This is a genomic window from Neorhizobium sp. R1-B (assembly GCF_004368875.1).
Taxonomy (GTDB): Bacteria; Pseudomonadota; Alphaproteobacteria; order Rhizobiales; family Rhizobiaceae; genus Neorhizobium; species Neorhizobium huautlense.
Map to the genome: position 1 here is coordinate 166803 of NZ_SOEM01000003.1, position 227384 is coordinate 394186.

General features: G+C 61.1%; 220 protein-coding genes, 1 tRNA gene and 2 pseudogenes (2 of these 223 cut by a window edge). 95 read left to right on the forward strand and 128 right to left on the reverse strand.

Annotation, left to right across the window (positions count from 1 at the left end; all coding sequences use genetic code 11):
- Window positions 1-476, forward strand: the 3' portion of a protein-coding gene (locus tag EDE05_RS05800) for a DUF2076 domain-containing protein (protein ID WP_112800894.1). It extends 337 nt beyond the left edge of the window; 476 of the gene's 813 nt are visible here — the last part of the coding sequence; its start codon lies off the left edge, out of view; the stop codon is at window positions 474-476.
- Between the two features lie 88 nt (window positions 477-564).
- Here EDE05_RS05800 and queF read toward each other — a convergent pair whose 3' ends face one another.
- The 4 genes from queF to EDE05_RS05820 all read right to left on the reverse strand — a co-directional run bounded on the left by queF (window position 565) and on the right by EDE05_RS05820 (window position 4876).
- Entirely contained in the window at window positions 565-1029 is a 465-nt protein-coding gene (queF, locus tag EDE05_RS05805; protein ID WP_105370328.1) for a preQ(1) synthase, read from the reverse strand.
- The gene (locus tag EDE05_RS05810; RefSeq protein ID WP_132409101.1) at window positions 1026-1946 is read right to left on the reverse strand and encodes a cation diffusion facilitator family transporter; all 921 of its coding nucleotides are present in this window, start codon (window positions 1944-1946) and stop codon (window positions 1026-1028) included. Before EDE05_RS05810 ends, queF begins: the two co-directional genes overlap by 4 nt.
- Before the next feature lie 238 nt (window positions 1947-2184).
- Window positions 2185-2694: a GNAT family N-acetyltransferase gene (locus EDE05_RS05815; RefSeq protein ID WP_134100574.1), complete on the reverse strand. Its 510-nt coding sequence runs from the start codon at window positions 2692-2694 to the stop codon at window positions 2185-2187.
- Complete coding sequence (locus EDE05_RS05820) at window positions 2687-4876, reverse strand: anthranilate synthase (RefSeq protein WP_132409103.1); 2190 nt, start codon at window positions 4874-4876, stop codon at window positions 2687-2689. Before EDE05_RS05820 ends, EDE05_RS05815 begins: the two co-directional genes overlap by 8 nt.
- Before the next feature lie 277 nt (window positions 4877-5153).
- On the opposite strand from EDE05_RS05820, the gene EDE05_RS05825 reads away from it, so the two are divergent.
- The gene (locus tag EDE05_RS05825; RefSeq protein ID WP_165924110.1) at window positions 5154-6335 is read left to right on the forward strand and encodes an extensin family protein; all 1182 of its coding nucleotides are present in this window, start codon (window positions 5154-5156) and stop codon (window positions 6333-6335) included.
- 56 nt (window positions 6336-6391) lie between these two features.
- Here the strand turns inward: EDE05_RS05825 and EDE05_RS05830 are convergent, their stop codons facing one another.
- Window positions 6392-6955: a DUF308 domain-containing protein gene (locus tag EDE05_RS05830; protein WP_132409107.1), complete on the reverse strand. Its 564-nt coding sequence runs from the start codon at window positions 6953-6955 to the stop codon at window positions 6392-6394.
- Between the two features lie 132 nt (window positions 6956-7087).
- Between EDE05_RS05830 and EDE05_RS05835 the strand changes: the two genes are divergently transcribed.
- Entirely contained in the window at window positions 7088-7660 is a 573-nt protein-coding gene (locus EDE05_RS05835) for a TetR/AcrR family transcriptional regulator (protein WP_132409109.1), read from the forward strand.
- A 42-nt stretch (window positions 7661-7702) separates the two neighbouring features.
- On the opposite strand, the gene EDE05_RS05840 is transcribed toward EDE05_RS05835, so the two are convergent.
- The 3 genes from EDE05_RS05840 to putA form a co-directional block, all read right to left on the reverse strand.
- Complete coding sequence (locus tag EDE05_RS05840; RefSeq protein WP_132409111.1) at window positions 7703-9382, reverse strand: formate--tetrahydrofolate ligase; 1680 nt, start codon at window positions 9380-9382, stop codon at window positions 7703-7705.
- Between the two features lie 160 nt (window positions 9383-9542).
- The gene (locus tag EDE05_RS05845) at window positions 9543-11789 is read right to left on the reverse strand and encodes a TonB-dependent hemoglobin/transferrin/lactoferrin family receptor (RefSeq protein ID WP_132409113.1); all 2247 of its coding nucleotides are present in this window, start codon (window positions 11787-11789) and stop codon (window positions 9543-9545) included.
- Window positions 11790-12236: 447 nt separating this feature from the next.
- On the reverse strand, window positions 12237-15359 hold the full coding sequence (gene putA, locus EDE05_RS05850) for a bifunctional proline dehydrogenase/L-glutamate gamma-semialdehyde dehydrogenase PutA (RefSeq protein ID WP_132409115.1): 3123 nt from the start codon (window positions 15357-15359) through the stop codon (window positions 12237-12239).
- Window positions 15360-15470: 111 nt separating this feature from the next.
- On the opposite strand from putA, the gene EDE05_RS05855 reads away from it, so the two are divergent.
- From EDE05_RS05855 to EDE05_RS05865, 3 genes are all read left to right on the forward strand, one after another.
- Window positions 15471-15932 (forward strand): Lrp/AsnC ligand binding domain-containing protein, encoded by a 462-nt coding sequence (locus EDE05_RS05855; protein WP_105374043.1) that lies wholly within the window; start codon window positions 15471-15473, stop codon window positions 15930-15932.
- Window positions 15933-16115: 183 nt separating this feature from the next.
- Complete coding sequence (locus tag EDE05_RS05860; protein WP_162712440.1) at window positions 16116-16814, forward strand: LuxR C-terminal-related transcriptional regulator; 699 nt, start codon at window positions 16116-16118, stop codon at window positions 16812-16814.
- A gap of 37 nt (window positions 16815-16851) precedes the next feature.
- Window positions 16852-17322 carry a PAS domain-containing protein gene (locus tag EDE05_RS05865; protein WP_105374041.1) on the forward strand — a complete coding sequence of 157 codons (471 nt, stop codon included), beginning with the start codon at window positions 16852-16854 and terminating at the stop codon, window positions 17320-17322.
- A 13-nt stretch (window positions 17323-17335) separates the two neighbouring features.
- Here the strand turns inward: EDE05_RS05865 and EDE05_RS05870 are convergent, their stop codons facing one another.
- From EDE05_RS05870 to EDE05_RS05885, 4 genes are all read right to left on the reverse strand, one after another.
- Window positions 17336-18217, reverse strand: coding sequence for a bifunctional helix-turn-helix transcriptional regulator/GNAT family N-acetyltransferase (locus EDE05_RS05870; RefSeq protein WP_132409117.1), 882 nt, complete (start codon window positions 18215-18217; stop codon window positions 17336-17338).
- A 40-nt stretch (window positions 18218-18257) separates the two neighbouring features.
- Window positions 18258-19406: a DUF2333 family protein gene (locus EDE05_RS05875; protein ID WP_132409119.1), complete on the reverse strand. Its 1149-nt coding sequence runs from the start codon at window positions 19404-19406 to the stop codon at window positions 18258-18260.
- Between the two features lie 86 nt (window positions 19407-19492).
- A complete protein-coding gene (locus tag EDE05_RS05880; protein ID WP_134100577.1) occupies window positions 19493-20428 on the reverse strand; it encodes a hypothetical protein in 936 nt (311 codons plus the stop codon).
- A 108-nt stretch (window positions 20429-20536) separates the two neighbouring features.
- Window positions 20537-21118 (reverse strand): thymidine kinase, encoded by a 582-nt coding sequence (locus tag EDE05_RS05885; protein ID WP_112800471.1) that lies wholly within the window; start codon window positions 21116-21118, stop codon window positions 20537-20539.
- 199 nt (window positions 21119-21317) lie between these two features.
- Between EDE05_RS05885 and EDE05_RS05890 the strand changes: the two genes are divergently transcribed.
- From EDE05_RS05890 to EDE05_RS05920, 7 genes are all read left to right on the forward strand, one after another.
- Window positions 21318-22271, forward strand: a complete 954-nt coding sequence (locus EDE05_RS05890) for a choline ABC transporter substrate-binding protein (RefSeq protein ID WP_112800377.1) — start codon at window positions 21318-21320, stop codon at window positions 22269-22271.
- Window positions 22272-22344: 73 nt separating this feature from the next.
- Window positions 22345-23205: a choline ABC transporter permease subunit gene (gene choW, locus EDE05_RS05895; protein ID WP_105374036.1), complete on the forward strand. Its 861-nt coding sequence runs from the start codon at window positions 22345-22347 to the stop codon at window positions 23203-23205.
- A 23-nt stretch (window positions 23206-23228) separates the two neighbouring features.
- Entirely contained in the window at window positions 23229-24296 is a 1068-nt protein-coding gene (gene choV / locus EDE05_RS05900; RefSeq protein ID WP_132409325.1) for a choline ABC transporter ATP-binding protein, read from the forward strand.
- Between the two features lie 102 nt (window positions 24297-24398).
- Entirely contained in the window at window positions 24399-25178 is a 780-nt protein-coding gene (locus EDE05_RS05905; protein ID WP_132409123.1) for a pyridoxamine 5'-phosphate oxidase family protein, read from the forward strand.
- A 122-nt stretch (window positions 25179-25300) separates the two neighbouring features.
- A complete protein-coding gene (locus EDE05_RS05910; RefSeq protein ID WP_105374035.1) occupies window positions 25301-25621 on the forward strand; it encodes a metalloregulator ArsR/SmtB family transcription factor in 321 nt (106 codons plus the stop codon).
- A 231-nt stretch (window positions 25622-25852) separates the two neighbouring features.
- The gene (locus EDE05_RS05915; RefSeq protein ID WP_105374062.1) at window positions 25853-27181 is read left to right on the forward strand and encodes an aspartate aminotransferase family protein; all 1329 of its coding nucleotides are present in this window, start codon (window positions 25853-25855) and stop codon (window positions 27179-27181) included.
- 275 nt (window positions 27182-27456) lie between these two features.
- Window positions 27457-29178 carry an ABC transporter ATP-binding protein gene (locus EDE05_RS05920; protein WP_132409125.1) on the forward strand — a complete coding sequence of 574 codons (1722 nt, stop codon included), beginning with the start codon at window positions 27457-27459 and terminating at the stop codon, window positions 29176-29178.
- 52 nt (window positions 29179-29230) lie between these two features.
- Here EDE05_RS05920 and EDE05_RS05925 read toward each other — a convergent pair whose 3' ends face one another.
- Window positions 29231-30070, reverse strand: coding sequence for an alpha/beta hydrolase (locus EDE05_RS05925; RefSeq protein ID WP_245505075.1), 840 nt, complete (start codon window positions 30068-30070; stop codon window positions 29231-29233).
- Window positions 30071-30352: 282 nt separating this feature from the next.
- On the opposite strand from EDE05_RS05925, the gene EDE05_RS05930 reads away from it, so the two are divergent.
- The 6 genes from EDE05_RS05930 (at window position 30353) to EDE05_RS05955 (ending at window position 35090) form a co-directional block, all read left to right on the forward strand.
- A complete protein-coding gene (locus tag EDE05_RS05930) occupies window positions 30353-30793 on the forward strand; it encodes a MarR family transcriptional regulator (RefSeq protein ID WP_132409129.1) in 441 nt (146 codons plus the stop codon).
- A gap of 274 nt (window positions 30794-31067) precedes the next feature.
- A complete protein-coding gene (locus tag EDE05_RS05935) occupies window positions 31068-32174 on the forward strand; it encodes a branched-chain amino acid ABC transporter substrate-binding protein (RefSeq protein WP_132409131.1) in 1107 nt (368 codons plus the stop codon).
- A gap of 71 nt (window positions 32175-32245) precedes the next feature.
- The gene (locus EDE05_RS05940; protein ID WP_132409133.1) at window positions 32246-32755 is read left to right on the forward strand and encodes an AAA family ATPase; all 510 of its coding nucleotides are present in this window, start codon (window positions 32246-32248) and stop codon (window positions 32753-32755) included.
- A 90-nt stretch (window positions 32756-32845) separates the two neighbouring features.
- Window positions 32846-34543 carry an adenine deaminase gene (gene ade, locus EDE05_RS05945; protein WP_132409135.1) on the forward strand — a complete coding sequence of 566 codons (1698 nt, stop codon included), beginning with the start codon at window positions 32846-32848 and terminating at the stop codon, window positions 34541-34543.
- A 75-nt stretch (window positions 34544-34618) separates the two neighbouring features.
- The gene (locus EDE05_RS05950; protein ID WP_132409137.1) at window positions 34619-34864 is read left to right on the forward strand and encodes a DUF4160 domain-containing protein; all 246 of its coding nucleotides are present in this window, start codon (window positions 34619-34621) and stop codon (window positions 34862-34864) included.
- The gene (locus EDE05_RS05955) at window positions 34845-35090 is read left to right on the forward strand and encodes a DUF2442 domain-containing protein (RefSeq protein WP_132409139.1); all 246 of its coding nucleotides are present in this window, start codon (window positions 34845-34847) and stop codon (window positions 35088-35090) included. The genes EDE05_RS05950 and EDE05_RS05955 overlap by 20 nt, the downstream gene beginning before the upstream one ends.
- A 93-nt stretch (window positions 35091-35183) precedes the next feature.
- Here the strand turns inward: EDE05_RS05955 and EDE05_RS05960 are convergent, their stop codons facing one another.
- Complete coding sequence (locus tag EDE05_RS05960) at window positions 35184-36845, reverse strand: alpha-glucosidase family protein (protein ID WP_132409141.1); 1662 nt, start codon at window positions 36843-36845, stop codon at window positions 35184-35186.
- A 142-nt stretch (window positions 36846-36987) separates the two neighbouring features.
- Here EDE05_RS05960 and EDE05_RS05965 point away from each other — a divergent pair, with 142 nt between their 5' ends.
- Complete coding sequence (locus EDE05_RS05965; protein ID WP_132409327.1) at window positions 36988-37902, forward strand: sugar kinase; 915 nt, start codon at window positions 36988-36990, stop codon at window positions 37900-37902.
- A gap of 15 nt (window positions 37903-37917) precedes the next feature.
- On the opposite strand, the gene EDE05_RS05970 is transcribed toward EDE05_RS05965, so the two are convergent.
- A complete protein-coding gene (locus EDE05_RS05970) occupies window positions 37918-38796 on the reverse strand; it encodes a hypothetical protein (protein ID WP_348631301.1) in 879 nt (292 codons plus the stop codon).
- 159 nt (window positions 38797-38955) lie between these two features.
- Here EDE05_RS05970 and EDE05_RS05975 point away from each other — a divergent pair, with 159 nt between their 5' ends.
- Window positions 38956-40020 carry a glycosyltransferase family 1 protein gene (locus EDE05_RS05975; protein WP_132409143.1) on the forward strand — a complete coding sequence of 355 codons (1065 nt, stop codon included), beginning with the start codon at window positions 38956-38958 and terminating at the stop codon, window positions 40018-40020.
- 16 nt (window positions 40021-40036) lie between these two features.
- Here the strand turns inward: EDE05_RS05975 and der are convergent, their stop codons facing one another.
- Window positions 40037-41470, reverse strand: coding sequence for a ribosome biogenesis GTPase Der (der, locus tag EDE05_RS05980; protein WP_105374027.1), 1434 nt, complete (start codon window positions 41468-41470; stop codon window positions 40037-40039).
- A gap of 31 nt (window positions 41471-41501) precedes the next feature.
- A complete protein-coding gene (locus tag EDE05_RS05985; protein WP_105374026.1) occupies window positions 41502-42176 on the reverse strand; it encodes a tetratricopeptide repeat protein in 675 nt (224 codons plus the stop codon).
- A gap of 208 nt (window positions 42177-42384) precedes the next feature.
- Here EDE05_RS05985 and EDE05_RS05990 point away from each other — a divergent pair, with 208 nt between their 5' ends.
- A complete protein-coding gene (locus EDE05_RS05990; protein WP_132409145.1) occupies window positions 42385-43371 on the forward strand; it encodes a polysaccharide deacetylase in 987 nt (328 codons plus the stop codon).
- A 381-nt stretch (window positions 43372-43752) separates the two neighbouring features.
- Here EDE05_RS05990 and sbmA read toward each other — a convergent pair whose 3' ends face one another.
- Both sbmA and EDE05_RS06000 read right to left on the reverse strand, forming a co-directional pair.
- A complete protein-coding gene (sbmA, locus tag EDE05_RS05995; RefSeq protein ID WP_132409147.1) occupies window positions 43753-45033 on the reverse strand; it encodes a peptide antibiotic transporter SbmA in 1281 nt (426 codons plus the stop codon).
- Between the two features lie 129 nt (window positions 45034-45162).
- Window positions 45163-46338 carry a YbfB/YjiJ family MFS transporter gene (locus EDE05_RS06000; RefSeq protein WP_132409149.1) on the reverse strand — a complete coding sequence of 392 codons (1176 nt, stop codon included), beginning with the start codon at window positions 46336-46338 and terminating at the stop codon, window positions 45163-45165.
- 194 nt (window positions 46339-46532) lie between these two features.
- Between EDE05_RS06000 and EDE05_RS06005 the strand changes: the two genes are divergently transcribed.
- Entirely contained in the window at window positions 46533-46748 is a 216-nt protein-coding gene (locus EDE05_RS06005) for a hypothetical protein (RefSeq protein ID WP_105374022.1), read from the forward strand.
- A 3-nt stretch (window positions 46749-46751) separates the two neighbouring features.
- Here EDE05_RS06005 and map read toward each other — a convergent pair whose 3' ends face one another.
- The 5 genes from map to EDE05_RS06030 all read right to left on the reverse strand — a co-directional run bounded on the left by map (window position 46752) and on the right by EDE05_RS06030 (window position 51328).
- Window positions 46752-47507, reverse strand: a complete 756-nt coding sequence (gene map, locus EDE05_RS06010) for a type I methionyl aminopeptidase (RefSeq protein ID WP_132409151.1) — start codon at window positions 47505-47507, stop codon at window positions 46752-46754.
- 25 nt (window positions 47508-47532) lie between these two features.
- On the reverse strand, window positions 47533-48615 hold the full coding sequence (locus EDE05_RS06015) for an LLM class flavin-dependent oxidoreductase (protein WP_132409153.1): 1083 nt from the start codon (window positions 48613-48615) through the stop codon (window positions 47533-47535).
- A 113-nt stretch (window positions 48616-48728) separates the two neighbouring features.
- Complete coding sequence (locus EDE05_RS06020) at window positions 48729-49091, reverse strand: response regulator (RefSeq protein WP_132409155.1); 363 nt, start codon at window positions 49089-49091, stop codon at window positions 48729-48731.
- A 1-nt stretch (window position 49092) separates the two neighbouring features.
- Window positions 49093-50562 carry an HWE histidine kinase domain-containing protein gene (locus EDE05_RS06025; protein WP_245505071.1) on the reverse strand — a complete coding sequence of 490 codons (1470 nt, stop codon included), beginning with the start codon at window positions 50560-50562 and terminating at the stop codon, window positions 49093-49095.
- Window positions 50563-50857: 295 nt separating this feature from the next.
- Entirely contained in the window at window positions 50858-51328 is a 471-nt protein-coding gene (locus tag EDE05_RS06030; protein ID WP_132409157.1) for an SRPBCC family protein, read from the reverse strand.
- Window positions 51329-51569: 241 nt separating this feature from the next.
- Here EDE05_RS06030 and EDE05_RS06035 point away from each other — a divergent pair, with 241 nt between their 5' ends.
- Entirely contained in the window at window positions 51570-51821 is a 252-nt protein-coding gene (locus EDE05_RS06035; protein ID WP_132409159.1) for a DUF1127 domain-containing protein, read from the forward strand.
- Between the two features lie 21 nt (window positions 51822-51842).
- On the opposite strand, the gene EDE05_RS06040 is transcribed toward EDE05_RS06035, so the two are convergent.
- The 3 genes from EDE05_RS06040 to EDE05_RS06050 form a co-directional block, all read right to left on the reverse strand.
- Entirely contained in the window at window positions 51843-53096 is a 1254-nt protein-coding gene (locus EDE05_RS06040) for an RNA polymerase sigma factor (protein WP_132409161.1), read from the reverse strand.
- Complete coding sequence (locus EDE05_RS06045; RefSeq protein ID WP_105374016.1) at window positions 53093-53467, reverse strand: YciI family protein; 375 nt, start codon at window positions 53465-53467, stop codon at window positions 53093-53095. Before EDE05_RS06045 ends, EDE05_RS06040 begins: the two co-directional genes overlap by 4 nt.
- A 75-nt stretch (window positions 53468-53542) precedes the next feature.
- Entirely contained in the window at window positions 53543-54406 is an 864-nt protein-coding gene (locus EDE05_RS06050) for a helix-turn-helix domain-containing protein (protein ID WP_132409163.1), read from the reverse strand.
- Between the two features lie 136 nt (window positions 54407-54542).
- Between EDE05_RS06050 and EDE05_RS06055 the strand changes: the two genes are divergently transcribed.
- The 5 genes from EDE05_RS06055 (at window position 54543) to EDE05_RS06075 (ending at window position 57935) form a co-directional block, all read left to right on the forward strand.
- A complete protein-coding gene (locus EDE05_RS06055) occupies window positions 54543-55382 on the forward strand; it encodes an N-acyl homoserine lactonase family protein (protein WP_132409165.1) in 840 nt (279 codons plus the stop codon).
- 89 nt (window positions 55383-55471) lie between these two features.
- Complete coding sequence (locus EDE05_RS06060; protein WP_132409167.1) at window positions 55472-56176, forward strand: glutathione S-transferase N-terminal domain-containing protein; 705 nt, start codon at window positions 55472-55474, stop codon at window positions 56174-56176.
- A 42-nt stretch (window positions 56177-56218) separates the two neighbouring features.
- On the forward strand, window positions 56219-56674 hold the full coding sequence (locus tag EDE05_RS06065) for a GFA family protein (protein WP_132409169.1): 456 nt from the start codon (window positions 56219-56221) through the stop codon (window positions 56672-56674).
- A gap of 94 nt (window positions 56675-56768) precedes the next feature.
- On the forward strand, window positions 56769-57200 hold the full coding sequence (locus EDE05_RS06070; RefSeq protein WP_132409171.1) for a glyoxalase/bleomycin resistance/extradiol dioxygenase family protein: 432 nt from the start codon (window positions 56769-56771) through the stop codon (window positions 57198-57200).
- A 240-nt stretch (window positions 57201-57440) separates the two neighbouring features.
- Window positions 57441-57935, forward strand: a complete 495-nt coding sequence (locus EDE05_RS06075) for an invasion associated locus B family protein (protein ID WP_348631497.1) — start codon at window positions 57441-57443, stop codon at window positions 57933-57935.
- A gap of 79 nt (window positions 57936-58014) precedes the next feature.
- On the opposite strand, the gene EDE05_RS06080 is transcribed toward EDE05_RS06075, so the two are convergent.
- From EDE05_RS06080 to EDE05_RS06100, 5 genes are all read right to left on the reverse strand, one after another.
- Window positions 58015-58821, reverse strand: a complete 807-nt coding sequence (locus EDE05_RS06080; RefSeq protein WP_245505072.1) for a hypothetical protein — start codon at window positions 58819-58821, stop codon at window positions 58015-58017.
- Window positions 58815-59660, reverse strand: coding sequence for an RHS repeat-associated core domain-containing protein (locus EDE05_RS06085; protein WP_132409173.1), 846 nt, complete (start codon window positions 59658-59660; stop codon window positions 58815-58817). Before EDE05_RS06085 ends, EDE05_RS06080 begins: the two co-directional genes overlap by 7 nt.
- Before the next feature lie 131 nt (window positions 59661-59791).
- Window positions 59792-61012, reverse strand: coding sequence for a D-alanyl-D-alanine carboxypeptidase (locus EDE05_RS06090; RefSeq protein WP_132409175.1), 1221 nt, complete (start codon window positions 61010-61012; stop codon window positions 59792-59794).
- A gap of 108 nt (window positions 61013-61120) precedes the next feature.
- Complete coding sequence (glpK, locus tag EDE05_RS06095) at window positions 61121-62614, reverse strand: glycerol kinase GlpK (protein ID WP_132409177.1); 1494 nt, start codon at window positions 62612-62614, stop codon at window positions 61121-61123.
- 146 nt (window positions 62615-62760) lie between these two features.
- Window positions 62761-64737, reverse strand: coding sequence for a HAMP domain-containing methyl-accepting chemotaxis protein (locus EDE05_RS06100; RefSeq protein WP_132409179.1), 1977 nt, complete (start codon window positions 64735-64737; stop codon window positions 62761-62763).
- A gap of 289 nt (window positions 64738-65026) precedes the next feature.
- Here EDE05_RS06100 and EDE05_RS06105 point away from each other — a divergent pair, with 289 nt between their 5' ends.
- The 4 genes from EDE05_RS06105 to EDE05_RS06120 are packed head-to-tail and all read left to right on the forward strand — an operon-like array spanning window position 65027 to window position 70179.
- Window positions 65027-65803 (forward strand): 3-hydroxybutyrate dehydrogenase, encoded by a 777-nt coding sequence (locus tag EDE05_RS06105; protein WP_132409181.1) that lies wholly within the window; start codon window positions 65027-65029, stop codon window positions 65801-65803.
- A 49-nt stretch (window positions 65804-65852) separates the two neighbouring features.
- Window positions 65853-67325 carry a xanthine dehydrogenase small subunit gene (gene xdhA / locus EDE05_RS06110; protein WP_132409183.1) on the forward strand — a complete coding sequence of 491 codons (1473 nt, stop codon included), beginning with the start codon at window positions 65853-65855 and terminating at the stop codon, window positions 67323-67325.
- Window positions 67326-67327: 2 nt separating this feature from the next.
- Window positions 67328-69667, forward strand: coding sequence for a xanthine dehydrogenase molybdopterin binding subunit (xdhB, locus tag EDE05_RS06115; protein WP_132409185.1), 2340 nt, complete (start codon window positions 67328-67330; stop codon window positions 69665-69667).
- Window positions 69668-69669: 2 nt separating this feature from the next.
- Window positions 69670-70179, forward strand: a complete 510-nt coding sequence (locus EDE05_RS06120) for an N-acetyltransferase (RefSeq protein WP_132409337.1) — start codon at window positions 69670-69672, stop codon at window positions 70177-70179.
- 82 nt (window positions 70180-70261) lie between these two features.
- Here the strand turns inward: EDE05_RS06120 and EDE05_RS06125 are convergent, their stop codons facing one another.
- Window positions 70262-71119 carry a manganese catalase family protein gene (locus tag EDE05_RS06125; protein WP_132409187.1) on the reverse strand — a complete coding sequence of 286 codons (858 nt, stop codon included), beginning with the start codon at window positions 71117-71119 and terminating at the stop codon, window positions 70262-70264.
- Window positions 71120-71396: 277 nt separating this feature from the next.
- On the opposite strand from EDE05_RS06125, the gene xdhC reads away from it, so the two are divergent.
- Entirely contained in the window at window positions 71397-72233 is an 837-nt protein-coding gene (xdhC, locus tag EDE05_RS06130; protein WP_132409189.1) for a xanthine dehydrogenase accessory protein XdhC, read from the forward strand.
- A gap of 346 nt (window positions 72234-72579) precedes the next feature.
- Window positions 72580-73509: a LysR substrate-binding domain-containing protein gene (locus tag EDE05_RS06135; protein WP_112800440.1), complete on the forward strand. Its 930-nt coding sequence runs from the start codon at window positions 72580-72582 to the stop codon at window positions 73507-73509.
- A gap of 15 nt (window positions 73510-73524) precedes the next feature.
- Here the strand turns inward: EDE05_RS06135 and EDE05_RS06140 are convergent, their stop codons facing one another.
- Window positions 73525-73752, reverse strand: coding sequence for a hypothetical protein (locus EDE05_RS06140; protein WP_112800441.1), 228 nt, complete (start codon window positions 73750-73752; stop codon window positions 73525-73527).
- A 96-nt stretch (window positions 73753-73848) separates the two neighbouring features.
- On the opposite strand from EDE05_RS06140, the gene EDE05_RS06145 reads away from it, so the two are divergent.
- Complete coding sequence (locus tag EDE05_RS06145; RefSeq protein ID WP_112800442.1) at window positions 73849-74766, forward strand: LysR substrate-binding domain-containing protein; 918 nt, start codon at window positions 73849-73851, stop codon at window positions 74764-74766.
- 61 nt (window positions 74767-74827) lie between these two features.
- On the opposite strand, the gene EDE05_RS06150 is transcribed toward EDE05_RS06145, so the two are convergent.
- Entirely contained in the window at window positions 74828-75187 is a 360-nt protein-coding gene (locus EDE05_RS06150; protein ID WP_132409191.1) for a hypothetical protein, read from the reverse strand.
- A gap of 311 nt (window positions 75188-75498) precedes the next feature.
- Here EDE05_RS06150 and puuD point away from each other — a divergent pair, with 311 nt between their 5' ends.
- The 3 genes from puuD to EDE05_RS06165 all read left to right on the forward strand — a co-directional run bounded on the left by puuD (window position 75499) and on the right by EDE05_RS06165 (window position 79278).
- A complete protein-coding gene (gene puuD, locus EDE05_RS06155; RefSeq protein ID WP_132409193.1) occupies window positions 75499-76737 on the forward strand; it encodes a urate hydroxylase PuuD in 1239 nt (412 codons plus the stop codon).
- On the forward strand, window positions 76734-78047 hold the full coding sequence (gene guaD / locus EDE05_RS06160) for a guanine deaminase (protein ID WP_132409195.1): 1314 nt from the start codon (window positions 76734-76736) through the stop codon (window positions 78045-78047). Before puuD ends, guaD begins: the two co-directional genes overlap by 4 nt.
- Before the next feature lie 85 nt (window positions 78048-78132).
- Window positions 78133-79278: an alpha-hydroxy acid oxidase gene (locus tag EDE05_RS06165; protein WP_105373997.1), complete on the forward strand. Its 1146-nt coding sequence runs from the start codon at window positions 78133-78135 to the stop codon at window positions 79276-79278.
- Window positions 79279-79300: 22 nt separating this feature from the next.
- Here EDE05_RS06165 and EDE05_RS06170 read toward each other — a convergent pair whose 3' ends face one another.
- The 15 genes from EDE05_RS06170 to EDE05_RS06240 all read right to left on the reverse strand — a co-directional run bounded on the left by EDE05_RS06170 (window position 79301) and on the right by EDE05_RS06240 (window position 88777).
- Window positions 79301-80053, reverse strand: coding sequence for a hypothetical protein (locus EDE05_RS06170; protein ID WP_132409197.1), 753 nt, complete (start codon window positions 80051-80053; stop codon window positions 79301-79303).
- Between the two features lie 117 nt (window positions 80054-80170).
- Complete coding sequence (locus EDE05_RS06175; protein ID WP_132409199.1) at window positions 80171-80920, reverse strand: metallophosphoesterase family protein; 750 nt, start codon at window positions 80918-80920, stop codon at window positions 80171-80173.
- On the reverse strand, window positions 80920-81276 hold the full coding sequence (uraH, locus tag EDE05_RS06180) for a hydroxyisourate hydrolase (protein ID WP_132409201.1): 357 nt from the start codon (window positions 81274-81276) through the stop codon (window positions 80920-80922). Before uraH ends, EDE05_RS06175 begins: the two co-directional genes overlap by 1 nt.
- Window positions 81273-81773, reverse strand: a complete 501-nt coding sequence (locus EDE05_RS06185; RefSeq protein ID WP_132409203.1) for an ureidoglycolate lyase — start codon at window positions 81771-81773, stop codon at window positions 81273-81275. The genes uraH and EDE05_RS06185 overlap by 4 nt, the downstream gene beginning before the upstream one ends.
- Window positions 81774-81788: 15 nt before the next feature.
- Complete coding sequence (locus EDE05_RS06190) at window positions 81789-82151, reverse strand: DUF86 domain-containing protein (RefSeq protein ID WP_105373992.1); 363 nt, start codon at window positions 82149-82151, stop codon at window positions 81789-81791.
- Window positions 82148-82438, reverse strand: a complete 291-nt coding sequence (locus EDE05_RS06195) for a nucleotidyltransferase family protein (protein ID WP_132409205.1) — start codon at window positions 82436-82438, stop codon at window positions 82148-82150. The genes EDE05_RS06190 and EDE05_RS06195 overlap by 4 nt, the downstream gene beginning before the upstream one ends.
- A 71-nt stretch (window positions 82439-82509) precedes the next feature.
- Entirely contained in the window at window positions 82510-82860 is a 351-nt protein-coding gene (locus tag EDE05_RS06200; RefSeq protein ID WP_132409207.1) for a HepT-like ribonuclease domain-containing protein, read from the reverse strand.
- Window positions 82857-83147: a nucleotidyltransferase domain-containing protein gene (locus EDE05_RS06205; protein WP_105374052.1), complete on the reverse strand. Its 291-nt coding sequence runs from the start codon at window positions 83145-83147 to the stop codon at window positions 82857-82859. The genes EDE05_RS06200 and EDE05_RS06205 overlap by 4 nt, the downstream gene beginning before the upstream one ends.
- A gap of 65 nt (window positions 83148-83212) precedes the next feature.
- Window positions 83213-83710, reverse strand: coding sequence for a 2-oxo-4-hydroxy-4-carboxy-5-ureidoimidazoline decarboxylase (gene uraD, locus EDE05_RS06210; RefSeq protein ID WP_132409209.1), 498 nt, complete (start codon window positions 83708-83710; stop codon window positions 83213-83215).
- Complete coding sequence (gene puuE, locus EDE05_RS06215) at window positions 83707-84633, reverse strand: allantoinase PuuE (RefSeq protein ID WP_132409211.1); 927 nt, start codon at window positions 84631-84633, stop codon at window positions 83707-83709. Before puuE ends, uraD begins: the two co-directional genes overlap by 4 nt.
- Window positions 84634-84702: 69 nt before the next feature.
- Window positions 84703-85005, reverse strand: a complete 303-nt coding sequence (locus EDE05_RS06220; RefSeq protein ID WP_132409213.1) for an AzlD domain-containing protein — start codon at window positions 85003-85005, stop codon at window positions 84703-84705.
- Window positions 85002-85739 carry an AzlC family ABC transporter permease gene (locus tag EDE05_RS06225; RefSeq protein ID WP_132409215.1) on the reverse strand — a complete coding sequence of 246 codons (738 nt, stop codon included), beginning with the start codon at window positions 85737-85739 and terminating at the stop codon, window positions 85002-85004. The genes EDE05_RS06220 and EDE05_RS06225 overlap by 4 nt, the downstream gene beginning before the upstream one ends.
- A gap of 78 nt (window positions 85740-85817) precedes the next feature.
- Entirely contained in the window at window positions 85818-86675 is an 858-nt protein-coding gene (locus EDE05_RS06230; RefSeq protein WP_132409339.1) for an AraC family transcriptional regulator, read from the reverse strand.
- A 59-nt stretch (window positions 86676-86734) separates the two neighbouring features.
- The gene (locus EDE05_RS06235) at window positions 86735-87442 is read right to left on the reverse strand and encodes a DUF1045 domain-containing protein (protein WP_132409217.1); all 708 of its coding nucleotides are present in this window, start codon (window positions 87440-87442) and stop codon (window positions 86735-86737) included.
- 126 nt (window positions 87443-87568) lie between these two features.
- Window positions 87569-88777, reverse strand: a complete 1209-nt coding sequence (locus tag EDE05_RS06240; RefSeq protein WP_132409219.1) for an FAD-binding oxidoreductase — start codon at window positions 88775-88777, stop codon at window positions 87569-87571.
- Between EDE05_RS06240 and mnmD the strand changes: the two genes are divergently transcribed.
- Window positions 88776-89522: a tRNA (5-methylaminomethyl-2-thiouridine)(34)-methyltransferase MnmD gene (gene mnmD, locus EDE05_RS06245; RefSeq protein WP_165924111.1), complete on the forward strand. Its 747-nt coding sequence runs from the start codon at window positions 88776-88778 to the stop codon at window positions 89520-89522. The genes EDE05_RS06240 and mnmD overlap by 2 nt on opposite strands.
- Before the next feature lie 886 nt (window positions 89523-90408).
- On the opposite strand, the gene EDE05_RS26730 is transcribed toward mnmD, so the two are convergent.
- Entirely contained in the window at window positions 90409-91287 is an 879-nt protein-coding gene (locus EDE05_RS26730; protein ID WP_207914808.1) for a hypothetical protein, read from the reverse strand.
- Between the two features lie 413 nt (window positions 91288-91700).
- Complete coding sequence (locus EDE05_RS06255) at window positions 91701-95399, reverse strand: response regulator (RefSeq protein WP_132409223.1); 3699 nt, start codon at window positions 95397-95399, stop codon at window positions 91701-91703.
- A gap of 401 nt (window positions 95400-95800) precedes the next feature.
- Here EDE05_RS06255 and EDE05_RS06260 point away from each other — a divergent pair, with 401 nt between their 5' ends.
- Both EDE05_RS06260 and EDE05_RS06265 read left to right on the forward strand, forming a co-directional pair.
- Window positions 95801-96133: a hypothetical protein gene (locus EDE05_RS06260; RefSeq protein ID WP_105373980.1), complete on the forward strand. Its 333-nt coding sequence runs from the start codon at window positions 95801-95803 to the stop codon at window positions 96131-96133.
- A gap of 396 nt (window positions 96134-96529) precedes the next feature.
- Window positions 96530-98293, forward strand: a complete 1764-nt coding sequence (locus EDE05_RS06265) for a DEAD/DEAH box helicase (RefSeq protein WP_132409225.1) — start codon at window positions 96530-96532, stop codon at window positions 98291-98293.
- A 44-nt stretch (window positions 98294-98337) separates the two neighbouring features.
- Here EDE05_RS06265 and EDE05_RS06270 read toward each other — a convergent pair whose 3' ends face one another.
- A complete protein-coding gene (locus EDE05_RS06270; protein ID WP_134100586.1) occupies window positions 98338-99081 on the reverse strand; it encodes an SDR family oxidoreductase in 744 nt (247 codons plus the stop codon).
- Window positions 99082-99167: 86 nt separating this feature from the next.
- Window positions 99168-100040, reverse strand: a complete 873-nt coding sequence (locus EDE05_RS06275; RefSeq protein ID WP_132409229.1) for a DMT family transporter — start codon at window positions 100038-100040, stop codon at window positions 99168-99170.
- Window positions 100041-100375: 335 nt separating this feature from the next.
- On the opposite strand from EDE05_RS06275, the gene EDE05_RS06280 reads away from it, so the two are divergent.
- From EDE05_RS06280 to EDE05_RS06290, 3 genes are read left to right on the forward strand one after another with little or no spacing between them, the layout of a single operon-like run.
- A complete protein-coding gene (locus tag EDE05_RS06280; RefSeq protein ID WP_132409231.1) occupies window positions 100376-101785 on the forward strand; it encodes a circularly permuted type 2 ATP-grasp protein in 1410 nt (469 codons plus the stop codon).
- A 9-nt stretch (window positions 101786-101794) separates the two neighbouring features.
- On the forward strand, window positions 101795-102736 hold the full coding sequence (locus EDE05_RS06285) for an alpha-E domain-containing protein (protein ID WP_105373976.1): 942 nt from the start codon (window positions 101795-101797) through the stop codon (window positions 102734-102736).
- A gap of 26 nt (window positions 102737-102762) precedes the next feature.
- On the forward strand, window positions 102763-103611 hold the full coding sequence (locus EDE05_RS06290; RefSeq protein ID WP_132409233.1) for a transglutaminase family protein: 849 nt from the start codon (window positions 102763-102765) through the stop codon (window positions 103609-103611).
- Between the two features lie 84 nt (window positions 103612-103695).
- Here the strand turns inward: EDE05_RS06290 and EDE05_RS06295 are convergent, their stop codons facing one another.
- Both EDE05_RS06295 and EDE05_RS06300 read right to left on the reverse strand, forming a co-directional pair.
- Complete coding sequence (locus EDE05_RS06295; RefSeq protein ID WP_245505073.1) at window positions 103696-104127, reverse strand: type II toxin-antitoxin system VapC family toxin; 432 nt, start codon at window positions 104125-104127, stop codon at window positions 103696-103698.
- Window positions 104109-104357 carry a type II toxin-antitoxin system Phd/YefM family antitoxin gene (locus tag EDE05_RS06300; protein WP_132409237.1) on the reverse strand — a complete coding sequence of 83 codons (249 nt, stop codon included), beginning with the start codon at window positions 104355-104357 and terminating at the stop codon, window positions 104109-104111. The genes EDE05_RS06295 and EDE05_RS06300 overlap by 19 nt, the downstream gene beginning before the upstream one ends.
- Before the next feature lie 118 nt (window positions 104358-104475).
- Here EDE05_RS06300 and EDE05_RS06305 point away from each other — a divergent pair, with 118 nt between their 5' ends.
- On the forward strand, window positions 104476-104949 hold the full coding sequence (locus EDE05_RS06305) for a hypothetical protein (protein ID WP_132409239.1): 474 nt from the start codon (window positions 104476-104478) through the stop codon (window positions 104947-104949).
- 45 nt (window positions 104950-104994) lie between these two features.
- Here EDE05_RS06305 and EDE05_RS06310 read toward each other — a convergent pair whose 3' ends face one another.
- The gene (locus tag EDE05_RS06310) at window positions 104995-105207 is read right to left on the reverse strand and encodes a DUF3329 domain-containing protein (protein WP_132409241.1); all 213 of its coding nucleotides are present in this window, start codon (window positions 105205-105207) and stop codon (window positions 104995-104997) included.
- A 3-nt stretch (window positions 105208-105210) separates the two neighbouring features.
- On the reverse strand, window positions 105211-106443 hold the full coding sequence (locus tag EDE05_RS06315) for an ROK family transcriptional regulator (RefSeq protein ID WP_132409243.1): 1233 nt from the start codon (window positions 106441-106443) through the stop codon (window positions 105211-105213).
- Window positions 106444-106642: 199 nt separating this feature from the next.
- Between EDE05_RS06315 and xylF the strand changes: the two genes are divergently transcribed.
- The 4 genes from xylF to EDE05_RS06335 all read left to right on the forward strand — a co-directional run bounded on the left by xylF (window position 106643) and on the right by EDE05_RS06335 (window position 110265).
- Entirely contained in the window at window positions 106643-107683 is a 1041-nt protein-coding gene (xylF, locus tag EDE05_RS06320; protein ID WP_105373971.1) for a D-xylose ABC transporter substrate-binding protein, read from the forward strand.
- A gap of 182 nt (window positions 107684-107865) precedes the next feature.
- On the forward strand, window positions 107866-109191 hold the full coding sequence (locus EDE05_RS06325) for a sugar ABC transporter permease (protein ID WP_132409245.1): 1326 nt from the start codon (window positions 107866-107868) through the stop codon (window positions 109189-109191).
- A gap of 15 nt (window positions 109192-109206) precedes the next feature.
- Window positions 109207-109992: an ATP-binding cassette domain-containing protein gene (locus tag EDE05_RS06330; RefSeq protein WP_132409247.1), complete on the forward strand. Its 786-nt coding sequence runs from the start codon at window positions 109207-109209 to the stop codon at window positions 109990-109992.
- Window positions 109993-110188: 196 nt separating this feature from the next.
- A tRNA-Arg gene (locus tag EDE05_RS06335) sits at window positions 110189-110265 on the forward strand.
- Window positions 110266-110434: 169 nt separating this feature from the next.
- Here EDE05_RS06335 and EDE05_RS06340 read toward each other — a convergent pair.
- The 8 genes from EDE05_RS06340 to EDE05_RS06375 form a co-directional block, all read right to left on the reverse strand.
- Entirely contained in the window at window positions 110435-112126 is a 1692-nt protein-coding gene (locus EDE05_RS06340) for a glycoside hydrolase family 3 N-terminal domain-containing protein (protein ID WP_132409249.1), read from the reverse strand.
- Window positions 112127-112186: 60 nt separating this feature from the next.
- Window positions 112187-113689 (reverse strand): sulfatase, encoded by a 1503-nt coding sequence (locus tag EDE05_RS06345; RefSeq protein ID WP_132409251.1) that lies wholly within the window; start codon window positions 113687-113689, stop codon window positions 112187-112189.
- A gap of 8 nt (window positions 113690-113697) precedes the next feature.
- Window positions 113698-114639 carry a formylglycine-generating enzyme family protein gene (locus tag EDE05_RS06350; RefSeq protein WP_132409253.1) on the reverse strand — a complete coding sequence of 314 codons (942 nt, stop codon included), beginning with the start codon at window positions 114637-114639 and terminating at the stop codon, window positions 113698-113700.
- Window position 114640: 1 nt separating this feature from the next.
- Window positions 114641-116197: a sulfatase gene (locus tag EDE05_RS06355; protein ID WP_132409255.1), complete on the reverse strand. Its 1557-nt coding sequence runs from the start codon at window positions 116195-116197 to the stop codon at window positions 114641-114643.
- A gap of 18 nt (window positions 116198-116215) precedes the next feature.
- A complete protein-coding gene (ugpC, locus tag EDE05_RS06360) occupies window positions 116216-117295 on the reverse strand; it encodes a sn-glycerol-3-phosphate ABC transporter ATP-binding protein UgpC (protein WP_132409257.1) in 1080 nt (359 codons plus the stop codon).
- Window positions 117296-117308: 13 nt separating this feature from the next.
- The gene (locus EDE05_RS06365) at window positions 117309-118178 is read right to left on the reverse strand and encodes a carbohydrate ABC transporter permease (RefSeq protein WP_132409259.1); all 870 of its coding nucleotides are present in this window, start codon (window positions 118176-118178) and stop codon (window positions 117309-117311) included.
- Complete coding sequence (locus EDE05_RS06370) at window positions 118171-119133, reverse strand: sugar ABC transporter permease (protein ID WP_132409261.1); 963 nt, start codon at window positions 119131-119133, stop codon at window positions 118171-118173. The genes EDE05_RS06365 and EDE05_RS06370 overlap by 8 nt, the downstream gene beginning before the upstream one ends.
- 108 nt (window positions 119134-119241) lie before the next feature.
- The gene (locus EDE05_RS06375; protein WP_105374356.1) at window positions 119242-120765 is read right to left on the reverse strand and encodes an extracellular solute-binding protein; all 1524 of its coding nucleotides are present in this window, start codon (window positions 120763-120765) and stop codon (window positions 119242-119244) included.
- 126 nt (window positions 120766-120891) lie between these two features.
- Between EDE05_RS06375 and EDE05_RS06380 the strand changes: the two genes are divergently transcribed.
- A complete protein-coding gene (locus EDE05_RS06380) occupies window positions 120892-121842 on the forward strand; it encodes a LysR family transcriptional regulator (protein ID WP_105374357.1) in 951 nt (316 codons plus the stop codon).
- A 490-nt stretch (window positions 121843-122332) separates the two neighbouring features.
- On the opposite strand, the gene EDE05_RS06385 is transcribed toward EDE05_RS06380, so the two are convergent.
- The 8 genes and pseudogenes from EDE05_RS06385 to EDE05_RS06420 form a co-directional block, all read right to left on the reverse strand.
- A complete protein-coding gene (locus EDE05_RS06385) occupies window positions 122333-124456 on the reverse strand; it encodes a beta-galactosidase (RefSeq protein ID WP_105374358.1) in 2124 nt (707 codons plus the stop codon).
- An 88-nt stretch (window positions 124457-124544) separates the two neighbouring features.
- Window positions 124545-125420 (reverse strand): 2-hydroxy-3-oxopropionate reductase, encoded by an 876-nt coding sequence (locus tag EDE05_RS06390; RefSeq protein WP_105374371.1) that lies wholly within the window; start codon window positions 125418-125420, stop codon window positions 124545-124547.
- Between the two features lie 7 nt (window positions 125421-125427).
- Window positions 125428-126206, reverse strand: a pseudogene (gene otnI / locus EDE05_RS06395) (2-oxo-tetronate isomerase).
- Window positions 126207-126216: 10 nt separating this feature from the next.
- Complete coding sequence (locus EDE05_RS06400; RefSeq protein ID WP_134100590.1) at window positions 126217-127914, reverse strand: ABC transporter ATP-binding protein; 1698 nt, start codon at window positions 127912-127914, stop codon at window positions 126217-126219.
- A gap of 10 nt (window positions 127915-127924) precedes the next feature.
- The gene (locus EDE05_RS06405; protein WP_105374361.1) at window positions 127925-129115 is read right to left on the reverse strand and encodes an ABC transporter permease; all 1191 of its coding nucleotides are present in this window, start codon (window positions 129113-129115) and stop codon (window positions 127925-127927) included.
- A 10-nt stretch (window positions 129116-129125) separates the two neighbouring features.
- Window positions 129126-130112 (reverse strand): ABC transporter permease, encoded by a 987-nt coding sequence (locus EDE05_RS06410; protein WP_105374362.1) that lies wholly within the window; start codon window positions 130110-130112, stop codon window positions 129126-129128.
- A gap of 143 nt (window positions 130113-130255) precedes the next feature.
- A complete protein-coding gene (locus EDE05_RS06415) occupies window positions 130256-132364 on the reverse strand; it encodes an alpha-amylase family protein (RefSeq protein WP_105374372.1) in 2109 nt (702 codons plus the stop codon).
- A gap of 137 nt (window positions 132365-132501) precedes the next feature.
- The gene (locus tag EDE05_RS06420) at window positions 132502-134427 is read right to left on the reverse strand and encodes an ABC transporter substrate-binding protein (RefSeq protein ID WP_105374363.1); all 1926 of its coding nucleotides are present in this window, start codon (window positions 134425-134427) and stop codon (window positions 132502-132504) included.
- A 166-nt stretch (window positions 134428-134593) separates the two neighbouring features.
- Between EDE05_RS06420 and EDE05_RS06425 the strand changes: the two genes are divergently transcribed.
- Together EDE05_RS06425 and EDE05_RS27160 are read left to right on the forward strand one after the other, a co-directional pair.
- A complete protein-coding gene (locus EDE05_RS06425) occupies window positions 134594-135634 on the forward strand; it encodes a LacI family DNA-binding transcriptional regulator (protein WP_134100593.1) in 1041 nt (346 codons plus the stop codon).
- A 32-nt stretch (window positions 135635-135666) separates the two neighbouring features.
- A pseudogene (locus EDE05_RS27160) lies at window positions 135667-135840 on the forward strand (outer membrane beta-barrel protein); the annotation flags it as partial.
- 248 nt (window positions 135841-136088) lie between these two features.
- On the opposite strand, the gene EDE05_RS06435 reads toward EDE05_RS27160, so the two are convergent.
- The 3 genes from EDE05_RS06435 to EDE05_RS06445 are packed head-to-tail and all read right to left on the reverse strand — an operon-like array spanning window position 136089 to window position 139417.
- On the reverse strand, window positions 136089-136793 hold the full coding sequence (locus EDE05_RS06435) for a glutathione S-transferase N-terminal domain-containing protein (RefSeq protein WP_105374365.1): 705 nt from the start codon (window positions 136791-136793) through the stop codon (window positions 136089-136091).
- Between the two features lie 36 nt (window positions 136794-136829).
- Complete coding sequence (locus EDE05_RS06440; protein WP_105374366.1) at window positions 136830-138938, reverse strand: molybdopterin cofactor-binding domain-containing protein; 2109 nt, start codon at window positions 138936-138938, stop codon at window positions 136830-136832.
- Window positions 138938-139417 (reverse strand): (2Fe-2S)-binding protein, encoded by a 480-nt coding sequence (locus tag EDE05_RS06445; RefSeq protein ID WP_105374367.1) that lies wholly within the window; start codon window positions 139415-139417, stop codon window positions 138938-138940. Before EDE05_RS06445 ends, EDE05_RS06440 begins: the two co-directional genes overlap by 1 nt.
- Before the next feature lie 522 nt (window positions 139418-139939).
- Between EDE05_RS06445 and EDE05_RS06450 the strand changes: the two genes are divergently transcribed.
- Together EDE05_RS06450 and EDE05_RS06455 are read left to right on the forward strand one after the other, a co-directional pair.
- Window positions 139940-140827 (forward strand): 3-keto-5-aminohexanoate cleavage protein, encoded by an 888-nt coding sequence (locus EDE05_RS06450; protein ID WP_105374373.1) that lies wholly within the window; start codon window positions 139940-139942, stop codon window positions 140825-140827.
- A 50-nt stretch (window positions 140828-140877) separates the two neighbouring features.
- Window positions 140878-141789 (forward strand): hypothetical protein, encoded by a 912-nt coding sequence (locus tag EDE05_RS06455; protein ID WP_105374368.1) that lies wholly within the window; start codon window positions 140878-140880, stop codon window positions 141787-141789.
- A gap of 61 nt (window positions 141790-141850) precedes the next feature.
- Here EDE05_RS06455 and EDE05_RS06460 read toward each other — a convergent pair whose 3' ends face one another.
- The 8 genes from EDE05_RS06460 to EDE05_RS06495 form a co-directional block, all read right to left on the reverse strand.
- Window positions 141851-142828, reverse strand: coding sequence for a tripartite tricarboxylate transporter substrate binding protein (locus EDE05_RS06460; protein WP_105372927.1), 978 nt, complete (start codon window positions 142826-142828; stop codon window positions 141851-141853).
- A 111-nt stretch (window positions 142829-142939) separates the two neighbouring features.
- Window positions 142940-143563 carry a nuclear transport factor 2 family protein gene (locus EDE05_RS06465; protein WP_105372928.1) on the reverse strand — a complete coding sequence of 208 codons (624 nt, stop codon included), beginning with the start codon at window positions 143561-143563 and terminating at the stop codon, window positions 142940-142942.
- A 57-nt stretch (window positions 143564-143620) separates the two neighbouring features.
- Window positions 143621-145126 carry a tripartite tricarboxylate transporter permease gene (locus EDE05_RS06470; protein ID WP_105372929.1) on the reverse strand — a complete coding sequence of 502 codons (1506 nt, stop codon included), beginning with the start codon at window positions 145124-145126 and terminating at the stop codon, window positions 143621-143623.
- 16 nt (window positions 145127-145142) lie between these two features.
- On the reverse strand, window positions 145143-145595 hold the full coding sequence (locus EDE05_RS06475) for a tripartite tricarboxylate transporter TctB family protein (RefSeq protein WP_157949057.1): 453 nt from the start codon (window positions 145593-145595) through the stop codon (window positions 145143-145145).
- A gap of 115 nt (window positions 145596-145710) precedes the next feature.
- Window positions 145711-146472 (reverse strand): SDR family oxidoreductase, encoded by a 762-nt coding sequence (locus EDE05_RS06480; protein ID WP_245422922.1) that lies wholly within the window; start codon window positions 146470-146472, stop codon window positions 145711-145713.
- A gap of 39 nt (window positions 146473-146511) precedes the next feature.
- Complete coding sequence (locus EDE05_RS06485) at window positions 146512-147285, reverse strand: aldolase/citrate lyase family protein (RefSeq protein ID WP_245422923.1); 774 nt, start codon at window positions 147283-147285, stop codon at window positions 146512-146514.
- 16 nt (window positions 147286-147301) lie between these two features.
- Window positions 147302-148324: an NAD(P)H-quinone oxidoreductase gene (locus EDE05_RS06490; protein ID WP_105372932.1), complete on the reverse strand. Its 1023-nt coding sequence runs from the start codon at window positions 148322-148324 to the stop codon at window positions 147302-147304.
- 21 nt (window positions 148325-148345) lie between these two features.
- Window positions 148346-149293 (reverse strand): DUF6282 family protein, encoded by a 948-nt coding sequence (locus tag EDE05_RS06495; RefSeq protein WP_105372933.1) that lies wholly within the window; start codon window positions 149291-149293, stop codon window positions 148346-148348.
- A 119-nt stretch (window positions 149294-149412) separates the two neighbouring features.
- On the opposite strand from EDE05_RS06495, the gene EDE05_RS06500 reads away from it, so the two are divergent.
- Window positions 149413-150231, forward strand: a complete 819-nt coding sequence (locus EDE05_RS06500) for a helix-turn-helix domain-containing protein (protein WP_105372934.1) — start codon at window positions 149413-149415, stop codon at window positions 150229-150231.
- Between the two features lie 43 nt (window positions 150232-150274).
- Here the strand turns inward: EDE05_RS06500 and EDE05_RS06505 are convergent, their stop codons facing one another.
- Entirely contained in the window at window positions 150275-151171 is an 897-nt protein-coding gene (locus EDE05_RS06505) for an alpha/beta hydrolase (RefSeq protein WP_105372935.1), read from the reverse strand.
- A 124-nt stretch (window positions 151172-151295) separates the two neighbouring features.
- On the opposite strand from EDE05_RS06505, the gene EDE05_RS06510 reads away from it, so the two are divergent.
- The 4 genes from EDE05_RS06510 (at window position 151296) to EDE05_RS06525 (ending at window position 155783) form a co-directional block, all read left to right on the forward strand.
- A complete protein-coding gene (locus EDE05_RS06510; protein WP_105372936.1) occupies window positions 151296-151868 on the forward strand; it encodes a CGNR zinc finger domain-containing protein in 573 nt (190 codons plus the stop codon).
- Window positions 151869-152420: 552 nt separating this feature from the next.
- On the forward strand, window positions 152421-153902 hold the full coding sequence (locus tag EDE05_RS06515; protein ID WP_105373062.1) for a lipopolysaccharide biosynthesis protein: 1482 nt from the start codon (window positions 152421-152423) through the stop codon (window positions 153900-153902).
- A 41-nt stretch (window positions 153903-153943) separates the two neighbouring features.
- A complete protein-coding gene (locus EDE05_RS06520) occupies window positions 153944-154942 on the forward strand; it encodes a polysaccharide pyruvyl transferase family protein (protein WP_105372937.1) in 999 nt (332 codons plus the stop codon).
- A gap of 31 nt (window positions 154943-154973) precedes the next feature.
- Window positions 154974-155783, forward strand: coding sequence for a galactosyl transferase (locus tag EDE05_RS06525; RefSeq protein ID WP_105372938.1), 810 nt, complete (start codon window positions 154974-154976; stop codon window positions 155781-155783).
- Window positions 155784-155878: 95 nt separating this feature from the next.
- Here EDE05_RS06525 and EDE05_RS06530 read toward each other — a convergent pair whose 3' ends face one another.
- Both EDE05_RS06530 and EDE05_RS06535 read right to left on the reverse strand, forming a co-directional pair.
- The gene (locus tag EDE05_RS06530) at window positions 155879-156862 is read right to left on the reverse strand and encodes a sensor histidine kinase (protein WP_157949058.1); all 984 of its coding nucleotides are present in this window, start codon (window positions 156860-156862) and stop codon (window positions 155879-155881) included.
- 289 nt (window positions 156863-157151) lie between these two features.
- Window positions 157152-158918, reverse strand: a complete 1767-nt coding sequence (locus EDE05_RS06535; RefSeq protein ID WP_165924112.1) for a diguanylate cyclase — start codon at window positions 158916-158918, stop codon at window positions 157152-157154.
- 383 nt (window positions 158919-159301) lie between these two features.
- Here EDE05_RS06535 and EDE05_RS06540 point away from each other — a divergent pair, with 383 nt between their 5' ends.
- Together EDE05_RS06540 and EDE05_RS26735 are read left to right on the forward strand one after the other, a co-directional pair.
- Entirely contained in the window at window positions 159302-159793 is a 492-nt protein-coding gene (locus EDE05_RS06540; RefSeq protein ID WP_105372942.1) for a low affinity iron permease family protein, read from the forward strand.
- An 18-nt stretch (window positions 159794-159811) separates the two neighbouring features.
- Window positions 159812-159982, forward strand: coding sequence for a hypothetical protein (locus tag EDE05_RS26735; RefSeq protein WP_165924113.1), 171 nt, complete (start codon window positions 159812-159814; stop codon window positions 159980-159982).
- Between the two features lie 50 nt (window positions 159983-160032).
- Here the strand turns inward: EDE05_RS26735 and preA are convergent, their stop codons facing one another.
- Together preA and EDE05_RS06550 are read right to left on the reverse strand one after the other, a co-directional pair.
- On the reverse strand, window positions 160033-161346 hold the full coding sequence (gene preA, locus EDE05_RS06545; protein WP_105372943.1) for an NAD-dependent dihydropyrimidine dehydrogenase subunit PreA: 1314 nt from the start codon (window positions 161344-161346) through the stop codon (window positions 160033-160035).
- Window positions 161347-161360: 14 nt separating this feature from the next.
- Complete coding sequence (locus EDE05_RS06550; protein WP_132409267.1) at window positions 161361-162722, reverse strand: NAD(P)-dependent oxidoreductase; 1362 nt, start codon at window positions 162720-162722, stop codon at window positions 161361-161363.
- 225 nt (window positions 162723-162947) lie between these two features.
- Here EDE05_RS06550 and EDE05_RS06555 point away from each other — a divergent pair, with 225 nt between their 5' ends.
- The 3 genes from EDE05_RS06555 (at window position 162948) to EDE05_RS06565 (ending at window position 164141) form a co-directional block, all read left to right on the forward strand.
- Window positions 162948-163358, forward strand: coding sequence for a DUF2325 domain-containing protein (locus EDE05_RS06555; protein WP_105372945.1), 411 nt, complete (start codon window positions 162948-162950; stop codon window positions 163356-163358).
- Complete coding sequence (locus EDE05_RS06560; protein ID WP_105373063.1) at window positions 163339-163569, forward strand: hypothetical protein; 231 nt, start codon at window positions 163339-163341, stop codon at window positions 163567-163569. Before EDE05_RS06555 ends, EDE05_RS06560 begins: the two co-directional genes overlap by 20 nt.
- Window positions 163570-163640: 71 nt before the next feature.
- Window positions 163641-164141, forward strand: coding sequence for a DUF4405 domain-containing protein (locus EDE05_RS06565; protein ID WP_105372946.1), 501 nt, complete (start codon window positions 163641-163643; stop codon window positions 164139-164141).
- A 28-nt stretch (window positions 164142-164169) separates the two neighbouring features.
- Here the strand turns inward: EDE05_RS06565 and EDE05_RS06570 are convergent, their stop codons facing one another.
- From EDE05_RS06570 to EDE05_RS06585, 4 genes are all read right to left on the reverse strand, one after another.
- Complete coding sequence (locus tag EDE05_RS06570; RefSeq protein ID WP_105373064.1) at window positions 164170-164490, reverse strand: DUF423 domain-containing protein; 321 nt, start codon at window positions 164488-164490, stop codon at window positions 164170-164172.
- Window positions 164491-164545: 55 nt separating this feature from the next.
- Window positions 164546-164935, reverse strand: coding sequence for a group II truncated hemoglobin (locus EDE05_RS06575; protein ID WP_105372947.1), 390 nt, complete (start codon window positions 164933-164935; stop codon window positions 164546-164548).
- Between the two features lie 73 nt (window positions 164936-165008).
- Window positions 165009-165188 (reverse strand): hypothetical protein, encoded by a 180-nt coding sequence (locus EDE05_RS06580; protein WP_105372948.1) that lies wholly within the window; start codon window positions 165186-165188, stop codon window positions 165009-165011.
- 85 nt (window positions 165189-165273) lie between these two features.
- On the reverse strand, window positions 165274-166173 hold the full coding sequence (locus EDE05_RS06585; RefSeq protein WP_105372949.1) for a LysR substrate-binding domain-containing protein: 900 nt from the start codon (window positions 166171-166173) through the stop codon (window positions 165274-165276).
- 114 nt (window positions 166174-166287) lie between these two features.
- Between EDE05_RS06585 and EDE05_RS06590 the strand changes: the two genes are divergently transcribed.
- Window positions 166288-167325, forward strand: a complete 1038-nt coding sequence (locus tag EDE05_RS06590; protein WP_105372950.1) for a putative sulfate exporter family transporter — start codon at window positions 166288-166290, stop codon at window positions 167323-167325.
- A 57-nt stretch (window positions 167326-167382) separates the two neighbouring features.
- On the opposite strand, the gene EDE05_RS06595 is transcribed toward EDE05_RS06590, so the two are convergent.
- A complete protein-coding gene (locus EDE05_RS06595; protein WP_105372951.1) occupies window positions 167383-167580 on the reverse strand; it encodes a DUF2735 domain-containing protein in 198 nt (65 codons plus the stop codon).
- A 443-nt stretch (window positions 167581-168023) separates the two neighbouring features.
- On the opposite strand from EDE05_RS06595, the gene EDE05_RS06600 reads away from it, so the two are divergent.
- Complete coding sequence (locus tag EDE05_RS06600; RefSeq protein WP_105372952.1) at window positions 168024-169064, forward strand: glutamine synthetase beta-grasp domain-containing protein; 1041 nt, start codon at window positions 168024-168026, stop codon at window positions 169062-169064.
- A gap of 72 nt (window positions 169065-169136) precedes the next feature.
- Here the strand turns inward: EDE05_RS06600 and EDE05_RS06605 are convergent, their stop codons facing one another.
- Window positions 169137-169781 carry a TetR family transcriptional regulator C-terminal domain-containing protein gene (locus EDE05_RS06605; protein WP_105372953.1) on the reverse strand — a complete coding sequence of 215 codons (645 nt, stop codon included), beginning with the start codon at window positions 169779-169781 and terminating at the stop codon, window positions 169137-169139.
- On the opposite strand from EDE05_RS06605, the gene EDE05_RS06610 reads away from it, so the two are divergent.
- From EDE05_RS06610 to hydA, 4 genes are read left to right on the forward strand one after another with little or no spacing between them, the layout of a single operon-like run.
- Window positions 169774-170001 (forward strand): hypothetical protein, encoded by a 228-nt coding sequence (locus EDE05_RS06610; RefSeq protein ID WP_132409269.1) that lies wholly within the window; start codon window positions 169774-169776, stop codon window positions 169999-170001. The two genes, EDE05_RS06605 and EDE05_RS06610, sit on opposite strands and share 8 nt — an antisense overlap.
- Before the next feature lie 21 nt (window positions 170002-170022).
- Window positions 170023-171276 carry a Zn-dependent hydrolase gene (locus EDE05_RS06615; protein ID WP_105372954.1) on the forward strand — a complete coding sequence of 418 codons (1254 nt, stop codon included), beginning with the start codon at window positions 170023-170025 and terminating at the stop codon, window positions 171274-171276.
- On the forward strand, window positions 171276-171860 hold the full coding sequence (locus EDE05_RS06620; RefSeq protein ID WP_105372955.1) for an endonuclease domain-containing protein: 585 nt from the start codon (window positions 171276-171278) through the stop codon (window positions 171858-171860). Before EDE05_RS06615 ends, EDE05_RS06620 begins: the two co-directional genes overlap by 1 nt.
- Entirely contained in the window at window positions 171857-173311 is a 1455-nt protein-coding gene (hydA, locus tag EDE05_RS06625; RefSeq protein WP_105372956.1) for a dihydropyrimidinase, read from the forward strand. Before EDE05_RS06620 ends, hydA begins: the two co-directional genes overlap by 4 nt.
- 34 nt (window positions 173312-173345) lie before the next feature.
- Here the strand turns inward: hydA and EDE05_RS06630 are convergent, their stop codons facing one another.
- Entirely contained in the window at window positions 173346-173765 is a 420-nt protein-coding gene (locus EDE05_RS06630; protein WP_105372957.1) for a cupin domain-containing protein, read from the reverse strand.
- Window positions 173766-173892: 127 nt separating this feature from the next.
- Between EDE05_RS06630 and EDE05_RS06635 the strand changes: the two genes are divergently transcribed.
- The 7 genes from EDE05_RS06635 to EDE05_RS06670 all read left to right on the forward strand — a co-directional run bounded on the left by EDE05_RS06635 (window position 173893) and on the right by EDE05_RS06670 (window position 183679).
- The gene (locus EDE05_RS06635) at window positions 173893-174684 is read left to right on the forward strand and encodes an ABC transporter ATP-binding protein (RefSeq protein WP_105372958.1); all 792 of its coding nucleotides are present in this window, start codon (window positions 173893-173895) and stop codon (window positions 174682-174684) included.
- A gap of 237 nt (window positions 174685-174921) precedes the next feature.
- A complete protein-coding gene (locus EDE05_RS06645) occupies window positions 174922-175806 on the forward strand; it encodes an ABC transporter permease (RefSeq protein WP_132409271.1) in 885 nt (294 codons plus the stop codon).
- The gene (locus tag EDE05_RS06650) at window positions 175803-176933 is read left to right on the forward strand and encodes an ABC transporter permease (protein ID WP_105372960.1); all 1131 of its coding nucleotides are present in this window, start codon (window positions 175803-175805) and stop codon (window positions 176931-176933) included. The genes EDE05_RS06645 and EDE05_RS06650 overlap by 4 nt, the downstream gene beginning before the upstream one ends.
- A 54-nt stretch (window positions 176934-176987) precedes the next feature.
- Window positions 176988-177953: an ABC transporter substrate-binding protein gene (locus EDE05_RS06655; protein WP_105372961.1), complete on the forward strand. Its 966-nt coding sequence runs from the start codon at window positions 176988-176990 to the stop codon at window positions 177951-177953.
- A 297-nt stretch (window positions 177954-178250) separates the two neighbouring features.
- Window positions 178251-179444: an efflux RND transporter periplasmic adaptor subunit gene (locus tag EDE05_RS06660; protein WP_132409273.1), complete on the forward strand. Its 1194-nt coding sequence runs from the start codon at window positions 178251-178253 to the stop codon at window positions 179442-179444.
- A 14-nt stretch (window positions 179445-179458) separates the two neighbouring features.
- Window positions 179459-182797, forward strand: a complete 3339-nt coding sequence (locus tag EDE05_RS06665; RefSeq protein WP_132409275.1) for an efflux RND transporter permease subunit — start codon at window positions 179459-179461, stop codon at window positions 182795-182797.
- Window positions 182798-182971: 174 nt separating this feature from the next.
- Window positions 182972-183679 (forward strand): Crp/Fnr family transcriptional regulator, encoded by a 708-nt coding sequence (locus tag EDE05_RS06670; protein ID WP_165924121.1) that lies wholly within the window; start codon window positions 182972-182974, stop codon window positions 183677-183679.
- 123 nt (window positions 183680-183802) lie between these two features.
- Here EDE05_RS06670 and ureG read toward each other — a convergent pair whose 3' ends face one another.
- The 16 genes from ureG to urtA all read right to left on the reverse strand — a co-directional run bounded on the left by ureG (window position 183803) and on the right by urtA (window position 197422).
- A complete protein-coding gene (gene ureG, locus EDE05_RS06675; protein ID WP_105372965.1) occupies window positions 183803-184414 on the reverse strand; it encodes an urease accessory protein UreG in 612 nt (203 codons plus the stop codon).
- A 41-nt stretch (window positions 184415-184455) separates the two neighbouring features.
- Window positions 184456-185127, reverse strand: coding sequence for an urease accessory protein UreF (locus EDE05_RS06680; RefSeq protein WP_105372966.1), 672 nt, complete (start codon window positions 185125-185127; stop codon window positions 184456-184458).
- 6 nt (window positions 185128-185133) lie between these two features.
- Window positions 185134-185634, reverse strand: a complete 501-nt coding sequence (gene ureE, locus EDE05_RS06685) for an urease accessory protein UreE (protein WP_105372967.1) — start codon at window positions 185632-185634, stop codon at window positions 185134-185136.
- A 126-nt stretch (window positions 185635-185760) separates the two neighbouring features.
- On the reverse strand, window positions 185761-186303 hold the full coding sequence (locus EDE05_RS06690) for a peroxiredoxin (RefSeq protein ID WP_105372968.1): 543 nt from the start codon (window positions 186301-186303) through the stop codon (window positions 185761-185763).
- 194 nt (window positions 186304-186497) lie between these two features.
- Entirely contained in the window at window positions 186498-188207 is a 1710-nt protein-coding gene (gene ureC / locus EDE05_RS06695; protein WP_105372969.1) for an urease subunit alpha, read from the reverse strand.
- A gap of 59 nt (window positions 188208-188266) precedes the next feature.
- Window positions 188267-188674 (reverse strand): lysozyme inhibitor LprI family protein, encoded by a 408-nt coding sequence (locus tag EDE05_RS06700; protein ID WP_245422924.1) that lies wholly within the window; start codon window positions 188672-188674, stop codon window positions 188267-188269.
- Window positions 188671-188976 (reverse strand): urease subunit beta, encoded by a 306-nt coding sequence (locus tag EDE05_RS06705; protein WP_105372970.1) that lies wholly within the window; start codon window positions 188974-188976, stop codon window positions 188671-188673. The genes EDE05_RS06700 and EDE05_RS06705 overlap by 4 nt, the downstream gene beginning before the upstream one ends.
- An 11-nt stretch (window positions 188977-188987) precedes the next feature.
- On the reverse strand, window positions 188988-189239 hold the full coding sequence (locus tag EDE05_RS06710) for a DUF1272 domain-containing protein (protein WP_105372971.1): 252 nt from the start codon (window positions 189237-189239) through the stop codon (window positions 188988-188990).
- Window positions 189240-189249: 10 nt separating this feature from the next.
- Complete coding sequence (locus EDE05_RS06715) at window positions 189250-189552, reverse strand: urease subunit gamma (protein ID WP_105372972.1); 303 nt, start codon at window positions 189550-189552, stop codon at window positions 189250-189252.
- A 19-nt stretch (window positions 189553-189571) separates the two neighbouring features.
- Window positions 189572-190417 carry an urease accessory protein UreD gene (locus EDE05_RS06720; RefSeq protein ID WP_105372973.1) on the reverse strand — a complete coding sequence of 282 codons (846 nt, stop codon included), beginning with the start codon at window positions 190415-190417 and terminating at the stop codon, window positions 189572-189574.
- A complete protein-coding gene (locus EDE05_RS06725; RefSeq protein WP_245422925.1) occupies window positions 190354-191592 on the reverse strand; it encodes a PHB depolymerase family esterase in 1239 nt (412 codons plus the stop codon). The genes EDE05_RS06720 and EDE05_RS06725 overlap by 64 nt, the downstream gene beginning before the upstream one ends.
- Window positions 191593-191722: 130 nt before the next feature.
- Complete coding sequence (urtE, locus tag EDE05_RS06730) at window positions 191723-192418, reverse strand: urea ABC transporter ATP-binding subunit UrtE (RefSeq protein ID WP_105372975.1); 696 nt, start codon at window positions 192416-192418, stop codon at window positions 191723-191725.
- A 2-nt stretch (window positions 192419-192420) separates the two neighbouring features.
- The gene (gene urtD, locus EDE05_RS06735) at window positions 192421-193176 is read right to left on the reverse strand and encodes an urea ABC transporter ATP-binding protein UrtD (RefSeq protein WP_165924122.1); all 756 of its coding nucleotides are present in this window, start codon (window positions 193174-193176) and stop codon (window positions 192421-192423) included.
- An 11-nt stretch (window positions 193177-193187) separates the two neighbouring features.
- The gene (urtC, locus tag EDE05_RS06740; RefSeq protein WP_105372977.1) at window positions 193188-194357 is read right to left on the reverse strand and encodes an urea ABC transporter permease subunit UrtC; all 1170 of its coding nucleotides are present in this window, start codon (window positions 194355-194357) and stop codon (window positions 193188-193190) included.
- A complete protein-coding gene (urtB, locus tag EDE05_RS06745) occupies window positions 194354-195967 on the reverse strand; it encodes an urea ABC transporter permease subunit UrtB (protein WP_105373066.1) in 1614 nt (537 codons plus the stop codon). The genes urtC and urtB overlap by 4 nt, the downstream gene beginning before the upstream one ends.
- A gap of 165 nt (window positions 195968-196132) precedes the next feature.
- Window positions 196133-197422: an urea ABC transporter substrate-binding protein gene (gene urtA, locus EDE05_RS06750; protein WP_105372978.1), complete on the reverse strand. Its 1290-nt coding sequence runs from the start codon at window positions 197420-197422 to the stop codon at window positions 196133-196135.
- Window positions 197423-197635: 213 nt separating this feature from the next.
- Here urtA and EDE05_RS06755 point away from each other — a divergent pair, with 213 nt between their 5' ends.
- From EDE05_RS06755 to EDE05_RS06765, 3 genes are all read left to right on the forward strand, one after another.
- Window positions 197636-197944, forward strand: a complete 309-nt coding sequence (locus EDE05_RS06755) for a putative quinol monooxygenase (RefSeq protein ID WP_105373067.1) — start codon at window positions 197636-197638, stop codon at window positions 197942-197944.
- Between the two features lie 111 nt (window positions 197945-198055).
- Window positions 198056-198712 (forward strand): phytochelatin synthase family protein, encoded by a 657-nt coding sequence (locus tag EDE05_RS06760; protein WP_105372979.1) that lies wholly within the window; start codon window positions 198056-198058, stop codon window positions 198710-198712.
- Between the two features lie 134 nt (window positions 198713-198846).
- Complete coding sequence (locus EDE05_RS06765; protein ID WP_105372980.1) at window positions 198847-200508, forward strand: alpha-amylase family protein; 1662 nt, start codon at window positions 198847-198849, stop codon at window positions 200506-200508.
- 7 nt (window positions 200509-200515) lie between these two features.
- Here EDE05_RS06765 and EDE05_RS06770 read toward each other — a convergent pair whose 3' ends face one another.
- Window positions 200516-201478 (reverse strand): helix-turn-helix domain-containing protein, encoded by a 963-nt coding sequence (locus EDE05_RS06770; RefSeq protein ID WP_132409277.1) that lies wholly within the window; start codon window positions 201476-201478, stop codon window positions 200516-200518.
- Between the two features lie 88 nt (window positions 201479-201566).
- Between EDE05_RS06770 and EDE05_RS06775 the strand changes: the two genes are divergently transcribed.
- Both EDE05_RS06775 and EDE05_RS06780 read left to right on the forward strand, forming a co-directional pair.
- Window positions 201567-202010: a DUF488 domain-containing protein gene (locus EDE05_RS06775; protein WP_105372981.1), complete on the forward strand. Its 444-nt coding sequence runs from the start codon at window positions 201567-201569 to the stop codon at window positions 202008-202010.
- Between the two features lie 71 nt (window positions 202011-202081).
- Window positions 202082-202678: a LysE family translocator gene (locus EDE05_RS06780; protein ID WP_105372982.1), complete on the forward strand. Its 597-nt coding sequence runs from the start codon at window positions 202082-202084 to the stop codon at window positions 202676-202678.
- Window positions 202679-202732: 54 nt separating this feature from the next.
- On the opposite strand, the gene EDE05_RS06785 is transcribed toward EDE05_RS06780, so the two are convergent.
- A complete protein-coding gene (locus EDE05_RS06785; protein WP_245422926.1) occupies window positions 202733-203560 on the reverse strand; it encodes an aspartyl/asparaginyl beta-hydroxylase domain-containing protein in 828 nt (275 codons plus the stop codon).
- Between the two features lie 336 nt (window positions 203561-203896).
- On the opposite strand from EDE05_RS06785, the gene EDE05_RS06790 reads away from it, so the two are divergent.
- Entirely contained in the window at window positions 203897-207283 is a 3387-nt protein-coding gene (locus EDE05_RS06790) for an ATP-binding protein (RefSeq protein ID WP_134100596.1), read from the forward strand.
- A complete protein-coding gene (locus EDE05_RS06795) occupies window positions 207276-208199 on the forward strand; it encodes a response regulator transcription factor (protein ID WP_105372984.1) in 924 nt (307 codons plus the stop codon). Before EDE05_RS06790 ends, EDE05_RS06795 begins: the two co-directional genes overlap by 8 nt.
- A 495-nt stretch (window positions 208200-208694) precedes the next feature.
- On the opposite strand, the gene EDE05_RS06800 is transcribed toward EDE05_RS06795, so the two are convergent.
- From EDE05_RS06800 to EDE05_RS06825, 6 genes are all read right to left on the reverse strand, one after another.
- The gene (locus EDE05_RS06800) at window positions 208695-209822 is read right to left on the reverse strand and encodes a branched-chain amino acid ABC transporter substrate-binding protein (protein WP_105372985.1); all 1128 of its coding nucleotides are present in this window, start codon (window positions 209820-209822) and stop codon (window positions 208695-208697) included.
- A gap of 140 nt (window positions 209823-209962) precedes the next feature.
- The gene (locus tag EDE05_RS06805) at window positions 209963-210316 is read right to left on the reverse strand and encodes a DUF6867 family protein (protein WP_105372986.1); all 354 of its coding nucleotides are present in this window, start codon (window positions 210314-210316) and stop codon (window positions 209963-209965) included.
- 39 nt (window positions 210317-210355) lie between these two features.
- Window positions 210356-211084 carry an ABC transporter ATP-binding protein gene (locus tag EDE05_RS06810; RefSeq protein ID WP_105372987.1) on the reverse strand — a complete coding sequence of 243 codons (729 nt, stop codon included), beginning with the start codon at window positions 211082-211084 and terminating at the stop codon, window positions 210356-210358.
- Complete coding sequence (locus EDE05_RS06815; protein ID WP_105372988.1) at window positions 211084-211950, reverse strand: ABC transporter ATP-binding protein; 867 nt, start codon at window positions 211948-211950, stop codon at window positions 211084-211086. Before EDE05_RS06815 ends, EDE05_RS06810 begins: the two co-directional genes overlap by 1 nt.
- Window positions 211950-213338: a high-affinity branched-chain amino acid ABC transporter permease LivM gene (gene livM / locus EDE05_RS06820; RefSeq protein WP_105372989.1), complete on the reverse strand. Its 1389-nt coding sequence runs from the start codon at window positions 213336-213338 to the stop codon at window positions 211950-211952. The genes EDE05_RS06815 and livM overlap by 1 nt, the downstream gene beginning before the upstream one ends.
- 1 nt (window position 213339) lies before the next feature.
- Window positions 213340-214242 carry a branched-chain amino acid ABC transporter permease gene (locus EDE05_RS06825; RefSeq protein ID WP_105372990.1) on the reverse strand — a complete coding sequence of 301 codons (903 nt, stop codon included), beginning with the start codon at window positions 214240-214242 and terminating at the stop codon, window positions 213340-213342.
- 536 nt (window positions 214243-214778) lie between these two features.
- Between EDE05_RS06825 and EDE05_RS06830 the strand changes: the two genes are divergently transcribed.
- The 4 genes from EDE05_RS06830 (at window position 214779) to EDE05_RS06845 (ending at window position 218080) form a co-directional block, all read left to right on the forward strand.
- Window positions 214779-215540 (forward strand): hypothetical protein, encoded by a 762-nt coding sequence (locus EDE05_RS06830; protein WP_105372991.1) that lies wholly within the window; start codon window positions 214779-214781, stop codon window positions 215538-215540.
- Between the two features lie 165 nt (window positions 215541-215705).
- Window positions 215706-216734, forward strand: a complete 1029-nt coding sequence (locus EDE05_RS06835) for a DUF2793 domain-containing protein (RefSeq protein WP_132409281.1) — start codon at window positions 215706-215708, stop codon at window positions 216732-216734.
- A gap of 253 nt (window positions 216735-216987) precedes the next feature.
- Window positions 216988-217596, forward strand: a complete 609-nt coding sequence (locus tag EDE05_RS06840; RefSeq protein ID WP_245422927.1) for a sugar transferase — start codon at window positions 216988-216990, stop codon at window positions 217594-217596.
- A 208-nt stretch (window positions 217597-217804) separates the two neighbouring features.
- Window positions 217805-218080 carry a DUF1153 domain-containing protein gene (locus EDE05_RS06845; RefSeq protein WP_018327815.1) on the forward strand — a complete coding sequence of 92 codons (276 nt, stop codon included), beginning with the start codon at window positions 217805-217807 and terminating at the stop codon, window positions 218078-218080.
- 60 nt (window positions 218081-218140) lie between these two features.
- Here the strand turns inward: EDE05_RS06845 and EDE05_RS06850 are convergent, their stop codons facing one another.
- Window positions 218141-218608 carry a paraquat-inducible protein A gene (locus EDE05_RS06850; RefSeq protein ID WP_105372994.1) on the reverse strand — a complete coding sequence of 156 codons (468 nt, stop codon included), beginning with the start codon at window positions 218606-218608 and terminating at the stop codon, window positions 218141-218143.
- Between the two features lie 107 nt (window positions 218609-218715).
- Here EDE05_RS06850 and EDE05_RS06855 point away from each other — a divergent pair, with 107 nt between their 5' ends.
- Entirely contained in the window at window positions 218716-218994 is a 279-nt protein-coding gene (locus EDE05_RS06855; RefSeq protein WP_105372995.1) for a GNAT family N-acetyltransferase, read from the forward strand.
- A gap of 107 nt (window positions 218995-219101) precedes the next feature.
- Here EDE05_RS06855 and EDE05_RS06860 read toward each other — a convergent pair whose 3' ends face one another.
- Entirely contained in the window at window positions 219102-219452 is a 351-nt protein-coding gene (locus tag EDE05_RS06860; RefSeq protein WP_105372996.1) for a flagellar export protein FliJ, read from the reverse strand.
- Between the two features lie 425 nt (window positions 219453-219877).
- On the opposite strand from EDE05_RS06860, the gene ctrA reads away from it, so the two are divergent.
- Window positions 219878-220579 carry a cell cycle two-component system response regulator CtrA gene (gene ctrA, locus EDE05_RS06865; protein WP_105372997.1) on the forward strand — a complete coding sequence of 234 codons (702 nt, stop codon included), beginning with the start codon at window positions 219878-219880 and terminating at the stop codon, window positions 220577-220579.
- A gap of 130 nt (window positions 220580-220709) precedes the next feature.
- Here ctrA and EDE05_RS06870 read toward each other — a convergent pair whose 3' ends face one another.
- Window positions 220710-221072, reverse strand: a complete 363-nt coding sequence (locus EDE05_RS06870; RefSeq protein WP_105372998.1) for a response regulator — start codon at window positions 221070-221072, stop codon at window positions 220710-220712.
- Window positions 221073-221177: 105 nt separating this feature from the next.
- Window positions 221178-221825: a histidine phosphotransferase family protein gene (locus EDE05_RS06875; RefSeq protein ID WP_105372999.1), complete on the reverse strand. Its 648-nt coding sequence runs from the start codon at window positions 221823-221825 to the stop codon at window positions 221178-221180.
- 249 nt (window positions 221826-222074) lie between these two features.
- Between EDE05_RS06875 and EDE05_RS06880 the strand changes: the two genes are divergently transcribed.
- On the forward strand, window positions 222075-222611 hold the full coding sequence (locus tag EDE05_RS06880; protein ID WP_245422930.1) for an EipA family protein: 537 nt from the start codon (window positions 222075-222077) through the stop codon (window positions 222609-222611).
- A 155-nt stretch (window positions 222612-222766) separates the two neighbouring features.
- A complete protein-coding gene (locus EDE05_RS06885; protein WP_105373000.1) occupies window positions 222767-223978 on the forward strand; it encodes a hypothetical protein in 1212 nt (403 codons plus the stop codon).
- 14 nt (window positions 223979-223992) lie between these two features.
- Here the strand turns inward: EDE05_RS06885 and EDE05_RS06890 are convergent, their stop codons facing one another.
- Entirely contained in the window at window positions 223993-224814 is an 822-nt protein-coding gene (locus tag EDE05_RS06890) for an RNA methyltransferase (RefSeq protein ID WP_105373001.1), read from the reverse strand.
- Window positions 224814-225200, reverse strand: coding sequence for a hypothetical protein (locus EDE05_RS06895; RefSeq protein ID WP_105373002.1), 387 nt, complete (start codon window positions 225198-225200; stop codon window positions 224814-224816). The genes EDE05_RS06890 and EDE05_RS06895 overlap by 1 nt, the downstream gene beginning before the upstream one ends.
- A 39-nt stretch (window positions 225201-225239) precedes the next feature.
- On the opposite strand from EDE05_RS06895, the gene EDE05_RS06900 reads away from it, so the two are divergent.
- The gene (locus EDE05_RS06900) at window positions 225240-226265 is read left to right on the forward strand and encodes an RluA family pseudouridine synthase (RefSeq protein ID WP_132409283.1); all 1026 of its coding nucleotides are present in this window, start codon (window positions 225240-225242) and stop codon (window positions 226263-226265) included.
- Here EDE05_RS06900 and EDE05_RS06905 read toward each other — a convergent pair.
- Window positions 226262-227140, reverse strand: coding sequence for a DMT family transporter (locus EDE05_RS06905; RefSeq protein ID WP_132409285.1), 879 nt, complete (start codon window positions 227138-227140; stop codon window positions 226262-226264). The genes EDE05_RS06900 and EDE05_RS06905 overlap by 4 nt on opposite strands.
- 106 nt (window positions 227141-227246) lie before the next feature.
- On the opposite strand from EDE05_RS06905, the gene EDE05_RS06910 reads away from it, so the two are divergent.
- Window positions 227247-227384, forward strand: the 5' end (the start) of a protein-coding gene (locus EDE05_RS06910; protein WP_105373071.1) for a YafY family protein. 570 nt of this gene lie beyond the right edge of the window; the window shows 138 of its 708 coding nt (coding positions 1-138); it begins with the start codon at window positions 227247-227249; its stop codon lies beyond the right edge, outside the window.

Below are 227384 nucleotides of genomic sequence, written 5' to 3' on the forward strand. Positions count from 1 at the left end.
ACGCGGCCCCTCGCCAGACCTACCGCACAAACCGCGAGGGTGACGATGGCTATCGGGCCGCATCATCCCAGTCTGCTTTCCCCGGTCCATGGGCGCAGCAAGCCTCTGCGCCATCGGCCGGCGGCAGCTTTCTGCGGGGAGCTCTCGGCACGGCTGCGGGTGTGGCGGGCGGCATGCTGCTTGCCAATTCATTGTCCGGAATCTTCGGCCATCATATGTCGTCGCTCGGATGGGGCTCGCCCTCGGAAGGCACCAATCCCTTCGGCAATGCTCCGACGGAGGAAACCACCGTCAACAACTACTTCGGCGACGACGCGATCCGCGAGGCTTCGGACAACCGTGGTGCGGCCGGAGCGGCCGACAATTCGAACGATGCGCTTCAGCAGGCTGATTACGGCAACGACGACTTTGCCGATGACCAGCCGGACTTCGACAACAGCGACTTCGGCACCGACGACAGCTCGATGGACGTGTGAGCGAGGCGAATTTCCGGCGCCAAATCCCGGCGCGCTCGTCGCTGCAATCGATCCACTGGATCGATTGCCGGCTTCGCCGGCTCGTTCCTCACCCGCGCCCGCGATAGGTCGGGACGCCCTGTTCCGGCAGCCAGACACCGGCCGGCGCCTCGCCGGTCTGCCAAAAGACGTCGATCGGAATGCCGCCGCGGGGGTACCAATAAGCCCCTATCCGCAGCCATTTCGGCTGCAGGAGGTCGACGATCCGCCGGGCAATATAGATCGAGCAATCCTCGTGGAAAGCGCCATGGTTGCGGAAGGAATGCAGGAACAATTTGAGCGACTTCGACTCGACCAGAAAGCCGTCCGGAATATAGTCGATGACGATATGGGCGAAATCCGGCTGCCCGGTCATCGGGCAGAGCGACGTGAATTCCGGCGCCGTGAACCGCACCACGTAGTCCGTGCCTTGGTTGCCGTTCGGCACTTTTTCCAGGACCGCAGCCTCCGGGCTTTGAGGGGTGCTGACATTGGCTCCGAGCTGGGAAAGCCCGCTTACATCCGTCATCGTCATTTCACTGTTCCTTCAATTTCTACTTTCTGTCCATGGGGGCGCTCGTCTTCGGGCTCCACATGGATCGCCAATGTGGCGCCCGGAATAATCGCTTTGATCGCATCTTCCAAGCGGTCGCAGATGTGATGAGCCTCACCGACACTCATTCCGGCCGTCACGACCAGGTGGAAATCGATGAAAGCGGCCGCCCCTGCGCGCCGGGATTTCAGGTCGTGCACGCCGAGCGCGCCTTCCGAATGCGTGGTGATCGCCTCGCGCACCGCCGCCTCTTCGTCCGGCTCAAGCGCCCGGTCCATCAGACCGCCGAGCGAATTGGAAATCACCTTGTAGCCCTGCCAGAGGATGTTGACGGCGACGACGATGGCGAGCAGCGGATCCAGGATCGCGTAACCCGTCCAGACGGCGAGGATAAGGCCGATGAAGACGCCGGCCGAGGTCACCACATCCGACATGATGTGATGGCCGTCCGCGGCCAATGCCGGTGAGCGATGCGACTTGCCGGTCCGTATCAGAATGGTCGCCCAGCCGGCATTGATGACGCCGGCTAGTCCGTTGATCGCCAGGCCGAGCACCGGGGCATCCGGCAGTCTCGGTTCAAAAAGCGCTCCCCATGCCTCCTGGATGATCAAAAGCGCCGCAACGACGATCAGCACGCCCTCGACGACAGCCGAGAGATACTCCGCCTTGTAGTGTCCGAACTGATGGTCCTGGTCCGCCGGCCGTCGAGCGTAGCGAATGACGAAATAGGCGATGAAGGCTGCAACGACATTCACGGTCGATTCCAGCCCGTCCGACAGCAGCGCCACCGATCCGGTCACCCACCAGGCGAGCATTTTCAGCCCCATGACACCGAAGGAGATCGGAATGCCCCAGAAGGCAAGCCGCTCCACCACCGGATCAACCTTGACCGCCACCATCGTCGTTTCCTCATGCGCATGCGAATGATTTGCAGGAGCCGAGCCCCAAAACGCCGAAACCGCCGGCGCGACATTATCGCTCGGCGGTTTCGATTGGCGGGGTGTATGACTCAGGTGGAGGGCTTTGTCAAAGGAGACATCGCAGCAGCCGGACGGAATGTACTCTCATGGCAGCGTCACGCGGAGTATCACTCGATGATACCTAATTCATACCCGCACCTCGGTCAGCGCCTGACCCTTATCCGAAAATCACTGCCATCTGGATCGCGTCGATAAACCGCCCATCGATCTTCACCGCATCGCGGGCCACGCCCTCCCGCACGAAACCCACTTTTTCGTAAAGTGCGATGGCGCGCGGATTGTCCGCATGCACGTGCAGTTCGACACGATGGAGGCCGCTCCCCCGCGCAAGATCCAGCGCCGCCGTGATCAGCCGCCTGCCGAGCCCCTTGTCGCGATAGCCGGGGATGATGCCCATGCCGAGCGCTCCGCAATGGGCATGCGTCTCCCGGGCATTGCGGCGAATGTCGCACCAGCCGACCACTTTGCCGTCCACCATGGCGACGACTTGCGGATGACCGCCTTTAATCATGTCCTGCACGAAGGCACGCGTCGCTTCAAGCGGCGGCGCCTCCAGGAAGGTCAGGTACTTGCGCTCGCGGGATACGGTATCGAGAGCCTCGTGAAAGCTCTCGATATGGTCCTCACGGATGCGTTCAATCGCGAGGGTTTCCGTCACCTCACGCAGCCTTGGTCTCGCGCTTGCGCGAAAGATGCGCCACCACGTTCTCGATCATCCGCATGCCGGCATCGCCGCCGAGTGTCATGATCGATTCCGGATGGAACTGCACGGCGGCGATCGGCTCCTTCACATGCTCGATGCCCATGATCGTGCCGTCTTCGCTTTCGGCGGTGATCATAAAATTCGGATCGAGCGTCTTCGGATCGGCGAAGATCGAGTGGTAGCGGCCGACCGTCACCTCGCGCGCCAGGCCGGAAAAGACGATGCCGGGCTCCAGCACGCGGATGCGCGACGGCTTGCCGTGCATCGGAAGCGCCAGATGCCTGAGTTCGCCGCCATAGGCTTCGGCAAGCGCCTGCAGGCCGAGGCAGACGCCGAAGATTGGCAGGTTCTTCGCCCGCGCCGTCTTGATCGTCGCCTTGCAGTCGAAGTCCTTCGGGTTGCCAGGCCCGGGCGAGAGCACCACGAGATCCGGATCGAAGCGGTCGAACACTTCTTCCGGTACCGGGGTGCGCACGGTCGAGACTTCCGCTCCCGTCTGGCGGAAATAGTTGGCGAGCGTGTGGACGAAGCTGTCCTCGTGGTCGACCAGCAGGATTTTCACACCCTGCCCCACCCGCGCCACGTCGCGGCCGACCTTGGCCGTATTGCCGGCGCGCGCATCGCGGATCGCGGCGAGCATGGCCGATGCTTTCAATTCCGTCTCGGCCTCTTCCTCATGGGGATCGCTGTCATTCAAAAGAGTGGCTCCCGCTCTTACTTCTGCAATGCCGTCCTTCACGCGGATCGTCCTGAGCGTCAGGCCGGTATTCATGTCGCCATTAAATCCGACCATGCCGATCGCGCCACCATACCAGGCGCGCGGGCTCTTCTCATGGTTCTCGATAAACCGCATCGCCCAGAGTTTCGGTGCCCCGGTGACCGTCACCGCCCAGGCGTGGCTGAGGAAGCCGTCGAATGCGTCCATGTCCGGCCGAAGACGGCCTTCGATATGGTCGACTGTGTGGATCAGCCGCGAATACATCTCGATCTGCCGGCGGCCGATCACCTTCACCGACCCCGGCTCGCAAACGCGCGACTTGTCGTTGCGGTCGACATCCGAGCACATGGTGAGCTCAGATTCGTCCTTCTTGGAATTCAGGAGCTTCAGGATCTGCTCGCTGTCGGCGATCGGATCTTCGCCGCGTTTGATCGTGCCCGAGATCGGGCAGGTTTCGATACGCCGGCCGGACACGCGGACGAACATTTCCGGCGAGGCGCCGATCAGATATTCCTGATGGCCGAGATTGATGAAGAAGGAATAAGGCGACGGGTTGATCGCCTTCAGCCGATTGGAAATCTCCGACGGCTTCGAGTCGCAGCGCTCCATGAATTTCTGACCCGGCACGACCTCGAAAAGGTCGCCGCGGCGGAAGCTCTCCTTCGCCTTGGTTACCAGTTCGGCATATTCGCCCGGCTTGTGATCGCCCTTCGGCGGCATTGCCGTCGTTCGCTGGAAGGGTTCAGGCGCAATCTCCCCCGACTTGCCCTCGGTGGTCACACTGTCCTTGGAAAAGTCATAGCGATCGATCCAGGCCTTGGCCGAATAGTGATCCACGACAAGGATCTCGTCGGGGAGGAAGAGCACCATGTCGCGCTGGTCTTCGGGCCGCTGCATGGAAAGCTTGATGGCGTCGAACTGGAAGGCGAGATCGTAACCGAAAGCGCCGAACAGGCCGATCGCCGCATCCGCTTCGGAATAGAAGAGATCGACAACAGCACGAAGCACGGTAAACACCGTCGGCATCTTCGAGCGCTCTTCCTCCGTGAAGATACGGTTCGGCTCGTTGACGGTGAGGTCCAGCCGGCGGGCGGTCTGTTGCCCGAGCGTCAGGTCGGAAACCGTCTTCAGTTTCTCCGCGACAAAACCAAGAAGCACCTCGCCACGACCGTTATAGGCCTCGATCCACACCTTGCGGCCATGGGAGGAGATGCCGAGCGGCGGATCGACGATCGCCGTATCCCAACGAGTATAACGGCCGGGATATTCATAGTTGGAGGAGAAGACCGCGCCGCGCCGCTCGTCGAGCTTGTCGACATAGCTCGAGATCGCATTGGCATATTCTGCCGCCCGCCGCTGCCGGCTGACCGCGATCCCCCCCTTGGTCTCGTAGACCTCCGAACCGTCATCCCGAATGATCGTCACCATTTTCCTGCCTCTCCGATCGTATTGCCCGACCCCTCAAGCGGCCAATAAAAAAGCCGCCTCGGTACTCGGGCGGCTTTGCGTCTTGTCGATGGACATGACTGGTCAAGGCCGCGCGAAGCGTGCCCACCACCAGTTGCCGATGTTCATCAAAATCGTCATGGACGGAATTGTTACCGTGGGTCGCGGTTGTGCGCAAGCGAATTTCTTGCGCCAGCAATGCGACCAAAACCGGAGGATCGACGTTTATCATCCCCCGGGGATTCAAGAGGGACAAGGCATGAAGTATTCGTGGATCGCAGTTCTGGCAGGCCTGCCCCTGATCATAGGCGCCGGATTGCCGCTCGATCGACCAATACCGCGGTCGCAGCCTGCCGATGTGCAGGAAGTGAGCTTCCTCGATCGCCTCTTGCAGGACGGCAGGCCCAAACGTGCATCCTCGAATCAACGCCGGGGGTCTTCGTCGCGCGGACGCAACACGATCCCGAACCCCCCGGCACTGGCCAGCGTCCCCGTGCCGATTCCGAAGCCCGCCCCAGACGCAACAACGCAAGCCGGGAGCCCGCCCGACGGACCTCAACAGGCCGACGGCGCCCCCAGCAAACCGCCCGCTTCGGAAACACCGCCACCCGCGGCGCAGAACCAGACAAGCCAAGGCCCAGACAGCCCGCCGGCCACCACGCCCGTGGCGGAACCGCCTCTCGTCGAGCAGCCCGGCACCGCCACCAAACCTCCATACGAAGCCGAAGTCCCAAAGCCCCTCGCAAAACCTGACGACATCGCGCCTGCGACGCCGGACGAGAAAAACGCGGAAAAACCGGACGAGGCCAATCCTGATGGCAAGGAAGAGGAGGAGGACAAGGCCGAGACGCCGCCACCTCCCCCGCCCCCGCCGCTCATCAAGGAAAATCCGGAGGAGCTGAAAGTCTGCCTTGCCGAACTCTCCGCGCTTGGCACGAAATTCGAACCCGCCACCCCTATCGACGACGGCAAGGGTTGCGGCATCGAACAACCGATCAAGGTCGCGGAAGTCTTGCCGGGCGTCGAGCTCGGCGGTTCGGTCATGCGCTGCAAGACAGCGGTCACCATGGCGCACTGGCTAAAGGATACCGTCCAGCCGGCTATGAACATCGCCATGCCGGGACGAAAGATCACCGGCATCGTGCCCGGCTCCACCTATGCCTGCCGGTTGAGAAACGGCGCCTCGACCGGTAAGATATCCGAACACGCCCGCGGCAACGGTATCGACGTCGCCGCCTTCAGGCTCGACAACGGCGAGATGATGGAAATGAAGCCGCGCGAAGAGGATTCGACGCTCGAAGGCGCCTTCCAGCGCACCGCCACCGCCGGCGCCTGCCTACATTTCACCACCGTCCTGTCGCCAGGCAGTGACGCCGCCCACCAAAACCACCTGCATCTCGACGTGATGGAGCGGGAGAACGGGTATCGGTATTGTCGGTAGCCGTCTGCAGCCTGTCGCGCCACAGCTTTTTATCAGCCATCCGGGGCAGATAGCACCTAACCTTTCGCGTTTGCCTGTCGATAGACTGTGACCATTAGCCAGATTGCCGAAAGCAGGAAATAGAACGCGCCGAAGCCCGCATATGGAACGATGTCGAAGATCGTCGGCTGAGCGGCACCGAGGGCCTGCGTAATCATGAAGCCGCCGGCCAAGGTCGACTGCGCGCCGCTCAGGATCATCACCCACTGCGCGCCATAGGACCGCCACCGCCGCACCCCGGTAAAGAGTTGCAACAGACCCGACAGAATTGCCCAGACACCGAAGACTGCCAGGACCGCGTGCGTATTATTCATCGCCGCCAGAATCACGGCCACGGTCGTGATCGTGCTGACGGCGACGTTCAGCGCCTGGGGGAAGTTCGTTTTCAGACCGCCGTTCGATCGGGCATCGACCAGGTTGGCGACGGCGTCCCACGCCGGATAGATCACGAACAATGCTGAGACCAGGGCTGAATGACCGCCCGATAGAATGGCTGCAGCAATCCAGGCGACGGAAAAGAGCGCCCGTGTGAAATAGTAGGACCGCAACCACCGCGGCTGGGGCGACGTTTGATTTTGCATGACAGTCTCCTTATTCATCTACCTACTAGTAGGAAGGTAAATTTAGGAAGTCAACCCATTCGGGGGAATGTTTGAAATCGAGCGCAAAGAGAGCCGACTTGACAGCCTCCCTACCAGGAGGTAGGCCATTGCATGGAACTAACGACCTCGGAAAAGATACTCGAAAAGGCCCAGGCGCTGGTTGTGGCGGGCGGCTATAACGGCTTCAGCTATGCGGACATCTCGGATGCGATCGGCATCCGGAAGGCAAGCATACACCACCACTTTCCCACCAAGGCCGAACTGGTCGCCGTCATGGTCGATCGTTACACGCAACAGGCACAGAGCGGCTTGAAGTCTCTCAGCCAGCAGATCCCCGACCCCGCAGAACAGCTGCAAGCTTATCTGGGCTACTGGCAAAAGTGTGTCCTCGATGCCTCGCAATCCTTCTGCGTCTGCGCGATGCTCGCCGGAGAGATGCAGATGCTGCCCGAGGCCGTCGCATCCCGTGTCCGCGCCCATTTCCGCAACCTGGCGGGGTGGCTGGCATCCGTCTTAAAAGCCGGCGCGGATCAGGGCCTGTTTCGATTGGACAATACGCCGGAAGAAGAAGCGCAGATTCTGATGGCCTCGGTTCATGGAGCGATGCTCTCTGCGCGAGCTCTCGGTGACCCCAACCTTTTCCTTGCCATCGTCAGCCCGCAGATTGTCAGGCTGCAGACATAGGATTGTGGAGCCCCACTGGAATGCCGGGCTGCGTCACAAACCTCAGAACAACCCCTCCACATATCCCGCCTCATTGAGGAAGATCCGCTCTGCCGAAGGGATCTTCGGGAGCCCCGGCATCGTCATGATCTCACCTGTAATCGCCACCACGAAGCCGGCGCCGGCCGACAGGCGCACCTCGCGCACGTCCACCACATGTCCTTCCGGCGCCCCGCGCAGGTTGGGGTCGGTCGAGAAGGAATATTGCGTTTTCGCCATGCAGATCGGCAGGTAGCCATAACCCTGCCCCTCCCATGCCTTGAGCTGGTCGCGCACACCCTTGTCGGCGGTCACCTCCCCGGCGTGATAGATCTTCGACGCGATGATCTCTATCTTCTCCATCAGCGGCAGGTTGTCGGGATAAAGCGGCTGAAATTTCGCCTGGCCGCCTTCGGCAAGCTCCACCACCTTCTGAGCCAGCTCCTCGATACCGGCAGAGCCCTCCGCCCAATGCCGGCAGAGGATTGCGTCCGCCCCGTGCCGCGCCACATAGTCCTTCACCGCCGCCACCTCGGCATCCGTATCCGAGGTGAAGTGATTGATCGCAACCACGACCGGCACGCCGAACTTGCGCACATTGGCGATGTGACGCCCGAGATTGGAACAACCGCGCTTCAGCGCCTCGACGTCTTCACGCCCGAGGTCGTCCTTGCGCACGCCGCCGTTCATCTTGAGCGCCCGGACGGTGGCGACGATCACTGCGGCATCCGGCGTGAGCCCCGCCTTGCGGCATTTGATGTCGAAGAATTTTTCGGCGCCGAGATCTGCCCCGAAGCCAGCTTCGGTCACCACATAATCGCCGAGCTTCAGCGCCGTCCTTGTGGCAATCACCGAATTGCAGCCATGGGCGATATTGGCGAAAGGCCCGCCATGCACGAAGGCCGGATTGTTTTCGAGCGTCTGAACCAGGTTCGGCTGCATGGCGTCCTTCAGGAGCACCGTCATCGCCTTGTCCGCCTTGAGGTCGCGGGCAAAAACCGGCGACCGGTCGAAGCGATAACCGATCACGATGTTGCCGAGGCGCTTTTCGAGATCCTCGAGGTCGGCGGCAAGGCAAAGGATCGCCATCACCTCCGAGGCGACGGTAATGTCGAACCCGCTCTCGCGGGGAAAACCGTTGGCGACGCCGCCGAGCGAGGCGACCACCTGCCGCAAAGCCCGGTCGTTCATGTCCATTACCCGCCGCCAGGTGATCCGGCGCACGTCGATATTTTCCGCATTTCCCCAGTAGATATGATTGTCGATCATCGCCGAGAGGAGGTTATGGGCCGAGGTGATCGCATGAAAATCGCCCGTAAAATGGAGGTTGATGTCCTCCATCGGCACCACCTGCGCATAACCGCCACCGGCAGCCCCGCCCTTGGTGCCGAAACAGGGCCCGAGCGAAGGCTCGCGAACGCAGATCACGGCTTTTTTGCCGATCCGGTTGAGACCGTCCCCAAGACCGACCGTGGTGGTGGTCTTGCCTTCGCCCGCAGGCGTCGGATTGATCGCAGTCACGAGAATGAGCTTGCCATCCGGGCGCTTCGATAGGGACCTGATGAAGTCGGCACTCACCTTGGCCTTGTCGATGCCATAGGGCGCCAAGGCATCGGCCGGGATCGCCAGCCCCGCTCCGATCTCCGCAATAGGTTTCTTCCTCGCGGCACGCGCAATTTCTATGTCCGACTTGACGGCTGTCATACCACTCTCCCCGTTCCCCGCGGCTCGCACCGTCCGCTCCCTTATGAATAGCCAAGGAAAGGTAGTGAGGGAATGGGAGCAATGGCCTGTGTCGAGGTGAGAAAAGGGAGCGGTACGAGTGCTCGCACCGCCCCCGAGGCGCCCCCGCCCTGTGTTGCGGTCAGAACCGCTGCGTCAGCGAGATCTTAAACGTCCGGCCGGGCTCGGAATAGAATTCGCGGGCTTGGGCGGAGCCGTTCTGCCTTACGGTTGAATAGTCGTAGTACGTCCGATCAAATACGTTATAAATTCCGGCGTTTATCCTCAGCCCCTTGACCTGCTCGGGCTCCCACCACGCGGTCAGATCCGCGATGGCATAGCCCGGCGTCCTGAAATACGTTCCGCCTTTGCCATCATCGGCGCGCGACGATTGAACACCGATCACATCGACCCCGACACCCCATGCTTCGGTATCGTAGCCAACGCTTGCGACGGCCTTCAAAGGCGGAACCGAACGCAGGAACGTATGATTTTCGAGATCGTTTCCGCGAGCCGCCGCAAGGCCGCCGCCAATTCTGAACCCATTGTCGAAATACTTATGGAAGCTCGCCTCGATCCCGAATATCTCGGCGGTGGCAATGTTCTGAAAACCTGTAACGCCGAACGGGAAATCAGCTGGGTTATAGCCTGCTGCAATCGTTTCAGCCGCAGTGAAGCTGCGTGTGTCGATGAAGTTCCTGTAACGGTTGTAGAATAGGTTGATGCGACCGCCCAACCTTTCGTCGCCCAGATTTGCGCCGACTTCGAACCCGTGACTGGTTTCCGATTCCAGATTTGGATTGCCGAGGCGCAAGTAGGTCCCAGGTCCCCCGAACACGCTATAGAGCTCTCCGGCCGTCGGAGCGCGAAAGCCCATTGCCCACTGCGCGAAGAGTTCGACATCCTTGTTCACCTCGTAGCCGAGGCGCAGCTTCGGAGACAGCGCCCAGTCCTCGAAGCCGTCCGGCAGTGCGGGGTTGCTGGCGTTGTTGTCATACGCGGAAGTCATCTTCGGCGCATGGCGAACCCAGTCGAAGCGTATCCCGGGTGTCAGGGTGAAAGCGGAATTTTCCAAACCGATCTCGTCGTCGAGATAGAAGCCGATACGGCTCGTCTCGACCTTCGGTGTGTCGGCCTGGTTGGTGTGCAGGTTGGCGCAGGCAGAGAAGCCCGGCGGATAAACTCCGGGAGATATCTCCGGCGGGCAATTGTCGTAACCGGAGGAATATTGTTCCGAGGTGATGCGCGCCAGATCGAAACCGAAGGTGAGCCGATGGCTGAGAGCACCCGCATCGATATTCTTTTCCAGCGCGCCGACCAGGCCGAAGCTATCTTGTTCATAGTCATTGCGTCGGCCGATCGGTCCGGTCACCGAGGTTGAGCGGATTCCGTCATAGCCGTCGACGGTCTTCTGGTTCATGTAATAGAGGGAGGCCCAGGCTCTGTCGATCGGGCTGTCGTCGCTCTGGGACTCGTACTTGTAATCGAGCGAAATGCGGTCGCGGTCCGCGTCCTTGATCGTCGTGTAATTGCCGGCCCGGTAGTTCCCCGTTGCCGTCTGCATGGTGCGCTGGTCGGTCTCGCGGTCCCGGCGGAAGCGCTCTGCGGTTAGCCCGAAGGTATGCCCTCCGTCGAATTCGTGTCGCAGTTTGAAGAGCAGGTTATATTGATCATAGTCCGACGGATTGGCTTCCGTGCGTGCCGTGCTTAACGCGTCGACATCGCCATTTGTCTTCCGCTCCTGTCCCTTCTTATATCCGCCCTGGAAAAGGATTGAGCTGTTTTCGATTTTCTTCGCGATGCCGAGCGAGCCGAAGCCGCTACTGTCGGCGCTGTCATAGCCGGTGCGTGCTATACCGCCCCAATCTCGCCCCTCGCTGATGAGGTCTTCCGGCTCCAGCGTCCTGAGGCCAAGGACACCGCCAAGCGCGCCCGGACCGGCTCGACTGGAATCGGCGCCGCGGACGACATCGACCCCCGAAAGCGAACCGAAATCGAAAGCATCGACGCCGCCGGTCGCGCTACGCGTAACGTCGTCGATGAACGGCGTCGGGATGCCGTCCACCGTCGTCAGCACGCGGTTTCCTTCAAGACCGCGGATGTTGATGGCGCCGGTCGTGCGATTGAAATTTACTCCCGGTTCCACCACCCGGCCAATATCCTCAACGTTGGTGATCTGCTTGTTTTCTATCTGCTCCCGCGTGGTTTGGGTCGCCAGAGGCGTGTCCGCCACGCCCCCCGGTTGCGCAACTCTTTTGCCCTTGAGCGTAATCGGCCGCAGCGTGGTGTCCGACCGCGCGGCCTCTTGCGCCGCAGCGCTCGGCCCGAGGGAAAACACAGCAAGTGCGGTGCAAGTAAGCAGGATCGATTGCGTCTGCCGGCGTGTCATGACAGTCCTTTCACACAGGCGCATCGACCCTCGGCGCGCAATAGCGCACCGGTTGCGGTGACCCGTTTTAAATCTGGCTAAAATGTGGCGGGAGGCAGAATATTGCCTTAATCATGCCATTAGAAAACATGAGTAACTTTGTCAATTATTAAAATATGACTCGTTCAATCATATTTTTGGAGGCATCAGCAAGTTGCAGAAAAGCAACAATACCCCGCGGCCTCGCGAGCGGTCATCATCGGCACCGAAATGGGCCGCGGCGTCGAGAACGCCCCATCAATACAGCCCATCCACCAAGCCTTGATTGTCCCCGCAGTGACGCTCGGTTAGGCCGCATCACGTCGAAGGCCCGGGTCGACAAGGAAGGAAAAGATTTAAGCCATCAACGGTAAGGAACCCGGGTTCCCGGGGTCCTTTGATCGATGGAAGCCGGCAAGCGGTCTTGCCTCACCCTTCGCCGATTGCGATCAGGCTCGCGTTCCCGCCAGCCGCCGCAGTGTTGACCGAAATCACCTGCTCCTCCGCAAACCGCATCAGATAAGCCGGCCCGCCTGCCTTGAAGCCCGTGCCGGAAAGCCCCGAACCGCCGAACGGCTGGGTACCGACCACGGCGCCGATCATGTTGCGGTTGACATAGACATTGCCGACGTCGAGCGCTTCGGTCACCTTGCGGATCGTCGCCTCGATGCGGCTGTGCACGCCGAGGGTGAGGCCGTAACCGGTGGCATCGATCGCCGCCAGAACCTTGTCCAGATCCTTGGCCTTCCAGCGCACCACATGCAGGACCGGCCCGAATACCTCCCTGGTGAGCGCCGCGGCGCTATCGAGTTCGATGATATGGGGCGCAAAGAAATTGCCGGTTGCCGGCGCCTTGCCCGCATAGCGCACCTTCTGCTTCGCCTTCATGGCCGTCACATGATCAGCCAGCATCTGCCGCTGGCTCTCGTCGATGATCGGGCCGACATCCGTATTCACCTTGATGGGATCGCCGATGTTGAGTTCGGCCGCCGCCCCTTCGATCATCTTCAGCATGCCGTCGGCGACATCCTCCTGCAGGAAAAGCAGCCTGAGCGCCGAGCAGCGCTGCCCGGCAGACCGGAAGGCCGACATCACCACGTCGTCCGCCACCTGTTCGGAAAGCGCCGTCGCATCGACGATCATCGCATTGATGCCGCCGGTCTCGGCAATCAGCGGTACGATCGGCCCGTCCTTGGCGGCGAGCGCCCGGTTGATCGCATGAGCCGTTTTGGTGGAGCCGGTGAAGGCGATGCCGGCGAGTTTTGGATGCGCGGTGATCGCGGAACCGACATCCGGTCCGCCCGGCACCAGCGCCAGCGCTTCTGCCGGCACGCCGGCCCGATGCAAGAGCTTCACCGCCTCATGAGCGATCAGCGGCGTCTGCGGCGCAGGTTTTGCGACCACCGTATTGCCGGCAACAAGCGCCGCGGAAATCTGCCCGAGGAAGATCGCCAGCGGGAAATTCCAGGGCGAGATGCAGCCGAAAACCCCGCGGCCGCGCCAGAGGTGGCGGTTGTCCTCGCCGGTCGGTCCCGGCATCGGTGTCGCAGCACCGAAAAGCTCGCGGCCCTTGTCGGCATAATAGCGGCAGAAATCCACCGCCTCGCGGATTTCCGCCATCCCGTCGTCCAGCGTCTTGCCGGCCTCGGCGGCAAGCAGTGCCAGCAGCCGGTCGCGGTTCTCTTCCAGGAGGCCGGCTGCACGTTCCAGGCAGGCGGCGCGGATTTCCACCGGCTGCCGCGACCAGGCCCGGAACGCCTTGCCGGCAGCCGCGAAGGCGGCATCCACATCGGCTGGCGTCGCATCCTTGACGGTGCCGACGATCGTCGCACGATCGGACGGCGAGCGCACCGGCTTCTCCTCGGCCTTGGAGGTGACGCCTGCGACCAGCGGCGCGGCTTTCACCTCGCCCCACGGTCTGGAAACGCTCGCCATCAGCCGCTCGAGATTCTCCCGATGGCCGAATTCGAGACCGGCGCTGTTCTTGCGCCGGCCGTAGATATCGGATGGCAGCGGGATCTGCTTGTGGCGCGCGCTGATGCCGTTGTCGAGGCCGAGCCGCACCGCCGGGCGCTCCAGGAGCTTTTCGACCGGCACCTGCTTGTCGCCGGCCACCGCCACGAAGGAGGAATTGGCGCCATTCTCCAGAAGCCGGCGGACGAGATAGGCAAGCAGGTCCCGGTAACCGCCGACCGGCGCATAGATGCGGCAGGCGATCCGGTCATTGCTTTCCAGGAGGTCGTCGTAGAGCGCCTCACCCATGCCGTGCAGCCGCTGGAATTCGAAACCGGAGCGTTCCGGCCCCGCAAGCTCCAGAATAGTCGAGACGGTCAGCGCATTATGGGTCGCAAACTGCGGGAAGATCCGCGCCCGCTTGGAAAGCAGTTGCTGCGCGCAGGCGAGATAGGCAAGGTCCGTCGCCGGTTTGCGCGTCCAGACCGGATAGTCCTCGAGCCCCCGCTCCTGTGCGCGTTTCACCTCGGTATCCCAATAGGCGCCCTTGACGAGCCGCACCATCATCCGGCGGTTATGCGTCGTGCAGAGCTGGTCGATATAGTCGATCACCGCCGGAGCCCGTTTCTGGTAGGCCTGGATCGCGAGCCCGAACCCGTCCCAGCCGGCAAGCGAGGAATCGGAGAAGACCGCGGCGATCACGTCGAGCGAAAGTTCCAGCCGGTCGGCTTCCTCCGCATCCACCGTAAAGTTGAGCTGGTGCTGCTTGGCCATGCGCGCCAGGTCGAGGAGATCAGGAACGAGTTCCTTCATCACCCGATCGCGATGGGTCGCAAGATAGCGCGGATGCAGCGCCGAAAGCTTGACCGAAATTCCCATCCGGTCGGGAAGTTGCTTGGCCTTGCCGTGCCTAGCCATATGGGCGCCGATTGACTGGATCGCGTCGGCATAGGAGCGGAAATAGCGTTTCGCATCCTCCGCCGTTCGGGCACCTTCGCCCAGCATATCGAAGGAGTGCCTATATCCCTTTTCCTCGCTCTTGGCGGCGCGAGACAGTGCGTCCTTCATCGTCTCCCCGAGCACGAAGTGATGGCCGAGGAACCGCATCGCCTGTTTCGTGGCACTGCGCACCGTCGGCAGCCCGACGCGCTTCACGAGACCGCGCAGGATGCCTTCCGGCGTCTCGCCGGGCCCGATCACGCGCGCCGAGACGGCAAGCGCCCAGGCGGAAGCGGAGACGAACCAGCTTTCGCCGGAAGCCTCATGGGTGCTCCAGCCGCCCTCGCGCAGCTTGTCCTCGATCAGCCGGTCCTGGGTCAGGGCATCGGGCACCCGCAGCAGCGCTTCGGCAAGCACCATCAGCGCCAGCCCTTCCCGCGTCGAAAGCCCGTATTCGCGCAAAAAATCCTCGACGCCTCCGACCTTGCCCGATCCGTCGCGGATCGCGTTGATCATGCGGCGAGCCCGTTGATCGATCGCCGCATCCTGTGCGGGCGTAAAGGTCGTGCGGGCAGCGAATTGCCGGACCAGCCGGTCGTCGTCCCCGGCATAGGGCGCGGTAAAGGGAATGAAGGGTTCGGCGAGGATCTGCTGGTTCATGGAATATCTCCGTTTCATTCTCCACATAGCCGGAATTCTCTGGTGATTTCCGCGGATTTTTGAAATAGTGACGGCATGTTCAAGCGCATTTCACTGGATTAGTAGCGAAACATGAGGGAACTCGATCGCCTCGACCGCAAAATCCTCCGCGCACTTCAGAAAGAGGGGCGTCTGAGCAACATAGAACTTGCCGATCGCGTCAGCCTTTCGCCGACCGCAACGGCCGAACGCGTCAAGCGGCTCACCCGCGAAGGTTATATCCTCGGATATAGCGCGCAATTGTCTCCGGAAAAGCTCGGCCGCAATCTGCTGGTCTTCGTGCAGGTCAAGCTCGACCGGACGACGCCCGACGTTTTCGACGCCTTCGCAGCCGCCGTCAAACGCAGTGACGACGTCATGGAGTGCCACATGGTGGCCGGCGGCTTCGACTATCTGGTGAAGGCCCGCGTCGCCGGAATGGAAGCCTATCGGCAGTTTTTATCGGAGGTGATTCTGCCTTTGCCTGGGGTGCGGGAGACCCACACCTATGCGGTCATGGAGGAAATTAAGAGCGCCGGTCACCTGCCGGTTTGAAAAAACCTTCCTCTTTCAGTTTGGAAATGACAAAGAAACTGATTGACTATCGCAAATATCGGGAATAACTGCCCGGACTATGAATTTTCACTAGCTATTCAAGTCACTTCGTATATCTCTTACCGATAACATAAATCCTTATCAGCTTTGCCCAGCATGATCACCCTTCAACGGCAGTCAATCTTGAACAGCGAGATTTCCGCTGCCGATTCGCAGGGTGAAATTTTTGCGGCGTTGAAGCGAACCGCCCGGGAATTCGGTTTTCTGCACGTCACCTTGTTTGCTGCCACCTCGCCGGATGAGGTATTGATGTCGCGGATGATCGTCGAGACGACGCTTCCCGCTGCCTATGTCCAGGAATTCGACCGCCGCCGCCTCCTGCGGCTCTGCCCCGTCGCACCGATCATCAACAACTCGGTCCTGCCGATCTGCTGGTCTCTCGACGATCCGGAGACCGTCCGGGGATTTGCAATCCCTGCAACGATGCAGGAGCTGCAGCGCCGCTACGATCTCGTCACCAGCGTCGCGATGGCGCTGAACTCAATCGATGGCGACCGTTTTATGCTGCGGTTCGACGGCGTCCGTCAGCAACTGAGTCAGGCTGAACTCAATGAGATGGGCATGGTGGTGCTGCATGCCTTCGATGTCTTCGACAAAATTCGACGCGGCATCAAGGCGGTAGCGGTCGGGCCGCTGACCACCCGGGAGTTGGAGGTCGTTCGCTGGACCGCTCAGGGCAAGACGTCGGCCGAGATCGGTCGGATCCTTTCGTTGTCCGATCACACCATCAACGCCTACATGAACAATGCCATCAAGAAACTGGATTGCGTCAACCGCACCCAGTTGGTAGCAAAGGCGTTGAGGCTAAGACTCATAGTGTAGCGCGGGAGCTGTCGCCCGGCCTCTTAGGAGGAAGAGATTGCCGTTTTGGGTTCAACACGCCGAAAAACGCGTCAATACTCAATATCAGCAGGTGGGGCTTTCGTCTGACGAGGTAGTGGAGCTTTCGGCTTCATTTCGCCTCTACGGTTTTTGGCGCATTGAACTGGACTCCGGCCTTTTTTTCGCAACCGAGGACGTTTGCCGCATCTTCGGCATGGAGCCCCAGGAAGGTCCCATCAATCTCATGGCCGTTACCGCCCGCATCCATCCCGAAGACATGCCGAGATTGATGGAAACCTTCGAGCGTGCCAGCGCCGAAAGGCTCACCTACCACAACATCTATCGGGTCAGGACAGATGCCGAGGACTACAAATATGTCCGTTCGGTCGGCAAGTTTCGCGACAAAGCCGGCAGCGCCGGAGAAGTCGTCGGCCTCACCTACGAGTTCTTCGCCCAACGTCCCGGCGTAACCTTTTTCCTCAACGACATGCCCGGCGATCAGGCCTGACGCGCATGATTGCCTATAGCTGTTTTTCGAACCAGTGATGGGCATAAGGTTCCGAGTTGAAAGCCGCGACTTCCCGGTAGCCTTCGCTGCGATAGAGCGCCTGTGCTTCCACCAGAACGCGATTGGTTTCGAGGCGAAGCGCGCGAAGCCCGATTTCCAGCGCCTTGGCCTCCAGGACATGCAGGATGCGTCGTGAAATTCCGAGCCCGCGCGCATCGGGTGCCGTCCACATCCGCTTGATTTCGCCGATGGAGCGACCGGCCACTTTCAAAGCTCCGCATCCGACGGGCTCTCCATCGAGTTCCGCCAGAACGAAGTGGCCTGCAGGCGGCGTCATTTCGGCGGCCGTGGCGGAATTGCTTCTGGATGGATCAAAACCCACGTCGAAGCGCCGGGACAACTCTTCGAAATAGCGCGAGAGGCAAACCTGGGCGTTGGGGCTGTCGGCCGCCCGGAAATGAACTTCGACGGAGCCTGCCCGCAGCAGCCGTTCCACTTCCGACATGGCCGCAACAAGCCGGCCGCGCTGCCTTGTACTGAGAGGCTTCAGGAACGACTCCGCAAGCTCATCCGAAAGCATGTCGTAAGTCGCATGTTCGGCGCGTCCCTCGGGTGTCAGCACGACGCGCCGCCGCCGGCGATCGGCGGCGTTGTGACCGGTCTCGACAAGCCCCTGTCCTTCAAGCGAACGCAGAAGTCGACTGACATATCCGGAATCCAGCTTCAGGCGCTCCCGAAGCCTGCGTATGTCGATACCGTCCGCGCCGATCTCGTGAATGAGACGCGCCTCGCCCAACGGCCGGCCACGTTTCAGATAACTGTCCTCGAGCGCGCCGACATGCTGGGTGACGGTACGATTGAAGCGGCGGACCTGCGCAATATGCTCCTTCTCCATTCCCTGACTTTAGTCAGATATTCAGGCGCCGCAAGAGTTTCTATCGATCGAGCACCGAACGGACTTCCACCAGGTTGGACCGGACCATCAGCGTGTGGAAACCCATCACGGCGAGATGGCTCGGCATGATCAGGCCGTCTTCGCTGCCGTTCGAGACGATTGCCGGCTGGACGCGCAGGGCGGAGCGAAACCTGGCAAGCGTTTCGGCCCACAGGGGGCCGAGATTGCGTTCGCGGATGACCTGGGAAAAATCGGCGCCGGCGCCTGAAAGCACTGCATAATAACCGTAGAGCTGGCCGTATGCGAACCAGAAGCGGTCGTCGGCCCGCGTGTCGAACCAGCCGGCGCTGTTGTTTTCCGACCGCTCGCGGAGGATCGCCGCCGTGCCGCCCAGGTCATTGGCGATGCGGTCGACGAACTGGATGAGGTTGTCGGCGCGCGTGTCGAACGTGGCATTGCAGGAGGTCAGGTCGGCATTGAAGGCCCTGAGCTTTTCGGTTGCCGTGCGATAATAGGCGGGCGACGGGGTTTTGAAGCCGAAGGGGTCGAGGCCGAAATACCACGAATACTCGTCGAACTGCAGGTTTCCGCGCGCGTCCTGCAGGTTGCTGTTGATCCCGGACGTCCCGCGGACGCGGCCGAGCGTATCGACGAGCTCCGCCGAGGTGCGCCGGACCGCCTGATGGACGCCCCGCTGGAACGACGCCTTGTTGTCGAGGAAGGGCGTATGATCCCAGTCGATGCCGAAGAAGCCGAGCCGGTAGAGCAGCATCGACGAAATCCAGGCGTTCTGGTTGACATTCATGTCGATCAGATCGGCCGAAGCGTCGACAAGGGCGGAGGACTGGCATTGACGCGCCGCGGAGGTCGTGGTGGCGGCTGCGTCGCCGGGGCGCGCCTCAGCCGGCAGTTCTTGACCGGCCGGCACGGTGCGCTCGGACCAGCGATAGCTCTCCACGAAATTCGGATTGAACCCGCTCCAGACCTGCGTCTGCCAGATGAAATAGCCATAGAGACCGACAAGGAGCACCAGAAGTGCCAGAATTGGCCCCTTCACCATCCAGTGACGTCGACCATACCAGCCGTGCGCGGCCATGAAGGGCCAGACCAGCCAGGCGACCAGAAGTCCGATGCCTCTTCCGACGGCTTGGCCGATCCGTTGAAAGAAGGCGGTAATTCGGTCGAGCATCGCTGTCTCCTGTCAGGCGGGGGCGCATCCGAGTGAGCTGCCTCACACATATGTGTTCCAGACGGCGATCACAACGGGGCGCGACTTCATGACCGGGCCGGCTTGAGGCCGAAAGGAGGCCAGCGCATACCCGCCGCCTGGTGTGCCTCGACTGCGGTCTCGGCGGCGGCTTCCGCAGGAAATCGCTCCGCAAACGCTTGATCGGCAAGGTTGCGGCGGCGGTCGAGGCCGTGGAGGGTCAGCATTCCGTCTGAAAAACGCTTCATCTGACTTGCGAGATTTGGAAAGGCGTCCGGTTTCAAGTTTTCGTCGCCGTGTCGCCGGACCGCGTTGAACACGATCTGATAAAGGATGAGCAAGTCTTCCGTGTCGGCGCCAAGCTTGTGCAGCAGGACATTGCAGGCGGCGGCGGATGTGTTCAGCCCGTTGACGAAAGTCTGGAAGATCTCCACGCAATGTTCGGTCCGCCGGGTTGCCTCGACGGCTGTCATTGCCTCCCCGTCCTCTCCACGAAGCTTTTCGATGATCTCCGTCCGGTGATCGACAAATGTCACCAGGTCGTTTTCGCTTTCCCTGCGCCGGGAAAGCAGCAAGTCGCGCTCGCTTTCTACCAGCCCCGCCAGCATGTCGGCTCGCCGCAGAAGTTCGCCGAGCTGGGTAAGCGGCGTCCGGCTTTCCCAGCGCCGCCGCTGGCGCCGCAGCATTGCTGCCCCGGAAACGAAGCCGATCGCCCTTTCCAGACGCGTCGGCAATTCGCGATTGTCAAATTGCGTCTTGCGGATGCTGATCGCCGCCGCCTGTTTCGCCACAAGCCGCGCAAGGGCGGTCTCGGCTGCCTGGCGCTCCGGCGCCTCGCGCCTCAGACGGTCGGCTTCGTCTTCAAGTTCGGCGTCGTCGGGCAACCTGCCCTCCCGCGCAACCTTGTCCAGCATCGCCGCCAGAGGTTGCTGCGCCTCGCGCAAGATCCTGAAAATCTCGGCTATCCGCTCGATCTCGCCGTCGAAAACCTGCTTTGCCGCCACGCCATCTCTCCCGCCGTCTTCCGATAGAATAGCGGCGACAGGCAAATTATGCCACTCGATAGGAACGCCGCTGTTGCCTGCCCTTTGCAGTTCGGGCTCTACCTGGCCTTACTCGCAACGCATCTGGTTTTCCCAGTGCCGACGGCAGAGCGAAACGTATTTCTCGTTTCCTCCGACTTCCACCTGTGCCCCTTCCCGCACCAGCTTCCCTTCCTGGTCGAGCCGGACGACCATGGTGGCCTTGCGGCCGCAGAAGCAGATGGTGCGCACCTCGCGCAATTCGTCGGCGATGGCGAGAAGCTCGAGCGAGCCAGGAAAAAGCTTGCCCTGGAAATCGGTCCTCAATCCATAGGCCATCACCGGAATGCCGATCCGGTCGCAGACGCGGGCGAGCTGCCAGACCTGCTCGGCGGTCAGGAACTGCGCCTCGTCGACGAAGACGCAGGCGATCGGCTCCTCGCCATGCATGGTCTCGATCACCCCGAAGAGATCGTCCAGGTCGCTGAAGGGAATCGCATCTGCGGACAGACCAATCCGCGAGGCAACCCTCCCCGTCCCCGCCCGGTCGTCCAGCGCGGCGATGAAGATCGCGGTCCGCATCCCGCGTTCCCGATAATTGTAGGAGGCCTGCAAGAGCATGGTCGACTTGCCGGCATTCATCGTTGCATAGTGGAAATAGAGCTTGGCCATAACCTGCTTCTGATCGCGATCTGCCTCCATGAAAAGCGGCCAACGACGATAATCACAGAAAAACTGCGGCGCAAAGGAAGGATCAGAGTTTGCAAAAAATGTCGCAAATGCACCCTGCCTTCCGCCGCGAATGCACGCGCTTGCCTCATCTCAGGAGATATTGATAATGGCGGGAACACGAAAAACAGGGGAACAACTCATGCGCACCACCACCTCGCTGAAGACTATGTTAGCAGCTGCCGCCTCCATGCTGGTGCTTGCGACGGGCGTTTCTGCCGCGGAACCGGAAGCGTGCGGCACGGTCCGATTTTCTGATGTCGGCTGGACCGACATAACAGCCACGACGGCGACCGCGACCGTGCTTTTGAAGGCGCTGGGTTACGAAACGGACGTCAAGGTTCTCTCCGTGCCGGTCACCTACAGCTCGCTGAAGAACAAGGACATCGATGTTTTCCTCGGCAACTGGATGCCGACCCAGGAAGCCGACGTGCGGCCCTATCTCAACGATAAGTCGGTGGAATCCTTCGGGCCGAACCTCGTCGGCGCCAAATACACGCTTGCGACCAATGCCAAGGGCGCCGAACTCGGCATCAAGGATTTCAAGGATATCGCCAAACAGAAGGATGCGCTGGACGGGAAGATCTACGGCATCGAGCCGGGCAACGACGGCAATCGACTGATCCTCGACATGGTCGAGAAGAACACGTTCGGCCTTAAAGGTTTCGAAGTGGTGGAATCCTCCGAACAGGGCATGCTCGCCCAGGTGGCCCGCGCCGAAAAGGCCGGCGATCCGGTCGTCTTCCTCGGCTGGGAACCGCATCCGATGAACGCCAATTTCAAGCTGACTTACCTGACGGGCGGCGACGACGTCTTCGGACCGAATTTCGGCGGCGCCGAGGTCTTCACCAATGTCCGCGCCGGCTTCACCGAAGAGTGCTCAAATGTCGGTGCCTTCATCAAGAATCTGAAGTTCTCGCTGCCCATGGAAAACGAGATCATGGGAAGCATCCTCAACGACGGCGACGAGCCGGAAGCCGCGGCGACCAAATGGCTGAAGGCGAACGGTGCGGCGGTCGAACCCTGGCTTGCCGGCGTCACCACCAAGGACGGCAAGCCGGGCATGGCGGCAGTCAAGTCAGAGCTCGGCCTCTGACCTTTGAACGGGCCGGCAAGCCGGCCCGTCTGCCATTCATCGAAAATTTTCTCCGGATCAGGCAGGCTTCAACGTGAATTGGCTTCCCGAATGGCTCGTGGATTCCGGCGGCAAGGTGCGCCTCGGCAATTGGGCGAAGGATTTCGTCGATTGGCTCACCGCCAACGCCGATTGGTTTTTTGACTTTTTATCGGATGTGCTCTCGGCAGTCATCGATGCGATGCTGTTCGTGCTGCAATGGCCGAACGCTTATGCCTTGATCGCTCTCTTCACGGCGCTTGCCTGGTGGCTGCGCCGTTCGGTCGGCGTCACGCTTTTCACCTGTCTTGGGTTGCTCGTCATCTACAACCAGGGCTATTGGAAGGAAACGACCGAGACGCTGGCGCTGGTGCTCGCTTCGACCGCGGTCAGCATGGCGGTCGGCATACCGCTCGGCATCGCTGCCGCCCGCCGGGCCTGGGTCTATGAAGTGATGCGGCCGATCCTCGACCTGATGCAGACGATCCCCACCTTCGTTTATCTGATCCCGGCCCTGATCCTCTTCGGCCTCGGCATGGTCCCCGGTCTGATCGCCACGGTCATATTCGCCATCCCGGCGCCGATCCGGCTCACCCGCCTCGGCATCGTGTCGACCCCTGATGCGCTCACCGAAGCCGCCGTCGCCTTCGGTGCGACACCGGGCCAGGTGCTGCGCAAGGTCGAGCTCCCCTTTGCAATGCCGCAAATCATGGCCGGCCTCACCCAGACGATCATGCTGTCCTTGTCGATGGTGGTGATCGCCGCATTGGTGGGCGCGAACGGCCTCGGCGTACCGGTGGTCCGCGCGCTCAATACCGTCAATATCGCCCGCGGCTTCGAAGCCGGCCTCTGCATCGTCATCCTGGCGATCATCCTCGACCGAATATTCCGCAGCTCGACGGGAGACGGCGCATGACCGAGATGACAGCCCAACCGGCAATGCATTCCGATGCTCCGAATGACTGCGTCGTCTTCGATCGGGTCGACATCATTTTCGGCGACAACCCGGAGCGGGCGCTGACGATGGTCGACCAGGGCAAGAGCCGCGACGAGATCAGCGCTGCGACCGGCATCGTGCTCGGCGTCGCCGATGCCTCGTTGACCATCCACGAAGGCGAGATCCTCGTGCTCATGGGCCTGTCCGGCTCCGGCAAATCGACGCTGCTGCGCGCCGTCAACGGCCTCGCCCCGGTGGTGCGCGGCGGCGTGAAGGTCGCAACGCCTTCAGGCCCCGTCGATCCCTACAAGGCAAGCCCCAAGGTGCTGCGGGACTTGCGCATGCACACGGTCTCCATGGTCTTCCAGCAATTCGGCCTTCTGCCCTGGCGCACCGTCTCGGAAAATGTCGGCTTCGGCCTCGAACTGGCCGGCGTTGCGGAGGCCGAGCGCAAGAAGCAGGTCGACGAACAGCTGGAACTAGTCAACTTGACCAAATGGGCCGACCGCAAGGTCGGCGAACTTTCCGGCGGCATGCAGCAGCGTGTCGGTCTTGCCCGCGCCTTTGCGACCGGCGCGCCGATCCTCCTGATGGACGAGCCTTTTTCCGCCCTCGATCCGCTGATCCGCACCCGCCTTCAGGACGAGCTTCTGGAGTTCCAGCGGCGGCTCAAGAAGACCATCCTCTTCGTCAGCCATGATCTCGACGAGGCCTTCCGCATCGGCAACCGCATCGCCATCATGGAAGGCGGCCGCATCATCCAGTGCGGCACGCCGCAGGAAATCGTCCGCGCGCCGGCAGACCAGTATGTGGCGGATTTCGTCCAGCACATGAACCCGATCAGCATGCTGACGGCGAATGACGTGATGCGTGTGGGCGTCAGCGCGCCGGCCGGCTCCGGCGGCGTCTCTGCGACCGCCCGTTCGGACACACCGCTGGTCGATATCCTCGATGCGCTTTCCCGCCAGCCGGGAACGATCGGCGTCGTCGACAATGGCACTGTCATCGGCACGATATCCGCAGACGATGTGATTGCCGGCCTCACTCGCCACCGCCGCCGGAGCGCCTGAGAGAGAAAGCGGAGCTAAAAACTCCGCTTTCCTGGCCGGGCCACTGGTGGTATCACCTGCTGGCTTCGCCGGTCTGCCCGCGAGGAGGACAAGGTGGACGAAATGGCTGACAATTCCTCGTCGGAAAAACCTGCAACAGACGGCCCTGCAAGAGACCGGCCGCAGGTTCTGCGTGAAACGGACGAGGACGCTCGCCGCCTCGCGCGGACGTTGGTGCGCGGAGCACGCTTCATGGCGCTCGCCGTTCTCGATCCGGAAACCGGCTTTCCCTCCGTCAGCCGGACGTTGACCGGCACCGATGTCGATGGCACGCCCGTGATTCTCGTCTCGGGCCTCTCCGGCCACACCAGGGGGCTGGTGGCCGATCCCCGTTGTTCGCTGCTCGCAGGCGAGCCCGGCAAGGGCGACCCGCTCGCCCATCCGCGGATCACGCTGCAATGCCTGGCCGAAAGCGTTGCCCGCGACACGCCTGACCACACCCGCATCCGAAGCCGTTTTCTCGACCGGCATCCGAAAGCTGCCCTCTATGCGGATTTTCCCGATTTCCGCTTTTTTCGAATCACGCCGCAGGCCGCGTCGCTCAATGGCGGCTTCGGCCGTGCATACATGCTGCCGGGATTCGATTTGCTGATTCCCTCGCCGGGAATCACGTCGGACTGGCTCGAACTCCAGAAAGATTTAGGAAACATGACGGAGACCGCCGAGAAATTTGCGGCGAATCTCGGAGCGGCAGAGAGCCACAATTGGCGCTTCGCTGGGGTGGACCGCGCCGGAATCAACCTCATTTCGGGCGATTTGCAACTCAGGCACGAATTTGAACGCTTGGTAGACTCACCACAGGCAGTACTTGATTATATTTTTGCCACATCTAAAGTACAATGATCGGTTACCTGAAATTTAGGGATATACAATCCCTTTTGCTCGTTGTTAATTTTTGCCCTAGGGACGAGGGGCGATTATTTTTTGGGCGGGAAGCCGCTTTAGATCGAGGGGAATTGTAGCTGATGGATACGATGGCGCTATCTGAGCACTCCACCGCCGCGGCAGGCTTGTTGTCTGCCATGGCCAATCCGAAGCGGCTGATGATCCTGTGCTGCCTGGTCAAAGGCGAGGTCGCGGTCGGCGCGCTCGCTTCCCAGGTCGGGCTCAGCCAGTCGGCGCTGTCTCAACATCTTTCCAAGCTGCGTGCGCAGAAATTGGTGAAGACCCGCCGCGACGCGCAGACGATTTATTATTCCAGCTCGTCGGAATCGGTGATCAAGGTTCTTGAGACCCTGGAGGACATCTACTGCGTGCCGGCCCAGAAGACGTCGGCAGCCGCGTGAGCTTGACAGCGCAGACATGACGTCTCGCTGCTTGCGGCCCAGCCTGCGGCATGCATCGCCGGAGGCTGGGCTTTCCAGTCTGTGGCTTTCATCCATTCCCTTCTCGCTGCTCCGCCGAATGCGGTTGACGGCTCCGCTTGCCCTGATAATTTGACCATGCAGTCAAAACTTGGCGCTGAGCCGCCGACCGGGAATGGCCACCTGACGATCCGAATGGCCATGGAGAGCCGCATGTCCAACCGCCTGAATACCACGCCCAATGACCTCAGGGCGTTTTGGATGCCGTTTACGGCAAACCGCCAGTTCAAGAAGGAACCCCGTCTTTTCGTGAGTGCCAAGGATATGCACTACACGACCCATGACGGCCGCCAGGTGCTCGATGCGACCGCCGGCCTCTGGTGCGTCAATGCCGGCCACTGCCGCCCGAAGATCACCGAGGCGATCCGCGAACAGGCAGGTGAGCTGGACTATGCACCGGCCTTCCAGCTCGGCCATCCGAAGGCTTTCGAGCTTGCCAACCGCCTGGTCGACATTGCCCCGGAGGGCATCAATCACGTTCTCTACACGAATTCCGGTTCAGAATCGGTCGACACGGCGCTGAAGGTTGCGCTCGCCTATCATCGCGCCAAGGGCAACGGCTCGCGCTTTCGCCTGATCGGTCGCGAGCGCGGTTATCACGGCGTCAATTTCGGCGGCATTTCCGTCGGCGGTATTGTCGCCAACCGCAAGATGTTCGGCACGCTTCTGACCGGCGTCGACCACATGCCGCACACCCACCTTCCGGCCAAGAACGCTTTCACCCGCGGTGAGCCGGAGCATGGCGGCGATCTGGCGACCGAACTCGAGCGCATTGTTACGCTTCACGACGCCTCGACCATCGCGGCCGTCATCGTCGAACCTGTCGCAGGCTCCACCGGCGTGCTGATCCCGCCGAAGGGCTACCTCCAGAAACTTCGCGACATCTGTACCAAGCACGGTATCCTCCTGATCTTCGATGAAGTCATCACCGGTTTCGGTCGCATGGGCGCCCCGTTCGCGGCTCAATATTACGGCGTCACGCCCGATATCATCACCACCGCCAAAGGCCTGACCAACGGCGTCATCCCGATGGGCGCGGTGCTGGTGACTTCGGAAATCCACGACACATTCATGAACGGCCCGGAACACCTGATCGAGTTCTTCCACGGCTACACCTATTCGGGCAATCCGATCGCGTCGGCCGCAGGCCTTGCCACGCTTGAGACCTACAAGGAAGAAGGCCTCTTCGACCGCGCCCGCGACATCGCGCCTTATTGGGAAGAGGCGCTGCATTCGCTGAAGGACGTTCCGAACGTCATCGATATCCGCAATATCGGGCTGATCGGCGCGATCGAACTCGATCCGATCGCAGGCGAACCCACCAAACGCGCCTTCTCCGCCTTCCTGAAAGCTTATGAGGACGGCCTGCTGATCCGTACCACGGGCGACACCATCGCCATGTCGCCGCCGCTGATCGTCGAAAAACACCACATCGACGAAATCGTCGGCAAGCTGAGAGATATTCTGACGACCGGCGTCTGAGGTTTCGGATCGCAGTATTTCCCGGACCTTCGTCCCCGTTCCCGTCAAGGACATGCCGACCGGCGTCCGGGACCGGGGACGGAACGTCCAGATCGGCCGGACCCGGTAGACATCGCCGCCATACGGCACTATAAGCACTAAGACGACCTTTGAAGGAGGCTCAGAAGATGAGGCAGATCGGCACTTTTCAACGCTGAATGGCGGTGCCGGATCAGGGCTGTCGTTTAGTCCGTCCTCTTCGAATTTTGAGCCTTTCGCCCCTGGAGGGGGCCTTCATGCTTCGTCGTTTCTTTTCCTATTATGCGCCTTACAAGAGGCTGTTTCTGCTCGATTTCGGCTGTGCGGTTTTTGCCGGCCTGCTCGAACTCGGCTTCCCGATCGCCGTCAAGCTCTTCGTTGACCAACTCTTGCCCGGTCGCGACTGGACACTGATCGTTGCCGTCGGCGTGGGCCTACTCGCCGTCTACGCCCTGAACACCGGCCTAATGGCCGTCGTCAACTACTGGGGCCATGCGCTCGGTATCTCGATCGAATCCGACATGCGCCGGCAGGCATTCGACCATATCCAGAAGCTGTCCTTCCGGTATTTCGACAACACCCGCACCGGCCACCTGATCACCCATGTCACGAAAGACCTGGAAGAGGTCGGCGAGATTGCCCATCACGGGCCGGAAGATCTGTTCATCGCGATCATGACCTTCATCGGCGCCTTCATCTTGATGTTCACCGTGCATTGGAAGCTGGCGCTGCTGACCACCGTGATCGTGCCGTTCATGACCTGGCTGGTCAGCCGTTACGGAGCCCGCATGACGGTCAACTGGCGCACCCTGTTCGGCAAGGTGGGAGATTTCAACACCCGGGTCCAGGAAAGCGTCGGCGGCATCCGCGTCGTCAAGGCGTTTGCCAACGAGGACTACGAAAGCCAGCTTTTTGCCCGCAACAACGAGGGCTACAGGGAAACCAAGCTCAACGCTTATGCCTATATGACGGCAAGCATTGCGCTCAGCTATCTCGGCACCCGGCTGGTGCAGCTTTCGGTAATGATCGCCGGCACCTGGTTCGTCGTGGCGGGAGAGCTTTCCTACGGCGGCTTTGTCGGCTTCCTGCTGCTCGTCAACGTCTTCTTCCACCCGATCGACAAGATCACCTCGGTGCTGGAAATGTATCCGAAGGGCTTTGCGGGCTTCCGCCGCTTCACCGATCTCATCGACACCCAGCCCGATCTCGCCGACCGGCCGGATGCGATCGCCGTCAGCACGCTTGCGGGCGACATCGTCTATCGTGATGTCAGCTTCGGTTATTCCGAAACCGCCATGGTCTTCGAGCATCTCGACCTCGAAATCGCCGCAGGGGAAACGTTCGCCTTCGTCGGTCCTTCTGGTGCCGGTAAAACGACCATCTGCTCGCTGCTGCCGCGCTTCTACGATGTCACCGCAGGCGCCATCACCATAGACGGCATCGACATCCGAGACATGACGCAGGCCTCGCTGCGGGGCCAGATCGGCATCGTCCAGCAGGACGTCTTCATGTTCGGCTCGACCATCCGCGAAAACATCGCCTATGGTCGGCTCGGCGCGAGCGACGAGGAGATCATGGAGGCGCTGCGCCGGGCATCGCTCGACGAATTCGTCCTGTCGCTGCCGCAGGGCCTAGACACGCCGACGGGCGAGCGGGGCGCAAAACTGTCGGGCGGCCAGAAGCAGCGGCTGGCGATCGCCCGCATCTTCCTCAAGAACCCGCCGATCCTCATCCTCGACGAGGCGACATCGGCGCTGGATTCGGCCACGGAACTGGCGATCCAGCACGCGCTGGCAGACCTCTCCAAGGGCCGAACCACTCTGGTCGTCGCCCACCGTCTCGCCACCATCCGCAATGCCGACCGGATCGTGGTGATGGGGGCGGACGGCATCGTCGAGCTGGGTACCCACGCGGAATTGCTGAAGGCGAACGGCGCCTATGCGAAACTCCACGAGGCCCAGTTCGGTGCAGTGGCGTGAGGGCATCCTCATCCGTTCTCCCCCTTGCGGGGAGAACGGGGCAAGCGGCGGTTCAAGCCTTGAAAAACGCCAGGAGGTCCGCGTTGATCACCTCGGCATGCGTCGTCGCCATGCCATGCGGAAGGCCTTCGTAGACCTTCAGCGTGCCGTTCTTCAAGAGCTTGATGGCAAGATGCGCGGAGTCGGCGATCGGCACGATCTGGTCGTCGTCGCCATGCATGACGAGAACCGGCACTTCGATCGTCTTGAGGTCTTCGGTAAAGTCGGTTTCCGAAAAGGCCTTGATGCAATCGTAATGGGCCTTGGCTCCGCCCATCATGCCCTGCCTCCACCAATTGCGGATCGCCCCTTCCGAGACCTGTGCACCCGGACGGTTGAAGCCGAAGAACGGCCCGGTCGGGATATCCAGGAAGAACTGCGCCCGGTTTGCGAGCAGCGCCGAGCGGAACCCGTCGAAGACTTCGATCGGCAGACCGCCCGGGTTCTTGTCGGACTTGACCATGACCGGCGGTACGGCGCCGACGAGAACAGCCTTGGCAACCCGGCCGCGGTCGCCATACTGGGCGACATAACGGGCGACTTCACCGCCGCCGGTCGAATGGCCGACATGGATGGCGTTCCTGAGATCGAGATGTTCGGCCAATTCGGCGACATCGGCCGCATAGGTATCCATCTCGTTGCCGGTCGCGGTCTGGGTCGAGCGACCGTGGCCGCGGCGGTCATGGGCGATCACCCGGCAACCCTCGTTCAGGAAGAACAGCATCTGGGCGTCCCAGTCGTCGGCGCTGAGGGGCCAGCCGTGGTGGAAGACGATCGGCTGGGCGTCCTTTGGGCCCCAGTCCTTGTAGAAGATCTCGGTGCCGTCCTTTGTGGTGATGAAACTGCTGGTCATGGTCTTCTTGTCCTCGTGGGTTGATGGTGTGGATGCCTGGGCGATCTGGATGAAGGACGGAGCCGCAGCGGCTGCGCCGACAATCAGCCCGGCCTTCATGACATTTCGACGTGTCGTCCAGATGATTGTCTCGCTCATCTCTGTCTCCAGCTTGTTATCGCGATAATTATTTTCGCGATAAGTTACTTCATAGAGAACTGAACGGAGCCTGTCCAGAAGAAATAGTTATCGCGATACATTTTTTTGTGATATCGAATTCTCTGCATCTTCCGGAGGTTTTGCATGTCCGACCAGAAACCCGTCCCCCTGGACGATCAGCTGTGTTTCTCGCTCTATGCGGCGAGCATTGCGATCAACCGCCTTTACAAACCCATGCTCGACAGGATGGGCATTACCTACCCGCAATACCTCGTTCTGAGCGCGGTTGCCGAGCAGCAGGAGATGACGATCGGTGCGATCGCAGACCGCCTTTCTCTGGAATCGAGCACGGTAACCCCTCCGGTGAAGCGGCTGGAGCAGGCGGGCCTGGTGGAGCGCCAGCGCAGCAAGGCCGACGAACGGCAGGTCCTTGTTCGGCTGACGGATGCCGGCAGCGCCCTGATCCAGGAAAGCAGGTGCCTTGGAGATACGCTTGTCAAACGTTCGGGCATGACGCCTGAGCAGTTCCAGTCGTTCAACCGGCAGGTCCAGGCATTTCTCGAGACGCTGGTCAGCAACGCATAGATCTCTGAAAAATCAGAGCCCAAGCGTCGATTTCGGCGAAATCCTTCGCCGGATCAACAAAACTCCGTGCCCTTTTGTTATCTTCTTGCGAAATCTCGGCCGAATTCCTACAGAATTGTTCGCCGACCGCCGAAAGCCAAACATGGCGCGGCCCGGCATCGACCGCATCGCCTTTCGTCATTGGCGCGAAATGTCCGAAGGACCTTCGGAGACGACGGGCACGGGTGCGGCGTTGATCGAGGGCTGTTTTGAAGCCCACCCAAGGAGAACCGAAATGAACCTCAAGACGCTTCTGGGGGCAACAGCCCTCGCCTCCCTGACATTTGCACCGCTTGCCCATGCGGAGATCGTCATCGGCCTGATCGCGCCGCTGACCGGCCCGGTGGCGGCTTACGGCGATCAGGTCAAGAACGGCGCCGAGACCGCCGTCGCCGAGATCAACAAGAAGGGCGGCATCCTCGGCGAGCAGGTCGTGCTGAAGGCCGCCGACGATGCCGGCGAACCCAAGCAAGGCGTGTCGGCCGCAAACCAGCTGGTTGGCGAAGGCATCCGCTTCGTCGTCGGCCCGGTCACGTCAGGCGTCGCCATGCCGGCCTCGGATGTGCTTGCCGAAAACGGCGTACTGATGGTCACCCCGACCGCGACCACACCGGAACTCACCAAGCGCGACCTCGCCAATGTGTTGCGCACCTGCGGCCGCGACGACCAGCAGGCCGAAGTCGCCGCCAAATACGTCCTCGACAAGTTCAAGGACAAGAAGATCGCGATCATCAACGACAAGGGCGCCTATGGCAAAGGTCTAGCCGATGCGTTCAAGGCCACCCTCAATGCGGGTGGCGTCAAGGAAGTTCTCGATGACGCCGTCACTCCCGGCGACAAGGATTTCAGCGCGCTCACCACGCGGCTCAAATCGGAAAATGTCGAAGTGATCTATTTCGGCGGCTACCATCCCGAAGGCGGTCTGCTCGCCCGCCAGCTCGCCGATCTCGGCGTCAAGGCGACGATCATCGGCGGCGACGGCCTGTCGAACAGCGAGTTCTGGAACATTGGCACGAAGGCTGCCGCCGGCACCGTCTTCACCAATGCCTCGGATGCAACGAAGAGCCCCGATTCAAAGGCCGCCGCCGAAGCTCTCGCTGCCCGCAAGATTCCTGCCGAAGCCTTCACGCTGAATGCCTATGCTGCCGTCGAGGTCATCAAGGCCGGCATCGAAAAGGCCAAAAGCGCTGAGGATACGGAAGCGGTCGCCGCCGCCATCAAGTCCGGCGAGCCAATTGCGACCGCCATCGGCAAACTCACCTACGGCGAGACGGGCGACCTTACTTCACAGAGCTTCTCGCTCTTCAAGTGGGAAGACGGCAAGGTCGTCGCCGTCGAGTAACCTCGACAAGCACATTCCACGGGCGCCCCAAGGCGCCCGTGGATCTTGCGGGAAGCCCGGAGGCGGATCTGATGCTTGTGATATTTGGCGGTCTGCCGGGAACGGGCAAAAGCACCATTGCGCGGCAGCTCGCCGAACGCCTGCGCGCCTGTTATCTGCGCATCGATACCATTGAGGAGGCCATCCGCACCTCGGGAGTACTGGCTCCGGGCGCGGAGGTAGGCCCGGCCGGCTATATCACCACCTATCGGCTGGCCGCCGACAACCTTCGCATGGGCGCCTGGGTTGTGGCAGATTCCGTCAATCCGCTGAAAATCACCCGCGACGCCTTTAGAGAAGTCGCAGAACGGGCGGGTGTCGCATTCCTGGAAGTTGAGACCATCTGTTCCGACGTCGAGGAACACCGGCGCCGCGTAGAGGAACGGAGTTCCGACACCGAAGGCCATACGCCTCCGAGCTGGGAAGCCGTTCGGACACGTCGTTACGAGGCCTGGGACAGGCCCCGTCTGCAGATCGATACCGCCACGTCCCCGATTGCCCAAAGCGTCGATCGGATAATCCGGTCCCTGCCGCGTCGGTAACGGCTCCCGCAATGCCCTACCGGTTCCTTTGGCACCATTCCACTCGGCCACCGGCCCCGCTAAGATGATCCGACGGATTCGGAGGCCAGAATGACCGCTAGACTTGAAACCCTCATCGATCAGGGCACCGGCCGGCAGCCTGCCGATATCGTGCTGAAGGGCGGAAGATTCTTCGATCTCGTCACCGGAGAGCTCGTCGCCTCCGACATCGCCCTCTCGGCCGACCGCATCGTCGGCACCTGCGGCGCCTATTCCGGTGTCACCGAGATCGACATTTCCGGCAAGATCGTCGTGCCGGGTTTCATCGATACCCATCTGCACATCGAATCCTCGCTGGTGACCCCGCACGAATTCGACCGCTGCGTGCTGCCTTATGGTGTGACGACGGCGATCTGCGATCCGCATGAAATTGCCAATGTGCTCGGCACCGAAGGCATCGAGTTCTTTCTGAATTCCTCGCTCGAAACCATCATGGACATCCGCGTCCAGCTTTCCTCCTGCGTGCCTGCGACCCATCTGGAAACGGCCGGCGCCGACCTGCCGATCGAAAAGCTCCTGCCCTTCCGCAACCACCCCAAGGTCATCGGCCTTGCCGAGTTCATGAATTTCCCGGGCGTCATCCACAAGGACCCCATCTGCCTCGCCAAGCTCGAGGCCTTCTATGGCGACCATATCGACGGCCATGCGCCGCTTTTGCGTGGGCTCGATCTGAATGGCTATCTCTCGGCCGGCATCCGCACCGAACACGAGTGCACCACCGCCGAAGAGGCGCTCGAAAAGATCCGCAAGGGCATGCATATCCTGGTGCGGGAAGGATCCGTCTCCAAGGATCTCCATGCGCTGATGCCGATCATCACCGAGCGCCTGTCGCCGTTCCTGGCGCTCTGCACCGACGACCGCAATCCGCTCGACATCGCCGAACAGGGCCATCTCGACTATATGATCCGCACCGCGATTGCCGAGGGCGTCGAGCCGCTGGCGATCTACCGCGCCGCCTCGATCTCGGCTGCCCGCGCCTTTGGGCTTCGCGACCGCGGCCTCGTCGCCCCGGGCTGGCGGGCCGATCTCGTGATCATCGACAGCCTTGAAAACTGCAAGGCGGAAATGATCTTTTCCGCCGGCCGCAGGGTCACCGACGAACTTTTCGCGAGCCGCAAACCGGTTGCCCCCGTCGGCCTCGACAGCGTCAGGGCAAGGCCCGTGGAGGCCGCCCATTTCGGCGTGCCTGTCACAGAGGGCGAAACGCCCGTGATCGGTGTCATGCCCGGCAAGATCATCACCGAGCACCGCCGCTACAAGCTCCCGTCGTCCGGCAACCAGACCGTGGTCGATCTCTCCCGCGACATTATCAAGGTCGCCGTCATCGAGCGCCACGGCAAGAATGGCAACCATGCCAACGGCTTCGTCCAGGGTTTCGGCCTGAAGAAGGGCGCGATCGCCTCGACGGTCGGACACGACAGCCACAATATCTGCGTCGTCGGTGTCGACGAGGACGACATGGCGCTCGCCGTCAACCGCCTTGGCGAGATCCACGGCGGCTTCGTCGTGGTCGAGGACGGCAAGGTCACCGGCGAGATCGCTCTTCCCGTCGCCGGCCTGATGAGCCTTGAGCCCTACGAAATCGTCCGCGATACCCTCCACCACCTGCGCCATGCCGCCTACGCGCTTGGCACGACGCTGCAGGAACCCTTTCTGCAGGTCGCTTTCCTGCCGCTCCCGGTCATCCCCCACCTGAAGATTTCCGACAAGGGCATGGTGGATGTGGATCGGTTCGCACTGATCGGGTGAGATCGAAAGCCAGGCGTTGGTGACAGCAACCATTGCAAATTGTTCTGTCCTCAAAGAACATTGAAAGAGGACCTAATGCCCATCGTCTTCCGTTCTGGCGCGCTAAAATTCTATTTTTATTCCAACGAAGGCGACCCGCGTGAGCCTGTGCATATGCATGTCCGAGGCGGCGGCGCCAATGCAAAGATTTGGTTGGAGCCGACTATCGGAGTGGCGGAAAGCGACGGCTTCAACAGCCGTGACCTGTCTGCTATTATCCGGCTCGTCATCGACAATCGTTCTCTGATCAAGCGGGCATGGCATGAGCATTTCGGCAACTGAGGTGAAATTCGACGACGACACAATGTGGGTCTCGCTCAACGACGGCCGCACATTGGGCGTACCGCTTGCCTGGTTCCCCCGTCTGCTTCTTGCGAAGCCGGCCGATCGCGAGAAATTCAAACTGAGCCCGGGTGGCATTCACTGGGATGATCTCGACGAGGACATCTCCATCGCCGGCCTTCTGGAAGGACGCGGCGACAGGACGGTGAAACGTCCTGCCGCATAAATCCTGTCAGGATCGTCGGTGAGCAAGCTGTGACGGCGATGGGCCTGCTGCAATTCTGCCGGGGCCTGAGGTACGGCCCTACTCGGGCCATCCTCACACCCTGGCGCAGAACACGTCCAGCGCATCGAGCTTCACCACACCCTTGACGAGCCGGGAGGAAAAGCCCGGCAAGGACACCGGTAGGCAGTCGCCGAGCCGCTTTGGCAGTGTGAAATCTTGCGCCTCGCGAGTGAGATTGAAGACGAAAAACAGCTTTTCGCCGCCCTTCTCACGCACGAAAGCCAGAAGGTCCTGGTTGGTATCGAGGAAGGTCATGTCGCCGTCGACCAGCGGCGGATGAGCCTTGCGGAAGGTGAGCGCCGCCCGATAGTGGTTGAGGACCGAATCCGCCAGCTTCTCTTGGATATCGACTGCGCGGGCGGCGTGTTCGCTTGGGACCGGCAACCAGGTCTTTGGCCCTTCGGTGAACCCGGCATGCGGCACGCTGGCCTCCCAGACCATCGGCGTGCGGCATCCGTCTCGGCCCTTGAAGGCCGGCCAGAAGCGGATGCCGTAGGGATCGCGAAGGTCTTCGTAGGCGAGTTCCGCCTCCGTCAGGCCCAGTTCTTCGCCCTGATAGAGGCAGATCGAGCCGCGCAGCATCGAAAGAAGCGTGATCGACAGTTTCGCCACCCGGTCCCGCTCCTGGGCGTCCTCGGTGAAGCGGGTCACGTGCCGTACCACGTCATGGTTCGAAAAGGCCCAGCAGACCCAGCCGTTGCTGACGGTGTCCGCCACCGTCGTCATTACCTTGCGGATGTAGCTCGCCTCGAAAGCCGGCCCCAGCAAATCGAAGGTGTAGCACATATGCAGCTTGTCGTTGCCGGTGGTGTAGAGCGCCAGCGTCGAGAGAGACCGCGGCCCGTCACCCACCTCGCCGACGGTCGCCCGGTTGTCATAGCTGTCGAGCAGCGCCCTCAGCCTCTTCAGGAAGCCGATATTCTCCGGCTGCGTCTTGTCGTAGAGATGGTTCTGCATGGAATAGGGATTGGTGTCGGTTTCCATGCCCGCGCCGTCGGTGTCATAGATCATCGGCGGATTGTTGCGGAGCTGCTTGTCGTGGAAATAGTAGTTCACCGTGTCGAGCCGGAAGCCGTCCACTCCGCGGTCGAGCCAGAACCTTACGGTATCCAGCACCGCCTGTTGGACCTCCGGATTGTGGAAGTTGAGGTCCGGCTGCGAGATTAGGAAGTTGTGCATGTAATATTGTTTGCGCACGCCGTCCCACTCCCAGGCCGGCCCGCCGAAGATCGACAGCCAGTTGGTCGGCACCGTTCCGTCGGGCTTCGGATTGGCCCAGACATACCAGTCAGCTTTCGGGTTGGTGCGGCTCGACCGGCTCTCGACGAACCACGGGTGACGGTCGGAGGTGTGGGAAATCACCTGGTCGATGATGACCTTCAAGCCGAGCCGATGCGCCTCCGCCATCATCTCGTCGAAGTCGGCCAGCGTCCCGAACATCGGATCCACATTGCAGTAGTCCGAAACATCGTACCCCATGTCGGCCATGGGCGACGTAAAGAAAGGCGACAGCCATATCGCATCGACGCCGAGCGAGGCGACATGCGGCAGGCGTGCGGTGATCCCCTTGATGTCGCCAAGCCCGTCGCCGGTCGTGTCCTGGAAGGATCGCGGATAGATCTGATAGATCACCGCGCCGCGCCACCAGTTCGCCCCCTGATCGTCCGTGGCCGCCTTCGCCGTTTCCGTCGCCATGCCTCGACTCTCCTCTGTCTGTCGTCCCACGCAACCTAGAGCCGCCGACGTAAAAGACAACGCAAAAGCAAGGGCCTGACTGCTCTTGCCATGACCCCAAGTTCGGCCTATGCGATTTGTCCGAGGATACGGAGGGATGACTTTGGGCGGGCGGCTTCTTTCGATCGGCGAATGCATGGTGGAACTGTCGCAGGCAGGCGAAGGTTTGTTGCGCAAGGGTTTTGCTGGCGACACCTTCAACACGGCGTGGTATGCCCGCGCCTGCCTGACCGCCGAATGGCAGGTCGATTATTTCACCGCCGTCGGCGACGATCCGCTTTCGTCGGACATGCTGACGATGATGAAGGAAGCGGGCATCGGCACCGGCTATATCCGCCGCATAGAAGGCAAGACGCCCGGTCTCTATCTCATCACCTTGAAAAACGGGGAGCGCACCTTCAGCTACTGGCGCGATACCGCCGCCGCCAGAAAGCTCGCCGACGACGCCGACCATTTGCGAAACGCGGTCGAGGCAGCCGATATCGTTTATTTCTCCGGCATCACGCTCGGCATTCTGGCGCCCGAAGCCGTCGAGACGCTGCTTTCCGAATTGCGCCGCGCCAAGGCGGCGGGCAAGACCGTCGCATTCGACCCGAACATCCGTCCCCGCCTCTGGCCGAACAAGGATTATATGCTGAGGACGATCGAGGCAGGCGCCCGCGCCGCCACCCTCGTCCTGCCGAGCTTCGATGACGAGGCCGCCCATTTCGGCGATCAGACCGTTGCCGACACCATCGCCCGCTACCGTGCGCTGGGCGTCGAAAACGTCGTGGTGAAGAATGGTGCGGAAGGGGCGACCTTGAGCTTCGGCGGCGCCGATGCGGTCCATGTGCCGGCCGTCAAGACGACGGAAGTCATCGATACGACGAGTGCCGGCGACAGTTTCAACGGGGCTTTCCTCTCGGCTCTGGTGCGGGGAGCCTCGCCCGCCGACGCGGCCGCCTACGGCGCGGCAGTCGCCTCCATCGTCATCGGCCACCACGGCGCACTGATCAGCCCGGCCCTGCTGCCCGGCTGATCAGTTCTCGGCGGCTCAAGAGTTCGGAAACCCGAGCCAGGGCTCGAGCGCTTCGAAAGCCTCGTCCATTCGGTAGGCGGTGGTAAAGGGAACCGACAGGTGGCCGTACCAGAAGGACATCTGCCCCTCCGCCTTCTCCTCGCCCTGCTTGGCAACGGCCGCCAGATAGAGGGCTGAGGCAAGGCTGCTGCGGTCGGCCCCTTCGTCGCAATGGATCAGCAAGGGTTTTTCCGCCCGCCGCATCAGGGCGATCAGTTCCTGCGCTTCCGGTTGCGAAAGATCGCGGTTTTCGGACATCTGGAAGTCGTAGTGGGCGATCCCGAGGGATCGAGAGGCCGACACCTCGGCGTCGTACCAGGTCCGGCCGTGATTGGCACCGCGAAGGTTGATGACCGAACGGATGCCATGTTCGCTGGCATAGCGGACCACATCTTCTCCGGTCGGCTGGGCGGATCGGTAAAGCTCCGCCGCAATGACGGGGTGGAAATTGCCGGAAATCTTGAGATAGGTGAGGAAACTGCCCGCCAGCAACGCCAGGATGCCGAGAGCGCCAATGCCATTCATCAGGCGCCGGCTGCGGGCGAGGCCGTTCATCCCGTTCAAAGCGCCAAAGAGCACGCCCGAGATCCCCCTGTAAGCGCCCGCATCGGGGCGGCCGTCCTCCGCGAAGAACATCGTGCCTGCGCCGACATCGGTTAAAACCAACCTTTCCGGCTGGCCGGCCGGATTACGGCTGACCAGCAGCAATCCCGCCTCCTCCGCCTGCGTGATCAGGCTTACATCGATCGGGGTCAGGTCGTCGGCAGCAACCGGCAGGCTGCCCGCTGCGAGCTTCAGGGCCAGCACCAGGCTCGGCAGGTCGACGGTCTCGATTTTGGTGTATCGGCTGATCATGGGGATGTTGAGCCCGGCAAAATGGTCGGAAATGTGTCGTAGAGGACTACTCTACCTGTCCAGAGTGACATGCTTCTGTTACATTTTTTTAAGATAGATGACCGAACACGCTAAGCGGCATCCGAGTCGCCGGCGAGCGGCAATCGGGTCGGCAATCGAATGACCAGAATCACTATCGTGACGGATGCCTGGTATCCTCAGGTGAATGGCGTCGTCCGCTCCATCGAGAACACCAATCGGGAACTTGCCCGCATGGATGTCGAGGTGGTGATGGTCACGCCGCAGGATTTCACCAACATCCCCTGCCCGACCTATCCCGAGATCCGGCTCTCGCTGGCGACCTATGGCCAGGTGGCGGCCGCGATCGAAGCCTCGCAGCCGACCGCCGTGCATATCGCCACGGAAGGACCGCTCGGCCTGCTCGCCCGGCGCTGGTGCCTCAAGAACCGGGTACCCTTTTCGACCAGCTACCACACCCGTTTTCCGGAATATGTCGCCGCCCGTTTCCCGGTGCCGCTCCGCTGGCTGCATGCCTTCGTGCGCTGGTTCCACAATGCCGGCAATGGCTGCATGGTGGCGACCGCCAGCCTGGAGCGGGAACTGGGCAAGCTCGGCATCAAGAACCTGCTCCGCTGGAGCCGCGGCATCGACCAGACGGTCTTTCACCCGATGGTACTCGACGAGCGCCCGTTCGACCTGCCGCGGCCTATCTTCATGACAGTCGGACGCGTCGCCGTGGAAAAGAACCTGCCGGCCTTCCTCGATCTGGACCTCCCCGGCTCCAAGGTTGTCGTCGGGGATGGCCCGGCCCGTGCCGAACTCGAAAAGCGCTACCCGAACGTCCTTTTCACCGGCATGAAGACCGGAGAGGATCTCGCCCGCGCCTATGCCCAGGCCGATGTCTTCGTTTTCCCGTCCAGGACAGATACCTTCGGCAACACCATTCTCGAGGCGCTGGCGAGCGGTGTGCCGGTCGCCGCCTACCCGGTCACCGGGCCGGTCGACATCATCGAGGAAGGGTCCGGTGCCGGCGCGCTGAATGAGGACCTGCGGGAAGCATGTCTCGCCGCGCTGAAATGCTCGCGGGAGAACGCTCAAAAGCTCGCCCGCAATTTCACCTGGGAGGCTGCGTCAAGGCAGTTCCTCAACAACGTATTGACGGCGCAGGGCCGCCGCCCGGCTTTGCCCGGGCCCACGAAGGGTGTCAGCCCCTCGGCAGTGTGACCGGGAGGTTGGTCATCTACCGCTTCTTTTTCCGGCCTTCGAACGGGTTTTCGCCCGCCTTGAAATGAATGCGGATCGGCACGCCGGGCATCTGGAAATCGTTGCGCAGCCCGTTGATCAGGTAGCGCACATAACTTTCCGGAAGCGCGTCGGGTCTGGTGCAGGACACCATGAAGGCCGGCGGGCGGGCTTTTACCTGGGTCATGTATTTGAGCCTCAGGCGGCGCCCGGAGACGGCCGGTGGCGGATGCTGGATCTGCACCCCATCCAGCCAGCGATTGAGCCTTGCGGTGGAAATGCGCTTGTTCCACACCCGGTCGGTGTCGATGATGTTCTGCATCAGCTTGTCGAGCCCGTAGCCTGTCTGGCCCGAGATCGGCACCGCACGGATACCGCGCGCCTGCGGCAACAGGCGCTCGGTCTTTTCGCGAAGATCGGCCAGCACCGCCTGCGGATCCTCCACGAGATCCCACTTGTTGAAGGCGAGCACCGCGGCGCGCCCTTCGCGCAGCACCAGATCGGCGATCTGCAGGTCCTGCTTTTCGAAGGGGATCGTCGCGTCGAAGACGATCACCACTGTCTCGGCAAAGCGGATGGCGCGCAGCGCATCGGCAACGGAGAGTTTTTCGAGCTTTTCCTGAACCCTTGCCTTGCGGCGCATGCCCGCGGTGTCGAACATCTTGATGGTGCGGCCGCGCCAATCCCATTCGACCGAGATCGAATCGCGCGTGATGCCGGCTTCCGGGCCGGTCAGCAGCCGGTCTTCGCCGAGAAAGCGGTTGATCAGCGTCGATTTGCCAGCATTCGGCCGTCCGACGATCGCCACGCGAAGCGGCTTCGTCTCGTCGTAGGCCGGTTCGATGTCCTCGTCCGCCTCGCCGTCGGCGCCGACTTCGGACTGAGAAACGTCGACATCGGTCTCGGCCTCGAAATCATCGTCGGGAAAGGCCCTGTCCTCGCCGAGCGCCTCGACGATTGCGTCGCGCAGGTCGATCATCCCCTCGCCGTGCTCGGCGGAAATCGGCACGGGTTCGCCGAGGCCCAGCGTGAAGGCGTCGTAGAAACCGGCATCCGAGCCGCGCGCTTCCGACTTGTTGGCAACCAGCACGACAGGTTTGCCGCTGCGGCGCAGGAGCTCGCCGAACGTCTTGTCGAGCGGCGTCAGGCCGGATTTGGCATCGACCACGAAGAGCGTCAGATCGGCGTCTTCGATCGCCGCCTCTGTCTGGGCGCGCATCCGGCCTTCCAGCGTCGTGGGTCCGGCCTCTTCGAGACCGGCGGTGTCGATGATCGTGAACCTGAGGTCCACGAGCTTGGCGTCGCCCGGACGGCGGTCACGGGTAACCCCCGGCGTGTCGTCGACAAGCGCCAGCTTCTTGCCCACCAGCCGGTTGAAGAGCGTGGACTTTCCGACATTCGGGCGTCCGACGATGGCGACGGTGAAGCTCATCTTTTTTCCTTAGACCTCGACCGGCAGAAAGTTAGGGCGCCTTGCCGGAAGAGGCGATATTGTCGAGCATGATCTGCGCGCGATTTGCGATATTGCGCGGCGCGGCGGTGTCCTTGGTAATCTGCTGGAACCATTCCTTGGCTTTTGCCATGTCGCCGGCCTTGTAGGCGGCAAGCCCGAGCGCCTCGCGGGCGGAATTGGCGAGCGGATTGCCCGGATTGGCCGTTGCCTGCACTTCGGCGGCGACCTGATCGTAGGTACCGGTGTCGATCAGCAGCCAGGCGGCGCGCATCTTGGCAAGATCGCGGACGGCCTGCGGTGCGGCGGCTTCCTTGCCGATCTCGGAAAATTCGGCGATCGCGCCGGCCGTGTCGCCCTTGGCCTGCTTGACCGAGGCGGCACGCATCCGGGCGAGGACGGGATAGGCGCCGGTGCCATCCTTTTCCAGCGCCTCGAATGCCGAAAGCGCCTCGTCCAGCTTGTTGTCTTCGGCAAGCTTCAAGGCTGCCAGGAACTGGTCGCCGGACTTCGAAGACGTGTGGGTATCATACCATTCGTAAAGCACGCTGGCGGTCGTGCCGCCGATGATCAGCACGATAATCGCGATTACCAGCGAGCGGTAACGGCTCCAGGCATACTTCATCTGGTCGGAGCGGAGCTCCTCGTTCACCTCGCGGATAAAACTGTCGTCGTCGTGCTGCGCCATCAAAGTCTCCGGCCAAAGCGGCCTCAATCTCCATAAGAAAGCGCCTTCTAGCCTATTTTCCCTGAGATGTAAGGCCCCTCTCACGATTCTGACAAAGCTTGTTAACGGCTCTGAGGCATCAATCTCGCTTTCGTGCCGCGCCTCCCCAGCTTCGCCTTATTCGCCAACCACAACACCCGCTTCCTTTATTTCCGATTCAGGTTCGTTGATGCGTCCGTTTGCCCTTCCCCTCGCGCTTTGCCTTTCGCTCGTCCCTGCGATGTCGCACGCCGTCGAAAAGCCGAAGCAGCTGGTGATGATTTCCTTCGACGGAGCCGGCGCCAACCATCTCTGGCAAAGGAGCCGCGATCTCGCGAGCCGCGTCGACGCCCATTTCACCTACTTCCTCTCCTGCACACTGGTTATCGAGCGGGCGAAGGCGAGAAGTTATCAAGGCCCGGGCCAGAAGCCCGGCAGATCCAATATAGGCTTCGCCCAGACGGCTTCGGAGGCACGCGAGCGGCTCGGCCATATCTGGCAGGCGCATCTCGAAGGTCATGAGATATCGAGTCATACCTGCGGCCACTTTGACGGCGGAGACTGGACGGCCGCCGACTGGGCAAGCGAATTCAGAAGCTTTGAGGACGTGCTGGCCGGTGCCTGGAAAATGGCTGGCGCCGAGGCCGAGGAGCCGCCCGGCTGGAAGGAATTCGTCGCAAACGGCATCGGCGGTTTTCGCGCGCCCTACTTCTCGACGGGTCCGGGCATGGTGGAAGCGGAAAAACAGGCCGGCATCCGGTATGACGCAAGCCTGGTGACCAAAGGGCCAATGTGGCCGGAGGAAAAGAACGGGCTCATCCGCTTCGGTCTGCCGCTGATCCCGGAAGGCCCGTCGAACCGGCCGATCATCGCCATGGACTACAATCTCTTCATCCGTCATTCGGGCGGCCTCGACAATCCGAGCCGAAGTGCCGAATTCGAGGAACGCGCCTATTCCGCCTTCCGGGCCGCTTTCGACAGGCAGTATGACGGAGGCCGCATTCCGCTCCAGATCGGCCTGCATTTCGTGGAAATGAATGGCGGCGCCTATTGGCGGGCCATGGAGCGGCTGGTGACGGAGGTCTGCGGAAAAGAAGATGTTGCCTGCGTGAGTTATTCGGAAGCGATCGACATGCTGAAGGATCGGGAGAGGCCGAAGGAAACGTCGGGACTGTAGAGATAACCCTGCCGGCCTGCCGGGGACGATTCGCCCTGCTGCGAAAAATATCCGCTCCTGGTTTCAACCGTTTATCTTCGCTCATATCCCCATCTCATCCCCGCGTTCCGAAGCCAAGCCATAATTCTCATCGTCATCGGACGGGAAACCGGGTTCGCGAACCGGCCTCCTCCTCTGGGTTCGAAACTCGGTTTCCGGTGATGGTCGTGGAAGTGGCCGAAGAGGGCTGGGAAATCCTCTGAAAACCATGAAAACGGTCGGGGCAGGTGGAAAGCCTGATACCAATACCCCTGAAATGCCCGCCTGCCCCAGTCCCAAGCAAAACCGCGCCGGAGTGACGATCCGGCGCGGCCAAATGTGCTGAGTTGAATTCCGAAAAAGTCAGTACGGCCGGTCGGCAGCGAGTTCGCCCCCTTCTGCTTCACGCTCGAGATAGTGCTGGTCGATCTCCGGCAGTGGCTTGTCGTCGATTGCCGCCTCGAAGGCTACGAGACGTTTGTGGATGGACAGAAGCTCGATGATCGTGGACCAGTAACTGACGAGATACTGGAAGGAATTGCTGACCTCGCCGAACGCAGTTGCTATTTGCTGCCAGACCCCCATGGTGATACGGCCAGCGGCGACCGTAGGGATAAGAATGAACGTTAGCAGCGTTGCATCAAGCTGGCCATAAGTGAAGCGCGCTGCGTTGAAGTAGCAATAGTGCCAGTACATCCGAAAATAATTTCGCCGGACATTCACAAATAGTTCTCGTACAGTGACAGGATCCGCGCGATCTGCATAGTCCTCACCATAGACGAGCTCCTTTCGATAGGCCGCCTCCACACGTTGATTTCGGAAGTTCAAGCCTGGAAGCTTAATACCGGCGAACGCAAGCAGCGCCGTACCGAACAGCGACCAACCAATCGCTAGCCAAAACAGCGAATGCGGTACTGCTCCGAGAATCGGCACGTTGCCGACATATTCCGATATCTGAAAAAGCAGCGGAAGGAAGACGACGAGCGTCATGATCGAATTGATGAAGACGACGCCAAGTGTTTCGAGAATGTTGGCAAAGCGCATCGTATCTTCTTGGACACGCTGCGAGGCACCCTCGATATGACGCAGCTTATCCCATTTGGACATGTAGAAGTCGTTCATCGCTGTGCGCCAGCGGAAAACATAGTGGTTGGTAAAGAAGGCGGTGACGACATTGATTACAACCGAAACAATGCCGATTTCAAAGAAGTACCATTGCAAGCTCCAGAGTGCTTCGGCGGTGACACTCTTGTCGCCGGAAAGACCTTTCTGGAAAAGGTCGAAGAAGGGGCCACGCCAGTTGTTCAGAGCTACCTGCAACTGCACCGCGAAATAAGCGATGAAGATGATGAAGGCAGACCCCCAAATCGACCAGTTGGTCCAAGGATGATCGCGCTCGATGGCTTTCCAAGCGAGCCCGAAAACTAGCACGAAAAGGAAGAAGTAGAGATAGAACCAGAGATTGTCCCGAGAGAAGAAGTAGGCCAGCCCGAGAGGCGCTTTCTCGCCCGGAGCAAGCGGCGGCAAACCCACCGCAGCTCCCATCTGCGGCCCTACCGTGTACCAGACGAGGATGCAAACGAGCGTCCAGATGGCAGCGGATGTGAAAAATAACTTCGGTCGGGGAAAGAACGAATGGAACACGGAGCTTTGGCTTTCCTGAGTTCGAGATCTGTGACGGTCGGGAACGACTGTAGAGCGCGAAACTAAGGCAGTTCCAAGAATGCGGCAATGGCCGCAATCGATGCTTACACAATTGTAACCACGGGATTATTAGCTCCGTGCCCGTGCAACCGGCAATGCGAGCAGGAGGCAGACGACAAGGGCGGCTGCCGCAAGAATGGTCGGGAGCGTAAAGCTGCCGCTTCGCTCCGCCACCCAGCCTGCCACCAGCGGGCCGATGATCTGGCCGGTGCCGAAGGCCGCGGTCATGAAGGCGAGCGCCCGGCGCGGGCTGTCCGGCGACAGCGAGCGAGCGATCTGCAGCCCGTAAGCTGTCACCACCATGAAGGTTGCGCCGAGCAGAAGCCCGCCGGCGAGCGCGCCCGCCGTCGACGGCAGCAGGACGGAACCGAGCACCCCGACTGCCTGCAGCCCGAGCGCCGCGACATAGGCCAGCCCCAGTCGGTATCGCCGCACGGCCGGGCGCCAGAGAAGAAGCGAGACCGCCGCAGCCGTGCCGGTCAGGAACCAGGCGAGGAATTCCACGACCGGGCCGGCCTCCCCCATACGTGCGATCGCCACGAGAAAGGTCGCGGTGATGACATATCCAAAGCCGAACAATCCATAGGAGACAGTGAGAAGGACGAGCGGCAAGCGCCAGCGAAGCGGCGGCTCCACAACGGAACCCGCCGCCGATGCCGCCTGCGGCAGCAATCGCGCGACAACGGCCGATATGACGGCAACGATCGCAGCCCCGGCGAGCCAGTTCGCCCGCCAGCCGTGCGACCCGTCACCGGCGAGCGCATTGACGGTGAGCGCAAGCGCCGAGGAAAGCGCGATCCCCGCTCCGACGCCGCCGAAATGCAGGACGTTCACATTGTCCCGGCCGGCCGCATGGGGCAGCACGATCGACGAGGTGAAGATCATCGCAAGGGCGCTTGCGAGACCGGCAAGGAAGCGGATGACGGTGAAGGCGAAGACCGACGTGGTTGCGGCCATCGCCGCGAGCAGAATGGCCGTCGCCAGCAGCCCGCCAAGCGCCACCTGCCGCTCGCGTCCGGCCGCCCAGCCATAGGCCGAGAGGATCGCGCCGGCCAGGTAACCGGCGAAATTGCCCGCCGCGATAAAACCAGCATCGGCTGCCGAAAGCGGAATTCCGCCCATCATGCCGGGCAGGATCGGCGTGTAGAAGAAACGCCCGAACCCCATCGCCGCCGCCATGGCGATGGCGCCGGCAAATCCGATCAAGAGAGGATGGCTGGAATGCTCGGTGTTCTTCTGCAGCATGCTTCGCTTATCGCAGCCGCGGCCCCCCGGTACAAATCAGGAATTGTCATCCCTGCAATCAGACTTGCTGATCACGAATCATCACGCAACTGCCGCGACGATTTGATGCGCCGCAATACGACTTTCGTCTTGTTGCTGTCATGAATGCAAGGCAATCTTAGCGTGTCGTCATATTGCACGGCGGAGGATTGAACATGGACACCGACCTGACCTTATCGGAAGTGCTCGTCGACCCGCTCATCGCGCAGGTCCGCAGGGCCGACCATGTCGGCTATGCCGCCTTTGCACAATTGCTGGAGAGCGCTGCTCGCGTTCACACCCGACAGCGTCTCGGACATCTGAACGAGGAACGTGTCGAGGCCTTCTATCGGCGCGTCGCAGCGATATCCGAACAGAGCGAACTTTCCTAAATCTTACGCCGGAAGCGTCAGGATCATTGGTCCGTTGCGGGTCACCACTACCGTATGCTCGTATTGCACTGTCGGTGCCTTCGGGTCGCTGTAGAGTGTCCAGACGTCGCCGTTGCCGCCGTCCTCGGCCCAGTTGGCGCCGAGCGAAAGGAACGGCTCGACAGTGAGGACCAGCCCCTCCTCCAGGATCCGGTCCTCGTCCGGATCCGGCCAGGTCGGAACTTCCTTCGGCTCCTCGTGCAGCGAGCGGCCGATGCCGTGGCTCGATAGATTGGTGATCAGCGTGTAGCGGTTTTTCTTGGCAAACGCGCCGATGGCATTGCCGATGCCGGCGATCGGCTTGCCGGTTTTCACCTGCTGCAGACCGGTCCAGAGCGCCCGCCGTCCGTCGCGGCAGAGCTTTTCGATCTCGCGCTTCACCGGCGGCACGGCATAGGAAGCCCCGGTATCGCCGAAGAAGCCGTCCTTGACCGCCGAGACGTCGATATTGACGAGATCGCCCGCCTTGATCACCCGGTCGCCCGGAATCCCATGGGCCACTTCCTCGTTGACGCTGATGCAGGTGGCGGCAGGGAACTGGTAGCAGGTCTCCGGCGCCGATTGGGCGCCGGCATTTTCAAGCATCCTGCGGCCGATATCGTCCAGTTCGCGGGTGGTGATCCCCGGCTCCAGCGCCTTGCCCATCGCCTCCATCGCCTGCGCGCAAAGTTTTCCGATCTCCTTCAGCTTCGCGAGTTCGTCTTCGGTGGAAATGACCATGGGTGCCCGTCTTCGTCCTTGTCCGTCAGGCGGCGGGTTTCGCCCCATCGCCGCCGCCCGTCAATTCTTTTCTGACAGCTCCGACCTCTTTTCTGACGATCGGGGCGACTTTCATGCCGTAAAGCTCGATGCCGCGCATCACCTGGTCGTGCGGCATCGGCCCGATCGCCATCTGCAGCAGAAACCGGTCCATGCCGAACACCTTGTGTGCAGCGATGATCTTTTCGGCCACCAACTCCGGCTCGCCGACGAAGAGATTTCCAAGCGGCCCGCGCGACTGGTCGAAATGTGCCCGGCTGGTCGGCCCCCAGCCGCGCTCGCGGCCGATACGGTTCATCACTTCCGCCTGCGGGCCGTAGAACTGCTCGGCCGCCGCCTCCGTCGTATCGGCGATAAAGCCGTGCACGTTGATGCTCGTCTTGAGCTTTGCGGCATCCTGGCCCGCCCGCTGGGCAGCCTCGCGATAGAGGTTGAATAAGGGCGCAAACCGCGGATATTCGCCACCGATTATGGCGACCGCGAGCGGCAGGCCCATGGCCCCTGCCCGCGCCACCGATTGCGGCGTACCGCCCACCGCGATCCAGACCGGCAGCGGATCCTGGAGCGGACGCGGATAGACGCCGCGGCCGTTGATGGCCGGCCGCAGCTGGCCCTCCGACCACGTCACGATCTCCTCATCGCGGATCGCCAGCAACAGATCCAGCTTCTCCGTAAACAACTGGTCGTAGTCGCCGAGGTCATAGCCGAAGAGCGGGAAGGATTCGATGAACGAGCCGCGGCCCGCCATGATCTCCGCCCGGCCGTTCGAAATGAGGTCAAGCGTCGAAAACTGCTGGAAAACCCGCACCGGGTCATCCGAGCTCAGCACCGAAACGGCGCTGGTCAGCCGGATGGTCTTCGTTCGCGCAGCGGCGGCTGCAAGCACCACCGCGGGCGAGGAAACCACGTAATCCGGGCGGTGGTGTTCGCCAAGCCCGAAGACGTCGAGGCCCACCTGATCGGCGAGCTCGATTTCTTCCAGAAGATCCCTGATCCGGCGGGCGCCTTCCGCGCCCTTGTCGAGTGCAGCGGCGTCGACATCGCCGAAGGTGTGCAGTCCGAGTTCCATCGCGAAAAATCCGTTCGTTGATGTCGGTCAGATAGTTATCCGGCCGCCGGCGCGCAAACGCGAAACTTTCGAAGGATCTCTTCGATCGATTGGATAGGTTGTCTGCAGCGCCGTCAGAGGCCGGCCGGCCGGGGAGCCAGCAGTTCGACCGCCCGCCGCAGGTCGTCGATCAGGAACGGCTTGGTGATGACGGGCCATTGCTGATAGCCTGGATCGATGCCGGCAGCACCATATCCGGTCGCGAAAACGAACGGGATGCCGCGGGCGGCGAGGATGTCTGCGACCGGAAACGATTTGTGCCCGTCGAGATTGACGTCGAGTATGGCCAGATCAATGTCGAAGGTCGCCGCCATCTCCTCTGCCTGTTTGAGGCGCATCGCGAGATCGACGACCTCATGGCCGAGCTCGGTCAGCATGTCCTCGACCAGCAGCGAGATGGTCATCTCGTCCTCGACGACAAGAATTCGCAACGTCATCTCAGCGGCTCGCATAAACGGATTCGGATGCGTCGATCCTGCAGACGAAACCATCCGGCAAGAATTCCATCTTGGCCTCTCCACCCACTTCTCTTGCCAGTCCCCGCTCGATCAGTGCCGATCCGAATCCACGCTGATCCGGCGGCTGCACCCTGGGACCGCCCTCCTCGCGCCATTCGATCCGCAGACGCTTTGCGCCGTCCTTCAGGTAGGTGAACCATGAGACGGATACCTTTCCCGAGGAATTCGACCAGGCGCCGTATTTGAGCGCATTGGTGGCCATTTCATGCATGGCGAGCGTCAGGGCAAGCGCGGTCTTCGCCGAAAGCGTGACGTCGTCGCCCTCGATAACGCAGCGGTCCTTCTCCGGGCAATGGGGTCGGACGGCCTGCTCGACGGCACCGCGCAGCGAGGCGCCTGCCCAGCGCTCGCCGGTCAGAAGATCGTTCGCCTGGCCGAGCGCCACTATGCGGGCGGAAAAGCGCATCTGCGCGTCCTTCAGGTCCGTGTTTTTCCGGAAGGTCTGCATGGCGATCGCCTGGATCATGGCCAGGTTGTTCTTGACGCGGTGATTGAGCTCGTGGACGACGAGCTTGAGATGCTCCTCGTTCTGTCGTCGCTGGGTGATGTCGGACGCGGCGCCGAACCATTCCACGATCCGGCCCCTTTCATCGAAGATCGGCACGGCCCGCGACGAGGTCCAGCCGACCGTACCGTCCGCGCGCCGGACGCGGTGTTCGAGCTGGAAGACGCTCTTCGTGCGGATCGCCTCGTCGATCACCGACTGTATGTGTTCCCGGTCCTCGGGGAAAAGATAGAGTTCCTGCCAGGCGATGCGCGGGCTTTCCGTATCGGCGAGAAAGCCCCGGCCGTCGAGCTGGCGCATCTCCTTCCAGTCCGCACTCATGGAATAGACGACATCGGACGTGGCATTGGTAAGAGCCCTGAAGCGCCCCTCGCTCTCGCGAAGCCTGCGTTGCCCCAGGACGCTCTTGGTGGTTTCCACCACGATTGCAATGACGCCGGCGGGTTCGCCACTTTCGTCGAGGACCGGAGAATAGTCCAGGTTCATCCACACCGGCTCCGGCTCGCCGTGACGGACAAGCGTGAGCTTCTGGTTCTCGTAGGAGAGCACGCCGCCGGCCATGCAGATCTTCATCACGTTGTCGTTGAAGTCCGCGACCTCTTCCCAGCCTTCCCGGACCTTCGATCCGAGCAGTTGCGGGTGGCGCTCCCCGGCAAAAACGGAATAGGCGTCGTTATAGATCATGATGCCGTCGGCACCCCACAGAACCACAATGGGCACGGGTGACAGAAGCAGCATGCCGGTCACGGTTCTGAGACTTTGCGGCCAATCCGAAATCGGCCCGAGCGGCGTTTTCGACCAGTCGAAACGCCTGATCAGGTTTCCCATTTCCCCGGTGCCGGAAAAGGCCGGATGTTCGTCTTTCGCCGCCGGATGTGCAACCACGAAGAGCTCCAGATCATTGCGGGAACTGCCTGACGCAGGTTGAAGGCACCACCTGAAATTGTCCTGCACGTCACTATATCACCAGCTGGCCGTTCCGCCTCAAGCAATTTCGATACTGATCTTAGACCATTCACAACTTCAATGATATCGGGCGGAACATCGTCTCGAACAGAACGGCGGCGGGCGACGCTTTCGTGCTTTTTTTCGGAACCCGTTCTGATCTGCTGGCGGGTTACAAAACCATTGAATCGAAAATCGAGGAGATGGCGCCATCTCCCCGATTTGATTCGTTCTTTCAGAAAGTCCTAGCGATCTGGGCGAGCTGATCCGCCACGGTGCCCCAGCCTTCGTGAAAGCCCATTTCCTCATGGGCTTTTTTATCCTCTTCCGTCCAGTGCAGGGCGGTCGCGGTATAGCGGGTGCGGCCGTTGCCAAGGTCCTCGAATTCGACCACTGCCGTCATGAACGGCTTTTCCGACGGCACCCAGGCGCTCGTATAAGCGTCGGTGAAGACCAGTTTCCTGTTCGGCACGACTTCCAGATAGATCCCGTGACTGGGGATCTTCTCGCCGTCCGGACCTTCCATGAGGATGTAACTGGATCCGCCGGGACGCAGGTCGACCCTGGCCTCGGTCACCTTCCACGGCTTCGGGCAGAACCATTCGCCCATTCTCTCCGGTGTGGTCCAGGCCTTGAAAAGCTGTTCGGCCGGCGCGTCGATCTCACGTACGAGCTGCAGGGCGTAAGCGGCGGTATTGGCAGTCATTTTTCCATCTCCCGTGGTTTGAAAGACATCCTATCAGATGTTGCCCCAAGGACGAGCGGCCGAAAGGAAATCCGACAGCACGAGCAAAGATTTCGGGTATTTTTGTCGAGGATATCAAAGAGATCGTCGCGACCGTCGATTTGACGGAAATTTCACGGCCGTCCGCACGCTGGGCAGACGCCGCGATGCAATCCTCCCGCCATCGTAAAATTGACTTGCCGCGTTTTTCGGGAGATCCGCAATGACCAATACCCTGACCACCACCAACACCACCCGCCTCACTCGAGGTCTGATCGATCTCCTGATCGGAGCCACAGGCTTCTGGTTCGGCGAGAAACGCAGGCAGGCAGGCCTTGCGCGAACTCTGAAGGCCCTGCACGAACTCAGCGACGACCAGCTCCGGGACATCGGCATCAACCCGTCGCTTGTTCGCACCGGCCCGCAATTGCGCGTGGACGCGCGGCTCATGACCACCCTGCTCTCGCTTCGCTGACAAGGATGGCGGAGCCTTCCGTCATTCCACCGGCGAAGGAACTGCGCCGAGCTTGTCGATCTGCTGGCGGATATGGGCGCATTCGGCCGCAGAATTGGCGAGCGCGATCGCCCGGTCGAAGGCTTCGCGCGCCTCGGCCTTGCGATCCAGCTGCATCAGGAAGCTGCCGCGCACCCCGTGGAAATAGAAATAGCCGTCGAGCCTTTCGGAGAGCGGAGCGATCAGCTCGAGCGCTTGTTCCGGACCCTCGAGTTTGGAGACGGCGACCGCCCGGTTGAGGGTGACGACAGGCGACGGCCGGAGGCGTTCCAGGAGACCGTAGAGCTGGTTGATCTCCGCCCAATCTGTCTCCTCGGGCCTGGCGGCGCGCGCATGCAGGGCGGAGATCGCCGCCTGCACCTGATAGGGGCCGGGCTGGCGATGGCGGATCGCCTTGTCGAGCAGCACCAGGGCCTCGTTGATCAGCTTGCGGTCCCAGAGAGAGCGATCCTGGTCTTCCAGCAAAATGATCTGGCCTTGTCCATCGAAACGCGCTCCAGCGCGGGAATGCTGCAGCATCATCAGCGCGAGCAGGCCCATGATCTCGAGTTCTGACGGGAAGATGCGCAGGAGCAGCCGGGCGAGCCTGATCGCTTCCTCGCAGAAGGCGGCATTGTCGGGATTGTTGACGCCGGCGGAATATCCCTCGTTGAAGACGAGATAAATCATCGAGGACACGATGCCGAGCCTTCTCGCCCGCTCGGCCGCATCCGGCGTCTCGAAGGGGACGCCCGCTTTTGCGACGCGCGCCTTGGCCCGCGTGATGCGCTGCTCCATCGCCGCCTCGCTGACGAGGAAGGCGCGGGCGATCTGCGGCACGGTGAGCCCAGAAACGATCCGGAGCGCCAGCGCAATCTGCTGGGTATTCGGCAGGTCCGGATGGCAGCAGATGAACATCAGGCGCAGGATGTCGTCCCGATAATTGGAATTGTCGAGCCGGTCGGCGATATCGTCTTCCGCGTCGGAAAGATCGGAGAAGGCTTCCTCCTCCGGCAGTGGATCGTTCTTGGCGCGCTTGCGGACCGCGTCGATGCCGCTGTTGCGGCCGACGAAGATCAGCCAGGCGGTCGGGTCTCGCGGCGCACCCTTTTCCGGCCAGGTCCGGATGGCCCGCAGGCAGGCTTCCTGAAACGCCTCTTCCGCGGTGTCGAGATCGCGGAAATAGCGAAGCAGGGCGCCGAGGGCCTGCGGCCGGGCGGCCGTCAGTGCAAGTTCGATCCACGCGATATCGGTCATGTCTGGATCGCTCCCGGGTAAAAGACGTGGAAGGGCCGGATCTCGTAGGAACTCGAGCCTGGATTGACGCTCGACAGCTGCTTGGCGAAGGCGACCGCCTCGTCGAGTGTTTCGGCGTCCACGGTGTAGAAACCGAGCAGCGCCTCCTTGGTTTCCGCGAACGGGCCGTCGATCACCAGCGGCTCGTCCTTGCCCTTGCGCACGGTCGTCGCGGCGGTCGTCGGCATGAGGCGGGCCACAGGTCCGAGCTTGCCGGCCTGCATCAACGGCTGCTGGACCTCGATAAGCCTGTCCATAACGGCCGCCTCCTCCTCCTTGGACCAGGCAAAGACCGTCTCTTCATGGGCGTAACAAAGGATGGCGTATAACATCTCGGCTTCCTCTCCAGTTGAAGACGAAGGAGTAGCCGCTGATCCGACCGGCCGCAGCAAATTTTTTTGAGAAACCTAGCGCCGCCCCGAGGGGCTTGTTCCAAAACTTTCCCGGAAGCGGCGGGAGAAATGCGAGCGCGAGGAATAACCCGCCGCCTCGGCGGCTGCGAGACTGGATGCACCGGCGGCAAGTGCATTGTGCCCTGCCCGGAGACGCTCGCGACGCAGGATTGTTCGGAAGGAGGTGCCTTCGACGGAAAGACGGCGCCTCAATGTCGAGGCACCGAAACCCAATTCTCTCGCCACCTCAGCAACGCTCCACTGTTCGGAAGGAGCCGTTGCGATCAGCCAGGCGACCTCTTCCGCGACGCTCTGGCGAAACAAGGCGCGCGCTTGCGGCAGCGGCCTCAGGAGTGCAAGGACTTCGGTCATCCTCAGCCGTTTTATCGTCTCGCCAGTGGACTCGTCGGCAATCGACGTTGCCGCATGGCAGAGCGCTTCCACCAGATCTTCGCCGAGCGGCACGCCGAACGAGCCCGCCGCGCGGCCTTCCAGTCTCTCCGCTGCGGAAAGCGGCGTAATCCCTTCCGGCAGGCTCGGCACGTCGAGGCGAAGCGCGACGTAAAGGCCGTTCATCTCGTCGGGAATGTTGAGGACGTCCATCGGCACCCCGGCCGGCAGCACGAAGACCGAGCCCGCCGGAAAGGATTGCGCCCGGTCGCCCAGCCACACGTCCTTCTGACCATAGAGCACGATGCAGATCATCGGACAGTCGAGCTGCAGTGCCGTCATCCGCTCGCGGTCGAAACAGCAATAGGCAAAGAGCTGCCCGCCATAGGGGTGCATCCCCCTGTCAAGCCGGCCGGAAACGACCGGGCGCAGGCGGTCGAGCAGGCGGTGGGAGAGATCGGGAAAACGGTCGCGGATGAAAAGGTTCATGGGCGCACTATAGCGCATCGGGCTATGCAAAAAATATCTCCGCTGAGCGTTTCGGGCTCAAGGCGATGAATTTCCGGCACCAGCGGACCTTCAGGAACGGGCAAAAGGCGGCGGCTTCAACACAGGAGACATTCTCATGAAGACCCTTGCGTCCCTCTTCAGCCTCGGCGCCGCATTGCTGGCGCTGTCCGCCCCGGCCAAGGCAGCAGCCGATCTCGAACTTTGGCGGCTCGACTGCGGCTCCGTCGTGATCAAGGACCTGTCGAGTTTTTCCGATACCTTCAGCTACAAGGGAGAGACCCGCACCCTGACCGCCAGTTGCTACCTAATCCGCCACGGCACCGACTATATGCTCTGGGATGCCGGGCTGCCGGCAGCGTTGATCGGCAAGGCAGCGGATACAAGCCAGGCGATGGCGCCGGCGCTCGCCATCGATATACCGACCCAGCTTGCCAAAATCGGCATCAAGCCGGAGCAGATCGGCATCGTCGGCGTCAGCCACAACCACTTCGACCATATGGGCCAGGCAGCCAGCTTCCCCCAAGCGACGCTGATGATCGGTGCCGGCGACTGGAAGAGCCTGCATGCCGATCCCCCGCCCTTCGCGATGATGTCCGCGCTGGTTCAGCCGTGGATGGACGGAAAGGCCAAGGTCGATCCGGTTACCGGCGATCGCGACGTGTTCGGCGACGGCCAGGTGATGATGCTCGCCATGCCGGGCCACACCGAAGGCGAAACGGCATTGCTGGTAAACCTGCCGCAAACGGGACCGGTGCTGCTGTCCGGCGACGTCGTGCATTTCGAAGAGCAGATCGCCAACCGGGGCGTGCCGCCGTTCAACGTCAACAGGGCCGAAAGCCTCGCCTCGATGGAACGCATGGCTGACATTGCCGAAAAGCTCGATGCAAAGCTGATCGTCCAGCACGATGCGAGCCATATCGGCCGCCTCCCGGCTTTCCCCGCCAGCGCCCGCTAGCGGGAACGCCCTATTCATGAGATCGCCACTGGCGCATCGCGCGCCGGTGGCTATATTCCGCGGGAACAAATTGCAGCCGAGGAACCCGCATGGCCGATCTCTCCGCCTTTCCCATCACCGCGAAATGGCCCGCCCAGAACCCGAACATCCTGCAGCTCTATTCGACGCCGACGCCGAACGGCGTAAAGGTTTCGATCATGCTGGAGGAGATCGGCCTGCCCTACGAGCCGCATTTCATCAATATCGGTGAAAACGAGACCTGGGGACCGGAATATCTGTCTCTCAATCCGAACGGCAAGATCCCGGCGATCATCGATCCGGACGGTCCGGGCGGCAAGCCGCTGGGTCTCTTCGAATCCGGTGCGATCCTGATCTACCTCGCCGAAAAGACTGGCAAGCTGCTGCCCGCCGACCCTGCCAGGCGCTACGAAACCATCCAGTGGGTGATGTTCCAGATGGGCGGTTTGGGGCCGATGTTCGGCCAGCTCGGCTTCTTCCACAAATTCGCCGGCAAGGATTACGAAGACAAGCGCCCGCGCGACCGTTACGTCAAGGAATCGGCCCGCCTCATCCGCGTCATCGAGACCCGGCTCGAAGGCCGCGACTGGATCATGGGCGACGAATACACGATTGCCGATATTTCCATGCTCGGCTGGGTGCGCAACCTGATCGGTTTTTACGGCGCCGGCGAACTGATCGAATACGACCAGCTGAAGCTGGTCCCCAAATGGCTGGAACGCGGCCTTGCCCGGCCCGCGGTTCAGCGGGGCCTGGAAATCCCGAAGCGGCCCTAGGTCTCGCCCACGCACCCAGCCTAGAAAGACATAGAGACTCCCATGACAAAACCCACACTCCCGATCGAAGGTTCATGCCGCTGCGGTCGGGTCCGGCTGAGGATCAGCGCCCAGCCGATCCTCACCATGGCCTGCCATTGCAGCGGCTGCCAGAAGATGAGCGCCAGCGCCTACTCGCTCTCCGCCGCCGTTCCGGCGGAGGGTTTCGAGGTCATCGAGGGCGAGCCGGTGATCGGCGGCCTGCATGGCCCGGACGCACACCACTACCATTGCCCGCACTGCAAGAGCTGGATGTTTACCCGCCCGGAAGGCATGGACTGGTTCGTCAACCTGCGCCCCACCATGCTCGACGACGCAAAATGGTTCTCGCCCTTCATCGAGACCTACACATCCGAAAAGCTGCCCTGGGCGACGACCCCCGCCGTGCATTCCTACGAGACCTTCCCGCCTTTTGAGGCATATGAAGGACTGGTCAGGGAATTCGCGGAAAAAAGCTAAAAAATATCTCAGCCCATTTGTCGGCCTCCACGCATCTCGCTCGTCCTTGGGCAGGTTCAACCCGAACCTCAACCGAACAAGGAGGGAGATTTTCATGGAAGCGGCAGTTCAGACGAATGACAATCCGGCACCCTCGCCCGTCCGCGGCGGGCTTGTGGCCTATCTGCAGGTGGACGGCGCGATGAAGGCGGCGGAGTTCTACAAAAAGGCCTTCGGCGCCACCATCGAGTCCTTCCATCCGGTGGATGAGCAGGGCCGTACGATGCACATCCATCTCTACGTCAACGGCAGCTCGCTGATGTTGTGTGACCCCTTTCCGGACTACGGCCATCCCTTCGAAAAACCGCAGGGTTACACCGTGCTGCTGCCGCTGACGAGCGGGGACATCGATTTCTGGTGGAAGCGTGCCGTGGATGCCGGGCTTGAAATCACCCTCGAGCTGCAGGTGATGTTCTGGGGCGACCGCTACGGCCAGCTCCGCGATCCTTTCGGGGTCAACTGGTCGATGAACGCACCGGTAAAATAACCCCGGTCTGATCAATGAAGGCTCTGAGGGCGGCCGGTTCGGTCGCCCTTTTTCCATTTTGGCGCCGAGCGAACACGATTGGCTCAAACCTTTGTGACCGGAAACGCCTCTGCTTCGACACAAGAATTAACGTCTCGGTAACCGTCCGGACCTTGAATGGGGCCATCCTGAAATGAGGCCCATCTCCAGGCCGAGGACCGGCAGTTCTTGACCTCGGGCCTGTTGCTTTGTGGAGATATCATGCAGATCAAGCCCTTCGCCCTCGCTCTTTCCTTCACTCTCGTCGCAGCTGCCTCCGCGACCGCCCAGCCGACCCGGGTCGCGCAATTCGACGCCTGGGGCGTCTATTCCTATACGGACGCCGGCCAGACGACCTGCTACGCACTCTCGGTGCCTGTGAATGCGGCGCCCCGCGGCGTCGATCATGGGGACAATTTTTTCCTGATCGCGCCCCAGGGCGAGACGGCCTATGCGCCGCAGGTGGTCATGGGCTACCCCCTTCAGGAAGGGTCCGAGATCAGTATCAAGGTAGGGGACGAGGCCTTCCGCCTGCTGCCCGAGGACAAGATCGCCTGGCTGCGCAACAAGGATCGCGAGCCGGTTCTGGTCGACGCCATGCGCGGTGGACGCGACATGACCCTCGAAGCCATTTCCCGCCGCGGCACCAACACCAGCTATTCCTATTCGCTGCGCGGCGTCAGCGCCGCACTCCAGGAAGTGCGCAAATGCCGTTGATCGTCTCTCAGCGCCAATATCTATCGCTCCACAAAGAGCTCAACCGCCTTCGCTTGCAACAGTGAACAAGCGAGGGAAATTATGACGTTATTACCATCAATCCTGCGCCGAGTATCACCGGCCTCACCGCTTCTATCCGCTCCGGCGGCACCGACCATAACCATGTCACATCAGAGAGGCGTACCAAATCACCAATCTTGTCCCTCTCGATCCATTCTGCAAGCGTGCCGTTTCCCACCTTCTGTGAGAGATGCCCCGCGGAGAGCAAGTTGATCTCAAAAACATCGCGCAATTTGGTTTCAAGCTGTCGCTGTCCAGGCAATCGACGAAAGACGCGGCCAAACTCGTAGTTTCGAGGTTGGATCTCTTTTGGCGAACCATAAAAAGTCCGATCAACTGTCGCGAAGCGAGAATAGCCTTGCCCGATCGCAAAAGAAGAGGGTCCCCAGTAAAACGGTACCCGGTAGCCGATGCCGTAGATCGGTGCCAGTTCAGCCACTAAAAGATCAAGAACCTTTTTGTAAACTCCCATGACATCAGGAACGGCACATTCGTCGATATGGACGTAGAACTTGGCAAATCTACCAACATCAAAACTAACCTGAATGGAATCCTCAGATAATATCCCCTTCCTCCTCCACCAGCAAAATCCGATACCTTCCCATCCATCAATCAAGGATGAGCGTTTTTTTATGTAGTTTCTGTAGCGATATGACTTATATTTCTCTTGACCCACCAACGTCAGAAAATCCGGTTGAGATCCTAGGATCTTAAATAATTGATCGCACAGACGAGTTGCAGCTAAGAAATCAATCTTCCGTTCCCACTCATACACAGCCAAGGAATGAACAGTATTGGTTTCTTTGAATAGTGCCTCATCTACCATCGGTTATCTCTGGAACTCGAACCCTTAGTCGGTGCTTCTCCAGTGGGATTCCCTCCTGTGGGATCTCCATCTCCGCCACGGGTAGTAACGTCACCTTCGCCCTTAAACCCAGCAGCGTCGATTTTGGAAACGTTGGTTGTGTTCTTCGCCTCCATCTCTACAGCCTTTTGGCTGGGCGAAACGCACTCGCAGATCTTCACAGTCGTCCCGTCCTTGTACACAACTGTAACGTCAGGGCGATTTTGTGAGACGCCTTTCGTGCCAAGAGCTGAATCGATGGTTCTGTTCAGATGAACCGAGGCTACATTTGGGTCCTTAGCATACTCGACGGCTTTCGCGTAGCTAACATCGGCGTGCCAAGTGTCCTTCCCAGCCTGCTGACCGTAACCATGTATCTTCCCGGCCCAATCGGGATCGAAATCAACCTTTGCTAGAGCTTTGGCATCATCGACCTTTTCAACCGCTCGCGCCGCTTTTGAAATCCCTGCGGGGACAAACGGAACCATGGCGGATGCGGCATCTACGCCGAGGTCAATAGTGCCCTGTGTCACCATTTCCTTGTTGTCAGTATAATGCCCGTACCCTATGGTACCGATATCAATAACAACATTTAATAAGTCCCATGCCGTGTCCAGTATATGGCCGGTAGGATCGCTTTTATTGATGGGATCGTTCGCCGCATAGGCATAGCGATTGGTACCCACTCCTTCGATAGAAGGATCCAGCGTGTCTGGTGAGATGAACCTCGCAGCAGACGTAGATGTCATCGCCACAAGCAACAAAACCGTGAAAAAGGCTCTAACTACTCTGCCCCACAAGTAAGAATTGAAATAACTCATACCGCCCCCCAATCTCGTAATATCGCATTAGTTGCAGAGAAAGGGGCCGATTCGTCAAGACGATAACGACGGCCTGTGGCTCGTCATATGATGAGAAAGCTGAAATGAATATGACGTAGCTGGCGCCAGCTTCACCGCACCACGAAGCAGTTCACCGCTTTTGCCTGCAGCACCGAGCAGGCGCGAGCGGCGGCGGTCTGGTCCGCGAAGCCGACGAAGCGGGCCCGGAAATATTCCTTTCCGGCCTCCGCATAGCTCTCGACGCTTGGGGCGATGCGGCCGAAATCCGTCGCCAGCAGCGAAACCGCCTTTTCAAGCATGGCGGAGGCTGCATCGCGGCTGCCGGCCGCGGCGATCTGGATTTGCCAAAGCGGGCCGACGGGTTCCCGCGGCGTCGGGGCGGCATAAAGATTGGCAATCGAAACCCTTGCCGGCGGAGCACCGAGCGAAATTTCCTTGCGCGGCGCGGCGAAGGCCAGCGGCGCGGCGCTTTCGGCCGGTCGTTTTCCCTGGTTTTCCAGAGCGATGAGACCGTCAGCGGCGGGAGTGCCGGCGCCTGGCACATACTTGTCGAGGAGAGCCGCCATCTGGTCGTCGCGCTTACGGGCCGACTTGCCGCCGAGGACGACACCGATCACCCGTCTTCCGTTGATATTGACGGCGCTCGCGATATTGAAGCCCGAAGCGCGGATATAACCGGTCTTCACCCCGTCCATGCCGGGATAGCGATACATCAGGTTGTTATGGCCGCGAATGCGCTTGCCCCGGAACTCGAAGGCACGCATCGAGAAGAGCTGGTATTCGCGGGGGAAGTCGCGGATGAGCGCAAGCGCCATCGTGCCCATGTCCCGCGCAGTGGTTACCTGGTCGTCATCCGGTAGGCCGGAGGCATTGCGGAACACCGTCCGCGTCATGCCGAGCTGGCGCGCCTTCTGGGTCATCATCATGCCGAACCGCGCCTCGGTACCGCCGAGATGATCGGCCATCGCGGCGGCAGCGTCATTGGCGGAACGCACCGCCATCGCAAGCACCGCCTCGCGCACCGTGAGCGTCTGGCCTGCCTTGACCCCCAGCTTGAACGGGATCTTGGAGGCTGCATTCGCCGTCATGACGATCTGCTCGTCCCAATCCAGGCGGCCCTGCTTGAGCGCCTCGAAGGTCATGTAGAGCGTCATCATCTTGGTGAGCGAGGCCGGATGATTGATGACGTCGGCGTTTTCCGAAGCCAGGACCTTGCCGCTCTGGGCGTCGTAGATGAAATGCGCATAACCCGCCTCGGCAGACGTTCGGCTCATCGCCAGAGACGCGCCGACGAGAAACAGGAAGGCCAGGACATGCGCAATTCTTGACATCGATCAACCTCGCTAAGTGCGCACGAACATAGGCCAAGGATGCTGGTGCGAAAATGGCGGAACTGAATTTTAGTGAAATTTCCGCACTTGCGTCCCCGGAAAGGTCGTCTAGCCGACGGCCAGCGTGCGTCTTACGGCGTCCTTCCAGCCCCGGATTTTTGCGCCGCGGGCCTTCTCGTCCATCTCCGGTTCGAAGCGGCGCTGGCGTGCCCAGCTCTTTGCGAACGCCTTCCTGTCCGGCCAGACCCCGGCCCTGGAGCCGGCAAGCCAGGCGGCCCCGAGCGCGGTCGTCTCGAGGATGGTTGGCCGGTCGACGGGCGCGTCGAGCAGATCGGAGAGCCGCTGCATGGTCCAGTCGGAGGCGACCATACCACCGTCGACGCGCAGGACGGTGTCGCCATTGGCATTGCGCCAGTCCCGGCGCATCGCGTCGAGCAGATCGCGGGTCTGGTAGCAGACGGCTTCGAGCGCGGCCCGCGCAAATTCGGCAGGTCCCGTCGCCCGTGTCAGGCCGAAGATCGCCCCCCTCGCCTCGGCGTCCCAGTGCGGCGCGCCAAGACCGGTGAAGGCCGGCACCAGATAAACCTCCTGTTGAGGATCGGCTTCCGCCGCCAAGTCGCCGGATTGACTCGCCTTTTCGATGATGCCGAGCCCGTCGCGCAGCCATTGTACGGCAGCGCCTGCGATGAAGATGGAGCCTTCGAGCGCATAAGTCGTCTCGCCATCGAGCCGGTAGGCAATGGTCGTCAGAAGCCGGTTTTTGGAGCGGCACATGTCGGCACCGGTATTCAGCACGGCAAAACATCCGGTGCCGTAGGTGGATTTCATCATGCCCGGTTCGAAGCAGGCCTGGCCGATGGTTGCCGCCTGCTGGTCCCCGGCGACGCCGAGAATAGGGATGACCGCTCCAAGCAGGCTTTCGTCGGTGACGCCGAAATCGTCGGCGCAGTCCTTGACCTCCGGCAGCATCGCGGCGGGAATGCGGAGTATATCCAGGAGTTCCTCATCCCAGCGGTTGTCGGCGATGTTGTAGATCAGCGTGCGCGACGCATTGGTGGCGTCGGTGACAAAGCTCCTGCCGCCGGTCAGCCGCCAGATGAGGAAGGTGTCGATGGTGCCGAAGCAAAGCTCGCCCTTGGCCGCCCGCGCCCGGGCGCCTTTGACGTTGGCGAGCATCCAGGACAGCTTGGTGCCGGAAAAATAAGGATCGAGGAGCAGGCCGGTACGGCGGGTGAACAGCTTTTCGAGATCCTGCCGTTTCAGCTTTTCGCAATAACTCGCGGTGCGGCGGTCCTGCCATACGATGGCGTTGTGGATCGGTTTTCCCGTGTCGCGTTCCCAGACGACGACCGTCTCGCGCTGGTTTGTGATGCCGATCGCGGCAATATCGGCGGATTCGATCTTTGCTTCCCTGAGAGCCTGCTTGATCGTCCACAGCACGGTTTCCCAGATCTCCTCCGGATCGTGCTCCACCCAGCCGGGCTTTGGAAAGATCTGCTTGAATTCCTTCTGGCCGATGCCGGCAATTTTCATCTTGCCGTCAAAAACGATCGCCCGCGTCGAGGTCGTCCCCTGGTCGATCGCCAGAACATAACCCGCCATGCTGCTCCTCCTCCCTGAGAGTCTTGTGGAGACGGTTTCAGCAGGCCGGATCGCCATGTGTCAAACAAAAACATCGAGCCTGCCGATCGGAAGTTCGATCGGCAGGCTCGATGAAGGTTTTGGTAAGGTCGGACTGGGCGGGGCGCTTAGAATTCTTCCCAGTTGTCCGCCGATGCCGCAGGCGAAGCCGCGACAGGCGCGCCACCGCCGGAAAAGGCCCTGGCGATCTTGCTGACCATGGAGCGGGCCGGAGATGCGGCAGGCACCGAGCGCACGGTCGCCGGAGTGACTGCCGCTGCCTGGCGAACCGAAACCGGAGGCACCGAGGCATTCCGGCCGAGCTGGAAGTTTCCGATCAGCTCGCGCAGGCGGCCGGCCTCGGTCGCGAGCGTAGCACCCGCCGCATTGGCTTCTTCGACCATGGCGGCGTTCTGCTGCGTCACCTGATCCATCTGGTTGATCGCGGTATTGACTTCGGAAAGCCCGACCGACTGTTCCTTCGCCGATGTGGCGATGGCGTCCATGTGCTGATTGATCGAGACGATATAGGCTTCGATCGCCTTCAGCGCCTCGCCTGTCTCGCTGACCAGCTTGACGCCGCTTTCCACTTCGACGGACGAATTGCGGATTAGCTCCTTGATCTCCTTGGCAGCCTTTGCCGACCGCTGGGCGAGTTCGCGCACTTCCTGCGCGACCACAGCGAAACCCTTGCCGGCCTCGCCTGCACGCGCTGCCTCGACACCCGCGTTGAGGGCGAGAAGGTTGGTCTGGAAGGCAATATCGTCGATCACGCCGATGATGTTGGAGATCTGGCTCGACGACTGTTCGATCTTGCCCATGGCGTCGACCGCGTTGGCGACCACGGTTTCCGACTGGCGGGCGCTCTCGTTCGCCTGGATGGCGACGATGCGGGCCTCCTCGGCGCGTCTGGAGGAATTGGAGACGTTAACGGTGATCTCGTCGAGCGCTGCCGCAGTCTCTTCGAGCGATGCGGCCTGCTGTTCGGTGCGTCTCGAAAGATCGTCGGCGCTCTGGCTGACCTCCCGCGCACCGCCATCGATCGAGGCGCTGACATCCGCCACCGTCCCAAGCGTTATGCTCAACTGTTCCACCGCACGATTGAAATCCGTGCGGAGCGTCTCGAAGTCCTCAGCAAAGGGCTGGCCGAGCTGGAAGGAAAGATTGCCTGCGGCAAGGTGCTTGAGCCCTTCCGCAAGCCCGTTCGTCGCCTGTGTCATCGCTTCGGCGCGGATCCGTTCCAGTTCGGCCGAACGGCGACGTTCCGCTTCCGTCTGGTTGCGCTGGGTCTCTGCCTCGCCCTCAAGTTCCTTGGCCTTCAGCGCATTGTCCTTGAAGACCTGGACCGCCTGCGCCATGCTGCCGACTTCGTCCTTGCGATCCTCACCCACCACGACGGCCGTGAGATCGCCTTCGGCAAGCCGCCCCATGACGCTGCCAAGCGACCGGATCGGTGCGGCGACATAGGCGCGCAGTGCCCAGCCGCTGACAATCGTCATCAGCACCAGCCCGCCGACCATCGAGCCGATGGAGGTCCAGTAAGTAGCAGCCGACTGTTCCGACAATTCGTCGCTGCGCACGGTCGTCGCCTTGGTGATTTCAGCGACCTTCCCGACGAGCGCCTTGGTCATCTCTTCGAACTGGGGAGAGCAATCCTTGAAAAAGAGCGAGGTGGCGCTCTTGATGTCGATATAGGTGATGGCCTTGGTGCCGGCTTCGACCGTCGCCCGGCAGAGGTTGTCCACGGTCTCGATGCCTCGGGCCCGGATATCCTTGATCGATGCGTCTTCCGGCAGGTCGGCAACCGCCAGGTCCATGAATTCGACGAAACGTCCACGGCTCGCCGCCAGTGCCTCGAGGGACGCCTTGTCCCGCTCCTTTTCCGTCGACAGAAGCAGATCGTAGATCGATCCGCGGACGGACTGGAAGGCGCCGGTCGCCCGCGACAGCGTAATGGAGGCATCCGCCTCCCGCTCCAGGAGATCGGAATAGGCGCCGCTGACGCTGTTGATCTGATGGCCCGCATAAAAGGAAAGACCGACGGCAAACAGGCCGAAGGCGACGAGCAGGACCAGGAACTTGCCGATAATGGGTAGGTTTTTCATGGAAGACCTGTTGAATGTGACGGGGGGATCCGATTCCATGGATCGTCAGGCGGGCGCCAGCCGACCGGCACACACCTCCCCTGCAGGTGACGTCATGTCACCCGATGAATGTCGCCAGCCTATAAGCCCAAGATTTATTAGCGGTTAATCGCAACAGAAACGGGCAGATAGCGGCAACTGCTCTGCCGTTGCAGCCTCCGATCCGCTACCGATTGCCATTTCGCCCGAATTGGGAATAACCTGTCCGACGTTGCGGCGCACAAGAACGCCGCGTTGGAGGAGATATGGCATGACCAGAACCGTCGTCGTCACCGGCTCAACGAGCGGCATCGGGCTCGGCATCGCGAAAGCGTTTGCAGCCGAGGGCGCCAATGTCGTCATCAACGGCTTTGGCAAGGCGGACGAAATCGAGGCGGTCCGCAAGGCGCTGGACGATGCGAGCGCCGGAACGGTTCTTTATCACGGCGCCGACATGACCCGGCCGGAGGAGATCGAGGACCTGATCGCCACGGCCGCGAAGAGCTTCGGGACCGTCGACGTTCTCGTCAACAATGCCGGCATCCAGCATGTGGCGAAGATCGAGGAGTTTCCGGTCGAAAAGTGGGACCAGCTGATCGCCATCCTGCTATCCTCCGCCTTCCACACGATGCGGCACACGATCCCGCTGATGAAGCAGGCCGGCAAGGGCCGCATCATCAATGTCGCTTCCGCCCACGCGCTGGTCGCCTCGCCGTTCAAGTCGGCCTATGTTGCCGCCAAGCACGGCATATTGGGGCTTACCAAAACGGCGGCCTTGGAACTTGCCGAATTCGGGATTACCGTGAATGCGATATGCCCGGGCTACGTATTGACGCCGCTTGTGGAAAAGCAGATCCCCGATACGGCCCGCGAGCGCGGCATTTCGGAGGCTGAGGTCAAGAGCGAGGTGATGCTGCGGCTGCAGGCGACAAAGGAATTCGTCTCGATCGACGAGGTTGCCGCAACCGCTATCTATCTGGCGAGCGATGCGGCAAGAAGCATCACCGGCACGCATATCTCGATCGACGGCGGCTGGACCGCTCAATAGGATCGAGAACAAAGGGTTTTTAGCCGGAAACGGCGGACGAAGGAGAGAAATGAGCGAAGCCATCCGCTTCATCCTGAACGGAGAAGAGGTCACCCTTGGAGATTTCGGACCGACGGAGACCTTACTCGATTATCTGCGCCTGAGGCGGCGGCTGACAGGAACCAAGGAAGGATGCGCCGAGGGCGATTGCGGCGCCTGCACGGTGCTCGTCGGGCGGCTGACGGAACAGGGCTTGCGCTACGAAAGCGTCAATGCCTGCATCCGCTTCCTGGGCTCTTTGCACGGGACCCATGTGGTGACGGTCGAGCACCTGGCCGGCCGGGATGGCGCGCTGCATCCGGTTCAGCAGGCCCTTGTCGACTGCGACGGTTCGCAATGCGGTTTCTGCACCCCGGGCTTCGTGATGTCGCTCTACGGCCTCTGGCTTTCCAACCAGGCGCCGACCCGCGCCGATATCGAAAGCGCGCTGCAGGGCAATCTCTGTCGCTGCACCGGCTATGAGCCGATCGTGAAGGCAGCCGAGCAGGTTTCGCAGAACCGGCCAAGCTCGCTCTTCGATCCGCTGGAGCGCGACCACATCCAGATCATGGCAAAGCTCTGGTCGATCCATTCCGAAGCCGACACGATTGTCGTTGAAAAGGATGGCGCCCGTTCCATCATACCGGCCTCGGTCGCGACCTTCTCCGATATCCTGGCGGAAGAGCCGGACGCGACCATCGTCGCCGGCGCCACCGATGTCGGCCTCTGGGTCACCAAGCAGATGCGGCTTCTCAATCCGGTGATCTTCATCAATCACCTGACCGAGCTGCAGTCCATTGCCGCCGATGAGACGACCATCACCATCGGCGCCGGCGTCAGCTATGCCCAGGCCTTCGATGTCCTGGCCGACGAAATCCCCCCGCTCGGCCGGCTGATCGACCGGATCGGCGGGCAGCAGGTCCGCAATATGGGCACGATCGGAGGCAATATCGCCAACGGCTCGCCGATCGGCGATACGCCCCCGCCGCTGATTGCGCTCGGCGCCGAGCTGACGCTCCGGACCCATGCCGGCCGACGCACCATAGCGCTTGAGGACTATTTCCTCGCCTACGGAAAGCAGGACCGGCTGCAGGGCGAATTTGTCGAGAAGGTTTGCGTGCCGCGTCCGGCCGAAGGCAGCCATTTCGCCGTCTACAAGATTTCCAAACGGCGCGACGAGGATATTTCCGCGCTTTGCGGCGCCTTCAACCTGAGCCTCGACGCCGAGGGCAAGGTCGCCCAAATCCGCATCGCCTTCGGCGGCATGGCCGCCACCCCGAAACGGGCCAGGCATGTGGAGGAAGCGCTGTTGGGAAAAGACTGGAACTGGGAGACCGTTTCGGCCGCCCGCAATGCGTTCGACGAAGACTACCAGCCGCTGACCGATTGGCGGGCGACGGCGGAATACCGCAGCCTCGCCGCCAAGAACCTTTTGACCCGCTTCTTCCTGGAAACCGCCGGCGCGCCGACCGAACTCCGCCGTTTCGAACTGGAGGAGGCGTGAGAATGGACAAGTCGACCTTCGAAACCAAACCGATCATCAAGGGACCCATGCACAGTGCGCTGAAACATGATTCAGCGCATAAGCATGTTACCGGAAGTGCCGAATATATCGATGATATTCCCGAACCCGCGGGCACTCTGCATGGAGGTCTCGGGCTATCGGATCGGGCGCATGCGGAAATCGTCTCGATCGATCTTTCCGCAGTCAAGGCCGCACCCGGCGTCGTCTGGGTGATGACGGCCGCCGACATACCGGGCTTCAACGACGTCGCCTCGACCGGCCAGCATGACGAACCGCTGCTGGCAACCACCAAGGTAGAGTTCCATGGCCAACCGGTCTTTGCCGTGATTGCCGAAACCCGCGACCAGGCGCGGCGCGCGGCAACGCTTGCCAGGATCGAATACCGCGACCTGCCGCACTGGACCGACATCGACGGCGCACGCGAAAACGGTGCACCGCTCGTCGTCGAACCGATGGTGCTGAAGCGCGGCGAACCGGAAACCGAGATCGCGAATTCTCCCCTTCGCGTGCAGGCTCATATGTATATCGGCGGCCAGGAGCATTTTTATCTGGAGAGCCATATTGCCCTCGCCATACCCGGCGAGGACGAGGACATCACCGTCTGGTCCTCCACCCAGCATCCGAGCGAGGTGCAGCACATGGTGGCGCATGTGCTCGGCATCGCCAACAACGCGGTGACGGTCATGACCCGCCGCATGGGAGGCGGCTTCGGCGGCAAGGAAACCCAGGGCAATCACTTCGCCTGCCTCGCTTCGGTGGCGGCCAAGAAGCTGAAGCGGGCGGTAAAATTCCGCCCGGACCGCGACGAGGACATGGCGGTCACGGGCAAACGGCACGATTTCCGGGTGGATTACGACGTCGCCTTCGACGAAGAGGGCCGCATCCATGCGGTCGAAGCGACCTATGCGGCACGCTGCGGCTTTTCCGCCGACCTTTCCGGCCCGGTCACCGACCGCGCCCTCTTCCACGCCGATTCCAGCTACTATTACCCGCATGTCCGGCTGACCTCGCAGCCTTTGAAGACGCATACGGTATCCAACACCGCCTTCCGCGGTTTCGGCGGACCGCAGGGCATGCTCGGGGCCGAGCGCATCATCGAGGAGATCGCCTACGCAACGGGCAAGGATCCGCTCGAAATCCGCAAGCTGAATTTTTACGGCAAACGGGGCTCCGAGCGGACGGTGACGCCCTATCACCAGGAGGTCGAGGACAACATCATCGCCAAGGTCGTCGAAGAGCTGGAGACCTCCTCCGACTATCAGGCGCGTCGCCAGGCGATCATCGACTTCAACGCCGACAGTCCGGTGATCCGCAAGGGCATCGCGCTGACGCCAGTGAAGTTCGGGATCTCTTTCACCATGACCGCCTATAATCAGGCCGGTGCCCTGGTGCACATCTACAACGACGGTTCGATCCACCTGAACCATGGCGGCACCGAAATGGGCCAGGGCCTCTATACCAAGGTGGCTCAGGTGGTGGCCGATGCGTTCCAGGTCGATATCGACCGGGTGAAGATCACCGCAACGACAACCGGCAAGGTTCCGAACACTTCGGCGACCGCCGCCTCCTCCGGCTCCGACCTCAACGGCATGGCGGCCTATGACGCGTGCCGGCAGATCAAGGAGCGGCTGATCGACTTCGCCACCCGCCAGTGGAAGGTCGGGCGCGACAAGATCGAATTCCTGCCGAACCGCGTGCGGATCGGCACCGAGATCGTGCCCTTCGACACCTTCGTCCGCGCCGCCTATTACGACCGGGTCCAGCTTTCGGCCGCAGGCTTTTACAAGACGCCGAAGATCCATTGGGACCGAAAGGCAGGCCGCGGCAGGCCGTTCTATTATTTCGCCTATGGCGCCGCCTGTTCGGAGGTGGCGATCGACACGCTGACGGGAGAATATCTCGTGGAGCGCACCGACATCCTCCACGATGTCGGCAAGTCGCTCAATCCGGCCATCGATATCGGCCAGATCGAGGGCGGTTTCGTGCAGGGCCTCGGCTGGCTGACCACCGAAGAACTGTGGTGGGATGCCAGGGGCCGGCTGCGCACCCATGCGCCGTCGACCTACAAGATCCCGCTCGCCTCCGATCGGCCGAAGACCTTCAATGTCAAGCTGGCGGAATGGTCCGAAAACGCCGAGCCGACCATCGGCCGTTCCAAGGCTGTCGGTGAGCCGCCCTTCATGTTGGCGATCTCGGTGTTCGAGGCGATATCCATGGCGGTGGCAAGCGTCGCCGACTACCGGATCTGCCCGCGGCTCGACGCGCCGGCCACACCCGAACGCGTGCTGATGGCGGTCGAACGGCTGAAATCTATGGGATGACCTTGAACATCCGCCCCGAACGCCCCGGCGACGAAGACATAATCCATGAGCTGACCCAGACGGCGTTTGCGGCCATGCCCTATAGCTCGGGAACAGAGGGAGCCATTATCCGGGGGCTGCGAAAATCCGGCGATCTTACGCTGTCGCTGGTTGCGGAGGATGATGGAGCCATCGTCGCGCATGTTGCCTTTTCGCCTGTCACCATCGACGGCATCCACGGCGGCTGGTTCGGGCTTGGCCCCATATCGGTGCAACCGGAGCGGCAGCGGCAGGGAATCGGCAAAGCGCTCATAAGCGAAGGGCTGGAGAGGCTGAAGCAGCGCGGCGCGGCGGGCTGCGCCCTGATCGGCAACCCGGACGTTTATCGCGGCTCGGGTTTTGAAAGTGACGGCCTGCTCTCGTATGAAGGAGTGGACAGCCGCTACGTGCAGAGGATCCTGTTCCATGGACCCGTGCCGCGCGGGCGGCTGCGATTTGCTCCGGTCTTCGAAACAGAAAATAACACCGAGTGATGGTCAATCATCCCTCTAACATAAGACGGGCCGCAAGAGCGGCCCGCCCTCTGGAGCTATTGCGTCCCGCTAAAGAGCGGCTTTAGCCGATCTGGTCGGTCTGGGCGCCGCTGTCCGGTCTTGCGGGACCAAGCACGGGCTCCTCACCCATCGGCTCGTTCTGGAAGACGGTGAACTTGCCCTTTCCATCCATGGTGAGGCCGTCGTTCCAGCGCGCGGGAGGCGGCACGGACCCGTCGGCTGCCGTGGCAAAGAAGTCGTAGTTGTGACGCTGGTCTTCCTTTTCCTGCGGGAAACTGTTCGGAATCGGCAGGACCTTTTCGTGCCCGCCCAGTTCCTCGATCACTGCGAGCCACTGCTGCTGATGCATGGTGTCACGCGCAATCATGAAATGCAGCATATCCTTCATGCCTTCATCATGCGCGGCATTGTAGAGACGGACAGCTAGAACCCGGCCGGTGGCTTCTGCAGCGACGTTGCAATACATGTCGGCTGCCAGATTGCCGCTCGCATAGATATGCGACATGTCGAAGGGCACGCCTTCGGAATTGGCCGGAAATGCCGCAAGACCGGTGGAGAGGATGTGGCGGTGCAGCATTCCTTCGATCACGTGGCGCGGATTTTCTCCGCCCATCACGGCGCCGACGACGCCATCCGCAGATCCGGCTTCCTGCAATGCAACCGGTGCCTTATCAAGATTGAGCGCGACCGCGGTCGCTAACATTTCGATATGACCGATCTCCTCCGTTGCCGTGTGCAGGAGCATGTCGCGATATTTGGTATTCGGCCCCCGCGCGCCCCAGGCCTGAAAGAAATACTGCATACAGACCCGGATTTCTCCTTCGACGCCGCCGATCGCCTGCTGCAACATCCTCGCGAAAATGGGATCCGGGGCAGTAACCTTCACCGGATACTGCAACCGCTTGTCAAAGCTGAACATGGTTATTCCTCGTGCTGGAAAGTAAACTGGAAGTGGTAAAGCGACGCTACGAACGTCCGGGGAGCGAACTGGCGGCACCACGGATAGTTCCCGATTTAGCTCTTCTTTTCGAAGGCCCTGGGGGCAACCCTGCTCCGGGAGAGACGGGACCTACCGACCGGGCCCTACCGCTTCCGGATCAGGATCGAGAAATCCGCGCTGAACAGGGATCAAGCCGCCCTGCAAGCTCAAGGCGCAGGCCTTGCACTGAATTTGGATTGGTGCACAGAGTGAGACCATGACGACAGACTTTCGCCTCGCCTCATTCATCGCCGCTCATCCCGCCTGCGTGCTGGTCGAGATCGCGCAGGCGAAGGGGTCGACGCCGCGTGAGGCCGGCACCTTCATGCTGGTGGCCGAGAAAGCGATCTGGGGCACGATCGGCGGCGGCCAGTTCGAATACATGGCGATCGACAATGCCCGTGCGATGCTTGGCGGCGGCGGCGAGAGCGTGATGGATATCCCGCTTGGCCCGGAAATCGGCCAGTGCTGCGGCGGACGCACGCGGCTTGCCTTTACGCCGATGTCCCAGGCGCTGGCCGACGCGCTGGAGGCGCGAATGCGAGGCAAACTGGAGCAGCGCCCCTCGGTCTTCATCTTCGGTGCAGGTCATGTCGGTCAGGCGCTCGCCAGCGCGCTGGCACCCCTGCCCTTCGCCGTGACCGTCGTCGAGACGCGGCCCGAAGCCCTCGAGGATCTGCCGGCGGGAACGGAAACGCATCTGACCGCCATGCCGGAAACCTTGGTGAAGAAGATCCCAGCCGGCGGTGCAGCGATCATCCTTACCCACGATCACGCGCTGGATTTCCTGATCGCCAAAGAGGCTCTTTCGCGTCCCGACCTCGCCTATGTCGGCATGATCGGCTCGCTTACCAAGCGCGCGACATTCTCCCATTGGCTGAAGCGTGAGGGCGGCAACGAGGCGATGCTTTCCCATCTCATCCTGCCGATCGGCGGCAATGCGGTGAAGGACAAGCGGCCCGCCGTCATCGCAGCGATGGTCGCAGCTGAACTGCTGGAGACCCACGCCGCGCTGGAGGAAACCGCCTCAAAGCGGCAGGTCCCGAGCGTTTGAACGCTGTCTAGCATCCCAGAAGGCGGTTTCGCGATCGAGGGGCAGGCTGTCGGCAAATCCGACATCGCCGCACAGATCAGCCGGCAAGTCGGGCACTCGCCGCGGACCGCGCATGACGAGACGAGAGAGGAACCGGCCGAAGGCACGCCAAGCGCCATCAAAGCCATTGGATTGCAGGGGGCCGGGTGCAAGAGACACGGCTTTAGCGTTTGCGGACAGCATGGTCTGCTCCACATCGATCAATAATATTGGTTGCGCGAGATCATGAATGCCCCGGATTGCCGGGGATTTCCAATTCAATTACAGTGGGCAGCGATAAAGAGAGCTTATCGATGAAAGCCTCCTGATGAAATTGTCGCGCCGTTTTCCGCTGAATGCACTTAGGGTTTTCGAGGTGGTCGCGCGCCTTCAAAATTTCACCCGCGCGGCGGAAGAGCTCGGCATGACCCAGACCGCGGTCAGCTACCAGATCAAACTGCTCGAAGACTATCTCGGCGACGCGGTATTCCTCCGCAAGCCGCGGGCGCTGCAGCTGACGGAAACCGGCCGCAATCTCCTGCCGAAAGTAGCCGAGGCTTTTTCCCTTTTGTCTGAAGCGATGCAGGAAGCGCGCGGCACGACGGAGGAGACATTGGAAATCCACTCCCCGCCGACCTTCGCCTCTCACTGGCTGGCACGGCATATCGGCGAATTCCAGCTCGAACATCCGCATATCGCCGTGCGGCTGGTGCGCAGCGATGCCCACGACGGGCAATATCCGCAACCGACCGATGTGGCGATCCGCATTGGGGCAAACCCTTGGGACGGCTTGATCTGCCATCCGATATTGCGCCTAACCTATGCGCCCATGCTCAATCCGCAACTCGCCGAAAGCGTCGGCGGCATCGAGACGCCCGCCGACCTGATGAAGCCGCCGTGGATTTCGAACGGCAAGGGGCTGTGGAACGACTGGTTCCAGGCCGTCGGCCTTGATCCTATCGGCATCAGGCAGATGCAGCTCGATGCATATGGGGCGCTGGACCTGGAAGCGAATGCCGCAATCGCCGGCCATGGCGTTGCCATGCTCAGCCCCTTCCTGTTCAAGGCCGAACTTGCCTCGGGTCGCCTCGTGCAGCCTTTCGATCTCGCCCTCAGCGATACCAAGACCTATTGGCTTTGTTATCCGCCTGGGCGCAAGAATGCGGCAAAGGTCAAGGCCTTCGCCGCCTGGATCCAGGCGGCCGTAGCCCGTGAACTGGCACTGGCGCCGGGCCAGCTCGCCCCGCCGTTGGCCTGACGCTCTTCGCATCGCCTACAGGCTTCGTTGAGTATAGATCGTCCGCGCCGCTTTGAATGAGCCTTCTTCCGGCGCACCTCGCCGGTCCCGTCCGTCCAGCATGCCGATATCCCGCTGCCAGCTTTCCGGCATCTCTTCCATATCGACGCTGTCTTGATGCTTCCGGAGCAAGCGATGGAACAGTTCAGCCAGAGAGACATGCGGCAGAAGCCGCCCGAAATGCATGTGGGTTATGGAAAACATTGTTGACCTCCAACGGGATAAATCCGTTTCCATAGGTTCGCTGTGGAGGTAATGTGCGCTCGGGATCGGCGGTTATCCAATCGAATAACCGTATCTATGCATCAAGAGAACTCATCCATGAAGATGTCGAAACAGTTCCCGTTAAACGCCTTGCGGGTCTTCGAATCCGCCGCGCGGCAGATGAGCTTCACCAAGGCCGGCGAGGAACTGGGGCTGACGCAGACCGCCGTCAGCTATCAGATCAAGCTTCTGGAAGACACACTGAAGGAACAGCTTTTCCTGCGCCGTCCGCGGCAAGTCACGTTGACCGAGGCCGGCGAGCGGCTGGCGCCGAGGCTCACGGAAGCCTTCGCGATCATGGAAAGCGCCGTTGCGAGCCTCAGCAACGCGGCGGAAAGCACGCTGATCGTCCATTCGACAGCTACTTTCGCCGCGCAATGGCTGGCGCGGCATCTCGGCACGTTCCAGCTCGAAAATCCCGGCATTGCCGTGAGACTGGAGACATCGCAGGAGATGGTCGATTTCTCGCGCACCCAGGCGGACATAGCGATCCGCAGCGGAAAGGGCGAATGGCCTGGCTTACGCACGCATTTTCTGATGCATAATCATTTTACGCCGATGCTGAGCCCGGCTTTGGCCGCGACGATCGGTGGGGTGAAAACGCCTGAGGATATCCTCAAACTCAGGATAATCGATCCGGGCGATCCGTGGTGGCCGGTCTGGTTTGCCGCAGCCGGCCTGCCGGATGTGGATCTCACCGGTCGGCCGGTCAGCAGATTCGGCGCGCAGGCCTTCGAGGCATCCGCCGCGATCGCCGGTCAGGGCGTGGCGATTCTGCATCCGGAATTTTATACCGCCGATATCGCCCTCGGGCGACTGATCCAGCCGTTCGACATTCTGGGCCATGACGGCAGCGACTATTGGATCGCCTATCCGGAGGCGCGCAGGAACTCCCGAAAAATCCGCGCCTTTCGTGACTTTCTGCTCAAAACCATGCCGGGCACCGAAGGTTAGCAGCCGGTTTCCTATCCGCCGCACCTCCGGAGGGAAAACCGTCTGGCCGTTTTCGGCGGCCTCAGTAACTCATGTCCGGCGCATAGAAACAGCGAAGCGTATCCTCGGTCGGATACAGGCAGAGATGATATTCCTCATCATAGCTGCGCCGCGCCTGGCTCTGTTTCAGCGAGAAATGGTGCGGCCTGGTGATCAGCCTGTGGTCGCCGGGACCAAGCGAGATCTCATAGCCGCCTTTCGTAACCTTGACGTTCTTCGTCGAGATCATCTGGCAGTCGCCGGTATGGTTGTCTCCATTGCAGCAGAAGCCGTCATATTTCCAGGTGACGCCGGTTGGGCTATGGGCCTCGTGGGCGGTTGCCGTGCCGGCCTCAACGCAGGATACAAACGCAATCATCACACCTGTCAGAATACCACGCATGAGCTTAGTCTCCGTTGATGATGCCATCTCCGGCGAGCTTTTCACGCAATACCCGGACCTCGCCGGTTGACTTGCATTTGTCACATTACGTGAGTCGGCCTAGCCGGCCATTCCGATATTCCGCAATGCACAATTAATACATTCGAAAATGGTCATCTTAAGATCACGCGCAGGTGAGAACTCGGAGTCACCGACGTGAGTTCCGTCGAGAGGAACAAAAATGTTCCCGCAGATAATCGCTTCCCTCCTTCCCGTTTTTTTCGCAGAGTGGCGGGCCGGGGGGCAATAAAGGGAATCGAAGGGGACCCTGAATGTATGAATACGCCGTTGCCTGGGAGTGGCTGAGCTTTGCCGCCCGCTGGTTTCACGTCATTACCGCGATCGCCTGGATCGGTTCGTCTTTTTATTTCATCGCGCTGGATCTCGGTCTGGTAAAACGGCAGCACCTGCCGGCCGGTGTCTATGGCGAAGAGTGGCAGGTGCACGGCGGCGGCTTCTACCATGTCCAGAAATATCTGGTGGCGCCGGCCGAGATGCCCGAGCATCTGACGTGGTTCAAATACGAGAGCTATTTCACCTGGCTCTCCGGCTTCCTGATGCTCTGCATCGTCTATTATGGCGGCGCCGACCTCTTCCTGATCGATCCGACGGTGATGGAGCTCGCCCCCTGGCAGGCCATCCTCATCTCGCTGGCCTCGCTGGCAATCGGCTGGATCATCTACGATCAGCTCTGCAAGTCGCCGATCGGCAACAATACCTGGGGCCTGATGGCAGTACTTTATGTGGTGCTGATCGCCATGGCCTGGGGTTACACCCAGGTCTTCACCGGCCGCGCCGCCTTCCTGCACCTCGGCGCCTTCACCGCGACGATCATGTCCGCCAATGTCTTTTTCATCATCATTCCCAACCAGAAGATCGTCGTGGCGGACCTGATCGCCGGCCGCACGCCGGACCCGAAATACGGCTTCGTCGCCAAGCAGCGCTCGCTTCACAACAACTACCTGACGCTGCCCGTCATCTTCTTCATGCTGTCGAACCACTATCCGCTGGCGTTTGCGACCGCCTTCAACTGGTTGATCGCCGCGCTCGTCTTCCTGATGGGGGTCACAATAAGGCACTGGTTCAACACCACGCACGCAAGGAAGGGTAAGCCGACCTGGACCTGGCTGGTGACGGTCCTCATCTTCATCGTCATCATCTGGCTTTCGACTGTCCCGAAGGTACTGACCGGCGAGATCGAGACATCGATGACGCCGCCAATAACTCCGATGGAGCAGAAGTTTGCCTCCAACGCGCATTTCGGCGCCGCAAAGGACGTGGTCCTCGCACGCTGTTCGATGTGCCACGCGGCTGAACCGGTCTGGGAAGGCATTTCCTTCACGCCGAAATCCGTCAGGCTGGAGACGGACCGGGAGATTGCGGCGCATGCACGGGAAATCTATATCCAGGCCGGCCGGAGCCATGCCATGCCCCCCGGCAATGTTACCGGCATCTCGCCGGAGGAACGCAAGCTGCTGACCGCCTGGTACGAAAGCACGATATCGCAATGACCCAGATGCTTATCCGCGGACGGCTGCTCTCCTTCAAGCGGGCGCCGCTTTCCCTGACCGATAGCGAAAGCTATGCGTATGAAAGCGATGGCGCACTTTTGATCGAGAGCGGCAAAATTGCAGCCGTCGGCGATTACGCGACGGTCAAGGCAAAGGCGGCGGATGGGATTGAGGAAATCGACCACCGGCCGCATCTCATCCTGCCGGGGTTTATCGACACCCACATGCATTTCCCGCAGATGCAGGTGATCGCCTCCTATGCCGCCAATCTTCTGGAATGGCTGAACACCTATACATTCCCGGAGGAATGCCGGTTCGTCGAAAGCGACCACGCGGCGCGGATCGCCACCCATTTCTACGACGAACTCATCCGCCAAGGCACGACGACGGCCGTCGCCTATTGCTCCGTCCACAAGACCTCCGCCGATGCCTATTTCGCCGAAGCCCTGAAGCGGGGCATGTGCATGGTCGGCGGCAAGGTGATGATGGACCGCAACGCGCCGCAGGGCCTGCTCGACACGCCGGAAATGGGCTATGACGAGACGCGGGCCGTGATCGCCGACTGGCACGGCAAGGGCCGTAACCACGTCGCCATTACGCCGCGCTTCGCGATCACCTCGACGCCGGGGCAAATGAAGGCGGCCCAGGCGCTGGCGGAGGAGTTCCCGGACCTCCACATTCAGACTCATCTTTCCGAGAACCACGAGGAAATCCGCTACACCTGCGAACTCTATCCGGAGGCGAAGGACTATACGGATATCTATGCCCGCTACGGGCTTTTGGGAAAGAAGACCCTGCTCGGCCATGCTATCCACCTCTCGGAACGAGAAGCGGACGTGCTCTCCGAAGCAGGCGCGGTCGCCGTCCACTGCCCGACCTCCAACCTTTTCCTCGGCTCCGGTCTCTTTCCGATGAAATCGCTGATGCGGCGGGAAAAGCCGGTGCGCGTGGCTGTCGCGACCGATATCGGCGGCGGATCGAGCTATTCGATGCTGCGCACCCTCGACGAGGCCTACAAGATCCAGCAGCTTCTGGGCGAGCGGCTTAACCCGCTCGAAAGCTTCTACCTGATGACCCGCGGCAACGCCGAGGCGCTGTCGCTGACAGACCGGATCGGCACGCTGGAACCCGGCACCGACGCCGACCTGGTGGTGCTGGATGCTGCGCCGACGCCTGCGATGAAACTGCGCATGGAGACCGTCAAGACGCTGCCGGAAGAACTGTTCCTGCTGCAGACCATGGGCGACGACCGCGCCGTCGTCGAGACCTATGTGGCGGGACAGGCGATGAAGGCGAGAATCGTCGGCTGAAAAGCCGGGCTGCGACGGATATTCCTCTGGCGCCCGGTTCCGGATGTGGTAGTTCTCCGGCACTGTCCGGAGGAAACCGCGAAATATGTCCAAGCCGCTGACCATTGCAGACCTCAAAACCCTCGCCCGCCGCCGTGTCCCGAAAATGTTCTTCGACTATGCCGACAGCGGCGCCTGGACCGAAGGAACCTACCGGGCGAACGAGGACGATTTCGCCAAGATCAAGCTGCGCCAGCGCGTGCTCGTCGACATGACCAATCGCTCGCTGGAAACCACCATGATCGGACAGAAGGCGGCGATGCCCGTGGCGCTGGCGCCGACCGGAATGACTGGCATGCAGCATGCCGACGGCGAGATGCTGGCGGCGAAGGCCGCAGAAGAGTTCGGCGTACCTTTCACGCTCTCCACCATGAGCATCTGCTCGATCGAGGACGTCGCTTCGGTGACGACGAAACCCTTCTGGTTCCAGCTCTATGTGATGAAGGATCGTGGCTTCATCGAGCGGCTGATCGGTCGCGCCAAGGCTGCCAAGTGCTCGGCGCTCGTCGTCACCGCCGATCTGCAGATTCTCGGCCAGCGCCACAAGGACCTGCGCAACGGCCTTGCCGCTCCGCCGAAGCCGACGCTCAACGCAGCTCTGCAGCTCGTGACCCGGCCGCGCTGGTGCCTGGAAATGCTGGGCACCAAGCGCCGCGGTTTCGGCAATATCGTCGGCCATGCGAGCAACGTCTCCGACCTTTCCTCGCTCGGCGCCTGGACCGCCGAGCAGTTCGACCCGCGACTTTCCTGGGAAGACGTCCGCTGGATCAAGGACCTCTGGGGCGGCAAACTGATCATCAAGGGCATCCTCGACGAGGAGGATGCGCGCGCTGCTGCCGATACCGGGGCGGATGCGATCATCGTTTCGAACCATGGCGGCCGCCAGCTCGACGGCGCCCCTTCCTCCATCAGCATGCTGCCGAGGATCGTCGATGCGGTGGGCGATCGCATCGAAGTGCATTTCGACAGCGGCATCCGCTCCGGCCAGGACGTCTTGAAGGCCGTGGCGCTCGGCGCCCGCGGCACCTATATCGGCCGGCCTTTCCTCTACGGCCTCGGCGCCATGGGCAAGCCCGGCGTGACCGCAGCACTGGAAATCATCCGCAAGGAGATGGATATCACCATGGCGCTTTGCGGCAAGCGGGACATTCAGACGGTGGACCGCAATATCCTGGCTAACATGCCGTTCTGATTTGCATCGGCGACCGGGCGGCTCAGCACCAGCCGCCCTTGGCACCCGGCTTGCGGGCAAGGCCTTCGCGCACGAGGATATCGGAGAGCGACATGCCGTTGCGGGTAACCTGTCTCAGCTTGTGGCCGTCGATCTCGGAATCGTTCCCCTGCCAGGTGACCAGCTCGAAGGGACCAGAATCAAGAAAGGCGCGCACCCGCAGTTCCGCGTCGCTTGCCTTGATGCGTTCTGCCTCGCAGGCCGGTTTCTTGATGTCCGGCACCTCGATGCCGACAAGGCGGATCTTCTGTCCGTGGAAAACGAAGCGATCCGCCGAGACGACGCAATCGTCCTGCTTGGCCGTTCCGCAGAGATAGAATTTCGCCTGATAGGCACCGGCAGGCCCCTCGTCCGCTTTCGACGGTTCCCCGACCTTCGGCGTCTCCTCGGCGATTGGCTTGCCGATCGGTGCCGGCGGGATGATCGCCGCCGTATGGCTCTGGTCCGGCGGTGTTGCAGGCTTTGAGGTCGCGGGACGATGAGCGGTTGCGGCAACAGGTTTAGGCGGAACCGGCTTGTCGGAGGCGGAATTGGGTCTCGCCGCAACCTGAACCGGCCTTTCAGCCGTCAGACTGGCAATGAACCTCCGCGCCGCCGCCGAATTATCATAGAGCGCAATGCCGCCGGCCACGGCCGCCAGAGCGCCCACCCACGGCAGGAGCGAAGAGCCGGAAGCCGCCGACGAGCGCTTGCCGCCTTTACGCCGTGAAGCCGATTTTGCGCGCGATTGAGCCATGACCATCTCCACTTTCCGAATCGAGGAGAAGTATCGGGGGCAAGGATTGCCGAATGGTTTCCGATCTCCTTCAAGCGGGCTCAGTGTGCGAAATCAAAGCAACGTTGCGCCGGACGGCTAGCCCACCCGGCCCGTCGCCAGCGCCGTGGCCCAATCGAGACGACCGTTTTCGGCCGCCAGCCGTGACATCGCCATGTGGTCATATGGCACATTGCGGAATTGCGGCACCCAGCCGGAAGCGGTCTTTTCGATGACGACGTATGACGCCATGCAGTGGCCTGTCTCCGCCTTGTGAACGAACGGCCTGTCGTCGTCATAGGCGGGGCAACCGACGCTGCCCGGATTGACGATGAGGCGGCCGTCCGAAAGCTGTACCGCGCGGGGAATATGGCTGTGGCCGCACAGGATCAAAGTCTGATCGACGCCCTCCGCAATTGCGTCGATCTCGGAGAGCGGCTTTAGAAAGACATGCCCGTCGCTGGACACCTGCTCCAGCCAATAAACATTATCCTCATGTGGCGTGGCATGGCAGAGAAAAACCTCGTCACGATAAACCATGCTGAACGGCAATTTGCGCAGCCAGTCGAAATGCCGCTCGGCAAGCTGCGCATGGGCATGCGCGTCGGAGGGTGCAAGCACCTCGGTCGGCGTTTCCATAAGATAACGGTCGTGATTGCCCCGAACCGTCTGCACCGCGTGCATATCGAGAAGCAAGAGGAGATCGCCGGTCCGATCCGCTTCCAAAGGCCCGCTAAAGCAATCGCCGAGATTGACGATGTCGCGGATGCCGATCGAGGCGATGTCGTCCAGGACGGCCCGCAACGCCGCGCAGTTTCCATGGATGTCGGCGATCGCGGCAAAACGCATCAGCTTCCCCTGTAGGTGGAATAACCATAGGGCGAGAGAAGCAGCGGCACGTGATAATGCGCCGCCGTGTCGGAGATGCCGAAGCGGATCGGGACAATGTCGAGAAAGGCGGGTTCGGTAAGCTTCGTCCCCTGCGCGCGAAGATAATCGCCCGCGTGAAAGACGAGTTCGTATTCGCCGGCAAGAAAGCTCTCGCCCATCAGGATCGGCCCGCCGTCGACGCGCCCGTCTGCGTTGGTGGCGACGGATCTGATCTTCTCGCGGGACTCACCGCTCAACCGGTAGAGATCGATTTTCAACCCTTCGGCAGGCCGGCCGCTGGCGGTATCGAGCACATGGGTGGTGAGGCCTGTCATAGGCTAGGCTCCGCAATCAGATAGGGAGTTTCGAAGAAGAATTCTTCGAGATTGTTGCCTGGACCTTCACGGTCGGCAACCAGGAAATCGCTGGCAGTGCCGACCGCCATCAGCGGATGATGCCAGACGTTCCGACGATAGTTCACCCCTTGGTCTCCTCGCGCCAGGAATATCAGGGGAATATCGGGTTTGCCGTTCCGATCCTGTGAGACCGCGACGAGGAACGGCCGTTGCGATAGCGGCGAAAAGCTCTGGCTGCCGAACGGATGCCGTTCCATCATCGTGACGGAGTAGGGAAATTGCCGCGGCTGACCACGGAATATGCTGAGGATGATCCGCGCGCCCTCGCCCGCTGCCTCGGGTGCTGCCAGCGCATGGAAGCGCTCCGTCGTGCCGCCATTGATGAGTTTCATGGTCGCAGGATCGGCCTCGATCACGTCCCCGAAGGGCGCAAAGGCTTCCTTCGTGAGCGGTCGGATCTGGAGAAAATCTGTCAATTCAAAAGCCTTTTATTATTCGCCTTGAGCACGCCAGTGGCGGAGGGAATCGAGGTTGGAAATCAGCGCCGGGAGAGATGTCTGCACGGTTTCCCAGACAACGGGAAGCTCAAGCTCGTAATAATCATGGACGACGAAATTGCGCATTCCCCGCATTTTCGACCAAGGAATTTCGGGATGATCGACAGGAAAATCCGGATGATGCATCATGATACGCGCCGCGCTTTCGCCGATCAAAACCAGCGCCATCGCCACCGCCATCTGAGTGCGAACGTCGGAGAGAAAGGCTTCCTGTGTCGTGCCATCTATAAATTCGCAGGCCCGAGACGCGGCCGATCGCATTTGGTCGAGATATTCCTTCAGGCGATCCGCGCTCATATAGCGGCCGCTTCCGACAGTATCCGTTCCCGCATGGACGGCTTCAGGCCACCCGAGGTAACAATGTCGACCCTGATCCTCAGAAGCGTCTCGAGTGTAGCCTGAAGCCCGCCCAGATCGAACAGCGTTGTCCCCGGAAGTGCGTCGACCAGGATGTCGAGATCGCTCTCCGGTCCGTCCTCGCCGCGGGCCACCGAGCCGAAGACACGCGGATTGGCCGCGTTAAAGCGCTTTGTCGCTTCCCGGATCGCTTCCCTGTTCTTCTCCAAGACTTCCGACGGTCTCATGACGGCATCACTCCTGATACTGACAATATAGGGGACGGAAGATCGGGAGAAAAGCGTTATGGAAGGTGCTTCTATTCACTGGGGCGGGCGGCCTGGAGTTGCGAGAGTAGCTGAGGAATCATCTGATCCACAGTCCGCCAGACCGTTTCGATATCGAGCTGAAAATATTGATGCGCAATACGGTTGCGCATGTTCTTGATATCCCGCCAGGGAATCTCGGGATGTCCTACAACGAAATCCGGGGACTGCTCCATTATCTTTGTCGCGCATTCGCCGATTGCCATGATGTTGGCAATGACCGCATCCTGTATGATTTCGTTTTCGCGGAAGCCATCCCCATCCATACCTCGCACATATTTCACGGCCTTTTCGCCGGCGAAAATCATGCGGTCGAGATGTGTTTGAAGGCGCTCGGAACTCATATAGCGGCAGCTTCCGCTACGACGCGCGCGCGGATGTCGGGTGGGAAATCCCCAGGCACCTTTACGTCTACCGGAATTCCGAGGGCTTCCTCTAAATCACCCTGGAGGCCGCCGAGCGTAAAGAGCGATGTCGTCGGCGATGGATCCACCAAGATGTCCAGATCGCTGTCCACACGGTCGCTACCGTAAAGCACTGACCCATAGACACGCGGGTTGAAGACCTGCCGACGGGCCACGATCGCTCGAATAATCTCCCTGTTCCTCTCCAACACTTCCGACGGTCTCATGAGAGCATCACTCCTGATGTCATCAATATAAGCGAGGCAAGGTCTAGAGGAAAGAACCGCATCCATCACCCCTCCGGCAGCATCGAAAGCAGCCGCAGCAGCGCGATCCGCTCAACCTGTGCGGCGGCGGTTTCGAATTCTTCTTCGACGCTGTTGTGGATGCGCTTTTCGAAGGCGGCGAGGATGTCTTGCTTGCCGAGGCCCTTGACCGCGATGATGAAGGGAAAGCCGAATTTTTCCGTATAAGCCGTGTTGAGCTCGGTGAAGCGCGCATGTTCTTCCGCGCTCAGTTGGTCGAGCCCCGCACCCGCCTGCTCCCTTTTACTGTCTTCGGTCAATTCTCCGGCGATCGCGAGCCTGCCTGCGAGGTCGGGGTGGGCGCGCAGCACACCCAGCCGCTCCTCGCGGCCCGCCTTGCGGAAAACCGAGACCAGCGCGGCATGGACCCCCTTCGCCGACAGCGGTACGAAGACGAGGCCGCCATCGTAGGCGCGCTCGGCAATAAACGGCGAATGCTCGAAAACGCCGCCGAATTTCGCGATGAAATCTCCCCGCGCAGTCATGGCGCGCCTGCCGGCTTGTGATGCTGGTGCCAATGATGGGCGATCTCGATGCGGCGCGGCAGCCAGACCTTGTCGTGGCCGAGCACATATTCGATGAAGCGCCGCAGTGCCGCAGCGCGACCCGGCCGCCCGACAAGGCGGCAGTGAAGACCGACGGACATCATCTTTGGGCTGCCCTCCTTACCTTCCTGATAGAGCACGTCGAAGGCATCCTTCAGGTAATTGAAGAACTGATCCCCGGCATTGAACCCCTGCGGCGTCGCAAACCGCATATCGTTGGTCTCGAGCGTATAGGGAATGATCAGGAACGGCTTACCACCGAGACCCGGCACCCAATAGGGCAAATCATCGGCGTAGGAATCGGAGGAATAGAGGAAACCGCCCTCCTCCATCACCAGCCGAAGCGTGTTGCCCGACGGTTTGCCCTGGTACATGCCATAGGGCCGCTCGCCGACGAGTTCCGTGTGAAGGCGCACCGCCTCAAGGATATGCTCGCGTTCCTTCTCCTCGGAAAAATCCTTGTATTCCAGCCAGCGATAGCCGTGGCTGGCGATTTCCCAGCCCGCCTCCTTCATCGCGGCGACCGCTTCCGGGTTGCGGGCCATGGCAAGTGTCACGCCATAGACGGTTGCCTGCACCTTGAGCTCGGTGAACATGCGCCAGAGCCGCCAGAAGCCGGCGCGAGAGCCGTATTCATAGATCGACTCCATGTTGAGGTTGCGCTGGCCGGGCCAGGGGGCGGCCCCGACGATCTCCGAGAGCAGCGATTCGGAAGCAGCGTCGCCATCGAGGATGGAACTCTCGCCGCCCTCCTCGTAATTGATCACGAACTGAACGGCGACATGCGCGCCGCCCGGCCACTTTGGATCGGGAGTGGAGCGGCCGTAGCCGATGAGATCGCGCGGATAGTCTTGTGCCTGCATCAAATCACCCTCGAACTTTACCGCGACGGTAGCCCACCGTTTTGCGCAATGTCGAGGCCGAAAGCGGGCTCAGATACCAAACGCCCTGAGAGAGGCGACCGAGACGACGCCGAGTGCCACCGAAACGAGCATCGGGAGGCGAAGTGCTGCAAAAGCAGTCACCGCGCAGGCGATTGTTTCGGCAGGCCCGGTCGCGAATGCCGTCGGCGCGACGACCGCCATCAGCACCGCCGGCGGAATCGATTCGATCGCCTTGCGGCGGCTGCCCTCGAGCGAGACATGGCGAATGAGGATGAGGCCGCTGATGCGGGTAAGCGCCGTCGCCGCCGCCATGGCAATGATGGCGAGCAGGGTCGTGAGATCGACGGTCATGACGTCACCTCCACGCTGCGGCGGTTGCCGGAAACCACGGCGGTAAGCAGACCCGCGACCGCTCCGGCGGCAATGTACCAAACGCCCGGCACGAAATGCTGGGTAGCGACAGCGGCAGCACCGCTTGCCAGCAGGACGGCGCCGGTCTCAGACCCTTTCCAGAAACCCATGACCAGCACGATGAAGACCGCGGGAAAGGCAAAATCGAGCCCGAGCACTACCGGATCGCCGAGGAATGCGCCAAGCCCCGCCCCGCCGATACCGGAGACGACCCAGGCAAGATAGAAGGGTGCCACCAGGCCGGCAAACCATGCAGGCGTCAGCCGGGCGACCTTCGCCCGGAACTCGGCCATCGCCCAGATCTCGTCGGCCAGGAAAAGCATCGCGAAATACCGCTCGCGCGGGCCGAAGCCTTGCATCCTGGTGCCGAGCGATGCGCTCATCAGCACATGGCGGATGTTGACCAGCAATGCGGCGAAGCCGACGCCCGCCCAGGATGCCGGATGGGTCCAGATGTCCATTGCCACGAATTGCGAACCCCCGGCAAACACCAGCGTGCTCATCAACCCGGCTTCGGCCGGGGTTAGCCCCTTGGTCGCCGCCACCGCCCCGAAGACGAGGCCGATCGGGATCACTGCAGCGATCAGCGGCGCGATCGCCCGCATGCCGCCGAGAAAATCCGCAAGTCTTGCATTCTCTTTCACGTCAAAACCTCCGATTGGAGCAGAGGTCATAGGCCGGCGAAAATTTATCGTCTTGAAGGAAAGTGACACCTATGACCCGCAACGGCCGTCGCCGATGGGAAGAGATGTTCAGCGGGCGCGATACTGCCCGGGGGTCAGTCCGGTTCGCGATTTGAAGTGGCGGGTGAAATGGGCCTGGTCGGCAAAGCCGCATTCGAGCGCGATTTCCGCCGGCGGACCGCCCCGACTCAAGCGCTTGCGCGCCTCGCGGATGCGAATGTCGGTGAGGAAGGAATGCGGCGTGATGTGAAATTCCTTGCGGAAGGCGCGGATGAGATGGGCACGGCTCAAGCCCGCCACTTCGGCAAGTTCCTCCAGTCCGACATCGCTGGCGAAATTCTCCACCAGGTAGTCGCGCGCCCGATGCACGGCCGATCTTTCAGCTGTATCGGTCGGCACGATGATCGAGCTGCCGTGCCGCCGGAACATGGCGTCCAGCACCAGGAACATTGCCTGGCTCGTCTCCAGCGCGCCGGACCCCAACTCGAGGGTGCGATGCGCCGCATGGAAAGCATCCGCGAGCGACTGGTCGCGAAGTATCTGCCTGCCGAAGGCGGGCATGCCCCGAAAAGGCTTCCCGGTGACGTCTTCCAGGATTTCGCGCAGCAGCGAGAGGTCCGGATAGATCATGCGGTAGCGGTAGCCGCCCTCGTAGGGCGCTCCATCATGGATCTCGCCCGGGTTGATGAGATAGAGGTCGCCCGGTCCGGACGCTTCCCTTGTGCCGCGGATCGTGGCGATCTGGCCACCACTCTCGATGGCGCCGATGCTGAATGTGTCATGGGCATGCGGGGCGAATTCGTGGGTCAGGAAGGTGGCGGTCAGGCACTCCATGCCGCCGAAGCGGCTGTCCCGCCAGAAGCGGGTGGTTTCCGCGTCCGCGAGCGGCATGTGGTCGGCTGCCTGCTCCTGCGAGATATTGTCCATCACGCGGATATAGCAGATTTGCGCCTTGGCTTCTTGAACAAAAGTGACGCCGGAGGGTCTCAGGCGATCTTGCGTGACGCCACCCGACCCATGGGATGCAGGGAGTGGACGAGGAGAGGTGCGCCCTGCTCCTCCTCGACGAATAGGGCGAGGTTGGCGACCTCGACCGGCTTCCTGAGGAAGGGTTCGAAGTGATCGCGCAACGCCAGCTCGAAGCGCGGCATGTCGATCGCGGAAAGCGGCCCCGTGAGGGTCATGTGGAAGCGGAATTCGTCCATCACGTAAGGGTGGCCCCAGCGGTGCAGGTTTGCAAATTGCGGAGCTGTCAGGTCGCCCGGATCGCAGCGCTCCAGCTCCGCTTCGGAAAGCGGAGCGCGAAAGGCGTCGAACTCCTGCACGACGGCGGCAGCGAGAAACCGCATGGTCTCGCAGGGCAGCACCGGTGCAAGGCCGAAGAAATTGCCGAGCCGAACGACTTCCAGTCTCGGCAGATCAAACGGATCGTGCGCGCCCGCAAATCGCATCAGGTGCCGCAGCAGTGCCTGTTCGGTAACGCCGGGTGCAAGCCGGAAGGGCGACTTCAGCGTGGCGTGGAAACCGGAGCGGCGCGGTAGCGCGGTGTTGAAGGCGATGTCGTGGATGCCGATGCCTCGGATCGCCGGCGGCTCCATGGCCTCGCCGGAAAAGGCGTTGCGGCCAAGCCATTGGGCGGCGGCCAGCGTCAGCGGATCATAAGCCGGAGGCGTGAAATATATGGCATAACGCATGCATCACCTTCTCGTGCGTCCCTTCTTTTCCGCCCCGGTATTTTACGTATTGCTCATCGACCCCACGAATGGAGGTACGTGATTTGCGTGACAGATTAACGACGAGGGCGACGGAAGGATTCGCGTTTAGCGCGCGGCAGCGGCCAGGTGGCTTTCCAGGGCAAAGGAGTCCGGAAGCTGCATTTCCTCGCCGTTTACCGTACGGAGTGCTACTTCGGCGAGCTTGTGGGCGAGCCCAAAGCTGACCTTGAAGCCCCCGGTAAGAGCAATCACCTTGCGGTGATCCGGATGCGGCCCGACCATCGGGTCGCGGTCGATGGCTTTGGGCCGAAGCCCCGCCCAGCGCTCGATCACCGGCGCTTCCCTCAGGGCCGGCACGAGATCGCGAGCGCGGCTGACCAGATCGTCGAGCAGACCGTCCGTCGAGGCTGCGTCTTCGAACACGTCCTCGCTGGTGCTGCCGACCGCGACATGCCCGCCCTCGTGGGCGACGACATAGAGCCCGTTGAGGAAGATGATCGGCAGTGTCGGATCGACGTCGGCCCTGAGCAATGCCGCCTGGCCCTTCACTGCCTGTCCGAGCGGCCGTGGCAGCGGCGGAGAGATTTCCCCCAGCAACGGGAAGGACTGGTGGCCCGCCGCCACGATGCAATGTCCGAAGGCAGTACTTTCGCCGCCTGCGAAAATCACACGGTTTTTCTCCGGATCGACCCGATCGGCGACAAGCCCCTCGATAATCCGGACGTGTCTTGCCGCACGCAGGAAAGCCACAAGCGCCGCAGTAAGACCGCGCGGCGAAACGCGCGCCGCGAAAGTGTCATGAACAAGACCGGCTTCGGTAAAGGTTGCATCCGGCCAACCCTCCTGAACGCCGCGATCGACGACATGCCAGTGGAAACGGCGGCCATGCTGATGCCAACAGATTTCGGCATCCTGCGAGTGCCGCAAGGCGATCGTTCTGAGATGCGGTTTCGGCAAGGGGATCAGCCGACCGCAACGGCGGTACCCGCAGGTCATGCCGGTCGCCTGCTCGATGCCGGCGACCTCCTCTTCGAGCGACAGCAGCGCGTCGAACTGGAACTGTTTCTTCTCGTTCCATTTGTCCGGCATATGCGGCATCAGCGCGCCGAGCAGTCCGCCGCTCGCCCCCTGCCCCATCCGGCCCGCATCGACGAGCAGCGTCCTGATACCGAGGCGCTCTGCCTTGACCGCCGCCCAGAGGCCCATGACGCCGCCTCCGAGGATGACGAGATCGACAGCTGCCGGAAGATCGTGAGATCGACCGCCAAGATCCGATTGACCCTTGGACCCGGCAGGATTATCCGCATGTCCCATGAGCGACGATGACCTCGAAAAGCTTGCGACCCCCGACAGTGTTGCCCGGGAAGACCAGCCGCTGGACTGGCACGAGGGCGATATGCCCTATTCGCAAAAGTTTGGCGATCACTTTTATTGTCGCACCGATGGGCGGCTGGAATGCGGCCACACCTTCCTCGCAGGCAACGGCCTGCCGGATCGTTGGCGGGACTGCGGGTCACCATCCGGAGACTTCAAGATCGGAGAACTCGGTTTCGGCACGGGTCTGAATTTCTGCGAAACCTGGCGCCAATGGAAGCTCACCCGCCTCCCGGCCGGAAAACTTCACTTCATTTCCTTCGAACTCTACCCGATGAAGAGCGAGGAGATCGACCGCGCGTTGGCCCGTTGGCCGGAAATCGATGCGGAGCATACAGCGCTTACCGCCGTCTGGCCGGATAAACCCGCCGGAAGGGTCGAGATCGAAGCGGACCGGCAAACCCGGCTCACCGTCGTCTGCGGTCCCGCGCTGGAATCCGTGATGGCCATCGAACTGGGTTTCGACGCCTGGTTCCTCGACGGCTTCGCCCCGTCCCGCAATCCGGACATGTGGTCGCCGGACCTGATGCAGGCAATCCACGAGAAGACGGTACCGGGAGGGACGTTCGGTACCTACGCCGCTGCCGGCTTCGTGCGCCGCAACTTATCCGCGGCCGGCTTCGCCGTCGAACGTCGCCCCGGATTTGCCGGAAAACGCGAGATGCTGTGCGGCGTCAAAGCCTGACCCGCTGTCCCGCACCCTTGCTGCAATAACAGCGACGATCGCTATTCTCCTGAATAGCAGAAGGCCCGCGCCTGTTCCCCCTGCGCGGGCCTCTCCCAAGTTCAAGACTCTTCTATGCATGACCTGGGAAGAAAGAGAACATTACGCTCTGGATGGAAACTCACAATTCCCTCAAAGGAGCTAGACCGCAGTCTGGAAGATCATCCGTTGTGGGTAGTGTTTCTGTCGCATCAGATACAAAATGAAAGAACACACTTACTATCTTCAAACAATCCTCGACAATATCCAAGGGCACATTCTTCTGCTCCAATCTATTGGACTTCATAAATCGAGAAGACCCGGCCCAGGGCGAAGTACCGATAAAAGGAAGCGGCCGGTCAATGAATACCGGCCGCTAAGACCGCACTGCGTTGGGGGGTACAATGGTGCCGTCTCACATCTCAAGTGACCCTAGTTCTTGACCCAGATCAACTTCGACATTGGGTGAAACGGCTGCATCAACATCCCCTTATGGCCTAAATCGAATGGAAGCCGGCCAAAGTCACTCTCCTGATCCGCGCACACGAAAATACTCCTCGGCCGCAAATCCAGCTATATATCAGGTGGGCTGATTCATTGGGGTAAGCATGATGTTTGTGGGCTTGGACCTGCGTTTGATTTGTCGTCGGATCGATGTGGAGCAGCGACGGGGAACGCCGCTGCTGGAGCTTGTGAGCCTGGTGCGTGAAATGCTGCATCGTCAAAGGCAGGCTGGCTGAAACGGGTAGGCCACCTCGCCCACCACCGGTTCCACCGTGCCGATGTGCTTTTGTGTCAGTAGATGGCTACCTTCCGGAAAAGGTTTGGCCGGGACTTTGCCGGTATTGTCGTGCCACACGGCATCAACTCAGGGAGTTGCCGCTTCGGCCGTAGCAGTGTCTCCGCTGGCGGCGGTTTCGACCGGATCGGTATCGTCCGGCTCTCCGTTAACGGTTTCGTCCGGCGAAGGCGTTTCGGTTGTGTCCTCATCCGCATCCGTATCGTCGGTGGGTTCGGTCGTCTGCTTCGCCAGCGCTTCTCTCATCTTGTCGATCGTGCCGACCGCCGGTCCGACGCCAAGCACGTCCTTCGCCCAGCCGAGGGCTTCCGGCGCGACCGTCTCCATTTTTCCCGCCGCCGCCAAAGCCTCGCTCAGGGCCGCATCGCCGAGAACAGGATCGTCCGCCGGCGGCGCGGCGCCGTGCGTGAGCTCATATTGTGCGTAGGCAGTGCTGAAGGCGGAAATCGCCGCCATCCGAGGATCGGCCGTATTCATCAGCGCGTGGTAATTGCGTTTCAGCGAATTCAGCCCGGCCAGTTGGGCAGCGAGATTTTTCTCCGGCTTTGCCTTCTGAGCCGCCGCTGACTTCCGGCCAACTGCCGTGGTCGCCCCCTTGCCGACGGTCTTTACGTTCGGCTTCGACTTGCCGGCCTGCTGCGATCTGCTGGCCTTGTCGGTCCGGCTGTCGGCGCTCCGGCCGTTCGCCCCCTTGCTTCCCGAACGGTCGCCGCTTTTGCCGCCACTGTGGCCACCGCCGCCGTGACCGCCTCCTCCGCCTCCTCCTCCATTGCCGCCACCGCCGCCGCCTCCACCACCGCCGTTACCGCCGCCTCCGCCACCACCATTACCGCCGCCGTTGCCGCCCTTTGCAAAGGCTGGCGAACTATCGACCAAGATCATGTTCAGAGGGGCAAGCGCCAATGTCGTGGAAAGACAGAGAACGCCGAGGATATGGGAGAGCTGCATGATGTTCCTTCTGACCTGCTTGGGGAAGCCCTGTGCACAGGCTCAAAGAGAACAGCATGTTTATAAACATCTATTTTAGCACGTACTTACAATTCGAGCTTTCGCCGCCTGTTCAGTTATTTATTTGCGCAGGGAGCGGGCGAGACCGGGTTGAAGAAGGAAACGGTCGTTTGAAGCGGGATGCGAAAAAACCGGCCATCTCAGCGAGCCGGAGCCCGCCTGAGGGCTCGCGCCGGTCCGCCAAGGCGCGAGCCCTTCACCAGACGCAGCACTTACTGGGAAAATTAGGGCTCGACCGTTTTTCCCGTTCGAGCCCTCAACAGTCTGTTGAGCGAATGGAGAATGGCACAATCGTTGCGCCGAAAAACCCCCCATACGGGTTAGTACAATGGGAGTAGGCAATCCACTGTGAGCTAGCCTGAAACCGAATGCGCGGCACCGCCGCCGATCCAGGCACGGATCTTGGATTCCAGAGCCTCCGGGCTGATCGGCTTCGACAGATAATCGTCCATGCCGGCCTTGATGCAGAGTTCACGGTCGCTTTCCAGCGCATGCGCGGTCACCCCGATGATCGGCGTGTGCGACCCGCTCTGCTTCTCCAGCTCGCGGATCTTCTGGGTCGCTTGATGTCCGTTCATGACCGGCATGGACACGTCCATCAGGATCACCGCCGGCTCGTGCTCTTTCCAGGCCTCGACGGCCTCGGCACCGTTCTTGACGATTTGGAATAGCCAGCCGGTCGATTGCAGGATCTGCGTGAAGACGATCTGATTGACCTCGTTGTCCTCCGCAACCAGCACATCGAGGGCCGGACTGGAACGCATGGGAGGTGTGGAGACCGGTTCGTCGGCGATGACGGGCACGGAAGAAGGTACCGGACGGGAGTTGGGCTCCGTCCGATGGGAAGGGACAGGAATTGCCTCCGACCGGACCTGAAGGTTCTCCAGCGCGCGCCGCTTCGTGCGGATCGAGCGAACCACGTCGATGATCGTGCTGCGCAGTAGGTTGGCGCGGGCGGGCTTCATCAGATGCGCCTGGATATTGAGCGCCTGGAAGGTGCTGTCGTCGCTGGCCATGTCCATGGAGGTCAGAAAGATGACACCGGTGCCGTCGAACCGGGCGTCGCGCCGCAGGTTACGGGCGAAGTCGAGGCCGTTCATTTCCGGCATGTGGTAGTCGAGCACAATGGCATCGACAACCACGCCGATCCGGGCGGCCTCGCCGAGGATCGCAAGCCCCTCGGCACCGCCGTCGGCGGCGACTGCATCGAAGCCCCACATCGAAAGCTGCTCGCCAAGGATTCGGCGGTTGACGGGATTGTCGTCGACCACCAGGATGCGCGCGCCGCTCGTATTGATCGGCAAAACCGTCTGGACGTTGCGTTCGCTGACGACGTCGAACGGCAGATGCACGGTAAAGGCCGAACCCCGTCCCAGCTCGCTTTCGACCTCGATGCGCCCGCCGAAGAGCTCCGTAAGGCCGGCGGTAATGGCAAGCCCGAGCCCGGTGCCTTCGTGGCGGCGGGTGGAGGACGTATCCACCTGCGAGAACTTCTCGAAAACTGCTCGGAGCTTCTCTTCCGGGATACCGAGGCCGGTATCCTCGATGCGGACGGTGAGCATCATCTTGCCTGGGCCTGCCGGCTTCGACATCAGGTCGATGAAGACATGGCCCTTTTCGGTGAACTTCACCGCATTGCCGACCAGGTTGGTGATGATCTGGCGGAACCGGCCCGCATCTCCCATGACCGTCTCGCGCACGGACGCATCGCCGCGCACGATGAGCTCGATGTCCTTTTCCGCGGCTGATGAGGAGAGCAGCGTCGCCACGTCCTCGATCGCCTCGACCGGATCGAAGGGCGCCTTGCGGAGCTTCATCTGGCCTGCATCGATCTTGGAGAAGTCGAGGATGTCGTTGATGATGGTGAGCAGCGCATTGCCCGACTTGACGATGATGTCGATGAACGTCTTTTGGCGGGTATCGAGATTGGACTTGGCGAGCAGCTCGGCCATGCCCAGCACGCCGTTCATCGGAGTGCGGATTTCGTGGCTCATGTTGGCGAGGAATTCGGACTTCGCCCGGTCTGCCGCCTCGGCGCGCTGCAGAAGCCGCGTCAGCTCCTCCTCGCGTTCCTTCGTGTCGGTCACATCCGTGAAGATGGCAAGCCAGTGATCGCTGCCGGTGATATTGGCTTCGACATGGATCCACTTGCGCCCTTCGACCCGGAAATCGGCGAATACCGGCTTTCCGGCGGCCAGGTTTTCCTCCCAGCTCCTGAGCGTATCGGCGGCCACGTCCGGCGGACCGAGGTCGCCGCGCCTGACGCAGAAGCGGAAGATGTCCCGCCACTGTTTGCCAGGCGTGGCCATTTCCGCCGGCATTTCGAGCATGCTCGCCAAAGCGTCGTTGCAGAAGATGATTTCGCCGTCATGCAGGATCAGAAGGCCCTGCGACATCGCGCTGGTGGCGTCGCGCATCAGCGCGCCGTGCTGTTCGAGTGCCGCGCGGGCCTCGTGGATCTCCTGCTCCCGCTTGCGGATGGCGGTGATGTCCATGTAGGTCAGCAGCGTCTTGCCGCCGGAAAGCCCGGTACCGGAAATGACGATGCTGCGGCCGTTGCGGCTTTTCACCTCGATCGGCGGCCTGTCGTCGCCTTCCGTCAGCGCCGCGATCCGGCCCTGGTAGATCTCCTCGAAGCTGAGGTTCGAACCGGCATAGATGCCGCGATCGAAATTGACCTTGAGGAAGTCGCGATAGGAGCGGCCGGGCAGGTCGAACTGCTCGCCTGCATCCCAGAAATCGTAAAATGTCGGGTTTGCGTATTCGAAGTTGAACGTCTCGTCGAGAATGGCAATGCCGACCGGAATGGCGCTGAGGATGGTCTGCAGATCTTCGCCGACCTTCTCCGCCTTCCTCTGGGCTTCCTTGATAAGCGAGACATCCATCCGCGAACCCACCAGATGGTGGGCGCCGTCAGCGGTCGTGATCCGCCGCAGGCGCGTGATGACCGGCACGATCGAGCCGTCGGGGAAGGTCACGTCCTCCGACTTGTCGATCGTCTCCCCATCCATGATGCGGTCGTTTTCAAGACGGAACCTCTCCGCCGCGTCCGGAAACATCTCCGTTTCCGTCTTGCCGAGAAACTGCTCGCGCGGGGCGCCGAGCATCGCTTCGTAGGCGGCATTGGCATAGGTCAGCTGGTGATCGCTGTTGCGGGCGAAAACCGGGACCGGCAGATCCTCCAGCACGGCGCGCAGCAGCTCCGTCTCGGCGACCCGCGCCCGCAGGAGCATTTCCTGCTCCTTGAAGTCCGTCACGTCGTGACGAACGGCAAGCAGCAACCCATTCTCGAGGCGCTTGTTGAGGCTCCGCATCCACCGCCCATCGGACAGCTGATAGATGCTTTCCGAGTAGGGCAGCCGGAACGGTTTCATCCGCTCCTCGATCCAGGCCGCCTTGCCGGGCGTTTCCGCCGCGATCTTCTCCGGCGACAACCGCTTGCGCCGGTCATAGGCATGACCGAGGATTTCCCTCAGCGTCATGCCACGCCTTACCTCGATCGACATCGACGCGAAATAGTTCGACAGCTCCGAGTTCCAGTAGAGCAGCGAGTCGTTCCTGTCGTAGATGCCGATGCCCATTTCGAGCATGTCGAGTGCATCGTCGACCAGGGCGCTATCGAACACCGACATGGGTTCGCTGGACTGGCCGGCTTGCCCGCCCTGCATCTCGACGTTCAGCCCTCCGGCAACGCTCAGCGTCGTCGCCGGCACGAACGAGCCGAAGAGATAGGTATGGTCATCTTCTGTGAGAAAGCGCTCGATGTGGATTTGATGCCGCGCGACGCCCGCGCGGTCGTAACAGAAGGCGGCTTCCTCGGTACCGAAGACGATCGCCCGGCATTCCTTTTCCTTGCGATCGGCGTCCACCCCGCCGCCGAAGAGGCCGCCGCTCGTTTTGCCGATGAGTTCATGCGCGTGTTTGCCGAAGAGCCGGGCATAGGCGGCATTCACCGCCACGTAAGTGAGGGCGCTGTCCTTGATGAAGGCGGGTTCGGCGAGATCGTTGATCCGCTCGCACGCCGTTCTCAGCAGTTCACTTTCCGTCTCCACCTTCCACTCCGCGCTCCGGCCGAAACCGGTTCGATTCGTTGGTTCCCAATTGACGGATAACAGCACGCGCACGTTAACAACGCGTTGTTGATGCGGCAGGCAAGCGGCGCAATTTCAGCGATTTATCCGGATCGTTCGGCAATTTCTCCCAAGAGGAATCGCAGCGCTGCGAAGGAGCGGCGGAACGAGGAGATTCGGCAGATCCTAAAATCGCCTTTATTTAACCAATATTTTGCCAAAGTAACCATCACAGGACGCATGAGCCTCGATATTTTCAACTTGAGGTCGAGAGAGGCTGAACAGCCGTTCAGACTACTCGTCGTGGGATTTCATGAATCCGCCGCCTTTGCAGGCGACTTTTCTTCCGTGCCCTTAATCACGAGAGGGAAAGGAACAAAGACATGTCCGTACTGCAAAAGAGCATCTCCGCGGGCCTCATGGCACTTACGGTAGCTGGCGCTTTAACGGCGGCCGCTCCGGCTGCTCAAGCCCGCGACCGACATCATGACGACGTCTGGACCGGCGTCGCAGCCGGGCTTGCGGGCGGCATCATCGGCGGTGCGATCGTCTCAGGATCGCAGCGGCCGGTTTACGTAGAACCGGAATACGATTATGCACCGCCGCCGCCGCGGCGCGTCTACTACCGCACCCAGTATGCACCGCGCTGCCATTATGAATGGGTCGAGAACGAGTGGGGCGAAGCCTATCGCGCCCGCGTCTGCCCGCGCTACTGACCCGACAACAGCAGTTCATGCCAAGCCCGCGCTCGCACGAGCGCGGGCTTTTCCTTTCAGCCGGTGGGGCTCCATGGGGCGACGAAATGGAGCGAGACCCGGTTCCCCCTCTCGCAATTGCGAAACATTCACTTGACTTTTGCCCCCAGATCCACCAAATGCGCATCAGCTTTCACCTTCCGGCCGCCGCGTGAGCTGGCCCCGCGTTCAAAATAACCGCGAAGAAGGAACAAGGCGCATAGATAGATCGCCCTGACCCTCAGGGTTTAAGCGCTGGAAAGCAATTTCCAACTTGCAAGTTCCCACTTCACGCGGGGTTCTTGACGCCACAGGCAGACCGGACGGCATGGTGCCGGCCCCGGCATAGGCTTGCGGCGCCCCGAAAAGGTATTCGACTTGACGAATTTCCAAGAGCTTGGCCTTGCCAAGCAGCTCGTAGCCACTCTTTTTGCGCTTGGTTACGAAACGCCCACGCCGATCCAGGCCCAGGCGATCCCACAGCTTCTCGAAGGCCGCGACATGATCGGCCTGGCACAGACCGGCACCGGCAAGACCGCTGCGTTCGGCCTCCCGCTCATCGAAATGCTCCTGAAGGACCCCAAGCGTCCCGACAACCGCACCACCCGCACCCTCGTGCTGGCGCCGACCCGCGAACTGGTGAACCAGATCGCTGCCAACCTGAAGAGCTATGTCCGCAACACGCCGCTGAAGATCAACGCCGTTGTCGGCGGCGCATCGATCAACAAGCAGCAGTTGCAGCTGGAAAAAGGCACCGACATTCTCGTTGCCACCCCCGGCCGCCTGCTTGACCTGATCGCCCGCCGCGCAATCGGCTTGACGACGGTGCGCTACCTGGTGCTCGACGAAGCCGACCAGATGCTCGACCTCGGCTTTATTCACGATCTGCGCAAGATCTCGAAGATGGTTCCAAAGAACCGTCAGACGCTTCTGTTCTCCGCCACCATGCCGAAGGCGATCGCCGATCTCGCAGCCGACTTCCTCAAGGATCCGGTCCAGGTATCGGTCACCCCTCCGGGCAAGGCTGCCGACAAGGTAGAGCAATTCGTCCACTTCGTCGTCGGCAAGAACGACAAGACCGATCTTCTCAAGAAGTCGCTCGAAACCAATCCCGATGGCCGCGCCATGGTCTTCCTGCGCACCAAGCACGGCGCCGAGAAGCTTTCAAAGCATCTCGAACATATCGGCTTCAAGGTTGCCTCGATCCACGGCAACAAGAGCCAGGGTCAGCGCGAGCGGGCGCTGAAAGCATTCCGCGACAACGAGATCCGCGTGCTCGTGGCAACCGACGTCGCTGCCCGCGGCATCGACATCCCCGGCGTGACGCATGTCTTCAACTATGATCTGCCGGAAGTGCCGGACGCCTACGTGCACCGCATCGGCCGCACCGCCCGTGCCGGCCGCGACGGCATCGCAATTGCCTTCTGCGCACCGGACGAAGCCGGTCTTCTGCGTGACATCGAGCGCCTGATGGGCATCGAAATCGCAACCGCCTCCGGCGAGCGTCCGGAGGGCATGAGCCGTCCGTCGCGTGGCGGCGGCAACCGTGGCGGCGCCAATCGCGGCCGTGGCGGCAACGGCGCAGGCCAGGGTCGCGGTCGTGGAAACGGCGAAGGCCGTCCCGAGCGCCGCGAACGCCCGGCCCGCAAGCCCTTCTTCGCGGCCGAAGGTGCCGAGGGCGGCGCCCGTTCGGAAGAACGCGGCGAGCGTCAGGATCGTCCGTTCCGTGGCGATCGCCCGCAGCGTCCGCATGGCGACCGTCCGAACCGGGGCGAACGCCGTAACGAGGACTTCCGCGGCCAGCGTCGCGGCGAAGAAGCACCGCGTTTCGAAGCCGACAATGATCTTTCCACGACGTCGGATTTTCGCTCCGCCAAGAAGCAGTTCGGCCCCAGGGATGGGATAACGGCCGGCGCCGAAGGCAGACCGGCTCGCAAGGAACATCGCAAGGGCAATGGCGGCCAGAACCCGCATGCGGCACATGCCCCGCATGAATCCGGCAACCAGCGCAAGGCGCATAACGGCGGCCAGGGCCGTCCGGCACATGCCGGTCAGCCGCAGGGTGAAAACCGCGGCCCCGTCCGTTTCGGCAACGACAACCGCAATGGCGGCCAGCAGGGCCGCAAACGCAGCCGGGCATGAACAACGACTAAAAAAGAGGCCGCTTGAAGCGGCCTCTTTTTTTGTCATTTGACGGCAGCGTTTCCGCCGTCTGCAAAAAGCGCTGTCCCGGCGACGAAAGTTGCCATCGGGCCGGCGAGGAAAAGAGCGGCCCGGGCAATCTCGTCCGGATGTGCGATGCGTTTCATTGCATGCAGCCCGGCCGCCCATTCCTTCTGCGCCGCGTCACCGGCCATAGGGGTGTCCGTACCGCCGGGCAATAGCGCATTGGCGCGAATGCCTTGCGCCCCATAGTCGGCTGTAATCCCCTTGACCAATCCCATCAAGCCCGCCTTGGAAGCGCCATAGGTGGCCATGCCGGGAATGCCGACGCTGGTGCCGACGAAGGTGGAGGTGAAGATGATCGAACCGCCGCCGCGTTCGAGCATGGCCGGGATTTGTGAGCGTGCGCCGAGAAAGGCGCTGGCAAGATTCATGGTCATGGTCTGCTGCCATTCATCCAGTGTCACCTCCGCCAGCGGCTTGTAAGGCCCGACCGTGCCGGCATTGTTCAAGGCGATGTCGAGACCGCCGAAGCGCTCCGTCGCCGCATCGATCAGTCTTCGGTGTGTCTCCTCTTCGGCAACATCGCCCGCTACGGCAATCGCGCGGCCGCCGGCAGCCTGGATTTCCGAAACCAGCTTCTGCAGTTCCGCCTCCCCTCGCGCATTGGCGACGACGGCGGCTCCCTCTGCCGCAAAGAGCAGCGCGGAGGCGCGGCCGATGCCGCTCGATGCGCCGGTGACGATGGCAACTTTGTTATTCAGCATGATGTAGCTCCTGTTGGGTTACATCTGCTGTCTATGGCTGCCCGGCTCCCGCCGACACCCGTTTCTTGACCCGAAAAGAAAGCCCCTCAGGCCCGCCGGTTCACCAGGTAGACGCCCAGCACGACGATCACCGTTCCGACGATCATCGGCAGTGTCAGCGGCTCGCCGAAGAGGATCGCGGCCTCGATCGCCACGACCGGCGGCATGAGGTAGATCAGCGAGGCCGCGCGAGACACCTGGCCGCGGCGGATGAGATAGAGCAGCAGGCCGACCGCGCCCATCGAAATGCCGAAGACGGACCATGCCATGGCGAACATCGCCTCGTGCGTCCAATCGAAACGCAGGTTCTCCAGGAGAAGCGCGAGCGGCACCGTCACGATCAGCGCGCCGACGAATTGCAGCGTGGCGATCGAGAAAAGATCACCCTCCTGCAGGTGCCGTTTCTGGTAGAGCGTCCCGTAGGTCACCGAGGTCATCGCGACGAGATTGATCAGCACCGGAAAGGCAAGCCCCGCAAGACCTCGATCGAACACGTCGAGGAGCTGCGGCGAAATCGCGATCAGGATGCCGGCAAAGCCGAGCACCAGCCCGAGCTTCTGCATCGGCCGCAGCCGCTCGCTGATGAAGAAGGGGGCGGCGAGCGCAGTCAGCAGTGGCTGCAGACCGGCAATGATGCCGGACAAGCCCGCAGGCACGCCCTGCCCGATCGCATACCAGACGCCTGACAGATAGAGGCCGTGCAGGAAGATGCCGGAGATGATCGCATAGCCGAATTGGATTTTCGTTCGCGGCCATTTCGCCCCCACGACCAAACAGACGGCGAAGAAGGCTATCGCGGCAAGCGAGTGGCGCACGACGAGGAAAGTCAGGGGATCGGCGTGCACCACCGCATATTTCGCGACGATCCAGCCCGTGGACCACAGGAGAACGAAAAGGGCCGGAGCCAGGCGATCAAGCATGAGGGATTTTCCGGCTGATTGTCACAAAAGGCAGGTGGCGCCTGTCTATGCGGGGCTGCCTCGATGGTCAAAGCAGAAAAACTGATCACTTCATTGAACAAAGCTTCAAAGGCCTGAACAGCGCTTGGGCATCTGGCGCTTTTGCAGGCAGTGGGGTCACCACCGGCCCCTGGAGATGGAACTTGTCCTCCCGCGGGAACGGCACATCTATGGATGTGGCGGCGCGCCGAATTCCATGATTTTCAACGCGCCGGAATCTTCGCGGGCAATTGTGCATGGTTCTTGCATTGCGATCTGCGTTGTATTCAAATGGCTGAAAAAAGGGGAACGCGCCTTTGGCATTTGATGAAATGTTGACTGCGGAAAATCTTCCGCGCCCGCCCTACAAGACCTATCATGAATGGTATACCAGCCAGGATGCGGCCCATCTGATCCGCAAGACCCAGGACGCGGAAGACATCTTCAGGAAAACCGGCATCACCTTCGCGGTCTACGGACACGCAGACAGTTCCGAAAAGCTCATCCCCTTCGACATCATCCCCCGCATCATTTCCGCTCGCGAATGGCGCAAGCTGGCGCAAGGCATCGAGCAGCGGGTTCTGGCGCTCAACGCCTTCCTCGACGACATCTACCACAAGCAGGAAATCATCAAGGCAGGCCGCATTCCGCGCGAACTGATCGAGAAGAACGTCGCCTTCCTGCCGGAGATGATCGGTTTCAAGCCGCCCGGCGGCGTCTATACCCATATCGTCGGCACCGATATCGTGCGTACCGGCGAGGACCAGTTCTACGTGCTGGAGGACAATGCCCGCACGCCGTCCGGCGTCAGCTACATGCTGGAAAACCGGGAAACCATGATGCAGATGTTCCCGGAGCTGTTTGCGCTGAACAAGGTGCAGCGGGTCGAGGACTATCCGAGGCTCCTGCGCCAGTCGCTCGCCTCGCTGGCGCCGGCCGGCTGCAAGGGCAAACCGCGCGTCGCAGTGCTGACGCCGGGCATCTTCAATTCCGCCTATTACGAACACTCGTTCCTTGCCGACCAGATGGGCGTCGAACTCGTCGAAGGCGGCGACCTGCGCGTCATCGACGGGCGCGTCAAGATGCGCACAACGAGGGGCTACGAGGCGATCGACGTGCTCTACCGCCGCGTCGACGACGACTTTCTCGATCCCCTCACCTTCCGGCCCGATTCCGCGCTCGGCATTCCCGGCATCATGGACGTCTACCGCGCCGGCAACATCACCATCGCCAATGCGCCGGGCACCGGCATTTCCGACGACAAGGCGATCTACTCCTATATGCCGGAGATCGTCGAGTTCTACACCGGCCGCAAGGCGCTTCTGGAAAACGTGCCGACCTGGCGCTGTTCCGAGCCCGACAGCCTGAAATACGTGCTGGAGCATATCGAGGAACTGGTGATCAAGGAGGTGCACGGCTCCGGCGGCTACGGCATGTTGGTGGGCCCGACGGCCACCAAGAAGGAGCGCTCCGACTTCGCCGAGAAACTCGCCGCCAAGCCGAACAACTACATCGCCCAGCCGACGCTGGCGCTGTCCACCGTGCCGATCTTCGTCAACAAGGGCATCGCCCCCCGGCACGTCGACCTGCGCCCCTACGTGCTGGTTTCCGACAAGGTGAAGATCATTCCCGGCGGACTGACCCGCGTGGCGCTGAAACAAGGATCCCTGGTTGTCAATTCCAGCCAGGGCGGCGGCACCAAGGACACCTGGGTTCTGGAAGATTGAGGCGGTAGAATGCTTGGAAGAACTGCAAACGGCCTCTACTGGATGTTTCGCTACATCGAGAGGGCCGAAAATATCGCCCGCCTGGTCGATGCCGGCTTGCGCGTCTCGCTGACCCGCGCCGGTTCGAGCGACGAGGACTGGGACGGGGTGCTGCAGAGCGCCGGCGTCCGCGAAGCCTATTCGGAAGTGCACCCGCAACTGACTGCCGCCGATGCCATCGACTATCTGCTGCGCGACCAGTCCAACCCGTCGAGCGTCATGTCCTGCATCGACTGGGGGCGCAACAATGCCCGCATGGTGCGGACGGCTCTGACGCGGGAGACCTGGGAAGCCACCAACGAGGCGTGGATCGACCTGAAGGCACGGCTTGCCCGCAAGCCGAAACAGGCCGACCTGCCCGAACTGATCGACGGGATCAAGCACCGCTGCGGGCTGATCCGCGGCGCCTTCCACGGCTCGATGCTCAGGAACGATCTTTACAACTTCTCGCGCATCGGCACCTTCATCGAGAGAGCGGACAATACCAGCCGCATCCTCGACGTGAAATATTACGTGCTGTTGCCGGCCGTCAGCCACGTGGGCTCGGCGCTCGACAATTTCCAATGGGAATCGATCCTGCGTTCGGTCTCCGCCCACCGCTCCTATGGCTGGGTCTACGACGGCGAATACCAGTCGGCGAATATCGCAGACTTCCTGATCCTCAAGGTCCAGATGCCCCGCTCGCTTGCCTATTGCTACGAGAAGATCGTCAGCAATCTCGGTTATATCGCCGAAGACTACGGCGAGCGGCTGAAGGCCCATGAGACGGCCGACGCGATCCGTTCGACGCTGAAGCGCGGCTCGATCACCGACATCATGGATCAGGGCCTGCATGAATTTCTGGAAGACTTCGTCAGCCGCAACAATCAGTTGAGTGCCGAGATTTCCGAAGGCTACCGCTTCTACCACTAGGCCCACAGGCACAGGATTTACCGCACATGCGGCTGAAGATTTCCCACACGACCGAATATCTCTACGACCAGCCGGTGCCCTACTCGCTGCAGCGGCTGCGGTTGACGCCGGTCGACGGACCGACCCAGAAAGTCATCAACTGGGCAATCACCGTCGACGGCGCCAAGGTCGAGGCCGGCTACGCCGACCAGTACGGCAACCGGATCGAGCTTGTATCGGCCGAAGGCACGGAACACACGATCCGCATCAGCGCATCCGGAGAGGTCGAGACCAGCGACAAAGCCGGCGTCTTCGGACCGCATCAGGGCTTTTGTCCGCTCTGGCTTTTCCTGCGCGAGACGCCGCGCACCAAGGCGGGCAAGCTGATCAAGGGCCTCGCCAAAAGCCTGACGGGCGACAGCGAGCTTGCCAGGATGCACGCGCTGATGGAGGCGATCCACGGAACGGTCGCCTATACGCCGGGAACGACCGACACCGAGACCACCGCGGAAGAGGCCCTGGAGGCGAAGACCGGCGTCTGCCAGGACCACGCACATATCTTCGTCTCCGCGGCCCGGCTCCTCGATATCCCGGCCCGCTACGTTTCCGGTTATCTGCTGATGGAAGGCACGATCGAACAGGTGGCAACTCATGCTTGGGCCGAAGTGCACCTGCCCGGTCTCGGCTGGGTCGGGTTTGATGCCGCGAACAATATCTGCCCGGACGACCGTTATGTGCGGATCGCCTCCGGGCTCTGCTACCGCGACTGCGCGCCGGTGTCCGGGATGCGCCTCGGCCTTGCCGGCGAAAATCTCAAGGTTTCCCTGACGGTCGCGCCGAGCCAGACGCAAAGCCAGAGCCAGAACGGTCAAAGTCAGAGCCAGACGCAGGGATAGAAGCGTTCGGCAGAGCCGATTGCGGCGACGAACGCGCGCCGAACCGAACAAGCCGCCGGGAGGCGTGGCGTCATCGAGTGCTCATCAAAGCGAGGCGTCAACCGTCGCAACGTGCCCCTGATCGTTGCTGTATGCAAGGATTGCGCGATCCGCCGTTAAAAGCGGGATTCCGAAGTGACGGGCAGTCGCTACGAGCCATCTGTCGGCGGGATCGCTGTGAAAGTTTCCAGGCAGGCGGACACTGTCGACTGATATGGCCGGCTCGAGCTGAGTCCATCTGACTCCCGGCCTGTTAAGGTTTCGCTCGAGCCACAATCCGACTTCAAGGCTGAGAGCGAGTTTGCCCCGTTCCGCCAACAACGCAATCTCCCAGCAGGTGATGACCGATATAAACAGATCATCGCCCTCGGCGGCCTCATTCAGAAGCCGAATCGCATTGCGGCCGAGGCGTTTGTCCTCCTCCACGGCCCAAACCACCACATGAGTGTCAGCCAGGATCACTTCAAGGCGTCCCATTCGCCGGGGTCGATTGCCGGGGCAAAGGGGTCGTCATAGCGAAGCACGGAACCTTTCATGACCCCCACAATGCCCTTCTTTCCGGTAGGCGCCTCAAGGACGGGCGTGAGTACGGCCACCGGCCGCCCACGTTTGGTGATGGTGATCGGCTGACCATCTTCATTCATTTCGTCGATCAAGCGCAGGCATGTGGCCTTAAACTCGGCTGCGGCAACTGTCTTGGCTGTCATGACCATATTTCCTGTACATGATTACTTCTATATAGTCATTTTCGACCTCGCTCAATAGGCCGCAAGCTCGGCTCCACCTCCGCATGGTCCGCTCCTCATCCGAAAAGCGAGGTGACCCATGCTGTTTGGGCAATCCGTCTTTCAGTCGGTGCTGACGCGGCTGAAGGAAGAACAGGGCGAGGAAGACGCCGACGAGACGGATGCTGGGTTCCGCATAAAGGGACTTGGCCTCGGTTTCGTCGCCCCAGCGGACGATGGCCCCACCGGCACCGCGACCGGGACGGAAGCCTATTTCGCATTCCTGCCCGAACTGGCGGACATCGAACCCGCCTTATATGAGCCGGAGCCGGAAGGCTCGCCTGTGCCGCAGATCCCACCCCACCTGCTTCGGGTGACACAGGAAGAGATTGCAGAGGAACTGGCGATTACCGCTGGCGATACGGAGGCGACGCTTGCTGAAAAGCGGCGGCGATTCGCCAAGGCCAACCACCCCGACGGGGTCGCGCCGGAATTTCGCGACAACGCCGATATCCGCATGAAGACGGCCAACCTGTTGATCGACACGGCAATCAAGGGGCTTTCCTGGCGATAGCTTGCGTCAGGCGACCTGGCCTTGAGGGACGGCGGATAGGCAAAGTCAGTCCCTCGGCTCCTCCGAAGGCTTTTCTGCCGGTGCGCTGCGCTTTTCCAAAAACAGCTTATAGGTCGCATAGATGCCGACGGCACCGACAATGATCCCCCAGAACGGCTCGCCGCTGTAGAATTCGAACCCTGCCCAGACGAAGCAGACGGCGACAATCAGAAGCCGCCGCCAGAGCGGTGCGTAGAACGGATGGTTCGGATCGATCATGTCTTATTCTCCTGCCGCGCGAACAGGGGGATGCGGCCTTGAGAGAATGATATCCTGGTCCGCGATCGAAAAAGCAAGATTGAGATGGCCTTCGAAGACAAGCGACGGCTCGTCCGGCGCCACCGTCAGGGCCGGCATGCCGCCGAGCCGCACCACCTGCGCTTCGGAAAGCCCCTCTTCGATGCCTGCCTGCAGAAGGTCCTGATGCCGCGTTCCCGGCCCGGTGATGTAGACCGGCATATGGCCATGCAGGCTGAGCAGGCGCGAAAGCCCATTTCCGAGCGCAACGCCGGCCTGCCGGAAGGCGAGCTGCGCCCTGCGATTGCCCTGCCGGGCCTGAGCGGCGATCTTGTCGATCTCGGCAAGCGGCACGAACTTGGCCGGAATGGTATCGATCGGCACTTCGAACGCGGTGCGCAGGATGGCATAAAGGCCCGCATAGGCCTCGATGCAGCCACGGGCTCCGCAGCGACAGAGGGCTCCGTTGGGGATATGCAGCATATGCCCGAAATTTGGAGCCGATATGTCCGGCCCTGCCGCCGTGCCGCGGCGTCCGATCCCCAGGCCGATGCTGTGGCCGAGCGAAAGCGCCGCAAGAACCGGTTCGCCTTCACGCTCCTTTTTTTCCTCGCGCTCCAGAAGCGCGCCGGCAACGAGCAGGGTCTCGTTGTTGAGGATGACTTTCGCGTGCCACTCGCCCTTTAATACCGCGGTGAAATCCACCGGCTGGGCGCCGAAGACCGGCGACCAGACAAGGACAGGTTCCGACGCATGCGCCAGGCCCTTGCTGCTGACCGAGACCAGCAGGACCTCGTTCGGACCGATCCGCGAGCGGGTGAGCGCTCGTGCCAGCGCTGCCGAAATGGAATCGATGAAGGCCGCAGTACCGCCCTCCCCACGCGGCTCGGCAAACCGGTCGAGAAGTGTGCCGGCATAATCCACCAGGGAATACTGAATGGAATCCGATGAAATAATGACGATGATCAGGTAGCCGCAACTGCGCCGCTGGCTGAAGAGCACGCGCGGCCGCCCCCGGCCCGTCGCCGCCTGCTGCTCGATCTTTTCGATGACGCCTGCACGCTCCAGCTCGGCCGTGATGGCGGATATGGTGGCCGAAGCCAGGCCCGTCGCATCGGAAATCTCGGTATGGGCGAGACGGCCATGGCGACGCAATGCAGACAGCACGAGTGCGCTGTTCTGCTGCCGGACCAGTTCGGTACTCGATTTCGCCAGCATGCCTTCCGGGGTTCTCCTCGCCTCTGTCGATACGGCAGCGCCCTGTCCTCCACAAGTGCCGATTGACAGCCATTTGAATCTCTGACATCTAATTTCTCGACTGTCGAGAAAAAAGCTCGGAGGCTTTGCCCGACAGGTAATCTGGCGGGGGGAGAGCACGGAGGCTTTTGGCCCATCCGCCGTCACTCGGGAGGACATTATGAGATCTTTTGTAAAGCTGATGGCCGGCGCGGCCATCCTCGTTTCCATGCAAACCGCTGCCATGGCAGCCGACCTCGTCGTCGGTGTATCCTGGTCGAACTTCCAGGAAGAACGCTGGAAGACGGACGAAGCCGCGATCAAGAAGGCGCTCGAAGCTGCCGGTGCAAAGTACATTTCCGCTGACGCCCAGTCTTCCGCCGCCAAGCAGCTGACCGACGTCGAATCACTGATTTCGCAGGGCGCCAACGCGCTGATCGTGCTCGCCCAGGACAGCGACGCCATTGCGCCCGCGATCGAAAAGGCAACCGCCGAAGGCATTCCGGTTGTCGGCTACGACCGCCTGATCGAAAACCCTGAGGCCTTCTACATCACCTTCGACAACAAGGAAGTCGGCCGCATGCAGGCGCAGGGCGTCTTCAAGGTGAAGCCGGAAGGCAACTATGTCTTCATCAAGGGCTCGTCTTCCGACCCGAACGCGGACTTCCTGTTCGCCGGCCAGATGGAAGTGCTGAAGGCAGCGGTCGATGCCGGCAAGATCAAGAATGTCGGCGAAGCCTATACGGACGGCTGGAAGCCCGAGAACGCCCAGAAGAACATGGAGCAGTTCCTGACCAAGAACAACAACAAGGTCGACGCGGTCGTCGCATCGAACGACGGCACTGCCGGCGGCGCGATTGCGGCACTCGACGCGCAGGGCCTGGCAGGCTCGGTACCGGTCTCCGGCCAGGATGCCGACAAGGCCGCGCTCAACCGCGTTGCCCTTGGCACCCAGACGGTTTCCGTCTGGAAAGACAGCCGCGAACTCGGCAAGACCGCTGCTGAAATCGCCCTCGCACTCGCTTCCGGCAAGAAGATGACCGAGATCCCGAACGTCCAGACCTTCGACGGCGGGCCGAAGAAGCAGAAGATGCAGTCGGTCTTCCTGAAGCCCCTGCCGATCACCAAGGACAACCTCGACGTGGTCATCAAGGCCGGCTGGATCAGCAAGGCTGAAGCCTGCCAGGGCGTCAAGGCTGGCGCGGTCGCAGCCTGCAAGTAAGAATGGCCATATCCAGCCGATAAACATGCCGACGCCGCAGCGTTTCTGCCGCGGCGTCGGCTTTCGGCGTAAGATGCGCGGCCGCGTGAACAAGCGAGAAGCGGCAAAGCGCCATTGAGAGGTGCTGACCGGCCGGTGATTTCCGGCTGCAATGCCTTCAAAAAGGTGGGGAACGGCGAAAGATGGCCGATACAATGCAAACCACAACGAAATCGACGACATCGGGGGGGACGGGTCAGGCGGAGGGCAACCTGCTGTCGCGCTTCTTCCGCGCAACCGAGATCGACACCCGCATGCTCGGCATGATCGGCGCGCTGCTGATCATCTGGGTCGGTTTCCACATATTGACGGGCGGCCTCTTCCTGACGCCGCGAAACCTCTGGAACCTTTCGGTACAGACCGCCTCCGTCGCCGTCATGGCAACGGGCATGGTGCTGGTCATCGTGACCCGCAATATCGACCTTTCGGTCGGTTCCATCCTCGGCTTCACCGGCATGATCATGGGCGTGCTTCAGGCCCGACTGCTGCCGGAAATGCTGGGATTCAATCATCCCGCCATCTGGCTGATCACGCTCTGCGCGGGACTGCTGATCGGCGGCCTGATCGGCACGCTGCACGGCGCCATCATCGCCTTCCTCAACGTCCCCTCCTTCATCGTCACGCTCGGCGGTCTGCTTGTCTGGCGCGGTGCCACCTGGTTCGTCACGAGCGGCCAGACAGTTGCCCCGATGGATGCAAATTTCCGCCTGATGGGTGGTGGCACGGAAGGGTCTATCGGCGCCACCTGGAGCTGGGTCGTCGGCGTGCTGGCCTGTCTTGCGATCGTCGCAGCGATCATTAATGCAAGGCATCAGCGCAAGCGCTTCCACTTCCCCCGCCGGCCGGTATGGGCCGAATACGTGCTGGTCGCGCTCGGCTGCGCCATCGTGCTCGGAGCGGTCTATATCGCCAATAACTATTACTGGCCGATCAATATCGCCCGCCGCTACGCCGAAGCGAACAACATTGCCTGGCCGGAAGGCGGACTGTTCATTTCGCAAGGCATTGCGGTGCCGGTTCTGATGGCGATCGCCGTCGGTATCGTCATGACCTTCATCGCCACCAGGCTCCGCTTCGGCCGTTATGTCTTTGCGATCGGCGGCAATCCGGAAGCGGCAGAACTCGCCGGCATCAAGACGCGCTGGGTGACGGTCAAGATCTTCGCGCTGATGGGCGTGCTCTGCGCCATCGCCGCGGCGATCTCAACCGCCCGCCTCAACGCTGCGACCAATGCGCAGGGTGAACTCGACGAGCTTTATACCATCGCCGCGGCGGTCATCGGCGGCACGTCGCTTGCCGGCGGCATGGGATCGATCGCCGGCGCAATGCTGGGGGCGCTCGTCATGCAGTCCCTTCAGTCCGGCATGGTGCTGCTCGGCATCGACACGCCCTTCCAGCGCATCGTCGTGGGCATGGTGCTCGTCGTCGCCGTATGGCTCGACACCGTCTATCGCGCCAGAGCCAAGTAAATAGGAGTTTTCATCGTGACGGACCAACACACTCCGCTCGTGGAAATGAAGAACATTTCCATCTCCTTCGGCGGGATCCACGCTGTCGAGAACGCCTCGGTCGACCTGTTTCCCGGCGAGGTCGTGGCTTTGCTCGGCCACAACGGCGCCGGCAAGTCGACGCTGATCAAGATCCTGTCGGGCGCCTACAAGCGCGATGCCGGCGACATCCTGATCAACGGAGAGCAGGCCGATATCCGCACCCCCCGCGATGCCAAGAAGTTCGGCATCGAAACGATCTACCAGACGCTCGCCGTGGCCGACAATGTCGATGCCGCCGCCAACCTCTATCTCGGCCGCGAACTGCAGACCAAGTGGGGGACGCTCGACGATGTGGCGATGGAGGCCAACACCCGTGAGGTGATGGGCCGCCTGAACCCCAATTTCAAGCGCTTCAAGGAGCCGGTGAAGGCGCTTTCCGGCGGTCAGCGGCAATCGGTGGCGATTGCCCGGGCCATCCTCTTCGACGCCCGCATCCTGATCATGGACGAGCCGACCGCAGCGCTTGGACCGCAGGAGACGGCGCAGGTCGGCGATCTCATCAAGCAGCTCAAGCGCGAGGGGATCGGCATCTTCCTGATCAGCCACGACATCCACGATGTCTTCGATCTGGCCGACCGGGTCTTTGTGATGAAAAACGGCAAGGTGGTGGGCCACGCGCGCACCGAAGACGTCACCAAGGACGAAGTACTCGGCATGATCATCCTCGGCAAGGTGCCGCCCGGCGCGACCCCCGGCCCCGGCGCCATGAAAGTGGCGTGATTTGCGTCAATCCATTGCCTGCCCGCCTTTCCCGGTCCGCCGCCGTGGAGAGGCGCGGCAAGGCGGAACCGGAAACTCTCCTCCGGTTCCGCCTATTCCGCCGAAATCGACATCCGTTGAAATTGGCGATTGATGCGGCGAAGATCCTGGGTTAAGAACCTGCCATCGGACAGGGCGAGTCATCGCCTCACGGTTAGCACCCGTAGCTCAGCTGGATAGAGTGTTGGATTCCGATTCCAAAGGTCACAGGTTCGAATCCTGTCGGGTGCGCCAATCTTTTCAAGCATTACATCGAATGTCATAAACCTAGTGAAGCTTGACCACAGGCAGGCACGTTTTCTCAAACAAGAGCTCTCAGGATTGGTCGCGGGGACAGGATTCGAACCTGCGTCTTGAACGCGTTCAAACCCATGGGCCCGCTCGGGGTCTGCGCCGCAGTGTCTTATATCCGAGCCTGATCCTGCCCGCAGAAGGCGTCTACAGGACTTTTTCCGAGGAATGGCGCAACACCTGTCATACAGTTGAGCACCGCTTCCTGCATCTCGTCGGAAGTGGCATATGCATTGATGACGGCTGGCATCCGCGGCGCATCGTAAAGATAATAGGGATAGCCGAATGAAATCAATGCCGTGGGCACTTGGTACCAGGGCCGTTTCATTGCCATTCGAAAATCACCCATCAGTCGCGCCCAGTCGAGAAAGATGTGACCGCGGGTCAGAAGCGTCTCTTCTGCCAAGAGATAAAGGACGAGGTCATAGAGTTCCGGACGCCAGTCATCTCCCGGCGAAAATAAAGTGACATTGAAGCCGCGTTCCCGCATCATCGCGGGGAGCGCAAGCGGGATCGGATCGCCGTGGATGGGCGAGACGATACCACCGGAGATAACAAGCACACGGCGATGGGTCTTTGGAGTTAGCGGAAACAATCCGCTGACATCCTTCACCAGCGTAGGCGCCCGAGCAAAGGCTTCTTTTGCGGTCGCCTTTGCCTGCGGCCTTGCAATACGGCCAAGCCGCTGCTGCCGCGATTGCGGTTGTCGGCGATGCAGACCAAGGGCGGCCTTGAGCCCCAGAACACGCGTCAACGCTTCGTCCAGGCGCGCATGAGAAAGCTTTCCATCCTTGAGCGCCTCCTTGATATTGGCGATATCCCCCGGCAGGTCGCCAGTGAACAGCACCATGTCACAGCCGGCTCTCAGCATCTCGACCTTCGCCGGTGCCGCCGCCATGTAGGAGGTGGCCCCCGCCATCTCTGAAGCATCTGAAACGATAAGGCCGTTAAAACCGAGCCGTCCGCGCAGCAGTTCGAGATTGAGCAAACGCGACATCGAGGCCGGCCGATAGAGTTCTTCCAGTCCCGCGTCGGGGACAAGCGAGCGAACGAAGGCGGGCATCGCGATATGTGCCGACATGACGGAAAGCACATTGCATGAGATGCCGGCGCGATAAAGCTTGCCGAAGGTCGCGTCCCATTCTTCCATCGACAACGGGTTGACGGTCGTTACCAGATGCTGGTCGCGATCGTCGTATCCCTCCCCGGGCCAGTGCTTCAGGCAGGCCGCGATGCCGTGCTGCTGCAGCACTTCGATCTGCACCAGTGCATGACGTTCGATCAGCTCGGGATCGGCTCCGAACCCGCGGGTTGCGACAATCGCGGAGCGGAAGGCGGCATTGATATCGACGACGGGCGTGAAGGACCAGTTGGTGCCGACGGCCTGCGCCTCATCGGCAAGCAGGCTGTACACGCGCCGCGTCAGGTCGATATCATCGGCGGCGGCCAAAGCCAGCGGATTGGGCACCTGTGTACCGAAGGGAAACGACATGCGCGACCCTTCGAGGTCGGCGGAAACCAGGAGCGGAATATCCGCCCTCTCCTGGATTGTTTCCAGAAGTTCCAGTTCGTCAATTCCGCTTTCGGAAAAGAAGCGGGTCACGCCGCCCGGACGAAGGTGATCGAGTTCCGATATCCAGGGCGCGGCTGGCCCGTGAAGCCCAAGTACGAACAGTTGCGCGATCTTGCGGTCAAGGTCGCCGCTCAGTGCTTCGGCCTGCTCGGCAACCCAGGCAAGGTCTTTTGCTTTCAGGTTAAATGGCGGCCCGGTCAAAAGATGGAGCGGATATCTATCGGAAATCATACGTGTTCTCTGTCATAAGCCGCTGACTAATCTCGTCTTGGCTTTGCCTGTCCATCCGTCTCAGAGCCCTTGCCAGCCATAGCTTTCGGCGGGTGCATCATGAGCCTGCATATAATGCCTTAGGCCCTCGTAAAGCCGCGCTTCCACATTCGCGTCGCGTATGGGTTTCTGCTGCTGCGGGTCCATCTGAAGATCGAAGAGACGAAAACCTTGGTCGAGGAATGAACCGCCGAGATTGGGCGGTCGTCGTGCCTCGCGCGTCGCCTCGATGCGCAGCAGTGGCATGCTCTTCGTGAAGTTAAAGGGCGGCGCCATCCTCGCCGTGGCCATCTCGGCGGCCGTGAATGGTTGAACCATATGCTGCGGCATCAATGTATATTCGCAAAGGCCGTCGCCTAACACATCGGGCGGGTAGTGCAGCATCACGTACCGGCCATCGGTCACGCCGATAGGCCCGGCAAAGAGACCGAATGCGATGATCCTGTCGTCGCAGGTCTTGCCGGCTACAGCCGAGAGAAGTGAGCGTCCGGTCACATCAGTTTCAGGCGGGATACCGAAAACATCGAGGATGGTTGGCATGATGTCGACGGTCTGCGTCAACACCTGCAAGCGCTGGCCCGCTTGTTCGGCATGCGCAGGATGATAGACGATCAGGGGGATATGCGACATCTCTTCATAATACGGCATCCGGCTCTTGCCCCACCAGCCATGTTCGCCGAGCAAGAAGCCGTGATCGGTGGAGAGTACGATCGCCGTGTCACTCCACATTTCGTTGCTGTCCATGAAATCGAACAGCCGGCCGAGATATTCATCGAGCATGCGGATCTGGGCCGCATAGTTGGCGCGGATCTCAGCGATCTCATCATCCGTCTCGTTGACCGGCACGTAATCCGGCCAGTTCAGCACCCCGCCCTTCCAGTTGCTGTCGCCTTCGCGCCGGAAGCGCGACGGGGCATGAAACGGCTCATGCGGATCGAAAAGCTCAAGCTGCAGCATCCAGTTGTCGGCGGATTTGTTGGCCTCGAGAAACTCGAAAGCCGATGCGAAACAGCGCGGAGTGGGAAGGTCGCTCTCATCCTTCTCGTAAAGGCGGTTGATCGCATGGACGATCCGCCCGGGCTTCTTCTTCGGATCATAGTGACGCTGATCATACTCTTCGGCGAACTGGGCCAAAGGTGGTTCGACCACGGCCTTCCAGGTGTCGTATTCCTGGCCTCGAATGAAATCCCAGCTGTCGTAGCGGGTGTTGTAGCCCGAGCCCCCATTCTGAAAATAATGGAAATGGTCTGTGACAAGGTGCGAATAAATTCCCTTCGCACGGAGCATTTCACAGAAGCTGGTGTCATAGGGTTCCATCGGCCCCCATGAGCGATGAAAAAAGTTGGCGCGGCCGGTCTGTATGTCGCGGCGCGCCGGAATGCACGGAAGGCTGCCCACATAATGGCTGTCGAAGGTGACCGAGCGTGCCGCGAGGCGATCGAAATTGGGAGTTTCAATCTTGCCGCCATAGGCGCCAAGGGCGCTACGGTTGAGTGAATCGAACAGAAGGAAGATCAGACGCATCACTTACCTCAACCGTCATAAAATACCCGAAGGCCGGAATTGCACGCCCCGCTGTCCGCCACGAGTGCGAGACGAGCGGCAATCCGATAGCGATAGCAATAGCTGATATGGCAGAGGAAACTGCCGCCCTTCATCAGCTTCTGACCGAGGGTTCGGGAAGCCTCGTTGCGTTGTGCGGCCAACCGGCTCGCAGAGCGTATCCGGAACGGCTCGGCGGTCCATTCCCAGACATTTCCGGCCATGTCAAAAAGGCCCGCGCCGTTTGGCGGGAAAGCCGTGACCGGCGACGTGCCGATCCATCCATCGGCCAGCGTATTTTCCTCCGGAAATCGCCCCTGCCAGATGTTGCAGGGCATGAATGACGTGTCGTCCGGCTCTTTGTCTCCCCACGGAAATTTCGGATCGGGGAGTCCGCCGCGGGCGGCGTATTCCCATTCCGCTTCCGTTGGCAGCCGACCTCCGGCCCACTTGGCAAAGGCGTTGGCGTCCTCCCAGGAAATGTGGCTGACGGGATGGTCCGCCCGATCCGCTACCGAACTTCCGGGACCCATGGGCGAATGCCAGCAGGCGCCATCGATCTTGACCCACCAGGGGGTCTCTGAGCGCGAAGGTGCCACCGTCTGCGGCTTCGGGAGGAGACCCCGGAAGACCAGGCCCCACCCGAACCGCTCGGATTCGGTGACATAGCCCGTCTCCGCCACGAAAGCGGCAAAGCGGGAATTGGTGACAAGGGTGGCGTCGACAGAAAATCCCTTAAGCTTGTGCTCCCGGTAGACCCCTTCGCCATCGAGCGGAATTGACGGGGTTCGCGTGCCGGTATGCACCCTGGCGGCAGGAAAGGCCACGCGCGCCGGCGCCCGCGCATCGGCAATGTCGGGGGCGACGGCATGTGCGCCGCCCTCTGTCTTTTGCCGCCGGACATGGCCACCTGTTGATCCGCAGCAGCTCATGTCAGGCCGCTTTTGCAGCTCGGGCGGAAAGGGCTGCCGCCGTGTCGTGCTCCGGCATGTCGCCGATATCGGCCATCTTGCGATCCAGCTTGGCGATCATCATCTCGAACACGCCGGCGTAGGCGGGATCATCTGCAAGGTTGTTGATCTCGGACGGATCCTTTTCGCAATCGAACAACTCCCATTCGGGTGGCGCTCCGTTGGGGTGTGCGCCGAGCTGGCCCAGGTCGTCATTGTACCAGTAGATCAGCTTATAGCGCTGGTCGCGCACACCGTAATGGGCCCAGGCGCCGTGGATGATGTCGTTATGCATCCAGTAGCGGTGATAGGCGAGCTGGTCCCAGTCTTTCGGGGTATTGCCTTCGAAAACAGAGCGCAGGCTGGTGCCCTGCATGTAGGAGGGTTTCGCGATCCCGGCATAATCCAGGAAAGTCGGGGCAAAGTCGACATTACAGGAGATGTCCCTGGTGATACGGCCCGCCGGAATGGAGCCCGGAAGCCTGGCCAAAAGAGGCATCTGCAGGCTTTCCTCGTACATGAAGCGCTTGTCGAACCAGCCATGCTCGCCCAGAAAGAAACCCTGATCGGAAGAGTAGATGACCAGCGTATTGTCGGCGAGGCCGGCTTCATCGAGGTAATCGAGCAGGCGGCCGACATTTTCGTCGATCGACTGCACGGTTCGCAGGTAGCGCTTCATGTAACGCTGGTACTTGAACTCGGCGAAGGATCGCGGGTCGTCGAACGTGTAGTTCTCCCCCGTCTTGGAGTCGATGACGGTGATGGTCTCGCCTTCCATCAATTCCGGTACCTTGCGAATGTGCCAGCCATCCACCATCAGCTCGCCGGCGACACCTTGCGGACCTTCAGGCTGGACGAGACCCAGGTCTTCCCAGTTCATGTCATGTCTGATGCGCATCCTGGCCGCCTGGGCGGCTTTGGCGCGATTGGCATAGTCGTCGTTGAAGGTCTCGGGCAGCGGCAGATCTTCGTCCGCCCACAGATGGTCCCATTTGGGATGGGGGATGAAGTTGCGATGCGGCGCCTTGTGGTGGCACATCAGGAAGAAGGGGGCGTCATCTTCCTTCTTCCGTTGGATGAAGTCGATCGACATATCGGTGATGATGTCGGTCGCATATCCGGGGATCCGCTTGCGCCCCTCCGGCGAGATGAAGGCCGGATCCCAATAATCGCCCTGGCCCGGCACAACTGCCCATTCGTCAAAGCCGGTCGGCTCGTGAACCGGACCTTCGCCGAGATGCCACTTGCCGAAGATCGCCGTAGCATATCCGTTTGCCCTCAGCGTCTTGGCAACGTTCGGCCAGCGATTGTCGATATGCGTATCCAGCGTCGTCACGCAATTTACGTGGTTGTGCGTGCCCGTGAGGATCGCGGCGCGCGAAGGCGTGCAGATCGAGTTGGTCACATAGCAGGCGTCGTGACGCAGCCCCTCATTGGCAAGCCGGTCGAGATTGGGGGTATTGTTCAGTCCAGCACCATAGGCGCTGATCGCGCGGGCCGCGTGATCGTCGGAAAGGATGAAAATAATGTTGGGGCGCATTCTGTCTTTACTCCTTCATCAGGCCTCGGCCGCCACCGGGTTGCCGGCCATGGCGACATCCCGGAGCACCCTTCCCTCTGCATCAAAGAAATGAACCTTGCCGGTCAGCGCGAATTGCAAACTGTCCCTGACGCGCACAGCGGCGCCGGGTGGAAAGCGGGCCACGAGTTCCTGTCCCCAAGGGGTACGGAAATGAACGAATTCGGCGTCGCCCAGCCGCTCGACGACACTGACCTCGCCTGCAATCGTTCCGGCATCTGGCCCGGCCCCCAGCGCATCGGCCCGTACGCCGAGCGTTGCGACGGCATCGGATTGCGATCCCGAAAGCTTAAGCGGGCTGCCATCCGGCAGCTTACCGTGCTTCACTTCGACGAAATTCATCTTTGGTGAACCGATGAAGCCGGCGACGAAGATATTGTCGGGGCTCTCGTAAAGCTCCATGGGCGCGCCGATCTGCTCAACCCGGCCATCGCGCAGCACCACTATCTTGTCCGCAAGTGTCATCGCCTCGACCTGGTCATGGGTGACATAGACCATGGTGGCGCCCTGGAGTTGGCTGTGAAGCTTGGCGATCTCCAGGCGCGTGGCGACCCGCAGTTCGGCATCCAGGTTGGATAGCGGCTCATCGAACAGGAAAACTTCCGGATCCCGGACAATGGCACGGCCGATGGCGACACGCTGACGCTGGCCGCCGGACAACTGCCTGGGTTTGCGGTTGAGCAGTGTCTCGATCTGCAGGATCTTTGCAGCTTTATCGACCTTGGCCTTGACCTCGCTCTTGGCGACACCGTTCATAAGCAGTCCGAAACCCATATTGCGTTCGACGGTCATATGCGGATAGAGCGCGTAGGTTTGGAACACCATGGCCGTGCCGCGCTGGCTCGGATCGAGGTCGTTGACCCTGCGATCACCAATCGCGATTGTCCCGGCCGATATCTCCTCAAGGCCGGCGATCATCCGCAGAAGCGTTGATTTTCCGCAACCTGATGGGCCGACGAAGACGCAGAATTCGCCCTCTTCGATAACGATATCGACCCCGCGGATAACCTCGAGCGCGCCATAGCTTTTTTTGACGTTTGTGAGTTTGACACCAGACATGATGATCTCCAGATCAGCCTTTGACTGCGCCGGCGAGGCCGTCGATGAAGTAGCGTTGAAGGAAGAGGAACAGCAGCACGATGGGGCCGATGGCGATCGTGGACGCCGCCATCATTCCACCCCAGTCGACAAAATGCTCACCCTTGAAGGAATAGATGCCGACGCTGAGCGTGCGCATCGCCGGATTGGCAAGCGTGATGACGAGCGGCAAAAGGAAGTCGTTCCAGGCCTGCAGCGACTGCATGACCACGACAGTCACCACGATCGGCTTGGCGAGCGGTAGCATGACGTACCAGAAGGTCTTGACCGGTCCGACACCGTCCATGCGGCTGGCCTCTTCCAGCTCCCTCGGCATTTGCGTGAAATATCCGGCAAACAGCAGGATGAAGATCACGATCGAGTGGCCGCAGGTCGCGAGCATCAAGCCCCAGAGCGACTGGCCAAGGCCAAGCGTGGTGAGCAGCTGGAACACGGGAATGATCGTGTAGCCCTGCGGAATGAAGAGGGTAAACACCATCAGCCCCATCAGAGGCCATTTTCCGGGAAACTCCCGGCGTCCGAGGACATAGCCACCGAGCGCTGCCGCGATCGTGGTAATCAAGACCGAACCGACCGTCACGAACAGCGTGTTGAAGAAATAGCGCTGCATGTTGGCTTCGGTCCAGGCACGCTCGTAGTTCTCAAAGGTCGGTTTGTAGGGGATCATTCCCGGGTTGGTGAACAGTTCCGAATTGGGCTTGAACGACGCGGCGATCATCCAGATCAGCGGGTAGATCCAGATCACGCACATCACGGCAAGCACAATCGAGGTGATGAACCGCTTGCGCCTGGGTGTGAAGATCGATTGCCGCATGCGGCCTGAGGGCAGAGCGGCATCAGACATTTTCTGCCTCCTTGCGACGGACGCGGCGCACCGCAATGACCTGGAGAATGGTAAGCGCCATGATCGAGAGGCCGAAGATCACGCCTGCAGCAGACGCATAACCAAGGCGTGGGAACTGCCCCGACGACGGTGCGAAGGCGGTACGGAAGATGTAGACCTCCATGACCTCCGACGAAAAGAACGGACCTCCCTGCGTGGTCGCCTGGATCAGCGGAAACACGTTGAGAGCGCTGATGGCCGAGATGAGCCCGATAACGACAGCGAATGGCGCGACGATCGGCAGCACGATGTGCACGATGACCTGCCATGTTTTCACACCGTCGAGCTTGGCGGCCTCGTAGAGTTCGTCCGGAACCGTTTGCAACGCCGCAAGCCAGTAGACGAGGGTGATGCCTGTCCATTTCCAGACGAAAATGCCCGCAAGGGTCCACAGCACCATCTGCGGCGAACCGAGTAGATCGACCGCGCGGGAGACGAGATGGGTCTCGATCAGGAAACCATTGATCGGCCCGTTAAAGGGACTGAGCATCAGCACCATCACAATTGCGATGACGGCGACCGGTGAGACGACGGGAAGAAAGATCATGGCTCGGAAGACGGTCGCAAGCTTCAAAAACTTGTTGTTCAGCACAATCGCGAGCATGAGACCGACGATCATCTGGAACGGCACCGTCGCCAGCATGAACAGGAATGAGCGTTTGAAAGCCGAGTAGAAGAACTCGTCGTTCAAGAGCTCGGCGTAGTTTGCAAGGCCGATGAATTCGGAATGTGCCCCGAAGCCGGTCCAGTCCAGCGTCGAATAGTAGAACGAGGCAATCATCGGCCAGAAAATGAACGCGCCGAACACCAGCATGCCGGGAATGAGGAACAGGTAGTCGATCCGCGATTTCCAGATCCGCTGGCCGAGCGTGGCGCCCTCAGCGCCGCGCTCCAGTATATGTGAAATTGCCGCCATGGCAGCCTTGCCTTTTTCGTTGCTGTAAAGGTCGTCCGGGACATGAGCCCCGGGACCACCGGGAGGAGACGCTAGCGAACGTGGAGCCAGCCGGACCTTCGCGCGAAGCTAGAGCTTGGCGTAGTCTGCGGGACCGAAGTCACGGGAAGGGTCCCAGTTTGCGAAAACGAAGTCGTCGCGACTGACACCCGCACCGGCGGCCTTCGCCTTGGCAATCGCTGTGTCGAGGGCTTTGTTGCGGGCATCGGACGCCTTTTTCAAGGTTGCCTTCACGCCACTGAGCTGGCCCGAGAAAAGACCCTGGACCGCCTGGGCCAGATTAGGCGTAGGATCGACATAGGCCGCAGCCACCTTGGAAAGACCGGGTTGGCGGACAAGCGGATTGGGCGCGACGCGCACGCGATCTTCGGCCATCTTCAACATGATCTTCGCCCGGTCGCTGAGTTTGGCGAGCTTGATCGATTCCGGGAAAATGGCGGGGTCTGCCGAACTGGCGACATTGGCATAGGCCACCTGGCCTTCGACGGTCCCCAACCAATGGAAGATGTCGCCGGCATATTGGGGATTCTTCGCCTTGGCATTCAACCACATCATGTTCGCGGAGTTCGGCAGTTGCATGACCCAGATCGGGTTGTCGAGCGACGCCTCGTCGGGCGCCGGTCCCGGCGAAACGCCGAACTTGAAGCTCGGCGCCGTGGCCTCCCAGATCGGCACATTCCACGGACCCTGGATGATCATGCCCGCGGCGCCTTGGGTGATGAATTCGCGGGCCTGGGGAGCGATGATGGTAAGGCACCCCGGAAACACGGAACCGTCATCGCGCATCGCGAGCAGCAGTTCGACGCCGGCGACGTAAGCATCGTGGTCAAAGGCAAACTGGCCGGTCTTGAGGTCCATGCCCTGCAGCAGGCCGGTGTTGCCCACGGTCGCGCCGCCGCGCTGGGCCAGCATCGTTGCGACATCTCCCCAGCGTTGCTCCTGGGCACCGCCGATGATGAAGCCGAAGGACCGACCGCCGGAGCCTTCGGTCATTTTCTTCGCTGCATCCCGCATTTCCTCAAACGTCAGGGCGCGATCGGCACCGATCTTATCATAACCGGCAGCGTTCATCATATCCTGGTTGAACAGCAGGGCGTTGTTGAAGCGGCGCTCGGTGGAGAAGGGAAAACCATAAGTCCTGCCACCGAAGACGTTGACGCCCTCAACGAACGCGCCGTCGGGATAAGCCTTCTTCCAGGTGTCGAAATCGGGAATCAAGTTGTCGATCGGCTGGAGCCAACCTTCCGCGATGGCGACCGATGGCTCCATGCCGATAGGAAGGTTAAATGTGTCCGGGGCTGACTGGTTGCGAATGCCGAGCGGCAAGACCGACGAGATTTCCTTCCACGGCAAGCCGTCATAGACGACTTCAATGCCTTGGATCTGCGCGTATTTGGCCAGGTATTGCTTGAAGAATTCGCCTTTCTGGCCACCGGAGTCGAGCCACCGAAAAGGCCCAATTGCAGGCTTGAGACCTTCCGTTTTGACGAGGTTCTGTGCGAAACCCGGGCCGGCGCCGAGGCCGAGCCCCAGGAGCGCGGTGGTTTGCAGAAATGCGCGGCGCGAAAGGCCACGGGAAAACGTGTTTGTCATGATCTTCCTCCCACCCGCTCGGATCATCCTCTTCCCTTGCCAGAGCGGTTATTCTTGAGACTAGTCAAATTTGTTATGCAGAGATAATGCAAATAGTCTCAGGCGCGATTAACGGAGTTTATCGCGATGCTCGATCAGATCACCCATCTATTCCGGTTGCAGGTCATCGCGGAGGCGGGCAGCCTGCGGCGCGCCGCGACCCTTCTCAATGTCACCCAGCCGGCGCTTACCCGCTCGATCGCCCAACTTGAAAAGCATTTCGGCCAGGCTGTGCTGACCCGCCATTCCAAAGGGGTGTCGCTGACGGAGTTTGGAGCGCGCGTAATGACGGCAGCCAGCCGTCTCTCTCGCTATTGGGAGATCGCGGAAAGCGATCTTGCTCACCCATCAAGCGCCATGAGGGGTCGCCTGCGTTTGCGCGCCGGTCCGCTCTGGCGCGCGGTGGTACTGCCGGAGATCATCAGCGAATTGCAGAACACGTTTCCTGCTGTCGTGATCGAGATCGGCAGCAGCCTCAGGGGCGAAACGGCCGCGGATCTCTCAGAGGGCCGCATCGACGCGGTGTTTGGAGGAATCGAGATGCCGGAGGGCCCGGGCCAACGGCTGAGACAGCTTCAATTCACGACCGTCTACGATCGTGTCGTGGCGCGCGAAAACCACCCGATCTTCAAGGCCGGGGATGGGAAAGGGAATTGTACGCCCCAGCGTCTGCTCGATTATCCCTGGATCGTCTACACGGCAGATCCGGTCTATGAACTTGAGACTGTCCATGGCGCCATAGAACGGCTCGGCCAAGCGCCGGATATTCGCGTGCGGTCGGAATCCCTTGTCGCGGTGATCGGCTTCCTGCAACGCGGAGACTATCTGTGCATGTTGCCCGAGGCCGCCGTCGCCGGAGCAAATTCACCCAAAATCCTTCCCGTGCCTGTCGAATTCGGAGGCCGCATGATCCGCTCGGGCATCATCTTTCGCGAAGAAATGTCGGAGTGGCCTCCGATGGTCGAACTGCTGAAGCTATGCGAGCGGCATTTTGGCAAGCAACACGGGGCGACGGCGTCAAAGGCAATACCGACTTAAAGCGTTCATTGCTCCTCTCTCATAGAGGATTTCCTCCTCGTCATGCGCCCGGCTCTTCACCTTCAAGATCGATGCCGAAGAAATCGAGGAATGGCCGGGAAGTAGCCTCCGCACTCGGCATCGTTGCGCCATACTGTGGCTGTCAAAAGTCGCAATCGGAAGAAGATCCATGAAGGAAGTTAGCACAGCCGGCCTGAATGAGATCTCCAGAGGTCTCGGCATTGCGTCTTAGTACGCAGAGCGCGTTCTGGACGCGCGACGCGGAAAGCCGGCAATGGGCGAAGCTTCTTCGCCCGGCAGAATCGCATCCCCTCCTCCTTGCAGGCAGCCGGCAATTCCGCGGCCCTGTAGTGTCTCAAGGCGATGGAAGCCGTTGGCAGGACGACTCTCACGAAAGAGACAACTCAAGAGGCCCGATCGTGTCAGGCCGTTTCCCCTCGGGCAACCGGCAGTGGCTTCCGGTCGCGACGGCGCTACATCGCCAGCACCGTCAGCTCTTCTGAGCTGGAACGAGAGGCAGGATTACCACGTCGCGCGCCGGCACCTGGACAGGCCCTCCATCATAGGTGTAGCCCGCCGGCCAGAGGGCTGGGCCGGGCTTCGGCGCTCCGTGACCTTGCGCCGGTTCGGCCAACGTTGTCTGGGACTCCCGTGTGGGATTGACCAGCCAGAGGAAGTTCCCGGTATCGCCCTGGTGGATGCGGGCAGAAAGCGCGCTGTTCGACAGCGTCACATGCCGCCGCACCTCACTCCAGTCGAGGAGCGCAGCAAAGAAGCCGGCATTGGCACTGCCGTTGGAGCGATAATAGGCCACGGACGGGTTGGTGCCAATCAGCAGGGTTCGTCCCTTCCCGTGAGCGTGTTCGACAACTGCGAGCCGACCGTCCGCGAAATAGCCGCGCGCAGTACCTCCTTCAAGCCGATAGGATTGCAGGAAGCCGCCACCCTTGACCGCGACATCGCCGAAATCCAAGGCAATGCGGTCGCCGATATCCGGCATGAACTCGACCTCCTCCTCCCGGGCGCCGAAGACGGTATCGAGGCCCAAGTTCGGCTGGACCTGGCCGACATGGCCGCGATCGCCGAAATAGCCGGGGCAGGCCTCGGCAATCAGCGTACCGCCCTTGTCCACCCAGGCCGCCAGTCGCCGCGCCTGCTCAGACGTGAACATGATGGGGTAGGGGAAGTAGAGGAGGTCATAGGCGTCGATGTCGTCGATATGGACCCAGTCCGGCTGAAGCCCTTGGTCGAGGAAGCCGCGATAGGCGCCCCACATCGCAGCCGGATAGGGCTTCTCCTTCCGCTCCTGATTGAGCAGGTAATCCCATTCCTGGGTTTCCGGCACGACCAGGATGCCGATCTCGCCGCGGACGGGCTTTGCCTTCCAGAGCGCTGCCTGTTCCGGCGCATTGGCCCATTTTGCCATCGCGCTTGCGATTTGCGAGCGCGGGGTGCGGCTGCCATCCATGCCATAGGAGCCGAAGGCGCCGAACAGCGGGCCGTCGAGCAGGGGCCGCCAGCGCAGGTTCAGCACGCCGCGCGCGCCGCCCGCAAGCGAGATCATGCTCCAGATGCGAATGTCCTCGGGCTCGGCGACACGGCCATCCTCCTTGTCGCGGCCGATCACCTGGGGCTGCAGCCAGAGCGGCCCGCCCTGGCGCTCGGCATGCCAGAAGGTCTTGCCGCGCGCGGCGGCACGGTTGATATCGACCCCATACCAGCTTTTCCACGGCTCCGTGCCCTTGCGCGCCTGGATCCAGGTGAAACCGTAGACATCGACCTTGGAGGCGGCGAGCCAGTCGTCGCAGCCATTGGCCGCCATGTTGGGGATCGCGCCTGAAATGCCGTGGGCGGCGATGACGTTCTTCTTGTCGACCGCCCGGATCGTATCGATGCGCCACTGCATCTGACCATAGAAGTTGTCACGCTTGAACTGCAGCCAGTCGATGCATTCGGGATAGGGAGCCATATGGATCGGCGGCTCGATATCGTCCCATTCTGCATAGCTGTAGCGGTGCCAGGCCTTGGCGAGCGCTTTCAGGCTCCCATACTTGGCCTCCAGCCACGTGCGGAAGGCTTCCTTGGCATAGCTGCTATAATCCACGTCAGCGGAATAGTTGCATTCGTTCCAGACATCGTAGCCGTAGATGGCCGGATGGTCCTTGTAGCGGGTGGCAAGCGCCGTCAGGAAGGCGCCGGCAGCTTCCTTCACTTCGGGGCAGTTGAGGGTCAGCGCGCCGGCGCCGCCGCCATTGTTGGAGAAGCCGCCCGTGGCGGCCGAAACCCCCATATAGGAGCCGAGCTTGCTGCCATCGGCATTGACCTGCAGCGCGTGGGAAAACTTGCGCACGGCCCAGTCCGGCACCGCATGGATCAGTTCCGCGATGACCGTCTTCAGCCCGTTCTTGGCGGCAAGATCGAGCTGGCGGTCATATTCCTCCCAATCATAGACACCGGGCGCCGTCTCGATCGCACCCCACATGAACCAGTGGCGGAAGATGTTGAGCCCGTCCTGCGCGGCGACGGCATAATCGCGCTCCCAATGCTCCTGGGGCGGGTTCGACTTGCGGAAATAGACGGCGCCATAGGGGAATTGCAGGTCTGTCATCGGCATGGTCTGTCCTCTCGAGTAACAGGGCAAGGCTTCGCCGTCCGGAGAAACTCCGGTCACGTCGGCTAGGCCATCGCGCCCAGGATTGCGGTCAGCAGGCTCCGCCTGAGATGAGGTCCAGCGTGCGGATCAGCGCGGAGTGATCGCGATCGCCATCACCCATGGCGATGGCGGCATTCATCAGCTGCTGGGTGGCGGCGGTGTTGGGCAAAGCGAGATCAAGCGCGCGGGCCGCATCGACCGCGAGCGTCAGGTCCTTGCGGTGCAGGCGGATGCGAAAGCCGGGATCGAAGGTCTGCTTGACCATGCGGTCGCCGTGAACCTCAAGGATGCGAGAGGCGGCAAAGCCGCCCATCAGCGCCTCGCGCACCCGGGCCGGATCGGCGCCGGCGCGGCGGGCAAAGAGCAGCGCCTCGGACACGGCCTCGATGGTAAGCCCGACGATGATCTGGTTGGCCACCTTGGCCGTCTGACCGTCACCGGTGCCGCCGACAAGGGTGATGTTCTTGCCCATTTTTTCAAATAGCGGCCGTGCGCGGGCAAAGGCCGCCTCGCTGCCGCCGACCATGATGGTGAGAGAGGCGGCGCGGGCGCCGACCTCGCCGCCGGAAACCGGCGCGTCGAGATAGTCGCAGCCCAACGCCTCGATCCGGCGGGCAAACTCCTTGGTGGCCACGGGCGAAATGGAGCTCATGTCGATGACGAGCTTTCCGGGCGACAGGCCCTCGGCAACGCCATCCTTGCCGAACAGCACCGTCTCCACATCAGGCGTGTCGGGCAACATCAGGATGACGATGTCGCAGGCGCTGGCCACAGCGCTTGCGCTTGGCGCCGCCTTGGCCCCCTTGTCCACCAGATGCTGCGACACCGGCTTGACGCGGCTCAGATGCAGCGCGTGGCCGGCATCGATCAAATGTTCCGCCATGGGGCGCCCCATGACGCCAAGTCCTATGAATCCGATATTCATCTTGCCCTCATCCAAGGAAAGGTTTCATCCAGCCGAGACCTTCGCTGGTGCCGGCGCGCGGCTTGTATTCGCAGCCCACCCAGCCGTCGTAGCCGAGGCGGTCGAGTTCGGAGAGAATGAAGCCGTAGTTGATCTCGCCCGTGCCCGGTTCGCCCCGGCCGGGATTGTCGGCGATCTGCACATGGGCGATCCGCTCCTGCAGCCGCGCGAAGGTCGGGATCAGGCACCTTGCATGATCTGCATGTGGTAGAAATCATATTGGATATAGAGATTGTCGGAGCCGACCCTCTCAAGGATCCGCTCGGCATGGTCGGTCGTCGACAGGAAGAAGCCCTTGATGTCGCGCAGGTTGATCGGCTCGATCAGCAGCCTGACGCCAGCATCGGAACAGCGCGCGGCGGCATATCTGAGATTGTCGACCAGGGTATCTTCGAGAACCGCGAGATCGGCGCCATCAGGCACCAAGCCGGAAATCACGTTGACCTGCGGGCATTTCAACGCCGCGGCATAATCGAGCGCCTGCGCCACACCCTGGCGAAACTCCTCAACCCGATCCGGCAGGCAGGCGATACCCCGCTCGCCGCCGGCCCAATCGCCCGAGGGGACGTTGAACAGCGCCTGGACGAGGCCGCTGGCGCCGAGCGCGTCTGCGACCTTTTCCTTGGGCTCGGCATAGGGCCCGAGATATTCCAGCGCGCCGAAGCCATCCCGCGCGGCGGCGGCGAAGCGCTCCAGGAACGGAAGCTCCTGATAGAGAAACGAAAGGTTGGCGGAAAATTTCGGCATGCGGATATCCTCAGGCAGGCGTGGCGGCAACGAAGCGCTGGCGGTGCATCATGCGCTTGTCGCGGGGATCGGGATTGGGAACGGCGGAGATGAGGCTGCGGGTATAGGCCTCCCGCGGCGCGGTGCAGATCTGCTCGGCATCGCCGATCTCGACGATCCGGCCGCGATGCATGACGGCGACGCGGTCGCAGAAATAGCGCACCACGGAAATGTCGTGGGAGATGAACAGGAAGCTCAGATCCAGCCGTTTGCGCAGGTCGAGCAGCAGGTCGAGGATCTGGCTGCGGATCGAGACGTCGAGCGCAGAGGTCGCCTCGTCGGCGATGATGATGCGCGGATCGAGCGCCAGCGCCCGGGCGATGCCGATGCGTTGGCGCTGGCCACCGGAAAAGGCGTGGGGGTAACGTTCCATGGCTTGCGGATCGAGCCCGACCAGCCGCATCAGCTCGGCAACCCGCTCCTCCAGCGCCCGGCCCCTGGCGAGACCGTTGACAACAAGCGGATCGCCGATCACCTCCTTGACCGTCATGCGCGGATTGAGCGAGGCAAAGGGATCCTGGAAGACGAGGCGGACATCCCGGTGGAAGCGCCGCAGCTCCTTCCTGCCAAGCCGCGTCACATCGGTCTCCACGCCCTGTCCATCCCGATAGAGCACGCTTCCCGAGCTGGGCTCGACCGTGCGCAGGATCAGCCGGCCGAGCGTGGTCTTGCCGGAACCGCTTTCGCCGACAATGCCGAGATTTTCGCCGGGATAGAGATCGAAGCTGGCATCGTCGACAGCCTTGATGGCATTAGGGCCGTTGGAGCCGAAAGTCTTGCTAAGATTGCGCACGGACAGCACCGGTTCCGGCCCGGAGGTCACCGCCGGCGGCCGGGCTTCTGCGTGGCGCGTGAGCTTCACCGTCGACGCGAGCAACTGGGAGGTATAGGGATGCACCGGCTGATGGTAGATCTGATCGACCGGACCCTGCTCGACGAGGCGGCCGAAACGCATCACGGCAACTTTCTCCGCCACTTCCGCCACCACGCCCATGTCGTGGGTGATGAGCAGCATGGCCATGCCGCGGCTGACCTGCAGCCGCTTGATGAGGTCGAGGATCTCCGCCTGCGTGGTGACATCGAGCGCGGTCGTCGGCTCGTCGGCGATCAGGATATCGGGATTGCCCGCCAGCGCCATCGCGATCATCGCCCGCTGCCGCATGCCGCCGGAATATTCGAAGGTGTAGCGGTCTGCCATCTTTTCGGGAGCCGCGATTTCGACCTGCCGGAGCAGTTCGATCATGCGTTCGCGCGCGGCTTTCGCGTCCAATGCCGAATGCAGGCGGATCGCCTCGATGATCTGCGAGCCGATGGTGTGGACCGGCGACAGCGAACTCATCGGTTCCTGGAAGATCAGCCCGATGCGCCGGCCGCGGATGGCGCGCATGGCCGTGCTGTCGGGAGACAGGGCGGCGATGTCGGTGACGACGCCCTCCGTGGTCAGCAGGATGCGCCCGCCCGTTATGCGGCCGGGGCGATCGACGATCTGCAGCAGCGAGCGGGCCGTCACGCTCTTGCCCGACCCGCTCTCGCCGACCAGGCACAGCGTCTGGCCCTGTTTCAGCTCGAAGCTCACCTTCTCCACCGCATGGAGGATATGGGTGCGCAGGCGGAAATCGATCGAGAGGTCTTCGACCGAAAGAACGGTGTCATCTGTGGGGGCAACCATACCGTGCTCCTCAGTTGTCATAGGGATCGGCCGCGTCGCGCAGGCCGTCGCCGAAGAAGTTGAAGGAGAGGACGGCGACGACCACCGCAAGCGACGGCCAGATCAGCAGCCAGGGCGCGGTCGCGACCGTGCGGATGTTCTGGGCGTCCTGCAACAGCACCCCCCAACTGACCACCGGCGGCTTCAGCCCGATACCCAGGAAGGAGAGCGAGGTCTCCGCCACGATCATGGTCGGCACCGCAAGCGTCACGACGGCAAGGATGTGGCTCGTCAGCGAGGGCAGGATGTGGCGGAAGATCAGTCGCGTCTCGCTCGACCCGTCGAGCCGGGCCGCGGTGACGAAATCCTCGCTGCGGAGAGCCAGGAAGCGGCCCCGCACCTCGCGCGCCAGGCTAGTCCAGCCGAGCAGCGAGACGATGATGGTGATGACGAAATAGACCGTGAGCGGCGACCATGTCAGCGGGATGGCTGCCGCCAGTCCGAGCCACAAGGGGATCGTCGGCATGGCGCTCACCACCTCGATGACGCGCTGGATCAGCATGTCGACCCAACCGCCGTAGAAGCCGGAAATCGCCCCAAACACGACGCCAAGCACCAGGGAGACCCCGACCCCGACAAGGCCGATCGACATCGACACCCGGGTGCCATGGACAAGGCGGGAGAACACATCGCGTCCGAGCCGGTCGGTGCCCAGCAGATACATCGGATCGGCCGGATTGAGCGGCCCGATCAGATGGCGGTCCATGGGGATGAGGCCGAACAGGTGGTAGGCCGGACCCTTCACGAAGAAGCCGATCGGAACGACCTTCGTCTCGTCGACGACGAAGGTGCGCCTGAGCGCCACCTTGTCGATCTCCACGCGATAGCCCTTTACATGCGGCCGGAAGTCGCTGCTGCCGTCGGGATTGGTAACGAAGAGGCTGATCGCCTGGGGCGGCGCATAGGTATATTGCGGCTTCGACGTGGTCGGAAGGAAGGGCGCCAGGAATTCGGCGAACAGGCCGACCAGATAGAGGATCAGGATGACCGCGCCCGCGATCATCGCCACCTTCTGGCGCAAGAGCTTGCGACCGATCAGCCGCCAGGGACCGATGGTTGCCGTGGAGACCGTCCCCCCCTGCTTCAGCGGACTGATCGAGGGGCCGTCGGCGACCACAAGGGGCCGGTCGATGCGAGGCCCCAGATTTTCTTGCAGCGTCATGGTCGCCTCCTCAATTGAACCGGATGCGCGGGTCGAGGATCGCCAGCAGCAGATCCGACAGCAGCATGCCGACGAGGGTAAGCGCGCTCAAAAGCAGGATGAAGCTGCCGGCGAGATACATGTCCTGGGAGACGAGCGCGCGAAACAGCAACGGCCCGGCGGTCGGCAGGTTCAGGACGATGGCGGTGATCGTCACTCCCGATACGAGATGGGGCAGGACCCAGCCGATGGCCGAGACGAAGGGATTGAGGGCGATCCGCACCGGATATTTGAGGATCACCTTGTATTCCGGCAGTCCCTTGGCGCGGGCGGTCACCACATAGGGCTTGTGCAACTCGTCTGTCAGGTTAGCCCTCAGTATCCGGATCAGCGCTGCCGTTCCCGACGCTCCGATAATGATAATCGGTATCCAGAGATGGGCGAGCAGGTCCCAGAGCTTGGCGAGGCTCCAGGGGGCCTCCGCATACTCGGGCGAGAAGAAGCCGCCGACGCTCTGGCCGAGATAGCGATAGGCGACATACATCAGCGTCAGCGCCAGGATGAAATTCGGCACCGCAAGGCCGATGAAGCCGAGGAAGGTGAAGACGTGGTCGCCGATCGAATGGCGGCGAACGGCCGAATAGATGCCGATCGGCAAGGCCACGATCCAGACGAACAGCAGGCTCAGGAGCGAGATCACCAGGGTGGAACCCATGCGCGCCCAGATCAGGCCGGAGACGGGCTGGTTCCATTCGAAGGACCAGCCGAAATCGCCGCGGCTCAGGATGCCCCAGATCCATTTGACATATTGGATATAGAAGGGATCGTCGAAGCCGTAGATCTGCTTCAGCCGCTCGATTTCGTCCGGATCGACCGCCTGTCCGCTGTCACTCATGGTCGCGATCATCGAGCTCAGATAGTCGCCGGGCGGCAGCTGGATGATCAGAAACGAGATCAGCGACATGCCGAACAGGGTCGGTATCATGTAGACAAGGCGCTTGAAGATGTAGCCAAGCATCAATTCATTCTCCTCCACTCGAACACCTGCGGACCTCACCGCCGGCGCTCCTCCGCTCCCGGTCAAGGCACCATCGGGGAAATCCCGGGAGGTTCCTGACCTCGGGGCCCTCCAGCCCCGAAGCGCTTCGTTTGCCTGTCGCCTCAGGCCCAGGCAAGGTGCAAGACCTCCAGCCGCTCGATCCCCGGCACCACGACGACGGCGCGGCCGTTTTCGATCCGGACCTCGGCGGCGCGATCGGCAACGACAAGCCAGGCCCGCCCCAGCGATTTGCCCTGGGGAATGTCCACCGAAACGGTCTGCGCCGCCAAGGGCAAGTTTTCCCGGATCGGTCCCTTCATCATCATGGGATTGGTGAGGTTGAACAGGCTGAGCGCGAGGCCTTGCTCGTTCTCCCGTAGCGCAAGGTCGATCACGCCGGGCCCTTCCACCGTGACGCGGGAGGTTTTTCCGAGCGCCCAGCGCACGGCATTGGCGATCAGGCGCCCATGATCGATGGCAAAGACTTCCCAGAAGATCTCGCCGATATTCCAGGGGATGTAGACCGTGCGGCCGCCCTTGCCGGTCTCGCGAGCAATCACGGCGGCACCTTCAGGCGCCTTGCGCGGATAGACTTCCTCCATCGGCAGGTCGGGGAAATCGGGCACATAGAGGAAGGGCGTGTCCGCCCCATCAGTGGGTTCGACATGGATGAGCCGCGTGCCCCCCATGATGCGGGCCGCGCCCTCATAGCCCTGGTTGACGGGATGTTCGCCCGATAGCGCCACATAGGTGTTCTTGACGATGCCGCGCGGCCCGGACTGGTAGCGGGCGGCGAGAACATCCGAGAGGCCGAATTCCGTTCGCAACTTGCCGAACTCGTCGCGCAGGGAGGTCTCGTAGGCGGCGACGACGCTGCCGCCGCGCGCCACATAATCGCGGATCGCCTTGACCTGGGCGTCCGACAGGCAGGCAGCATTGGCAAGCACGATCACCTTGAAGCGGTCGAGCTCGCTCGCCGTCAGCACCTGATCCGACAAAAGCTCGAAGGGCAGCCGGGCCTCGACCAGCGCGTGATAGAAGCCGAGATCGTGCTTTTCGGCATTGTGCCTGTCTTCCGGCGCCCAGTGGCGCAGGGTGGTGGACGGATCGATGACGGCGATTTCGGCCGTCGGGGCCATGTCGGCCAGGACAGGCTCGATCGCCGCCTGCAAGCCGAAGGCGGCCGCCACGGGCTCCACCCAGCGCTCGTCCGGCACGACGCCGTTGAACTTGGTGAACCAGGCGCTGAGGCCATGGGCGGTGCCGTTGTTGATCCACAGCTGGATCTCCTCGGCTGAGGTTACGGCATCCTTCCACCGATAGGCTTCTTCCGGGCCGATCGAGGTGATGAGGATAACGGGCCGATCCGGGAAGGTGGCGCGGATACGCTTGCCGTTGCGCCCGGCCGACCAGCCGACCTCCAGCCCCTTGCGACCCTGGTGATCGACGACGAGAAAGGGGCAGTGTTTGGTGATGACGGACAGGTCGAACTCCATCAGCGAAGCGCCGCTCATATTGGGAATGAAGCTTGCATGCGGGCGGATCGCCTTCACCGCATCGTCCCATTGGGCGATGACTTCGGTGAGCACGCGCCGGCGCCATTGCAGCCAGGCCTGCCAGGCTGGATCGTCCGCATCGGCGATCTTCGGCAGGTCGTAGCCGCTCATGTCGCGGAAGCGGCGGGCGCTGTCCTCGCTATAGTCGACGCCGTGGCCCTGCCAGCGATTGGCAAAGATCGCGTCGATATCGTAGTCGCGGACGATTTCCTTCACCACATCGGGCATGAAAACCGAATTGTAGTCGCCATAGGCATTAGTGACCCAGACATCCGGATAGGCCCAGTGGCGCCGCGGCGCGCCGTCGGCATCGATCATCACCCATTCCGGATGGGCCTTGGCGGCGTCGTCATGGATGGCATGGGGATCGACGCGGGCCATGACATGCATGTCGAGCCGGCGCGCGGCATCGACCAGGGCGCCGAAGATATCGCGGTCGCCCAGATGGCGGCTGACATAGTGGTAGGGCACCTTGCTGGGATAGTAAGCGACATAGCCGCCGGCGCTGAGGCACAGCGCATTGGACCTGGTCCGCTTGAACACCTCGATCCAGAAGGCCGGATCGTAGCGGTCCGGATCGTCCTCGACAAAGGTCAACTGGGTCCAGCGGGTCGCGGTCCGGTACCACTCCAGCGTTCTCAGCGTGCCGGCAGTTTCTCTTACGGATTCAAGCATCGTCGTCATCCATTCCCAGAGCATTTCCGCTCTATCCGTTTGTCGTCCGCGCAGTTCGGCTGAAACTGCTTCAGGCAAGGCTTTCCCGTTCGCCGGCCCTTGCGGGCCGGCGTTCGGCATGGTTCGGTGCGGCCGGATCAGACCTTGTAGAATTGCTCCGGCATGGTCGGCGCGGGTGTCGGCCAGCCAAAGGAGTTCGGCATCACGCGGGTGATGTTCCTCATGTTGTTCTTGACGATGCCGTAGCCGTCGGGCGGCAGCGAAACGCCGAACACATAGAAGTTGTCCGCAGCCATCTGCAGGATCTGCTTCATGATCTCGTTGCGCGCAGCCGGGTCGGAGGTGGCCTTGAGCGAATCGTAGAGCTCAAGCTGTCTCTTCGTTTCCGGCGGCGGCTCTTCTGCATTGGCGTTGTTGCGGTCGAGATACCAGAGCTGCCAGGCTGGCGCATACATCGCGTTGGAATCCGTCGGCACGAAGTAGCGCGGGTCGAGCACGGCCGCGACGCCGCCATTGGCGCCGAACTGGTGGGCGGTGGCATCGAAATCGCGTCCCTGCCGCACCCGGGTCTCCCATAGCGACCGGTCCATGGAGCGCATCTGCGCGTCGATGCCGACAGCCTGGAACATCGGAATGACCAACTGGAACAGATCGAGGAACACCGCGCGCGCCTGGTCGATCTCGAAGATGACGGTGACGCGGCGGCCCTCATCGTCGAGACGGAAGCCCTGGGCATCGCGCTTCGGGATGATCTCGTCGAGCAGGGCATTGGCCTGGGCCTCGTCATAGGCGGTAAACTGCTTGGCCAGTTGCTCGTTGTAGAGCGGATCACCCTCCTTGATGGAAGGCTGCGCGGGCGCGCCCTGGCCAACCAGAACGACGTCGATCAGCGCCTGTCGATCCAGCGCGGTGGAGAGGGCCGCGCGGAACCGCTTGTCGCGGAAGAGCTTGCGCTTGGTCGCATCGTTATGGTTCAGGTTGAAGATGAAGTTCATCACGTTGGCCTCGGTGGAGGTCAGCGTGTAGAAGTCGTAATCGCCCTGCTGGCGCGCATCATAAAGCACCGCCTTGTTGTTCGGCGTGGCGATATACTGGTCCATCATGTCGATTTCGCCCTGCATCGCCTTCAAGAGCAGGACCTGCGGGTCGGCGACCATCTGGTAGACGATACGGTCCATATAGGGCAGCTGATTGCCCTCGGTATCCACCTTCCAGTAATAGGGATTGCGCTCCGCCACGACCCGCTCGGTGTTTTCGCCGGGCGCGATGGTGAACGCCCAGGCATTCAGGGTCGGCTTCTTCGACGAATTCAGGAAGAAGGTATTGTCTTCCTGGAAACCCGAGGCCGACTGGAACGAGGCAATCCAGCTGTCGAAACCGCGCTGCTTGGCAAGCTCGTCGGCCTTCGGATTGTAGTCGATGTGGAACTGCTCGAGATAATGCTTCGGGCAGCGGGTGGTGTGATCCCAGTTGGACCAGGCCACCTGCAGCGGGAACATACCGTTAGGTTTCTCGAAGATCACCTTGAAGGTCTGTTCGTCCACCACTTCGAGCTTGGCCGGCTTGCCGGCCGTCTTCCAGTGGCCTTGGCTGGTGACGGCGACGCGCTTGTCGGTCAGCACGGTGTCATACCAGAACTTCACGTCGGCGGTGGTATAGGGGTGGCCGTCGGACCACTTCATGCCCTTGCGCAGGCGGATGGTGTAGACGGTCGCGTCGTCGTTGGCATCGAAGGCTTCGGCGATATTGAGCGTCACCCCCGACCAGTCGGGCGTATAACGCAAAAGCGGCTCATAGGCCTGGTAGCGGAACAGCATCGACAGCGACCCACCCCCGACTAGCGCCATCTTCCAGTCGCCGCCATATTTGCCGATGTCTTCGACCGGCTTGATCACCAGGGGGTTTTCCGGCAGCCGCTCCGCGACGGCAGGCAGCACCCCGCTCGCGACCTTTTCCTTCAGGATATCCGCTTCCTTATAGGATGCAGCAACCGCAGGCAGCGCGGGCAATACGAGAACGGCCGAACTGCCGGCCAGAAAGGTACGACGTTTCATCTTGATCATGAGTGTCTCCTCCACACATCCACCCCCTTTGTTCCTCCCCAGGGCTTGGATAACGAGAGGTTTGCAATATAATATCGTTAGGTAAAGTGTTATGTCATATTGCGCTTCATGTTTGTGTTTTGCGGCGCAACAGTGTAGCTGACAAAGCGGGGACAGAGGGCACGGGATGAAGAGCAGGGACAAGGTCAGCCTGGAGACGATCGCACGAGAGGTCGGGCTTTCCAAATACGCGGTGTCGCGCTCGCTTTCGGGCAAGAGCGGCGTCAGCGAGGAGACCCGCGAGCGTATTCGGGAAACTGCCCAGCGGCTCGGCTATATCAGGCCCGTCAACAAGGACGAGCTTCGCGAGATCGCCGTGGTGTTCCACGACCACGACCCCGTCAACAGTGAACTCTACATACAGATCCAGAACGGCGTGCAGGCCCAGGCCCACCGCATCGGCATGGGGCTCAGGATCCGCTGGACCCATGGCGCCGGGCAGCTCGAGGATCTCGCCAAGACCTGCGCGGGGCTTCTGCTGGTCGGCCCTCATGACAGCGCCGCGGTCGCCGCCGTGACCGCAAGCGGCATTCCGGTGGTGCGCCTCGGCTGGATTGATCCGCTCGAGGATGCCGACCAGGTCTCCGGCACCGACCACGAAGCGGGACAGGCCGTGATGGAATATCTTCTGCGGCTCGGCCATCGCAACATCGCCTATGTCTACGGCGTGCCGGGCTATCGCGGCCGGCGGGAACGCTTCTATGGCGCGCGCGAGGTGGCCGAACGCAATGACGACGTCGCGCTGCATGTGCTGCAATTCGAGGAGCATGGCGGATTTGCGGAAGCCTTTGCCGAGCTCAAGGAGAGCGGCGTACAGCCCACCGCCTTCTTCTGCGCCCATGACGGCCTGGCGCTGACGGTGGTATCGGAACTGCTGGGTCAGGGCTATCGCATTCCCGACGACGTGTCGGTCGTGGGGTTCGGCGATTTCTCGCCGGCGACGCAGATCTCGCCGCCGCTCACCACCGTGCGCATGGAAGGCCAGGAATGCGGCGCTGTCGGGCTGCAACTCTTGATGGAGCGCATCGAACATCCCCGCCAGCGAGGAAATCCGGCAAGACGGATCTACGTCGCTTCACGCATCATCGAACGTCGTTCTACCGGGCCGTGCCGTGCCGCCGTCAAAGTCGAGGGCCGGCCAAAGACATCTTCAAGTCATGGCGGGTGAGCGTACTTGGCTTCGGCACTGAAGAGGGAATGTTTAGCGGTTACACCGTTGGCGCTGGTGCCGATTACGCGTTTACGGGCAACATCTTCGCTCGCGTGGAGTATCGTTACAGCGACTTCGGCTGCAAGACGTTCGATTTCGGTCCTGGGACCATCGATGCGGACCTTAATCAGCACGCTGTTAAAGTCGGCTTGGGTGTGAAGTTCCAATACTCAGGCTTTGCGATAATCGCTGATGTTCTTCACCAGGCTCTGCGTTCGCGACTGGCAATGCGTCCGGAAGATCAAGGGCCGATCACCTGCGGCCTCTTCGCCTACTAAGCCTCTGTGGCTGCTGTCGCCTTGTTGAGGGTTTTGCCTCACCAGCGCGGTGAAGGTGTATTGGTCAATGGACACTCCCATCTTTTCCCCGCTCCCCGCGTAGGTTCGGATGACGCTCCTATAGCAGCCGGCCTTCAGCGCTGCGACTTGAGACGATACGCCTCGAAATGCGGGTTCTTCTCCCGCTCCAGCACGGCGCGCACGGCAGCTCTTTCGAGCATCTGGTCTTTGTGCCGATTAAAATGCGCCAGCGTCTCCATCGGTAGGCCGTTGCTCGTTCCCCAGCCATAGAAGACGAGCGCATAGGGATCGACGACCGTATAGCGGTCACCCATGATCCATTCCTGGTCGCCAATCATCCGGTCGATTTCGACGACGCACTCCCAATATTTTGCAGTCGCCTTCTCCCGGATATCGCCGTGAACCTCTTCCCTGTCTGCGAAATGGTAGGGACGATATTTTGCTTTCTGAAACATGTGGGGGGTGTTTGAGAACCAGGCCATCTGCGCGATGCAACGCGCCTGGTCGAGGAGGCGGGTCGGAAGAAGAGCGGTCTCGGGATTACTAAGAGCGATGTAGGTCAGGATCGCGGTGTTTTCGGTCAGGACCTCGCCGTCCGGGGTCACGAGGGCGGGAACCTTGCCCCTGGGATTAATGGAAAGGTAGTCCTCCGACAGATGCTGTTGTTTCCCAAGCAGCGTCTCGACCGGGCGAAACGGCCTGCCGGTCTCCTCCAGGGCAATATGGGAGGCAAGTGAACAGGCGCCGGGGCTGTAGAAGAGAACCGTTTCTCCCTTCAATCCCGCAAGTCCGCCCGAAATCGACGCAATATTTTCCATGTCCCCGATCCTCTGTATAATGTTCGTGTCAGGCACTCAGGCCTGCAAAGCAGCAGCCATGATGCGCTCGCGTGTCATCGGCATGTGGTGGATGCACATGCCCAAAGCGTGTGCCACGGCATTGCCGATGGCCGCGGCGGCAGGTCCGCCAGCGCATTCTCCTATCCCGAGTGCTTCGTGCTGGCTCGCCTCGATCAGTTCAACCCGGATTTCGGGGATGTCCTTGAATCGGATGACTGGGTAGCTTTGCCAATCGAGCGTGGAAATGCCCTGGGCGTCAAAGCGGACTTCTTCCATCAAGGCCCAGCTGATGGCCTGGACGATATTGCCCTCGATCTGATTTTCGGCGCCGTCCGGATTGATGACGAGACCCGCATCCACGGCGCACCAGACATCGGTGACGCGCACTGCTTCTTCCACCTCGACCGCTGCGACGACTGCGGCATAGGCTGAGGAGTTCTTGTAGCGAGCGATCCCTACCCCCAGGCCGACCCCCGCGCCGCCGGTACCACGAGATGACCAACCTGCCATTGCCGCGACCCGTTCAAGCACCGCTCGGGCGCGCGGGTCTGAAAGGGCCGAAAGGCGGTAGGTGATAGGATCTTCGCCCACGCGAGCCGCAAGCTCATCCATAACAGCTTCGATCGCAAAGACATTCAGAGTGGCGCCAAGCCCGCGTAGGGAAGATGTGCGCACTGGCACGTCGTGGATCAGGTGAAAGCTGATCCGCTTGCCGGAGACGTCATAGAGGGGAATTGCGTTGCGAACAGCGCCGCCGCCTCGCTCAAGTGGAATATCGAACGGCTTCCGTTCAGGAGGCGGCTCATTCATCGCCTCAGCGGCAAGCAGGTACGCCCCGCCGACACCCGGGCGTTGGCCGTGGGTGGCGCTCCACACCTCGGTCGTCCAATCATCGGGACGCCCATTGACATCGAGATTCACATGGACGGCGACAGTCATGGCGGAGGAAAGCGGTTCGTAACCGAACTCCTCCTGGCGCCGCCACATCAGTCGGATCGGCTGATCAGGAAGCACCCGTGCCACAAGAGCAGCATCCAAAGCGGCATCATCAGCGCCATTGTGCCCGTAGCACCCAGCGCCCTGAACGTGGTGGCACGCCACGCTTTCCAAAGGAAGGCCGAGCGTCTTGGCAATGTTCTCCCGCAATGGATGCATGCCCTGGCCATGAGACCAGACGGTCAACGTGCCGTGCTGGTAAAGTGCCAATGCGCATGACGGTGCGAGAGACCCATGAGATAGAAAGGAGCGCGTGAAGCTGAGCGATACCCGATCGTGAACCGCATCTTGAGGCGGATCGCCCATCATCAGGTCCGTCGAGGGCTGCGCCGCCACCCATTCGGCCGTTGCAGCTTCGGGAGAAAGCATCCGCGCATTGTCCCACACCGCATATGTCGCAGCAGCGTCGGCCGCAGCGCGGACGACAGTCTCGCTGGCACCGACGAAGGCCACGAAACTGTCGATACGTATGATACTGATATCGCCACCCGCCCTGCGCTTGATGGCGGCCTCGTCGAGCGTAACCAGCCTTGCGCCGCGACCCGGCTGACGCAGGGTACGCGCATGAAGCATGCCCGGCAGGGTCATGTCATGAATGAATCCGGATCCGGTGAGTTTTTCCGGAAGATCGAGTCGTGGAATGGAGGCTCCGACGATGCGATACTGGTCCGCCGATTTTGGCAAGAACCTGCCGCTCACTTCCACGGAAAGATCGAGATCGTCGGCGATTGCCCAGTAATCGAGCCCACTCGCAACACCATTCTTGAAGAAGGCCCCCTCGACGATTGTCAACTCGTCTGGCGATGCGTTCAGGCGCAACCCTGCATGCATGCGCGCGAGCGCGCGAACCTCGGCTGCGACGAGGCGGATTGCTGACCCTGAATGTTCGATTGACCAGCTGGAGGCGGTATAACCCTCCCCCGGCCCCTGAAGGCTGTTGCCGGACATTATGCTGATCTGATCAACCCTCAGATCCAGCTCTTCTGCAGCGATCTGACTAAGTGCCGTCAGTACCCCCTGCCCGAGTTCGACCTTCCCAGTGCCGATCCGGACCGTGCGGTCGTCCAGGAAGCGAAGCCAAAGGTCGAGACGCGGGTTTTCCTTGAGGCTATGTGAAAGCGCAGCCATCAGACCACCTCCCCTCGCATTGCGGCCGCAGCCCTCAGTACCGCGCGCAGGATCCTGGGATGCGAACCACAGCGACAGAGGTTTGCATCAAGTGCCGCAGCGACCTCGGCCCGCGTCGGATTGGGATTGCGATCCAGAAAAGCCTTCGACGCAATCAGGATTCCGGAGAGGCAATATCCGCATTGCCCTGCCTGCTCATCGAGAAACGCTTGCTGAAGCGGATGCAACTTTCCATCAGAGGCCAGGCCCTCAACGGTGGTGATGCGTTTACCGACAAACGTGCCGACCTCACGACTGCAGGAATATGTCGCCTCTCCATCCACCAGGACCATACAGGCCCCGCATTGCTCGAGGCCGCAGCCATAGCGGCTGCCCTTCAGCCCCAGATGATTGCGCAGCACATCGAGCAGAGGCATGTCGGAGGGAACATCCACACAGTGATCTCGTCCATTTATGTTCAAAGTAAATTGCCCGCTCATGCCACCCTGCCTCGTTCTTGTCTCAATGGAGGACCTTTTGCTGGTGCGCTGCCAGCGCCATAGACCGACGCCCCGTCGTGCGCCAAAGAGGGAATACCGGCGACCGCAATCTCGGTGCGAGCAGGCTCGGCGACCTGTCGTGTCATCTGAAGATCAGGTTTCGTTAGCGCTTTCCGTTGCCACTCCTCGCATGCAGCTTGAGCCCGTCTGTCACACCTATCCTGCCCTCCCGTTTCTTTGAACCCGACACTCACGGCGTTTCGCCGCTCGAAACGGCACGCTCAACTTGCCAATCAGATCGTCTCACGCGACCCGCTAGCGCCAGGGACAATGGCCGCCGCCGCTTCGGCAGGACCGGTGAGAGCAGCCGCGTCGCCGGTCATCTTCTGTCTGCGGATGGATGCGGAGACAGCATTTCTGTCCGCGGAACGCTTCCGGAATTGCTTTGCCCTCGGCTGGCGCAGATGCGAGCGAGGAGACCGTCACCATCATAGCACCGCCTTTGGAAGCACGGAGAAAAGCTTGGCCTATCCTACGATCATCAGTTGCGCCGTCACGGGTAATATCACCAGCGTCGAATCGACCCCCTATCTGCCGGTCACGCCTGAGCAGATCGCTAATTCCTGCCTCGAAGCGGTCAGGGCCGGCGCGGCGATCGTGCATATTCACGTCCGGCATCCTGACGGGCGTCCAAGCATGGAACTGCAACACTATCGCGAAGTCGTGGATCGCCTTCGCGCGGCCGATGAGGATGTCATCATCAATCTTACCACCGGACCTGGAGGAAGGTACGTGCCTGGCGAAAAGGATCCGAGCATTGCCGGGCCCGGAACCACGCTGCTGCCGCCCGAGCGACGCGTCGAGCATATCGCGACACTCCGGCCGGAAATCTGCAGCCTCGATTTCAATACGATGTATTCCGGCACGTCAGTGGTGATCAACACGCCGCGCAACCTCGCCATCATGGCCGACATCATTCGCGAAGCAGGCGTCCTTCCCGAACTGGAAGTTTTCGATACCGGTGATATTCAACTCGCCAACCAGTTCATCGAAGAAGGCCGTCTCGACTCGCCCGCCCTCTTCCAGATCGTGCTCGGCGTCCGTTATGGCGCAATCGCTACACCGGAAACCCTTGCCTATATGAAATCGCTATTGCCCGCCGGCTCCCACTGGGCCGCGTTCGGCATTGGCCGATGGGAGTTTCCCATGTTGGCGCAGGCCTGGCTGCTGGGCGGGCATGTGCGCGTCGGGCTGGAGGACAACATCTACCTTGAAAAGGGCGTGCTGGCCAAAAGCAATGCGGAGCTCGTCCAGAAAGCCGTACGCATCCTGAAGGAACTGGGTGGCTCGATCGCCACGCCTGGAGATGCGCGCGAGATCCTGAGGCTGAAGAAACAGTTGCCCAAGTGAGCGAGGCCGTTGATGCCTGCCGACCAATTCCAAACCGAAGCGGAGGAACCATGTACGACCAGAGTGACCCCAGAGCCAGCCTGATCCAAGCTGCGACGCCAAAGAAGAACCATGTGCACCAGAGCTATTTCGGCTCGCAGCTCAGCCTCTATTACGCGACCGAACCGCAGGTTTCGGACCAGAACGGCAAGACTTGGATCAGCCGTGGCGAGAATTTTGTCATCGCTTACAGTGACGCGCAGCAGAACGGCGTCTTTCCACGCAGCGCCCAACCCGACGAATACGCCCTGATCATCCCTGACCGGGACACCAGCGTCGAAATCACGACAAAGGAGGGCGTCACTATTGTTCCGGGCTACTCCGTCGCCTTTGTGCCGCCAGGTGAAAGCAGCATCCGCATGCTGAGCTCAGGCAACATTGTCCGGCTCTTCACGCCGAAATCGGATGACCTGGCCAGTGCGGCTTCCAATGCGGACGCCTTCAAAGGAGAGCATCCCAACGTTCCACCCTTCGAAGCATGGCCGGAGCCAAAAGACGGACTAAAGCTCAGGTGGTACACGTTGGATGTTCCCGAGGATACATCACGGTTCGGCAGGATTTATCGCTGCACAACCTTCATGATCAACTACCTCACGCCGCGTGTTGGACCCCGGGCACGCGACCAGGTCTCGCCGCATCATCATGACGATTTTGAACAATGCTCGCTGGCGCTGAGCGGTGCGTTCACGCACCATCTGCGTTGGCCGTGGACAACGAACATGAACATCTGGCGGGAAGATGAGCATCTCTACTGCGAGTCACCGTCAGCCTGCGTTATCCCACCCCCATCGATCCACACCACCACAGCAGAATCGGGCGGCGTGAACCAGCTCGTCGACATTTTTGCACCGCCGCGCATGGATTTTTCACTTAAGCCCGGCTGGGTCCTCAACGAGGGTGACTACCCGATGCCAGGAGCCTGACCCGAGAAGCCCCGGATTTCTCCGGGGCTTCTTGTCATCCAGCTTTGGATGTTGATCAGAATCAGGTCGGCTGCACGAGACCAGCGTCTACAAGTGGCCGGATGGATTCGATTTCTTTGTCGATTGCGGCTCGCATTTCGTCCGGAGTATTGGCAATCGGAGTGAGGCCAAGCGATTTCAGCTTTTCCTGTGTCGCCGGCATGTCCGTCCATTCCTTGATAGCGCCATGGAGCGCGTCGACGATTTCGGCAGGCATGCCCTTCGGACCGACGGCACCGAACCACAAAGTCTGGTTGTAATCCTTGAACCCTTGTTCAGCGACCGTGGGCACATCCGGCATCTCACTGGCACGCTTGAGAGATGTCACAGCAAGCCCGCGAATCTTGGCGTCACGGATATGCGGCAGATAGTTCGAGGGGGCATCGAGAGCGAAATGGATATGGCCGCCAAGCAGATCCGTCAGCAGCGGCGGTGACCCCTTATAGGGGATGTGGTTGATTTCGACCCCTGCCATCTGCCCTATGATCGCCGCTGCGATATGTCCCTTCGTACCGGCGCCGGGATTGCCGATATTTACTTTGCCGGGGTTCGCCTTGGCGTAAGCAACGAGCTCCTGAAGCGACTTCGCTGGGGCAGAAGCACTCGCAGTCAGTAGCGCGGGGCTCTCGGCGACGATCGAAATCGGAGTGAAATCCACCTGAGGATCGTAAGCAAGGTTCTTCTGCACGACCTTGTTTGCCGCGATCGGCGCGCTGCCGCTTACCATGATCGTGTAACCGTCAGGCGCCGCGCGAGCGAGCTTGCCGCCGGCTAACGCCCCCGCCGCGCCGGCGTAGTTCTCCACGACGAACTGCTGGCCGAACTTGGCGGTCAAGGCATCCGCCACTAGGCGGGTGATGATGTCACTCGTGCCACCTGGGGGGTACGCCGATATTACCACACCGGATTTACTCGGCCACTTGCTCGCTGACCATGCGGTTCCGCTTGCGGCCAACAAGGATGCAGTGCCGCTGAGCACCATGAATTCGCGTCTCTTCATTGTTCTTCCTCCCACTCTTGAGTGTTAAACTAAAACAACCCGGTCACCTTTCGAACATCTGGCTTCCGTTGTTTCGCTCTATGGAATGGCCCAGACAACCAGGAACCCTTCCTACTCGCCCCCGGCCAACCAAACCTCCTCACTTGCGTGGAAGGCCGCAAGTTCATCCGGCCGGTCGTCGCCAAGCAGGTCGGGATTGACCTTCACTCCCCTTACAGTCTGGATATAGGTGAGGAACTTGTAGGAGGGCCGCATCATGTTGAGCTGCCTCCAGTCGATCGGAAGCGTTTCGGACGGGTTAACCGGCTTCATCACGTCGCGCTCGAAGAAAACGTGGAAGGACAGGAGTTTCCACACACCGCCCTCCCTGATTACGCGGGAGAAGAAGCGGCAGAACACATGAAAATCTACCTCAACATCCCCAAGCCGCGCGCGATTGAAGATCATCGCCGGGCTTTCCACCGTCGCCCGGTCTTCCGCTATTTGGGCAAAGGCCGGAAATACCCAGTGCTTGCTGTTGCCGGTATCACCCATCCATTTCCGCGTCGCCTCCACATAGACATCACCGCCATGGCCGTCATACCAACTCGTGCGGACATAGGCGTCGCGATGAAAACATTCGGCCATCACGTCGAAACGGCGCTGGTCGCGTGCAAAGCGCTCGCGCCTGACAAGGTCAAAGATTTCCTCCCGGTCGAGATGTGCACGCAAGCGAGCGTCGAGGTCTTGTGGCATAGCGTTTCCTGATGTGTTGAATGCCGATCGTGCGAAGGTGCAGGAAGCCGACGACTTTTAGTCTGCCTCCTGCAGCCCTTCCTCGCGTACTTTGCGAAAACGTGGAGATATGATCGATAGAAGCAGCAACGCTGCAACAATGAGGGTCCCAAGGCTGAGCGGACTGGTGAAGAAGACGCTGGCGTCGCCATGCGAGATCAGCAGCGCCCGGCGCAGATATTCCTCGGCCATCGGACCGAGGATCATCGCGAGGATGAGCGGCGCGGGTTCTGCGCCGACCTTCCTGAAGAAATATCCCAGCACCCCGAACAGGGCCATCATGTAAACGTCAAACACGCTGTTGTTGATGCTGTAGACGCCGATCGCCACGAAGACACAAATCATCGGGAACAGGTAGTGATACGGCACCGAAATCAGTTTGGCCCACAAGCCGACGAGCGGGAGATTCAAGAACAGCAACATCAGGTTGCCAAGCCACATGGACACCACGAGGCCCCAGAAGAGTGCCGGTTGCTGTGTCAAGATTTCCGGTCCTGGCTGCACACCCTGCACCACCAAGGCCCCGATCATCAGCGCCATGGTTGCCGTGCCGGGCAGACCGAGCGTCAGCATCGGGATGAAACATGTCTGAGCCGCCGCGTTGTTGGCCGCTTCGGGTGCAGCCACACCTTCGATCGCTCCCTTGCCGAACTCGTCGGGACGACGCGAAACCTTCTTTTCCAGCGCGTAGGCCGAGAAGGACGCAAGGAGAACCCCCGCTCCGGGCAGGACGCCGAGCAGGACGCCAATCCCAGTACCGCGAAGCACCGGCGCTATGATGCGTTTCCAGTCCTCGCGGGTCGGGAAGAGACTGCTGACGGTCGCGACGCTGGCCGGCCGGCTGCGTTCGTCCTCGAGATTAGCAAGGACATCGCCTAGGCCGAAGATGCCCGTCGCGACCACCACGAAGTTCAACCCGTCGAGCAGGTTCGGTGTGCCGAAGGTAAAACGCGCAGCGCCCGAATTAACGTCTGTTCCGATCATCCCCAGCATGACGCCGAACAGGGCCATACCCAAAGCAGTGAGCATCGACCCGCTGGCCAGCACCATCGACGTGATCAACCCAAGCACGATCAAGGAGAAATATTCCGCCGGGCCGAAAGTCAGAGCAAAACTGGCAAGCAACGGCGCCGAGACCACGATGAAAAGCGTGCCCACAGTGCCGGCGAAGAAGCTGCCGATCGCCGCTGCTGCAAGAGCACGGCCCGCCTTGCCCTGTTTGGCCATTGCATGGCCATCAAGCGTGGTTACGACCGAGGAAGCCTCGCCCGGAAGGTTCATCAGGATCGCGGTTGTCGACCCGCCATATTGCGATCCATAGAAAATGCCGGCCAGCATGATCAGTGCAGTATCGACGGGAAGTCCGAAAGTGAAGGGCAGAAGCATGGAGATTGTCGCGACCGGCCCCAGTCCGGGCAACACGCCGACAGTCGTGCCGAGCAAAACCCCAAGGAAGCAATAGAGAAAATTACTAAACGTCGTGGCAGTCGAGAAGCCCAGCAGAAGTCCGTTGAAGATATCCATGTTGGAACCACAAGTCCTATTCGTGTAGCCAGGTGCCGAGCACCGGAATCGGCAACCCGATCAGTTCGATGAAGAGCACGGTACACAGTCCGGTGAAGGCCAGCGCTCCGACTGCCGACTTCAACTCAATGTGAAACTTGACGCTCGTCACGGCGCATAGGACGAGGAGCAGCAGCACGGCTGGCAGGAAGCCAAGCGGCTCGATCGCTAAACCGAAGACAACGATCGCTGCAGGCACCATGATTAGCGCCTTCCAGTTGATCGCAGACAAGACTTCAACTGATCCGGAAACCGACCGGACAAGAACGCCGATACCGGTCGCGACAAGAAGGCCTGATACGATGACGGGAAAAAAGCCTGGCCCCATGCGGCCTGCCGTGCCGAATGGATACTGGACTGCAATCCCCAGCACGACACAGCCGGTCACTGCAAAAAAAAGCCCTAATATACTATCTCGACTGATCTTCATCGGCATCCTCCCCAGAAGACTCGGAGTTTGAGAGCAGTACAGGACCGGGCGCCGGTGGCAACGTAATCTCCTCGGCGTTTCGCCTGACGGCCCTGGCACTGGCTCGAAACGCTCCTTATAGATGCCGGCCTTCATCCACCGGCACAATGATCCCGGTGGAACTCGTCAGGTTAACGATACAGGCAATCACCGCGCGCGCCACGTCGTCGGGTGTCGTCACCCGCCCCAGCGGCAGTTTTTCTGCGACCTTTTCGAGCTGCTCGCGGCTGCGGTTGGGCACGAAATCGGTGTCGACACCTGCAGGCGATACCGAAAACACCCTCACTTTCGGCGCCAGCACCTTGGCAAGCGCAATCGTCAGTGAATCAAGCCCACCCTTTGCCGCAAGATAGGCGAGGCTGCTTCCGATCCCCGTGCGCGCAGCAATCGAGGAAAGATTAACGATGGAAGCGTTGTCGCCCTGTTCCAGCAGCGGCCGAAACGCACGGATCACTGCGAATGGGCCGCGGAGGTTAAGCATAACCGTGCGGTCGAATATGTCGTCTGTAAGACCCTCTAGGTCAGCGGCGGGAACCGGCGTCGTCGCACCACCGCAGTTGACGAGCGTATCGATCTTCCCAAATCGGTCGCCTACGGCAGCAGCAGCGTCGGCGATTGATGCGGGATCATCGATCGAGATGCGCATGGCGATGTGGCCCGTTCCTTTGAGGCTGCCTACCACGTCGTTGGCGGCATCCGCCCGGCTGTTGTAGCCGACGACGACGGTTGAACCCAGCTCCGCCAGGCGGGCTGCTGTAGCCTTGCCGATACCGCTGCTTCCTCCTGTGACAACGGCCACTTCGGGTACCGTGGCCATGGGGATATCGATTGCAGTCACATCTCTCTCCGATCGAATGCTCATTTGTTAAACGCTGAATCAGTCTGAGAAGTCTTTGATCGTCTTGGCCGCGGCGGAGCGGATGAAGCCATGATCGCTTGAGAGCAACAAGGCGCTTGCCCCGAGACCTTTCGCAAATTCAAAATCGTCTCTGGTCGTCGGCAACATCAAGAGCGGAACGCCGGCCTCTCGGGCTGCGGCAGCGACTTTCCTGCTGATCTCCGCAACCTTGCTGCCGGCATCCGGATCGTTCCCGAACGAAGCGGTGAGATCGCCCCGACCGATGAATAGCGCATCCACTCCATCGACTCGGGCGATTGCTTCCGCGTGCTCGATCGCATCCTGATCTTCGATCATGACGATGCAGGCAACCTGCCTGTCCTGCGCCTTCATGTGCTGCGCGCCGGCGACACTGCCCCAGGTGCTGGCGCGCGTCAGGCCGGCAAAGCCCCGAGTGCCCCCCGCATAACGGCAGCTTTGGGCAACAGCCTCAGCTTTTTCGACCGAATTGACATGCGGAACCATGATTCCCATGGCTCCGCAGTCCAGCGCCGAAAGGATGGTCGCGGCACTGAATTCGGCAATGCGGACCAGAGGCGCGATGTTGGATGCGCGGGCCGCAAGGATCATCAGATCGGTGATGCCGCGATCCAGCGGCGCGTGCTCCTGGTCGATGACGACGAAATCGTAGCCAAGCGGCCCGAGCATTTCGACCACCTGGGTCGTCGGCAGCTTCAGGAAGGTTCCCAGCATCCGCTCACGGGCAAGAAGACGCTCACGGAACATGGTGAAGCTCGGTCGTTGATCGGTCATCTTTGTCTCTCGCTTTCTAGAATGGCTGCATTGGTCCGGGCACAGTGGTCGCAATCGCCGGATCGAGGACCAGCACGACTTTGCCGATCTGCCGGTTCTCGTCGAGAATGGCGTGAGCGTCCTCCACCTGATGAAACTGTACAGCCTGGTGAATGTGCGTCTTGATGCGCCCATCCTCAATCAGCGGCCAGACCTGCGCGACAAGCTCGCGCGCCAGCCGACCTTTGTAATCCGCTGTTCGAGGCCTCAGGGTTGAGCCCGCGATAGTCAGGCGGCGGCGAACCAGCGACCTTACATTGACCTCTGCCGTTTCGCCCTCGTGGCTTGCAATGAAGACCAGGCGCCCATCCATCTTGAGCAGGTCAAGCTGCCGCTGAGTCTTCGGACCTGCCTGTCCATCCAGGATGACGTCGACGCCCGCGCCGCCGGTATGTTTGCGAATTTCGTCGTCCCAGGCTCCCCTGTAGTCGACTGCTACTTTTGCACCGACAGACAGACAGACGTCGCGCTTCTCCGGGCTGCCTGCCGTTGCAAAAACTGTCGCTTGCCGCAAATGCCGAGCGATCTGGATTCCGGCCATCCCGACGCCGCTTGCACCTCCCTGGATCAGTAGCGTTTCTCCATCGGCAAGATGCGCCAGCCAGATCAGGTTGTTCCAGGCGGTGAAGAATACCTCCGGAAGCGAAGCACCTTCAATAAAGTTGAGCCCACGCGGAATTGGCATGCATTGGACCGCCGGCGCCAAGCAATATTGCGCATATCCCCCGCCATTGACCAATGCGCAGACTGGAGCCCCGACCCTCAGCGTCTTCACGCCCGCACCAACCTCTTCGACGAAGCCCGCAGCATCGAGACCAGGGATATCGGACGCGCCTGGCGGTGGCGGATAAAGCCCGCGCCGCTGTTGGACATCCGGCCGATTGACGCCTGCCGCGACCACCCGGATCAGCACCTCGCCGGGACCGGGACGGGGCCGTTGCCGTTCGACAATCCGGAGAACCTCCGGACCACCCGGCCTTTCGATCTCAACAACTTTCACCGGCTCGTATCCGCTGTCGTGTCAATCGGACAGGCCGACCAGACGCGCAGGATTGTCGGCCACCATGGTCCGCACCTCGACCTCAGTGAAACCGAGTGCGAGGCAGAGCTTGATGGCCTGCCTCATGCCTTCGACAGGCGTCGGATTGTCCACCTGCCCGAGGTCGGAGCCGATCGAGGAGCGAGCGACGCCGGCAGCCAAGATGTGCTCCTTTAGCTCCTGCGGGCTGTATACGTTGAAGCGGCTGTCGACATACATGCCGGCGGACTGTTCGACCAGTGCGCCCATAGCTGCCAGGTCGCGGATATCGTCATAGGTGAAGTGCAGGCCGTACATCGGGTGATTTATGAGCAGGCGCTTGACTCCTCGCTTCTTCGCCTCCTCAAACAGTCGCCAGATCTCCCAGACATGCAAATGACCGGACGACAGAATGGCATCAAATTCGGCGATCATGTCGAGGATCTGCTTCACCTCGTCCAGGATGTTGCCGTAGCCATCGACCACGCTCAGTGCCGGCGAGCTCCTCAATTCCACGTTTGAAGCCAGCCGAACCTTCCGGTGGGCGCTTCTGATATGATTGGCAGCCTGCGCCGTCGGCATCCAGATGAGCTTTGCGCCCATCTTCAACTGAGCGTCCACGACGAATGGGTTGAAGCCCCCTGTCGAATTGTTGAGCACGAGGCCGCTATACATGGCAAGGCCTCGATCCCCGAGAACTCGCTCCATCAGGGGAATGAAGGGCGCTACGGAGTAATGGTGGTCCTTGAACAGCAGGCCGCGCATTCCGGCTGCCGCCGCTTCTTCGGCCGCTTGCAAGTGATCTAGCTGCCGCGGCATTGTCGAAGGACCCGAATGCACGTGGAGATCCAGTGCGCCGCGTAAGAGGCTGGCCGCCAGCGCCTCGTCAACGCCCGCTATCAGCTTGCGCACTTCCTCGCGATTGCGTTTCGAATCATCTGCTGTCGCCATGAAACCCTCCTCTGCGTATCTAAGGAAGCCTTAAAGCTTGACTTGGTTCACCGACAACCTATCGTCGTCAGCGTTTCGCGAGCCGAAATATACCCGCAGGATGTCTGGGAGGAGGACCCATGACCATTCGAGCCATCGAGCGCGCAATGAACGTGCTCCAGGAATTGAATCAGCAGCCGATCAACACGATCGCGCAGCTCCATGCCCGCACGAAACTGCCCAAGCCGACCCTTGTACGCATCCTTCGAACACTCGAGGAGGCCGGCTATGTCGAGAACGACACGCGTCAGGGTGGTTATCAGGTGAGCGCTCTGGTTACATCGCTGAGCTCCGGCTTCCACAAGGGGCCGCTGGTCGTGGAGGCTGGCCGAGCCTGGGCGATCGCAATCACTCGCAAGCACAAGTGGCCGGTCGCCATCGCCTTGCCTGACTATGACGGAATGATCATCCGCTTCAGCACGGTTCCAGACAGCCTTGTTTCGCCGTTCCACAGCACGGTGAACAAGCGCCTGTGCATGCTCACGCGCGGGTTGGGCCTTGCTTATCTAGCCTTTCTCGATTCTGAAGATCGCGACGTCATGATCGATATTTTGCAGAAGTCGGAGAACCCGGAGAATGCACTAAGCCATCATCGCGATGAACTTCTGCGCGTGCTCAGGCAAGTGCGGAAGAACGGTTATGCGACCCGTTCCTCGACTGTCGAACCACGAAACTCCGATACAATCGCCGTTCCGATCATCGCCAAGGATGGAAGAGTTCTCGCGAGCCTCGGCCTCACCTATTTCAAGTCCGCATTTGATTCGAACCAGGAGCCCCGTGAGCGCTATGTTCCTGTTCTCAGATCGGCAGCAACTGCCATTTCGGAGGACTTGGCCCGGTTGTCGAACAGCATGGCCATCGAAGTGAGTTCGTCGGGCGAGGCCGAAGCACTAGGATGAGCACCGACCGGGATGCCGTGATACGGTCGCGGCGCGGTAGGCGTTAATCCCTGAGGCGGGTTGCGCTTCTCTCTCGTGTTTGCTTGATGAACCCCGTCATGAAGGCTGCTGCCGGCTCGGGGTGAGTTTCGAGGAGAAAGTGTCCGCCGTCGAGGATGTGCGCTTCCATGCGTGGAAGGTCCTGTATCCAGGAGAGCGTTTCGGCGATGTCGAAAAAGGCGTCATGGCGGCCCCAGATCATCAGCGCCGGCGGCTGCCACTGCTTGAGATACGCGCCGATCGCATCGAAGCGGGCGACGTATTTGCCGTAGTCCGCAAGCAGGGTGCGCTGCATCTCCATGCGGCCGGGCAGGTTCAGCACCCTCCAATCCTCGACCCAGGGCTCGCCCTTGATTTTGGCGACGACCTCTGCCGGCACGTCGCGCGTATACTGGTCGCGCGTGCCTTCATAGGTGAGAAACGTGGTCGCCCTGGCCTTGTTTTCCGGGGTTGGATCGGACCAGTACGCGAATGTCGCCTCCCATTGCGGCGCAAATCCGCTCCGGTGCGCATTGGCGTTCTGAATGATGAGGCCTTCCACCAGCTCAGGCGATTGCATGGCGATCGACAATCCGACAGGCGCACCCCAATCATGCAGGTAGATGAAACGCTGCCCCACCGCGAGATGGCGCAACAGCTCGCCGATGGCGTCGCTGAGCGCTGCAAACGACGGCGCGGGAAGCGGATCGGATTCCCCGTATCCGGGCAGATCGGGCGCGATCACATGGGCGGCGCGCGACAGCGGAAGGATCACGTCACGGAACGTGGCCGATGAGCTTGCATAACCGTGCAGCAGCAATAGTCCGGGGTAGGAGGGATCGCCCGCCGTGACGTAGGCGAGCTCGCCTCCCCCGGATAGACCCAATCGGCGCCGGGCAATTTTGTCAGACTGGGTTTGCATGATTCGCTCCTGAGTTTGCCGTTGTCGTTGAAACCTGATAATTTGATTTATACGGTTACGTGGTTGTAACCGTATAACTAGCTTTAAGAGGTTACGTTCCCTGTCGAGCGATCACACGGCCTGGGTGCCGGAGCACTTCATAGGCGGTCACCCCGCTCTGGACCTTTCGAACGCGGTCTATGACCGGCGCGCGCCACCGCCGGACAATGAACTTTTTAAGTCCTGCCGGGACGTCGGGACGTGGCTCCTTGCGGCGGGCCTGGCAGACGAGCGTGGAGCAGCAGCGGTCGCCGAGATATGGGATCGGAATTTCCTCGACAGCGTTCGTGAGATACGGGAATCGTCGTACGAGGTCTTCGACGCGATCACCTCGGATGAGGAGATACCCGCGCAGCCGCTTGGCCTTTTGTTCTCAGGCGCAGCGCAGGGCCTCGGAGCCCAGCCGGTCGGGTGGAAGGCGGAAAGGCCCGCTTTGGCCTCCAATCAATGGCAAGATCCGGCCCTTGTGACCGCATTCCTCGCCTGCCTGTCGATCGAGGCATTCTTTACGCTGCCGCGCACAAGGCTGCATGCATGCCCACGATGTGGATGGCTGTTCATAGACACGTCGCGAGGCGGGAAGCGCCGCTGGTGCAACATGCGGATTTGCGGAAATCGCGAAAAGATATCCCGCCACAGGGGGCATGTGGGATCTTGACCGGCGGCATTCTGTTAAAGCGCAAGGCCCGGATCCAGGTCGCCCGCCGCCAATACCGACATAGCTTATGCACGGCCAAATCATAGCGTGCCAATCGCTCTGAACCGAGGCGGCTCGGGCGCCTCTAAAGACATGGCCTCGCTGAACCGACGCAGCGTGACGGAACGTCGTCATCCCGCCATTCGGACCGCAGCCGCGCCACACCGCCTCCGCACTTGCCCGCGGCCTTCCACAAAACCAACATTATTCGCAGCCAAGTAGTTGATGAAGGACCTCTGGCCGTGGCTTTGGGCTCCGCTATATCACCCGCCGGAGGGGGCGGTCGTCGTCAGTCACGGAAGTCGTGGCAATTCCATCAGGGAGGAGAGTGCAGATAGGGGGCTCAATGAGCGTAGTGCCCAATAGGCAACCCGTGTCTTTCGGACGCGGCTCACCCGGAAAAGCTTTCGCTTGGCGCGAGCGACGTCGACCGCTTATGGCCGCCTCGCGTAGCTGTCGGCCTGCGGCGGTTCCGGATGAGCCATGCCCGACATTGCATCGAAGGGGCCTGCCATGAGCATCGCTGATCGGTTGGTGACGGGAAGTCTCTGGGTCACCCTCTCGAGGGTCATCGTCAATGGATTGTCGACCCTCAGCACCATTATCCTGGCCTGGTATCTATTGCCTTCGGATTTTGGCGTGGTGGCGCTTGCGACAACCATGCTCGCCATCGTCACGACGGTTACCGAGCTTTCCCTCGGCGAAGCGCTGATCCGGCACGAAGATCCCGGAGAATCCCATTTCAGCGCCGCATGGACATTGGCTGCGACCCGCGGCCTGATATTGTGCCTTCTCTTCGCCGCATTCGCCTATCCGGCCTCCGTCCTTTACGAGGAGCCGCGCCTGTTCGGGGTCCTGCTCGCGCTCAGCCTCAGCCTGCTGATCAACGGGCTTGCCAATCCGCGCAGGATCATGCTCCAGCGGGAGCTGATCTTCTGGCAAGAATTCGTACTGAATGTCGCCCAGAAAGTTGCCGGATTCGTCGCGACCGTCGCCATAGCCGTCATCTACCACAGCTACTGGGCGCTTGTGGTCGGCACTCTGGTCATGCAGGCGACGAACGTCCTGACGTCATACCTTGTGATGCCCTTCCGCCCCCGCCTCACCTTCTCCCATATGCGGGAGTTCTTTTCGTTTTCCCTCTGGATTACCGCCGGGCAGATCGTCAATACGCTCAATTGGCGTTTCGACTACCTGCTCATCGGCAAGCTGCTGGACGGCTCCGCGCTCGGCTATTATTCGCTCGGCGGCCAGCTCGCCATGACGCCGACGCGCGAGGCGACGGCGCCGCTGACGGCGACCATCTATCCCGGTTTCGCCAATGTCCGCCACGACCCCCATCGTCTGGCGGCAGCCTATCAGCGGGCGCAGGCGCTGCTGACGGCCGTTGCCTTGCCTGCCGGCATAGGAATGGCGGTCGTTGCCGACCCCCTCGTCCGGCTCGTTCTCGGAGAAAAGTGGCTTCCTGTCATCTTCATCATCCAAGCGCTCTCGTCCGTTTACGCCCTGCAGACGCTGGGCTCGCTCAACCAGCCGCTCGGCATGGCTCTCGGCCACACCCGCACCCTGTTCATCCGCGATACCCAGATGCTTCTGGTGCGGGTTCCAGTGATCACCGTCGGCCTAGTCTTCTGGGGCCTGCCGGGGCTGATCGTCAGCCGGGTGCTCACCGGTCTCTTCAGCGCTTTCGTCAACATGATCATCGTCAAACGCTTCATCAATGTTCCGGTGACGGCACAACTGTGGGCGAATTTCCGGGCGCTCGCGAGCTCGGCCATCATGGCGGCAGGCGTCTTGCTTGCTCACCGCCAGATGGGGGTTGAGACCACCTCGACGGCGCTGGCTCTGCAGCTCGCCATCCTCATTTGCCTTGGAGGCGTTCTCTATTGCACCTCCAGTATCCTTCTTTGGCTGGTCATGGACCGTCCAAACGGTCCCGAGACCGAAATACGAAGAATCGCCTCCAAGGTGATTTCCAAAGTCAGCCACGCCTGATCAGAGGCCTGTTTAATTACAACTTTCGAAAGAGAGGTACGATGCCCGCGGTACAGCAATCCGAACTCATCACCAGGCTCCAGAACAGAACGCACGATTGCCTGAAGCAATTCGTCAAGCCCGATGAACCTTTGGCGATACTGGATTTTCCCGACATCAAGAACTGCGGAGATTCCGCGATCTGGCTGGGGGAAATGGCTTATTTGAAGGATCGCTACGCAAAGCGGCCCTCCTACGTCTGCACGACCGACGATTTTTCACCGGACGAACTCAAGAGCGCGGCCCCAAGCGGTCCGATCTTCATTCACGGGGGCGGCAATTTCGGCGACGTTTGGGTCTTCCACCAGGATTTCCGGGAGCGGGTGATGGAGCTGTTTCCGAACCGGCAGATCGTCCAGTTTCCGCAGTCGATTCACTACAAGTCTCCGGAACGGCTGGAGCAGAGCAAGCGCGCGATCGGCAGGCACGGCAACTTCGTGCTCTTGGTGCGGGACGAGGAGTCGTTTCAGTTCGCCAAGGAAAATTTCGATTGCCAGGTGCATCTGTGCCCGGACATGGCATTTTGCATCGGCAGTATAGAGCCCGACACGCCGCAATTCCCCGTCCTTGCAATGCTCCGCCAGGATAAGGAACAGGTCGGGACGGTCGATTTTTCCGCCTATCCCGACATCCCGAAGGAAGACTGGATTACCGAGAACCGTTCGAAGGTGCGCGTCGCAAAGGCGCTCGGCGCGGCATCCGCACTGCTGCATCTCAGTCCCTCGGAAGTACGGCTGCGCAAACTGGATGCCGCGGCCAACAACCGCTTCCAGCGCGGTATCCGGCAGATCTCCCGCGGCAAGGCTATCGTGACCGACCGCCTGCACGTGCATATCTGCTCTCTCCTGATCGGACGCCGCCATGCCGTACTCGACAACAATTACGGCAAGATCCGGCGCTTCATGAATGCTTTTTCGGGAGGCACGGATCTCTCTTACAAGGCAACCTCGCTCGACGACGGCATCCGATGGGCAAGGGAACAGGCGGGTGTCGCAGCGTGACCCAGCCCAAAGACAACGACCGGAGGCCGTCATGACCGTAGTAACGTTCATCATCCCCGTGAGGCACCAGAAAAATGCGCGCGACTGGGGCCTGCTGAAGAAAAATCTGACGCAGACCGTCGCCTCGATTTCCAATCAAACCAGCCCTGACTGGCGAGGAGTGATCGTCGCCAACAGAGGCGCTGATCTTCCCGCGCTGCCGGACAAATTCTCGGTGACCTGGGTGGATTTTCCGCCGAACGACATCCATGATCGCGGCAATGCGACCCAGGAAGAATTTCTCGATTCCTTCCGCGCCGACAAGGGCCGGCGCGTGCTTGCAGGCATGCTCGATGCCAGAGACAGCCGTTTCTTCATGATCGTCGACGACGACGATTTTGTAAGCGCCCGGATTGTCGAGTATGTGTCGCAGCATCATAACGAGAACGGCTGGACGATCGACAAGGGCTATATCTGGGACGACGGCGGCAGTCTTTTGTTGGGTCGGGACCAGTTCAGCCACTATTGCGGAACATCGCTGATCATCCGCTCGGATCTCTACGGGCTGCCGCCGAGCGCAGAAGATGCTTCCCTCGAATGGATCAAGGATATGCTCGGCAGCCATGTCCGCATAGCGCCAGCTTTGGCTGCGCGCGGAACACCATTGAAATCACTGCCATTCCCGGGCGCGGTCTATCGCGTCGCGCACAAGGGATCGCACAGCAAGGCGCCCAGTCTTATCGAGATGTATTTCCTGAACAGGAGCGCTCTGAAGCGGCCTGTCAATATTCTGAGGAACCTTGCGCGGCTGCGGCTTCTGTCGGTTGAACACAAAAGAGAGTTCTTCGGGCTTTCGAAATAGGTCATTTGGGGCTGGCGATCCCGAAACGCGGCTTCGCTTTCGGGATCGCCGTGCAATTGACGATCAACGGCGGTACACGGAGGCACACCCGCCGTTCAGGCGGAGAGCCGCGCCTCGGGCGGCGCCTCGTCGTAATGTATGCGCAGACAGCTTCGCACGCCTTCGGGTGCAAATACCGTCTCCACCTCGCCCATTCCTCCCGATAGAGCGGCAGGAATGAGCTTGCTCCCGAACCCCTGGCGCTCGGGCTGGGTGACCGAAGGGCCGTTGCTTTCGGTCCAGTGGATCTCGACGAGCTGCGGCAGCATCTTCCATTCCACGCTGACAATTCCCTCCGGCACCGAGAGAGCGCCGTATTTGGCGGCATTGGTGGCGAGTTCGTGGATGATCAAACCGATCCGCGGCGTAATGGCTTCATGCAGCTGAACGCTCGGTCCGGAGAAGCGAAACCGCTCGGGACCATAGGGCGAGAGCAGAACCCGAAGGAGCGCGTGCAGATCGGGCGGCGCGCCGGCGCTGCCGGAAGAAATGCGATGCGACTGCGACAGCGCCGAGAGGCGGCCTTCGAACAGCGGCATAAAGCGTTCCGGCTCCTTGGTATTGCGCCATGTCAGCTGGGCAATGGACAGAACGAGCTGCATGATGTTCGAAACGCGATGGCGCATTTCGCGCGCCATGATTTCGGCTTCCCTTTCGGCGGCCTGCTGAGCCTGAATAGCCTGCTGAAGCGCGTGGATGATGGTGACCATCAAGCCGCCGAATACGACGAACATGACGGTCGCCGCCATCGTGCCCGCCCAGGCGCCACCGGTGGTAGCGCCGGCCAAAGCGAAAGAAGCGGCCGCGACAATCACCAGGGCGCCGGCCCACGGGCCTCCCCAGGCTGCAGACACCACGATCAGCGGGTAAAAGGTAAGAAATGGCGCACCGGTCAGCCATATCGAAAGAAAAGCGCGAATGGCGAAACCGATGAGCAGGCATGCAAAAGCGACGGCCAGCCCGCGTTTCCATGATGGCGGTTCTTCCGGCAGCAAACGCTTCCATAACTCTCCGCCAGCCCAGACTCGCTTGCGCTCCATCAAATTCCCCTCTGCCGGCCGCATCTGCGACGATAATCCCTGTCCCGAGCAAATCATCGTCAGACAATGCTGACGCAGCATAGACAGAAGTTCTAGATCGCGCATCCCCCGATCCACAAGATCAACAGCAACCAGCCGCTATTCGGTGAACGCTTCCATGGCGTCGAAGCATCGGATAGGGACATTTGTCGCCATTCGATACAGTTGAAGCGCATGTCCGATACAGTCGATGCACGCGGCAAATCCGCGACATATTCGCCAAGAGCAACGGGCTTGTAGGAAATACCGGTCATGTGGCCGACTTCGCGATCTGGTACCACGTCCGGTTGGCGTTGATGACCTGATTGCGCCCCGCTTCCTTCGCCCGATAAAGCGCCGCGTCGGCCTGCGTGAACAGAGCCTGAGCAGTGATGTCGCCCGGCGCCTCCGGTGGCAGCGTGGCCGTTCCGATGCTGACGGTGACGTGGCCGAACGGCGGATTGCCCGTATGCGGCAAGGCCAGCGCACTGACCTGCACGCGAATTCTTTCAGCCACTGTCCACGCCCCGCCGATATCCGCATCCGACAGCAGCACCGCCATTTCTTCGCCGCCGTAACGGGCGGCGATGTCGCCGGGACGCTTGACGCAGTTCCTGACGACAGCGGCAATCTGTGCGAGGCATTCGTCGCCGGCGGCATGACCGTAAATGTCGTTCAACAGCTTGAAGCGGTCGGCATCGATCATCAGCAGGGACAATGGCGTCCTGCCGCGCCGGGCCCGCTTCATTGCCTCTTCAAATCGGACGTTGAAGGACCGGCGGTTGGCGAGCTTCGTCAGATCGTCGGTACTGGCAAGCTGATCCAGTTGATCATGCATGATCTTGTGTGTCGTGACGTCGCGAGTGATCGCAACGACCCTCGTCGCGCTCGCTTTGTTTTGCTCCGGCAATTTGCTCAGGGCCGTCTCGAGCCACACCTCCTCGCCGCTCGGCTTCACATGCTTGATGAGGAATTTCTCGTGGGTCGACCCGTTCTGCAACCGCGCTGCAGCCTCCCGAATGGTTGCCTCGGCTTCTTCCGTCATGCCGGCATAGACGCTTTTTCCGATCAATCTATCCGCCTCGATGCCCAGGATCGCGGCCGAGGATGGAGAGACATATTCCCGGATGCCGTTCTCATCAAAACGGGAGATGACGTCGCTCGATGATTCGGCAAGCAACCTGAATTCGGCTTCGCGCGCCGCAAGCTGGGCCTCGCTTTCCTCGCGCCGCTTGAGCTGCTGGCGCCAATGGGACGCGGCAAGGACCGAAATGGCCATCAAAACCAAGGCATAGATCCAGCGGAGCTTGGCCTGTGTCATCCACTCAAGCAGGATCTGCTGCTTCGCGGCCGCGGCGAGAACGACGATGCCGGTCCGCTCGCTCTGATAGAAGCCGCCGATCCGCTGCTGCTGGTCCACCGGAGATCGGTAATGAAAGGCTCCCGCCGTTCTCGCTCTCAGGTGTCGCGCAAAGAGTTCGTGCGCGGCCATGTTGGTGCCCAGGAAGTTTTCCGCCATCGGACCGCGAGCGAGAATCATGCCGTCGCCGCGCGCCATCAGGAAAGACCCGTCGCTCCCGACCGGGAAATTTCGGAAGAAATTGATGAAATGCTTGACGCGAATGGTGGAGACGACAACGCCTCCGAACGAGCCGTCGGCCCGCAGGACCTTCTGTGAAATCGGCCAGACCCAATCCCCCGACAGGCGGCTCTTGATCGGCTTGCCGAGGACCGGCAACGGGAAGGGCTTGGCCTTGTGGTACTGGAAATATTCCCGGTCCGTATAGAGCACGCCCGCCGGCGGCCGGTCAGCCGATGTCGCGATCATGCGGCCTTCCGCATCGATATAGGAAAGTGTGTCGAGCGTCGGCGACGCCTTCATCTGGCGTGTGATCAGCGATTTGATTTTCGCCGCAATATGGGGATGCCCCTCTTCATCGCCAATCACCGCGATCAGGCTGGCAAGGGGGAGCCGCGAGGTCTCGATGACATCGTCCGCATGCTGGGCAATTGCCTCCGCGGTCTGCTCCAGGCTCATCTCGACCCGTCCGACCTCGGCCCTCCAATTTGAGTACTCCGTCCACCCAAGCAGAGCGGAAAAGGCCAGGAACCCGAGCAAGACGGCAATGGGGGTCGTCTTCGTTGACCGGATCACCAAGGCCTTCATAGAATCACTCCAGAGCCGCCTTCGACTCGAATATTCCAGAATACATTACAAAACGCTAAAGAACTTCGCTTCCGCTAGTCCGGGAAATCATAGGCGAAAAACAGTAGGTGTGGCGATGCCCGGAGCCTTCAAGGCCGTTCCGGCATTTGAGCGGCGCAATTCCCCTCGATTGTAACGGCCGGTGGAACCTTCGGCGCGCTTTTAAACTTTCTAGCGTCAGAACGCAGCTGCAGAGGACACCTGGAACATTGAAAATGGCTTCGCCCCGCGGACGCAACAACATATTCGACCGATTCTCGAGCGCCATTGCCGAATGGTCGGGCAAACCAGTCGCTTTTGTTTCGGCCGTCGTTTTCATCATTATCTGGGCGCTGACCGGGCCTCTCTTCGGCTTCTCCGAAACCTGGCAGCTCGTCGTCAACACCGCCACCACGATCGTCACGTTCCTGATGGTGTTTGTTCTGCAGAACTCGCAGAACCGGGATGGCAGGGCAGTTCAGGCGAAACTCGATGAACTCATCCTTACAAGCAAGGCAGCCAACGGATTTGTCGGCATCGAAAAGCTTGACGAGCGGGAACTCCGCAAACTGAGCGACCGCCTCGAGGAACAGGCCAAAGCGCTCGATGATCAGGCGGACAACATCGAGGAAGCGCAGGAAAGCACTGACCCGCTCTTTTCGGCAATTGGCGCGAAATCTTCAGGACTCCAGGAACCTGATGAAAAAAAACGATGTTCAATGCCCTGAGAAACGGAGTGCGGCAGAATGAAACCCGAGGACGAACCAGGACTGGCGCCGTCAGCCGATAGCCACGGGCAGAAGGTGAAAAAGGCCCGCGCCGGCAAAGGCCTTGTTCTGTTCATCGTCGGCGTCGCGGTCGCGGCGCTGCTGCTATACTTGACCATCGGCATCTATGCCGGGATCAGCAGCGGTTGAGAAACGAATACGAAAAGGGCGGCTCGCGCCGCCCTTTCTTGGATTGAAACCTATTCCGCGGCCTGCCGCGCCATCGGATTGTTGGGATGGGTCGTCCAGTTGGCATAGGTCGGCTCGACCACCTTGCCGGTGCGTTTGTCGAGATCGCCGGCGGCAAGCGGCACCATCGTGATGCAGTTCTGGACCGGACAGACATTGACGCAGAGATTGCACCCGACGCATTCCTCCTCGATCACCTCGAAATGCCGGATACCGTTGACGACGTTGGTGATCGCCTGGTGCGAGGTGTCCTCGCACGCGATGTGACAGCGGCCGCACTTGATGCAGGCATCCTGGTCGATATGCGCCTTGGACACATAGTTGAGGTTCAGATATTGCCAGTCGGAGACGTTCGGGACGGCTCGACCGGTAATGTCGTCGAGCGTCCGGTGGCCCTTGGAGTCCATCCAGTCGGAGAGGCCGGTGATCATCTCCTGGACGATCTTGAACCCGTAGGTCATCGCGGCCGTGCAGACCTGCACGTTGCCGGCGCCGAGTACCAGAAATTCTGCCGCGTCGCGCCAGGTCGTGACGCCGCCGATGCCGGAAATCGGCAGCCCGTAGGTTTCCGGATCGCGAGCGATTTCAGCCACCATGTTCAGCGCGATCGGCTTGACCGCGGGACCGCAATAGCCGCCATGGCTGCCGCGGCCGTCGATCGAAGGTTCAGGCGAGAAGGTGTCGAGATTGACCCCGGTGATCGAGTTGATCGTATTGATCAGCGACACGGCATCCGTGCCGCCGGCTCGTGCCGCCCGCGCCGGCTTGCGGATGTCGGTGATATTGGGCGTCAGCTTGGTGATGACAGGCATGCGGGTGTACTGCTTGCACCAGCGCACCACCATCTCGATATATTCCGGCACCTGACCAACCGCCGAGCCCATGCCGCGCTCGGACATGCCGTGCGGACAGCCGAAGTTGAGTTCGATGCCGTCGGCGCCCGTCTCTTCGACAAGCGGCAGGATCGCCTTCCAGGCATTTTCCTCGCAAGGAACCATGATCGAGGCGATGAGCGCCCGGTCCGGCCAGTTCATCTTCACCTGCTTCATTTCGCGCAGGTTCGTATAGAGGTCGCGGTCTGTGATCAACTCGATGTTGTTGAGCCCGAGAAGCCTCCGGTCGGCGCCCCAGATCGCGCCGTAGCGCGGGCCGTTGACGTTGACGACCGGCGGTCCTTCTTCGCCCAGCGTCTTCCAGACCACGCCGCCCCAGCCCGCCTTGAAAGCGCGCTCGACATTATAGGCCTTGTCGGTCGGCGGCGCGGAAGCCAGCCAGAACGGATTGGGGGATTTGATGCCGACGAAGTTGTTGCGGATATCAGCCATGGTTCGATCTCCCCTCAGGCGACGGCGGTCGCCGGCCGCGCCCCGGCGGCCAGGACACGGTTGATGCTCTCGGCGGCGTCGCGCCCCTGCGCCACGGCCGAAACGGTGAGATCCTCGCCAAGGCCGATGCAGTCGCCGCCGGCCCAGACGCCCTCGATCGAAGTCCTGCCTTCGATGTCGGTCGAGATCTTGCCCCTCTCGATCTGCAGCGCCCCGAGACCGGAGGCAAGGAAGCTCTGGCCGATCGCCTTCATGATCTGGTCGGCGGCAATCACGCCGGTTTCGCCGGTACCGACGAGCTTGCCGTCGCGCATCGCGGTATATTCCACCTCGATACCGGCCACCTTGCCGTCCTGACCGAGAATTACCTTAGGCGCCAGCCAATGGCGGATGATGACGCCGTTGGCGGTCGCCAGATCCTGCTCATAGGCGGACGCATTCATATTCTCCTTGCCGCGCCGATAGCAGATGGTCACTTCTTCGGCGCCGAGCAGCTTTGCCTGGATCGCCGCATCGATCGCGGTCATGCCGCCGCCGAGCACGACGACCCGCCGTCCGATCGGAACGGTGGCCTTGTCGGCTGTCTGGCGGAGAGCCGCGATGAAATCGACGGCATCCTCGACGCCTTCGAGTTCCTCGCCCTCGATGCCGAGCCCATTGACGCCGGCAAGCCCCATGGCGAGGAAGACGGCGTCATAGTTCGCCGTCAGATCCGAAAGCGAGAAGTCGCGGCCGAGCGCCACGCCGTTCCTGATCTCGATACCGCCGATCGCCGTAACGTACTCGACCTCGCGCCGGGCAAAGTCGTCGACCGCCTTGTAAGTGGCGATACCGTATTCGTTGAGCCCGCCCGCTTTTTCGCGGGCCTCCAGCATCACCACCGAATGTCCGTGCATGGCAAGGCGGTGGGCGGCCGCAAGTCCCGCAGGCCCTGCCCCGACGATTGCGACGGTCTTTCCGGTAGATGCTTTTCGGCTATAGAACTGCCGCCCCTGCTCCATGGCGATATCGGTCGCGTAGCGCTGCAGCCTGCCGATCTCCACCGGACGGTCCTCGGCGGTGTTGCGCACGCAGACCTGCTCGCAGAGCGTTTCGGTGGGACAGACGCGGGCGCACATGCCGCCCAGGATATTCTGGTCGAAAATCGTCTTGGCTGATCCGATCGGATTGCCCGTCGATATCTGCCGGATGAACAGCGGGATATCGATGGCGGTGGGACAGGCCGTCATGCACGGCGCGTCGTAGCAGAAATAACAGCGGTCGGCGGCGACCAGCGCCTCGTGACTGTCGAGACGCGGGTGGAGATCGGCGAAATTCGACTCGTATTCCGCCGGCGTGAGGCGTCCGGCCTCAATACCGTTTCCCAGTCGATCCATCTTATGTTCCCTCTTTTATGGATTCATGGACAACTATTGGGAAAAAGGTACCACAGCAAAAAAATTTATCAAACGGTAAATTTTTGCCGAAGCCGACTGGTAAGCCGGCCTTCGATATCATGACTTAATCAATCAACTTTAATCTTTACTCACAAAATCAACTTTACTATGGTGCGCGCCATCGAGGGGTTCCGCCCGCACAGACTCGGCCAAACGGGGAGCGTCATGGCAAAGAAGCAGAAGCGCAAGAACGGCAATAGCGACGCCGAGAAGGCATCCAGAACATCGGCCGCCGCCGGCAACGGCGCGATCGACGTCCGCAGTTTCCTTTATGTCGGCGGCCGCGATTGTCAGGTGGCGCACCTTCGCGAGATTGCCAGCGATTTCGGTGCGGAACTAATTCACCACGACGGGGGTTTGCGTGAAGCAGTTTCGCGCATCGATACGGTGCTGCCCTCGGTGGACTGCGTTTTCTGCCCCATCGACTGTATCAGCCACGATGCATGCCTGAGGGTGAAGACCGGCTGCAAGAAGTTCGGCGTCGCCTTCGTGCCCCTGCGCAACGGATCGAAATCGAGTCTGGAGCGGGCGCTCCAGACGATGAAGGAACGCAATGATGAACGAAGAACGTCGTGACGTGAGCCTCTTTATCGGCCTCCACAAGCTTGCTGAACAAAATGGCGACGGTCTGGTGCCCGAGCTTTATGCGCTGCTGGCAAATCGGGCCAATGCGGCGCCGGACATGACCAATGTGGTGGCGTTGCCGGTCGCCCCGCGCCGACGTGACGAGCCGACCCTTTCCGCTGCGGAGACGGGAGTGGTGTTGGCTTTTGACAGGCATCAATAGTTACAGGGATTTAACTACAACAAGGCGTAGTGCTGGGGCAGATATCGTTGAAACGAACGACGGTGCCTCACATGAAAAACTTCTTTCTCCGCTACGCGACCCCGCTTATCACCGGCCTTTTCCTGGTCTCGCTCATCTCCGGCGTCGCCCTTTTCTTCCATGTCGGTACGGCATGGTTTCACGGAATGCACGAATGGCTGAGCGTGGCGCTTATCTTGCCCTTCGTCCTGCACGTTTGGAAGAACTGGCGGCCGTTTACCAACTATTTCCGGCACCTGCCGATGACCGTGGCGCTGCTCGTCTCCGTATTGGGGAGCGCCTATTTCATCTGGCCGAGCAGCGAACCGCAGGCCGGCGGCCCGCCCCAGTTTGCATTCACGCGCGAAATCATCAAGAATCCATTGTCGCAAGTCGCCCCGTTGCTGGGGGATACGTCGGACAATCTGGTGAAACATCTCAATGAACAGGGTTTCTCCGCGGCCGCGGCCGATCTTGCCCTGATCGATATTGCGACGAAATCCGGCAAAAGCGAGGGTCAGCTCATCCAGGCGATCATACCAGCGAGGCAGTAGAACCTCCTCTGCCGCCATCAGGCAAGGTTCAGGCGCGTCTTACGGTGAGAAACGTGCCTGCCGCCACCGCCAGCCAGCCGAGCATCATCAATGTGCCGCCGGTCGGCGCCGCAAAAGGAAACAGCCGGTCGCCGAGATAGTGCCGTGACACCAGGTCGCCGGCGAAGATGATCGTGCCCAACCCGAGCACCAGAGCGGCAAGCGTTGCCGTTCGAAAATGCAGGTGGCCAAGATAGAGCCCGAGCAGGACCGGCGCATGTGCCAGGCACATGGTCGAGGCCGAGCCCAGGAAAACAGTATCGCCGCCGTGGCTGGCAGCCGCTGCCAGAGCCACCCCCGCAGCGCCCATCAGACCGCTCACAAGCAGGATCAACGGTCGCAGTTTGTCCAGCCCCTTCAACGGCCTATTCCTTGTTCTGCATGTGGAAGGCCAGCCGTTCGACCGGCGCCCAGATGATATCGCGCAGTTTCGGATTCTCGATGGTCTCGTCCATCGCCCGACGGAAACAGAGTATCCATTCGTCCCGCTCCTCGGGGCCGATGGCGGCGCCGAAATGGCGCGAGCGCAGCCTTGGATGACCGTATTTCTCCACATAGACGGGAGGGCCGCCGAGATAGCCGGTCAGATAATCGTACAGTTTGGCTTCGCTGCCTTCGAGGCTCGGCGGATGCACGGCCCGGCAGCGGGCGGCTTCGGGCAGCGTGTCCATCAGCTCGTAGAAGCGCCTGACCAGAGCACGCACCGTCGCGTCTCCGCCGATCGCTTCATAGAGTGTGATTGTTTCGCCTGCCATGCCCACCGCCACATTTGCTGCGTCATGGTGTTAATGGCGTCTCCTCATCAGGGCAAGGGGCACGGCGTCGCACCTAATCCGGTCCGGCGTCGGCTTCCTTTGCATCCGGCTCGGGCAGCGAGCCGGTCCCCGGCGTCTTCTCCTTGTCGGTGAGGTGCGGCTTGGCATGCGGTCCGGCAGCGGGATGTTTTGCCGCGTCTCCCGGTTTCCCGACATGCTCCACCGCTTCTTGAGCTTTCTTGTCTTCTGCCATATCCGATCCCTTGGTTCGTCCTGCCGGGCAAACGTTCTGCAGAAGGAAGGAGTTCCGGTTCTTCGCGCTCTTCCAGTTCTTGCGGTTAGATGCTTTCCTCTTCCATCGGTTCGCTGAGGACGTCGAGCATGGCCCGCAGCGCCCGCGTCGCATGCCGTTCGGCGTGATGGAGCGCAGAAAACTGCCGCACCGGCATTGAAAAATCGGCGACATGCAGTCGGCCGGAAGAAGAATGAGGTTGGGCAGCGCGGCTCGAAATCACGGTCGCGGCAAGGCCTGCCTCGGCTGCGGCCATGGCCGCTTCGTTCGACGGCAGTTCAAGCACGACGGACAGGGATTGCGGCTCGATGCCGAGATTGACGAGCAGCGCTTCGAAGGCCGAACGCGTCCCGGACCCTTTTTCGCGCATGATCCAGTTGGTCTCAAGGAAATCGCCGGACCGTATCTTTCTCCCGTCGGCCCAGGGATGACGGCGGCCGACGACCAGCACCAGCCGGTCTTCTGCCACCTTGCGACGCTTGAGGCCGGGCAGCAGGACTTCGCCTTCCACCACCGCAAGCTCGGCCGCTCCAGCGAGCACTGCTTCCGCAGCGCTCTGCGTATTGCCCACGGTCAGCTGCACGTCGACGCGCGGAAAGCGCTCATGATAACCGACGAGCCGCGCCGGCAGCCAGTAGCTCGCCACCGTCTGGCTGGCGTGAACGCGCAGCACCCCCGAAGCCGAACCTCCGAGATCGGCAAGCATGTGCTCTGCCGTCCGGGCACGCTCCAGCACCGCCCGTGCCTCCGGCACGAAGAGCCGCCCCGCTTCCGTCAACTCGATCCGGCGTCCGACGCGGTTGAACAGGATGACGGAATGCCGCGCTTCCAGCGCCGAGACCGCCGCACTCACGGCGGATTGGGTAAGGTTCAACGCCTCCGCCGCCCGCGTGACGTGTTCGCGCTCTGCTACTTCGAGAAATATCCTGAGCTGTTCAAGGGTCATGCTAGCCAAACCATTCGATTTTTAAGAACGGTATCACAAGACTTATCAATTGGATTTGTGTTTCTTCTCCATGGAGAATGATTTTCCATCATCGCCTCACGCTTTGGAAAAATCATGAAGCAGATCCAACCGGCAGCAGAACACTCCTCCGCCTCTTCGTTCCGCTTCGCCGCTGTCGCCCCTGTTCTTCCCGGCCTCGTTCTGACGGCCGCGATCGCCGCGACGGCGATTGCCATCCGCAATCTGACCGGATGGATGGCGCTGAGCCCGCTTATTCTCTCGATCCTCATCGGCATACTGATCCGCAACGGCGCCACGGTTCCAGCCGCGACGCAAGCCGGAATCACCTTTTCGCTGAAGCGTATTCTGCGCTTCGGCATCATTCTGCTTGGCCTGCAGGTGACTGCAGCACAGATCTTGTCCCTTGGCGGCGGTGGTCTTGCGATGGTCGCGCTGACCCTCGCCGCGACCTTCGTCGCGATCCGCATCGCCGGCCGGATGATGGGTGTCGACCGCTCGCTGACCGATCTGATTGCCGCCGGCACCTCGGTCTGCGGTGCGTCGGCAGTCATCGCGGCCAACACCGTGATTCGCGGAAAGCAGGAACACGTCGCCTATGCGGTTGCCTGCGTCACGCTGTTCGGCTCACTGTCGATGCTTGTTTATCCTCTGCTGGCCGCCCCTCTTGGCCTCGATGCTCGCGGTTTCGGCCTCTGGACGGGCACCACGATCCATGAAGTGGCACAGGTGGTGGCGGCGGCCTTCCAGGGCGGCGATGTCGCTGGCCAGTTCGGGACGATCTCGAAGCTCGCCCGCGTCGTCATGCTGGCGCCGCTGGTCATGACGCTGGCGCTCGCCATGCGCTCCGGTCCGGCGGGCGCCGCAAAGGGTGCCATACCGATGCCATGGTTCGTGCTGGGGTTTGTCGGCATGATGCTGTTCAACAGTGCCGTCCCCATCCCTGCCGGCATCAGCCAGGCGCTCGCGACAGCGACTGCCTTTCTTCTCTCCATGGCCCTCGCTGCCATGGGGCTGCATACGGATATCGGAAACTTGAAAGCGGAGGGCTGGCGCCCCCTCGCGCTCGGCGCCTTCGGATGGCTGTTCATCGCAATCTTCGGATATGCGATGCTCAAGCTATTTGCTTTTTGATAAGTCGGGAGAAAAAGGCAAAGCTCCGCCGGAAAGGCAAAGCCTCTCCATAAGCGCTCAGCAGGGCTTCGGGCGCTCGTTGGTCTTTGAGGTCGAATCCTTGACCGCTTCGTCGTGATACCAGCACGTGTCGACAACGTTGCCGGCGATCTCCAGATCGCTGCTCGGTGCCGTAGCACCGTTATCGAGCCGCCGCCGGGGACGGATGGGGAACTGGTAGATTCTGGCCGTTTCACGATGGATGTCAGTGGTCATCCTATCGTCTCCTAAACCGAATGGTGCATATAGATACACACCAGCACAAATTGCACATTTTTTGTGCTGATTGCACGATTTTATATCACTTCAATCTCGGGCGCTAGGCACTAATTTAGCCGCTTGTGCCTGCCGAAGCTAAATTTGCTCTTTTCGAGCGCCCGCAAGGCAAACGTCTTTCGTCTCCGGCAGTTCCAGACGAGGTGCCGGAGAGGCGCAAAAGCCGCCATTTTCATGAGCGAGCGCTTATTTATGGGACGCAGCCGCCCGGTCGGATAGGCCGGCATCTCTCGCCTTCACACTTTTTTAAGAAAAAATGACACCCGGCCTTCAAACTGGCACGGGATATGCACTCCCCTTGTTCATGCCCGAGGCGCGGCCCATTCAGGCGCCGCTTCCTCAGGATGGCTCAACCATGAACACCACGGCCTGAGAGATAAAAAATGACGAAGTATAAGCTCGAGTACATCTGGCTCGACGGTTACACCCCGACCCCGAACCTGCGTGGCAAGACGCAGATCAAGGAATTCGACAGCTTCCCGACGCTCGAGCAGCTTCCGCTCTGGGGCTTTGACGGTTCGTCGACCATGCAGGCCGAAGGCCGCAGCTCCGATTGCGTGCTGAAGCCCGTCGCGCTTTATCCTGACCCAGCCCGCACCAACGGCGTGCTGGTAATGTGTGAAGTGATGATGCCCGATGGCGTCACGCCGCATCCGTCGAACAGCCGCGCAACCATCCTCGACGACGAGGACGCGTGGTTCGGTTTCGAGCAGGAATATTTCTTCTACGAAAACGGCCGCCCGCTCGGCTTCCCGGAATCCGGCTTCCCGGCTCCCCAGGGTCCGTATTATACCGGCGTCGGCTACAAGAACGTCGGTTCAATCGCCCGCGAAATCGTTGAAGAGCACCTAGACCTCTGCCTCGCTGCCGGCATCAACCACGAAGGCATCAATGCCGAAGTGGCAAAGGGCCAGTGGGAATTCCAGGTTTTCGGCAAGGGCTCCAAGAAGGCCGCCGACCAGATCTGGATGGCGCGCTACCTGCTTCTCCGCCTCTGCGAAAAGTACGGCATCGACATCGAGTTCCACTGCAAGCCGCTCGGCGACACGGACTGGAACGGTTCGGGCATGCACTGCAACTTCTCCACCAAGTTCATGCGCGAAGTCGGCGGCAAGGCCTATTTCGAGGCGTTGATGGCCCAGTTCGAAAAGAATCTCATGGACCACATCAACGTCTATGGCCCGGACAACGACAAGCGCCTGACCGGCAAGCACGAAACGGCTCCGTGGAACAAGTTCTCCTACGGCGTTGCCGACCGCGGCGCTTCGATCCGCGTTCCGCATTCCTTCGTCAAGAACGACTACAGGGGCTATCTGGAAGACCGCCGCCCGAACTCCCAGGGCGACCCCTACCAGATCGCTTCGCAGGTTCTGAAGACGATCTCGGAAGTCCCGACCGCCGGTTTCGCCTCGGCCGCCGCCTGATCCCATACCCCCAAGACTGCAACGCCGGCCCCAGGCCGGCGTTTTTTCTTTTCTGCCGAATATATTGGACAGTCAGTCCGCCCCAACCCGCAGTCCATTCATGTAGAGCTGTTCCAGAAACCGGGCGGCATCTTCGAAACGGCCTTCGCCTGCGGCCTCCTGTCCGAGGACTGCCCGCACCTGGACGTCGAAATCCGCATAATGCTGCGTCGTCGCCCAGATCGAGAAGATCAGGTGATAAGGATCGCATGCGGCAATCTTGCCGGCCCGCGCCCAGGCGCGGATGACCTCCGCCTTCTCGTCTACGAGCTCCTTGAGCGGCCCCTTCAGCTCGTCCTCGATATGCGGTGCTCCCTGCAGGATCTCGTTGGCGAAAAGCCGGCTCTCGCGGGGGAAGTCGCGGGCCATCTCGAGTTTTCGGCGGATGTAGGAGCGGATTTCCGCTTCGGGATCGCCTTCGGCATCGAAGGCACGCAAAGGCTCCAGCCAGGTGAACAGCACCCGGTCGATGAGCTGGCGGTGGATCGCCTCCTTGGTGCGGAAATAATAGAGGAGGTTCGGTTTCGACATGCCGGCCGCATCGGCGATCTGGTCGATAGTCGAGCCACGGAAACCACTGGAGGAAAAAACGTCGAGCGCCGCCTCGAGAATGCGTTCCTCCTTTTCCTCCTGGATGCGCGTGCGCCGCTGCGTCTTTGCAGCCCTCGGAATGGCCATCCTGTTCCCTCCCCTGTCCGCTTCGCTTCGCCGATCACATTTCTCTGGATTTTTGCTGATTTTCGGCTTGAGTGATGCTGCGGAAATTGTAATGTTTTACCAATCGGTCAAATTATCGGCGACAAGCAAAACAAAGGCAATGCCGATCTTCCAACGCCATGCGGATGAAGGACCATTGGGAACAAAAAGCATGCCGCCCGCGGCAAAAGCGGACGCGTGAAAAACAGGTGAGGACAATCTGATGGTGGCAGCACCAGGCGAGAACTTGCGCGTCAACGGCGACCGTCTCTGGGACATGCTGATGGAGATGGCGAAGATTGGCCCCGGTATTGCCGGCGGCAACAATCGCCAGACGCTGACGGATGACGACAAGGAAGGCCGCAATCTCTTCAAGACATGGTGTGATGAAGCAGGGCTGACACTCGGCGTCGACAGGATGGGCACGATGTTTGCCACCCGCGCCGGCACCGATCCCGATGCGCTGCCGGTCTATGTCGGCTCCCACCTCGATACCCAGCCGACCGGCGGCAAGTTTGACGGCGTGCTCGGCGTTCTTGGAGCGCTGGAGGTGGTGCGCACCATGAACGACCTCGGCATCAGGACGAAACATCCGATCGTCGTCACCAACTGGACGAATGAGGAAGGCGCCCGCTTCGCGCCGGCCATGCTTGCGTCGGGCGTCTTCGCCGGCGTGCATTCGATCGACTACGCCTATTCCCGCAAGGATCCGGAAGGAAAGAGTTTCGGCGACGAATTGAAGCGCATCGGTTGGGTGGGCGACGAAGAGGTCGGCGCGAGAAAGATGCACGCCTATTTCGAATACCACATCGAGCAGGGGCCGATCCTGGAGGCCGAAAACAAGCAGATCGGCGTCGTCACCCATTGTCAGGGCCTCTGGTGGCTGGAATTCACACTGACCGGTCGGGAGGCCCATACCGGCTCGACGCCGATGAATATGCGCGTCAATGCGGGGCTCGCCATGGGCCGCATCCTGGAAATGGTGCAGGACGTCGCGATGAGCGAACAGCCGGGTGCCGTCGGCGGCGTCGGCCAGGTCTTTTTCTCGCCGAACTCGCGAAATGTTCTGCCAGGCAAGGTCGTCTTCACCGTCGATATCCGCACCCCCTCACAGGAAAAGCTCGACCGCATGCGGGCGAAGATCGAGGCGGAAGCGGCAAAGATTTGCGAGGCGCTCGGCGTCGGCTGTTCCGTCGAAGCTGTCGGCCATTTCGATCCGGTGACTTTCGACCCAGTTCTGGTCGGGCGCGTGCGCGAGGCCGCGGAAAAACTCGGCTACAGTCACATGAACATCATCTCCGGCGCTGGCCACGACGCGTGCTGGGCGGCCAAAGTCGCGCCCGCGACGATGATCATGTGCCCCTGCGTCGGCGGCCTTTCGCACAACGAAGCAGAAGACATTTCCAAGGAATGGGCGGCTGCGGGAGCGGACGTGCTGTTCCACGCCGTGCTGGAGACGGCGGAGATCGTGGAGTGATGGCAAGCACCGAGGCCTTGGCCCCCTCATCCGCCCGTTGGGCACCTTCTCCCCGATGGGAGAAGGGAGGGCGTGCCGCAGCCTCAACTTTTCCCTTCTCCCCAGCGGGGAGAAGGTGGCCCGAAGGGTCGGATAAGGGGGAGCGGCAGCTGCCCAAGGACGATGTTACCAAGCGCCGTCCGGGAAAAACTTCGCAAGCCCGGCAGCTCCGTCAAAATGAAACGGAAGAGGAATACCATCTCTGGAGCGACCTGCGCGCTCGCAGGCTCAATGGTTACAAGTTCGCACGCCAAGTACCATTAGGTCCCTACATCGTGGATTTCCTTTGCCGCGAGCACAGCCTCGTCGTTGAAGTTGATGGCGCTCAACATGCAGACAACGCTTATGATGGCAGGCGGACCGGCTGGCTGAACGCTCAAGGGTACGCAGTGCTGCGTTTTTGGAATCACGAAGTTTCGCGTGCACGCCCCTCCGTACTCGAGACAATTCTCGCAGCGCTAAGCGGCCACCTTGAGGCAGACCCGGCCTCCGGCTTTTATTCACCGGCCTCATTCAAAAAAGAGAATAAGGAACGAAAACCATGACCACAGTCATCAAGGGTGGAACCATCGTCACCGCCGACCTGACCTACAAGGCGGACGTCAAGATCGACGGCGGCAGGATCATCGAGATCGGACCGAATCTTTCGGGCGACACGACGTTGGACGCTGCAGGCTGTTATGTCATGCCGGGCGGCATCGACCCGCATGTGCATCTGGAAATGCCCTTCATGGGCACCTACTCCTCCGACGATTTCGAGAGCGGAACCCGCGCCGCGCTCGCCGGCGGCACCACCATGGTGGTGGACTTCTGTCTGCCCGAACCGGGTCAGTCTCTGCTCGATGCGCTGAAGCGCTGGGACAACAAGGCGACCCGCGCCAATTGCGATTACTCCTTCCATATGTCAGTCACCTGGTGGGGCGAGCAGGTCTTCAACGAGATGAAGGCCGTCGTGCTGCATCACGGCATCAACACTTTCAAGCACTTCATGGCCTACAAGGGCGCGCTGATGGTGAATGACGACGAGATGTTCGCCTCGTTCCAGCGCTGCGCCGAACTCGGCGCCCTGCCCCTCGTCCATGCCGAAAACGGCGACGTGGTCGCAGCCATGCAGCAGAAGCTCATGGACGAAGGCAATAACGGGCCGGAGGCGCATGCCTATTCCCGACCGGCCTCCGTCGAGGGTGAGGCGACCAACCGCGCCATCATCATCGCCGACATGGCGGGCGTGCCGCTCTATGTCGTCCACACATCCTGCGAACAGGCGCATGAGGCAATCCGCCGTGCCCGCCAGAACGGCATGCGCGTTTATGGCGAACCGCTGATCCAGCACCTGACGCTCGACGAAAGCGAATATTTTAACAAGGACTGGGACCATGCCGCCCGCCGCGTCATGAGCCCGCCCTTCCGCAACAAGCAGCATCAGGACAGTCTCTGGGCGGGCCTTGCATCGGGCTCGCTGCAGGTGGTGGCGACCGATCACTGCGCCTTCACCACAGAACAGAAGCGTACCGGCGCCGGCGATTTCCGGAAAATCCCGAACGGCACCGGCGGCCTCGAAGACCGCATGCCGATGCTCTGGACCTATGGCGTCAATACCGGCCGCATCACCATGAACGAATTCGTGGCCGTCACCTCCACTAATATCGCCAAGATACTCAATATCTATCCGCGAAAGGGCGCCATCCTCGTAGGCGCCGATGCGGATATCGTCGTCTGGGATCCGAAGCGCTCAAAGACGATTTTGGCCGGAAACCAGCAGTCGGCGATCGATTACAACGTCTTCGAAGGTAAGCAGGTGATGGGTCTGCCCCGCTACACGCTCACCCGCGGCGTGGTCGCCATCGAGGAGGCCACCGTCAAGACCCAGGAAGGCCATGGCCAGTTCGTCAAGCGCGAACCGTTCCAGGCGGTCAACAGGGCGCTTTCCACCTGGAAGGAGCTGACCGCGCCGCGCAAGGTGGAACGGACAGGCATTCCGGCAAGCGGGGTGTAATGTGAGGGCGATGCAGCAGGCCGGCAATGAACAGTCAGGCTGGAATCTCCACCAACCCATCCAGCTCCGGCAAAAGCACGACGCTTTCCTGCTCGTTGGGATCGGTGCGGGCGATCACCGCCGTGCAGGGCGTGTTCGACAGATTGGCCGGCAGATGCGGCACTCCGGCAGGAATATACATCAGCTCGCCGGCATGCAGCACGACATAGTTCTCCAGCCGGTCGCCGTACCAGGTGTGGGCCGAACCGGAGAGCATGTAGATCGCCGTTTCGTGCGTTTCATGCAGATGCGCTTTTGCCTTCACGCCCGGCGGGATGGTGAGCAGATGCATGCAGATGCCCCTGGAGCCGACGGTCTCGGCGGCAATGCCTTGAAAGTAGCTCAGTCCCTGCTTCCCGTCATAGGTGGCATCGGGTTTCACGATACGGCAGGTGGGTTTTGAAACAGTGTCCATTGCGTTCTTCCTCCAGACGACGGCATCGTCTTCAAACTTACCATGATCCGATGCCTTTTGGTGATACGCCTTCCCTTCAGAATACGCCCGGCCTCCCGGACGATATCCAGCATGGACTTTATATCCAATGTCAGTGACTTCCCTCTCCGTCGTTTCCGCCAGAAAACTAGGCCTGACCTTTGAAACCGGCGACGGCCCCGTCCATGCGCTCTCGAATGTGGACCTGGAAGTCAGCAAGGGCGATTTCGTCTCCTTCATCGGGCCGTCAGGCTGCGGCAAGACTACATTCCTCAGGGTCATCGCCGATCTGGAAAAAAACACCGATGGCGAGATCACCGTCAACGGCATGACGCCCGAAGAGGCGCGTAAATCCCGCTCCTACGGCTACGTCTTTCAGGCGCCGGCCCTTTATCCGTGGCGGACGATCGAAAAGAACATCGCACTGCCGCTGGAGATCATGGGACATTCGGCAGCCGAACGCGGAAAGCGCATCGAACGCACGCTCGATCTCGTCAACCTGTCGGGCTTCGGCAAGAAATATCCCTGGCAGCTGTCCGGCGGCATGCAGCAGCGTGCCTCGATCGCTCGCGCGCTTGCCTTCGATGCTGATCTTCTGCTGATGGACGAACCCTTCGGCGCGCTGGACGAAATCGTCCGCGACCATCTGAACGAGCAGCTTCTGAAACTCTGGGCGCGAACCGAAAAGACAATCTGTTTCGTGACCCACTCCATTCCGGAAGCCGTCTATCTGTCGACCCGGATCGTCGTCATGTCGCCCCGCCCGGGCCGAGTGACCGATATCATCGAATCGACGCTGCCGAAGGAACGGCCGCTCGAAATCCGCGAAACGCCGGAATTCCTGGAGATTGCCCACCGGGTGCGCGAAGGTTTGAGGGCGGGGCACAGCTATGAGGAATAACGCCTTGTTGCGTGGGTATGCTCCCCTCTGTCCTGCCGGACATCTCCCCCTCAAGGGGGGAGATCGGATAGCAGCATGGCTCAGACCTCAAGTCGGATCCGAGATTGCCGCGCCTACCGCCAAGGCGCTGAATATTTCGCAAAGGTGGTCCGTCTGGCCGATCTCCCCCCTTGAGGGGGAGATGTCCGGCAGGACAGAGGGGGGTGGCCACGATCCGCAGCCTCGGGGAGCCATCGCATGAAGCCCGACTCCCTCAAGAACCGCACCCTCCCCGTCCTCACCATCCTCGTGGTGATCGTCGCCGTCTGGTACGTCGGCGCCTATTTCATGAACGCGCCGTTCCAGCGCGATCTCGATCGGCGGGGCAATGTCACATCGACAGCGATGGAGTTCGTCGGCAAGACCATGGCACAGCCGAAACCGGTGCTGCCGGCGCCGCATCAGGTGGCGCAGAACCTTTTCGAAAACACCTTCCTGCGCCGCGTCACGTCCAACCGCAGCCTCGTCTATCATGCCTGGGTGACACTGTCCTCGACGGTCGCCGGCTTCACAATGGGCACGTTGCTCGGCATACTGATCGCGGTCGGCATCGTGCATGTGAAGGCGCTCGACCGCAGCCTGATGCCCTGGATCATCGCCTCGCAGACGATTCCGATCCTGGCAATCGCCCCGATGGTGATCGTGGTGCTGGCGGCGGTCAACATCACCGGCCTGCTCCCCAAGGCGCTGATCTCCACCTACCTCTCCTTTTTTCCCGTCGCGGTCGGCATGGTGAAAGGCCTGCGCTCGCCGGAACTCATCCAGCTCGATCTGATGCGGACCTATAATGCCAGCGCCACCCAGACATTTTGGAAGCTGCGCGTGCCCGCCTCGATCCCCTTCCTATTCACGTCGATGAAAGTGGCGATCGCCGCAAGCCTGGTCGGCGCGATTGTCGGCGAACTGCCGACGGGTGCCGTCGCCGGCATCGGCTCCAAGCTCCTGGCCGGCGCCTATTACAGCCAGACGATCGACATCTGGGCGGCGTTGATCGCCGGCTCCGTGCTGGCCGCCCTCCTGGTCACGATCGTGGGGATCGTCGCCAGGATCGTCGATCGCTCCATGGGCGGGAGGCCGGCATGAGGCGGTTGAAGCGCAATTGGCAGCCGCTGCTTGCGGGCCTGCTGACGGCTCTGGCCGCAGCCCGGCTGCCGCTCACCCTCCCCGACGCGCCGGCTCCCATAGAGGGCGGCATGACGATAGCTTTGATAATTCTTGCCGCAGCACTCAATGTCGTGCTGACGCTGGGAGATCGCGGGCATGCAATGCGTGCCGGTGTTCTCTTCGTCGGAGCCCATATTCCCGCCGCCATGTTGCTTTCCAGGCTGGACGGAAATGAGGGGCAGATGTCCGCCTCCTTTTTCCTGATGATCGCGGCGAGCTGGCTCCTCGCCTGGGGCACCGTTTCCGAACTCGCGCAGATCGAGCCCCGGTCTTCCACGGCCCGCTCCTTCCTGCGCCTGCTGATCCCGGCGATCTTCGGCATCTGGATCCTGATCCTCTGGGAGGCCGTCACCCGAGGGGCCGGAATCCCCTTCATCCTGCTTCCGCCACCCTCCGCGATCGGCGCCCGCATCGCCGGCTCGGTTTCCGTCCTCTGGGCCGATGTCCAGCAGACCATCTTCAAGGCCGTACTGTTCGGTTATGTGGTCGGTTGCGCATCGGGGTTCGCCGTCGCGATCCTGGCCGACCGCTTCGCTTTCCTGCGCCGCGGCCTTATTCCCATCGGCAACATGGTCTCGGCCCTGCCGATCATCGGCGTGGCGCCGATCATGGTCATGTGGTTCGGCTTCGACTGGCAGTCGAAGGCGGCGGTCGTCATCATCATGACCTTCTTCCCGATGCTGGTGAACACGGTGGCGGGTCTCGGTGTGGCGGGCGCTATGGAACGGGACCTTATGCGCTCCTACGCATCCGACTACTGGCAGACGCTGATAAAGCTGCGCCTGCCCGCCGCCATGCCCTTCATCTTCAACGCACTGAAGATCAACTCGACGCTGGCGCTGATCGGCGCGATCGTCGCCGAGTTCTTCGGCACGCCGATCGTCGGCATGGGCTTTCGCATCTCGACCGAGATCGGCCGCATGAATGTCGATATGGTTTGGGCCGAAATCGCTGTTGCAGCGCTGATCGGTTCGGTTTTTTATGGCGTCGTGGCGCTTGTCGAGAGGGCGACGACGTTCTGGCATCCGTCTAACCGTGGTGGCTAGACGCTGATATCCGGCTCGGGCCAACGGGGCCGGCAAACACAGAGGGAAACGACAATGAAAAAGATCATGATGGCATTGATGGCAGGCGCCATGTCGCTTGCCGCAGCCCAGGCGATCGCCGCCGACAAGGTGACCCTGCAGTTGAAATGGGTGGCGCAGGGCCAGTTCGGCGGCTATTTCGTCGCCAAGGACAAGGGCTATTACGAGGAAGAAGGCCTCGACGTGACGATCAAGCCGGGCGGTCCGGACATCGCTCCGGAACAGGTGATCGCCGGCGGCGGCGCCGACGTCATCGTCGACTGGATGGGCGGCGCGTTGGTTGCCCGCGAAAAAGGCGTGCCGCTGGTCAATATCGCCCAGCCGTTCCAGAAATCCGGCCTGCAGCTGATCTGCCCCAAAGACGGCCCGGTGAAGACCGAAGCCGATTTCAAGGGTCACACGCTCGGCGTCTGGTTCTTCGGCAACGAATATCCCTTCTTTGCCTGGATGAACAAGCTCGGCCTCAAGACGGATGGCGGCAAGGACGGCGTAACGGTTCTGAAGCAAAGCTTCGACGTGCAGCCACTCGTTCAGAAACAGGCAAACTGCATTTCGGTGATGACCTACAACGAATACTGGCAGGCGATCGACGCCGGCTTCAAGCCGGAAGACCTGGTCGTCTTCAACTACACCGCCATGGGCAACGACCTGCTCGAGGACGGCCTCTATGTCACGGAGACCAAGCTCAAGGATCCGAAGTTCAAGGAAAACATGGTCAAGTTCGTCCGCGCCTCCATGAAGGGCTGGAAATACGCGCTTGAAAACCCTGAGGAAGCAGCCGAAATCGTCATGGACAACGGCGGTCAGGACGAGAACCACCAGAAGCGCATGATGGGAGAAGTCGCCAAGCTGATCGGCGACGGCAAGCTGGACATGGCAACCTACGACCGCACGGTGAAGGCATTGCTGGACCAGAAGATCATCAGCAAGAAGCCGGAAGGCGCTTATACGACCGACATCACTGCCGCGGCGCTGAAATAAAAATCGGCTATCGGCCATATCAAGAGAACGCATGAACTATGCTTCATGCGTTCTCCGAAATTTTTTGACGTAAACCATAACCAAAAGTCATCCATTCCATAACGAGCATGGATTGATTTGTGCGACGCAAACACGTAAAAGTTCAGTCCTGATGAATCTTTCGCTGCCGGTCTTGTAACCGCTTTTGGCGTTTACCACCTAGATCCGGGATATCGCGCGCAGAGGGGGCGCAGCGAGACCGGGGAGGTTCCCAGCGAAATATTTGCCCCTTTTTTAATTCAGGTCGGACATAAACACATGTTTCGCAAGTTCTCGAAGTCTGCCGGCATTTCGGCGATCCTCCTCTCGCTTGCCGCGGGTTCCGCCCTGTCACAGGAGGCCCAACCCGCAGCCGCATCGCAGCCGAAGCTGCCTTCCATCGTTGTTACAGAGACCGTAACCAAGCCGCTCGTCGACCGGATCATCGCAACCGGCACGATCAAGCCCGTCCAGGAAGTCTATGTCCAGCCTCTGGTAGAGGGACTGTCGATTAAGATGCTCAACGCCGATATCGGCGACGAGGTGAAGGCCGATAGTGTGCTGGCGACGCTGAACGAAGACGCATTGCTCCTCGAAAAGAGTCAGCTCGAAGCCAACAAGGCAAAGGCCGAGGCAGGTCTTGCCCAATACAAGGCGCAGGTGATCGAAGCCGAAGCCAATCTGGCGGATGCCACACGCCAACGCGATCGCACCAAGCGGCTCAGCCAAAGCGGCACCAGCACGGTTTCGCAGGTCGAACAGGCAGAAGCATTGGTCGAAGTACGGCAGGCACAGTTGAACGCCGCCAAACAGTCCGTTGCCGTGGGTGATTCCGACATCAAGGTCGTAGAGGCCCAGATCGAGGATATCGATCTGAAGCTCGCCCGGACCGGCGTGAAGGCGCCCGTGTCCGGCGTTGTTTCGGCCCGTAGCGCCAAGGTCGGCGCGATTGCCAGCGGCACCGGCGAACCGCTGTTCACGATCATCCGGGATGGCGCGATCGAACTCGTGGCGGATCTCTCCGAGACCGACATCCAGAAGATCAAGGTCGGGCAGAAGGCGCTTGTCTCGGTTGCCGGCGGCAAGACAAAGATCGAGGGCAAGGTGCGCCTGGTCTCCCCGACCGTCGACGCGGCGACAAGGCTTGGTGCCGTTCATATTGTCATCAATGATGAAAGCGGCGCCCGGGCCGGCATGTATGCCAGTGCGGAGATCGTCGTTACCGAGACCAGCGCGCTGGCGCTCCCGCTGTCTGCCGTCATTACTGGCCGCGACGGCTCCAGTGCCCGCAAGGTTGAAGACAATGTGGTCAAACAGGTGAAGATTGAAACCGGCATCCAGGATGGCGGTTTCGTTCAGGTGGTCAGCGGTCTCGAAGCCGGTGATCTGGTTGTTGCCAAGGCTGGTGCTTTCGTGCGGGACGGCGACAAGATCGCCCCGGTCCCGGCCGAGCCCGCGGCTGTTGCGAACTGAGCTGAGGTTGACTCATGAATTTTTCCGCCTGGTCGATCCGTAATCCGATCGCGCCGCTGCTCGGCTTCGCGCTGTTGCTCTATCTGGGGTTCCAGTCGTTCTTCACGCTGCCGATCACCCGTTTCCCGAACATCGACGTCCCGGTTGTTTCGATCACCGTAACCCAGAGCGGGGCTTCGCCTGCCGAACTGGAGATGCAGGTGACCAAGGAGATCGAAGACGCCGTCGCATCGATCAGCGGCATCGACGAGATCCAGTCCACCGTGACGGATGGCCAGTCACAGACGGTGGTGATGTTCCGCATCGAAAAGCCCACCGAAGAAGCGGTGCAGGACACCAAGGATGCCATCGATAAGATCCGCAGCGATCTGCCGGCCGGCATCGAAGAGCCCGTCGTCTCCAAGATCGACGTCGAAGGCCAGGCCATTCAGACCTTTGCCGTTTCTTCGCCCAACATGACGCTCGAAGAGCTGTCGTGGTTCGTGGACGATACCGTGAAGCGCTCGCTGCAGGGCCAGCCGGGCATCGGCCGTATCGACCGTTACGGCGGCGCTGACCGTGAAATCCGCGTGTCGCTGAATGCAGCGAAGCTCGATGCCTATGGCATCACCGCAGCGGATGTGAACCAGCAGCTTCGCGGCACAAACGTGGACCTCGGTTCAGGCCGTGGGCAGGTAGCCGGCAACGAGCAGACCATCCGCACGCTGGGCGACGCCCGCGACGTGGCCCAGCTTTCCGATACGTCGATATCGCTTTCCAACGGTCGTTTCGTGAAGCTGTCGCAGCTCGGCACGATCACCGACACCTATGAAGAGCCGAAATCCTTCGGCCGCTTCAAGGGAACGCCGTCCGTCACCTTCGCGGTCTTCCGCGCCAAGGGCGCAAGCGAGGTCTCGGTTGCGGAAACGGTCGCGGAAAGCCTCAACGAGGTGCGTAAGGCCAATCCTGATGTGACCATCGAGATGGTCGACGACGCCGTCTACTACACCTATGGCAACTACGAGGCGGCTCTCCACACGCTCATCGAAGGTGCGATCCTCGCCGTTATCGTCGTGCTGCTCTTCCTGCGCAACTGGCGTGCGACCCTGATCGCCGCCGTGGCACTGCCGCTGTCGGCGATCCCGACCTTCTGGATCATGGACATCATGGGGTTCTCGCTGAACCTCGTGAGCTTCCTGGCGCTGACGCTCGCCACCGGTATCCTGGTGGATGATGCGATCGTCGAGATCGAGAACATCGCCCGCCATATCAAGATGGGCAAGACGCCCTACCGGGCGGCGCTGGAAGCCGCCGACGAAATCGGTCTTGCGGTTATCGCGACGAGCTTCACGATCATCGCGGTCTTCGTGCCGGTGTCCTTCATGCCGGGCATTCCGGGTCAGTACTTCATCCAGTTCGGCCTGACGGTCGCCTTCTCGGTCTTCTTCTCGCTGATGGTGGCGCGCCTCATCACGCCGCTGATGGCCGCCTATTTCATGCGCGCCGAAGACGCGATGGACGACCACCACGACAACGACAGCCGTCTAATGAAGGCCTATACGCGCCTTATCAGCGGCACGACCCGCAAATGGTACTGGCGTTATACGACGCTGCTTGCGGCAATCGCCTTCCTGGTCGGCTCGGTCATGCTGCTCGCCCAGGTTCCCGGCAGTTTCATACCGCCGGAAGACGCCTCGCGCGTCGTGCTGTCGGTGGAACTGCCACCGAACGCCACGCTCGACGAGACCGACGCGACGACGACGCAGATCTACGAGGCGATCCGCGATATCGAGGGCGTCGAAAGCGTCTTCGTGCTGGGCGGCGCATCGCCCAAGGGCGACCTCGAACTCCGCCGCGCCACCGTACGCGTCATCCTCGGCAATATCGAACATTCGCTCGTCAAGACCCTGGTTAACAAAGGGCTCGGCTCAATCCCGATCCTCGGCGATTACCTGCCGAAGATGGAGGTGAAGGGCCGCGTCAAGCCACAATGGGATATCGAGAAGGAGATCCTCGCGAAGCTGCAATCCATTCCGGATGTTCGCGTCGCCAAGCTCAACGACCGCGCCGAACGCGATCTTTCGTTCAACTTCCTCTCCACCAACGAGGCGGACCTGAACGACGCCGTCAGTCTGCTGGAGTCACGCCTGCGTGCCTCGCCGATCCTTGCCAATGTCAGTTCGGAAGGTGCCCTGCCCCGTCCGGAACTGCAGATCCGGCCGCGCATGGACGAGGCTTCACGGCTCGGCATCACGCCGCAGCAGATTTCGGAAACCGTCCGTGTCGCGACGATCGGCGATGTCGATGCGAATCTGGCGAAGATTTCGCTCGATGACCGGCAGATCCCGATCCGCGTACAGGCTTCGCTTGATGTCCGAAGGGATCTGGCCGCCATCCGCGCTCTGAAGATCAAGACCGCGAGCGGCCAGAGCGTGCCCCTCTACAGTGTCGCCGATATCGACTATTCGGAGGGTCCGAGCTCGATCAAGCGCAACGACCGCAGCCGCGTCGTCTCGATCGGTTCGGATGTGCCCTTCGGCACCGCGCTCGACACGGCAAGTGCCGAATTCAAGCGAATCGTCGAAGAGACCAAGCTTCCCCCGAGCGTACGGCTTGCGGAAAGCGGGGACGCCAAAATCCAGGCCGAGATGACGCAGAGCTTCGGCAACGCGATGCTGCTTGGCCTGATGCTGGTGCTGGTGGTGCTGATCCTCCTCTTCAAGGATGTGATCCAGCCCTTCACCATCCTGTTCTCCCTGCCGCTTGCCATCGGCGGTGTGGCGGTCGCGCTGATCCTGACACAGAATGCCATGTCCATGCCGGTGCTGATCGGCATCCTGATGCTGATGGGCATCGTCACAAAGAACGCCATCCTCTTGGTGGATTTCGCGATCGAAATGCGCCGCCACGGGATGGAGCGCGTTCACGCCATGGTCGAGGCCGGCCGCAAGCGCGCCCGGCCGATCATCATGACCTCGATCGCCATGTCGGCAGGCATGCTGCCTTCGGCGCTCGGCATCGGCGAAGGCGGTTCGTTCCGCGCGCCAATGGCGATTGCGGTGATCGGCGGGATCATCGTCTCGACGGTGCTCTCGTTGGTGGTCGTGCCGTCCTTCTTCCTGATCATGGACGACCTCTCCCTTCTGCTTGGCAAGCTCTTCGGCCGGTTCGTCGGCAAGAAGGAAGCCGAAGATCTCGGTCTTTCACCGGAAGAGCTCACGCAGGAAGCACGCAGGAATGCGCAGTCGATCGCCTCGCTGGAAGAACGCCTCAACCAGATCGAGCGCCAGACCGGCGCCAACGACGACCGGGCCGCACCGGGTGCGCAGGCCGGCAGCAAGGTACTGCGCCTGCCTCCGATGGCCGCCGAATAAGCGCCATTCGCCAATGCTTCAAGAAACGCCGGGCCTTTGGGTCCGGCGTTTTTCGTTGAAGAAGAAATGGCGAGAAAAATACGGCATATTTGATCGGCGTCAAAAACCGCTTTCATGAAACTGTTATTTTGGTGCCATCGTGAGTGCGCAGCGGCCGACGTCATGGAACAGACGATGGAAATGATCAACACCAATATCAAGCTCAACAGCCGAGACCGGGCGGTGCTGATGAGGGCGCCCTTCTTGAGCGGCCTGAGCGGCAATTCGCTTGCGCGGATGCTCGGCAGCATGGCGGTGCTGAGCCTGCCTGCACGTAAATCCGTCTTCCGCGAAGGGGAAGATGCCGGCGCCTTCTACTGCGTGCTCAGCGGTTATGTCAGGCTCTACCGGTTGAATCGGGAGGGGCGCGAAGCGGATATCCGCATCTGCGCACCGGGTGACACCTTCGCCGAGTGCCTTCTCTATGGCGACAAGAAATACCCGTTTCATGCACAGACCGCCGAAGCCGCGACGCTCGCCCGTTTCGATGCGCAGACCGTCCGGGAACTTGCCGAACAGGAAAGCGATGTCGCCAAGGCGGTGATGATCTCCCTGTCCCAACACCTTCTGACGGCCATGGACTGCGTCGCCAACGACCGGCTGCATACGGCGCCGCAACGGGTGGCGAATTACATCCTGACGCGCTGTCCGGTGGATGGTGGCCCGGCCTCCATTCGCCTCCCTTTCCAGAAGAGCCTGCTGGCGGGTATGCTGGGCCTCGCCCCGGAAGCCCTTTCCCGCGCATTTTCCACCTTGCGGAAGACCGGCGTCACCGTGCGAGGCCGTGTGATCCAGGTGGGCGATGTGCAAGCGCTTCGGGAAATGAACGTTCATCACGGTTGACGCGAGGGAGGTCCCGCCTGGCAAGGCCGGCTTCCCGAAAGCATGCCGTACACGGGCGGTGGCGGCGGCATGCGATAGGCTGGTGGCTTTCGAGGCCGCCGCCTTCTTTTTCCAAGGCAGCGCTTACAGCCCGCCCTGCTCCTTCAGGAACCGGACCACGTGGTCCACTCCTTCGCCGCGTTTCAGATCGGTGAAGAGATGCGGTTTCGCCTCGCGCATGCGATGGGCGTCGCGGTCCATCACATCGAGATCGACGCCGACATAGGGTGCCAGATCCTTTTTGTTGATGACGAGCAGGTCGGAGCGGGTGATTCCCGGGCCGCCCTTGCGGGGTATTTCTTCGCCCTGGCAGGTTGAGATGACATAGATGGTGATGTCGGCAAGATCCGGGGAAAAGGTCGCCGCAAGATTGTCGCCGCCGGATTCGATGAAGACCACGTCAAGATCGGGGATGCGCTCGTTGAGACCCGCAATCGCCTGGAGATTGATCGTCGCATCCTCGCGGATCGCGGTATGCGGACAACCGCCGGTCTCGACGCCGACGATCCGGTCGGAGGAAAGCGCCTGCATCCTGACGAGCGCCTCGGCGTCTTCCTTCGTATAGATGTCGTTGGTGACAACAGCGACGGAATAACTCTCCCGCATCGCCTTGCAGAGTTTTTCCGTCAAAGCCGTCTTGCCGGAGCCGACAGGGCCGCCGATGCCGACGCGCAAGGGGCCGTTCGTCGATTTCATGTGACTTCCTTTCATAAATCCCAAGTCAGCTTAAGCCGCCCTCACGAGCGGAAAAGCCGTGAATTTTGTGTTTCGTGCCGGAGCGAGGCGATTTCCGCCTGCACCGCCGCGCTGCCGAGATCATCGAGGGTGGCCCGCACCGCGCACTGTGAAATCTCTTCAATCAGCACCTCGAGGGAGGCCAGGACCTTCACCCCTTCCGACTGTCCGCAGACACCAAGCCTGATGGCCGCCGAGACCGATTGGGAGACGGCGGCATGCAGATAGGCGGCCAGCGCCTTGCCGGCAGGAATGTGATGCGCTGCCGAGACTGCTCCGACTGCGACGGGAAAAGGCACATCGCGCGGCAGGCGATCCAGCACCGGATTTGGCCAGGCAGAAGCCGCCACGACGAATGCCTTCCCGAGCGACAACGCCTCCATGAACCGCTCGGCAGAGCCGCTCAGGGCGAGGCTCAGTTCCGCGACCTCACTCAGTTCCGCCTCGTTCTCCACCTGCCGCCAGGCTTCGGAAAACAGAACCGCGTCGTTCCAGAGACTGCCACGCCGGAGCAGCGTCGATATCCACTCCTCAAGGCCTGCGGCGTCCGTCACCAGACCATCAAAAACTGCCCGCTCAAGACCGCCGGAATAGGCAAAGCCGCCAATCGGAAAGGCGGGAGACAGCCAGGCCATCAACCTCAGAAGCGCCTGCGTATCGAGGGCCTGGCTCATGCAGGCTCAATCATGATGGTGATGATGGTCATGGTTATCATGTCCATGCGCATGGCTGCCATGCGAATGCCCCCCATGTGAATGATAGGCACCGCGCGCCGGCTGGAACGGCTCCTCGATCTCCGCGACCGTGGCGCCAAGCCCTTCGAGCATGGCGCGGATCACGTGGTCGCGCAGGATCAGGATGCGGCCTTCTTCGATCTGCGCCGAAAGATGCCGGTTGCCGAGATGCCAGGCAAGCTCGATCAGATGCAGTGTGTCACGCGCCCTGACCTCGAAAAGCTTCTCCGGCGCCGCACGCACCTCGACGGTATCGCCGCTGTCGAGCACCAGCCGGTCACCGTGATGGAAGAGCACCGCTTCCTTAAGGTCGAGCATCACCATGTCGCCATTCGAAAGATGCAGCAGCTTGCGGCGCAGATGACGCAGGTCATGCGGCAACGTGACGATATCGACCGGCGGATCGGTGATGACGCCGGCGGGGCGGTAGGAATGGATATGCTGCATGGAACCACTCGTCTGTCTGCGAAAACCGCATCATTGCGGAGCTTGACTCAACGAGCAAGGCCTTTGAACAATCAACAAAAAACCCGGACTGGCGTCCGGGTTCCGGATGGCGCGGAATGCACCAAATCAAGCCGCGATCTTGGCCGACTTCAGATTCTCCAGGATATTCTGCGGAGAAGAAACGCCATAGGGGTCGGAGTCGCAGTTGTCGGAATAACCTTCCTCTTCAAACCACTGCTCGACGATGCCGTCATTGATGATGGCGGCATAACGCCAGGAGCGCATCCCGAAGCCGAGATTGTCCTTGGCGACCAGCATGCCCATCTTGCGGGTGAATTCACCCGAACCATCCGGAATGAGCTTGACGTTCTCAAGGTTCTGGCTTTTGCCCCAGGCGTTCATGACAAAAGCATCGTTGACGGAAATGCAATAGATTTCGTCGATGCCCTGTGCCTTGAACTCACCGGTAAGCTTTTCGAAATCCGGCAGCTGATAAGTCGAGCAGGTTGGCGTGAAGGCACCAGGTAGCGAAAAGAGGACGACACGCTTGCCGGAAAAATAGTCCCTGGTCGTCTTGTCTTCCCAGCGGAAGGGATTCGGGCCGCCGATCGACTCGTCGCGTACGCGGGTCCGGAACGTCACATCGGGAATACGTTTTCCAATAAGCATGGTTTCAACTCTCCTGAAATCGCGGAAAATCGACGGCTTGGGCGACCGCCTGAATGAGATGACGAAAACTAACGTAAAATATCTTGCAGTGCAGCATCAAAGGTCTGCGGCATAACAGCCATGCGCTCTACGCATACATGGGTAACGCGCCGATCGGCGGCCGCCTGATTGCCGCTTACCTCCGGATTTGGGTGTCAGAACAGAAAATAACGCTGCGCCATCGGCAGCACCGTCGCCGGCTCGCAAGTGAGCAGCTCGCCGTCGGCACGCACCTCGTAGGTTTCCGGATCGACCTCCACATGCGGCGTTGCCGAATTATGGATCATCGAGGCTTTCGAAATGCCGCCGCGGACGTTCCTGACCGCCAGCAGCTTCTTGGCGACGCCGAGCTTGTGGGCGAGACCCGCATCGAGCGAGGCCTGGGATACGAACGTGACGGAGGAATTGGTCCGAAGCTTGCCGTAGGCCGCAAACATTGGCCGGTAATGCATCGGCTGCGGGGTGGGTATCGAGGCGTTCGGGTCGCCCATCGGCGCGGCTGCGATCGAGCCGCCGAGCAGCACCATGTCCGGCTTCACGCCGAAGAAGGCCGGATTCCAGAGTACGAGGTCGGCCCGCTTGCCGACTTCCACCGAACCGATTTCATGGGAAACGCCATGGGCGATCGCCGGGTTGATTGTATATTTGGCGATATAGCGCTTGACGCGGAAATTGTCGTTATCGCCGGTTTCTTCCTTCAGCTGACCGCGCTGACGCTTCATCTTGTCGGCCGTCTGCCAGGTGCGGATCGCCACCTCACCGACGCGGCCCATGGCTTGGCTATCGGAAGAAATGATCGAGAAGGCGCCGATATCGTGGAGAATATCTTCCGCCGCGATGGTTTCCTTGCGGATGCGGCTTTCGGCAAAGGCGATGTCTTCCGGGATCGACGGCGACAGGTGATGGCAGACCATCAGCATGTCGAGGTGTTCCGCGAGCGTGTTGACCGTATAAGGCCGCGTCGGGTTGGTCGAGGACGGGATGACGTTCGGATTGCCGCAGACCTTGATGATGTCGGGCGCGTGCCCGCCGCCAGCCCCTTCCGTGTGGAAGGCATGGATGGTGCGGCCCCGGATGGCCGCGACCGTATCCTCCACGAAACCACTTTCGTTCAGCGTATCGGTGTGGATCATCACCTGCACGTCGAACTGGTCCGCAACCGTCAGGCAATTGTCGATGGCCGCTGGCGTCGTGCCCCAGTCCTCATGCAGCTTGAGCGATGAGGCGCCGGCAAGAATCATTTCCTCCAGCGGCGCCGGCAGCGAGGCATTGCCCTTGCCGGCAAGCGCGAGGTTCATCGGGAACGCATCGAAGCTTTCGATCATCCGTTCGATATGCCAGGCACCGGTGCAGGTGGTGGCGAGCGTGCCATGCGCCGGCCCAGTGCCGCCGCCCAGCATGCAGGTGACGCCCGACATCAGCGCTTCCTCGATCTGCTGCGGGCAGATGTAGTGGATATGCGCGTCCATGCCGCCGGCGGTCAGGATCTTGCCCTCGCCTGCAATCGCCTCGGTCGACGGGCCGACGATGATCGTGACACCTGGCTGCGTATCCGGATTTCCGGCCTTGCCAATTGCATGGATGCGTCCGTCCTTCAGGCCGACATCCGCCTTGTAGATGCCAGAATGGTCGACGATCAGCGCATTGGTGATGACAGTGTCGACCGCGCCCTCCGCCCGCGTCGCCTGGCTCTGGCCCATGCCGTCGCGGATGACCTTGCCGCCGCCGAATTTCACCTCTTCGCCATAGACGGTGAAATCCTTCTCCACCTCGATGAAGAGCTCCGTATCCGCAAGCCGCACCTTGTCGCCCACGGTCGGACCGAACATCGAGGCATAGGCGGCGCGGGACATCTTGTGTGGCATGGACGGTCTACCTCTGGAATTCGAGTAATTTGGGAATGGAATTTTGACCGATAGGGAACTCAGTTCCCCATGATCTCGGTCAGCTCTTTCAGTTCGGCCGTCCGCTTGCGGGTGAGGTCTGCCTGGCAACCGTAGATGAGCTGGGGCTCCATCGAGCCGCCGCGGGCCTGATAACCGTAGGAGGCGCATTGAGCATCGCGATAGGCGACCCAAGCGCGCTGCGCCTTGACGAGCGCATCTTCGGCCCCTTTCAGATTGGCCTCCGCGTCGGCATCCCATGTCTTCATGGCCTTGCGGGCCTTCTGGTACTCCACGTTGAGGATCTTGTCGGCAGCGTTCAATTCCTGCTCTTCACAATAGGTCATTTCCATCTGCGTGATGGGGTTCTTGCAGTTGGGCTTCGGCTCCTGCGCAAGCGCAGGCAGGGCGAAAACCAACAGAACGGCGGCGGCTATCGTCAATTTCACAGGGCACCCATGATCTTTTGCTGGAAACCGTAGACTTCCCGTTTGCCCGAAAGCGGGATTAGCGTGACTTGCCGGGTCTGCCCGGGCTCGAAGCGCACTGCCGTGCCGGCCGGGATATCGAGCCGCATGCCGCGGGCTTTCTCGCGGTCGAACGAAAGGCCGTTGTTGGTCTCGAAGAAATGATAATGGCTGCCCACCTGCACTGGCCGGTCGCCGGTGTTGGAGACCTCCACCGTCACCGTCGGAGCGCCGGAGTTGAGCTCGATTTCGCCTGCAGCGGCAATGACTTCGCCAGGAATCATGACTCTCCTCCTCAAGCAGCCTTGGGCGCACAGCCCTCGGCCTTCAAAACGCGTTTCGTGGATGCGGGGTACTTGGCGAGCTTCCCCGCCGGGCGCACCGGGCGGCGCACCAGTTCGCCGCCGCAATTCGGACAAGTGCCGGCCAGGATGGCGGTCGCACAGTCGGCGCAGAATGTGCATTCGAAGGTGCAGATCATCGCCTCCCGGCTTTCGGGCGGCAGGTCCTTGTCGCAGCATTCGCAATTGGGGCGTAGCTCCAGCATGGCGCCCTCCTCACCTTATGGGTTCGTGCACAGTGACGAGCTTGGTGCCGTCGGGAAAGGTCGCCTCCACCTGCACATCGTGAATCATTTCGGCAATGCCTTCCATTACCTGGTCGCGGCTGACGACATGCGCACCCGCTTCCATGAGATCGGCGACGGAACGACCGTCACGGGCACCCTCGACGACGAAATCGGTAATCAGCGCGATAGCTTCCGGATAATTCAGCTTGACGCCCCGCTCGAGCCGGCGGCGCGCAACGATCGCCGCCATTGATATCAGCAGCTTGTCTTTTTCTCTGGGCGTCAGGTTCATGGGAATCCCGTGATAAAAATCAGATGTTCCAGACTTTCGGCACTGGCGCGCCGTTACGCAATACGGAAATTGCCGGTGTCAGGATTTTTCTCATCTCGAAACCGGTCGGCGCCGCAAGCCGCGCAATCAGCTTGCCGTTCCAGTGGCTGGCTCCGCCAGTCCACGGGCTGGCTCCGCCGGCGGTATCGTCAAGACAGGCGCGGAGCTTGGAAAAAAGCACCTCGGCAAGCGGCCCGGTATAAAACAGGGTGGCGAAGGCGACCTGACCGGAGAGGACCCCTGCCGACTGCGTCATCCGCTCGATCGCGCCGTCGAACCGCAGCTCTTCGGCATGAATGAGCCTGCCGGAGCGGCGCACCCGCCACCGGTCGCGAAAAAAGCCCTCGGCAACGGCCTCGCCCATCGCCTTCCGCCCGAGCAGCACCGCCTCGACCGCTAGAAATTCGGCAGTTTCGGCAAGGTCGACATCAAGCCGGCGGGTCAACGAGGCCTGGTCGAACAGAATGGTTTCCTGGGGAAGCCAGTGGACGGAGGCGTCCTTGCCGACAGTTATGTGGGTGGAAACGGAAGCCGTGTCGGCGGCGGCTTTATAAATCTTCTCGTTTGCCTGGGTGGTAACCGAAAGTCTGGTGGAATCAGCAGCGGCGACGGACCATTCGATCATGTCGCCGCCGGTCAGTCCCCCTGACGTATTGATGAGGATCGCCTCCATTTCAGGCGAAAATGTTTCCGGAAGACGAATTTTTGCGCAGCCTTCCTGGTAGAACTCGGCGAGCCGGGTGCGCCCGCCGGAAGCCTTGGTTACAAGGCGTCCTGCACCCCTTGCCCGCTGCGGCGCATATTGATCGGCTGGGTGCTGCTGCACGTCGTCCCCTGAAGATCGGTATCGGTCGCGCAATCCGATGCAACGCCCGTGCCAGATTTCCCCTTTGCGGGCGCGGCGGTGGCGATCACATCGGTGCTGTCGGCCTTGCCGAAAAACTCCCACATCCGCGATGCCGGATCAATATTCGCATCGAAAGCCGGCTTGGCGTCGGCAACGGTGGCGACCTTGGTGACGCCTGCAGCGCCATCCTTGGCAGCGGCAATGACCGCTTCCGTCGCCGGTGCCGGTTTCGGCCAGGCATGGGTGCCATTGGCAAAGACGTAGGATGCGACACGGGCACCGTTCTTGCAGGTGCCGTAGAGGCTGAAGGTCACGTCGTCGACGGTCTTCGGATCGCCGTTGCCCTTGCAGCCGTCGAGCTCGGTCCATCTCTGTATCGCGGTCTTGAAGCCGTATTGCCAGTAGGCCTTGCCGCCGCCGGCATAGGGATTGGCGTCGTCCTTCTCGCCGGCAAAGGCCATGATGGAGATCGGCCTTGCTGGCGAGCAGTTTTCCGCATCGGGCCTCCACTTGCCGTCGATCTCGACCGGTCGGCCGGCGCGCAGCGAATGCACGAAGCCTGCGGCCGCGAAATCGTCGTGCCCAGCGCAAAGATAGGCCGAAAGCATACGCCCGCCGCCGGAATAACCGGAGGCGTAGATGCGTGCCGGATCGGTGCAGAAGGTCTCCTTCACCGTCTCGAGCGCCTGCGTGATATAGGCAACTTCATTGAGGCCGCCGGGTTGGGTCGTTACGTAAGGCACATTCCAGGCATAGGTGCCGGCCGAACTGCCGGGCAGGCTCCCCTGCAGCGCCATGACGATGAAGCCGTTCTTTTCGGCAACTTTGTCCCAGGAACTCCTGTTCAGCTGACCTTGAGGATTGCTGTGGCTGCCATGAAAGTCGAAAACGACCGGGACTTTCTGGCTGCCGGTATAGGAAGAGGGAATGAAGTAGACGGCCGAACGCGAAACCCCTTCGCTTTCGATGGTGATGGGATGACGGCCCGGTTCCAGGGGCTGGCCGCAGCCGGCATAGGCACCGCTCGCAGCCAAGAAAAAAGCCCCTACTGCGGTCGCGCGAGTAAGAGCGGGGTTGGAAAAGGTACCGGCAACGCGAGCAAAATCCATCAGCGCCTCATCATGGGTGCGGGAAGTGGTGTCAACAATGTGCAAGGTCCGCCTCAGAGTGTTCCAAGCTTACATGGAACGCTCCCTACGCCGCCTAGGTAACACATATCCGCTGATGACGAAACGCACGAAGTGCTGCGACGCGATACAAACATTCACCATGGAAATACTAGGACTACACAGTCAGGTGCCGCCTCGCTTCTGCCGTATCCAATGTTTCGGCCGCACCCTCATGCACAATTTCGCCACGATCCATGATGTAAACCTGATCGGCAAGCTCTCGGCAGAAATCCAGATACTGTTCGACCAGCAGGATGGCCATGCCGGTCGAGTCGCGGAGATAGCGGATCGCCCGGCCGATATCCTTGATGATCGAAGGCTGAATGCCTTCGGTGGGTTCGTCGAGCACGAGAATCTTCGGACGGGTGACCATGGCGCGGCCGATCGCCAGCTGCTGCTGCTGGCCACCGGACAGGTCGCCACCGCGTCGTCCGAGCATGGTTTTCAAAACCGGAAACAACGAAAAGATTTCATCCGGAATGGAGCGATCCTTCCGGGCGAGCGGCGCATAACCGCTTTCAAGGTTTTCCTGCACGGTGAGCAGCGGGAAGATTTCGCGCCCCTGTGGCACGTAGCCGATGCCGTGCTTGGCGCGGGCATAGGGTTGCAGGCCGTTCAGCACTTCGTTTTGGAAGCTGATCGTACCGGCGCTGACCGCGTGCTGGCCGGTAACGGCTCGGAGAAGAGAGCTCTTCCCCACGCCGTTGCGCCCCAGCACGCAGGTGATCTTGCCCATTTCGGCGGTGATCGAGACGCCACGCAACGCCTGTGCCGCGCCGTAGTGAAGATTGATGTTGTTGACCGTCAGCATAATCACCGCCCCAGATAGTTCTCGATCACCTTCGGATCGTTGGACACGAAATCGATCGAGCCCTCGGCGAGCACGGAGCCTTCCGCCAGGCACGTCACCTTGACGCCGAGCTCGCGGATGAAGCCCATGTCGTGTTCGACCACGACGACTGATCGCGTCTTGGCGATTTCCTTGAGGAGTTCGGCGGTTTCGGCCGTTTCCGCGTCCGTCATGCCGGCGACAGGTTCGTCGACGAGCAGGAGTTTGGGCTCCTGGGCAAGCAGCATGCCGATCTCCAGCCATTGCTTCTGGCCGTGCGAAAGATTGGCTGCGAGCTCGTCCTTGCGATGGGTCAGGCGGATGGTCGAAAGGATTTCCTCGATGCGCGCCTCGTCTTCGGTCGACAGCGTGTAGAAGAGCGTGGCAAACACCCCGCGGTCGCGGTTGAGCGCCAGTTCCAGATTGTCCCAGACGGTGTGGCTTTCGAAGACAGTCGGCTTCTGGAATTTGCGGCCGATGCCGAGCTGGGCGATATCGGCCTCGTCCTTTTTCGTCAGATCGATCGCATCCTCGAACAACACCGTGCCGGTGTCCGGCCTCGTCTTGCCGGTGATGATATCCATCATCGTCGTCTTACCGGCGCCATTCGGACCGATGATGGCGCGCAGCTCGCCGGGTTCGACCACGAAGGACAGCGAGTTCAGCGCCTTGAAACCGTCGAAGGAGACGGAGACGTTTTCGAGATAGAGCAGGCTTTTTTGTCTTGTTTCGGCAATCATATTCATCGTTTTCACTCCGCCGCCTGCGCCTGCGTGACGGGCACTGCCTCGTCCCTGCCCTTTTCCGCCTCCGCGGCAGCCTTCATCGCCTTGCGCGAATTCCAACCCTGCTGAACCGTGCCCACGATGCCCTTCGGCAGGAAGAGCGTCACGGCGATAAAGAGGCCGCCGAGCGCATAGAGCCAGATTTCCGGGAAGGCGCCGGTGAAGAAGCTTTTGCCAGCATTAACGAGCACCGCGCCGATGACCGGCCCGATCAGCGTGCCGCGCCCACCGACCGCCGTCCAGACGACCACCTCGATGGAGTTGGCAGGCGCGAATTCGCCCGGATTGATGATGCCGACCTGCGGTACGAAAAGCGCACCTGCAATGCCCGCCATCATCGCCGAGACGACGAAGGTGAAGAGCTTGATGTTCTCCACCCGGAAGCCGAGGAAACGCACCCGGCTTTCCGCATCGCGCACGCCGACCAGAACCTTGCCGAACTTCGATCGGACGATGGCCGACGCAACGAGGAGGCAGAGCGCCAGCATGATTGCCGACATGGCGAAGAGAACCGCACGCGTGCCGTCCGCCTGGACCGGGAAGCCCAGGATATCCTTGAAGTCGGTCAGGCCGTTATTGCCGCCGAAGCCCATGTCGTTGCGGAAGAAGGCGAGCATCAGCGCATAGGTCATCGCCTGGGTGATGATCGACAGATAGACGCCGTTGACGCGGGAGCGGAAGGCGAACCAGCCGAAGACGAAGGCAAGCAGGCCGGGCACGACCAGCACCATCGCCATGGCGAAGACGAACCAGTCGAAACCATGCCAGAACCAGGGAAGCTCCTTCCAGTTGAGGAACACCATGAAGTCCGGCAGGATCGGGTTGCCGTATACGCCTCTACTGCCGATCTGGCGCATCAGATACATGCCCATCGCATAACCGCCGAGTGCGAAGAAGGCACCGTGGCCGAGCGAGAGAATGCCGCAGTAACCCCAGACGAGATCGAGCGCGAGCGCCAGCAGCGCATAGCAGAGATATTTGCCGAAGAGCGACACGGCATAGGTCGGAATATGCAGCGCGCTGTCCGGCGGGGTCATCAGGTTGAGCGCCGGCACGAGCAGGGCGACGCCAAGCAAAATGGCGACGGCAACGACAATCCTGCCGTCGAGAGCCCGAAAGACAAAGCCGGAAATCATGCTTCCACCGCCCTTCCCTTGAGCGCGAAGAGACCGCGCGGACGTTTCTGGATGAAGAGGATGATCAGCACCAGAACCAGGATCTTGCCGAGCACGGCACCGACCGAAGGTTCGAGGAACTTGTTCAGCACGCCGAGCGACAGTGCGCCGACCAGCGTCCCCCAGAGATTGCCGACGCCACCGAAGACCACGACCATGAAGCTGTCGATGATGTAGCTCTGGCCGAGATTCGGCGAGACGTTGTCGATCTGGGAAAGCGCGACACCCGCGATACCGGCAATGCCCGAGCCCAGCGCGAAGGTGAAGGCATCGACCCACGGCGTCTTGATGCCCATAGACGACGCCATGCGGCGGTTCTGGGTGACGGCCCGCATATTGAGGCCGAAGGCCGATTTCTTCAGCACCACCAGCAGCGCCACGAAGATCGACATGGAGAAAAGGATGATCCACATGCGGTTCCAGGTGATCGTCATGCCGCCCACGGGGAACGAACCCGACATCCAGGACGGGTTGCCGACTTCCTGGTTTGTCGGCCCGAAGATCGAGCGGATCGTCTGCTGCAGGATGAGCGAGACGCCCCAGGTGGCGAGCAGTGTTTCAAGCGGGCGACCGTAAAGAAAACGAATGACGCCGCGCTCGATCACCAGACCGACGGCACCGGTGACGAGGAAGGCGACGGGCAGCGCGATCGCCAGAGACCAGTCGAACAGGTTTGGTGCATTGTCGCGAATCACCTCCTGCACCACGAAGGTGGAATAGGCGCCGAGCATGACCATTTCGCCATGCGCCATGTTGATGATTCCCATGACGCCGAATGTGATCGCAAGGCCGATTGCGGCGAGCAGCAGCACGGAGCCGAGCGACAGGCCATACCAGACGTTCTGCGCCATGTCCCAGAGCTGCTGTTCGCTCTCGATCGAAGCGATGGCCGCATCCAAGTCACCCTTGAGCCCGACTTCGATCGAACCGGAAACGGAATTCAGGATGCCGAGCGAATTGCGGCCTCCGAGATTCTTGATGGTTTCGATTGCGGAGCGCTTTTCATCGATGGAGCGGTCGGAGGAGAGGACCGAAACCGCCCGCGCTTCCTCCATGCGCGCCTTGACCTCCCCATCGGTCTCCTTGGCAAGGGCTGCCTCGACCAGATCGAGGTTTTCCGGGCTTGGCGAGCGCAGCACCGCCTCGGCGGCCTGCAGCCGCACGGCGCGATCCGGGCTCAAAAGCGTGAGGCCGCCCATGGCGGAGCGGATGACGCGGCGCAGATTGTTGTTGACCTTGATCTTGGTGACGGCGTTCTTCGCCGCCTGCCCGGCCGCGGCACCTGTCAACGGATCGATCAACTCGAAACCGGAACCGGCGGCCTTAGCGATGAAAACGAGATTGTCGGATTTGCGGAAATAGAGATCGCCCTCGGCAAAGGCATTAAGCGCCGGCACGACGCGGGCATCGCCGGTTGCGGCGATCTGGCCGAGCAGTTTTTCGGCCTCGTTGAAATCAGCTTTGGCCAATGCATCGATCAAAGGTTTGGGGTCGCTCTGCGCGAAAGACGGCGCGGCGAAGGAAAGGATCAGACAGGCAAGCAAAGCCTGGAGAAAAGATTTCAAGGTCATGATATCGCCCCTGTCGGCCGGCCGGAACGCCCCTCGCCTGAAACCCTGAGGCCGAAGGAACAACTGGCGGCGACGCCGCAATTCCCTCTCCCCGACCTGGTTCAGGTCGGGGAGAGGGTCTGACCGGGGGCTCACCCCCCAGCCCTCAGGTTTCACCAGTTAGAATCAGCTGCCCTTGCCGCCGCACTTGCCGGAAGCAACGTTGAAGTTGCCGCAGGACATCGGCTTGCGCCAATCGGAGATCAGGTTCTTGGAGTCCGGCAGATAATCGGACCATTCGTCACCAACGACGGCAGGTGTTTCCTGGACGATTTCGAACTGGCCGTCCGCCTGGATTTCACCGATCAGCACCGGCTTGGTGATGTGATGGTTCGGCATGACGGTGGATGTGCCGCCCGAAAGGTTCGGAACGGAAACGCCGATGATCGAGTCCAGAACCTTGTCGGTATCGGTGGTGCCAGCGGCTTCGACGGCCTTTACCCAGGCGTTGAAGCCGATATAGGCGGCTTCCATCGGGTCGTTGGTGACGCGCTTGTCGTTCTTGGTGAAGGCCTTCCATTCCTTGATGAAATCGGCATTGACCTCGGCGTCGACGGACTGGAAGTAGTTCCAGGCGGCGAGATGGCCGACGAGCGGCTTGGTGTCGAGACCGGCAAGCTCTTCTTCACCGACCGAGAAGGCCACGACCGGAATGTCTTCGGCCTTGATGCCCTGGTTGCCGAGTTCCTTGTAGAAGGGAACGTTGGCATCGCCGTTGATGGTGGAGACGACGGCGGTCTTCTTGCCGGCGGAGCCGAACTTCTTGATGTCGGAGACGATGGTCTGCCAGTCGGAGTGACCGAATGGCGTATAGTTCACCATGATGTCGGATTCGGCAACGCCCTTCGACATCAGATAGGCCTTGAGGATCTTGTTGGTGGTCTGCGGATAGACATAATCGGTGCCGGCCAGAACCCAGCGCTGCACGCCTTCGCTTTCAGCCAGGTAGTCGACAGCCGGGATGGCCTGCTGGTTAGGCGCGGCACCCGTGTAGAAGATGTTGCGCGAGGATTCTTCACCCTCGTACTGGACCGGGTAGAAGAGGATCGAATTGAGCTCCTCGAAGACCGGTAGGACGGACTTGCGCGAAGACGAAGTCCAGCAGCCGAAGACGGCAGCCACCTTGTCCTGGGAGATGAGCTGGCGGGCCTTTTCGGCAAACAGCGGCCAGTCGGATGCCGGGTCGACAACGACGGCTTCGAGCTTCTTGCCCAGCACGCCGCCCTTCTTGTTCTGCTCCTCGACGAGCATCAGCATGACATCCTTGAGGGTGGTCTCGGAGATGGCCATGGTGCCCGAAAGCGAGTGCAGAACGCCGATCTTGATGGTGTCGTCTGCGGCGAAGGCGCCGGAAAGCGCCGTCGTCGACATGACGGTGGCGAGCAATGCGCCAGCAAACTTTGCTTTGAAAGTCATTGGTTCGAACCCCTCTTCTCGTTCGTCCGCAACGAAAACCTTAACCGTTGCTTAAGCGACTATCGGGCGCTGCATCGCAAAACCACATACGTAAAATGACGTACCGCAGGGGGAGAAGCGGGAAGGGTGTGAGCCACCGTTATGACCTCGGAGGTAATCGACCTGCCGTTCCTGCAAGGCTATTCCGGTCGTAGAAAAAAGAAAGGATCAGCCATGCCTGTCACCTATGTCATCCGTTTCGATATTCTTCCGGGCGAGCGCGAGCGCTTCATGACGCTGCTCGACGGCGTGCTGGACGCGATGCGGCACGAGCCGATGTTTCACCAGGCGGTGCTGCATGCCGATCCAGAAAACGAAAACCGGATGATGCTTTACGAGACATGGGAGGATCATCAGGACGTATTGGACGTGCAATTGCAGCGCCCCTATCGGGAGGCATGGCACGCGGCCCTTCCCGAACTCCTCGCCGGTCCTCGCGATATTTCGATCTGGCATCCGATCCGCAGCGACCGCGCGGGGTGAATTCACTCCGCAGTACGAGTTTGCGATCCCTCATCCGCCGTATGGATATCTTGATGGCGGCTGTCTCCAGGCTCATTGTCCGGTGACCATCCGTGCTTCGGGAGCATCGAAATGAAGCGCGCCTTCTTTCTTGGCATAGTTGCCGCCGCCGGTGTGCTCGTCGGCACCGCAGGCTTCATCGCCAGCCAGACCAAAGTCCCGCCGGAAGCGATCCAATCCTCGGTCATCCGTGTTCCGGAACTGATCGAGACCGCCTGGAAGCTGCCTGTGGCGGCAACATTTGATCGGAATATCGCCTGGCAAACAAATGCATCGCGGTGCGGGCCGGCGAGCATCGCCAACACGTTCCGTTCCGTCGGCGAAGAGGAAAAGACCGAGGCCGAGGTTCTGGATGGAACCGGCCTGTGCTGGACCGGGCTTTGCATAATGGGGCTGACGCTGGATGAGCTCGCTGGTCTTGCGAAGATGAAAACACAGCGGAAGGTCACGGTTCTGCGCAACCTGACGGCCGACGAGTTTCGCGAGCATATGAAGCGGGCAAACGACCCCGCCCGCCGCTACATCGTCAACTTCACGCGAGAGAAAATCTTCGGCGCAGGTGCCGGCCATCATTCTCCGGTTGGAGGATATCTTGAGGCGCAAGACATGGTGTTCGTTCTCGATGTCAACGAGAACTACAAGCCTTGGCTGGTCGAGACGGAACGTCTGTTTTCGGCGATGAACACGTTTGACGGCGACAGCAAGCGGGGCCTACTTTTGATCGAATAGGCGCGTTCGATCCCCCAGCGATTGAGAGGACGGGGCCATAAGGCCCGCTTTCATGCGGCATTGGTCCTACGCCTGGAACAATTCCCGCGCTGAGCAATTGCCCTCCCCGAACCAGCCCATTCGAGGAGCGCACCGTGATCAACGATCTCTGGTACAAGAACGCCGTCATCTATTGCCTTTCCGTTGAGACCTTCATGGACGCCAATGGCGACGGTGTTGGGGACTTCGAGGGGCTGGAGCGGCGCCTCGACTACCTTGCCGGCCTCGGCGTCAATGCCATCTGGCTGATGCCGTTCCAGACCTCGCCTGGACTGGATGATGGCTACGACGTCTCGGACTACTACAACGTCGACCCCCGCTACGGCACGCTCGGTGACTTCGTTGAATTCACCCACGGCGCCAAGCAGCGCGGCATCCGGGTGCTGATCGACCTCGTCGTCAACCACACATCGGACCAGCATCCCTGGTTCCAGCAGGCGCGAAGCAGCCCGGACTCGCCTTTCCGCGACTGGTATATCTGGTCGAACAAAAAGCCGGGCAATGCCGACGAGGGCATGGTCTTTCCGGGCGTGCAGGAAACCACCTGGACCTATGACGAGAAGGCGAAGCAATATTATTTCCATCGCTTCTACCATTTTCAGCCCGACCTCAACACGTCCAATCCGGAGGTTCAGGCGGAAATCCTGAAGATCATGGGCTTCTGGATTCAGCTTGGCGTCTCCGGTTTCCGGGTCGATGCCGTGCCCTTCGTGATCGCCCAGAAGGGAGCGGAGGTGAAGCGGCCTCAGCCGCAATACGAGATGCTGCGCGGCTTCCGCGAATTCCTGCAGTGGCGGCTTGGGGATTCGATTTTCCTGGCGGAAGCGAATGTCGTGCCGAAGACCAATCTCCAGTATTTCGGCCACGACAGCGACCGCATGCAGATGATGTTCAACTTTCACGTCAACCAGGCGCTGTTTTATGCCATGGCCAGTGGAGACTCGCGCCCGCTTGCCAAGGCGTTGGATGCGACGCGTGAGAAACCCGCCACAGCCCAATGGGGCATCTTCCTGCGCAATCACGACGAACTCGATCTGGGCAGGCTGACGGAGAAGCAGCGGGAAAAGGTCTTTGAGGAATTCGGACCCGAGAAGGAGATGCAGCTTTATCACCGGGGCATAAGACGCCGGCTCGCGCCGATGCTGGAGGGCGATCGCCGCCGGCTCGAACTCGCCTACAGCCTGATGTTCTCACTTCCGGCCACGCCGGTCATCCGTTACGGCGACGAGATCGGCATGGGAGACGACCTTAGCCTGCCCGAGCGCAACTGCGCCCGCACGCCGATGCAATGGTCCCCGGAACCGCACGGAGGCTTCACCAAGAGCGACAAACCGATACTGCCCGTCATCAAGGAAGGTCCCTTCGGATACTGCTATGTCAACGTCGCCGATCAGAAGCGGGAGGCCGAGTCCATGCTCAACTGGACCGAGCGGCTGATCCGCATGCGCAAGGAGACGCCCGAAATCGGCTGGGGCGAATGCACGGTGGTGGATACCGGCGACGACGGCGTGCTGGCGCTCCGATTTGACTGGCGCAACAACTCGGTTCTGACGGTGCATAACCTCTTGTCGAGGCCAGCAGAAATTCACTTCGACGCGGGCATCGGAGCGGAAGGGCATCTGCTGATCGACATCGCCGATGGCGGCAACAGCCGCGCCGACGGGAAAGGCCGCCACCGCCTTCTGCTCGATGCCTATGACTACCGCTGGTTCCGGTTGGGCGGCCTGGACTATCTGCTGAAGCGCGAGGAAATCTGACGAACCGTCACTCGGCCATTCGCAGTTCACGCACTCCGCGACCGAGTTTCTGGCGCAGCAGCGCCCGAAGCGTCACGCCGTCGGCGTAACCCACCAGTGGAGCGATCTCATCCGGGCTCTTGCCGCTGGTTTTCAGGAGATGCACGGCGCGTTCGACACGCAGGTCCTGGAAATAGGAGAGCGGCGTTTTGCCGAGCACCTGCTCCAGGCGGCGGGCGAGCGTGCGCTTGCTGGCGCCGACGGCATCGGCCGCCTGGTCAAGCGAAAAGCCTTCCGAAAGCCGGGCGCGAGCCCAGCGCTCGAACTTCTCCACCAACGGGTCGGCATGCGCTAGATGGTCGGAAATGACATAGGTCGACTGCGCCGGCCGGTTGTCGACGATGAGGTAGCGGGCAACCAGGCCCGCAAGCTCGGGGCTCGCCTGCCGTACCAACCAGAGCGCCATGTCCAGATGGCCGAGCGCGGCACCTGCCGTCACGAGCGGACCGGACTTAACCAGCATGCTTCCGTCTTCCAGATTTACGGCGGGGTAACGCTGGCGAAAGAGCGGCGCGAGCCACCAGGTGGTCGTTGCCTTCTGTCCGTCAAGCAGCCCGGATTCGGCAAGCACGAACGTACCGATACAGGCGCCGGCAATGTTTACGCCACCGTCCCTCGCCTCGCGGAGCGCTGCGGTCGCATCCCGAACGTCCGGCCGCTCCAGCGCAGGCAGCAGCAGATCGGGCACCTTGTAACCGAGCGCAGGCACAACGAGCCACCCGCCTGCGGCTGTACAGACCGGATCGGAAATCGGCACGACGAAACCCTGCGAGGTCTGAACCTTCTTCCGCATCCCGACGACGGAGACCTCGAACGGCGGCACGTTCAGAGACAGCATCGCGGCAAGTTCGTTGGCGGTCGTGAAGACGTCGAGGATGGCCGAGAGCCCGGTATCGAAAACACCGTCCAAAGCAAGCACCTGCAGCTTCATGGCAAGATCCATATCCAGAATGTCAATATTGACAATAGCAGGAGATACCGCGTTCCGCCATGATGGCACAAAGGCATGGGGCACCGGCATGAGCATAGACGTCACCACGATCGGTTTCACCAAGACGACGGCCGAGGATTTTTTTGGCCGGATCAAAAGCGCCGGGGTAGAAAGAATGATCGACGTACGGCTTCACAACACCTCGCAACTTGCCGGTTTTGCCAAATCCGATGACCTCGCCTTCTTCCTGAGGACGATCTGCGGTGCGGCCTACAGGCACGAGCCCCTGCTTGCGCCGACCGAAGAGCTCATGACTTTCTTCAAGAAAGAGAAGGGTGACTGGAACATCTTCCAGAACGATTTCATGAGCTTGATGGCGGAACGCAAGGTGGAAAGTCACTTGAAGCCGGATGAGTTGGAAGGCTCCTGTCTGCTCTGTTCGGAGGACAAGCCGCATCACTGCCATCGGCGGCTCGTCTGCGACTACCTGAACGGCAAATGGGGCGGCAGGCTGAGCATCCGGCACCTCTGATCCGACCGATCTGCAATCCGAACCTTTGAACACCGCAGGGAGGCCCTCTCCCGCGACGGGAGCATTTTGCCATGACCTATGAGACCATGCTCGCAATCGGACTTTTCTCGCTTGTCGGCTCGGTGACGCCTGGACCGAGCAATTTCATGCTGCTCGCTTCAGGCACGAATTTCGGCTTCTGGCGAACGGTGCCGCAGATCCTCGGCATCACCATCGGCTTTTCCTCGGTATTGCTGGCGGTCGGTTTCGGACTGGGAGCGCTGATGACAGCCTATCCGCCGCTCGGCCTGGGGCTGAAGATAGCAGGGGGCGCCTACCTGCTCTATCTCGCTTGGCGCATCGGCATGTCGCGGGCCGTCTCAAACGGCAATGCGGAAGCCGCCCGGCCGCTCACGTTCCTGGAATCTGCCGCCTTCCAATGGGTGAACCCAAAGGCCTGGATCGCAGCGCTGACGGCCATGGCGGCCTACGCGAATGCGGCAAACCCGTTTCTCTCGGTGACGCTGGTTACGCTCGTGGTCGCGGTCGTCAACCTGCCGACCGTGTCCATCTGGGCGGGTTTCGGTGTGATGCTGCGACGCTTCCTGTCCGATCCCCAAAAACTCAAATGGTTCAACATCACGATGGGCCTGCTGCTCGCCGCGACGCTCTGGCCGCTGATGCGCTAGGTGGCAATGCCGCATGGACTACATACGGCATTGCCGAGATTCACGCGAGCTCGCTCAGTCTTTCGCGTCGGGGCGATTGCGCCATGCTTCCGCCTGGGCGTAGAACTTCTTTTCCCATTCCTTGTGGTTATCGAGGCCCTCCCTGATGAAGGGCGTGAAGATCGCCATGTGCATCAGCAGCCAGTTCACCAGCCGGGCAGGGAATTTCAGCGGCTTGACGAAGTCCACGAACAGCACCACCCGCGTCTTGTCCGTATGGTTCCACGCCTCATGTTCATAGGCGTCGTCAAAGATCAGCGCCTTGCCCTCTTCCCAATGGCAGACCTGGTCCTTGACGCGGATCGCCAGCTTGTCGCGCGGCTCGGGAACGATCAGGCCGAGATGCAGCCGCAGAACGCCGTTATACGGGCCGCGGTGCGGCGGCAGGTGCTTGCCCGGCTCGAAGATCGAGAACATCACGGTCGTCAGTCCGGGGATATTCTGCATCGCCTTCCAGGTTTCAGGGCAGGCCCGGATGTTCTGTTCGGATTTCACGCCGAAACCGAGCAGGAAGAAGGTCTTCCAGCCTCTGTCGGTGGAGATCGTCTTCACGTCGGTGGAAATGTCCTGGAAGGTCGGCAATTCGTCCTTGCGAACAAGGATCTGGTCGAGCTCGGCGCGGATCGCCGGCGCCGCCTTTTCGATTTCTGCAGCCCAGGGAAACGTGGCGTTGTCGTAAACCGGCGGATTGCCCAGTTTTGCGTACTTGAAATTCAATCGTTCCGCCCAGGCGACGATCGACATGAAGAAACGGGTGACCGGGCTCGGACGCTCCATCGGCGCAATGCCGGAGGTACCGAAACTCTGTTCAGGTTCAGGGATGGTGGTGGATGACGGTTTCACGGAAATGCGCCTGACAATTTGGTTGATGTAAAGCGTTAAAGGCACTTGCCGCCATACCTCTTCCGCCTGGGTTAACGTTTGTTGACATGGGATGTCATGTTCCAGCTTGCAAGCGTCTGTGTCGCAGTTGTGGCGGCCTGGAACATTATAGCTACGGCTGTGGCAGAAGGTCCGCAGTTCTCCTCACAATCAATAAACAAGTATCAGCACGTCCGAAAACAGCCGGTGGAAGTGAACCTAAGCTTCGCAAATGCGAAAGCCTGCTTGCAAAACGTTGCGCCACAGCTGAAAGTGCCTAATAGACAGTCTTCTCCCTCAAGGTGCTAGAAATTAGGCATGGCAGCGCGGCAACGCATCATCCCGGTCCGACGGGAATACAATCGTTGGGTCGCCAACCAGACGCTGGAAGACTATGCGCTGCGTTTCACCGCCAAAAGCGCCCGCCGCTTTTCCTCCAGCCGTATTTCGCAGACGGCGATCGGGGCGATTTCCTTTCTGGCGCTCGAGGCGATCGGCGGAGCGATCACCCTCTCCTACGGCACCACGAACGCCTTCTTCGCAATCGTCGCTGCCGCCATCGCCATGCTCGTCATCGGCCTTCCAATCAGCCGCTACGCGATCCGCCACGGGGTCGACATCGATCTTCTGACCCGCGGCGCGAGCTTCGGTTACATCGGCTCGACCATCACCTCGCTGATCTATGCGAGCTTCACCTTCATGCTGTTTGCGATCGAAGCCTCGATCATGACCGGCGCGCTCGATCTTGCCTTCGGCATTCCGCCCTGGATCGGCTACATGATCAGCGCCGCCGTGGTGATCCCGCTCGTCATCTACGGCGTGCAGCTGATCTCCCGCTTCCAGCTGCTGACGCAGCCCTTCTGGATCGTGCTGAACGTCCTGCCTTTCGTGTTCATCGCCTTTCTGGACTGGGAAAAGTTCGACCTCTGGCGCGCCTTTGCCGGAATTAATCATTCGAATGCCGAAGTTGGCGGGGCGGCGCCCTTCGACCTCCTCGAATTCGGAGCCGCCTCGGCCGTCATCCTCGCGCTGATGCCGCAGATCGGCGAGCAGGTCGACTTCCTCCGCTTCCTGCCCCCGGAAGGCTTGCGGAAATGGCGCCATCGGCTCGCTGTTTTCCTTGCAGGTTCCGGCTGGGTGGTCGTCGGGGTGCCGAAGCTCCTGGCGGGTTCCTTCCTGGCCGTCCTGACGCTCTCGACAGGCGTGCCGATCGGCGAGGCCGCCGACCCGGCCCATATGTATCTGGCGGCGTTCGGCTACATGATCCCGAACGAAACCGCGGCGCTGCTTTTGATGGCCGCCTTCGTGGTCGTCTCGCAGCTCAAGATCAACGTGATGAACGCCTATGCGGGCTCGCTCGCCTGGTCGAATTTCTTCTCGCGGCTGACCCACAGCCATCCGGGCCGCGTCGTCTGGCTTGTCTTCAACGTGCTGATCGCATTGTTGCTGATGGAGCTCGGCATCTACCGGCTGCTGGAAGCCACACTTGGCGTCTTTTCGATCGTCGCCATGGCCTGGCTCTGCACCATTTCGGCAGACCTCTTCATCAACAAGCCACTTGGTCTTGCGCCTCCGGGCATCGAGTTCAAGCGCGCCCATCTCTACGACGTCAATCCCGTCGGGCTCGGCGCAATGTTCGGCTCCGCCGGCGTGGCGCTGGCCGCCCATTTCGGCCTGTTCGGCGCGTTGATGGCCTCGCTCGCCACCTATGTGACGCTCATCGCATTCGTCATCTCTCCGGCAATCGCCTTCGCCACCCGCGGCAAGTTCTACCTCGCGAGAAAACCGCGGCAGAGCTGGAAAGCCATGGGCTCGATCACCTGCTCCATATGCGAGCATCCGTTCGAGCACGAGGATATGGCCTGGTGTCCGGCTTATGCGGCACCGATCTGCTCGCTCTGCTGCTCGCTCGACAGCCGCTGCCACGACATGTGCAAGCCGCGCGCCCGGCTCAATACCCAGATCGGCAGCGTCGCCCGCACGGTCCTGCCAGAAAGCGTCATCGCCCGGCTCACCACCCGCCTCGGGCGTTACGCAACCACCGCTGTGCTGTCCGTCTCTGCGATTGGCGCGATCCTGGCGATGATCGCCCACCAGGTCGGCCGGGCCACACCCGCCAATGCCGAGGTTATTTATGGGACGGTGACGATCGTCTTCTTCGTCTTCGCGATCATCGCCGGCATCGTTTCGTGGTTCTACGTGCTCGCCCATGACAGCCGGGTGGTGGCCGAGGAGGAATCCTCCCGTCAGAACACCTTGCTCCTCAAGGAAATCGCCGCCCACAAGAAGACGGACGCGGCACTTCAGGACGCCAAGGAGACGGCCGAGGCCGCCAACCGCGCCAAGAGCCGCTATGTCGTCGGTCTGTCCCACGAGTTGCGCACGCCGCTCAACGCCGTGCTGGGATATGCGCAGATCCTCGAACGCGACGAAACAATCCCCCCGCCGCGGCAATCGGCGATCAAGGTCATCAAGCGCTCCGCCGATCACCTTTCCGGCCTGATCGACGGGCTGCTCGACATATCCAAGATCGAGGCCGGCCGGCTGCAGGTCTATTCCAACGAGATCAATATCCAGGACTTTCTGGACCAGATCGTCGAGATGTTCGGGCTGCAGGCGCAGGCCAAGGGGCTGGAGTTCGAGCACGAGCGGGCGCGCTCCCTGCCGCAATATGTACGCACCGACGAAAAGCGGCTGAGGCAGATCCTGGTCAACCTGCTTTCCAATGCGATCAAGTTCACCGACGAAGGCAAGGTGAGATTCGAGGTCGCCTACCGCAGCCAGGTCGCGACCTTCACCGTTTCCGATACCGGCCGCGGCATAGCCGAGAAGGATCTCTCCCGCATCTACGAACCCTTCCAGCGCGGCGAGGCCGAAAGCATCCGCCCGATGCCGGGGCTTGGCCTCGGGCTTACGATCACCCAGCTCCTCACCAACACGCTGGGCGGCGAAATCGCCGTCGCCAGCACCAAGGGAGAAGGGTCTATCTTCAAGGTGAGGCTGATGCTGTCGGCGGTCGAGCGGCCCAACACGGCGCCGGCCGCGGAAAAGAAGATCGTCTCCTATACCGGCCCGCGGCGCACCATCGTGGTCGTCGACGACAACGAAGATCACCGCGACCTTATGCGCGAACTGCTCGTGCCGATGGATTTCGTGGTGCTGACGGCCAACAGCGGGCCGGATTGCCTGACGCTGATCGAGGGCGTGACGCCGGACCTCTTCCTGGTCGACATCTCCATGCCAGGCATGAGCGGCTGGCAGCTCGTCGGTCGGCTCCGCGAGATCGGCCAGACAGCTCCGATCGTCATGCTTTCGGCAAATATCGGCGACAGTTCCGGCGCAAGCTCCGGCGACGAAGGCCATAACGATGCGATCGCCAAGCCCGTCGACATCCGCCGTCTCGCAGACAAGCTGGCTGCCCATCTCGGCCTTGTCTGGGTTTATGAGAGCGATACTTCGCTTGCCGTTCCGACAAGCCTCAGGAAGCCGATCAAAAGTCCGGGGACGAACCATATCGAGGACCTTTTGCGGCTCGGCGAAATCGGCTACGTCCGCGGTATCGAAGCGAAGCTCGCCGATCTCGCCAAGCAGGAGGAACACAAATCCTTCGCGGAAGAACTCGGCACCTACGTGCAGGCCTTCGATCTTGCCGGCTACATGAATTTCCTGACACGCCTTGCCCCAGAAAGGACGAGTGATGGCTGAGACTGCCCTGCCGCGCGACATCGTCCTCCTGGTGGACGACAGCCCCGAAGCGCTCGGCTTCCTCACCGAAGCGCTGGAAAAGTCCGGCTTTTCGGTGCTGATCGCCACCTCCGGCCAGGCGGCGCTGAACATCGTCGAGCGCATCACGCCGGACCTGATCCTGCTCGATGCTGTCATGCCCGGCATGGATGGCTTCGAAACCTGCCGCAGGCTCAAGATCAACGGCGCCGTGGCTCAGGTGCCGGTCATCTTCATGACCGGCCTGACCGAAACCGAACATGTGGTCAACGCGCTCGATTCCGGCGGCGTGGATTACCTGACGAAGCCGATCAACATCGACGAACTGCGCGCCCGCATTCGCGTGCATCTGTCCAATGCCCGCTCGGCGCAGAGCGCCCGCGTGGCGCTCGACGCCGCCGGCCGCCACCTGCTCGCGGTCAAGGCCAATGGTGCCATCCATTGGTCGACGCCGCAGGCGACGCGGCTGATCAACGCCGCGACCGGCAGCGACGACGGCCTCGACATCGTTGCCCAGCGGATCAGCGCCTGGATGGCGGAACGGGACAGGCCGAGTTTTGCCCGCGATGCCGCTTTCTCCCTCATGGAGGACGGCCAGGCGAGCCTGCATTTCTCCTTCCTCGGCGCAATCGGAGCGGACGAACACCTCTTCCGTCTGACGGCCACCAACAAACGACCCGACGACGAAGTGCTGCGCCGGCATTTTCCGCTGACCCAGCGCGAGTCCGAAGTGCTGCTCTGGATCGCCAAGGGCAAGTCGAACCGGGACATCGGCGATATCCTCGGTCTTTCGTCCCGCACGGTGAACAAGCATCTGGAACAGATCTATGTGAAGCTCGGCGTCGAAAACCGCGCGTCGGCCGCGGTCAAGGCCGCGCATGTGCTGCACGGCGAGTAGGGCTTCGGCTCAAGGCAAGACAGAAAAAGGCAGCGTCCTGATAACGGCCGCCAACACGTTTAGCCACGCCGGCGGCGCCGGCATGGTTGGGAACGGGGCAGGCAGGAGTATGTGGGGTGTTAGGTAGATTTGGTCTGCCTGCCCCGGCCGCTTCGGTGATCGTTGGAGGATTTCCCAGCCCTCGTCAGACCACTTCATCGACCATCACCGGAACCGAGCCGAAAACCCGAGGAGAAGGAGGCCGGTTCGCGAACCCGGTTCCCATCCGATGACGGGACGATTGTCCCGCAAACGAAGGATGCGGGGACGAAAAGGGGCCATGACCTCTCTCATCGCATTGGAATACCTGCCGAAAAAATCTTCTGCAGACATGGATCGTCCCCGGAGCAGACGAAAGACCGGCCCATTGCCGGTTGCCGCAATCACCGGCCAAACGCAAGGAAGCCCGGCTTTTGGCCGGGCTTCCCCTGAAAATGCGGTTTGGCCGATAAGGGCTTAGCTGCCCTGCTGGAAGTAGCTGTACTTGCCGTCCGGACCCTTCTTCCACTCGTACATGACGTAGCCGGGAAGCTTCGGGTCGCCCTTTTCGTCGAAGGCGAGATCGCCGAGAACGGTCTTAAACGGACCCTTTTCGTGCAGCGTCTTGGCAACGGCTTCGGCGTCATCGGCCGAACCGGTGGCCTTGATGCCTTCAGCGATGACCTGAACGGCAGCGTAGGAGTAGAGCGTGTATGCTTCCGGGTTGAAGCCGGCAGCCTTGAACTTGGCAACCAGGTCCTTGTTTTCAGGGCGCAGCGTCGGATCCGGGCCGAAGGTGTTCAGCGTGCCTTCGACGGCGTCGCCGGCGATCGAGGCAAGTTCGTTCGAGACGATGCCGTCACCCGAAACGAGCGTTGCCTTGAGGCCGGCGTCCTTGGCCTGACGAATGATCAGGCCGGCTTCGGTGTGGAGACCGCCCCAGTAGATGATCGAAACGCCGGCTTCCTTCATCTTGGAAATGAGGGCCGAGAAGTCCTTGTCGCCGACATTGACGCCTTCGCGGATGACTTCCTTGACGCCCTTGGCGTTCATCGCCTTCTTGGTTTCTTCGGCAAGGCCCTGACCGTAAGGCGTCTTGTCGTCGATGATGGCGATCTTGGCAGTCTTGAACTTGTCGGCGAGGTATGCGCCGGCAACGCCGCCCTGCTGGTCGTCGCGGCCGCAGGTGCGGAAGACGTTCCACAGGCCGCGCTCGGTAAAGACCGGGTTGGTTGCAGCCGGGGTGATTTCCAGCATGCCGTTTTCGGCATAGACTTCCTGGGAAGCCGGGATCGATACACCCGAGTTGAAGTGGCCGACCACATACTTCACGCCGTCGGACGCGAACTTGTTGGCAACCGAGATACCCTGCTTCGGATCCGAAACGTCGTCACCGAGAACGATCTTGATCTTTTCGCCGTTGATGCCGCCGGCGGCATTGATGTCGGCTGCTGCCTGTTCGGCGCCCTTCTGGAGCTGCGCACCAAAGGCGGCGTTCGGGCCCGTGAGCGGACCGCCGACGCCGATAATGATGTCGGCCCATGCGCTACCGCTGAAGGCGACCATGGCCGTCAGCGCAACCGCAGAAAGAAGAGACTTCTTCATCGAGTTACTCCCAATTTTTTAGGTGAGCAGGTTTTTCGAAACCGGGCGCAATACCCACCATCACTGCGCCGGAATTGTTCCACTCTAGGTTACTTATTGTTTCAACCCGGGGCTAATCTGAGGACAGAAAAGAGCGGCTGTCAATCTTTCTTCTTGAAGGAGAAAGCCGAAGTCGGCTCATAGAGCCAATAGTAATTCTGCACCATCTGACGCGTCCGGCGAATGCGGTATCCGGCGCTCGAAAAGACGAGCAGGATGACCACGTCGAGGATGTAATAGAAGGCGTCGATGAATGGCCCCTGGAACAGCGCGAAATGCAGAAAACGCATCACCACGCCGAGCAGAAGCGTATAGACCACCACCGTCAGATAGTTGTTCCAGCCCTCGGCGGCCGCCTTCCCGGCCCGCCAGGCGGTCCAGAAGCCGATGACCAGCACGAGGAAACGCAAAAGGTACCGGACGCCGGTATCGCTTTCGAAAAACAGTCCCTGCATCTTAAATTCCCCCGGCTGTCGAAATAACAACCTCTGCGATCAATGCCGTCCGCCTTCAAGATAGGCGGCGCGCACTTCCGGATTGGCAAGAAGTTCCTTGCCGGAACCGCTCATCGTCACCTTGCCGTTGACCATCACATAGGCGCGGTCTGAAAGTTTGAGCGCTGCGAAAGCGTTCTGTTCGACGAGGAAGACGGTGAGCCCCTCTTCCTGGTTTAACTTCTTGATCGCCTCGAAAATGCCCTTGACGATCAAGGGCGCCAGGCCGAGCGACGGTTCGTCGAGCAAAAGCAGCTTCGGCCGTGCCATCAGCGCACGCCCGATCGACAGCATCTGCTGTTCGCCGCCCGAAAGCGTGCCGCCGCGCTGCGTCTGGCGTTCCTTCAGCCGCGGGAAGAGCGTGAAGATCTTCTCGACATCCTCATTGAAATATTTGAGGTTGTCGAGACCTGCCCCCATCTGGAGGTTTTCGTAGACGGTCATGCGCGGAAAGATGCGGCGGCCTTCGGGAGACTGGGCGATGCGGCGGCGTGCGATCAGATGCGTCGGCAGGCGGGTGATATCCTCGCCGTCGAAGATCACCTGTCCGCTGCGAGCCTGCGGACTGCCGCAGATGGTCATCATCAGCGTGGATTTACCGGCGCCGTTGGCACCGATCAGGCTGACGATCTCGCCCTTGTTGACTTCGACATCGACGCCTGCGAGCGCGCGGATATTGCCGTAATAGGTCTCGACAGCCTGGACCTTCAGAAGGGATTCAGCTGCCATCAGCGCGTGCCCCCATCGAGTTCTTCCGCAATCACTTCTTCCACCTCGTCATCCTCGACGCCGAGATAAGCGGCGATCACTCGTGGGTCGTTCTTTACATGGTCCGGCGAACCGTCGGAAATTTTCTGGCCGTATTCGAGCACCACGACATGGTCGGAAATCTCCATGACCACCGACATGTCGTGCTCGATCAGCAGGATCGACACGCCTTCGTCGCGGATCTGGTGCAGCAGCGTGTTGAGCGCCGCCGATTCGCGCGGGTTGAGGCCGGCGGCGGGTTCGTCGAGGCACAGCAGTTCCGGATTGGTGCACATTGCGCGGGCGATTTCGAGCCGCCGTTGTGCGCCATAGGGAAGATCGCCGGCAGGATCGTCGGCGCGATCGGTCAGATCGGCCTTGTCGAGCCAGTATTTCGCCTTCTCGATCGAGGCATCGACCGCCTTGCGATAAGCCGGCAGGCCAAGAAGACCGAGGATCGTATAGCCCGACGCCTTCATCAGCGCGTTGTGCTGTGCCACGAGCAGGTTCTCGAGAACCGTCAGCCCCGAGAACAGCCGGATGTTCTGGAAGGTGCGGGCGACGCCCGCCACTTTGGTGATCTCGAAGTCCCGCAGGCGTTCCAGCAGGTATTCCTTGCCGTCCTTGCGCTGCAGGGTGAGCATGCCCATTGTCGGCTTGTAAAAGCCGGTGATGCAGTTGAACACCGTGGTCTTGCCGGCGCCGTTCGGGCCGATCAGCGCGGTGATCTCGCCGCGCCGGGCCTCCAGCGACAGGTCGTTGATCGCCATCAGGCCGCCGAACTTCATCGACAGGTGTTCGACCTTGAGGATCGTGTCATTCGTCATTGTCGTCGTTCCGAGAGCCATCAGCCGTGGCCCTCCTTGGTGAAGCTACCCGAGACGGCTCTGCGCTCCTTGAGGAAGGCGGTCGGTTCTCGAGATCCGACGAAGCCGCGCGGCTTGAACAGCATGACGATGATCATCGCCAGACCGAACAGCAGCATGCGGTAGAGTTCCGGCGTGAAGTCAGGCCCGAACACAACCTTGAGGAAGGACATTTCGCGCAGCACTTCGGTGCCCCCCACCATCACCACCGCGGCGATTGCGATGCCGGTGAGCGAACCCATGCCGCCGAGAACGACAATTGCCAGAATGACCGCCGATTCCAGGAAGACGAAGCTTTCCGGTGATACGAAACCCTGGCGGGTGGCGAAGAAGGAGCCCGCGAAACCACCGAACATCGCGCCGGTCGCAAAGGCGGTCAGCTTGGTCGTGACCGTGTTGATGCCGAGCGAGCGGCAGGCGATCTCGTCTTCACGCAGGGCTTCCCAGGCCCGGCCGATCGGCATGCGCCGAAGCCGGATCGTGACATAGGCGGTCAGCATGCAGAGCGCCAGGATCACGTAGAACAGGAAGATCTTGTAATAGACCGAGGATGCCGACAGGCCCCACGCCTTAACGAAACTGTTGGCGCTGCCAGTATCAAACGACCAGATGCCGAAGAACGACGCTTTGGCGATGCCCGAGATCCCGAAGGTTCCCTTGGTCACGTCCGTCCAGTTGATCAGCACAAGGCGGATGATTTCCCCGAAGGCGAGCGTCACGATGGCGAGATAGTCTCCCCTTAGACGCAGAACCGGGAAGCCCAGGATGATGCCCCAGAGCGCGGCCAGAATGCCCGACATGGGCAAGAGCAGCCAGAAGGAGAAGCCGAAATAGGAGGACAGCAACGCGTAGGAATAGGCGCCGACCGCATAGAAGGCGACATAGCCGAGATCGAGCAGACCGGCGAGGCCGACGACGATATTAAGGCCCCAGGCGAGCATCACGTAGATGAGGATCTGGATGCCGAAATTGTCGACATATTTGAGGGATCCCTGCTTGCCGACGATCAGCAGCGACAGGAAGGGATAGACCAGCAGGAAGACCAGCGCGATCTTGAGAAAATGGCGGTGGAAGAAGCTCTTCTGCTCGGAGATTTCGAGAACGCCGCTCTTTGCCTTGGCGAGCTTGCGGCGATCGATATGCGGCTTGATGAAGCCGACGCTCAAGAAACGGCTGACCGCCGCCACCAGCACGAAGATGGCCAGAAGACCCCAGCGAGTGCGCCAGACCAGCGCGTTGTTGATGTCCTGATAGGTCTCGATGCCGACGAACAGCAGGAACATGAGGAAGGCGACGACGCCCGCGAACACGCCTTCCCGGACGGCCTTGCCAAGCACGTTCGGATGACCGGTTTCGGTGGAAGCTGCCATGTTACACCTTCTCCACTTCCGGCCGGCCGAGAATGCCGGTCGGCTTGAAGATCAGCACGAAAGCGAGGATCGCAAACGTGGCGACATCTTTGTAGGCGATGGAGAAATAGGCCGACCACAGCGATTCGATGAGGCCGATCAGCAGCCCGCCGAGAACCGCACCGGGCAGCGAGCCGATGCCGCCGAGAACGGCCGCGGTGAAGGCCTTGACGCCCGGAATGAAGCCGTCGTTGAACGAGGCGACGCCGTAATACATCAGATACATGGCACCGGCGACGGCTGCGAGAGCGGCCCCCATGATAAAGGTGATCGAAATCGTCCGGTCGACGTCGACGCCGAGCAGCGCCGCCATCTTGCGATCCTGTTCGGTCGCCCGCTGGGCGCGACCGAGCGGCGTCTTGTTGACGATGTACCAGAAGGCGAACAGCAGCACCGCCGTGATGACGACGATGAGGATCTGTTTTAATGAGACAGTAATGCCGCCGACGTGGAAAACATCGGTCACCAGCGGCGGGATCGGCTTGTTGCGCGGCCCCTGCGTCACCTGGATGAAGTTCGACAGGACGATCGACATGCCGATCGCTGTGATCAGCGGCGCGAGCCGGAATGAGCCGCGCAGCGGCCGGTAGGCCACGCGCTCGATCGTCCAGTTCCACAACCCCGTCATCAGCATGCCGATGACGAGCATCAGCAGCAGAAGCAACGCCACCGGAATGCCGGCGAAGAAGGACGTGAGGATCAGGAAAACGATGAGGGCAGCAAAGCCGCCGAGCATGAAAATATCGCCATGGGCGAAGTTGATCATGCCGATGATGCCATAAACCATCGTATAGCCGATTGCCACAAGGCCATAGATGGATCCAAGAGTCAGCCCGTTTATGAGCTGCTGGATAAAATACTCCATATACTTTCCCCCGGATGCGATCTTTAGACGGCCGCATCTCTTGTATTACGCCCCTTGCGGGTTCTTACGTTCTTGACCGCATTCCATACCGGTTTCGCAAGAAATGTGAAGACAAAAAGCCGTGGGCCGGTCAAAAACGCGGCACTTCTCAACAATTTGGCGCGGCAAAGACCAGATATTCCAAAAAACCGGCAGCTTCTGTCAAAAAATTAGCCAAACCCGACGCTTACCGCAATTTAACATCGTGATGCCGTTAACGTTAAAGCCGAAATCCTGCTCTCTCGATCCGGCATCTCTCCGGCGAGCCCGCATCTGCTTAGAAGCCTCCATTTAGGCCAGCCCGAAAAAGGCGCGGTCGGATGTGCGTCCGTGTGCCACTCAGTTGAAGAGAATGTCTGCCTCAAATCCAGGGACGACAGGAGAAATCTCTTGGGGACTCTCTTTTACACCTCCGAAGCTCCACGACGCGATGATGCTGCTAGTTCCAGGCAAGGATGACATGCAATCAGAGAGGGAAACAATGAGAAGAGGCACTCATGACGACGATCGGGTCAACATCCTATTATGGCTTAACGCTCAAGACCTATATCGAAGGTCTGCGGTCCGAGAGTAGCGATAAGGCTGCTGGCGGGGTGGCAAAAGATGTGGGGAGCCCGGCCGCCTCATCTGCTGTCGGAAACCTCAGCGTTTCGGAAGTTGAAGCGGTTTCCCAGGCCTTGGCTGCGGGGGATCATGATGACACCGACAGTTTTATCTACAACCGGGCAGGTAAATTGGCCGAACCGTCGACGGAGAAGCCTGGACCGACAGGCGCTCAGTTCAAAAGCGTCCATGAGGAAAACCAGTTTTGGCTTAATGCCACGCCAGAAGAACTCGCTGAAGTCTATGCTCCTGATACCGTGGCCTCCATCTTGCGCCAGAGAGAAACGCGAGATGAGGCGGCCGAAGTGACCCGCCAGATGATGGCGAGGATGAAACGGGAAAATCCCGAATTCGTCGCGAACTCCTTCAAGGGGCAGGCTCAGGATATCGTCGGGAGGATCAAGCAGACGGTCGAGCAGCTGAACATGTATCAGGAACGCGTGAACAGCACGCACGACAAGCCGGCTTGGCTTCAGGCTCTTAACGAGAGCTGGGTGGAGCGCTTCAAGGGCAACCTGCTCGACCTATCCGAAGGCCTGAACAGCATCGTTTCGGTGTCGGGAGATCTCGTAAAGCAGCGGGATGACGGGACGTATGCCTTGTCGAACTTCTCGCTCAGCTATGACGGCGTGGTCTTCTTGCAGCATCAGGAGTAGTGCACCCGGCGCCAGTTGCCTCGCGCCGGCTGATGCCGGATCGGCAAAAGAAATGAGGCACAACCGGCGATCGGGATCGAGCCTTATCAAGGCCTTGGGCCAATCCATCTCCCCACCCTCCCCCTAAAGCTTAAGCTCCGTTTCGAACGAGAACGGAGAGAGATTATGGCCGATACCACCGCCAACCTGGAAATGCCCTTCATCCTGCCTTCGCAGGCGCAGAAACACGTCACCCATAACGAAGCGCTGCTGAAACTGGACGCGCTCGTGCACCTGGCGATTGTCGCCGAACAGGCGATGCCGCCCGGTTCTCCGGCGGAAGGCGATTGTTATCTTGTCGCGGCCGCCCCGACCGGTGCCTGGACCGGCAGGCAGGCGCAGATCGCATCATGGCAGGACGGCTACTGGGCTTTCTCTCAACCGAAAATCGGATGGCGGGCATGGTTCGCCGTGAACTCGAGACTGAAGGTCTTCACCGGCGTCGAGTGGCAGGACATTCCTCTGCCGGCGAGCGGCAGCCTTGAGCAACTCGGCATCAGCACCACCCCGGACGGCACGAACAGGCTCGCTGTCTCTTCTCCGGCGAGCCTCTTCAACCATGCCGGCTCCGGCCATCAGATCAAGATCAACAAGGCCGCGGCGACCGATACCGCCTCGCTGCTCTTCCAGACCAACTGGGTTGGCCATGCCGAAATGGGCCTGGCCGGCAACGACGGCTTCTCGGTGAAGGTAAGTGACGGCAGCACCTGGAACACCGGCCTCACCATTTCCGCAGCCGGGCATGTCGCAAAGCCCAATCAGCCCGCTGCCCGAGCCCACCGCACCGGCACCAGCTTCTCTCCCTCCTCCGGGCAGCAGAGCGGATTCACGACTTTGGCGCTTGCGCAGGGCGGAGTAGCGCTCGGCGCCGCAGTGTCCGCCGGCGGCAACCGTGTGCTGGTCCCTGCCGCCGGCCTTTACCTGGTCGGTGTGAATATCGCAGTGCAGACCTCTTCGGGCCATACAACCAGCCTGATGCTCAACGGTTCACAGACCCTTATTTCCATTGCCGGTCTCGCGGGCGGAGCCCAAATGCAGTCTGCCTGTGGAGTTTTCTCCCTGTCGGCAGGCGATTATCTCACGCTCGGCCACGAGGGAAATGCAGAACTCGCGTTGGGGCCAGGAAAAACCGAGTTGTTTTTGACAATGCTTTGACACTGGAAAGCGAGAAAGGTTCTATTCATCGTTAACCAGATATTAACTTGGCGGATGACTCGCGCAGGAAGGTGTAATATTTAGAAACCCTAGTAACCGGCAGGGGGCTGCGGGGGTGAATATGCGGGCGAAGGGGTTGCGTGTTCCTGATCTGCATGGAGAAACCGCTTATGTGGGGGTAAGAGACCACGATGCGGGGAAGCTAGCGTCCGATCTTGGGACGGCCTCGTCTCCTCATGGACGGAATGCCGCCTTGCGACCCCAATTGGCAGTCAAGCGCGGGTTGGACATCGCCGTCTCTCTGACCTCCCTTGTCACGCTTCTGCCGCTCATGCTGATGGTGGCGCTCCTGATCCGGCTCGACAGCCCGGGCCCGGCACTGGTCACCCAGGTCCGCTGGGGCAAGGACCGTCGCAGGATCGGCGTCTACGAGTTTCGCTCGACGCGCACCGGTCTCGCCGACGCGACTGGCGTTGCCAAGACGGTCGGGGGCGATCCCCACGTCAGCCGGATAGGTTCAATCATCCGCAAGACCAATATCAATGAGCTGCCGCAGCTCCTCAACGTCCTGAAAGGCGAGATGTCCCTGGTTGGTCCTGGCTGCCACGCCATCGCCATGCTGGCGGCCGGCATTCCCTATGAGGAGCTGGTTTCGGACTACCACCGTCGCCACCTGGTCAAGCCCGGCATGACCGGTTTGGCACAGATGCGCGGCCTTCGCGGGCCAGCGGACAGTCCCGGGAAAGCCCGCGCCCGCATTGTCTGCGATCTCCATTATATTGATAATTTTTCGCTGCTGCTCGACCTGCGCATCATCTTCGGCACCATCCTCGCCGAGGTCCGCGGCGGCAAAGCATGTTGATTTTGCTCATCCTTTTTCTCCGCCCGCGAGGTGGTAACGGCGCTTGACGCGCGCTCCTTTCCGGCGCCTGACAGATCCAGCCGCGCCGGAAAATGCGCGCCAGCACGCCTTTTGACGTCTAGGAACAAATGCGCGCGGCTGTTTAGTCAAATGTTAAAACTGCGGCGCTAGGCTCTCCGACGTGGTCTTGTGTTGTGTAGAGAGTCCAATGACCGAAATGATCCGTCCCCGAGTAAAATATGTCATCGGCCCCGATGGCAGCCCGCTTACGATTGCGGACCTTCCGCCGGCCAATACGCGCCGCTGGGTGATCCGTCGCAAGGCTGAGGTTGTCGCGGCGGTTCGCGGTGGCCTGTTGAGCTTGGAAGAAGCCTGCGAGCGTTACACCCTGACCGTCGAGGAATTTTTGTCCTGGCAGTCTTCCATCAATGATCATGGCTTGGCGGGCCTGCGGACGACCCGCATCCAGCAATACCGCCACTAGAAGAATTCGTTTTACCGCGCCGAAAACAAGGTGCCGCTGCAAGAGATGCAACGGCACCTTTCAGTTTGTTCGGCGCGCGACGCTTTTCTTGCCGGTCCCGGCCAAAGTGGGCAGCAGACCGGCAATGACGGCGGAAGCTGCGTAGAACCACAGGCCGGGTTGGGAAACCGCCGTTGCCAGACCACTGCTTTTCGCCGCGAAAACGACGATCGCCACCAGCATCACATCCATCATGGACCACTTGGAGAGATGCGGCATCGCGCGGCGGAAAAGCCCGGCCTCCCCGGCCCGGCTCAAAAGCTGCACTGCGAGACCGATCAGCTTCACGATCGGGAAAACGATCGAAAACAGGCCGACCACCAGAAACAGCACAATATCTCCCTCTCGAAAAAGCGCCGCCACCAGCTCGATCAGCGAAGGTGCCTCGCTGAAGAAGTAGAGCTTATCGAAACGGATGATCGGCAGAAAAAGGCCGAGCGCCAGAAAGCTGGCCGCCAGGATTAGAAGAAGCGACCGCAGCCAAATCATCCCATGCTCCGGTTGACGGTGCGTCTCCCTTTCGGAGCGCGAACCGCTGTTTCCCTCTCATCTCCTGCGTATTACATCATGCGTTGCAAGGAAAAAACGGAGCCAGCATGAATATCGCACATGAGGAAACACGATCGGGCGGGCGTTACATCGCCGAACTCGGCGGCCATTACGCCGAAATGAGCTATTCCCGTGCCTCGCCCCAACTGATCATCATCGATCACACCGGCGTACCCGATAAGTTACGAGGCAAGGGTGTCGGGCAGGCCCTGGCGCTGCATGCGGTCGAAGAGGCCCGCAAGGGCGGATGGAAAATCATTCCGCTCTGCCCGTTTTTCAAGAGCCAGGTGGAGCGCCATCCGGATTGGCAGGATATCCTGCGATAGGCCCTGCAGTGCGGGGACCGTCTCTGAACGAGATTACAAACGGAAATGGGGCACAGGCGCCAAGGCGCCGCCCCTTTTACAAACTCCGCGACGGGACGCCCGGCTGATCAGGCCCGGGCGCGCATGCCGCCATCGCGCTCTTCAAGCGCCGAGGCCTTGGCGAGTTCTGCTTCCGCCTCCTCGAGCGCCAGTTCGGCAGCTTCCTGCTGAACCTTCAACTCGCGAATCGAAACCTGAAGATTGTCCGCACGCTGGCGGGCGGCCTTCGCGAAGGTTGGATAGGCGAAGTGATTCGGGTCGGCGATCCCGGATTTTTTCTCTTCGACCGTGATCTGATGCTCGAGCTCTTTAGACATTCGCTCGAATTCGGCCATCATCATCTGCAATTGCTGCAGCTGACGACGTTTTTCGTTAACCTGAAATCCTTTCAGGCGAACCAGACTGTCACGCGACTTCATACGCAATACTCCGTGGATAGCGAGACCCAGGCCCGTGTATCCGCTCTGTTACACTCCGGACCAAAAAATTTCCGCGGCGTTAATAAATTCGCCGCCGCGTTAACCTTTCGTTTACGGGCATCATTAATGATAATCCCGATCGTTTAAGGGTCGGTAAATGCCAGGGCCTGATTTGGCCGCGACGATGTAAGAGTCGTATGAATCACTTAGCGGAATTTCCTCATCCGTTGATTCAAGTTTGGTGATGGCCAATCCATAAGGGAAAACAGGCTGCTACTAATTTTGCTTAACGAATTGATGTACCTTGCCATAGGGAATCATAATTTGTTAACCATTTAGTGGCAGCTTCCAAATCAGGCTCAGTCTGGATCCGTAACGAGTAAGGGGGCAATCAGGTACCTTACGCGGCGGTAAAGGGGAAAAATATGCGGGTTCTACTCATCGAAGATGACAGCGCGACGGCCCAGTCCATCGAGCTGATGCTGAAATCGGAAAGCTTCAACGTTTACACCACCGATCTCGGTGAAGAGGGTGTCGACCTCGGCAAACTCTACGACTACGACATCATCCTTCTCGACCTCAATCTCCCCGACATGTCGGGTTACGAAGTGCTCCGCACTTTGAGGCTTTCAAAGGTCAAGACTCCCATCCTCATCCTGTCCGGCATGGCCGGAATCGAGGACAAGGTCCGCGGGCTGGGCTTCGGCGCCGATGACTACATGACCAAGCCGTTCCACAAGGACGAACTGGTCGCTCGTATCCACGCCATCGTCCGCCGCTCCAAGGGCCATGCTCAATCGATCATCGTCACCGGCGAACTGATCGTGAACCTCGACGCCAAGACCGTCGAAGTCGGCGGCCAGCGTGTCCACCTGACGGGCAAGGAATACCAGATGCTGGAGCTTCTCTCGCTCCGCAAGGGCACCACCCTCACCAAGGAAATGTTCCTGAACCACCTCTACGGCGGCATGGACGAGCCGGAACTGAAGATCATCGACGTCTTCATCTGCAAGCTGCGCAAGAAGCTCGCCAATGCCGCAGGCGGCGCCAACTACATCGAAACCGTCTGGGGCCGAGGCTATGTGCTGCGCGAGCCGGACAGCACCGAATACGCCGAGACCGCCTGACAGACTGACCTTCCCCTTTTCGAGAACGCCCGCCGGCCCGTCCGGCGGGCGCTTTTTTATGCCGCTGACGTCAACGAACGGGAGCCAGCTCTGCGAAAAATCAGAACGGTCACAAAAGGCGGATTTGGGATCAGGCGGCCTGGGCGAAGCCGGAGAAGACCGAGGTCAATATCTTGCGGTCGAACGGCTTCAGGAGGAAGTCATCCGCACCGGCGCGCTTGCCTGCCATCATCCTCTTGAGGTCCGCTTCGATGACGCAATAGAAGATGCGCACGCTCTTCCCGTTCGGCATTGCCCTGACGGAAGCGATCAAGCCAAGCGCATCATCGAGTGTCGCGTCGACGATGAGGAAATTCGGCAAATCGGTCTGGCAGCGAAGCACCGCTTCGCGAGCGCTGCCAGCTTCGGCGACGAGAAAACCCAATTCCGAAAGGATCCGTTTGCCGACTTTGCGGACGACGTCCGACGAATCAGCAATCATCAAACGCTGCATCGTGCTTCCCTTGATGCTGCAGCCTCGCTGGGCTGTGAGCAATTATCATTACGGGCACGGCGCTAATGAATGGTTACCTGGAACAGCGATTTTTGGGGGATCGTCTCAGGCCGCCACAGCTTCGGCGATGAAGACGATTTTGTCTTCCGATACCACATGCTTCAGATCCATACCGCATTCTTCGGCAAGCAGGACCGTGTAGTAGGGCTGGACCGTATGGGCGTCGATCGGCTCTTCCAGAGTACCGTTGGCGATCTCGACGAACTTTGCCGGCACGCGCATCATGCGGCCCTTAATCGTGATGACGAACTTTGCATCATATTCCGGGTTTTCCAGCGTAACATCGACCGAACCGCCGCGCGGAATGCCTGCATAGGCGACGAGGAAGAGGTTGAGCAGCAGCTTGACCCGGTTCTTGGCGATGATCGCCCTGGGGCCATTCCAGGAGACTTCGGTCTTCTTTTCGGCGATGGCAAAATCCTTTGCCGCCTTCTCCGCCTCACCGGTATCGATGGACGCTCCCACCGAACCGGAGGCGCCGAAGGCAAGGCGCGCAAACTTGAGGCGGACGGAAGCGTTGACGGCAGAGGTACGGATGAGATCGAGCGCATCGCTGTCGCCGGCGCCCTCGTCCAGCAATTCGAGACCGTTGTTGATGGCGCCGACCGGTGAGATGACGTCGTGGCAGACACGGCTGCACAGAAGCGCCGCCAGATCTGGCCCACTCAGGGTGAGATTCGGATTCTTCGGCATGGGAGTCTCCTGATTTGCGATCTGCGCCGAGGTTGCTCTGCCACGCCAAGATTGCGCGGAGATGGTGCTATGATGGCGGCCATAATGACACCATATTTGGTAAACCGATTATTAAGACCATGCCTCCAAAATAGCCAAGCCTTAAGCATGATGTAAAAGGCCCGACCCCGTACGATACAATCGATGGATCTGACTATGCGCATCCGCACATCCTCCGCCTTCGCACAGTTTGCCGCGACGCTGTTTGCGATGATCGCAGCCGTGCTCTTCTCAACCTGCACCGCGTCCGCCCAGCAGGGTTCGAACCAGTATACGGCGCAGGAGATCATCGATGCCGGCCATGGCTTCTTCGGCTCCGCCAGCGGCGGGCTTGCCAAAGTCGTCGAAAACGCCTTCCAGAAATACGGCCTTCCGAACGGCTATATCCTGGGCCAGGAAGGTTCGGGCGCCTTCATCGCCGGCCTGACTTACGGAGAGGGCGAGCTCTACACGAAGAATGCCGGCCAGCACCCGGCCTTCTGGCAAGGCCCTTCGCTCGGCATCGACTACGGCGGACAGGGGACGCGGGCGATGATGCTCGTCTACGACCTCCCCTCGGTGGACGCGCTCTATGCCCGCTTCGGCGGCGTTTCGGGCTCGGCCTTCGTGGTGGCTGGCGTCGGCATGACCGTTCTGCGCAACAACAACGTGATCCTGGTGCCGATCCGCACCGGGCTCGGCGCCCGCCTCGGCATCAATGTCGGGTATTTGAAGCTTACGCGCGCACCCACCTGGAACCCATTCTGAGGCCGGGCATTCTTCCCTCCGGAGATCGGAGGGACTTTCATGGAATCGACCAGAGCGACCGATGGATCGGGCAATCGCCCAAAGGGTGCTTGCCGGTTGCATCCGTGCATGCTTAAACATCGTCATTCCCGTCCAGCCTGCGAAACGGCCTCGTCGTGATCGAATTTGCTCTCCTGTTCGGCTTGGGTTTTCTGAGCGCCGCACTTCTCGCAATGCTCGTCGCGCCGGCGATCCATGGGCGGATCGTGCGCTATACGGAAAACCGCATCAAGGCGACACTGCCGATCAGCCCGCAGGAAGTGCGCGCCCAGCGCGACATGGCACGCGCCGTCTATGCGGCCGAAAACGCACGGACACAGCAGGAGCTGGTTCATGAGCGAGAGAAGGCGATTTCGCTGCAGCTTCGGAACGACTCCCTGTCAGAAGAGGTGAAACGCCTGCAGGGCGAGGCAATCGAACTGCGCATCCAGATCGAGAACCTGGACGTCGAGGCAGCCGAGGCGCGCTCCCGTCTTCGCCAGGAAGACAGCTATATCCAGCAGCTGAAGGCGGCAATGGAGGCGGCAGAAGAAAAGATCGCGGCCAGGGATCTGGAAATCGACAATCTTCAGCAGCGCCAACTGCTGCAGATCGCCGAAGCCGACAATTTCCGGATTGACCTGTCGACCCGGGATACGGAAGTGGAGAACCTTAAATTCCGGATCACCGCATTGCGAGACGAGCGCGATACGCTGCGCAACGATCTGAAAGCGCAGGCGGCCCGAGCCAGGGACGCCGAAAACCGGCTGGGCCAGGAAGAGCATCGCGTCCAGCGGCTGGAAGAAAAGCTGGCGCGCGAGATCGCCGACCGCGCCGACAAGGAAAATGCGCTCGAACGGCGGCTCGCCGAAATCAGCCGCCTGCGGGAAAAACTGAAAGCTGCAAATGCGGAGGCTCGAGGCGCAAGCCGGGCGCTTCGCGATGCAGCCCTGACCCAATCAGAGATGAAACCACCCGTTCCCAAGAAGAAGATAACGGCGCAGGACGTCGTTCTGCGCGAACTGCCCCACGCACCGATGCCGGGACAATCCCTGCTCGCGCAGGACGCGGACGCCGACCCGATGATCGCAGATATGGCCGAAGACGTACGCAATCACGCAACGGCCTTGTCGGAGCGGCTTCAGAGCGACAAAGGCGGCAGCGATCAGGCCATTCGCGACGAGCTTGCCTCGATCGCCGCCGATATGGTGGCGCTGACGGCACTGAGCGAAGGTTCGTCGTCGCCCATCCACAAGATCCTCTCCGGCAAGTCGGGCAACGGCAACCGGGAGAGCCTCGCGGCAAAATCGAAGAAGAGATTGGCGGCCGCGCAGGACGCGGCCGGCTAGCCGGAGCAAAACGTCTATAGCCGGCCTTGCGCCATGGCGATCTCGTAGAGCGCGATGCCGGTCGCCGTCGCCGCGTTCAGACTGTCGAGGCCCGGCGTTTGGGCAATCCTTGCGGTATGGATGCGCGAGAGCACATCCGCCGGCAGGCCCTCACCTTCCGTGCCCGTAATCAGGGCCATGCGATCGGAAGCCGGAACAGACCGCATTTCCACGGCACCGGCCGGGGAAAGCCCCCACACGGCGCAACCGTTTTCCATGAGGGCTGCCAGGACTTCGGCCATGCTGCCGCTGCGGGCATAGGGCACGGAGAGCACGGAGCCGACCGAGACCCTGAGCGCCTTGCGGTAAAGCGGATCGCAGCAGCTTTGGTCGAGGAGCACCGCGTCCGCACCGAAAGCAGCGGCATTGCGGAAGATGGAGCCGATATTGTCGTGGTTGGAAATGCCGAATGCCGCGACCACCAGCGCCTTTTCCGGCAGGGCGGCCATCAACTCTGCTGCGGAGGGATCGCGCTGCCGCCTGCCGAGCGCCAGCACCCCGCGATGCAGATGGAAGCCTGCGATCTCGTCAAGCACGGTGCCGGACGCGACATAGACGGGAATGTCCCGGGGAAAAGCGGAAAGGATGTCGGCGAGCCCCGCCACCCGGTTTTCCAGCAGCAGGATCTTTTCGGCAACGAACGCCCCTCCTTGGCGGTGGGCGGCTGCGAGCATCCTGAGGACCACCGTCCCCTCCGCAATGAACCGCCCCTCCCGGCCCGTCAGGTCGCGATCACGGATAAACCGGAACTCGGCGATCCGCGGATCGTCCGCATCGCCGATTCGGATCGGCGCCACTATCGGGGGACGCCGACCGCCACGTCGGCAACGATGCGGCCGGCCGAGAGATCGAAGATGAATATCTTCTGGTCGCCGTCGAGAAGACCGTAGAACAGGATCTGGCCGCCGGAAAGCGATACCGACTGAATGTTGAAACCCGCCGGCAGTTCGGCCGTCGCTGCAAGCGGCTGGCCCGCGGGAACGGCAAAGCCGCCTGCCGAGGTCGCCGGCGCCGGGGTATCGGGCCGTTGCGCTACCTTGTAGACAACCGCTGCAAGGACGGCCATAAAGCAGACGAACAAGATCCCGCCCGAAACGAGTTGCAGAAGCACCATCTTCCGGCGGATTCTCTCCATTGCCGGATCAAGCGGCTCTTCCTGTTCCTCGATATCGGGCTGGGGCATGGGGAGTTCCTTGCGTCGGATTGCTACCGGAAAGATTAAATGAACGATCCCTTTAACGAGATAGAGCGCCCGAGGAAAGTCCTCACTGCCGGAGATGAGGCCGAAGGGCGGCTCGACGCCTGGTTGACCACCGTCCTGGAAGGTGAGTTTTCACGAAGCCGCATCAAGGCGCTGATCGAACAGGGCGCTGTGCTTCTGAACGGCAAACCGGTGACGGAGCCGAAGAAGAAGATCCATATGGGGGACACGGTGGAAATCACGCTTCCCGAGCCGGAGGATCCCGAACCCAAGGGCGAGGACATTCCGCTTGAGGTCCTCTACGAGGATGACGACCTGATCGTCATCGCCAAGCCCGCCGGTCTGGTCGTGCATCCCGGCGCCGGCAACTGGACCGGCACCCTGGTGAATGCACTGATCCATCATTGCGGCGACAGCCTCTCCGGCATCGGCGGCGTCCGCCGTCCCGGCATCGTCCATCGTCTCGACAAGGATACCAGCGGTGTGATGGTCGTCGCCAAGAACGACATCGCCCACCGCCATCTTGCCGAGCAGTTCGCCGACCATGGCCGCTCCGGTCCGCTGGAGCGCGCCTATCAGGCCGTGGTCTGGGGCCGCCCCGCCATGCTGCGGGGCACGATCGATGCTCCGCTCGGCCGCTCCGGTGCCGATCGCACCAAGCGGGCGGTGAAGCGCGAGGACAGCGACGACGCCCGCGAGGCAGTTACCCATTACGAGGTGATCGAGCGCTTCCACGAAAAACCGGACGCCACGGCGCTGGCATCCCTGATCGAATGCCGGCTGGAAACCGGCCGGACCCACCAGATCCGCGTCCACATGGCGCATGTCGGCAACCCGCTGATCGGCGACCCGGATTATTCCGCGGGTTTCAGGACCAAGGCGAACCTTTTGCCCGAAGCGGCAAAGACCGTCGTCAACAGTTTCCCGCGCCAGGCGCTGCACGCCTATCTGCTGGTCTTCGAACATCCCCGCACCGGCGAGGTGATGGAATTCGAGGCGGCGATGCCGGAGGACATGCAGGAACTGGTCGAGGCGCTGCGGGCTTAAGGGCCGACTTCGATCCCGACTTGACGCCGACGCAGATCCCACAGCACGTGGAAGAGGACCCCCGCCATGACGATGCTGCCGCCGATCACGGTTGCCTCGTCCAGGCTTTCGCCGAGAAACAGCCAGACCCAGAGGGGTGCGAGCGGCGCGTCGAGTGCGCCGATCAGCGCCGTCTCGACGGGTGGCAGAAGACGGGATCCATGAAGCAGCAGGCCGATGCCGAGCGCGAACCCCAGGATGCCGAAGAAGGCGACGATCGCGATATCTCCCAGCGAAGCTGAGAACGGCGATGCAAATGACAATGCGGCGAGCGCACTGAGGAAGGCTGCGAGCCCGGCAGAGGGAAGAACCGGTTGAGCCGGGTAACGGCGCATCAGTACGGTCATCAGGGCCACGCAAACGGTCATCCCCAGAGCCAGGAAATCTCCGAAAAGGCTGCCGGCCTCCCCTGTCCCGACCATCACGACAACCCCGCCCACGGCCGCCACGCTGGCCGCCACCGCGCTCCGCCCCGGCCGTTCCCCGAGTAGGAGGAAACCGAGGCCAGCCGAGACGAACGGGCATGTCGCGAAAATGATCGAGACATGCGCAACGCTCGTCTCAAGCAGCGCCGCAATGAACAGAACCATGCCGGCCGCGGAGACGACGGCAATCGCGATCCCCGGCCAGCCCAGGCGACCAAGTCCATGAAGCTTGCGCTGCGGCGACGTGATCAGGAAGAACAGGAATAGGGCTGCGCCCCCGGCAAGACCACGCCAGACGAGGATCGTCGCACTGTCCAGCGATACCAGTCGCGCCATCAGTCCCGCCGTGCTGAGGGCGATGGTGGAAAACAGGATGATGACAAGGCCGGCGACATAGGGCGAAGATTTCATTGGCTGTCCCGAAGGCTGGGTGCGATTGAAGCCGGACTAACAGATTGGTGCTGACAGCAGCCTGTCAGCAGTGTTCAATCGCCTGAGATCACCTTGGAGTGCAATGATGGCGCGTTCGAGCCGCATGTTCGAGATCATCCAGATGTTGCGCGCCTCCCGATCGCCGCTGACGGCCGAAGCGATTGCCTCCCGTCTGGAGGTGACGAAACGGACGGTCTATCGGGATATTGCGGCACTGCAGGCG

Bases quoted from the DNA above. Each gene is read 5' to 3' on its own strand.
- queF (WP_105370328.1), bottom strand. From the start codon at position 1,029: ATGACGATGACGGATGTAAGCGGGCTTTCCCAGCTCGGAGCCAATGTC.
- EDE05_RS05810 (WP_132409101.1), bottom strand. From the start codon at position 1,946: ATGGTGGCGGTCAAGGTTGATCCGGTGGTGGAGCGGCTTGCCTTCTGG.
- EDE05_RS05820 (WP_132409103.1), bottom strand. From the start codon at position 4,876: ATGGTGACGATCATTCGGGATGACGGTTCGGAGGTCTACGAGACCAAG.
- EDE05_RS05825 (WP_165924110.1), top strand. From the start codon at position 5,154: ATGAAGTATTCGTGGATCGCAGTTCTGGCAGGCCTGCCCCTGATCATA.
- EDE05_RS05830 (WP_132409107.1), bottom strand. From the start codon at position 6,955: ATGCAAAATCAAACGTCGCCCCAGCCGCGGTGGTTGCGGTCCTACTAT.
- EDE05_RS05835 (WP_132409109.1), top strand. From the start codon at position 7,088: ATGGAACTAACGACCTCGGAAAAGATACTCGAAAAGGCCCAGGCGCTG.
- EDE05_RS05840 (WP_132409111.1), bottom strand. From the start codon at position 9,382: ATGACAGCCGTCAAGTCGGACATAGAAATTGCGCGTGCCGCGAGGAAG.
- EDE05_RS05845 (WP_132409113.1), bottom strand. From the start codon at position 11,789: ATGACACGCCGGCAGACGCAATCGATCCTGCTTACTTGCACCGCACTT.
- putA (WP_132409115.1), bottom strand. From the start codon at position 15,359: ATGAACCAGCAGATCCTCGCCGAACCCTTCATTCCCTTTACCGCGCCC.
- EDE05_RS05855 (WP_105374043.1), top strand. From the start codon at position 15,471: ATGAGGGAACTCGATCGCCTCGACCGCAAAATCCTCCGCGCACTTCAG.
- EDE05_RS05870 (WP_132409117.1), bottom strand. From the start codon at position 18,217: ATGGAGAAGGAGCATATTGCGCAGGTCCGCCGCTTCAATCGTACCGTC.
- EDE05_RS05875 (WP_132409119.1), bottom strand. From the start codon at position 19,406: ATGCTCGACCGAATTACCGCCTTCTTTCAACGGATCGGCCAAGCCGTC.
- EDE05_RS05885 (WP_112800471.1), bottom strand. From the start codon at position 21,118: ATGGCCAAGCTCTATTTCCACTATGCAACGATGAATGCCGGCAAGTCG.
- EDE05_RS05890 (WP_112800377.1), top strand. From the start codon at position 21,318: ATGCGCACCACCACCTCGCTGAAGACTATGTTAGCAGCTGCCGCCTCC.
- choV (WP_132409325.1), top strand. From the start codon at position 23,229: ATGCATTCCGATGCTCCGAATGACTGCGTCGTCTTCGATCGGGTCGAC.
- EDE05_RS05905 (WP_132409123.1), top strand. From the start codon at position 24,399: ATGGCTGACAATTCCTCGTCGGAAAAACCTGCAACAGACGGCCCTGCA.
- EDE05_RS05910 (WP_105374035.1), top strand. From the start codon at position 25,301: ATGGATACGATGGCGCTATCTGAGCACTCCACCGCCGCGGCAGGCTTG.
- EDE05_RS05915 (WP_105374062.1), top strand. From the start codon at position 25,853: ATGTCCAACCGCCTGAATACCACGCCCAATGACCTCAGGGCGTTTTGG.
- EDE05_RS05920 (WP_132409125.1), top strand. From the start codon at position 27,457: ATGCTTCGTCGTTTCTTTTCCTATTATGCGCCTTACAAGAGGCTGTTT.
- EDE05_RS05925 (WP_245505075.1), bottom strand. From the start codon at position 30,070: ATGACCAGCAGTTTCATCACCACAAAGGACGGCACCGAGATCTTCTAC.
- EDE05_RS05930 (WP_132409129.1), top strand. From the start codon at position 30,353: ATGTCCGACCAGAAACCCGTCCCCCTGGACGATCAGCTGTGTTTCTCG.
- EDE05_RS05935 (WP_132409131.1), top strand. From the start codon at position 31,068: ATGAACCTCAAGACGCTTCTGGGGGCAACAGCCCTCGCCTCCCTGACA.
- EDE05_RS05940 (WP_132409133.1), top strand. From the start codon at position 32,246: ATGCTTGTGATATTTGGCGGTCTGCCGGGAACGGGCAAAAGCACCATT.
- ade (WP_132409135.1), top strand. From the start codon at position 32,846: ATGACCGCTAGACTTGAAACCCTCATCGATCAGGGCACCGGCCGGCAG.
- EDE05_RS05950 (WP_132409137.1), top strand. From the start codon at position 34,619: ATGCCCATCGTCTTCCGTTCTGGCGCGCTAAAATTCTATTTTTATTCC.
- EDE05_RS05955 (WP_132409139.1), top strand. From the start codon at position 34,845: ATGAGCATTTCGGCAACTGAGGTGAAATTCGACGACGACACAATGTGG.
- EDE05_RS05960 (WP_132409141.1), bottom strand. From the start codon at position 36,845: ATGGCGACGGAAACGGCGAAGGCGGCCACGGACGATCAGGGGGCGAAC.
- EDE05_RS05970 (WP_348631301.1), bottom strand. From the start codon at position 38,796: ATGATCAGCCGATACACCAAAATCGAGACCGTCGACCTGCCGAGCCTG.
- EDE05_RS05975 (WP_132409143.1), top strand. From the start codon at position 38,956: ATGACCAGAATCACTATCGTGACGGATGCCTGGTATCCTCAGGTGAAT.
- der (WP_105374027.1), bottom strand. From the start codon at position 41,470: ATGAGCTTCACCGTCGCCATCGTCGGACGCCCGAATGTCGGAAAGTCC.
- EDE05_RS05985 (WP_105374026.1), bottom strand. From the start codon at position 42,176: ATGGCGCAGCACGACGACGACAGTTTTATCCGCGAGGTGAACGAGGAG.
- EDE05_RS05990 (WP_132409145.1), top strand. From the start codon at position 42,385: ATGCGTCCGTTTGCCCTTCCCCTCGCGCTTTGCCTTTCGCTCGTCCCT.
- EDE05_RS06000 (WP_132409149.1), bottom strand. From the start codon at position 46,338: ATGCTGCAGAAGAACACCGAGCATTCCAGCCATCCTCTCTTGATCGGA.
- EDE05_RS06005 (WP_105374022.1), top strand. From the start codon at position 46,533: ATGGACACCGACCTGACCTTATCGGAAGTGCTCGTCGACCCGCTCATC.
- map (WP_132409151.1), bottom strand. From the start codon at position 47,507: ATGGTCATTTCCACCGAAGACGAACTCGCGAAGCTGAAGGAGATCGGA.
- EDE05_RS06015 (WP_132409153.1), bottom strand. From the start codon at position 48,615: ATGGAACTCGGACTGCACACCTTCGGCGATGTCGACGCCGCTGCACTC.
- EDE05_RS06020 (WP_132409155.1), bottom strand. From the start codon at position 49,091: ATGACGTTGCGAATTCTTGTCGTCGAGGACGAGATGACCATCTCGCTG.
- EDE05_RS06030 (WP_132409157.1), bottom strand. From the start codon at position 51,328: ATGACTGCCAATACCGCCGCTTACGCCCTGCAGCTCGTACGTGAGATC.
- EDE05_RS06035 (WP_132409159.1), top strand. From the start codon at position 51,570: ATGACCAATACCCTGACCACCACCAACACCACCCGCCTCACTCGAGGT.
- EDE05_RS06040 (WP_132409161.1), bottom strand. From the start codon at position 53,096: ATGACCGATATCGCGTGGATCGAACTTGCACTGACGGCCGCCCGGCCG.
- EDE05_RS06045 (WP_105374016.1), bottom strand. From the start codon at position 53,467: ATGTTATACGCCATCCTTTGTTACGCCCATGAAGAGACGGTCTTTGCC.
- EDE05_RS06050 (WP_132409163.1), bottom strand. From the start codon at position 54,406: ATGAACCTTTTCATCCGCGACCGTTTTCCCGATCTCTCCCACCGCCTG.
- EDE05_RS06055 (WP_132409165.1), top strand. From the start codon at position 54,543: ATGAAGACCCTTGCGTCCCTCTTCAGCCTCGGCGCCGCATTGCTGGCG.
- EDE05_RS06060 (WP_132409167.1), top strand. From the start codon at position 55,472: ATGGCCGATCTCTCCGCCTTTCCCATCACCGCGAAATGGCCCGCCCAG.
- EDE05_RS06065 (WP_132409169.1), top strand. From the start codon at position 56,219: ATGACAAAACCCACACTCCCGATCGAAGGTTCATGCCGCTGCGGTCGG.
- EDE05_RS06070 (WP_132409171.1), top strand. From the start codon at position 56,769: ATGGAAGCGGCAGTTCAGACGAATGACAATCCGGCACCCTCGCCCGTC.
- EDE05_RS06075 (WP_348631497.1), top strand. From the start codon at position 57,441: ATGCAGATCAAGCCCTTCGCCCTCGCTCTTTCCTTCACTCTCGTCGCA.
- EDE05_RS06080 (WP_245505072.1), bottom strand. From the start codon at position 58,821: ATGGTAGATGAGGCACTATTCAAAGAAACCAATACTGTTCATTCCTTG.
- EDE05_RS06085 (WP_132409173.1), bottom strand. From the start codon at position 59,660: ATGAGTTATTTCAATTCTTACTTGTGGGGCAGAGTAGTTAGAGCCTTT.
- EDE05_RS06090 (WP_132409175.1), bottom strand. From the start codon at position 61,012: ATGTCAAGAATTGCGCATGTCCTGGCCTTCCTGTTTCTCGTCGGCGCG.
- glpK (WP_132409177.1), bottom strand. From the start codon at position 62,614: ATGGCGGGTTATGTTCTGGCGATCGACCAGGGGACGACCTCGACGCGG.
- EDE05_RS06100 (WP_132409179.1), bottom strand. From the start codon at position 64,737: ATGAAAAACCTACCCATTATCGGCAAGTTCCTGGTCCTGCTCGTCGCC.
- EDE05_RS06105 (WP_132409181.1), top strand. From the start codon at position 65,027: ATGACCAGAACCGTCGTCGTCACCGGCTCAACGAGCGGCATCGGGCTC.
- xdhA (WP_132409183.1), top strand. From the start codon at position 65,853: ATGAGCGAAGCCATCCGCTTCATCCTGAACGGAGAAGAGGTCACCCTT.
- xdhB (WP_132409185.1), top strand. From the start codon at position 67,328: ATGGACAAGTCGACCTTCGAAACCAAACCGATCATCAAGGGACCCATG.
- EDE05_RS06125 (WP_132409187.1), bottom strand. From the start codon at position 71,119: ATGTTCAGCTTTGACAAGCGGTTGCAGTATCCGGTGAAGGTTACTGCC.
- xdhC (WP_132409189.1), top strand. From the start codon at position 71,397: ATGACGACAGACTTTCGCCTCGCCTCATTCATCGCCGCTCATCCCGCC.
- EDE05_RS06135 (WP_112800440.1), top strand. From the start codon at position 72,580: ATGAAATTGTCGCGCCGTTTTCCGCTGAATGCACTTAGGGTTTTCGAG.
- EDE05_RS06140 (WP_112800441.1), bottom strand. From the start codon at position 73,752: ATGTTTTCCATAACCCACATGCATTTCGGGCGGCTTCTGCCGCATGTC.
- EDE05_RS06145 (WP_112800442.1), top strand. From the start codon at position 73,849: ATGCATCAAGAGAACTCATCCATGAAGATGTCGAAACAGTTCCCGTTA.
- EDE05_RS06150 (WP_132409191.1), bottom strand. From the start codon at position 75,187: ATGCGTGGTATTCTGACAGGTGTGATGATTGCGTTTGTATCCTGCGTT.
- puuD (WP_132409193.1), top strand. From the start codon at position 75,499: ATGTATGAATACGCCGTTGCCTGGGAGTGGCTGAGCTTTGCCGCCCGC.
- guaD (WP_132409195.1), top strand. From the start codon at position 76,734: ATGACCCAGATGCTTATCCGCGGACGGCTGCTCTCCTTCAAGCGGGCG.
- EDE05_RS06165 (WP_105373997.1), top strand. From the start codon at position 78,133: ATGTCCAAGCCGCTGACCATTGCAGACCTCAAAACCCTCGCCCGCCGC.
- EDE05_RS06170 (WP_132409197.1), bottom strand. From the start codon at position 80,053: ATGGCTCAATCGCGCGCAAAATCGGCTTCACGGCGTAAAGGCGGCAAG.
- EDE05_RS06175 (WP_132409199.1), bottom strand. From the start codon at position 80,920: ATGCGTTTTGCCGCGATCGCCGACATCCATGGAAACTGCGCGGCGTTG.
- uraH (WP_132409201.1), bottom strand. From the start codon at position 81,276: ATGACAGGCCTCACCACCCATGTGCTCGATACCGCCAGCGGCCGGCCT.
- EDE05_RS06190 (WP_105373992.1), bottom strand. From the start codon at position 82,151: ATGAGCGCGGATCGCCTGAAGGAATATCTCGACCAAATGCGATCGGCC.
- EDE05_RS06195 (WP_132409205.1), bottom strand. From the start codon at position 82,438: ATGAGACCGTCGGAAGTCTTGGAGAAGAACAGGGAAGCGATCCGGGAA.
- EDE05_RS06200 (WP_132409207.1), bottom strand. From the start codon at position 82,860: ATGAGTTCCGAGCGCCTTCAAACACATCTCGACCGCATGATTTTCGCC.
- EDE05_RS06205 (WP_105374052.1), bottom strand. From the start codon at position 83,147: ATGAGACCGTCGGAAGTGTTGGAGAGGAACAGGGAGATTATTCGAGCG.
- uraD (WP_132409209.1), bottom strand. From the start codon at position 83,710: ATGACTGCGCGGGGAGATTTCATCGCGAAATTCGGCGGCGTTTTCGAG.
- puuE (WP_132409211.1), bottom strand. From the start codon at position 84,633: ATGCAGGCACAAGACTATCCGCGCGATCTCATCGGCTACGGCCGCTCC.
- EDE05_RS06220 (WP_132409213.1), bottom strand. From the start codon at position 85,005: ATGACCGTCGATCTCACGACCCTGCTCGCCATCATTGCCATGGCGGCG.
- EDE05_RS06225 (WP_132409215.1), bottom strand. From the start codon at position 85,739: ATGACCTCTGCTCCAATCGGAGGTTTTGACGTGAAAGAGAATGCAAGA.
- EDE05_RS06230 (WP_132409339.1), bottom strand. From the start codon at position 86,675: ATGGACAATATCTCGCAGGAGCAGGCAGCCGACCACATGCCGCTCGCG.
- EDE05_RS06235 (WP_132409217.1), bottom strand. From the start codon at position 87,442: ATGCGTTATGCCATATATTTCACGCCTCCGGCTTATGATCCGCTGACG.
- mnmD (WP_165924111.1), top strand. From the start codon at position 88,776: ATGAGCGACGATGACCTCGAAAAGCTTGCGACCCCCGACAGTGTTGCC.
- EDE05_RS06240 (WP_132409219.1), bottom strand. From the start codon at position 88,777: ATGGGACATGCGGATAATCCTGCCGGGTCCAAGGGTCAATCGGATCTT.
- EDE05_RS26730 (WP_207914808.1), bottom strand. From the start codon at position 91,287: ATGCAGCTCTCCCATATCCTCGGCGTTCTCTGTCTTTCCACGACATTG.
- EDE05_RS06260 (WP_105373980.1), top strand. From the start codon at position 95,801: ATGTCCGTACTGCAAAAGAGCATCTCCGCGGGCCTCATGGCACTTACG.
- EDE05_RS06270 (WP_134100586.1), bottom strand. From the start codon at position 99,081: ATGCTGAATAACAAAGTTGCCATCGTCACCGGCGCATCGAGCGGCATC.
- EDE05_RS06275 (WP_132409229.1), bottom strand. From the start codon at position 100,040: ATGCTTGATCGCCTGGCTCCGGCCCTTTTCGTTCTCCTGTGGTCCACG.
- EDE05_RS06285 (WP_105373976.1), top strand. From the start codon at position 101,795: ATGCTTGGAAGAACTGCAAACGGCCTCTACTGGATGTTTCGCTACATC.
- EDE05_RS06290 (WP_132409233.1), top strand. From the start codon at position 102,763: ATGCGGCTGAAGATTTCCCACACGACCGAATATCTCTACGACCAGCCG.
- EDE05_RS06295 (WP_245505073.1), bottom strand. From the start codon at position 104,127: ATGGGACGCCTTGAAGTGATCCTGGCTGACACTCATGTGGTGGTTTGG.
- EDE05_RS06300 (WP_132409237.1), bottom strand. From the start codon at position 104,357: ATGACAGCCAAGACAGTTGCCGCAGCCGAGTTTAAGGCCACATGCCTG.
- EDE05_RS06305 (WP_132409239.1), top strand. From the start codon at position 104,476: ATGCTGTTTGGGCAATCCGTCTTTCAGTCGGTGCTGACGCGGCTGAAG.
- EDE05_RS06310 (WP_132409241.1), bottom strand. From the start codon at position 105,207: ATGATCGATCCGAACCATCCGTTCTACGCACCGCTCTGGCGGCGGCTT.
- EDE05_RS06315 (WP_132409243.1), bottom strand. From the start codon at position 106,443: ATGCTGGCGAAATCGAGTACCGAACTGGTCCGGCAGCAGAACAGCGCA.
- xylF (WP_105373971.1), top strand. From the start codon at position 106,643: ATGAGATCTTTTGTAAAGCTGATGGCCGGCGCGGCCATCCTCGTTTCC.
- EDE05_RS06325 (WP_132409245.1), top strand. From the start codon at position 107,866: ATGGCCGATACAATGCAAACCACAACGAAATCGACGACATCGGGGGGG.
- EDE05_RS06340 (WP_132409249.1), bottom strand. From the start codon at position 112,126: ATGATTTCCGATAGATATCCGCTCCATCTTTTGACCGGGCCGCCATTT.
- EDE05_RS06345 (WP_132409251.1), bottom strand. From the start codon at position 113,689: ATGCGTCTGATCTTCCTTCTGTTCGATTCACTCAACCGTAGCGCCCTT.
- EDE05_RS06350 (WP_132409253.1), bottom strand. From the start codon at position 114,639: ATGAGCTGCTGCGGATCAACAGGTGGCCATGTCCGGCGGCAAAAGACA.
- EDE05_RS06355 (WP_132409255.1), bottom strand. From the start codon at position 116,197: ATGCGCCCCAACATTATTTTCATCCTTTCCGACGATCACGCGGCCCGC.
- ugpC (WP_132409257.1), bottom strand. From the start codon at position 117,295: ATGTCTGGTGTCAAACTCACAAACGTCAAAAAAAGCTATGGCGCGCTC.
- EDE05_RS06365 (WP_132409259.1), bottom strand. From the start codon at position 118,178: ATGTCTGATGCCGCTCTGCCCTCAGGCCGCATGCGGCAATCGATCTTC.
- EDE05_RS06370 (WP_132409261.1), bottom strand. From the start codon at position 119,133: ATGGCGGCAATTTCACATATACTGGAGCGCGGCGCTGAGGGCGCCACG.
- EDE05_RS06375 (WP_105374356.1), bottom strand. From the start codon at position 120,765: ATGACAAACACGTTTTCCCGTGGCCTTTCGCGCCGCGCATTTCTGCAA.
- EDE05_RS06380 (WP_105374357.1), top strand. From the start codon at position 120,892: ATGCTCGATCAGATCACCCATCTATTCCGGTTGCAGGTCATCGCGGAG.
- EDE05_RS06385 (WP_105374358.1), bottom strand. From the start codon at position 124,456: ATGCCGATGACAGACCTGCAATTCCCCTATGGCGCCGTCTATTTCCGC.
- EDE05_RS06390 (WP_105374371.1), bottom strand. From the start codon at position 125,420: ATGAATATCGGATTCATAGGACTTGGCGTCATGGGGCGCCCCATGGCG.
- EDE05_RS06400 (WP_134100590.1), bottom strand. From the start codon at position 127,914: ATGGTTGCCCCCACAGATGACACCGTTCTTTCGGTCGAAGACCTCTCG.
- EDE05_RS06405 (WP_105374361.1), bottom strand. From the start codon at position 129,115: ATGACGCTGCAAGAAAATCTGGGGCCTCGCATCGACCGGCCCCTTGTG.
- EDE05_RS06410 (WP_105374362.1), bottom strand. From the start codon at position 130,112: ATGCTTGGCTACATCTTCAAGCGCCTTGTCTACATGATACCGACCCTG.
- EDE05_RS06415 (WP_105374372.1), bottom strand. From the start codon at position 132,364: ATGCTTGAATCCGTAAGAGAAACTGCCGGCACGCTGAGAACGCTGGAG.
- EDE05_RS06420 (WP_105374363.1), bottom strand. From the start codon at position 134,427: ATGATCAAGATGAAACGTCGTACCTTTCTGGCCGGCAGTTCGGCCGTT.
- EDE05_RS06425 (WP_134100593.1), top strand. From the start codon at position 134,594: ATGAAGAGCAGGGACAAGGTCAGCCTGGAGACGATCGCACGAGAGGTC.
- EDE05_RS06435 (WP_105374365.1), bottom strand. From the start codon at position 136,793: ATGGAAAATATTGCGTCGATTTCGGGCGGACTTGCGGGATTGAAGGGA.
- EDE05_RS06440 (WP_105374366.1), bottom strand. From the start codon at position 138,938: ATGGCTGCGCTTTCACATAGCCTCAAGGAAAACCCGCGTCTCGACCTT.
- EDE05_RS06445 (WP_105374367.1), bottom strand. From the start codon at position 139,417: ATGAGCGGGCAATTTACTTTGAACATAAATGGACGAGATCACTGTGTG.
- EDE05_RS06455 (WP_105374368.1), top strand. From the start codon at position 140,878: ATGTACGACCAGAGTGACCCCAGAGCCAGCCTGATCCAAGCTGCGACG.
- EDE05_RS06460 (WP_105372927.1), bottom strand. From the start codon at position 142,828: ATGAAGAGACGCGAATTCATGGTGCTCAGCGGCACTGCATCCTTGTTG.
- EDE05_RS06465 (WP_105372928.1), bottom strand. From the start codon at position 143,563: ATGCCACAAGACCTCGACGCTCGCTTGCGTGCACATCTCGACCGGGAG.
- EDE05_RS06470 (WP_105372929.1), bottom strand. From the start codon at position 145,126: ATGGATATCTTCAACGGACTTCTGCTGGGCTTCTCGACTGCCACGACG.
- EDE05_RS06475 (WP_157949057.1), bottom strand. From the start codon at position 145,595: ATGAAGATCAGTCGAGATAGTATATTAGGGCTTTTTTTTGCAGTGACC.
- EDE05_RS06485 (WP_245422923.1), bottom strand. From the start codon at position 147,285: ATGACCGATCAACGACCGAGCTTCACCATGTTCCGTGAGCGTCTTCTT.
- EDE05_RS06495 (WP_105372933.1), bottom strand. From the start codon at position 149,293: ATGGCGACAGCAGATGATTCGAAACGCAATCGCGAGGAAGTGCGCAAG.
- EDE05_RS06500 (WP_105372934.1), top strand. From the start codon at position 149,413: ATGACCATTCGAGCCATCGAGCGCGCAATGAACGTGCTCCAGGAATTG.
- EDE05_RS06505 (WP_105372935.1), bottom strand. From the start codon at position 151,171: ATGCAAACCCAGTCTGACAAAATTGCCCGGCGCCGATTGGGTCTATCC.
- EDE05_RS06515 (WP_105373062.1), top strand. From the start codon at position 152,421: ATGAGCATCGCTGATCGGTTGGTGACGGGAAGTCTCTGGGTCACCCTC.
- EDE05_RS06520 (WP_105372937.1), top strand. From the start codon at position 153,944: ATGCCCGCGGTACAGCAATCCGAACTCATCACCAGGCTCCAGAACAGA.
- EDE05_RS06525 (WP_105372938.1), top strand. From the start codon at position 154,974: ATGACCGTAGTAACGTTCATCATCCCCGTGAGGCACCAGAAAAATGCG.
- EDE05_RS06530 (WP_157949058.1), bottom strand. From the start codon at position 156,862: ATGGAGCGCAAGCGAGTCTGGGCTGGCGGAGAGTTATGGAAGCGTTTG.
- EDE05_RS06535 (WP_165924112.1), bottom strand. From the start codon at position 158,918: ATGAGCCTGGAGCAGACCGCGGAGGCAATTGCCCAGCATGCGGACGAT.
- EDE05_RS06540 (WP_105372942.1), top strand. From the start codon at position 159,302: ATGGCTTCGCCCCGCGGACGCAACAACATATTCGACCGATTCTCGAGC.
- EDE05_RS26735 (WP_165924113.1), top strand. From the start codon at position 159,812: ATGAAACCCGAGGACGAACCAGGACTGGCGCCGTCAGCCGATAGCCAC.
- preA (WP_105372943.1), bottom strand. From the start codon at position 161,346: ATGGCTGATATCCGCAACAACTTCGTCGGCATCAAATCCCCCAATCCG.
- EDE05_RS06550 (WP_132409267.1), bottom strand. From the start codon at position 162,722: ATGGATCGACTGGGAAACGGTATTGAGGCCGGACGCCTCACGCCGGCG.
- EDE05_RS06555 (WP_105372945.1), top strand. From the start codon at position 162,948: ATGGCAAAGAAGCAGAAGCGCAAGAACGGCAATAGCGACGCCGAGAAG.
- EDE05_RS06560 (WP_105373063.1), top strand. From the start codon at position 163,339: ATGAACGAAGAACGTCGTGACGTGAGCCTCTTTATCGGCCTCCACAAG.
- EDE05_RS06565 (WP_105372946.1), top strand. From the start codon at position 163,641: ATGAAAAACTTCTTTCTCCGCTACGCGACCCCGCTTATCACCGGCCTT.
- EDE05_RS06570 (WP_105373064.1), bottom strand. From the start codon at position 164,490: ATGGGCGCTGCGGGGGTGGCTCTGGCAGCGGCTGCCAGCCACGGCGGC.
- EDE05_RS06575 (WP_105372947.1), bottom strand. From the start codon at position 164,935: ATGGCAGGCGAAACAATCACACTCTATGAAGCGATCGGCGGAGACGCG.
- EDE05_RS06580 (WP_105372948.1), bottom strand. From the start codon at position 165,188: ATGGCAGAAGACAAGAAAGCTCAAGAAGCGGTGGAGCATGTCGGGAAA.
- EDE05_RS06585 (WP_105372949.1), bottom strand. From the start codon at position 166,173: ATGACCCTTGAACAGCTCAGGATATTTCTCGAAGTAGCAGAGCGCGAA.
- EDE05_RS06590 (WP_105372950.1), top strand. From the start codon at position 166,288: ATGAAGCAGATCCAACCGGCAGCAGAACACTCCTCCGCCTCTTCGTTC.
- EDE05_RS06595 (WP_105372951.1), bottom strand. From the start codon at position 167,580: ATGACCACTGACATCCATCGTGAAACGGCCAGAATCTACCAGTTCCCC.
- EDE05_RS06600 (WP_105372952.1), top strand. From the start codon at position 168,024: ATGACGAAGTATAAGCTCGAGTACATCTGGCTCGACGGTTACACCCCG.
- EDE05_RS06610 (WP_132409269.1), top strand. From the start codon at position 169,774: ATGGCCATCCTGTTCCCTCCCCTGTCCGCTTCGCTTCGCCGATCACAT.
- EDE05_RS06605 (WP_105372953.1), bottom strand. From the start codon at position 169,781: ATGGCCATTCCGAGGGCTGCAAAGACGCAGCGGCGCACGCGCATCCAG.
- EDE05_RS06615 (WP_105372954.1), top strand. From the start codon at position 170,023: ATGGTGGCAGCACCAGGCGAGAACTTGCGCGTCAACGGCGACCGTCTC.
- EDE05_RS06620 (WP_105372955.1), top strand. From the start codon at position 171,276: ATGGCAAGCACCGAGGCCTTGGCCCCCTCATCCGCCCGTTGGGCACCT.
- hydA (WP_105372956.1), top strand. From the start codon at position 171,857: ATGACCACAGTCATCAAGGGTGGAACCATCGTCACCGCCGACCTGACC.
- EDE05_RS06630 (WP_105372957.1), bottom strand. From the start codon at position 173,765: ATGGACACTGTTTCAAAACCCACCTGCCGTATCGTGAAACCCGATGCC.
- EDE05_RS06635 (WP_105372958.1), top strand. From the start codon at position 173,893: ATGTCAGTGACTTCCCTCTCCGTCGTTTCCGCCAGAAAACTAGGCCTG.
- EDE05_RS06645 (WP_132409271.1), top strand. From the start codon at position 174,922: ATGAAGCCCGACTCCCTCAAGAACCGCACCCTCCCCGTCCTCACCATC.
- EDE05_RS06650 (WP_105372960.1), top strand. From the start codon at position 175,803: ATGAGGCGGTTGAAGCGCAATTGGCAGCCGCTGCTTGCGGGCCTGCTG.
- EDE05_RS06655 (WP_105372961.1), top strand. From the start codon at position 176,988: ATGAAAAAGATCATGATGGCATTGATGGCAGGCGCCATGTCGCTTGCC.
- EDE05_RS06660 (WP_132409273.1), top strand. From the start codon at position 178,251: ATGTTTCGCAAGTTCTCGAAGTCTGCCGGCATTTCGGCGATCCTCCTC.
- EDE05_RS06665 (WP_132409275.1), top strand. From the start codon at position 179,459: ATGAATTTTTCCGCCTGGTCGATCCGTAATCCGATCGCGCCGCTGCTC.
- EDE05_RS06670 (WP_165924121.1), top strand. From the start codon at position 182,972: ATGGAAATGATCAACACCAATATCAAGCTCAACAGCCGAGACCGGGCG.
- ureG (WP_105372965.1), bottom strand. From the start codon at position 184,414: ATGAAATCGACGAACGGCCCCTTGCGCGTCGGCATCGGCGGCCCTGTC.
- EDE05_RS06680 (WP_105372966.1), bottom strand. From the start codon at position 185,127: ATGAGCCAGGCCCTCGATACGCAGGCGCTTCTGAGGTTGATGGCCTGG.
- ureE (WP_105372967.1), bottom strand. From the start codon at position 185,634: ATGCAGCATATCCATTCCTACCGCCCCGCCGGCGTCATCACCGATCCG.
- EDE05_RS06690 (WP_105372968.1), bottom strand. From the start codon at position 186,303: ATGCTTATTGGAAAACGTATTCCCGATGTGACGTTCCGGACCCGCGTA.
- ureC (WP_105372969.1), bottom strand. From the start codon at position 188,207: ATGCCACACAAGATGTCCCGCGCCGCCTATGCCTCGATGTTCGGTCCG.
- EDE05_RS06705 (WP_105372970.1), bottom strand. From the start codon at position 188,976: ATGATTCCTGGCGAAGTCATTGCCGCTGCAGGCGAAATCGAGCTCAAC.
- EDE05_RS06710 (WP_105372971.1), bottom strand. From the start codon at position 189,239: ATGCTGGAGCTACGCCCCAATTGCGAATGCTGCGACAAGGACCTGCCG.
- EDE05_RS06715 (WP_105372972.1), bottom strand. From the start codon at position 189,552: ATGAACCTGACGCCCAGAGAAAAAGACAAGCTGCTGATATCAATGGCG.
- urtE (WP_105372975.1), bottom strand. From the start codon at position 192,418: ATGCTGACGGTCAACAACATCAATCTTCACTACGGCGCGGCACAGGCG.
- urtD (WP_165924122.1), bottom strand. From the start codon at position 193,176: ATGATTGCCGAAACAAGACAAAAAAGCCTGCTCTATCTCGAAAACGTC.
- urtC (WP_105372977.1), bottom strand. From the start codon at position 194,357: ATGATTTCCGGCTTTGTCTTTCGGGCTCTCGACGGCAGGATTGTCGTT.
- urtB (WP_105373066.1), bottom strand. From the start codon at position 195,967: ATGACCTTGAAATCTTTTCTCCAGGCTTTGCTTGCCTGTCTGATCCTT.
- urtA (WP_105372978.1), bottom strand. From the start codon at position 197,422: ATGACTTTCAAAGCAAAGTTTGCTGGCGCATTGCTCGCCACCGTCATG.
- EDE05_RS06755 (WP_105373067.1), top strand. From the start codon at position 197,636: ATGCCTGTCACCTATGTCATCCGTTTCGATATTCTTCCGGGCGAGCGC.
- EDE05_RS06760 (WP_105372979.1), top strand. From the start codon at position 198,056: ATGAAGCGCGCCTTCTTTCTTGGCATAGTTGCCGCCGCCGGTGTGCTC.
- EDE05_RS06770 (WP_132409277.1), bottom strand. From the start codon at position 201,478: ATGAAGCTGCAGGTGCTTGCTTTGGACGGTGTTTTCGATACCGGGCTC.
- EDE05_RS06775 (WP_105372981.1), top strand. From the start codon at position 201,567: ATGAGCATAGACGTCACCACGATCGGTTTCACCAAGACGACGGCCGAG.
- EDE05_RS06780 (WP_105372982.1), top strand. From the start codon at position 202,082: ATGACCTATGAGACCATGCTCGCAATCGGACTTTTCTCGCTTGTCGGC.
- EDE05_RS06790 (WP_134100596.1), top strand. From the start codon at position 203,897: ATGGCAGCGCGGCAACGCATCATCCCGGTCCGACGGGAATACAATCGT.
- EDE05_RS06795 (WP_105372984.1), top strand. From the start codon at position 207,276: ATGGCTGAGACTGCCCTGCCGCGCGACATCGTCCTCCTGGTGGACGAC.
- EDE05_RS06800 (WP_105372985.1), bottom strand. From the start codon at position 209,822: ATGAAGAAGTCTCTTCTTTCTGCGGTTGCGCTGACGGCCATGGTCGCC.
- EDE05_RS06805 (WP_105372986.1), bottom strand. From the start codon at position 210,316: ATGCAGGGACTGTTTTTCGAAAGCGATACCGGCGTCCGGTACCTTTTG.
- EDE05_RS06810 (WP_105372987.1), bottom strand. From the start codon at position 211,084: ATGGCAGCTGAATCCCTTCTGAAGGTCCAGGCTGTCGAGACCTATTAC.
- EDE05_RS06815 (WP_105372988.1), bottom strand. From the start codon at position 211,950: ATGGCTCTCGGAACGACGACAATGACGAATGACACGATCCTCAAGGTC.
- livM (WP_105372989.1), bottom strand. From the start codon at position 213,338: ATGGCAGCTTCCACCGAAACCGGTCATCCGAACGTGCTTGGCAAGGCC.
- EDE05_RS06825 (WP_105372990.1), bottom strand. From the start codon at position 214,242: ATGGAGTATTTTATCCAGCAGCTCATAAACGGGCTGACTCTTGGATCC.
- EDE05_RS06830 (WP_105372991.1), top strand. From the start codon at position 214,779: ATGACGACGATCGGGTCAACATCCTATTATGGCTTAACGCTCAAGACC.
- EDE05_RS06835 (WP_132409281.1), top strand. From the start codon at position 215,706: ATGGCCGATACCACCGCCAACCTGGAAATGCCCTTCATCCTGCCTTCG.
- EDE05_RS06845 (WP_018327815.1), top strand. From the start codon at position 217,805: ATGACCGAAATGATCCGTCCCCGAGTAAAATATGTCATCGGCCCCGAT.
- EDE05_RS06850 (WP_105372994.1), bottom strand. From the start codon at position 218,608: ATGATTTGGCTGCGGTCGCTTCTTCTAATCCTGGCGGCCAGCTTTCTG.
- EDE05_RS06855 (WP_105372995.1), top strand. From the start codon at position 218,716: ATGAATATCGCACATGAGGAAACACGATCGGGCGGGCGTTACATCGCC.
- EDE05_RS06860 (WP_105372996.1), bottom strand. From the start codon at position 219,452: ATGAAGTCGCGTGACAGTCTGGTTCGCCTGAAAGGATTTCAGGTTAAC.
- ctrA (WP_105372997.1), top strand. From the start codon at position 219,878: ATGCGGGTTCTACTCATCGAAGATGACAGCGCGACGGCCCAGTCCATC.
- EDE05_RS06870 (WP_105372998.1), bottom strand. From the start codon at position 221,072: ATGCAGCGTTTGATGATTGCTGATTCGTCGGACGTCGTCCGCAAAGTC.
- EDE05_RS06875 (WP_105372999.1), bottom strand. From the start codon at position 221,825: ATGCCGAAGAATCCGAATCTCACCCTGAGTGGGCCAGATCTGGCGGCG.
- EDE05_RS06880 (WP_245422930.1), top strand. From the start codon at position 222,075: ATGATCGCAGCCGTGCTCTTCTCAACCTGCACCGCGTCCGCCCAGCAG.
- EDE05_RS06895 (WP_105373002.1), bottom strand. From the start codon at position 225,200: ATGCCCCAGCCCGATATCGAGGAACAGGAAGAGCCGCTTGATCCGGCA.
- EDE05_RS06900 (WP_132409283.1), top strand. From the start codon at position 225,240: ATGAACGATCCCTTTAACGAGATAGAGCGCCCGAGGAAAGTCCTCACT.
- EDE05_RS06905 (WP_132409285.1), bottom strand. From the start codon at position 227,140: ATGAAATCTTCGCCCTATGTCGCCGGCCTTGTCATCATCCTGTTTTCC.